Here is a 230,686-nt window from a genome sequence, read left to right on the forward strand (position 1 = left end):
TCCGATCTCTCGTTAGCGGGAGGCGAATTCTACAGCGTTACACGCTGCTGTCAACACCTCTTTTTCTCCGCTTTCGACCGAGAAGATCGAAACGTTAATAGAGCCAAACTACACCGCCCTATCAACTCCTTCTGGGCTTCGATGAACTGAAGCGATCTGCTATCGAAACCTACTTAACTCATTGAAACTCAAGGAGTTTTCCGTTTCGACTGCGCCGGAAGTGGGGCGAATTATAGACAGATATAATTCGCCGTCAACACCTAATTTCAGCTTTACTCGGATTTGAGCGTGATACGCGCAAACGCCTTCTTCCCAGCCTGGCAAACGTGGGTAGCACCCAGCTCGTATATAAAGGTGCGACCCACAACCTCACCATCTATACGCACACCACCGGAGCCCAGGAGATCCCGCGCAACTGCCGAGTTTTTCACTAGGCCAGCCTTGTTAAGGACAGCCGCGATTGGCATCGCTTCAGCAGCAGACAGCTCGATCTCCGGCAGATCATCCGGCAACTCGCCATCCTTCATGCGATTACCTGCCGCACGATGAGCACTGGCCGCAGCCTCTTCACCATGGAAGCGCGCAACAATCTCTTCCGCCAGCTTGATCTTCACATCGCGCGGATTGGCGCCCGCCTCAACTTCAGCGCGCAGCGCATTGATCTCGTCCATCGAGCGGAAGCTCAGCAATTCGAAATAACGCCACATCAACGCATCAGGAATAGACACCAACTTGCCGTACATAACACCCGGCGCTTCCTGGATGCCTACATAGTTACCCAAGGACTTGGACATCTTCTTGACGCCGTCCAGCCCTTCCAACAAAGGCATGGTGAGGATGCACTGCGCTTCCTGCCCATACGCACGCTGCAGCTCACGCCCCATCAGCAGGTTGAACTTCTGATCGGTACCGCCCAGCTCAACGTCCGCACGCAACGCCACCGAGTCATAGCCCTGAACCAGCGGATAGAGGAACTCATGGATAGCAATAGGCTGGTTGGTGGAGTAGCGCTTATCGAAGTCATCACGCTCAAGCATCCGCGCGACAGTGTACTGGGAGGTCAGTCGAATGAAGTCCGCCGGCCCCATCTGATCCATCCAGGTGGAGTTGAACGCCACTTCGGTCTTGGCCGGATCAAGAATCTTGAACACCTGAGTCTTGTAGGTCTCGGCATTATCGAGGACCTGCTCACGAGTCAACGGAGGGCGCGTAGCACTTTTGCCGCTCGGATCACCGATCATCCCGGTGAAGTCACCTATAAGGAAGATGACCTGGTGCCCCAGCTCCTGGAACTGGCGCAGCTTATTAATAAGCACGGTATGCCCCAAGTGCAGATCCGGCGCAGTCGGGTCAAAGCCGGCTTTAATACGCAGGGGTTGGCCGCGCTTGAGCTTTTCGATCAGCTCAGCTTCCACCAACAGTTCTTCCGCACCACGTTTTATCAGCGCTAGCTGCTCTTCAACCGACTTCATAACAGACCCGCAAGGCTCAGATTCAAAAGGGAACCAACCATACAAGATCAGGGACTAATTACAAGTTTTGCCCTGCGAACGGACACCGTTCAGCAAGCCCAGCGTTCGCGAGCTTGCGCCACAGATGATTTGGTTATATTTTATACAGTTATTTCATCTTCATCATGTCATTCATCTTTTCCATTTCATCTTCAAAGTCAAAATTACTTATGACCACAGAACCGTCTAAAGCGCCGCCGCTTTACCCGAAGACCCACTTGCTTGCCGCAAGTGGTATCGCCGCCCTTCTCAGCCTGGCACTCCTGGTATTCCCTTCCAGTGACGTAGAAGCCAAACGAACCTCCCTGAGCCTTGACCTGGAAAGTCCTGTTGAACAACTGACACAAGATCAAGACGCTTCCGACGCCCAACAAGCCACAAATGCGCCAACCGAATCGCCGTTCGCACAGATAGAAAGCACACCTGATGACACCCAGCAGGCCACCCAGGAAGCACCCGCCGCCAAGAACCCTCAACACCGCGAAGTCATCGTGACCAAGGGCGACACACTGTCCACCCTGTTCGAAAAGGTCGGCCTGCCCGCAGCAACCGTTAATGAGGTGCTGGCGAGCGATAAACAAGCCAAGCAGTTCACACAGCTCAAACACGGCCAGAAGCTTGAGTTCGAACTCACGCCCGACGGCCAGCTGAACAACCTGCACAGCAGTGTCAGCGACCTTGAAACCATCACCCTGACCAAGGGCGCCAAGGGCTTTGCTTTCAACCGCGTCACCACCAAGCCCGTCATGCGCTCGGCTTACGTGCATGGTGTGATCAACAGCTCCCTGTCCCAGTCTGCCGCCCGTGCCGGCCTGTCCCACAGCATGACCATGGACATGGCCAGCGTGTTCGGCTACGACATCGACTTCGCCCAGGACATCCGCCAAGGCGACGAATTCGACGTGATCTACGAGCAGAAAGTCGCCAACGGCAAGGTCGTCGGCACCGGCAACATCCTCTCGGCCCGCTTCACCAACCGCGGCAAGACCTACACCGCCGTGCGCTACACCAACAAGCAAGGCAACAGCAGCTACTACACGGCTGATGGCAACAGCATGCGCAAGGCCTTCATCCGCACACCGGTGGACTTCGCTCGCATTAGCTCGCGTTTCTCCATGGGCCGCAAGCATCCAATTCTGAACAAAATCCGCGCCCACAAAGGCGTCGACTATGCCGCCCCACGCGGTACGCCGATCAAGGCGGCAGGTGACGGCAAGGTACTGCTCGCAGGACGTCGTGGCGGCTACGGCAACACCGTTATCATCCAGCACGGCAACACTTATCGGACCCTGTATGGCCACATGCAAGGCTTCGCCAAGGGCGTGTCCACTGGCAGCAACGTGAAACAGGGTCAAGTGATCGGCTACATCGGCACCACCGGCCTGTCGACTGGCCCGCACCTGCACTATGAATTCCAGGTCAATGGCGTCCACGTCGACCCACTGGGCCAGAAGCTGCCGATGGCCGACCCGATCGCCAAGGCCGAGCGTGCGCGCTTCCTGCAACAGAGCCAGCCGCTGATGGCGCGCATGGATCAAGAGCGCTCCACCCTACTGGCTTCGGCGAAGCGTTAAGCCATGACGTTCTATATAGGTGTGATGTCCGGGACGAGCCTCGACGGTCTGGACATTGCCCTGATTGAACAGGGCCCGGCGATCAACCTGATCGCCACGCATTACATCCCCATGCCAGACACCCTGCGCACCGAGCTGCTGAGCCTGTGCGCCAGCGGCCCAGACGAAATCGCCCGCTCCGCCATTGCCCAACAGCACTGGGTGAAACTCGCCGCCCACGGCATTCACACCTTGCTTGACCAGCAAAACCTCAAGCCCCAGGCCATTCGTGCGATTGGCAGTCACGGCCAGACAATCCGCCACGAACCTGCCCGAGGCTTTACCGTCCAGATCGGCAACCCTGCGCTGCTCACGGAGCTGACCGGTATCACCGTGGTCAGCGACTTCCGCAGCCGCGATGTTGCCGCAGGCGGCCAGGGCGCCCCTCTGGTTCCGGCTTTCCACGAAGCACTGTTTGGCGAGCGCACCGGTAACCGGGCGGTATTGAATGTGGGAGGTTTCAGCAACCTCAGCCTGATCGAAACCGACAAACCTGTAGCCGGTTTCGACTGCGGCCCAGGCAACGTTTTACTGGATGCCTGGATCCACCAGGCCCGCGGCGAGCACTTCGACCGCAACGGTCAGTGGGCAGCCAGTGGCAGGGTCGAGCCACAGTTGCTCAACGCCCTGCTCAGCGATCCATTCTTCGTGACCAAGGGACCAAAAAGCACCGGGCGCGAAGTGTTCAACCTGGGATGGCTGCAACAACACCTCGGGCGCCTGCCGGCATTCCCGGCGCAAGATGTGCAAGCTACGTTGCTGGAACTCACCGCCCTCACCATCGTCGAGTCCCTGCAAGCCGCCCAATCCAGCACCGAAACCTTGCTGGTCTGCGGCGGCGGCGCCCACAACGCGACGCTGATGAATCGCCTGGCAGCATTGCTACCTTCCACACAGGTCGCCAGCACCGCCGCCTACGGCGTAGACCCTGACTGGGTCGAAGCCATGGCCTTTGCCTGGCTCGCCCACTGCTGCCTGGAAGGCATTACCGCCAACCGCCCCAGCGTCACCGGCGCACAGGGGCTTCGGGTACTGGGCGCAATCTACCCCGCTTAAGCCCCAGACAGCAAAACGCCGCTTGGCCTATGAAGGCCAAGCGGCGTTTTTGTTTGCGCCGTCGATCAGATCGAGAATGAAGACCCGCAACCACAGGTAGTGGTGGCATTAGGGTTCTTGATCACGAAACGCGAACCTTCCAGACCTTCCTGGTAATCCACCTCGGCACCTGCCAGGTATTGGAAGCTCATCGGGTCCACGACCAGGCTCACGCCCTCGCGCTCGACGATGGTGTCGTCATCGGCCACATCTTCATCGAAGGTAAAACCGTACTGAAACCCTGAACAACCGCCGCCCGTAACAAATACGCGCAGCTTCAAGCGATCATTACCCTCTTCATCGACCAGGCTCTTCACCTTGTGCGCAGCACCGTGGGTGAATTGCAAAGCCGTGGGGGTGAAGGATTCAACGCTCATGCTGATAATCTCCCGGCGTACCGCCGCCATATGCGTAATGGCGGGCATTATCCGCTTCTCCTAGAAAAGCGGTCAACTATTGTTACGGTATATCAATCTGCGCTGCCGCCATTAAAAACACAAAAGGCCCGATCAACGGGCCTTTTGCTTAGCGGCTCAACAGCCTTAAGGCAGCATGCCCGCGTGGGACAAGCCCAGTTTCTCATCCAGGCCGAACAGAATGTTCAGGTTCTGCACCGCCTGGCCCGAGGCGCCCTTGACCAGGTTGTCGATCACCGACAACACCACCACCAGGTCGCCATCCTGCGGACGGTGCACGGCAATCCGGCACACGTTGGCGCCGCGCACGCTGCGCGTTTCCGGGTGGCTGCCAGCCGGCATCACGTCGACGAACGGCTCATTGGCATAACGCTTTTCAAACAGCGCCTGCAGGTCGACAGAACGATCCACCACGGTTGCGTACAACGTGGAGTGAATGCCACGGATCATCGGGGTCAGGTGCGGCACGAAGGTCAGGCCGACGTCCTTGCCCGCAGCGCGGCGCAAGCCCTGGCGGATTTCCGGCAAGTGACGATGCCCTTTTACTGCGTAGGCCTTCATGCTTTCGGACGTCTCGGAGTACAGCGAACCCACCGCTGCGCCACGGCCGGCACCGCTGACACCCGACTTGCAGTCGGCGATCAAACGCGAGGTGTCCGCCAAACCAGCTTCCAGCAATGGCAGAAAGCCAAGCTGCGTCGCCGTTGGATAGCAACCCGGCACCGCAATCAGGCGTGCTTGCTTGATCTGCTCACGATTGACTTCCGGCAGGCCGTATACGGCTTCTTCCAACAACTCAGGCGCACCGTGAGGCTGGCCGTACCACTTGGCCCACTCATCGGCGTCTTGCAGACGGAAGTCCGCCGACAGGTCGATGACCTTGGTGCCGGCCGCCAGCAGCTCACCCGCCAGCGCATGGGCTACACCGTGGGGGGTGGCAAAGAACACCACGTCACAGGCGCCGAGGGTCTTGATGTCCGGAACGCTGAACGCCAGGCCATCGTAGTGGCCTCGCAGGTTCGGGTACATATCGGCCACGGCCAGCCCGGCCTCGGATCGGGAAGTGATGACCACCACCTCAGCTTGCGGATGCTGAGCCAACAGACGCAGCAATTCGACACCGGTGTAACCCGTGCCGCCGACGATACCGACCTTGACCATAAACCTGCCCTCAACGAACCCACTGGAAAGCCGTCGATAATAGGGGCCGTATCGCCCTGCGACAACCGTCAACGTGACGTACGGGCGCATGAGCCACTACTATCTTCGCTACCGTGAACCTGGGAATAACTAAAAATGCTTTATCTATGGGTCAAAGCCTTCCACATCATCAGCATCGTCTGCTGGTTTGCCGGGCTGTTCTACCTGCCACGCCTGTTCGTCTACCACGCCCAAAGCGAAGACACCGTCAGCAAGGAACGCTTCAGCCTCATGGAGCGCAAGCTGTACCGCGGCATCATGGGCCCGGCGATGATTGCCGCGCTGGTCTTTGGTGGTTGGCTGATCTACCTCAACCCAAGCATCTTTCACTCCGGCGGCTGGATCCACGCCAAGCTGACCCTCGTCGTACTCCTCATCGGCTACCACCACATGTGCGGCGCGCGGGTAAAACGCTTCGCCCGTGGCGAAAACACCCGCAGCCATGTCTTTTATCGCTGGTTCAATGAAGTGCCCGTTCTGATATTGCTGGCTATCGTAATTTTGGTCGTGGTCAAACCGTTCTAATTTCAATCACACGGGGTACCTCCAATGTCATTGCCCGCTCTGCTTGAACAACGCCTGCGCCTGCCCGTGGTGGCAGCGCCGATGTTCCTGATTTCCAACCCGCAACTGGTCCTGGCGTGCTGTCGCAATGGAGTGGTCGGGAGTTTCCCGGCGCTCAACCAGCGCGAAAGCAGCGGCTTCAAGGCCTGGCTGGAGGAAATCGAGGCGGGCCTGGCGCAGTTGGACAACCCCGCACCGTATGCCGTCAATTTGATTGTGCATAACAGCAACCCACGGCTGGAAGCCGACCTGGCGATCTGCGTCGAGCACAAAGTGCCGATCGTCATCACCAGCCTGGGTGCCGTGAAGGAACTGGTCGACGCCGTCCACAGCTACGGCGGCCTGGTGTTCCATGACGTCACCACCCGACGCCATGCCGAGAAAGCTGCCGAGGCCGGTGTCGATGGCCTGATCGCCGTTGCAGCGGGCGCCGGCGGTCATGCGGGCACCTGGAGCCCGTTTTCTCTGATCGCCGAAATTCGCCAGTTCTTCGACAAGACATTGCTGCTGGCCGGCTGCCTCAACCATGGCCACGAGATCCTCGCCGCCCAATTGCTGGGCGCCGACCTCGCCTATTTCGGCACCCGTTTCATCGGCACCACCGAAAGCCACGCCCCGGATGCGTATAAAGAGATGCTGCTCACATCGCGCGCCGCCGACATCGTGCACACTCCCGCAGTCTCCGGCGTGCCCGCAAGCTTCATGCGCCAGAGCCTGGAAAACGCTGGTTTCGACCTCGCCGCCCTGCAGGGCAAGGGCGAAGTCAACTTCGGTTCCAAGCTCAAGCCGTTGAGCGACGAGGCCAAGGCGTGGAAGACTGTGTGGTCTGCCGGCCAAGGCGTCGGTGAAATTGATGATTTGCCCAGCGTCGATGAACTGATTGCCCGGCTGGATGCCGAATACCGCAAGGCACGCGAGCAAGCAGCACAATTGCGCTGGCCACGCTGACCCAACCGCAAGGCCTGCCAACCGAGCAGGCCTGCATCACCTCCCAGACAAGTGACAAGGATGCCCGCATGAGCGACAACCGTTTCAAGATTGTGTTTGACGGAGCCTTGCTCCCGGGTGTCGAAAGCACCACTGCCAAACTGAACCTCGCCGAACTGTTCAAGAGCGACGTGGGTGCCATCGAAAAACTGTTTACCGGTCGCCCGGTTGCGCTCAAGCGTGACCTGTCCCGTTCCGACGCCGAAACCTACCTGACTGCGCTGAAAAACGCCGGCGTCGAGGCACGTATCGAAGCCGAGCAGCCCGTCGCCTTCAGCCTGGCGGAAACCCATGAGACCGATTCCGCTGACTATTCGCGCCCGGCCGCATCGCCTTACGCCCCACCCCGCGCAGCCGTGGGTGATGACGGGGCAGAGTTCTCCACGCTCAAGGTCTTCACCATCCACGGCCGGATCGGCCGCCTGCGTTACCTGGCGTGGACACTGGTGCTGACCGTCGCAATGCTGGTCGCGGGCGGCATCATCTCCACCGCCAGCTTTGCCGTGGCCGCCGCCTCGCCAACCATGGGCATCGTCCTTGGCTCCCTGCTGGGTTTTGCACTGTTTGTTGCGCTTGTCTGGGTCAGCGTGCAAATCGGTGTGCAACGCCTTCACGACCTGGGCTGGTCGGGCTGGCTGTACCTGCTCAACCTGGTACCGCTGGTGAACAGCATTTTCCCGCTGCTGCTGCTGGTACTGCCGGGCAACACCGGCGCCAACCAGTACGGCCCGCCGCCACCGCGCAACTCCACCGCGGTAAAAGTCCTGGCCACCCTGTGGCTGGCATTCATCCCGGTGGTGTTCGCGATTGCCGTGACACTGGGCATGAACGGCTACCTGAACCAACTGGAGTCAAGCGTCGACAGCAGCTATGAAAGCAGCTCCATCACCTCCGACGACGACAGCGACCCAAGCGTGATCGTTGAGGAAGAAGACGCGCAAAGTGCTGATGAAGCAGCCGAACCTGTAGACTCTCCAGAACAGTGAAGAAACGCCCGTCGCCTGTGATGCCTCTGTCACAGGCCCGGTCGCGTTGCGATGGAGAAAGGCATGACCCGTTACGCTCTGATCACCGGTGCCTCCAGCGGCATCGGCCTGGCCTTGGCCGAAGCATTGGCCCGTCGCGGCCGCAGCTTGATTCTGGTAGCCCGCCAGCGTGATCAGTTGGAAAGCATTGCAATCGAATTGACCCAACGGTTTGGCGTCGAGGTGCTGTTTCGGGCCTGCGACTTGGGCGAGCCGCTGCGTTTGTCCGGTTTTCTGCTGGAGCTTGAAGAGGGCGAGCGGCAGATCGACCTGCTGGTCAACTGCGCCGGTATCGGCACCAGCGGGCCGTTCCTGGCCCAGGACTGGATGACCGAGCAGGACCTGATCGAAGTCAACATCCTGGCCCTGACCCGCATGTGTCACGCCCTCGGCAATGCGATGGCACTGCAGGGCGGCGGGCAGATCCTCAATGTCGCCTCGGTCGCAGCCTTTCAACCCGGCCCGTGGATGAGTAGCTACTACGCCAGCAAGGCGTATGTGCTGCACTTCTCCGAAGGCCTGCGTGAAGAGCTGAAGACCTGTGGCATCAAGGTCTCGGTGCTCTGCCCCGGCCCGACGCGCACTGCCTTCTTCGGCACAGCGCAGATGGACACCGCCAAGCTCGACGCCAGCGAAAAGCTGATGAGCCCCGAGGAAGTGGCGCTCTACACCGTGCGCGCGCTGGAAAAGAACAAAGCCATCATCATTCCCGGCCGACGCAACCGCTGGATCACCTTCAGCCCGCGACTCAGCCCGCGCTGGCTGACACGCAAGATCGCCGGCGCCATCAACAAGGCCTATTGCCCGCGCTGAACGCCTGGGTACACTCACCCTGCACTTTCATAATGGAGAAACAGCTGTGGATACTCTGTTCACCAAGATCATCAACAGAGAAATACCTGCGGACATCATCTACGAAGACGACCAGGTCCTGGCCTTCAAGGATATTTATCCAGCGGCGCCCGTGCATTTCCTGGTCATTCCGAAGAAACACATCCCGACCCTCAACGACCTGACCGAGGAAGACAAAGCCCTGGCCGGCCATATCCTATTCACCGCCCAGCGCCTGGCCGTGGAACAAGGCTGCGAGGAAGGTTTCCGCGTGGTGATGAACTGCAACCCGAAAGGTGGGCAGACCGTTTATCACATCCATATGCACGTGCTGGGTCAGCGCCAGATGAACTGGCCTCCGGGCTGATCAGCCTTTGGGCAGCGGTCGCGCGCCCCCAGGCTGCGACCCTATGCCCTTGACTCAGCGCAAACGCTCGCCCCTCTCTTGCGGTAAACTGGCCGCCGAGATTCTTCCCGGAGGTCAGCATGACTACCCAACGTCACTACTCGCCGATTGATCGTCTGTTGCTGCAAGCCGACATGGCCATGCGCACGCTGCTGCCATTCAGCGGCCAACCGTACCGCCCGTCGCCCGCCATCGTGCAACCCGACGCACAGTTGAGCGAGACCGACACCCGCCATGTCGCCGGCCTGATGCGCATCAACCATACCGGTGAAGTCTGTGCCCAGGCGCTGTATCAAGGCCAGGCCCTGACGGCCAAGTTGCCGCAGGTGCGCGCAGCCATGGAACATGCCGCCGAAGAAGAGATCGATCACCTGGCCTGGTGCGAACAACGCATTCGCCAGCTCGGCAGCCACCCGAGCGTGCTGAACCCGCTGTTCTATGGCTTGTCGTTCGGCATCGGCGCCGCCGCCGGCTTGATCAGCGACAAAGTCAGCCTGGGTTTTGTCGCCGCCACCGAGCACCAAGTGTGCAAGCACCTGGATGAACACCTTGAGCAACTGCCAGCCGAAGACGAAAAGTCCCGGGCCATTCTTGAACAGATGCGCATCGACGAAGAACACCACGCTGAAAGCGCGCTGGATGCTGGCGGTTTCCGTTTCCCAGCGCCGGTGAGGTTTGGCATGAGCCTGTTGGCCAAAGTCATGACTAAAAGCACGTACCGAATCTGAGCCGAAAAAAAGGGCGCTTTCACAGCGCCCTTTCTTTTTGCCCACCGATTGCGCGATCAACCCAATTCGATGATTTCGTAATCATGGGTGATGGCCACGCCAGCCGCGCCAAGCATGATCGACGCCGAGCAATACTTCTCGGCCGACAGCTCGATGGCACGCTTGACCTGGGCTTCCTTCAACGCCCGGCCCTTCACCACAAAATGCATGTGGATCTTGGTGAACACCTTGGGGTCTTCAGTGGCGCGCTCGGCTTCCAGGAAGGCCTCGCAGCTTTCCACTGCCTGGCGGGATTTTTTCAGGATGCTGACCACGTCGAAATTGCTGCAACCGCCCACGCCAAGCAGGAGCATTTCCATCGGGCGTACGCCCAGGTTTCGGCCACCGGCTTCCGGCGGGCCGTCCATGACCACCACATGGCCACTGCCCGACTCACCGAGGAACATGGCTTCGCCCGCCCATTGGATGCGTGCCTTCATCGCCCAGACTCCACTGCTAAAAAAGGGTCGCCAGCTTAGCACAGGGTCAGATCAGCACAGCGTTTCCCATCAAAGCGATCAATAGCAGGCTTTCCCCAGTAAATTGGCTAATCGAGTCAGAATGTGTCTGGTAAGCTGGCGCCAGCGAAATGGCGCATTGCCATCCTTTGTACAGCGTGTATCAATGCCGATACCACTGGATAAAAACAACTCCAACCACACCGTGCAGTCTTTTCGGGATACAACCATGGTTGCTCTTACTCCCATACCCAAGATCAAGAATCTCGACAAACTGTTGATGCACTGCCAGCGTCGCCGCTACCCCGCCAAGCACAACATCATCTGCGCAGGGGAGCGTTCCGAAACACTGTTCTTCATTATCAAAGGCTCGGTCACCATCCTGATCGAGGATGAAGACGGCCGCGAGATGATCATCGCCTACCTGAACACCGGCGATTTCTTCGGAGAACTGGGCCTGTTCGAACAGGCCGGCAAAGAGCAGGAGCGCAGCGCCTGGGTGCGGGCCAAGGTCGAGTGCGAAGTGGCCGAGATCAGCTACACGAAGTTTCGTGAACTGGCCCAGCACGATCCCGACATCCTGTATGCCCTGAGCGGCCAGATTGCCCAGCGCCTGCGCGACACCACCCGCAAAGTGGGCGACCTGGCATTCTTTGATGTCACCGGCCGCGTAGCCCGCTGCCTGCTGGAGCTGTGCAAGCAGCCCGACGCCATGACGCACCCTGACGGCATGCAGATCAAAGTCACACGCCAGGAAATCGGGCGCATTGTCGGCTGCTCACGGGAAATGGTCGGGCGCGTGCTCAAGGACCTGGAAGAACGCAACCTGGTGCACGTCAAAGGCAAGACGATGGTGGTGTTCGGGACGCGTTAACCCGGCAGGAAACCGGCCAGCATCGTTCGGTACAGCTCATCCAGCCGACTGATTGCATCCGGTGCCGGGAAGGCTTCGTGCAAGGCGATGTGACTACCGGCGCGAACGCGCTGGTCGAGACCGCAGGCTTCATTGAAGCGATTGACCGCCGCGATCAGTTCTTCACGGTCGTTTTCCAATAGCAACGCGCCGTGGATCAGGCCCACCGGACGCCCTCCGCTTTGTCGCCAACGCTGTGCGGTGCCGACCATCTTGCGGCCATTAAGGTTGACGTTGTAACGGCCATCGCAAAACGCGCCGTCGATTTCGCCGACGGACGCATCACCGCCAAACTCGATCAACAAGTCGCAGATCGGCTGGCACAAACGCAGGTAGCCGGTTTCGATACGCCCCTGGTCGCCTTCGCTGCGGGGCGGTGCATACACCAGGGCGATATTGACGGTGGCACTCGACTGCGGCACCGGCTCGCCACCGGTTTCCCGCAGCAATACGGGCCAACCGGCATCGGCCGAAACCTGGCTGGCGGCGTCGAAAGCCGGCAGACGACTCAAGCGACGCGGCATGACGAGGGCTTGATCGATGGGTTGCCAGAACAGCAGGCCGAACGCCTGTTCGCCTGCGCAAACGGCGGCCAACAGGGTTTGCTCGGCAGCGAGACCTGCTTCAACCGTCATCCTTACTGGCTTATCCATCAACACCTACCTATCTGAATAGACACAAAACCCAATGTGAAAGCGGGCTTGCTCGCGAATGCGGTGGATCAGACACATATTCAGTGACTGACCCACCGCTTTCGCGAGCAAGCCCGCTCCCACATTTAGACTGCATTCCAAATGATGGCCGCGTTTCAAATCAATCCAATGTCGAGCCGCTGACCGCCACACCACGCTCCGGGAAGAACAGGCGCTGCAATTCCGCCCCCGGGTTCTCGGCGCGCATGAAGGTCTCGCCCACCAGGAACGAATACACCCCACTGATTTCCATCAGCTCGACATCGGCACGGTTGACGATGCCACTCTCGGTGATCACCAGGCGGTCGCGCGGAATACGCGGCAGCAGGTCGAGGGTGTTTTCCAGGCTTACCTCGAAGGTGTGCAGGTTACGGTTGTTGACCCCCACCAGCGGCGTGTCGAGGGTTTTCAGTGCGCGCTCCAGCTCATCGCCGTCGTGCACTTCCACCAGCACATCCAGGCCAACGCTTTTGGCCACGGCCGCCAGCTCGGCCATCTTCACATCGTCCAGTGCGGAGACGATCAGCAGCACACAGTCGGCGCCCAGGGCGCGAGCCTCGACGATCTGGTACGGGTCAACCATGAAATCCTTGCGGATCACCGGCAACTTGCACGCGGCGCGGGCCTGCTGCAGGAACAGGTCGGAACCCTGGAAGTAATCGATGTCGGTCAGCACCGACAGGCAGGTCGCGCCGCCCTTTTCATAGCTGGCGGCGATTTCTGCCGGGACAAAGTTCTCACGGATCACACCTTTGCTCGGCGAGGCTTTTTTCACCTCGGCAATCACGGCCGGCTGCTTGAGCTTGGCCTGGGCGATCAGCGCATTGGCGAAACCACGTGGCGCATCCGCGAGCTTCGCCTGGCTCTCCAGCTCGGCGAGGCTTACACGGGCACGGCGCTCGGCGACTTCTTCGGCTTTGCGGGCCAGGATCTTTTCCAGAACGGTCGGCACACTCATCCTTCATTCTCCATCTTGAACACCGCAGTAAAGGCACCCAGTTCTTCGAGCTTTTCGCGAGCGAGCCCGGTGTGCAATGCATCGTGAGCGAGGGCCACGCCCTCTTTAAGACTGTAGGCGTGATCGGCGGCATACAGCGCCGCACCGGCATTGAGCACAATCATTTCTGCCGCTTTCTGGCCGTTTTCGGTCTTGCGGCGCCCCAGGGCATCGCGGATCAGCTCCAGCGAGGCGGCCGGGCTTTCCACCGACAGGCCGTGCAGGCTCTGGCTCTTCATGCCCAGGTCTTCCGGCTCGACCCAATATTCGGTGACCTGGTCATTCTTCAGCTCCGCCACAAAAGTCGGTGCCGCCAGGCTGAATTCGTCCAGGCCATCCTTGGAATGCACCACCAGCACATGCTTGCTGCCCAGGCGCTGCAAGACTTCGGCCAATGGCCGGCACAGTGCCTGGCTGAACACGCCCACTACCTGGTGCTTCACGCCGGCCGGATTCGTAAGCGGGCCGAGCATGTTGAACAGGGTACGCAGGCCGAGGTCCTTGCGTGGGCCGGCGGCGTGCTTCATCGCCCCATGGTGGGATTGGGCAAACATGAAGCCGATGCCGACGCTGTCGATGCAGCGCGCCACTTGCACCGGCGTCAGGTTCAGGTAGATGCCGGCCGCTTCCAGCAAGTCGGCACTGCCGCTCTTGCCGGATACGGCACGGTTGCCGTGCTTGGCCACGGTGCAACCCGCCGCCGCCACTACAAAAGAAGACGCCGTCGACACGTTGAAGATGTTCGCACCGTCACCGCCGGTGCCCACCACATCCACCACGCCGTCGAGGGTGTTGAGTTCGACCTTGTCCGCCAGCTCGCGCATCACCGATACGGCACCGACGATCTCGTCGATGCTCTCGCTCTTCATGCGCATCGCCATCATGAAGGCGCCGATCTGTGCGTCAGTGCATTGACCGGTCATGATCTCGCGCATCACATCGCTCATTTCAGCGGTGCTCAGGTCCAGATGGCCGACGATACGGCTCAGGGCAGTCTTGATATCCATGAAAAGTCCTTAGCGCGTGCCGCCGCTCTGCTTGAGAAAGTTGGCGAACAGCTCGTAGCCCTGCTCGGTCAGGATCGACTCGGGGTGAAACTGCACCCCTTCGATATTCAGTGTCTTGTGGCGCAGCCCCATGATCTCATCGACCGAGCCGTCTTCCAGCTGGGTCCAGGCGGTCAGTTCCAGGCATTCCGGCAAGGTTTCGCGCTTGACCACCAACGAGTGGTAGCGGGTCACGGTCACCGGCAAGTTAAGCCCATGGAATACGCCCAGATCATGATGGAATACCGGGCTGGTCTTGCCGTGCATCACCTGGCGCGCACGCACCACGTCACCGCCAAAGGCCTGGCCGATGGACTGGTGGCCCAGGCACACGCCCAGGATCGGCAACTTGCCGGCGAAATACTTAATCGCCTCCAGGGAAATGCCCGCCTCGGTCGGCGTGCACGGGCCTGGCGAAACCACGATGCGCTCCGGGTTCAGGGCGGCGATCTCGGCCACGGTCAGTTCGTCGTTGCGCACCACCTCGACCTCGGCACCCAGCTCGCCCAGGTACTGCACAACGTTGTAGGTAAAGGAATCGTAGTTATCAATCATCAGCAACATGGGGCAAACCTCAGGAATTGGGCGTCTGTTCAGCCAGCGCTACAGCGCGGAACATCGCGCGGCGCTTGTTCAGGGTTTCTTCCCATTCGAGGGCCGGCACCGAGTCGGCGACAATCCCGCCACCGGCCTGCACGTGTAGCTCCCCGTCCTTGATCACGGCCGTGCGGATCGCAATGGCCGTATCCATGTTGCCGTTCCAGGCGAAATACCCCACGGCGCCGCCGTAGACACCCCGCTTGACCGGCTCCAGCTCGTCGATGATTTCCATGGCACGAATTTTCGGTGCACCCGACAAGGTGCCGGCCGGCAGAATCGCGCGCAGTGCATCCATCGCCGTCAAACCAGCCTTCAGCTCGCCGGTGACATTGGACACGATGTGCATCACGTTGGAGTAACGCTCGATGACCATCTTCTCGGTGAGCTTCACCGAACCGATTTCCGAGACGCGCCCGGTATCGTTGCGGCCCAGGTCGATGAGCATCAGGTGCTCGGCGATCTCTTTATCATCGCTGAGCAGGTCTTCTTCCAGCGCCTGGTCGGCCTCCTCGGTCGCGCCACGGGGGCGAGTGCCGGCAATCGGACGCACGGTGATCAGGTTGTCTTCGACCCGCACCAGCACTTCCGGCGAGCTGCCCACCACGTGGAAGTCACCGAAGTTGAAGAAATACATGTACGGCGTCGGGTTGAAGCAGCGCAGCGCACGGTACAGGTCGATCGGCGCGGCCTTGAAGTCGATGGACATGCGTTGCGACGGCACCACCTGCATGCAGTCACCGGCGAGGATATATTCCTTGATGGTGTCGACGGCGCGCTCGTAGTCATCCTGGGTAAAGCTTGAGCGGAATACCGGATCAGCGGCCGGAGGACGGCTGAGGTCCAGGCCACGACGTGGGGTGATCGGCTGGCGCAGCTTTTCCAGCAAGGCTTCGAGGCTGGCCTGGCCCTGCTCGAACGCATCCGCCTGGGCCGGGTCGGCCAGCACGATGGCGTGCATTTTGCCGGCAAGGTTATCGAACACCACCACCGCGTCGGAGACCATCAGCAGAATGTCCGGCACACCCAGCGGGTCCGGGTTCGGGCATTTGCCCAAACGCTTTTCCACATAGCGCACGCAGTCATAACCGAAATACCCCACCAGGCCGCCGTTGAAGCGCGGCAGGCCAGGAATGGTCGGCACGTTGTAGCGCGCCTTGAAGGTTTCGACGAACGCCAACGGGTCGTCTACGTCGTGGCTTTCGATCTCGACGCCATCATGGGTGATGCTTACATGATGGTCGTGTACCCGCAGGACGGTGCGGCACGGCAAGCCGATGATCGAATAACGGCCCCACTTCTCGCCGCCCTGTACCGATTCGAGCAGGTAGGAATTGGGCTCGTCAGCCAGTTTCAGGTAGATCGACAACGGCGTGTCGAAGTCGGCCAGGGTTTCGCAGGCCAGGGGAATGCGGTTATAGCCGGCAGCGGCCAAACGCAGGAATTCTTCGCGGATCATGTGTGCCTCGTGGCTTGAGGGTCTAACAGTCAGGTATGCAAACGTGCCGCAGAGCGCGGCCAGGATCAGTCAGGCGCGCCAACGCCAGCGGGCCAGGGCCTTGATGACTTTCATCCAGAGTTTGCGAGTGACCACCACGATGGAATTTCCAGAAGGGGACGGATCGATGTCGGGCAACGTTATCTCAGCGCCAGCTCCCAAGCAACCGGGGATTAACAGACGCAGGTCATCAATCACCATGGCCGGCGACTCTTCGGCAATCGGCCGACCGTGGTTATAGCCGTAGCTGAGCGCCACACACTGCACGCCAGCGGCCTTTGCCGCCAGCACGTCACTGCGCGAATCGCCGACGAACAAGGACTGGGAGGCCGGGATATTGGCCATTTTCATCACGAAAAACAGCGCCGCCGGGTCAGGCTTTTTCTGCGGCAAGGTATCGCCGCCAATGATCCAACGGAAATACCGGCCGATTTTCATCTGGTCCAACAGCGGCGCGACAAAGCGCTCCGGCTTGTTGGTGATCAGGGCCATTTCCACGCCCTGCTTGTGCAGCCATTTGAGGGTGTCGCGCACGCCGGGGTAGACCACAGTCAGCTCGTGGCCGTCCTCGTAGGCGGCGTTGAACAGTTCCAGGGCATGCTCGGCCTCCACGTCATCGACACCTTCGGCATCGATGTGGTTGGCCAGGGCCCGGCGTACCAACATGTGCACGCCGTTACCCACCCACATGCGTACCGACTCGATCCCGACCGGCTTGCGCCCCAGCTTGAGCAGCATCTCGTCCACCGCCGCCGCCAGGTCTGGCACCGAGTCGATCAAGGTACCGTCCAGATCGAACATCACCAGCCGTGGCAATTTGCCGGGGAACAGCTGCTCAAAGCCGCTCATGGACGCGCCAGCGCCAGTTCGGCGCGCATCTTGCCGATGACTTCCTGGTAGTCAGGCGCGTTGAAGATCGCCGAGCCGGCCACAAAGGTGTCAGCGCCAGCGGCCGCGATTTCGCGGATGTTGTTGACGTTGACCCCACCGTCGATTTCCAGGCGGATGTCACGGCCCGACGCATCGATCAGCGCGCGGGCTTCGCGCAGCTTGTTCAGTGTGCCAGGAATGAACTTCTGCCCGCCGAAACCCGGGTTGACGCTCATCAGCAGGATCATGTCGACCTTGTCCATCACGTACTCGAGCACGCTCAGCGGAGTGGCCGGGTTGAACACCAGGCCGGCCTTGCAGCCGCCCTCGCGGATCAGTTGCAGGGTGCGGTCGACGTGCAGCGAGGCTTCCGGGTGGAAGGTGATGTAGGTGGCGCCGGCTTCGACGAAGTCGCCGATGATGCGATCCACCGGGCTGACCATCAGGTGTGCGTCGATCGGCGCAGTGATGCCGTACTTGCGCAGCGCCGCGCAGACCATCGGGCCGATGGTCAGGTTGGGCACGTAGTGGTTGTCCATGACGTCGAAGTGCACGAAGTCGGCACCGGCGGCCAGTACCTTGTCCACTTCCTCACCCAGGCGGGCGAAATCGGCAGAGAGAATCGATGGAGCAATGACGAAGGGCTGCATGACGCACCTTTTTTGAGCTAAATCACGATGGCGCGCATTGTATACCTCATGCTTTGCTGCGCGCACCGTGACCTAACTCAACGGTTAGTAGGCGGCCCGGTAGATTTTCTCGATATCCGCCGCGCTGAGCTTGCGCGGGTTGTTGCGCATCAGACGCTCGATACCCGCCGCTTCCGTGGCCATGGCCGGTATGGCCTCCTCCGGCACGCCAAAGCTGCGCAGCCCGGCGGGGATCTCCACTGCGGCACACAGTCGCGTCATCGCGTCGACCGCTTCATCGGCCGCCTGGTTGACGCTCAAGCCCGACACATTCACCCCCATCGCCTGGGCGATGTCCTGCATGCGCTCCACGCAGGCCAGCTTGTTCCAGTGCATCACGTAAGGCAGCAACAGCGCGTTGCTCACGCCGTGGGCGATGTTGAACCGCCCACCCAACGGGTACGCCAGCGCATGCACCGCGCCAACCCCGGCATTGCCGAACGCCATGCCCGCCATCAGGCTGGCGGTGGCCATGTCGTCTCGGGCCTGCAGGTTGGCCGGGTTGGCGTAGGCCTTGGGCAACGCACTGGCGATCAACTTGATCGCGCCGATGGCCAACGCATCGGTAATCGGCGAGGCGTTCAGCGACAGGTAGGATTCGATGGCATGCACCAGCGCATCCACGCCACTGGCAGCAGTGACGCTGCGCGGGCAGGTCAGGGTCATCTGCGGGCTGATCAGCGCCACATCCGGCAGCAGGTAATCGCTGACGATGCCTTTTTTGAGTTGCGCAGCCTTGTCGGAGAGGATCGCCACATTGGTCACCTCCGAGCCGGTGCCGGCCGTGGTCGGGATCGCGATCAGCGGCGGGCCCTTGCGCGGTACCTGGTCGACGCCGAACAGGTCCGCCAGCGCGCCGTGGTAACCGGCGTAGGCTGCCACGCTCTTGGCGATGTCGATGGCACTGCCGCCGCCCACGCCAATCAGGCCGTCATGCCCGCCTTCGCGGTACACGCGCATGCAGTCTTCGACGATGGCGATTTCCGGGTCGGGCAGCACGCGGTCGAAAATTTCGTAGGTGCGCTCGCCCAAGTGTTCGAGGGCCAATGCCACGGTGCCGGATTTGACCAGCGCGGCGTCGGTGACGATCAGCGGGTTGTCCACATCCAGGCGGGTGAGTTCGGCAGCCAGTTGTTCGATGGCGCCAGCGCCAGTGAGCAGTTTATGGGCGATCTTGAATGAGGAAGTACTCATGTGCGCGGCCTCTTATTAAGAAATGGGCTGGCACAAGAGTAGCTTCCTACGGCGTGTTGTCAGCTATTCAGCGACTGAATGCACACAAAACCCATGTGGGAGCGGGCTTGCTCGCGAATACGGTGTGTCAGCCATTACATTTGGCGACTGATACACCGCTTTCGCGAGCAAGCCCGCTCCCACATTTTGAGCTTCGCCCGGGCTTTAGACCTGTGCGGTACGCAGTTTTTCGCTACGGCCGCGCAGCCATTCCAGTGTGAGCAACAGCAACACCGAGAAGGCAATCAACAAGGTCGCCGCCGCCGCAATCGTGGGGCTGAGGTTTTCGCGGATGCCGCTGAACATCTGGCGCGGCAAGGTCGCTTGCTCGGGGCCGGCGAGGAACAAGGTCACCACCACTTCATCGAACGAGGTGGCAAAGGCAAACAACGCCCCGGAAATAACCCCCGGCGCGATCAGCGGCAAGGTCACCCGGCGAAACGCAGTCAGTGGCGAAGCGCCCAGGCTGGCCGCCGCCCGCACCAGGTTGTGGTTGAACCCCTGCAACGTCGCCGACACCGTGATGATCACAAACGGCACACCCAACACCGCATGCACCACGATCAGCGAAAAGAAGCTGTTGCCCAGCCCCAATGGCGCGAAGAACAGGTAACTGGCCACGCCAATGATCACCACCGGCACCACCATCGGCGAAATCACCAGGGCCATCACCAGCGCCTTGCCGGGGAAGTTGCCACGGGTCAGGCCAATGGCTGCCAGGGTGCCGAAGACCATGGCCAGCACCGTGGCGGCGGGCGCCACGATAATGCTGTTCTTCAGGGCGCGCATCCATTCGGCCGAGCCGAAGAAGTCCTGGTACCAATGCAGCGAGAAGCCTTGCAACGGGTACACCAGGAAACTGCCGCTGTTGAACGACAACGGGATGATCACCAGCACCGGCAGAATCAGGAACAGCAGGATCAAGCCGCAGAGGATCCGCAAGCTGTAGAACCACACCCGTTCAATGGGGGACATATAAGGGCTCAGCATCGCAAGGTCTCCTTAGCTCAGGCGCAGGCGGCTGGCGCCAACCAGTCGGTTGTAGATCAGGTACAGCAACACCGTGGCCAGCAGCAGCAAGCCGCCCAGCGCGGTGGCCATGCCCCAGTTGATGCTGGTGTTGGTGTAGAAGGCCACGAAATAGCTGACCATCTGGTCGTTCGGGCTGCCCAGCAAGGCCGGGGTGATGTAGTAACCAATCGCCAGGATGAACACCAGCAGGCACCCGGCGCCGACACCGGCGTAGGTCTGTGGGAAATACACGCGCCAGAAACTGGCGAACGGGTGGCAACCCAGGGATATCGCCGCCCGCATGTAAGTGGGCGAGATGCCTTTCATCACGCTGTAGATCGGCAGAATCATGAACGGCAACAGGATGTGCACCATGGAGATGTAGACCCCGGTGCGGTTGAATACCAGCTCCAGGGGTTTGTCGATCAGCCCCATGCCCATCAGTGCGCTGTTGATCAGCCCACCGGATTGCAGCAACACGATCCAGGCGGCGACCCGCACCAGGATCGAGGTCCAGAACGGCAGCAACACCAGGATCATCAGCAGGTTGCTTTTGCGCGCCGGCAAATTGGCCAACAGGTACGCCAGCGGGTAGGCCAGCAACAGGCAGATGGCGGTGATCACCAGGCCCATCCAGAAGGTGCGGGCGAAGATGTCCAGGTAGATCGCCTGGTCGGGCGTGGCCGGAGCCACTTCACCCAGATCGTCGATACGGTGATCGACGGCCGCCAGCAGGTAGAACGGCGTCAGGTTGCTGGTATTGCGCCGGATCGCCTGCCAGTACGCCGGGTCACCCCAGCGTTCGTCGAGGCTTTCCAACGCTTCTTTATAGGAGGCAGGCGCTTCGCTGAACGGCAGCGCCCGCGCGGTTTTGGTCAGCAGGCTGCGGTAGCCGGCCAGTTCCATGTTCAAGCGCTTGGACAGGTCGCCCAAGGTCTGATTTTTGCGCGCTTCGCCCAGGTCCTCACTGAGGGCCTGATACACCGGTTCACCGGGCAAGCCACGCCCGTCCCAGGCGGTCACGGCCACCACAGTGCGCGGCAAACCGCCCACCACTTCCGGGTTGCCCACGCTTTTGTAGAGCAGCGCAACGATCGGCACCAGGAACACCAGCACCAAGAACAACACCAGCGGCGCAATCAAGGCCTGGGCCTTCCAGCGGTTGACCCGCTCGGCACGCGCCAGGCGCTGCTTGAGGGTGGGGAGAGCGGCGATGGCCATGGAAAACTCCGGAAAATCTAAGGTGGTTTCACTGTGGACCGCGCTCTCTGTGGGAGCCGGGCTTGCCCGCGATGGCATCGACTCGGTACATCAGATGCACCGAGGTGTTTGCATCGCAGGCAAGCCAGCACCCACACAGGTCGGTTCCCACAGAGGGTTATGCGGTGTTACTTGGCGGCCCAGGCGTTGAAGCGTTGCTCGAGCTGCTCACCGTTATCCGCCCAGAAGCTCACGTCGATCTGCACCTGGTTGGCGATGTTTTCCGGGGTGGTTGGCATATCCTTGAGGATGTCCTTGTCCAGCAACGGCACGGCTTGGGTGTTGGCCGGGCCGTAGGCGATGTTTTCCGAGTAGGTCTTCTGCTGTTGCGGCTGCACCGAGAAGGCGATGAATTTCTTCGCGGCTTCGGCGCGGTCCTTTGGCAAACCTTTAGGAATCGCCCACGCGTCGAAATCGTAGATACCGCCGTTCCACACTACTTTCAGGTTGCTTTCTTTCTGTACGGCAGCGATGCGGCCGTTGTAGGCGGAGCTCATCACCACGTCACCGGAAGCGAGGTATTGCGGCGGCTGGGCGCCCGCTTCCCACCATTGGATGTAAGGCTTGAGCTCATCGAGTTTCTTGAAAGCGCGGTCCTGGCCATCTTTGCCGGCCAGCACTTTGTAGACGTCCTTCGGCGCGACGCCGTCGGCCATCAACGCAAATTCCAGGGTGTACTTGGCGCCTTTGCGCAGGCCGCGCTTGCCCGGGAACTGCTTCACGTCCCAAAAATCTTTCCAGCCGCCTGGCGGTGCTTTCAGCTTGTCAGCGTTGTACGCCAGCACGGTCGACCACACAAAGAAGCCCACGCCGCACGGCTGGATAGCGCCCTTCACATAGTCCGCACCATTGCCGAACAGTTTCGGGTCCAGCGGTTCGAACATGTCTTCGTCACAGCCACGGGACAGTTCCGGCGACTCCACCTCCACCAGGTCCCAGGACACGCTCTTGGTGTCGACCATGGCTTTCACCTTGGCCATTTCACCGTTGTATTCGCCGGCGACGATCTTGCCGTTGCCCGCGCTTTCCCATGGCGCATAGAACGCCTTGACCTGTGCGGCCTTGTTCGCGCCACCGAAGGACACGACCGTCAGGTCCGGGCCTGCCATGGCCTGGGTGGCGCCGATCAGGCCAAGGGCCAGGGCGGAAAATTTCAGGGATCTCAACATTGTTGTTCTCTCCACGTGCAGGGTTGGTGAAGCCATGGGGCGATCAATTCGCCTCTAGAAGTGGGTCGAGTGCGCGAACGTGCTCGACTTGCCAGCCAATCGGTACCACGTCGCCGACCGCCAACGCCGGGTCCAGCTCGGCGATCGGTTGTTTCACAAAAAAATCGGCCTTGCCGCAGACTTCCAGGCGCACACGCACGTGGTCGCCCAGGTAGATGAATTCCGCCACACGCCCCGAGAAGCGGTTGATGCAGCTTTCGCTGGAGCCATTGAGGCTGACGCGCTCCGGACGCACCGACAGGGTCACCGGGCCGCCGACCTGGCCAACGTTCACCGCCAGCGCCTCGACTTTCTCGCCACGCGCCAGCTCCACCACGCAGCGCTCGCCGGTATGGCTGTGCAGGCGTCCATTGAGGCGGTTGTTCTCGCCGATGAAGTTGGCGACAAAGGTGTTCTTCGGCTCTTCGTACAGCGTGCGCGGCGCGGCGATCTGCTGGATCTCGCCCTGGTGGAACACTGCCACGCGGTCGGACATGGTCAGGGCTTCGCCCTGGTCGTGGGTCACGTACACCACCGTCACACCGAGGCGCTGATGCAGATGCTTGATCTCCATCTGCATGTGTTCGCGTAGCTGTTTATCGAGCGCACCGAGGGGTTCGTCCATCAGCACCAACTGCGGTTCGAATACCAGCGCCCGGGCAAGGGCCACGCGCTGTTGTTGGCCGCCGGAGAGTTGCGCCGGGTAGCGCTGGGCGAAGGCGTCGAGCTGGACCATGCTCAGCACGCGCTTGACCCGCTCGCTGATGTCGGTCTTGCTCAAGCCCCGCACCGACAGCGGAAACGCCAGGTTCTCGGCGACGGTCATGTGGGGGAACAACGCGTAGTTCTGGAACACCATGCCAATGTCGCGCTTGTGCGGCGGCACGTTGTTGATGGAACGCCCGGCCAGCAGGATTTCGCCGGCGGTCGGCGTTTCAAAGCCGGCGAGCATCATCAGGCTGGTGGTCTTGCCCGAACCGGAAGGCCCGAGCAGGGTGAGGAACTCGCCCTTGCGAATCTCCAGGTTGAGGTCTTTGACGATCAGGTTCTCGCCGTCGTAGCTCTTCTGCACGCCACGAAAGCTGACCAGCGCATCATTTGAATCCACCTCGCTCATACCCGCACCTTTTTGTTTTGGACTGCTGTGGCACAAGCGTAGTCCAGGGCGCAGGCCCCGGAAATCGGGGGCCGAGAGAGAATTGCATCAGCCGGATGGAAGGCTTGGGGTAAGGATTGCCCTACACGGATGGCGGGTATAGAACAGTGCAGCGCTCGTTACCAGCCCCGCCTGCAATTTGCATGTCGCAAACAGACACACCACCCCCTGTAGGAGCCGGCTTGCCGGCGATGAGGCCCTTAAGGTCGATGGCGATCGTGCGGGTGCTATCGCTGGCAAGCCAGCTCCTACAAGGGGTGACCGTGCAGCGGATCACAGGAGTTTATGTTCCATGGCGTACTTCACCAGTTCCGCCAATGACGTGATATTGAGCTTCTGCATCAAGCGCGCCTTGTGGGTGCTGATGGTCTTGCTGCTCAGCGCCAACTGCTGGGCGATGTCGTTGACGTTGGCGCCCTGGGCCAGGCGCTCGAACACCGAGAATTCACGCTCGGACAACAACGAATGCAGCGGCCGCGTATCGGTAAGGCCCACTTCAAACACCATGCGGTCGGCCAGGTCCGGGTCGATGTAACGCCCGCCCGCCGCCACCTTGCGAATCGCCGTCAGCAACAGTGCCGGGTCACTGTCCTTGGTGGCATAGCCCGCCGCACCGACCTTCAAGGCGCGCGCGGCCATTTGGGCCTCATCGTGCATCGACAACACTAGGATCGCCGGAGGATTGTTCAAGGCACGGATGCGCGCAATGGCCTCCAGGCCGTTGACACCCGGCATGGAGATATCCAGCAACACCACCTCGCACGGCACATGGCGCAAGGTCTCCAACAACTGCTCGCCATTGCTGGCTTCGCCGACCACCTGCAGATCCTTGGCCAGGCCGATCAACTGCTTGATGCCTTCACGGACGATGGTGTGGTCTTCGGCTACCAATACGCGAATCACAGGGGTTTCCTCTTATCGTTATGCATCCAGCGGCACCGTGACGCTCAGGGTGGTGCCCTCCCCCAACTCGCTCGCCAGGCTCAATTGACCGCCCATGATCAGCACCCGCTCACGCATGCCGACCAGGCCGAACGACACTGGCCGCCCCTGGGCCTGGACAAAACCCACGCCATCGTCGCTGATGGTCAGCCGCAAGTCGTTATCCTCTACCACCAGGGTCAGTTCCACAGTATGCGCCTGGGCGTGGCGCATCACATTGGTCAGCGCTTCCTGCAGGATCCGAAACAGGCCGATAGCCTTGGCATCACTCAAGGTCGGCAGGTTATCCGGCACTTGCACCAGGCAAGGAATCTGCGTGCGCGCCTCAAAACGCCGCGCTTGCCACTCGATGGCCGAGGCAATCCCCGCGTCGAGGATCGGCGGACGCAGCGCCGTGGCCACATCACGCACCAGCTGGAACAACTGGGCGATCAGACGCTTCATGCTGTTGAGTCGCTCATGCAGCCCGGGGTCGAGTTGTGCATACGCCAGCTCGCACATGGAGGTTTCCAGCTTGAGCACCGTGAGCATCTGCCCCAGCTCGTCGTGCACTTCACGGGCGATGCGCGCCTTTTCTTCCTCGCGCACGGTTTCGAGGTGGGCCGACAACTCGCGCAACTGTGCGCGGGAAGCATCCAGCTCCAGCTCGATGCGCTTGCTCTCGCTGATGTCCCAGACAATCCCGTCCCAGACCACCGTGCCGTCGTCCAGGCGGCGGGTCACGGCCTTGATGTCGGCCCATCGCTGCTGCCCGAGTCGGGTAAGGATGCGCCCTTGCCACGACCAATTACTTTCCGTCTCGATGGCTTGGTCTTGAGTGCGGTGATAACTGGCGCGGTCATCCGGGTGCACCAGGCTGCGGATCCCCATGGCGGGATCACTGAGCACCGACGGCGAGTAACCGACCAGGCCTTCGCTGCCTTGGCTGATGTACGCGAACTCGATGGCGTCGCTGCGCGGCAGGCGCTCCAGGCGGAACACCAGCCCGGGCACGTTGGCGGCGATGCCCTGCAGGCGCGCTTCACTTTCCTGCAAGGCAGCCAAGGCACGACGGCGCTCGGTGACGTCGTTGAGGTACACCACCAGGTATTCGCCACCGCCATAACGCAAGAAGCTCAAGGACACATCGGCCGGCAACACGCTGCCATCGGCGCGCAGGCAATTGGTGGCAAAACTCTGCGGCCCGTCTTCGCTGGCACGGGCGCGCTTCCACAGGTTGAGCCAGCGGTCCATGGTGAGGGTCGGGTCGAACTCGATCAGCGGGCGCTCGATCAACGCGCCAGGCTTATAGCCAAGCATGGTTTCGGCAGCCAGGTTGGCGTAGCGCACATGGCTGTCCCAGTTGACCCACAGGATGCCCACGGTGCTCTGGTCAATGGAAAACTGCGTCAGCCGCAACGCCTCGGCCCCGGCGGCGCGCGCCGCGCTTTCTTCCCGGGCCGCCAACAGGTTGTGCTCCAGCACGCGCTGCTGGCGGCGTTGCCAGGACACCACCGCCAGGCTGGCCAGCAGGAACAGGCCCAACAACAGGCTCAGGTTTTGCCAGAAGCCTGGAGACTCCGACAGCCTTGGGTACTTGGGTTGCAGCCAGCGGCTGTGCAGTTGATCCAGGTCGCGGGCGGGGATGGCACGCAAGGCGCTCTGCATAATGCTCGCCAGCTCTGGCCATTCGCGCCGCGTGGCGACGCGCAACAGCTGCGGCAGGCCAATATCGCCCACCACGGCCAGCCCGGCGAATTCCGCTTCGCCCGACAACCGGCTCAACTGCGCCTCATCCACCACGGCGTAGCGCGCCTGCTGGCTCACCAGCAACTGCAACGCCTGGCGCTCCATGGGCACGCCTTGCACATTCAGCTTGGGGTAGGTGCTGCGCAAATAGTCGGCAACGGCACTGGGCATGCGCACGGCAACTCGGGATTGTTCGTCGAGTTTTTCCAGGTCCACCGCCGCACCGCCTTCACGAATCCCTACGATGTGCTGGGGCACGCGCATGTAAGGGTCGGTGAACAACCACAGGCGCAGGCCGGCCGGGGTTTGCTGCAGGCCGGGAGCGATGTCCACCTCGCCCTCACGCACGGCAGCCTCCAGTTGCTCCTGGGTCGGGAAGTTGCGCCAGGTCAGCTCGATGTTCAGCGCCTTGGCCAGCGACTGCATCAACTCGACGTTGGCCCCGGACAAGCGCTGCAAGCGCCGATCGTATTGCGCGTAAGGCGCTTGCAATACCAGACCAACGCGCAGGTCCGGGTGTTGGGCCAACCACTCACGTTGCTGTGCATTGAGCTGCGCCTGTGGCGCGACAGGCGCAGGCGCGGCACTTGCCATCAAGGCAAAGCACAAGCAGCCGATAACCAGCAGACAGCGAAAACCCATGATCCACGTCTCACATCACTGACAAATACTGACCAACCCATTAGGCTGCTGGAATCACTTCTGGCCGGGAAATAACGATGCCACATCGAAACCGTTCGGCACTGCCAGCATTGTGCCTGTCGCTGCTATTTACCAGCGGCTTTTCTGTTCAGGCGGCTGACGCACCCGCTCCTAGCGCCGAAAAACCGGCTGAGCGCCAGCCTCTGCCCGAGCGCAGCCAGGAAGACGCCACCGCCCTTGAACGGCAGATCCCGCAGCAGGAACAGCAACAACTGCAAGCCGGCAGCGATTCGTTCCTGGCCCTGTGGAAACCGGCCAACAGCGCCGAGCCCGAAGGGGTGGTGATTATCGTACCGGGCGCCGGGGAAAGTGCTGACTGGCCGCAAGCAATCGCACCGTTGCGGCGCAAATTACCGGACGCCGACTGGGGCACCCTCAGCCTGTCACTGCCCGACATGAGCCTGGATACCCTGCCGCCTCGCGTCATCGAAGCACCCAAGGCCGCCGTCGACACCAGCAGTAAAGAAGGCAGCACCGCCGCCAAGCCCATCGAACAGGCCGCCAGTGCCGAGGCCGAAGGGACGGACCCGGCGGTGGTGCCCGGCACGGATGAGCAGGACAAGACCGACGCCAAACGCATCTTCGACCGCATCGATGCTGCCGTCGCGTTTGCACAAACCCACAGTGCGCGCAACGTAGTGCTGCTCGGCCATGGCACCGGTGCCTGGTGGGCGGCGCGCTACCTGAGTGAAAAGCAGCCAACCCAGGTGCAGAAGCTGGTAATGGTGGCCGGCAAGACCCCTGCGGCGCGTGAGCCTAGCCTGCAGCAGCTGGCGCCAGCCTTGAAGGTACCCACGGCCGACGTCTTCTATCTGGACGACACCCAGGCGCGCAAAACCGCCCTGGAGCGTGGGCAGGCGGCCAAGCGCACGAAGAATACGGGTTATAAGCAGGTGTCGCTCACGACCTTGCCCGGCAATAGTTCGGCCGAGCAAGAGCAGTTGTATCGGCGGATTCGCGGTTGGTTGAGCCCGCAACTCCAGGCGGATTGAACCCCGCCCCCCCCCTGTAGGAGCCGACTTGCCGGCCCCTACAGGGAGATTGGGTTTCCAGGGCCGCATTCGGCAGCTAGCGAAAGTCCCGACGCTCGCGAATCAACGCGTAGGCGTTATGCAGCTCGCGGGTCCGCTCGGTGGCCTCACGCACTTGCGCGGGGCTGGCGCCACTGCCGGCGATCTTGTCCGGATGGTGACGGCTGAGCAGGCGCCGGTAAGCGCGCTTGATGGCCGAAGGCTCGGTGGTGGCCGTCACACCCAGCACGCGAAGCGCGTCCTGGTAAGTCGCGTTACGATTGACCAAGGGTTTGCGCTCCGGCGCGAAGTCGGCAGCCAGCGCTTGAAGCTGTTGCGGTGTCCAACCCAGCCACTTGCCCCATAGGTCGATCAGGTCGCGCTCGGCGTCATCCGCCCTGCCGTCGGCCCAGGCCATACGCCAGCATGCACGCAATACGCCTTCGGCGGCATGGGGTTGGGCCTTGAGCACACGCAGGTAGCTGCGCACGCGGTCGGTGCCTGACTTGCCACGATTGAAAGCCGTGATGGCGCGACGCTGGGCCGACTCGGTCATGTCCAACGAACGCATCTCTTGTCGCGCTTGCTGAATATGCCCGTCGGCCACCCGACCATTGCTTTTCGCCAGGCGCCCCAGCAGCACAAACAGCAGTTCGTCGTTGCGCAGTGCCGGGCGCCCGCCCAAGCGCTCGCGCAACTGCGCCCAACTCTGCAGTTGCAGGCGACGGTCCAGCGCCTGGCCCAACAAAGCCCCCAACAAGGCCCCCGGAATACTGGCAATGGCAAAGCCAGCCCCGGCGCCGATCAGCGTCCCTGGCCACAACATCTTATTGCTCCGCAGTCAGCAAGGCTTCGACTTGCGCCAAGCGTTCCAGCGTGCCGACATCAATCCAGCGTCCCGCCATGTGCTCCCCCGTTACCAGACCTTTAGCCATGGCCGCACGCAACAGCGGCGCCAGCTTGAAGGCACCTGCGCTGCAACCCGCGAACAACTGGGGGTCGAGCACTGAAATGCCACTGAAGGTCAGGTTATCGGCACCGGGCGCGGCATCATGAAGCAAACCCTGATCCAGATAGAAATCACCGCCCGACGGGTGATGCGCCGGATTGTCCACCATCACCAGATGGGCCAGGCCCTCAAGCGGCTGGCGCAACCGGGTAAAGTCGTAGTCGGTCCAGATGTCGCCATTGACCACCAGGAACGGCTCATCACCCAACAAAGGGAGTGCCTGGAATATCCCGCCACCGGTTTCCAAAGGCTCACCTTCGGGCGAGTACTGGATGCGCAAGCCGAACTGGGCACCGTCGCCCAGGTAGCTTTCAATCTGCTGACCCAGCCACGCATGGTTGATCACGATATCGGTGAAGCCGGCCTTGGCCAGCGCCTCCAGGTGATACTCGATCAAGCGCTTGTCACCGGCCTGCACCAACGGCTTGGGCGTGTGCAAGGTGAGCGGGCGCATGCGCTCGCCTTTGCCGGCTGCCAGGATCATGGCCTTCATACACCGGCCTCGGCGGGAGCACGCAGGCTGGTCAGCAGCTCGGCCAAGTCACTCAGCTCCGGGCGGTCGGCAAGCACCGCTTCTATATAAGCAAAGAAGCGCGGTACGTCCGCCAGGTAGCGTGGCTTGCCATCACGGTGGCAGATGCGCGCGAAAATGCCGATGACCTTGAGATGACGCTGTACGCCCATCAAGTCGCTGGCACGCAGGAACTCGTCGAAGTCCGCCTGCACTGCAATACCGGCCTGCTGCGCGCGCTGCCAATAACCGTGCTGCCATTCACGCACACGAACCGCCGGCCAACTGAGGAATGCGTCCTTGAACAAGCAGGTGATGTCGTAGGTCACCGGGCCATAGACCGCATCCTGGAAGTCCAGCACGCCGGGATTCGGCTCGCTGATCATCAGGTTGCGCGGCATGTAGTCGCGGTGCACCAGCACCTTGGGTTGCGCCAGGGCACTGTCGATCAGTTGATCGCTGACACGCTGCCACAGTGTCTGTTGCCGGGTATCCAGTTCGATACCCAAGTGGCGACGCACGTACCACTCCGGAAACAATTCAAGCTCACGCCGCAGCAAGGCGACGTCATAGCTGGGCAACGGCGCGTCCATCGGCAATTGCTGGAAAGCCAGCAGGCTATCGATGGCATCGGCAAACAATTGATCGGCGTTTTTGTCGTCAATTACGTCCAGATAGGTTTTTCGGCCCAGGTCATTGAGCAAAAGAAAGCCGCGCGGCAAATCTTCTGCGTAAATTTTTGGCACATTTATTCCCGATTTCGCGAGCAAATGGGCGATATCGACGAAGGGTTTGCAGTTTTCCTGGGGGGGTGGCGCGTCCATCACGATGAACGTGTGGTCCCCGCCTTCCCAGCGGAAATACCGCCTGAAACTCGCGTCGCTGCTGGCCGCGGTCAATGTAGCCGGGGGGACGGCACCCCAACCCTGGGCATTGAAAAGGATCGGCAACTGCTCATCCAGCCAGACTTCCAGCTGTTGTAAACGTAGATCTTGCTCGGGCATTACAAGGGTCTCCGACGGCGCTAGCCGTCAAGCGGGTCATGCTTTATTATCACGCATCTTTTTCAGACCATCGAGAGGCGTGCGGCCCACACCGCGGGCAGATGGCACGCAGGAAGCCCGGACTAATAAGATGGCATTGAAATCCCCCGCGTTTCGTAGAAAATTTCCGTTGCTGGTAACCGGCAGTCTGCTGGCCATGCAACCTTTCGCCACCTCATTCGTGGTCGCCGCGGAACAGTATGACTGCTCAGTCTCTGCTTCGGGTGCCTGGGATTGCGCGCCGAAAACCGCCGCTGCCCCTTTGCCACCGCGTCCTGTGCATGACGGCGCTGCCGTCAGCTCGGCCACCAGCACGGCGCAAACCGACGCTGGCGGCAAAGCCGATGCCGGACCGCAGACCGCACTGGTCACCGAGTCCAAGGGCCGTGGCCTGCGTTCGCGCAGCGCCGACTACAGCCATCTGGACTGGGTGCCTCGCGAGAAGCTGACCGCAGCCCAACTGGCTGAAACCGGTCCTTATTGCGGCGGTGCGTACATCGAGCCGACGCGCCCTGGCATGAACGACAAGACGAACAAGAGCGATGCGCCGACCTTCATCGGTGCCAAGGCTTCTCGTTACGAGCAGGAACAACAAGTCGCGACCCTGGCCGGTGACGTTGTCATGCGCCAGGGCAGCATGCAGCTGGAGGCTCAGGAAGCCAGCCTGTATCAGGCCGAGAGCCGTGGTGAGCTGAACGGCAATGTCCGTCTGCGCGACAACGGCGCCCTGATCGTGGGCGACCACGCCCAGGTCCAGCTCGACACCGGCGCCGCCCAGATCGACAACGCCGAATACGTCCTGCACAAGTCGCGTATCCGCGGCAACGCGCTGTACGCCAAGCGTGCCGAAAACGCGATCATCCGTCTCAAGGACGGCACATACACCACGTGCGAGCCAGACAGCAACGCCTGGCAGCTCAAGGGCAACAACATCACGTTGAACCCGGCCACCGGTTTCGGTACAGCCACCAACGCGACGTTGCGGATCAAGAACATTCCGATCCTCTACACCCCTTACATCTATTTCCCGATCGACGATCGTCGCCAATCCGGCTTCCTGCCGCCAAGCTTCAGCACAGGCGGCGAAACCGGCTTCACCCTGGTGACGCCGTACTACTTCAACCTGGCGCCCAACTACGACGCCACGTTGTACCCGCAATACATGACCAAGCGCGGCCTGTTGATGGAAGGCGAATTCCGCTACCTCACCAAGTCCAGCGAAGGCCAGGTGGGCGGTGCGTACCTGAACGACGACAACAGCGAGCGTAAAGGCCAGACCGACTACGAGAAAACTCGCTACATGCTCAACTGGCAACACAAGGGCGGGCTGGATTCGCGTGTACTGACCCAGGTCGACTACACCAATATCAGCGACCCTTACTACTTCCAGGACCTCAAGTCCTTCCAGGAAGGTGTGCGCAGCCAGGACTACATCAACCAGCAGGGTTCCGTGACCTATCGCGGTGACTCCTACCAGGCACGCCTGAACCTGCAGGCCTATCAGCTGGCAACGATCTCCCAGATCACGCCGTATGACCGCCTGCCGCAGATCACCTTCAACGGCCAACTGCCATTCCACCCGGGTGGCTTGAACTTCAGCTATGAAACTGAAGCGGTGCGTTTCGAGCGTGACCTGGAAAACGGCAACTTCACCGACGAGAACGGCCTGGTTTCGCCACGCCTGGACACCTACGTGACCGGCCTGACCCGTGCAAACGGTACGCGCCTGAACGTGGCACCGGCCGTCGAATACCCGATGAACTGGACCTACGGCTTCGTCACGCCGAAGCTCAAGTACGTCTACACCAAGTACGATCTTGACCTGGACAGCATCGGCAAGAACCAGATCATCGCGGCGCAAGCGGCCTCGACTGCTGCCAACCCGTATGCCGGTGGCAGCTTCAGCAGCTCCCAGGACCGTGCAGTTCCAGTTGCCAGCGTCGACAGCGGCCTGTACTTCGACCGCAACACCAACTGGTTCGGCAAAGACTATCGCCAGACCCTCGAGCCGCGCGCGTTCTACCTGTATGTGCCGAACAAGGACCAAAGCGACATTCCGGTCTTCGACACCAGTGAGTACTCGTTCAGCTACGCCTCGCTGTTCCGCGACAACCGCTTCAGCGGTAACGACCGGATCGGTGACGAAAACAAACTGTCGCTGGGCCTGACCAGCCGCTGGATCGAAGACAACGGCTTCGAACGTCAGCGTGTATCCGTGGGCCAGGCGCTGTACTTCAAGGATCGCCAGGTTCAACTGCCAGGCATCCTGGCGGCCGACCGTGCCGATGCGAACACCGACGTGTCGCCAATCGCCCTGGACTACGAGTTCCGCTTCAACCGCGACTGGCGCGCCACTGCCGACTACAACTGGGACACCGAGAACCACAGCCCTCGTTCCGGCAGCGCGATGTTCCACTACCAGCCAGAAGACAACCCGAACAAGGTTATCAACGTCGGCTACCGCTACCGCAACGACCAGGTGGTGTACAACCAGCTGACCGGCAAGTGGCAGTTTGGTGGCGACTACGGCAGCCCGGGCGATCCGAACTTCGTGAAGGATTACTACAAAATCCAGCAACACGACTTCTCGATGATGTGGCCGATCGTTCCCCAGTGGAACCTGATCACCCGCTGGCAGTATGACTATGCCCGCAACCGTACCCTGGAAGCCTTCGGTGGTTTCGAGTACGACAACTGCTGCTGGAAACTTCGCGTGATCAACCGTTATTGGGTTTCCAACGACGAATACACTCAGATCGCCCCGTTGAACGAAAAGGGTGACCACGGGCTCTTCTTCCAGATCGTCCTCAAAGGACTCGGCGGCCTGACCGGCGCCAAGGTAGAGAGCTTCCTCGACAAAGGCATTGAAGGTTATCGTGAACGTGAAGACCAAGCTTTCTGATTGCTTGCGCCCGCTAGTGCTGGGCGCGCTGTTCCTGGGTACTGTTTCGGCACACGCTGCGGTTCAGCAACTGGATAAAGTGGCAGCCATCGTCGATAACGACGTAATCATGCAGAGCCAACTGGACCAACGGGTCAAGGAAGTTCAGCAAACCATCGCCAAGCGCGGTGGTGGCGTTCCACCGACCAGCGTGCTGGAACCTCAGGTTCTGGAACGCCTGATCGTCGAGAACCTGCAACTGCAGATCGGCGAGCGCTCCGGCATCCGTATTTCGGACGAAGAGTTGAACCAGGCGGTGGGCACTATTGCTCAACGCAACAACATGAGCATCGACCAGTTCCGCGCCGCCCTGGCCCACGACGGCTTGTCCTACGAGGACGCCCGTGACCAGATCAAGCGCGAAATGATCATCAGCCGTGTGCGTCAGCGCCGTGTGGCTGAACGTGTGCAGGTGTCCGAGCAGGAAGTGAAGAACTTCCTGGCTTCCGACCTCGGCAAGATGCAGCTCTCCGAAGAGCTGCACCTGGCCAATATCCTGATCGCGACCCCGGACAGCGCCAGCGCCGAGCAACTCAACGCTGCTGCCGCAAAAACCCAGGCTGTCTATGACCGCCTGAAAGCCGGTGCCGACTTCGCCCAGACAGCCATTGCCGTTTCCGGCAGTGACAACGCCCTGGACGGCGGCGACATGGGCTGGCGCAAGGCGGCTCAACTGCCACCTCCGTTCGACCGTGAGCTGAGCGCCATGAGCGTGGGTGATATCACCCAGCCTGCACGTACACCGGGCGGCTTCATCATCCTCAAGTTGCTGGGCAAGCGCGGCGGCGAGAACTCGCTGAAAGACGAAGTGCATGTTCGTCATATCCTGGTCAAACCAAGCGAAATCCGCACCGAAGCCCAAACCAAGGAACTGGCCCAGAAGATCTATGACCGCATCGAAGGCGGTGAAGACTTCGCGACCCTGGCCAAAAGCTTCTCGGAAGACCCGGGTTCTGCCCTCAACGGCGGCGACCTGAACTGGATCGACCCGAAAGCGCTGGTGCCGGAGTTCCAGGACGTCATGGCCAAGACCCCGCAAGGTGTTCTGTCCAAGCCGTTCAAGACCCAATACGGCTGGCATGTGCTGGAAGTCCTTGGCCGTCGCGCCACTGACAACACCGCTCAAGCCCGCGAGCAGCAAGCACTCACCGTACTGCGCAACCGCAAATACGACGAAGAGCTGCAGACTTGGTTGCGTCAGATCCGCGACGAAGCCTACGTGGAAAACAAGCTGCCCGCCGCCGAGCAAACAGGCGCCGATCAGGCAGCCCAGTGAAACCTCAGCGTTTCGCGGTGACACCCGGCGAGCCAGCCGGCATTGGTCCAGACCTGTGCCTGCTGCTCGCCTCGCAACCCCAGCCACATCCCCTGATTGCCATTACCAGCCGCGACCTGCTCCTTGAGCGGGCCGCGCAACTGGGTGTGGCTGTCAATTTGCTGGACGCAGCACCGGGCAATTGGCCCGATCTGCCCGCTCCGGCAGGCAGCTTGTACGTATGGGACACCCCATTGCAGGCCAAGGTCGTTGCCGGGCAACTGGACAAGGCCAACGCGGCCTTTGTGCTGGAAACCCTGACACGGGCAGGCCAAGGCTGCATCGACGGCACCTTTGCCGGCATGATCACCGCGCCGGTCCACAAGGGCGTGATCAACGAATCCGGCATTGCTTTCTCCGGTCATACCGAATTCCTCGCCGAGCTGACCCACACCGAACAAGTGGTGATGATGCTGGCCACTCGGGGGCTGCGCGTGGCCCTGGTGACCACGCACCTGCCGCTGCGGGACATCGCCGATGCGATCACCGCCGAGCGCGTGGAACGCGTGACGCGCATCCTGCACGCCGACCTGCAACAGAAATTCGGCATCGCCCAGCCACGCATCCTAGTCTGCGGGCTCAACCCCCATGCCGGTGAAGGTGGCCACCTGGGCCATGAAGAAATTGACATCATTGAACCAACATTAGAGCGCCTGCGCCAAGAAGGCATGGACCTGCGTGGCCCACTGCCTGCGGACACTCTGTTTACCCCCAAATATCTGGAGCACTGCGACGCAGTGCTGGCGATGTACCATGACCAGGGGCTGCCCGTGCTGAAGTACAAAGGCTTCGGCGCCGCAGTCAACGTGACACTGGGCCTGCCGATCATCCGCACCTCCGTCGACCACGGCACTGCCCTGGACCTGGCGGGCAGCGGCAAGATCGATACCGGCAGCCTGCACGTGGCCCTGGAAACCGCCTATCAGATGGCCGAGACCCGTATATGACTGAGCATTACCAACACCGGGCGCGCAAGCGCTTCGGGCAAAACTTCCTGCACGATGCGGGCGTAATCGACCGCATCCTGCGCTCCATCCATGCCAAGCCCGACGACCGCCTGCTGGAAATCGGCCCGGGCCAGGGCGCGCTGACCCAAGGCCTGCTGGCCAGCGGTGGCCAACTGGACGTGGTTGAGCTGGACAAGGACCTGATCCCGATCCTCAACCAGCAGTTCGCCGGCAAACCCAACTTCAACCTGCACCAGGGCGATGCGCTGAAGTTCGACTTCAACACCCTCAACGCCGCGCCCAACAGCCTGCGGGTCGTGGGTAACCTGCCATACAACATCTCCACGCCGTTGATTTTCCACCTGCTCAACAACGCCGGGATCATCCGCGACATGCACTTCATGCTGCAAAAGGAAGTGGTTGAGCGTTTGGCCGCAGGCCCTGGCGGCGGTGACTGGGGTCGCCTGTCGATCATGGTTCAATACCACTGCCGCGTAGAGCACCTGTTCAACGTCGGCCCAGGTGCGTTCAACCCGCCGCCGAAGGTCGACTCGGCCATCGTGCGCCTGGTGCCTCACGCCGTACTGCCGCACCCAGCCAAGGACCATCGCCTGCTGGAGCGGGTGGTGCGTGAAGCGTTCAACCAGCGCCGCAAGACCTTGCGCAACACGCTCAAGGCGCTGCTGAGCAACGCTGAAATCGAAGCCGCCGGTGTAGACGGCAGCCTGCGCCCGGAGCAACTGGACCTCGCCGCATTCGTACGCCTGGCTGACCAGCTGGCGATCCAGCCCGCCCCAGCCGCTGAATAACCGTGTAGGAGCCGGCTTGCCGGCGATGGCGTCCTCAAGATCGCTATCGCCGGCAAGCCGGCTCCTACAAGGATGTGCACACCAGGCCAGATAGCATGTCTGGCCTAGTGCCCGGCTGATGGCCTAGACTGACCCGCATCTGCTGTCCTCCGCTTTTGCTTTTAAGGCCTCTTGCATGTCCGATCCTCGCTACCAGATCGACGTCAGCGTCGTCACCCGCTTCCTGGCGGACCAATCGCAACCTGAACAGAACCGCTTTGCCTTTGCCTACACCATCACGGTGAAGAACAACGGCCTGATGCCTGCCAAGCTGCTATCGCGCCACTGGGTGATCACCGACGGTGACGGCCAGGTCGAGGAAGTGCGCGGTGCCGGTGTGGTTGGCCAGCAACCCTTGATCGACATCGGCGCCAGCCATACCTACAGCAGTGGCACGGTCATGACCTCCAAAGTCGGCACCATGCAAGGTTCGTATCAGATGAAGGCCACCGATGGCCAACTGTTCGATGCGGTCATTGCGCCTTTCCGCCTCGCCGTGCCCGGAGCCCTGCACTGATGGCGACGTACGCGGTCGGCGACCTGCAAGGCTGCCTGAAACCTCTCAAGTGCCTGCTGGAGCGGGTTGCCTTCGACCCGGCCAAGGACCGCCTGTGGCTGGTCGGCGACCTGGTCAACCGCGGTCCGCAATCCCTGGAAACCCTGCGCTACCTCTATAGCCTGCGCGATGCCTTGGTGTGTGTACTGGGCAACCATGACCTGCACCTGTTGGCTGTCGGCAAAAACATCGAGCGCCTGAAAAAGGGTGACACCCTGCGGGAAATCCTCGAAGCGCCGGACTGTGCCGAGTTGCTCGACTGGGTTCGCCGGCAAAAGCTCATGCATTACGACGAAGCGCGCAACATGGCCTTGGTCCATGCCGGTATCCCGCCACAGTGGACGTTGAAGAAGGCACTCAAGTGCGCGGCCGAAGTCGAAAGCGCCCTGGCTGATGACAACCTGTACGCCACCTACCTCGACGGCATGTACGGCAACGAGCCCGTGAAGTGGGATAACGATCTCACGGGCGTGACCCGCCTGCGCGTCATCACCAACTACTTCACGCGCATGCGCTTCTGCACCGCTGAAGGCAAGCTGGACCTCAAGAGCAAGGAAGGCGCCGACACGGCGCTGCCGGGCTACAAGCCATGGTTCGCGCATAAAGAACGCAAGACCCGCGACACACAGATCATCTTCGGTCACTGGGCGGCCCTGGAAGGCCAGTGCGAAGAGCCCGGCGTATTTGCCCTCGACACCGGTTGCGTGTGGGGCGGCGCCATGACCCTGATGAACATCGACACTGGCGAGCGCCTGAGCTGCCAGTGCGAATCTCCCCTTTCCGTTACCCTGCCGGCCGCCAAGCCCTAGGAGCCCCCGTGAGCGAATTCAAACGTATCCCCCCCGAACAAGCCCAGGCCCTGCGCGAACAAGGTGCCGTGGTGGTCGATATCCGCGACCAGCCGACTTACGTGGCGGCCCACATCAAGGGCGCCCAGCACCTGGACAACGTCAACATTGCCGATTTCATTCGCGCCGCCGACCTCGATGCGCCCGTGATCGTCGCCTGCTACCACGGCAATTCCAGCCAGAGCGCAGCGGCTTATCTGATCAGCCAGGGCTTCTCCGACGTCTACAGCCTGGACGGCGGCTTTGAGCTGTGGCGTACGACGTATCCTGCGGAAATTGCCTCCGGCGATTCGCAATAATTTTTTTCACACCCCGCTACCCCGCGTGACGCTTGGCCTCGCGCCGTTTCTGACGAACGGCGCAGCCAAACTAATTACGCATCGCGCCTTGACCTCCCCGATTCCGAACTATCCTTAAGCGCAGGCCATCCGAATCAGGGGAGAGCCGGTACACCGGCGTGCGGGTCATCGGTAGCGTTTCAGGGTGTTCTGGGGGGAAAACGGCCATTGGCGATCGCCAATGACTGCCAGCATCGACTGATTGATCCGGCGTCGGCTCCACGTATCGAGCGAGGTGACGACGTCATGAGTATTTTTAGCCACTTCCAACAACGCTTCGAGTCCACACGGCAAGAAGAACTCACGCTGCAAGAGTATCTCGAACTGTGCAAACAGGACCGCAGTGCCTACGCGTCTGCCGCCGAACGCCTGCTGCTGGCAATTGGCGAGCCGGAGCTGGTAGACACCTCGAACAATTCGCGCCTGTCGCGAATATTCTCCAACAAGGTGATCCGGCGCTACCCGGCCTTTGAAGACTTCCACGGCATGGAAGAATGCATCGACCAGATCGTCTCCTACTTCCGCCATGCCGCCCAAGGCCTGGAAGAGAAGAAACAGATCCTCTATCTGCTCGGCCCCGTCGGCGGCGGCAAGTCGTCCCTGGCCGAAAAGCTCAAACAACTGATCGAGAAGGTGCCCTTCTACGCCATCAAGGGTTCTCCGGTTTTCGAATCGCCTTTGGGGTTGTTCAACGCCACGGAAGATGGCGCGATCCTCGAAGAGGACTTCGGTATCCCACGGCGCTACCTCAACACCATCATGTCGCCCTGGGCCACCAAGCGCCTGGCCGAGTTCGGCGGCGATATCAGCCAGTTCCGCGTGGTCAAGCTCTACCCGTCGATCCTCAACCAGATTGGCGTGGCCAAGACCGAACCGGGCGACGAGAACAACCAGGACATCTCGGCGCTGGTGGGCAAGGTCGATATCCGCAAACTGGAAGAATTCCCACAGAACGACGCCGACGCCTACAGCTACTCGGGCGCACTGTGCCGGGCCAACCAAGGCCTGATGGAGTTCGTGGAGATGTTCAAGGCACCGATCAAGGTGCTGCACCCACTGCTCACCGCCACCCAGGAAGGCAACTACAACAGCACCGAGGGCTTGGGCGCGATTCCGTTCACCGGGATCCTGCTGGCCCACTCCAACGAGTCGGAATGGCACACTTTCCGCAACAACAAGAACAACGAAGCTTTCATCGACCGGATCTACATCGTCAAGGTGCCGTACTGCCTGCGGGTCAGCGATGAGATCAAGATCTACGACAAGCTGCTGTTCAACAGCTCCCTGGCCAAGGCTCACTGCGCGCCCGACACCCTGAAGATGCTGGCCCAGTTCACGGTGCTGTCGCGCCTCAAGGAGCCGGAGAACTCGAACATCTACTCGAAGATGCGCGTGTACGACGGCGAAAACCTCAAGGACACCGACCCCAAGGCCAAGTCGATCCAGGAATACCGCGACAGTGCCGGCGTGGACGAGGGGATGAACGGCCTCTCGACACGGTTCGCGTTCAAGATCCTGTCCAAGGTCTTCAACTTCGACCCGCACGAGATTGCCGCCAACCCGGTGCACCTGCTCTACGTGCTGGAACAGCAGATCGAACAGGAGCAATTCCAGGCCGAAACCCGTGAACGCTACCTGCGCTTCCTCAAGGAATACCTGGCGCCGCGCTACATCGAGTTCATCGGCAAGGAAATCCAGACGGCGTACCTGGAGTCCTACAGCGAGTACGGCCAGAACATCTTCGACCGCTACGTGCTGTACGCCGACTTCTGGATCCAGGACCAGGAATACCGCGACCCGGAAACCGGCGAAATCCTCAACCGCGTGGCCCTCAACGAAGAACTGGAGAAAATCGAGAAACCGGCCGGCATCAGCAATCCGAAGGATTTCCGCAACGAGATCGTCAACTTCGTGCTGCGCGCCCGTGCCAACAACAACGGCAAGAACCCCACCTGGCTCAGCTACGAGAAACTGCGGGTGGTCATCGAGAAGAAAATGTTCTCCAACACCGAGGATCTACTGCCGGTCATCAGCTTCAACGCCAAGGCCAGCAAGGAGGATCAGCAAAAACACAACGACTTCGTCACACGAATGGTCGAGCGTGGCTACACCGACAAACAGGTACGGTTGCTCTCCGAGTGGTACCTGCGGGTGCGCAAATCGCAGTAAGGCAGCCACAGGCGTGCACTGCCGGGCCAAGCGCCCGGCAGCTGACCGCTTGTCTCTAAGCTTCCAGCGCGTAGCGTGAAGCTTGTAACGTGAAGCTGCCCGGAGGGCTCCCCATGAGCTATGTGATCGACCGACGCCTCAATGGCAAGAACAAGAGCACGGTAAACCGCCAGCGTTTCCTGCGCCGTTACCGTGACCACATCAAAAAGGCCGTGGAAGAGGCCGTGAGCCGCCGTTCCATCACCGACATGGAACATGGCGAACAGATCAGCATTCCTGGCCGGGACATCGACGAACCGGTGCTGCACCATGGCCGGGGCGGCAAACAGACCGTCGTGCACCCCGGCAACAAGGAATTCACCACCGGCGAACATATCCAGCGGCCCCAGGGCGGAGGCGGCGGCAAGGGCCCGGGCAAGGCCGGCAATTCCGGCGAGGGCATGGATGAGTTCGTGTTCCAGATCACCCAGGAAGAATTCCTCGAATTCATGTTCGAAGACCTGGAGCTGCCCAACCTGGTCAAACGCAACCTGACCGGCACCGACACCTTCAAGACCGTGCGCGCCGGGATCAGCAACGAAGGCAACCCGTCCCGCATCAATATCATCCGCACGCTGCGCTCGGCCCACGCACGGCGCATCGCCCTGTCCGGCAGCAGCCGCGCAAAGCTGAAGGAGGCCAAGGAAGAGCTGGCACGCTTGAAACGCGAAGAACCGGACAACTTCGGTGATATCCAGGAAATCGAAGCCGAAATCGAGAAACTCAGTGCGCGCATTCATCGCGTGCCGTTCCTCGACACCTTTGACCTGAAGTACAACCTGCTGGTCAAACAGCCCAACCCCAGCTCCAAGGCGGTGATGTTCTGCCTGATGGACGTGTCCGGCTCCATGACCCAGGCCACCAAGGACATTGCCAAGCGCTTCTTTATCCTGCTGTACCTGTTCCTCAAGCGGAACTACGACAAGATCGATGTGGTGTTCATCCGCCATCACACCAGCGCCCGGGAAGTGGACGAAGAAGAGTTTTTCTACTCGAGGGAAACCGGCGGCACCATCGTTTCCAGCGCATTGAAACTGATGCAGGAGATCATGGCCGAGCGCTACCCCGCCAACGAGTGGAACATCTACGCGGCCCAGGCCTCCGACGGCGACAACTGGAACGACGACTCGCCGATCTGCCGCGACATCCTGATCAACCAGATCATGCCATTTGTGCAGTACTACACGTACGTTGAAATCACCCCCCGTGAGCACCAGGCCCTGTGGTTCGAATACGAGCGCATCGGCGAAGCCTTTGCCGACACGTTCGCCCAGCAGCAACTGGTCTCGGCCGGCGATATCTACCCGGTCTTCCGTGAACTCTTCCAGCGCAGGTTAGTGACATGACCGCCAAAAAAGAGCAAAAACGCCAACCGATCTCCACAGGGTCCGAGTGGACCTTCGAGCTAATCCAGGCCTACGACCGGGAAATCAGCCGCATCGCGGCGGGTTATGCCCTGGACACCTATCCCAACCAGATCGAAGTGATCACCGCCGAACAGATGATGGACGCCTACGCCTCCGTCGGCATGCCCTTGGGCTACCACCACTGGTCCTACGGCAAACACTTCCTCAGCACCGAAAAGTCCTACAGCCGCGGCCAGATGGGCCTGGCCTACGAGATCGTGATCAACTCCGACCCGTGCATCGCCTACCTGATGGAAGAAAACACCATCTGCATGCAGGCACTGGTAGTGGCCCATGCCTGCTACGGGCATAACAGCTTCTTCAAGGGCAACTACCTGTTCCGCACCTGGACCGACGCCAGCTCGATCATCGATTACCTCGTGTTCGCCAAGCAGTACATCATGCAATGCGAGGAACGCCACGGTATCGATGCAGTGGAAGACCTGCTCGACTCCTGCCATGCCCTGATGAACTACGGCGTGGACCGCTACAAGCGCCCCTACCCGATCTCTGCCGAGGAAGAACGTCTGCGCCAGAAGGAGCGCGAGGAGCATCTGCAGAAACAGATCAATGACCTGTGGCGCACCATTCCTAAAAAGACAGGCAAGAACAGCGACAAGGACAACGCTCGCTTCCCCGCCGAACCTCAGGAAAACATCCTGTATTTCCTGGAAAAACACGCGCCACTGCTTGAGCCTTGGCAACGGGAAATCGTGCGCATCGTGCGCAAGATCGCCCAATACTTTTATCCACAGCGCCAGACCCAGGTGATGAACGAAGGCTGGGCCACGTTCTGGCACTACACGCTGATGAACGACCTGTACGACGAAGGCCTGGTCACCGACGGCTTCATGATGGAGTTCCTGACCTCCCACACCAGTGTGGTGTTCCAGCCAGGCTTCGACAGCCCGTACTACAACGGTATCAACCCGTATGCACTGGGCTTTGCCATGTACCGCGACATTCGCCGCATGTGCGAGCACCCTACCGAAGAAGACCGCCGCTGGTTCCCGGAGATCGCCGGCAGCGACTGGCTGTCGACCATCAAGTTCGCCATGAGCAGCTTCAAGGACGAGAGTTTCATCCTGCAGTACCTGTCACCCCAGGTGATTCGTGACCTCAAGCTGTTCAGCATCCTTGATGACGACCTTAAAGATGACCTGGTGGTGCCCGCCATCCACGACGAACCCGGCTACCGCACCATCCGTGAAACCCTGGCGGCGCAGTACAACCTGGGCAACCGTGAGCCCAATGTGCAGATCTACAGCATTGATGTGCGCGGCGACCGCTCGCTGACCCTGCGCCACCAGCAGCACGACCGCAAACCCTTGGGCGAATCTACCGAGGAGGTACTCAAGCACCTGCATCGCCTGTGGGGGTTCGATATTCACCTGGAGACCCTGCAGGGCGACCAGGTCATGAAAACCCATCACGTACCACCGCGCACCGATCACAACGACAACGACTACGGCCGCCTGGACCTGGCCGTCGTTCATCTCTGAAACTGCAAAGCCTCCATTGGCCAGTCACAGGCGGTATCCTGTGCCGCTAATGGAGGCTTTTTCATGAAAATCTACAAAGTCGGCGGTGCCGTGCGTGACCGCCTGCTGGGCATCAAGGTCACCGATATCGACCGCGTTGTCGTGGGCGCGACGGCTGAAGAGATGCTCGACAAAGGCTACAAGCCGGTCGGCGCTGACTTCCCGGTGTTCCTGGACCCTAAGAACGGCGAGGAATACGCCCTCGCCCGTACCGAACGCAAGAGCGGCCGGGGCTATGGCGGCTTTGTGTTTCATGCCAGCCCAGAAGTAACCCTGGAAGAAGACCTGATTCGTCGTGACCTGACTATCAACGCGATGGCAGAGGATGACGACGGCATCCTGACGGACCCCTATCACGGCAAGCGCGATCTTGACGCCCGCATTCTGCGCCACGTATCCCCCGCGTTCGCCGAAGATCCACTACGAGTGCTGCGCGTTGCCCGCTTTGCAGCACGCTATGCCCACCTTGGGTTTACGGTCGCGCCGGATACCCTGGCGCTGATGCGTCAACTCAGCGAATCTGGCGAGCTTGAGGCGTTGACACCCGAGCGCAGTTGGAAGGAAATCTCCCGCGCCCTGATGGAAGATCAGCCACAGGTGTTTATCCAGGTACTGCGTGACTGCGGCGCCCTGAAAACCCTGATGCCCGAAGTCGATGCGCTGTTTGGCGTGCCACAACCCGAAATCCATCACCCGGAAATAGACACCGGCGTGCATACGTTAAGCGTGCTGGAACAGGCTGCCCTGCATAAACAACCGCTGACCGTGCGCTGGGCTTGTCTGCTGCATGACGTGGGCAAAGGCCTGACACCTGTGGATAAGTTGCCGCAGCATATTGCCCATGAACACACAGGTTTGAAGCTGATCAAGGCGGTCAACGAACGTTTTAAAGTCCCAAGGGATTGTCAGGAACTGGCGCTGCTGGTGGGCCAATATCACACCCATGGCCATCGTGCCTTGGAGCTGAGGGCCTCGACGCTGCTGGAGTTACTGCAGAGTTTCGACGTGTACCGTCGGCCGCAACGCTTTGAGGAGTTTGTGGTGGCGTGCGAGATGGATGCGCGGGGTCGCAAGGGGCTTGAGCAGCGTAGTTACCCACAGGCAGATTATTTGCGTGGTGCGGCGAAGGCTGCCCGCGAAGTCGCCGTTGCGCCACTGCTGGAGAAAGGTTTCAAAGGCCCGGAATTGGGCGAAGCGCTGAAGCGCGAAAGGCTCAAGGCACTCAAAATCTACAAGGAACACCACGCCCCGTAGGAGTCCGGCTTGCCGGCGATAGCGTCCGTAGGATTGCCATCGCCCGCATGCCGGGCTACTACAGGGGTGCGTTTGGCGCAGAGATCAGGGTGGTCGGGGTCAGTTGCTGGCCCTGCCATTCGAACGCAACAGGCGCCAGCACTTGGTCGATTTGCGCATCACGCCACAGTTCGGCCAGGGTTTTGCCCGCTTCCGGGTGTACGCGTTCCGGCGCCATCAACGACAACGGCCACAGCACAAAGGCGTTTTTCAGGATTTCGGCACGGGGCAGGATCAGCCCATCGAAATTGCCCACAAGGTCGCCGTACAACAGCACGTCGATATCCAGCGGCAACCCCTTGCGATCCGGCGCATAGCGGCCATTGTCGGCCTCGATGAATTTCAATCGGCGATCCAGCTCCATCAACGACAGGTCGGTGCAGGCCGAGACCACCAGATTGAAGAACGGCCCGCTCTTGATACCGACCGGCTGGCTTTCGAACACCGCCGAGCAGCGCACATCCGTCAAGAAACTCGCCAATGCATCAAGGCCGGCGCAAAGGTGAGACTCGCGCTCGATGTTGCTGCCAAGGCCAAGGTAAACCTGAGTTAGCGACATCCGCGCTCGATCTCCACGCCCACGCCCCTGGCAGCCGGCACGGCCCCTGGCTTGGTCAACTTGAGGTGCAGCCAGGGAATCTGGAATTCACTCATCAGCACTTCGGCCAGGCGTTCGGCGAAGGTTTCTACCAGCTGGAACTGGGATTGCTCGGCAAAGGCTTGGATGCGTGCGGACACGCTGGCGTAATCCAGGGCCAGGGTCAGGTCGTCACCGGCGGCGGCCGGGCGGTTATCCCAGGCGAAACTCAGGTCCAGGCGCAGGCATTGCTTGATGCCGCGCTCCCAGTCGTAGGCCCCGATCACGGTGTCGACTTCCAGGCCTTCGATAAACACTCTGTCCAAGCACTCTTCTCCGCAGCACGACAAGGGCGCGATGCCCCGTTAGAATCAGGGCGTCCTCGCCCGGAATAGTTAGCATGTTTTGGTCACTGGCGATTCTCGCCTACCTGCTCGGCTCGCTGTCCTTCGCCATTTTGCTCAGCCGCCTGACGGGAAATCCCGACCCGCGAATGAGTGGCTCAGGCAATGCCGGCGCCACCAATATGTTGCGCCTGGCCGGCAAAAAGCTCGCGGTGCTGACCCTGCTCGGCGACCTGTGCAAGGGCCTGCTGCCCGTGCTGATCGCCCACCTCGCCGGCCTTACCCTGCAACAACAAGCCTGGATTGGCGTGTGCGCCGTCCTGGGCCATCTGTTTCCACTGTACTTCCGCTTTCGCGGCGGCAAAGGTGTAGCGACGGCGGCCGGCATGTTGCTGGGGATCTACCCACCCGCCGCATTGCTGGCCGTGCTCGCCTGGCTGCTGACGTTCTACCTGACCCGCACCAGCTCGCTCGCCGCGCTGATCGCAACGCCCCTGACCCTGCCGCTACTGGCCTGGCAGGAACCGGCAGCGCTGTTGCCGATGAGCGTGCTGACACTGCTGATCGTCTGGCGCCACCGGGGCAATTTACGCGACCTGTTTGCCGGGCGCGAACGGCATTTTTAAATACCGTCGATGAACCCGGCCCAGGCTGCCCCCTTACAACGGTGAAAGCTGCTCCATCGGCCAGCGTGCCTGCACGCTGATCGCCAGGCTTTCATGCTGCCCGGCCTGCAGGCGCTGGCAACCGGCGTAGGCGATCATCGCGCCGTTGTCGGTGCAGAACTCGGGGCGTGCGTAGAACACATCGCCCTTCATGTCGCCGAGCATTTTTTCCAGCGAAGCACGCAACGCCTTGTTGGCACTGACGCCGCCTGCGATCACCAGGCGCTTCATACCCGCCTGTTTCAGGGCGCGCTTGCACTTGATGGTCAAAGTCTCCACCACGGCCTGCTGGAATGCCAGTGCGATGTCGCAACGGGCTTGCTCGCCGTCGTCCCCGGCGCTGACGCTCTGCTGCCAGGTGTTCAGCGCGGAGGTTTTCAAACCGCTGAAGCTGAACATCAGGCCCGGGCGATCGCACATCGGACGCGGGAAGGTATAGCGGCCGGCAACGCCTTTTTCGGCGAGACGGGCGATTTCCGGGCCACCGGGATAATTGAGGCCCATCATCTTCGCGGTTTTGTCGAAGGCTTCACCGGCCGCGTCATCCAGGGATTCACCCAGCAGGGTGTATTGGCCGATGCCGTCCACCTGAACGAGCTGCGTATGGCCGCCGGAAACCAACAAAGCGACGAACGGGAACTCAGGCGGTGTTTTTTCCAACATGGGCGCCAGCAAATGGCCTTCCATGTGGTGTACACCGAGCGCCGGAATGCCCCAGGCAAACGCCAGGGCCTGGGCGCAAGAGGCCCCAACCAGCAGGGCTCCGACCAATCCGGGGCCTGCGGTGTAGGCAATGGCGTCGATCTCGGTTGGCACACAGCCGGCCTCATCCAGCACCTGGCGAATCAACGGCAGCATGCGCTTGACGTGATCGCGGCTGGCCAACTCCGGCACCACGCCGCCATAAGCACGGTGCAGGTCGATCTGACTGAACAGTGCGTCGGCCAAGAGCCCGCGTTCACTGTCATAAAGTGCGACACCGGTTTCGTCGCAGGAGGTTTCAAGTCCCAGTACTAGCATGGGTTTGCGCCTTGTAGAGGCTGAATTCGAAGGCGCGCATAATAGTCGCCGCTCCCCCTCCCGACTAGCGGTTTTCGATCAGAGGCTTTGCATTCCGGGCAATGAGGGGTTAACATCCGCAACCCTTAAAAACCGACGACCTCAGCCGCGAATTGTTTGCGACGAGAACGTTGATCCCGGTAATGAAAGAAGGTAGCTCTGGATGCCAGCCGTCAAAGTTAAAGAGAACGAACCCTTCGACGTAGCTCTGCGTCGTTTCAAGCGCTCCTGCGAAAAAGCCGGTGTACTGGCTGAAGTTCGTAGCCGCGAATTTTACGAGAAGCCAACTTCTGAGCGTAAGCGTAAAGCAGCAGCCGCTGTTAAGCGTCACGCCAAGAAAGTTCAGCGCGAACAGCGCCGCGCCGTTCGTCTGTACTAATACACAGACGTTCGTAGCAAGCTTCTGCCAAGCCCGGCCCTCAGCCGGGCTAATGGCATTTGCGGATATCGCTTGATGCTTCACTGTTGACGCCGCACATGCGACCGAGACAACTGCTTCACACGTCAGGACTGGCTCTTTTGCCAGCGGTGCACGTCTCTTCTGACGAGCCTATCAAGGCTACTGACGAGCACACTTATTCTTCAAACAGACGATCAACTGTATCGACTGTGCCCGACGATGAGCTTCCGAGGCCGCATTGGCCAAGACCGGACGCCGGGGCAACATTTCCATGCCAAAAACCTGATTGAAACTAACGTCAGTGAATGAACGGCAGATACACTTCCTGAATGCCCACGCAGACAACTGATGATCGAGCTACGCAATACGCGCGCTTGAGCATTTGATGGGCCCTCATTGACACGCAGTGATGACGAGAACGCCATGGCCGGGCTGATTCCCCAGAGCTTTATTGACGACCTTCTGAACCGCACCGACATCGTCGATGTTGTCAGCTCGCGCGTGCAACTGAAAAAAGCCGGCAAGAACTACACCGCCTGCTGCCCATTCCATAAAGAAAAGACTCCATCCTTCAGCGTCAGCCCCGACAAGCAGTTCTATTACTGCTTCGGCTGCGGCGCAGGCGGCAACGCCTTGGGCTTTCTCATGGACCACGACAACCTGGACTTCCCCCAGGCGATCGAGGACCTGGCAAAAGCCGCCGGCATGGAAGTCCCTCGCGAAGAAAGCGGGCGCTCGCACAAACCGCGTCAGCCCACCGATTCGCCGCTGTACCCGCTGCTGACTGCCGCTGCCGAGTTTTACCGTCAGGCGCTTAAAAGCCATCCGCAGCGCAAGGCCGCCGTCGACTACCTCAAGGGCCGCGGCCTTACCGGTGAAATCGCCCGCGACTTTGGCCTGGGGTTCGCCCCGCCTGGCTGGGACAACCTGTACAAGCACCTGAGCAGTGACACTCTCCAGCAAAAAGCCATGATCGATGCCGGCTTGCTGGTGGAAAACGCCGAGACCGGCAAGCGCTATGACCGCTTCCGCGACCGGGTAATGTTCCCGATCCGCGACAGCCGGGGCCGCATCATCGCCTTTGGTGGCCGGGTACTGGGGGACGACAAACCCAAGTACCTGAACTCCCCGGAAACGCCGGTCTTCCACAAAGGTCAGGAACTCTATGGCCTGTTCGAGGCGCGCAAGAACAATCGCAACCTCGACGAAATCATCGTGGTTGAAGGCTATATGGACGTGATTGCGCTCGCCCAACAGGGCTTGCGCAATGCCGTCGCGACCTTGGGTACCGCGACCAGCGAAGAACACATGAAGCGCCTGTTTCGCGTGGTGCCCAGCGTGCTGTTTTGCTTCGATGGCGACCAGGCGGGCCGCAATGCCGCCTGGCGTGCCCTGGAGGCAACACTGTCGAGCCTGCAAGACGGGCGCCGCGCGCGCTTCCTGTTCCTGCCCGAAGGCGAAGACCCGGACACCCTGGTGCGCTCCGAAGGCACCGACGCCTTCCGCGCGCGCATCAATCAACATGCGCAGCCGCTGGCGGACTATTTCTTCCAGCAGTTGACCGAAGAAGCCGACCCGCGCTCCCTCGAGGGTAAGGCCCATATGGCCACGCTCGCGGCGCCACTGATCGACAAAGTCCCCGGCGCCAACCTGAAATCGCTGATGCGCATGCGCCTGCAGGAAATCACCGGGTTGAGCGGCGAAGCCGTCAGCCAACTGGTGCACAGCGCACCGCACGATGCGCCGCCACCGACTTACGACCCCGGCATGGATTACGACGCCATGCCGGACTATTCAGACTTCCACCAACCGCAGGAGGCCTACGCACCCCAGCAGGAGTGGACACCGAAAAAGTCGGGTGGCGACGGCAAGAAATGGGACAAGAAACCGTGGAGCAAGAACGGCAAGCGAGGCGACCGCGATGAAGCCTACGCACCGCGCACGCCCGTTGCCGTAGAAGCGCCTACACTGATCGCGCTGCGCACGCTCATCCACCACCCGCAACTGGCGGAAAAGGTCGAAAGCGCCGATCACTTTGCCAACGCAAGCAACACTTACGCCCAGGTGCTGATCGCGCTGATCGAGGCGGTACAGAAAAATCCTAAGCTAAACTCAATTCAATTGATGGCGCGCTGGCACGGCACCGAACAGGGCCGCCTTCTGAAGGCGCTTGCGGAAAAGGAGTGGCTAATTGACGGCGAAAACCTTGAACAACAGTTTTTAGACACCATTACTAGGTTATCCGCGGGTCAGCACACGCAGACCCTCGACGAACTCATCAAGAGAGCAAGGCAGCCGGGATTGTCGGCTGAAGAGCAAATTCAGATAGCAAAACAGATGCGCGACCTCTTAAAACAGAATGTTTCCGCATCAAACCCGACCTCAGCTGGCGTGTGAGGTCATAGCTCGGGTATAATCCTCGGCTTGTTTTTTGCCCGCCAAGACCTTCAGTGGATAGGGTGTTATGTCCGGAAAAGCGCAACAGCAGTCTCGTATCAAAGAGTTGATCGTTCTCGGTCGTGAGCAGGGTTACCTGACTTACGCGGAGGTCAACGACCACCTGCCTGAGGATATTTCAGATCCAGAGCAGGTGGAAGACATCATCCGCATGATCAACGACATGGGGATCAACGTATTCGAAGCTGCGCCAGATAAGGATTCCCTTATGCTGGCTGACGCCGATACCGACGAAGCCGCCGCTGAAGAAGCTGCCGCCGCGTTGGCTGCGGTGGAGACCGATATCGGCCGTACGACTGACCCTGTGCGCATGTACATGCGTGAAATGGGCACGGTCGAGCTGCTGACTCGCGAAGGCGAAATCGAAATCGCCAAGCGTATCGAAGAGGGCATCCGTGAAGTGATGGGCGCAATCGCGCACTTCCCTGGCACGGTTGACCACATTCTCTCCGAGTACAACCGCGTGACCACCGAAGGTGGCCGCTTGTCCGACGTCCTGAGCGGTTATATCGACCCGGACGACGGCATTGCCCCGCCTGCCGCCGAAGTACCGCCGCCTGTCGATGCGAAAGCTGCGAAAGCTGACGACGATTCCGATGACGACGATGCTGAAGCCAGCAGCGACGACGAAGAAGAAGTCGAAAGCGGTCCGGACCCGATCATCGCAGCCCAGCGTTTCGGTGCGGTGTCCGATCAGATGGAAGTCACCCGCAAGGCGCTGAAGAAGCACGGCCGCACCAACAAGCAGGCAATCGCCGAGCTGTTGGCCCTGGCTGAGCTGTTCATGCCGATCAAGCTGGTGCCCAAGCAATTCGAAGGCCTGGTTGAGCGCGTTCGCAGCGCCCTTGAGCGTCTGCGTGCACAAGAGCGTGCGATCATGCAGCTCTGTGTCCGCGATGCGCGCATGCCGCGTGCCGATTTCCTGCGCCAGTTCCCGGGCAACGAAGTTGACGAAAGCTGGTCCGACGCACTGGCCAAGGGCAAGGCGAAATACGCTGAAGCCATCGGCCGCCTGCAACCGGATATCATCCGTTGCCAGCAGAAGCTGACTGCACTTGAGACCGAAACCGGTCTGACGATTGCCGAGATCAAGGACATCAACCGTCGCATGTCGATCGGTGAGGCCAAGGCCCGCCGCGCGAAGAAAGAGATGGTTGAAGCGAACTTGCGTCTGGTGATCTCCATCGCCAAGAAGTACACCAACCGTGGCCTGCAATTCCTCGACCTGATCCAGGAAGGCAACATCGGCTTGATGAAGGCTGTGGACAAGTTCGAATACCGTCGTGGCTACAAGTTCTCGACCTATGCCACCTGGTGGATCCGTCAGGCGATCACTCGCTCGATCGCCGACCAGGCCCGCACCATCCGTATTCCGGTGCACATGATCGAGACGATCAACAAGCTCAACCGTATTTCCCGGCAGATGTTGCAGGAAATGGGTCGCGAACCGACTCCGGAAGAGCTGGGCGAACGCATGGAAATGCCTGAGGACAAGATCCGCAAGGTATTGAAGATCGCTAAAGAGCCGATCTCCATGGAAACCCCGATCGGTGATGATGAAGACTCCCATCTGGGTGACTTCATCGAAGACTCGACCATGCAGTCGCCAATCGATGTCGCCACCGTTGAGAGCTTGAAAGAAGCGACCCGCGACGTACTGTCCGGCCTCACTGCCCGTGAAGCCAAGGTACTGCGCATGCGTTTCGGCATCGACATGAATACCGACCACACCCTTGAGGAAGTCGGTAAGCAGTTTGACGTGACCCGCGAGCGGATCCGTCAGATCGAAGCCAAAGCGCTGCGCAAGTTGCGCCACCCGACGCGAAGCGAGCATCTGCGCTCCTTCCTCGACGAGTGATACCAGAACCCCCGGCCCAGGCCGGGGGTTTTGTTTTGTATCGATAAAATCCTTCGCAGCACCTCCCTCCCGCAATGCCCGTCTACACTCGAAACATTCCCCGTGCCATAACGAGACCGTTATGCCCAGATTGCCGACTGTGTTACTGCTGTCGCTGCTGACCTGGACCGCAACGGCTGGCGCGTTGACTCTTACTGATGATGAGCGTGGCTGGTTGGCGGACCATCAGGAGCTGCGCCTGGGCGTGGACGCGTCCTGGCCACCGTTTGAATACCGCGACGAAAATGGCCGCTACCAAGGTTTGGCGGCTGACTACGTGCGCCTGATACAGGACCGCTTGGGCGTCCGGATCAAGCTGATCGAGCCGGCAAACTGGACCGCTGTGCTGGAGCAGGCCAAAAACAACCAGCTGGATTTGCTACCCGGTATCATGTCCACCCCGGAACGCCAGAGCTACCTGGCGTTTACGCGCCCGTACCTGGACTTCCCCATCGTCATCCTCGCCCATGAAGGCGGCGCGAAACCGCGCAACCTCAAGGACCTGTACGGGCTCAAGATCGCCGTGGTGGAGAACTACGCCCCCCACGAATTGCTGCGCACTCACCACCCCGACCTCAACCTGGTGGCCATGCCTAATGTCAGCTCCACCCTGCAAGCCCTGGCCACGGACGAAGTGGACGCGGTGGTGGGCGACCTGGCTTCCAGCGTCTGGAGCCTGCGTCAGCTCAAGCTCGACGGTTTATATGTCAGCGGAGAAACGCCCTACCGCTATCAACTGGCGATGGGCGTGCCACGGGACGGGAAAATGCTGGTGGGCATTCTGGACAAAGTCCTCGCCGACCTCAGTTCGGATGAAACCGTTGCCATCCAGCAGCACTGGGTAGGCAGTTTTACCGATCACCGTACGTTCTGGGCGGACCTGCTGCTGTACGGCCTGCCAGCCGTATTACTGCTGAGCACCGTGTTGGCCATCGTGATTCGGATCAATCGTCGGCTCAGCTCGGAAATTTCCCGACGCGTGGCCCTTGAGCAAGAACTGCGCAGCAGCGAATACCACTATCGCGGCTTGGTGGAGAGCCTGTCCGCCATCGCCTGGGAAGCCAGCATCACTGATTTCACCTACAGCTACGTTTCCCCCCACGCCGAGGAACTGCTGGGCTACCCGCGGGCGCACTGGCTGATCCCGGGCTTCTGGCGCAACATCATCCACCCCGCCGACCTGACGCGCGCCGAAGCCTACTGCTACCGCGAAACCCGCGCCAACCGCGACCACAGCCTGGATTATCGCGTCATCACCGCTGATGGCCGCTGCCTGTGGGTGCGGGATATTGTCAGCCTGATCGAGCACGGGCATGAGCCGGTACTGCGTGGCTTGATGATCGACATCAGCGAAGCCAAGCGTACCGAGGAAGCACTGCAGCTGTCCGAGCAGAAATTCGCCTCAGTGTTCCAGCAATGCCCGGACATCCTGGTGATCGCACGGCTGTCGGATGGCTGCCTGCTGGAGGTCAACAAGGCCTTTGAGGACCAGATCGGCCTGAGCGCTGCCGACGTTGTCGGCAAAACCGCCACCGAGCTGAATATCTGGGGCATCCAGGGGGTCGGTCCCGACCTGTTGCAACGGGTGCAGACCACCAGCATTCGCAACCTGGAAATGCCCTTTTTACGCAGCAACGGCCAGGCCTTCATCGGGCTGATCTCGGCCGAACCGTTCCAACTCGACACCACCGAAGCCCTGGTGGTGGTGGTACGCGACATCACCCAACTCAAGGAAACCCAGCAACAACTGCAGACCTCCGAAGAGAAGTTCGCCAAGGCGTTCCATGCCTCGCCCGACGGCTTGCTGCTCAGCCGCCAGCGCGATGGGCTGCTGATTGAAGTGAACGAAGGCTTCAGCCGCCTCACCGGGTTCACCAGCGCAACTTCCCTGGACCAGTCCACGCTCGACCTGGGTATCTGGGTCGACCTCAACGAACGCAAGCATATGCTGGAGCTGATGCAGCGCGACGGTTTCGTACGCGACTTCATCTGCCATATCCGGCGCGCCGACGGCCTGATTCGCCTGTGCGAGCTGTCCAGTCGCCCGCTGCCCATCGGCGATGAAGATTGCATGCTCACCATCGCCCGCGACATCACCGACCGCCAGCTAATGCAGGAAAAACTCCAGCAAGCCGCCACTGTGTTCGAGAGCACGGCCGAGGGCGTGCTGATCACCGACACCCGCCAGAACATCAGTGCCGTGAACCGCGCATTCACCGAAATCACCGGCTACAGCGAAGTCGAGGCCCTCGGCCACACCCCGCGCCTGCTCGCGTCCGGCCTGCACGACAGCGCGTTCTACGCCGCGATGTGGCACCAACTGACGGCCCAGGGGCATTGGCAGGGCGAGATCTCCAACCGTCGCAAGAATGGCGAGCTGTACCCCAGCTGGCTGACGATCAGTGCCGTGCGCAACCGCGACCAGTTGATCACCCACTTTGTTGCTGTGTTCGCCGATATTTCCAGCCTCAAACTGGCCCAGGCCCGCCTCGACTACCAGGCCCACCACGACCCACTGACCGGCCTGCCCAACCGCACGCTGTTCGAAAGCCGCTTGCAGGCCGCCCTCAATGGCCATCAGGAAACCGGCAAACAGGGCGCCGTGCTGTTTCTGGACCTGGACCGCTTCAAACACATCAACGACAGCCTCGGCCATCCCATCGGTGACCTGCTGCTCAAGGACATCGCCGTGCGCCTCAAGGAGCAACTGCGCGATATCGACACGGTGGCCCGCCTGGGCGGCGACGAGTTCATCATCCTGCTGCCGGGCCTGCAACACGCCAGCGACGCCGAACACCTGGCCAATAAGCTGCTGGCGTGCTTCACCCCACCGTTCCAGGCCGGCGAGCACGAGTTCTTTATCAGCGCCAGTATTGGCACCAGCCTTTATCCCCAGGACGGCACCGACGTCGCCACCCTGGTCAAGAACGCCGACGCGGCGATGTACCGCTCCAAGGCCAAGGGTCGCAACCGGGTCGAAAGCTACACCCGCGACCTCACGGCCCAGGCCAATGAGCGCGTGGCGCTGGAGCATGAACTGCGCCGCGCGATCGAGCGCGAGGAACTGAGCCTCTACTACCAGCCCAAACAGAGCCTGCTGACTCAGGAATTGATCGGCGCCGAAGCCCTGATCCGCTGGCATCACCCAACCTTTGGCGAAGTGCCGCCCGAGCATTTCATTGCCCTGGCCGAAGAGAACGGCATGATCCTGCAGATTGGCGACTGGGTGCTGGAGCAAGCCTGCCGCCAAATGTCCGCCTGGAGAGAGGCCTTCGATGATTTCGGCCCGCTGTCGGTCAACCTCGCCGGCGCACAACTGCGCCACCCCGGCTTGCTGGCACGCATCGAGCAATTGCTGCGCGACTACCGCCTCGACCCCGGCAACCTGCAATTGGAGATCACCGAAAACTTCATCATGAGCCAGGCCGAGGAGGCCCTGGAGGTGCTGCACCAGCTCAAGCGCCTGGGTGTGCAACTGGCTATTGATGATTTTGGCACCGGCTACTCATCCCTCAGCTACCTCAAGCGCCTGCCGCTGGACTTCCTGAAGATCGACCAATCCTTCGTGCGCGGCCTGCCCGACGACCCCCACGACGCCGCCATCGTGCGCGCCATCATTGCCCTGGGCCACAGCATGCAATTCACCATCATCGCCGAAGGCGTGGAGAACCCCGCCCAGCAAGCCTTCCTGGCCGCAGAAGGCTGCGAGCAGATGCAAGGCTACATCGTCAGCCTGCCCCTGCCGCCCGAGCTGTTTGCCGCTACCTTCCTTCGTATGAGCCTTGAGGATTTTTCGGATAGCACAGCGGAGAAACCATCGCTATAATCCGCGACCTGTTACAGGGCCTATAGCTCAGTTGGTCAGAGCAGAGGACTCATAATCCTTTGGTCCACGGTTCAAGTCCGTGTGGGCCCACCAAACAAGAAAGCCGCGCATTGCGCGGCTTTCGCGTTTCTGGCGGAACCATCACAGACACAGTCCTATGGTCCAAGGGTACAATTTAGGTACAGTGCTGGTTCGCCAGCCGCCTAGGAGCCCCCTCTCATGGCTACTCTTGTCAAAACTCCTTCCGGCACCTGGAAGGCGCTGATTCGCAAAACTGGCTGGCCAACTGTGGCTAAAACCTTCCGCACCAAGCGTGATGCGGAGGACTGGTCTTGACGTACCGAAGACGAAATGGTCAGAGGTGCGTACATACAGCGCAGCGGCTCCGAGCGCATGACGCTGGAAGCAGCCCTCAAGCGCTACTTGAGCGCCATTACCCCCACCAAGAAGCCCACCACTCAGCGCGGCGAAATCTCGAAAGCCAAGAAGCTCATCGAGCACCTGGGCAAATACTGACTGGCTGCCCTCTCCGCTGACATCATCGCCGGCTATCGCGACAAGCGCCTGAACGAACCTAGCCGTGGCGGGAACATCAGCAACAACACCGTACGCCTCGACTGGCCCTATTGAGCCACTTGTACATGACATATGCGTACACAAACGTTATATGCCGGGCGGTCACTTGGTCCGATAAATCCTTCGAAACCAAGTCTTACCTTTGTAAAGACGTTTACAGATCTTGATGGACAGAATGCCTACCAGCACCAGTACGACCCCGAACACAATCCAGAGGAATGTCGAATTGGTGGAGAGGTGATCATGAACGAGCTTCGCCGCATACCAACCTGCCGCCACTGAAATGACAATGAAAAAGATGGTGATTGCCCCTGGCGTGCCATAGGCAATTTCCGCATGACAGCCTCTACAAACTGAAGCGCCCCACGGGACGTCGTTCATGCAATGTGGGCAACTGACGGTTTGATTGGTTTGCACCGGTTCACTCCTTTGAAAAGCTTCCTTGAAGAACCGCTAGTCTAACGGATGGACTGCCCCCGCCCCCATAGACATTTTCCAGCCTCAAAGTGAGGTTCTTTCAAAGGCCTCAGGACTGACGCCGCCCAGGTAGGCTGTGACGGCGCGTTCGGTTGTAAAACGCTTCAATGTAATCAAATACGTCGGCCCGGGCCATGTCCCGGGTTTTGTAGATCCGCTTACGGATACGCTCTTTTTTCAGGCTGCTGAAAAAAGACTCGAGGCGATAGGTAAGGCTGAAGCCTAGCGACAGGACGCCCGGTAGAACTCTAGTGGGTGGGTTGTTCCTAAGCTTACATAGTTGCCGGCCAGAATCATGAGGCTTGTTATGACTCTGGCCCTTGCTCACTGAGCCATGCTAGCTGGTTCTCGACCCAAACTCGGCTATCCATTTTTGCAGAGCTAAGACGTCGGCCTCAAAGACATCCAGTTCAAGAGCGCTGCTGGACAACTCATCCGACTGGGCATGCTCAAATACCGAGTAGCGTGTCATCAGATCATCAATGAATAGGCAGTCCTCATTCGTCACCTTGGCGACCTTGTGCAGCTTGCCCTGGGTGTTGATTGCACGCCGGAAACGTCCTACGACATCTGCTAGCAGGATGAACTCAATCGTCTTTTCAACGATGATCCTGAAGTCACTGCACGCGCTCTTGCCAAGCGCCTCGTAAGCATCGACCTCAGCGTTTTCCTGGTGCTTCTTGAGGCGTGTGATAGCGTTATCTATCAGCCCGCGCACCGCACTTTCCGGCTTTAGGTCTCGAGCGCTTGCAGTCGCGACGATCCCGGCAGTTTTCGCCATCCTCTGGAGTGACGTTAGCGTTGGCTTGACTGAGGGCATTCCTGGGATCAGCTCCCATTTTTTGGTGACGGCTTCTACCTGAGCCACCAGAGAAAGCCGATGAGTGAAAATGATGACCTGCCTTGTCTGAGACAGGGCCACGAGACGCTCGACCACTTTTTCTTCAAAGTCCTGGTCTAGCGAAGAGATCGGGTCATCGAAAATGAACGGGGCTAGTTGGTTTGAGCCTGTAGTGTCCGCAAGGAACGCGGCCAAGGCAGCGATCCTGGTTTCTCCTTCGCTCAAGATGTAGTCCAGCCCATGGGTGCCATTCGCGCCCACCAGGTTCAAGCCGAAGGTGATCTTGCCCTTGCCCCCGGATTTACTTTGCGGCGCGATTGGAAGGCGGTGGCCGCCGAGGCGTTTCAACTCATCTAGGAATCGAGATTGATAGCCGGCATCAAGCTCGGTCTTCGCCAGCTCGTTTTTCTTCGTAGTCAGGGCATTGGTGGCGGCTGAGCGCGAAGCTTTATCAATCGCTGCAACGGCGATCAACCTAGCCCTTTCAGCAGTAATTGATGCCTTGTTTTGATAGAGCCACTGCTTGGCTTGGAGTTGCTGGACTCGGCTCTGCATCGTCTGGCGATGCTCATCTTTCAACAAGGCCGACAGGCTCAGCTCCTCTTCGATGAGTTTTGCAGATTTGGTCTTTGCCGCCTCGTTTATGCCCGACCAGTCGAAAGGTTGCAGGGTGCCTAAAGGGCTACCCAGTGCAATTTGATCAAACCGTGCTTTCAGCAGGCCAAGCCAGCTGAGCCCGTCGGCTTCTTCAAAGCCTAGAGTGGACATGTGGACAATCCAGTCAGCTTGTCCTGGAAGAACCGGCAGCCGCTTTTTGCGGTCGGCAAATCCATTTTCAGCCGTCTTGGCGGTTGTTTCGAGGCCGTCAGTCACGAACTTCTCAAACCCTGTCAGTCGGGCTTTGGCGTCCTCGCTGAGGCTTTGGTGGCAAAGTACACAACGTGAGTCAGCTGAGACGTTAGGGAATGCTGTATCAACGTAGGCTGTACTGGTGGAATAAGCGCGTGCCTGCTCCCACATTTTCTGCCAAGTCGCTGAACCAACTCCCTCAAGCTCTGCTTTCCCGAAAATAGCCGCCGCTGCCTCTTCGCAAGTGCTCCTCGCTTTTACGGCGGTATTCTTGAGGTTTTCCAGTTCGACCGCCGTCGCGTCGTTCAGACCCAGCTGAAGTGTCGACATCGCTGTATCAATACTCTTCAGCGCGGTTTTTTCTTTGTTGATAGCTAAAAGACGTCCAGCAATGTCCTTCTCTGCAAGCAAGGCTTCGCTCTCTATACGCTCCCGATCAAGCTGGTCGGTATACAGGCATTCCTTATCAATGCTCGCGGGCGTAGTCGTGCTCTTCAATGCGGAAAGCCATTTCGCTTCTGCTGTTTGACTAAGGCTCTCAGCCATGGCGGGTAGCGCTCTGCTGAGCAACGCCTTTTCTCTTGCAAGCTCAGCGCTAACGGCATCTGCGGTCGCGATCAGCGCAGATACAAACTTCATCCTGCTTGGCTCATAGCAGGCTTCGGTTCTTCCCATGTACTGATTGGCAGCCTTGCTATCGAAAATCTGCGCATGCCGTAGGGCCTTGTGAGGGCCGCTGGGGATATCCCAGTGAATATCGGCTGACTTTCCGTCGATGGACACCTTGAATTGAGCACGGCATGCTGTAGGCGCCGCATCAAACACGTTGCTGTGAATCTCGTCCTTGGAACGTGATCCGCAGATCTGCTTGAGCAACCTTGCAAACCCGCTCTTGCCGGTTCCATTCTGTCCGTAGATAACAGACAGGTTGCTCTTACCGAAGGGGAGGTTGGCGCCAGGCTTTATTGCGTTCAAACCATGCACATCCAGGATCTCTTCAATCCGAAGCAGGGGTCTATTGGCAACCTGCGATAACGTGCCGGGCGTTACGTTCAAAAATCCTGTGTCAGCCTCACCTTTGGCTTCGACCTTGCAGAGCCTGGACAGCTCTTTGACTTCGTCTTGGTTCAGCTGCCGCTTCGAGTCGATAAGCATTCGAGCTGCAGTCTGCAACCATTTGGGGCGTCCATTCAGCCAAGTCTCGAAATCATCAGCTACAACCGGCCCTGCCTCAATCTTCGTCATGGTGCGCTCATCTCGCGGGGTAATCCCTAAGCGTAGGCGTTAACTGGCTTTTTGGTATTATTGGGCCATCACAATCGTTGCAAGATGTGCCATTCAAGACGATTTGAGGGGCGTGAGTGATGCCAGCTTAAGCTCTGATGTCACTGTGACTCAGCGCAGTCGCCTCGACGTAACGGGCAACGGGTATATTGATGGCCTCTTGCTAAAGAAAATTACTCAACTGCCTTCAAGCATCTCCAACTGCCATTCTGGGCCAGAGGCTTGAGGATGGAAGCCCGCAGGGCCAAAACCTGGCGAAGCCAGGGTTTGGTTTACGACAGCCGTCCCTCAGCGGGGGCAAGCCTAAAACTGCAACGGCGTCATCGCCATCGAGCTGCAGTTATGAAGACATCCGGCATTCCCCGCGTAACGCGTCAGCTTTGTTCACCAGCCCAGGATTTTCTCAACCCCTGCGGTGAGTTCAGCCCGATCAGTGACCCTGCTCAAGTCTTTGTGATGAAGGGCGTCCTCTGCGGCGTACAGCTCTTTAACCTTCGTCTTGTCGTGCTTATTCAGGAGTTGCTCTAGGAAGTACAGGACTTCGTAGCCTTCGTCCTTATCTACCTGACGACGATCCTTGATGCCGGCATAAGGCGAGTCGCCTTCATCTCGAGTCCAAGTGTAGGTATAGACATCGGTTTGAAGGTTTGAGCGTTTCAGTGTTACAGCCATGTGAACTCCATTTGCGTGATATAGCTGATATGGAATTGAGCGCTCCGTGCATCCAAAGGCCCCGCCTGGTAGGCGAGCATGGTTGTGCTCGGGCTAGCTAATCGTGCCTCAGCTTTTGCGTAGTGTCACTGGATTAGTAACTTCTTGCTATCACGCTTCAGGTTACTGCTATGAGTTGATCTTGTAAGTTCAATCGGGATGGGGTGAAACCTTGCTTGGCATCTTAAGGGCCAGAGTAGTGGGTCGCACTGCCCGGCTGGCTTGCCTATCGCCGGGGAATTTAAGGGTCGGTTCGTCGTCCACGTGGAAAACAGGTTTGGCACCAGCGCTCAAAGGTATCTCGCGGTATAGGGCGGTTTGGCCTACGACGCCTTCCGGTTCAAGCCACTCTCGGGCGCTAAAATAGTTGGCCCGTAGATCATAACTTCAGAGCCTTTTTTCTTTTGTTGGGCGGTATAGCTCAAGAAATACTCGTCCTGACGGTAGCTGGTGTAGATATCTTTTATTTCGCTCACGTTGTCATATGAAACGATCCAAGGCTTGTCGATACTGCCCAGCGCGTTAGCGATCTGTACGTGATCGTCGTGCACATAAAAATTTCGATAGAGACCAGATCCCTTGATGTAATAAGGAGGATCAAGATAGGTGAGGGATTTTTTGGGGAGAGTAGGGATGATATTATTAATGAAGCCAAGAGCGTCTTCATTGTAGATTTTGATTCGATTCTTATATTTGCCAATTAGCTCAATGCGCTTAATTAGCTCAGGCTTATTGAAACGAACATCCAGCTTCCATTTGCCTGCTTGTTCTTTTCCGCCAATAACTCCTGCCTTCAAGATGCCCGAGCGATTAGTACGATTAAGAAAGAAGGTTGCCATGGCTAGATCCACGACTGAGCAATCTTCGGGATTATCAAGCACGGCCTTAAACCTATGCCAGTTTTCCATGGTGACAGGCGTGTCAGTAATAACTTTGCTGATATCATCAGTATGATGTACTACCGAATGCCAAAACGCGTAGATAGCCGGATCTAAGTCATTGATATGTATAACTGAGGCGTATTCGTGGAACATGAGCTCCAGAGCAACACCAGCTCCACCCGCGTAGGGTTCTGCATAATGACCATCATGCAAGCCGTTCACTTCAAACACTTGCTTAATGAAATGAGCAAATTTTCCCTTACCACCAGGGTAGCGTAGCGGTGTGGAAAATACCCTAGAAGCGCCCATGAATCTTATCCCAGCTTGTCAAGCTGTACATGAGAACACATGCTAGGGCATTTTCCAATGCTTAGCGCCAGATGGCTTCAAGCATAGGTTGGTATTCTTCCGCAATGTCCTTCAGCTCGGATGGCAGCGGGGCGCTATGAGTCCCGTGCACGAACAGGTTGAAGTGATCTACCGATCCTGGCTGGTCATAGGAGCTGGCACGCTTGAAAATGGCCTTTGACGCTGAGGCTGCTATTTTCTTTTCAGCTTCCAGGTGTTTAACGACCGACTGAACCTTCATGACTAACTTGTCACCATTTCCTCCGCCACGAAGTTCATTATTGGTATCCCAACGCAAAACGGTTTTTCCTGCTTCTTTCTGCAATCTTGCGTATTCATCGCAAGTTGTTTCAATGAACACGCGGAAAGTTATTGCGACTGCGTTAGGGCACTCATCTACACGCAAGACCGCCCGAAGTTCGTTATATATTGCATTGATGCGGGAGTTGGAAATCTTTAGCGACCAAGGCGTTAAGTATTTTCTAGCGCGTGCTTGCGGCTTTGCACGAATCCCCGGTGGAGTTTGAGGCTCAGGTTTTATATTTTCGGTGCCGTCCGGCTTGCCCGGCTGAGTCCCGCCCGATTGAGGGCCACTGGCTACTCCTGGTCGAGTGCCGTTGCCACCACCTGGCTGCACGTTAGTACCTTTTTCATCGCCAGAGCCACCGTTGCCACCAGCGCTGTGACCGCCCCCTGTGCCCCCACCATTCGTCGTGTCTGGCCGAGCCGGTCTGGCCTTTACCTTTGCGGCTTCTGCCAAACTGTCGGGCAGTATTTCAGGTGGAATATGCCCAAGGGTAACTACCTGGTTCTCATACTTACGCACGTCGTTCACGTTGTATCCATGGGATACAAACATATCGAGCATGAACTCCAGCGCGGGCGCGATCTGGTCGAGTGGCAGCTGTGGTGTCAGGATTTTATTTTCGACTTTTAACCGGAAGGTGTTCTGCCCAAGCGTAGACGAGAAGATCCGCGTAAGGGTCGTTACGTCGATCTCGAAGACGTCCAGAGCCGCCTTGTTCGTGAAGATGTGCTGGTTGTCGACGATCAGGTTTCTGATCTGGCGACCAATAGATTCAATGCCAGTCTGGCGTGCCCGGCGTTCGTCTCGAATGTCACTGTCCCAGCCAACCCGTCCTGCCCCCCGATTCTCACCCGTATGCTTTAGCTCAATCCATACATCCCCGTCAGCGCGGGTAGACACTACGCTGCATTGAAGGCTTTCAGGCACCCCATCCGTCAAATTATGATGGGCTTTCAGAAAGCCTTTATAGCCGCGATCTGCAGGACAAAGGTCGGGACGCTGAAGGAGCTTAAGGGCTGTAAGCCGGCGATTTCCTTCAAGGACTATAAAGTTGCCGTCTTCGTCCGGTGTCACAAGCTGCAGCTCTGTAGGGTCAAGACCGTTTTCAACAATATGTTCAGCCAGGCGAAGAATTTTCTTGGCCTCCTCCGGATTGGAGAGCATCAGCTTGATAGCTTCACGCTGATTCTGGGCGACATCGTTGCCGAATCGCACGTTCTCCTGGTCGAGCTTAATTTGATCCAGGGAGATAACGCGTATATCCCGCATCATTGCGTCAATTTTCATAAATTATCCATTCGGCGATTCGGTGCTGGCGCAATGATAATACAAAGCGCGGGCATAGGAGGGTCGCCGTTTCTTGGTCTAGCCGCCCTTTGTAGCTGGCGGCGACGCAGGAGCGGTGTACACCGATTTCCCCCTCCAAGTTGGTAACATTTAGCATTGAGATTAAAAGGAAAGGAGCAAAAAGGTGCGCCCAAATAATGCCAATTTCAGTGAAATTACGGTGCGATTTGGAAAACCCTGCAGCCTTCAATGAAGCGATGGCGCATGTCGCTCATCGCCGCTTCCGCCCGAACCGTTGAGCAGACCGGCGACCACGAGCTCCGATGAGGCTTCAGAGATTTTCCGCAATAAGCTCGTCTGAGGTGAACGCTGCACGGTGATTTAGATGTTCCCTAGCACACGCGAGGTGGGCGCATTGTGACGAGCCATCCAAATACAACACCAGAGTTGTATTTAATTAGCTATGGCCACATGATCGTCAACCGGAAACAATCACTAGATTTCACGGGCAGTTGACCGGTGATCCGATCGGACGGACAGTACACGAACGGACTCTTTACATACCACATAACGGTTCAAGTCCGTGTGGGCCCACCAAACAAGAAAGCCGCGCATTGCGCGGCTTTTGTGTGTCTGGAAGGCTGTAATATACCGTCCCATTGCCGCCCGCACTGGAGCCCTCCCCTTGCCCATCCTCGATGAAATCGACCGCCAACTGATCGCTGCCCTGCAGATCAACGCCCGCGAAAGCGTCGCCATGCTTGCCCGGCAGTTGGGTATCGCACGCACAACGGTGACGTCGCGCCTGGCGCGGCTGGAGAAGACCCAGGTGATCACCGGATACGGCGTACGTCTCGGCCAACGGGTGGTCGACGGCGGTTTGCAGGCGTATGTGGGCATTACCGTGCAGGCGCGTTCGGGCAAGGACGTGCTGCGCAAGCTCAGTGCCATGGCCCAGGTCCAGCAATTGTGCGCGGTGAGTGGCGAGTTCGACTATGTGGCGTGGCTGCGCACCGATTCGCCGGAACAGCTGGATCAACTGCTGGACCAGATCGGCAGTGTCGACGGCGTGGAGAAAACCACCACGTCGATCATCCTCAGTAACAAATTGGATCGTGGACAGCCAATCTGACCGTCGACTTCGTCACTCTGACTAAAAACAATTCATTACGACGACACTTTGCGTCTTATTAACGAGCGCAAGGCTCCCTAAACTGGCTGCCATCTTTTCCTATACTCAGCGGGACGTGCCCCGCCGAGTTGCCAGCCAGGTTTGCCATGAACGAACTCAACAAGAACAATCGCCACCCTGCAGACGGTAAGAAACCCATCACCATCTTCGGCCCGGATTTCCCGTTTGCCTTTGATGACTGGATCGAGCACCCGGCCGGGCTCGGCAGCATCCCCGCCGCCAACCACGGTGCCGAAGTGGCGATCGTCGGCGCGGGCATCGCAGGCCTGGTGGCCGCTTACGAGTTGATGAAGCTGGGCCTCAAGCCGGTGGTGTACGAGGCCTCGAAGATGGGCGGCCGCTTGCGCTCCCAGGCCTTCGAAGGCGCCGAAGGCATCATCGCCGAGCTGGGCGGCATGCGGTTCCCTGTGTCGTCCACCGCGTTCTACCACTATGTGGACAAGCTGGGCCTGGAAACCAAACCTTTTCCCAACCCGCTGACACCCGCCTCTGGCAGCACGGTGATCGACCTCGAAGGCCAGACCCACTACGCGCAAAAACTCTCCGACCTGCCCGTTCTGTTCCAGGAAGTGGCCGACGCCTGGGCCGATGCCCTGGAAGCGGGCTCGCAGTTCGGCGATATCCAACAAGCCATCCGCGACCGCGACGTACCGCGCCTCAAGGAACTGTGGAACAAGCTGGTACCCCTGTGGGACGACCGCACCTTCTACGACTTCGTCGCCACCTCCAAGGCGTTCGCCAAGCTCTCGTTTGCGCACCGCGAAGTGTTTGGCCAGGTGGGTTTCGGCACCGGTGGCTGGGACTCGGACTTCCCCAACTCCATGCTGGAAATCTTCCGCGTGGTGATGACCAACTGCGACGACCATCAGCACCTCGTCGTCGGCGGCGTCGCGCAGGTGCCCATGGGCATCTGGCGCCATGTGCCAGAGCGCTGCGCCCACTGGCCGGCCGGCACCAGCCTGAGTTCGCTGCACCGCGGTGCGCCGCGCGCCGGGGTGAAACGCATTGCCCACGCACCGGATGGCCGTTTCGCGGTCACCGACAACTACGGCGACACCCGCGAATACGCCGCCGTGCTGACCACCTGCCAAAGCTGGCTGTTGACCACCCAAATCGAATGCGATGAAACCTTGTTCTCGCAAAAAATGTGGATGGCCCTCGACCGCACCCGCTACATGCAATCATCGAAGACCTTCGTGATGGTCGATCGCCCGTTCTGGAAAGACAAAGACCCGGAAACCGGCCGCGACCTGATGAGCATGACCCTCACCGATCGCCTCACCCGTGGCACTTACCTGTTCGACAACGGCGACGACAAGCCGGGGGTCATCTGCCTGTCGTACTCGTGGATGAGCGATGCGCTGAAAATGCTGCCGCAACCCATCGACAAACGCGTGAAGCTGGCCCTGGATGCGCTGAAAAAGATCTACCCGAACGTCGACATCAAGGCGCGCATCATCGGCGACCCGATCACCGTGTCCTGGGAGGCTGACCCGCACTTCCTCGGCGCCTTCAAAGGCGCCCTGCCGGGCCACTATCGCTACAACCAGCGCATGTATGCGCACTTCATGCAGAAGGACATGCCCGCCGAACAGCGCGGGATCTTTATCGCCGGTGATGACGTCTCCTGGACGCCCGCGTGGGTGGAGGGCGCGGTGCAGACCTCGCTGAACGCCGTGTGGGGCATCATGACCCACTTCGGCGGCAGCACTCACCCCGAGAACCCGGGGCCTGGGGATGTGTTCGACGAAATCGGGCCGATCGCCCTGGCCGACTGAGGAACTCAACATGCGTGTTGCCTTGTACCAATGCCCGCCACTGCCGCTGGACGTCGCCGGCAACCTCACACGCCTGCATCAATTGGCGCACGAGGCCTCTGGCGCCGATGTACTGGTGCTGCCGGAGATGTTTCTCACCGGCTACAACATCGGCGCAGAAGCGGTGGGCGCCCTGGCCGAGGCGCAGGATGGGCCGTCGGCACAGGCCATTGCCGAGCTGGCCAAAAGCGCCGGGCTGGCGATTCTCTACGGTTACCCGGAGCGTGCCGAAGACGGGCAAATCTACAACGCCGTGCAACTGATCGACGCCCAGGGCCAGCGCCTGTGCAACTACCGCAAGACGCACCTGTTCGGCGACCTGGACCACTCGATGTTCAGTGCCGGCGAGGATGACTTCCCGCTGGTGGAACTCAACGGCTGGAAGCTCGGTTTCCTGATCTGCTACGACCTGGAGTTTCCGGAAAACACCCGGCGCCTGGCCCTGGCCGGCGCCGAGCTGATCCTGGTGCCCACCGCCAACATGGTGCCCTTCGACTTTGTCGCCGATGTCACCGTGCGGGCGCGGGCGTTTGAAAATCAATGTTATGTGGCCTACGCCAACTATTGTGGGCACGAAGGTGAGATCCAGTACTGCGGGCAAAGCAGCATCGCCGCGCCGAACGGCCAGCGCATCGCCCAGGCGGGGCTGGATGAAGCCTTGATCGTTGGCACCCTGGAGCGTCAATCGATCCTCGATGCCCGCGCCGCCAACCACTACCTGCAAGACCGTCGCCCCGAACTCTACGGCGCACTGCACAAACCCTGAACCAGCCGGTTTGTTAACATGGGCACTTCCAACGTTTCGGAAGTGCCCATGCCCGCGCCGGCCCACCCTCATCACCTTCACCTGACCCTGGCCAACGGCTTGCGGGTTTCCCTGCGTCATGCGCCGCGCCTGAAGCGTTGCGCTGCTGTTCTCCAGGTGGCTGCCGGCAGCCATGACGTGCCCTTGGCGTGGCCGGGGCTGGCGCATTTTCTTGAGCATCTGTTGTTTCTGGACACTGAGCGCTTTCCTGCGGGCGAAGGGCTGATGGCCTACGTGCAACGCCATGGGGGCCAGGTCAACGCCAGCACACGCGAGCGCACCACAGACTTCTTCTTTGAACTGCCAGAACCGACGTTTGCCGGTGGCCTGGACCGGCTGGCGCACATGCTGGCCCAGCCGCGCCTGGCAGTGGAAGACCAGTTGCGCGAACGCGAGGTGTTGCACGCGGAATTTGTCGCCTGGAGCCAGGATGCCAAGGCGCAGCAGCAAGTGGCTTTGCTGGAAGGCTTGGCGGCGGACCATCCGCTGCGAGGGTTTCATGCGGGCAACCGCGACAGCCTGCCAGTTGAGCGTGAGACCTTTCAGCAGGCGTTGCGGGAATTCCATACCCGCTTTTATCAGAGCGGGCAGATGACCCTGAGCCTGGCCGGGCCACAGTCGCTGCAAACACTCCAAACCCTGGCACAGCAGTTCAGCGAGCAACTGCCCTTCGGCACCCGACAACCGCAGGCCAATCCGCCCGCCCTGATGCCCGGGCCAACGCCCAGCTATCAGCACCTGGCCGGCGATCATCTGCATCAGGTTATCACCGGCGATGCGCCCCGAGAGGCCCTGGATTTTCTCTGCACCTGGCTCAACGCTTCGGCGCAGGGCGGGCTGCTGGCCGAACTGAAAACATGCCAGCTGGCCACGGCAGTGCAGGCCAGCGTGCTGTATCACTTCGCGGGGCAAGCCGTGTTGGATATCGACATTACGCTCAGCCCCGACGGCGCATCACCGACCCAGATCGAGGCATTGCTGCACGACTGGCTGAGCTTTTTCGCACACAGCGATTGGACGGCCCTGCAGGAGGAGTTCACCCTGCTGGCCGCTCGTCAACAACAGGTCCAGGGCGCCCTGGCATTGGCGCGAAACAATCAGGCAGCCCTGTCACAACAGAGCCTCGCAGCCCTCAAGACCCTGCTGGACGCACTGCACCTCAAGCCCGCCACGCATGCCTGGCAACTGCCGCCACCCAACCCGTTCCTGCGGGCGCCGGTGAAAGAAGAACGTGCTGGGCTGATCCGCGGCCAGACCAGCGCCCACCGGGGCTTGCGCACCTTTGCCCAGGATCGCTCCCGTGGTCGGCGTGAGGTGTCGGCGCTGACATTCAGCCAGGCGTTGGCGGACGACGGTGATGAAGGCGCGCTGTACGTGCAATGGCAGGGTGCCCCTGCTGGCCTGGAAGGTGCCTTGCAGCCCCTGCGTGAGAACGCTCGCCAGGCCGGCGTGGAAATATCGTTCGAAACCGTAGGCCATGACTGGTTGGTGAAGCTGGTCGGGCTGCACGACCCCATGCCGGCTGTCCTGGAGGCGTTGGCGCAAAGCCTGAACCAAGCTCACGAGGCACCTTCAACCAACACGCCCATGATTGCCATCCGGGAATTACTCAAGGCGCTGCCCGCTTTTCTCACGGCCCACCCTCTGGACAGCAAGGCTTCATGGGCCACTGCTCGCTGGCAAGCCCAGGGACTGGGGTTTCCCGCCTCGGTGGAGGCCGCACTCAAAACGGCGGCGGCGCGCTTGCCCGGCCAGCCTGCCAACCTTGAGCACTCACCTGTGACGCTGGGCGGGCTTCATTGGCATGAGGTGAAAACCGATTCCAGCGAAGCCGCACTGTTGCTGTTCTGCCCAGCACCGAGCCAATCCCTGGCCGATGAGGCCGCGTGGCGGCTGCTCGGCCACCTGCTCCAAGGACCGTTCTACCAACGCCTGCGGGTCGAACTGCAAATCGGCTACGCCGTGTTCAGCGGTATCCGACAGATCAACGGGCAAACCGGCCTGCTATTTGGCGTGAAATCCCCTGACGTAGCGCTGAAAGGCATCGTTGATCACCTGCAAACCTTTCTTCAGCAGGTGCCGGCGCTGATCGACGGCAGCCCTGACTTGGGCCATCAGGCGTTGGCACAGCAGTTCTCACCTCAAACGCTGCCGATTGCCCAAGCTGCCGAGCTGGTCTGGCAGGCACGGTTGGCCGGCCATCCGTCGGGATACCTTGAAGCCCTTCAACAACAGATCCAAGGCTGCACCCGCGAAGACCTGCAACACGCCGCACGGCAACTGAACGCGGCCACAGGCGGCTGGCGCTGTGTCGCCAATGGCCCGCGAACTTCAGATAGCTGGCAGGTAGCAGATTGATCATTGCCGTCTCTGCAACAGGCTTTTTCCGCCGAGACAGCGCTAACTCGACAAGAATTGGGTAACATTCCTACGCAATATCTGAACATCTCCGACTGGAGGTGGACTATATGTATTACTTGGTAGTGAACGTCCCATCCCTTGGTAGGAGTATGAATATGACCTGGTCCAAACCTGCTTACACTGATCTGCGCATCGGTTTCGAAGTCACCATGTACTTCGCCAGCCGTTAATCCGCTGGGTAATACAACGCCTCGGTTCGCCCGGGGCGTTTTTGTTTTGAGCTTTGCTTGATGGAGTTGCCATGTTTGTCCAGATTCTAGGTTCCGCCGCTGGCGGTGGTTTCCCGCAGTGGAACTGCAACTGCGTCAACTGCGCGGGTTTTCGCGACGGCAGCCTGCGGGCCCAGGCGCGCACCCAGTCGTCCATCGCAATCTCCGACGACGGCGTGAACTGGGTACTGTGCAACGCCTCACCGGATATCCGTGCGCAACTCCAGGGCTTTGCCCCAATGCAACCCGGCCGCGCCCTGCGTGACACCGGCATCAGTGCGATCATCCTGATGGACAGCCAGATCGACCACACCACCGGCCTGCTCAGCCTGCGCGAAGGCTGCCCGCACCAGGTGTGGTGCACCGACATGGTCCATGAAGACTTGAGCACCGGCTTCCCGCTGTTCACCATGCTCACCCATTGGAACGGTGGCCTGGCCTGGAACCGCATCGAGCTGGATAAAAGCTTCACCGTCCCGGCCTGCCCCAACCTGCGCTTTACCCCATTGCCACTGCGCAGCGCCGCGCCACCCTATTCACCGCACCGCTTCGACCCGCACCCAGGTGACAACATCGGCCTGATCGTCGAAGACCTGCGCACCGGCGGCAAACTGTTCTACGCCCCGGGTCTGGGCAAGGTCGACGCCCCGTTGCTGGAGATCATGGCCGGCAGCGACTGCCTGCTGGTGGACGGCACGATGTGGGACGACGACGAAATGCAACGCCGTGGTGTTGGCACCCGCACCGGCCGCGAGATGGGCCACCTGGCCCAGAATGGCCCTGGCGGCATGCTGGAAGTGCTGGAGCAATTGCCAGAGCAGCGCAAAGTGCTTATCCACATCAACAACACCAACCCGATCCTCGATGAAGATTCCCCCGAGCGCGCGGAGCTGGTGCGGCGTAATGTCGAAGTGGCTTACGACGGCATGAGCATCGAACTGTAGGAGCGACCGAAATGACTGACACGCCGTTGACCACCACTGAATTCGAAGCCGCCCTGCGCGCCAAGGGCGCCTTCTACCATATCCATCACCCCTACCATGTGGCGATGTATGAAGGCCGCGCTACCCGTGAGCAGATCCAGGGCTGGGTCGCCAACCGCTTCTACTACCAGGTGAACATCCCCCAGAAAGACGCCGCGATCCTGGCCAATTGCCCGGACCGTGAGATCCGCCGCGAGTGGATCCAGCGCCTGCTCGACCACGACGGTGCCCCGGGTGAAGACGGCGGCATCGAAGCCTGGTTGCGCCTGGGCCAGGCCGTGGGCCTCGACCCGGACCAATTGCGCTCCCAGGAGCTGGTGTTGCCCGGCGTGCGGTTTGCGGTGGATGCCTACGTCAACTTCGCCCGTCGCGCCAGTTGGCAGGAAGCGGCCAGCAGCTCGCTGACCGAGCTGTTTGCGCCGCAGATCCACCAGTCGCGCCTCGATAGCTGGCCGCAGCATTACCCCTGGATCGACCCGGCCGGCTACGAGTACTTCCGCACTCGCCTGGGCCAGGCCCGTCGCGATGTGGAGCACGGCCTGGCAATCACGCTGCAGCACTACACCACCCGTGAAGGCCAGGAGCGCATGCTGGAAATCCTGCAGTTCAAACTGGACATTTTGTGGAGCATGCTCGATGCCATGAGCATGGCCTATGAACTCAAGCGCCCTCCGTATCACAGCGTGACCGACGCGCGGGTGTGGCATAAAGGGATCACCCTATGAGCTTTGATCGCAGCAAGACACCCGCATGGCGCCCTGGCTATCGCTTCCAGTACGAACCGGCGCAAAAAGGCCATGTGCTGCTCTACCCCGAGGGCATGATCAAGCTCAACGACAGCGCCGCATTGATCGGTGGCTTGATCGATGGCGAGCGCGATGTGGCCGCGATTATCGCCGAGCTGGATCAGCAGTTTCCCGGCGTGCCTGAACTCGGTGAAGACATCGAGCAATTCATGGAGGTCGCCCGTGCTGAGCACTGGATCACCCTTACCTGAAAAGCCGGCCATTGGCCTGCCGCTGTGGTTGCTTGCCGAGCTGACCTACCGCTGCCCGTTGCAGTGCCCGTATTGCTCCAACCCGCTGGATTTTGCCGAGCAGGGCAAGGAGCTGAGCACCGAGCAGTGGATCAAGGTATTTCGTGAGGCGCGGGAAATGGGCGCGGCGCAACTGGGGTTCTCTGGCGGCGAACCGCTGGTGCGCCAGGACCTGGCCGAGTTGATTGGCGAGGCGCGCAAACTGGGGTTCTACACCAACCTGATCACTTCCGGCATCGGCTTGACCGAACAGAAGATCAGCGACTTCAAGAAAGCCGGCCTGGACCATATCCAGATCAGCTTCCAAGCCAGCGACGAACAGGTGAACAACCTGCTGGCCGGCTCTAAAAAAGCCTTCGCACAAAAGCTGGAAATGGCCCGCGCGGTGAAGGCCCATGGCTACCCGATGGTGCTCAACTTCGTGACCCATCGGCACAACATCGACAAGATCGACCGCATCATCGAGCTGTGCATCGCCCTGGAGGCGGACTTTGTCGAGCTTGCCACCTGCCAGTTCTACGGCTGGGCCCAGCTCAATCGCGTGGGGCTGTTGCCGACCCGGGAGCAGTTGGTGCGCGCCGAACGCATCACCAACGAATACCGGGCCAAACTGGAAGCCGAAGGCCACCCGTGCAAGCTGATCTTCGTCACGCCGGACTACTACGAAGAGCGCCCGAAAGCCTGCATGAATGGCTGGGGCAGCATCTTTCTGACAGTCACACCCGACGGCACTGCCCTGCCGTGCCATGGTGCCCGACAGATGCCGGTGCAATTTCCCAACGTGCGTGACCACAGCATGCAGCACATCTGGTACGACTCGTTCGGTTTCAACCGCTTTCGCGGCTACGACTGGATGCCCGAGCCGTGCCGCTCATGCGACGAAAAGGAAAAGGACTTTGGCGGCTGCCGTTGCCAGGCGTTCATGCTCACGGGCGATGCGAGCAATGCCGATCCGGTGTGCAGCAAGTCCGAGCAGCACGGCATCATCCTTCAAGCGCGGGAAGACGCCGAGCACGCCACCCAGACCATCGAGCAACTGGCCTTTCGCAATGAGCGCAACTCACGGCTCATCGCAAAAGGCTGACGGCCTCAGCGTTTGGCGATGATGTACACCGCGTGCACGATGCCCGGGATGTAACCGCACAAGGTCAGCAGGATGTTCAGCCAGAACGCGCCGCCGAAGCCTACTTGCAGGAACACGCCCAGTGGTGGCAACAGAATGGCGATGATGATTCGAATGAAATCCATGGGGTCAGCTCCAAAAAATCGGCTCGTGTGAGCCGTTAAGCTAATCGACCTTGGCGGTGTGTGAGGGTTCAGTGAAATCTGGCGTTGGGCCATCTATGCCTGCGCAGACAAAAAAACGCCCCCAGCCAAAAGAATCAGGCCGGAGGCGCCGCGTATACCGCGAGACGGTTCAGGAAATCAGGTTTAAACAGCAATACCCTTGCGGCATTGCAGTTGTGCGGTGCGCACGCGGGAGAAGGCGCGCGCCAGGCGCAGGAGCATTTCGTCGATGTTGCTTTTGCTCACGGTCAGCGCTGGGGTGAAGCGCAGGCAGTTGGGTTGCGGGGCATTGAGGATCAGGCCTTCATGCAGTGCGGCTTTTACCACTGCATCCGCAGAATCATCCGATAAGGTCAGGCCCCACATCAGGCCATGACCGCGCAGTTGGCCGTGGTCGTAGCGGTAGGCCAGGCGAGCAAGCCCTTCGCCCAGGTACAGGCCGGACTCACGCACGTGTTCAAGAAAGCCGTGTTCCAACACGGCATCAAGTATCGCCCCACCCGCCGAGGCCATCAGCGCATTGCCATGATGGGTGCCTTCCAATTCGCCCACCTCGAAACAGCAGGCTTTGCCACGTGCCAGCAGGGCTGCCAACGGAACGCCGCCACCCAAGCCTTTGCCGAGCGTGACAATGTCGGCACGCACACCGTACTGCTGCTCGGCGAGCAGCGTGCCGCAGCGCCCCATGCCGGTTTGCACTTCGTCGAGGATCAGCAGGATCCCCAATTCCCGGCACAGGCGTTCAACGCCCTTGAGGTAGTGTTCGGTCGCGGGAATCACGCCGGCTTCGCCCTGGATCGGTTCGAGCAGGATGGCGACCGTGTGCGCGTCGACTGCCGCGTGCAGGGCCGGCAGGTCGTTGAAGGGCACATGGCTGAACCCCGGCAATTGCGGCTCAAAGCGGTTTTGCGGGCCGCCCGCCGATGCCGACATCGCCGCAAAGCTGCGCCCATGGTTGCCGGCGCTGGCGCTGATGATTCGATAGGCACCGTTGCGATGCAATTGGCCCCACTTGCGCGCCAGCTTGATCGCGGCTTCAACGGCCTCGGAGCCACTGTTGAGCAAGTAGGCCTGGTCGCTGCCCGTGCGGTGGCACAGGCGTTCAGCGAGGTTGAGTTGGGCGCGGTTGTGCAGGCCATTGCCTGGGTTGATCAAGGACTGGGCTTGATCGGCCAGCGCCCTGATCAAGGCTTGAGGGCTGTGGCCGAGGCTGTTGGCGCCGTTGCCCTGGCTGAAATCCAGGTAGGCACGCTCGTCACTGTCCCACAGCCAAGAGCCCTGGCCGCGCACGAAGACTTGAGGTGGGCGTGCCACGGTCGGCATCAGGAACTCACTGGAAGGATTGTTGCTGGAAGCCTCCAGGACCAAATCGTCCAGGCTCGGCGCGGGGCGACGGAACAGATTCATAGCTCACCTGTAATAGCAACGGGACCTTGGTCGGTGCGCCCCGTAATCACGGGTGTGAGATTTATTGCCTTGCCTATGTAAACGCCATCAACAAAAACGCTGTTCATTGTCCGATCCGGCCCTGTAAGCCCTGCGAATAGGCGCTAGACTAGGCGCCCAAGGGGCCAGCGGCCATTTCGATTTTCCAGCTTTTTCGATAAGTAAGTCTTATGGATTTCAAGCAACTGCGTTATTTCGTCGCGGTGTATGAGGAAGGCCACGTCGGCCGTGCTGCCGAGCGCCTGTCGATCTCCCAGCCAGCCCTGTCGCAACAGATTCGCCAGCTGGAACAGAACCTCGATGTGAGTCTGTTCGAGCGCAGCAGCAAACGCCTGCTGCCCACCCTCGCTGCGCACACCTTGTATAACCACGCGCTGCCGTTGATCGACGGCATGCAACACGCCGTCGAAGCCCTGCGCAACTTCAAGGGCCAGGCGATGCGCACCCTGGCCATCGGCGTGCTGCAAACCGTGCACACCAGCCTGGTGCCGCAAATGCTCGAACGGGTGCGCAAGGCCCAGCCGCACCTGGTGGTGCAGATCTATGAATTGACGGGGTTGGAGATTGAGCGGCGTTTGCTCAACGGCTCGCTGGATATCGGCATCAGCTACCTGCCACCGCGCCAACCTGGGCTGCATGGCGTGCTGCTGTACGAAGATGAGTTGAAAGTGGTCATCCCCGAGGACCATCCCCTGCGGGAATTCAAGAAGGTCTCGCTGAAACAGGCGGCCGAATTGCCGATGTTGTTGTTGGGGGAAGAGTTTCAGGTCCGGCAGATCTGGCAGGGCCAACTGTCCAACCTAGGGCGGCGCCCGCAAGTACAGGCGGAACTCAACACCATGGTGGGGATTCTCGACAGCCTGCCCCATACCCAACTTGCCACCGTGTTACCGGGGCGCTCACAGGATGAGCACAACAGCCAATTACTGCTGTGGAAGCCGTTGAGTGAACCGAGGGTGCCGCTGAAAGTGGGCCTGGTGTGCCGCGACGTGCAGCGCCAGCAAGCGACGGTGGCGTTGCTGCGCACCTTGCTGGAAGACGTGATGAATGCCCCGCAGGCGCCTGCCTGAACTTTTTCGCAGGCAAAAGAAAACCCCGCCGAAGCGGGGCTTTGCAGACTGTTTCCCTGACATCCATTTCACTCCGCCGTCCTGGCAGAATCCTACGTGTCCGTGTTGTTGCTTTGCGCTTCCTGCGCGACGTCCATGTGAAGTAGATTATCGATGGATCCAATTTGGCGATAGAGGACGAATAGCAGCACGTCACGTAAGAGAATGCTTACACGCCCTCCCGCCCCTTAAAACAGTGCCTCATCCAGCAGGAACAGTGATTCACTGCCGGCTTTTACCGATGCACTCAGCGAGTGAATCCGCGGCAATAGGCGCGCAAAGTAGAACCGCGCAGTGCCCAGCTTGCTGGCGTAGAAGTCTTCCTCAGCCTCTTTGCCCCACGCGGCCTTGGCCATGCGCGCCCACATGTAGGCGTACGCCATGTAGCCAAAGGCGTGCAGGTATTCCACCGAAGCCGCACCGATTTCGTTCGGATTGGTCTTGGCGCGATCCAGCACCCAGGCGGTCAATTCGTCGAGGTTCTCCACCGCCGCGCTGAGCGGACGGGTGAACTCACCCAGCTCGGCGCCTGCTGAGGCAATGAACTGGCGAATCTCGTCGGCAAACAACGCATAGAACGCCCCACCGCTGCCGACGATCTTGCGCCCCATCAAGTCCAGCGCCTGAATGCCGTTGGTGCCTTCGTAGATCTGAGTGATGCGCACATCACGCACCAGCTGTTCCTGGCCCCATTCGCGGATGTAACCGTGGCCGCCGAATACCTGCTGGCCCATCACGGTGGTTTCCAGGCCGAGGTCGCTGAGGAAGGCCTTGGCGACTGGGGTCAACAACGCCACCAGATTATCAGCGCGCTCACGGGCGGCGGCATCCTCACTGAATTTGGCAATGTCCAACTGCGTCGCCACGTAAGTCGAAAATGCGCGTCCGCCCTCGTTCGCCGCCTTCATGGTCAACAGCATGCGACGCACGTCGGGGTGCACGATGATCGGGTCGGCGACTTTGTCTTTGGCCTGGGCGCCCAGCGGGGAGCGGCTCTGCAGACGGTCGCGCGCGTACTCAATGGCGTTCTGGTAAGAACGCTCACCGGACGCCAAGCCCTGGATACCCACGCCCAGACGCTCGTAGTTCATCATGGTGAACATCGCCGCGAGGCCACGGTTAGGCTCGCCCACCAGGTAACCCACGGCGCCGTCAAAGTTCATCACGCAGGTGGCGGACGCCTGGATGCCCATCTTGTGCTCGATGGAGCCACAGCTCACCAGGTTGCGCGCGCCCAGGCTGCCGTCGGCATTGACCATGAACTTCGGCACCAGGAACAACGAAATGCCCTTGGGACCAGCCGGTGCGTCCGGCAACTTGGCCAGCACGAGGTGGATGATGTTTTCGGTGAGGTCGTGCTCGCCACCGGTGATAAAGATCTTGGTGCCGCTGATAGTGTAGGAACCGTCCGCCTGAGGCTCGGCCTTGGTGCGGATAATCCCCAGGTCGGTGCCGGCATGGGCTTCGGTCAAGCACATGGAACCGGCCCACTCGCCGGAGTACATCTTCGGCAGGTACGCGGCCTTGAGTTCTTCACTGGCGTGGGTGTTGATCGACACGCACGCGCCGGAGGTCAGCATCGGGTACAACCCGAAGGCCAGGCTCGACGAGTTGATCATCTCTTCCACCTGGGCCGACACCGCCTTGGGCATGCCCATGCCACCGAACACAGGGTCACCGCCGACACCGACCCAACCGCCTTCTGCGTAGGTTTTATAGGCCTGTGGATAACCGTCCGGGGTAAAGACCGCCGTGTCTTCCCAGCGGCAGCCTTGTTCATCGCCAGCGCGGCTGATCGGGGCGATGGATTTGGCCGTGACCTTGCCGGCTTCTTCGAGGATGGCTTCAACCGTTTCGGCGTCGACGGTGTCTGCCAATGCCGGCAATTGGGCCCAAGTCTTGGCGACCTCAAAGACTTCATTGAGGACGAAGCGCATATCACGCAGCGGCGCTTTGTAATCAGCCATGGCAAACCTCGTGAGAACGTGAAAAGTAATTCGGTAAGAGTCGGTTTTACAGGGTCAGAGTGTACCCGAACAACTTTTCAGACACATAGGGTCCTTTTGTGACCATTCAGTATTTACAAGTCACACTTGCAGCAAATGTGGGAGCGGGCTTGCTCGCGAATGCGCTTTGTCAGTCACCCGATTTGTTGACTGATCCGCCGCATTCGCGAGCAAGCCCGCTCCCACAGTTAAACGACGCGGTGCCAGCGCCTAAAGGGCAAACAACTGAGCAGGTAAGCTCATCAGGCATTCGCTGCCCGCCTCCACAGCTGCGCGATGGGTTGCCGTACGCGGCAGCAAGCGCTTGAAGTAGAAGTCGCAGGTGGCAAGCTTGGCTTCGGCGAACTCACTGCCATCGTGTGCCTGAGCCGCAATCGCCATGCGCAACCACAGGTAGGCCAGGATGATGTAACCGCTGTACATCAGGTAATCCACAGCCGCAGCTCCTACTTCGTCGGGGTTCTTCATGGCTGCCATGCCGACCTGGGTGGTCAGTTCGCCCCACTCCCCGTTCAACTGATTGAGCTGCGCCACATACCCCTTGAGCTGCGGATGCTCGGCATTCGCCGCGCAGAACTTATGCACGATTTTGGTAAACCCGCGCAGCAACTTACCCTGGCTACCCAGCACCTTGCGCCCCAGCAGGTCGAGGGCCTGGATGCCGTTGGTGCCCTCATAAATCGGTGCGATACGCGCATCGCGTGCCAGTTGCTCCATGCCCCATTCGCGAATGTAACCGTGGCCGCCGAAGATCTGCATGCCGTGGTTGGTCACTTCCAGGCCGGTGTCGGTCATGAAGGCCTTGCAGATCGGCGTGAGGAACGCCAGCAAGTCTTCAGCCTCCTGACGCTGGCCCGCGTCAGGGCTCAGGTGCGCGGTGTCGAGCAACTGCGCGGTGAAGTAGGTCAGCGCCCGGTTGCCTTCGTTGAAGGCCTTCATGGTCAGCAGCATGCGCCGTACGTCGGGGTGCACGATGATCGGGTCGGCGGCTTTTTCCGGGGCCTTGGCGCCGGTCAGCGAGCGCATCTGCAGGCGGTCGTTGGCGTACTTGATCGCACCCTGGAAACTCGCCTCACCGTTGCACAGCCCCTGCATGCCGGTGCCCAGGCGCGCGTGGTTCATCATGGTGAACATGCAGTTGAGGCCTTTGTTCGGTTCACCGATCAAAAAGCCCTTGGCCCCGTCGAAATTCAGCACGCAGGTGGCCGAGGCCTTGATACCCATCTTGTGCTCGATGGAGCCGCAGTGCACCGCATTGCGCTCACCGGAATCGGCATGGAACTTGGGCACGATAAACAGCGAGATGCCCTTGGTACCCGCCGGCGCATCCGGCAGCTTGGCCAGCACCAAGTGGATGATATTGGCGCTCATGTCGTGCTCGCCGGCCGAGATGAAGATCTTGCTGCCGGTGACCGCATAGCTGCCGTCCGCCTGGGGCACGGCGCGGGTCTTGATCAGGCCCAGGTCGGTGCCGCAATGGGCTTCGGTGAGGCACATGGTGCCGGTCCACTCCCCGGCCGTCAGTTTGGTCAAGAAGGTGTCTTTTTGTTCGGCAGTGCCATGGGCGTGGATCGCCGACATCGCGCCGTGGGTCAGCCCCGGGTACATGCCCCATGAGGTGTTGCTGGAACCGATCATCTCGCTCAGCACCAGGCCCAGTGACTGCGGCAAGCCCTGGCCCCCGTAGGCCGGATCGGCCGCCACGCCATGCCAGCCGCCTTCCACGTACTGGGCGAAGGCCTCCTTGAAGCCCTTGGGCGTGGTGACCACGCCACTGTCGAAATGGCAGCCCTCTTCATCACCGCTGCGGTTGAGCGGTGCGAGGACGTTCTCACAGAATTTCGCGCCTTCTTCGAGGATCGCGCTGACCATGTCAGGGCTGGCGTCGGTGGCGCCCAGGGCCGCGTAGTGGCCGTGGAAATCAAACACGTGGTCGATCAGAAAGCGCATGTCGCGCAGGGGAGCTTTGTACTCAGGCATGGCAATGTCTCCGGCAGCAGATGGTTTCAACCTACTGCCGGCCACCGCCGTGAACAATGACTGTAGCGCTGCTGAATACAGCGCCATCACTCAACCGGCAGCACCTTCCGTGCGCACCGCGCCGCGCCGGGTTTGCCCGGAGGCGACCACGCAGTTACGCCCAGCGCCCTTGGCCGCGTACAGCGCCTGGTCGGCGGATTTGAGCACTTCTTCAGGGGTGCGCTGCTCGGCCTGGCGTTCGGCCACGCCGATGCTGATGGTCACCGAGACACTCGATGCACCGCTGCCCGCACGGCGCTGGCGGCCCTGATGATCGTCCTGTGGGCGGTCCGAGTTGCGCAGCTTGATGTCGTAGTCGGCGATGATCTCGCGGATTTCCTCCAGATGCGGCATGCACTCGTCCAGGGTCTTGCCGGCAAACACCACGGCAAACTCTTCCCCACCATACCGGTACGCCCGCCCGCCACCGTTGACCTTGGACAGCTTGCTCGCCACCAGGCGCAGCACCTGGTCGCCCACGTCGTGGCCATGGGTGTCGTTGAAGCGCTTGAAGTGGTCGACGTCGCTCATCGCCAGCACATAGTTGCGCCCCAGGCGTTGCATGCGCTCGTTGAGTGCACGCCGGCCCGGCAGGCCGGTCAGTTCATCGCGAAAGGCCATCTGGTAGGCCTCGTGGGCTACACCCGCCGCAATCATCAGCATTACCTGGCTGCACATGATGTTCAGGGTGAACGGCAGGATGAAGGTTTGCGGCAACATCCAGAACATCCCCAGCAACCCGACCATTTGCGCCGCATGCAACGGGCGTGGCTGATACCAATACTGCGCTGCCAGGGTCAGGAAGCCGATCAGGAACATCGGGTACGACAGCTGGATCAAGCTCATCCAACTGCCATGCAGCGCCGGCCAGCGGATCTCCGCCAACCAGGCCAGCAGCGCCTGTGGGTAACTCTGCTCCAGCGCCAGCGCCACGCTGCCGACGGCAAACAGCACGGCGCAGCGAGCGACAAAATCGCGGAACAGGTGGGTCTTTTCCTGCCACAGCGCGTAGATGCTGAACAACAGCGGCAACAGCAGGCAACACAGGTGGAACACCACGGCCGCGTCTTCGCGCACGCGGCCGTTGTCACGGTAGAAGTCGGTCTGGGTATCGAGCAGGAAGTAGGCGATGTACACCGTGATCATCAGGAACAGTTCACGCTGGCGCCGATACACCGCGCAGTACGAACCGCCGAGCAACAGCACCAGGGTCGGCAGCACGTTGAACAGCGAGGTGAAGAAGACGTTGAGGTCCTTGACGTACGCAGCCGAGAGCCCGGCCAGCAACAGCAGTAACGAAGGTAGGAAATGACTGAAACGTACAGCGGACACGCGTGACAAGGGTAAAACTCCGACCCGCAAAAAATGATGGCACTGTGCCTTTATGCTGACAGTTAAGCACAACCTGGCACGCATGTATCACATTGCCATCACTGTAACGGCAGCCGAGCAAAATCCCTGAGCGCTGTACTGTGGTTTTTTATCACCCATAAAAAAACCGCCGCACCCAAGGGGCGCGGCGGCTTCACGAGAACTCGGTAAGGCTTAGTAAGCCAGGCCGAAGTCTTCTTCTTTCATGTCCATCAGGTTGTTGGCGCCCGACAGCATGGTGACCACGTGGGTACGGGTACGTGGCAGGATGCGCTGGAAGTAGAAGCGCGCGGTCTGCAGCTTGGCGGTGTAGAACGCTTCTTCGGTGGTGCCGGCAGCCAGTTTCTCGGCCGCCAGGCGCGCCATGTCGGCCCAGAAGTACGCCAGGCACGCGTAGCCGGAGTACATCAGGTAGTCCACCGAGGCGGCACCCACTTCTTCACGGTCTTTCATCGCGGCCATACCGACCTTCATGGTCAACTCGCCCCACTCTTTGTTCAGTGCCGCCAGCGGTGCGACGAACTCTTTGACGGCTTCGTTGCCTTCGTTGGCCTGGCAGAACTTGTGCACGATCTTGGTGAAGCCCTTGAGCGCTTCGCCCTGGGTCATCAGCACTTTACGGCCCAGCAGGTCGAGAGCCTGGATGCCGGTAGTGCCTTCGTACAGCATCGAAATGCGGCTGTCGCGAACGTTCTGCTCCATGCCCCACTCGGCGATGAAGCCGTGGCCACCGTAGATCTGCACGCCGTGGTTGGCCGACTCGAAGCCGACTTCGGTCATGAAAGCCTTGGCGATCGGGGTCATGAACGCCAGCAGGCCGTCGGCCTGTTTCTTCGCTTCGTCGTCGGTGCCGTATTTGACGATGTCCACTTGCTTGGCGGTGAAGTACACCATCGCACGGTTGCCTTCGGCGAAGGCTTTCATGGTCAGCAGCATGCGGCGCACGTCAGGGTGCACGATGATCGGGTCAGCGGCTTTGTCCGGCGCTTTCGGGCCAGTCAGGGAGCGCATTTGCAGGCGATCACGCGCGTATTTCAGGCCGCCCTGGAAGCCGATCTCGGCGTGGGACAGGCCTTGCAGTGCGGTGCCCAAGCGAGCGGTGTTCATAAAGGTGAACATGCAGTTCAGGCCTTTGTTCGCCGGGCCGATCAGGAAACCGGTGGCCGCGTCGAAGTTCATCACGCAGGTGGCGTTGCCGTGGATGCCCATCTTGTGTTCCAACGAACCACAGCTCACCGCGTTGCGCTCGCCAATCGAACCGTCGGCGTTCGGCAGGAATTTGGGCACGATGAACAGCGAGATGCCTTTGGTGCCGGCCGGTGCGTCCGGCAGGCGGGCCAGCACGATGTGGACGATGTTGTCGGCCATGTCGTGCTCACCGGCCGAGATGAAGATCTTGGTGCCGGAGACTTTGTAGGAACCATCAGCCTGAGGCTCGGCCTTGGTGCGCAGCATGCCCAGGTCGGTACCGCAGTGTGGCTCAGTCAGGCACATGGTGCCGGTCCATTCGCCCGACACCAGTTTGGTCAGGTAGGCCTCTTGCTGCTCGGGGGTGCCGTGCTCGGAAATGGTGTTCATCGCACCATGGGACAGGCCCGGGTACATGCCCCACGACCAGTTGGCGGCGCCCACCATTTCGCTCACGGCCAGGCCCAGGGATTCCGGCAGGCCTTGGCCGCCGTGCTCCACGTCGTGGGCCAGGCTTGGCCAGCCGCCTTCGACGAATTGTTTGTAGGCTTCTTTGAAACCAGTAGGGGTCTTAACGCCTGACTCACTCCAGGTGCAGCCTTCGATGTCACCCACGCGGTTCAACGGGGCCAGCACTTGCTCACAGAACTTGGCGCCTTCTTCAAGGATGGCGTCAACCATGTCCGGGGTAGCGTCCTGGCAAGCCGGCAGGCTCTGATAGTGCGCTTCATAGCCAAGCAGTTCGTCACGAACGAAGCGAATATCACGCAAGGGGGCCTTGTAGTCAGGCATAGCGATAAACCTCTGCTGATGAATCTGGAATGAACAACCGCGTGGATTTGTTATGGCGGTCAAACAGGTGTTTGAAACATACGTTTACGACCTGGGGATGTCAAGCGTCGTCCGGGCGCCGTTTGTCATGACATGAATCAAACGCGCACGCGCCGACGTCTGCGACGGGTTGCCACAGGGCTTTCCAAAGAGAATAGAAGTTCAGGGGAATGGCGCAGAACAAATGTGGGAGCTGGCTTGCCTGCGATGCAGACGCCGCGAAGTATCAGGAAAACCGAGTAGAAGCTATCGCAGGCAAGCCAGCTCCCACAGAAGAGCCGGCATGTCTGAAGAGAGGGGATTAAGCGTAGGTATCGATCAAGGTGCCGAGCATTTCATCCGACGCCTTGGCGACTTTGGCGCCCAGCTCCACTTGAAACTTACCTTGGGCCAGTTCGACCATGTTGCTCGCCGAGTTGGTGGGCTGAGCACGATCGTTGGCTTGCAGACGGTCACTTTGCGCGTCCGAGGGCTGGGTCGTTGCGGCGCTGGCAATTTTGCCGGCAGCCTGATCGACACGGTTCTGCCCGGTCTGAATGCTGCTCAGTCCCGAATAAAACGCGCTGCTTCCAGAGATTTCCATGGCGTAAGCCTGCCTTTAGAGAATCGTGAACCTGAATTGAAGCAGAGATCCTGGCAAAACACCCGTCAAAAACACTAATGGCATAATGCCTTCGCGATAGCCAAAATCAGTCAAGCAGGTCCAGTTCCAGGTATTCGGCCACCGCTTCAGCCCCGGCGTGCTTGAGTTTCGGCACACGCCCCAGGCACGGTGCCGGCAACCTTTCGGCGAGAGTGGCGAGGTTTTCTTCCAGACGAGAGGTCTTGGGGTCGATGATATTCGCCACCCAACCGGCCAGCGGCAAACCGTCCCGCGCAATGGCTTCAGCCGTGAGCAACGCATGGCTGATGCAGCCCAGGCGCACGCCCACCACCAGAATGACCGGCAGCTTGAGCGCCATGGCCAGGTCCGACAGGTTGCTCTGGTCAGCCAACGGCACACGCCAGCCGCCCGCGCCTTCGATCAGGGTGAAGTCCGCGTGTTTGGCGAGGATGTGCTGCATGGGCTTGAGCAACGATTGCACCGTGAGCGCCACGCCTGCTTCACGCGCCGCCAGGTGTGGCGCGATAGCCGGTTCGAACGCCACCGGGTTGACCTCGGCATAACTCAACGGCAACGAACACTCGGCCAGCAGCGCCAGGGCATCGGCGTTGCGCAAACCTTTAGGCGTGACCTGGCAACCCGACGCCACCGGCTTGCCGGCGGCGGTGCTTTTGCCCGCCAACCGCGCGGCGTGCAGCAGGCCTGCGGCGACCGTGGTCTTGCCGACATCGGTGTCGGTGCCGGTGATGAAGTAAGCGGCGCTCATAGAGGTTTCTCCAGTACGGCGTACACCACTTGGTAAGTCGCCGGCAGGCCCTGGGCCTGGCGGAACTGCTCGTAAGCGTTGACCAGTGCAACAATCCGCGCGCGGCCCGTCAACCCTCCCGGGCGCCCCGGGTTGAGGTTATGGGCGCCCAGCGCTTTCAATTCATGGGTCAGGCTGCGCACGTCCGGGTAATGCAGGACATGGGGTTGACGCTCCAGGCTAACGACCCGCAGGCCGCTGGCGGCGCACACCTGTTGATACGCCTCGAAGGTACGGAAACGGTTGACGTGGACCAGGCCATCCACCGCGCGCCAGCTGTCACGCAACTCGCCCAGGGTGCCCACGCACAGGCTCGCAAAAGCCAGCACGCCACCCGGCTGCAGCACGCGATAGGCCTCACTGAGCACCGCCTCGAAGTTCGCACACCACTGCACTGCCAGGCTGGAGAAGATCAGCCCGCAGCTTTCATCCTGTAGTGGCAAGCGTTCGGCATCACCCGCGATAAAGTGCTCGGCACCGCCCAAAGGCCTGGCGTGATTGAGCATGCCCTCGGCGATATCCAGCGCAACGCCCTGGCTGGCCGGCAGTTGCTCATTCAGCACACGGCTGAAATACCCCGTGCCACAGCCCATATCCAGCCAGCGTTGCGGCGAAATGTCGGCCGGCAAACGCGCCAACAGCTCACCGCCCACCGCCCGCTGCAACTCGGCCACACTGTCGTAGCTGGCGGCCGCACGGGAGAACGACGCGGCAACCTGGCGCTTGTCGGGCAAGGCGCCGGGCAGTGAAGGGTGGGATAGATCAGTCATCGACGCACTCATGCAAAAAAGCCTGGATGGCCCCCGCGACACCGTGAGGGTCTTCCAGAAGAAAAGCGTGGCCGGCCTGTTCAATCAGGCCGATTTCGACATCGGGCAGCAGGGTCAGCAGGTCGCTGGCCGCTTCGGCCGGCACCAAGCCGTCCAGCCCAGCAAACAGATGCATCTGCGGGCCACGGTAGGCGAGCAGCGCTTCACGGGTATCCAGTTGCGCCAGCAATTCAAGGCCCGGCATCAGCACGCTGGAAGGCGAGTTCGGTGCGCCGCTGACCAGCAAGCGCGACAACCCACGCGGATCCTCGGCGCCCTTGGCACACAACAGGCCGAAACGTTTGAGGGTGACCTGGGAATCGGCATGGCACCCGGCCAGGAAGGCATCGAACGTCTCGGCGGGCATCGCGTTCGGCCAGCCCTCGTGGGCGACAAAACACGGGTTGCTGGCCAGGGTCAGCAGGCCACAGCAGCGCTCGCCGCGCCGTGCGGCCAGCTCGGAGGCGAGCATGCCACCCAGGGACCAGCCGCCCAACCAGGCGTTGTCCGGTAGCGTGGCGTCGAGTTCGTCGAGCCATTCATCAAGGTCGCTGGAATCCAATACGGGCAGCGGCTCGATCTGCACCCGCAGGTGTTCGTCCAGGCCCTGCAAGGCGGCGGCCAGAGGCTCCAGCGGCGATACACCGAGGCCCCAGCCGGGCAGCAATATCAGTCGATCACGCATGGTCGGGCTCCGTGGCGCCTAACAAGCGGAAACACTCTTCCAATGCGCTTAACAATAGCTGCACCTGCGCCTCGGTGTGAGCCGCCGTGAACGTCACGCGCAAACGGGCGCTGCCAGCGGGTACGGTGGGTGGGCGGATGGCGGTCACCATCAAGCCGCGCTCACGCAACATCTGCGACAGGCGCACGGCCTTGGCGCTGTCGCCGATCAGGATCGGCTGGATCGGCGTGAAGCTGTCCATCAAGTCCAGGCCAAGCTGCTCGGCCCCTTGGCGGAACTGGCGGATCAAGCCATTGAGGTGCTCGCGCCGCCAGTGTTCGGTCCGCAGCAGCTCAAGGCTTTTCAAGGTGGCGCAGGCCAGCGCTGGTGGCTGGCTGGTGGTGTAGATATACGGCCGGGCGAACTGGATGAGGCTTTCGATCAGCTCTTCACTGCCAGCCACAAACGCGCCTGCAGTTCCGAATGCTTTGCCCAGGGTGCCGACCAACACCGGCACATCTTCCTGGCTCAAGCCGAAGTGCTCGACGATCCCGCCGCCGGTGGCTCCCAATGGACCAAAACCGTGGGCATCATCCACCATCAACCAGGCGCCTTTTGCGCGCGCTTCGCGGGCCAGTGCGGGCAAGTCGGCCAGGTCGCCGTCCATGCTGAACACGCCATCGGTGACCACCAGCGTATTGCCGGTGGCCTTCTCCAGGCGCTTGATCAGGCTACCGACATCGTTGTGCAGGTAACGATTGAAACGCGCGCCGGAGAGCAAGCCGGCGTCCAGCAAGGAGGCGTGGTTCAGGCGGTCTTCGAGCACCGTATCGCCCTGCCCCACCAACGCCGTGACGGCGCCGAGGTTGGCCATGTAGCCCGTGGTAAACAGCAAAGCGCGGGGGCGGCCAGTGAGGTCAGCCAGGGCTTCTTCCAGTTCATGGTGCGGCGTAGCGTGCCCCACCACCAAGTGCGAAGCACCACCGCCCACACCCCAACGGGACGCACCGGCACGCCAGGCTTCGATCACGTGCGGGTGATTGGCCAGGCCCAGGTAGTCGTTGTTGCAGAACGCCAGCAGCGACTGGCCGTCCACCACCACTTCCGGGCCTTGGGGGCTGTCGAGCAGCGGGCGTTGACGATAAAGGTGTTCGGAACGGCGGGCAGCGAGGCGCGCGGCGAGATCAAAAGACATGCTGGCCTCGATTAAGCAGACTGAACGCGGTTCAACTGTGGGAGCGGGCTTGCTCGCGAAGACGGTGTGTCAGCCAGCACATACATCAACTGAAAGACCGCTTTCGCGAGCAAGCCCGCTCCCACAGTTGGATCGCATTCCAAAGTGAGATCACGGGGTCAAACAACAGCGTTGTAGAACTGCTCGCTGCTCTTCTGCTCCACCAGCGCCTGCTCGATCGCGGCCTGGTGCACTTCGTCGGCATGCTCTTCACGGGCTTCCGGCAAAATCCCGAGGCGCGAGAACAGTTGCATGTCCTTGTCGGCCTGCGGGTTGGCGGTGGTCAGCAGCTTGTCGCCGTAGAAGATCGAGTTGGCGCCGGCGAAAAACGCCAGGGCCTGCATTTGCTCGTTCATAGCCTCGCGACCGGCCGACAGGCGCACGTGGGACTGCGGCATCAGGATGCGCGCCACGGCCAGCATGCGGATGAAATCAAACGGGTCGATGTCTTCGGCGTTTTCCAGAGGGGTACCGGCCACTTTCACCAGCATGTTGATCGGCACCGATTCCGGGTGCTCCGGCAAGTTCGCCAGCTGGATCAGCAGGTTGGCGCGGTCGTCGAGGGACTCGCCCATGCCGAGGATGCCGCCCGAGCAGATCTTCATCCCCGAATCACGCACGTAGGCCAGGGTTTGCAGGCGCTCGCTGTAGGTGCGGGTGGTGATGATGCTGCCGTAGAACTCCGGCGAGGTGTCCAGGTTGTGGTTGTAGTAGTCGAGGCCAGCCTGGGCCAGGGCTTCGGTCTGGTCCTGGTCGAGACGGCCGAGGGTCATGCAAGTTTCCAGGCCCATGGCCTTCACGCCTTTGACCATCTGCAGCACGTAGGGCATGTCTTTGGCCGACGGGTGTTTCCAGGCGGCGCCCATGCAGAAGCGAGTCGAACCGATGGCCTTGGCGCGAGCGGCCTCTTCGAGGACCTTCTGCACTTCCATCAGTTTTTCTTTTTCCAGGCCAGTGTTGTAGTGGCCCGACTGCGGACAATATTTGCAATCTTCCGGGCAGGCGCCGGTTTTGATCGACAACAGGGTCGACACCTGCACACGGTTGGCGTCGAAGTGCGCGCGGTGCACGGTCTGCGCCTGGAACAACAGGTCGTTGAACGGCTGCACGAACAGCGCTTTGACTTCGGCGAGGGACCAATCGTGACGCAGGGTGGCAGAGGTGCTGGCGCTCATGGGCGATTCCTTGATTATGCTTTGGCAAGCGCTGCGGGAAGGGCAATACCCACAGGCACGACACGGATGCTCGGCATATTTAAGGAAGATTCATGCACTGTCAACCAGACCACAAACACCAGGTTTACATCTGGTCAACAAACAACCAAATCTGTTTAATCTGCGATGAAAGCACAGATTCCGCCGATCCTGTGTGCAACGTCTGCGAAACAGAGCTGCCTTGGCTGATAGAACAGTGCAGCGTGTGCGCCCTGCCGCTGCCGATGGATGGCCTGATCTGCGGCCAATGTCAGAAAAACCCGCCGGCCTTTAAACAGGTCATCGCACCCTGGACCTACAGCTTCCCGATCGACACCTTGATCAGCCGCTTCAAGCACCAGGCACGCTGGCCACTCGGGCACCTGCTGGGGCATTTGCTCGGCCGACACCTGCAACACCGTCTCGACAGTGGCGAGCTGGTGCGCCCCGATTGCCTGCTGCCCGTGCCCATGGCGAACAAGCGCCTGCGTGAACGCGGCTTCAACCAGGCCTGGATGCTGGCACGTTGGCTCAGCAGAGACCTGAATATCCCCCACGATGAACACCTGTTGTTACGCCCCCATGAAACCGTCGCCCAACAGGCCCTCGACGCCAAGACACGCAAGCGCAACCTGCTCGGCGCCTTCGCCCTGGCGCCTGATGCCCGAGTACAGGGGCGCCACTTTGCCTTGGTGGACGATGTGCTCACCACAGGTGCCACCGCCCACAGCCTGGCCCGGTTGCTGATGAGCGCGGGCGCACGCGCGGTGGACGTCTATTGCCTGGCCCGCACGCCAAAACCAGGCCCGTGACTTGACTCCTCAGCCCGGCGCCTGCAACGTCCGCCCATCTCACCACAGCGAATCCCCATGTCTCTGCCCACCTCCCTCAGCCAACACATCATTCGCCGCCCCCAGCGCATCGCCCTGCTGGCGCACATCGCCGAACAAGGCTCGATCACCCGCGCCGCCAAAAGCGCCGGCTTGAGCTACAAGGCCGCATGGGACGCCATCGATGAGCTGAACAACCTGGCGCAGAAACCGTTGGTGGAGCGTAGCGTCGGTGGCAAAGGCGGCGGCGGTGCCAAGCTGACGGCCGAAGGTGAGCGCGTGTTGCGCCTGTACCAACGCCTGCAAGTGTTGCAGGCCGAAATACTGGGCTCAGATGAAGATGCCAGCGACTTCAACCTGCTGGGCCGGTTGATGCTGCGCACCAGTGCGCGCAACCAGTTGCATGGCCAGGTGATCGCCATCGACAGCCAAGGCCGCAATGACCTGATCCGCCTGCAATTGGCGGGCGACCTGAGTCTGGATGCCCAGATCACCCATGACAGCACGCACCGGCTGGAACTGGAGCCGGGTGTGGAAGTGGTCGCCTTGATCAAGGCCGGCTGGCTGGAACTGCTCGCCCCCGGGCAACCTGCAACACCTGGACACAATTGCATGAGCGGTATTATCGAGACGATTCTCGACGCCGAGGACGGCCCCAGCGAGGTGCGCATCTCCCTGCCCAACGGCCAGGTTTTATGCGCCCTGGCGCAGCCAGCCGCGCTCACGGCACTCGGTGCGGCAGAAGGCCAGCCGATCCAGGTGCAATTCGCTCCCAGCCATGTGTTGCTCGGCACGCCGGTGTAGCCGGCCGCCCGACTTCAAACCGCAACAATTTCGTCACAAGCGCTCCTTAAGGTGTCTGCAAAAACCGCAGGGAGCCTGAAATGAGCCTATTAGAAGAAAACCAAGCCACCGACCTGGAACAGATGGTCGGCCTCACCCGCCGCCGCTTTATCGGCGCCGGCGCCCTGTGCGGGGCCGCGATGTTCCTGGGGGGCAACCTGCTGACTCGCAGCGCCATGGCCGTGAATGCCGCCACCGCCAGCCCGCTGCTGGGCTTTACCAGCATCGGCGCCGCCACCAGCGACGCGATCACCTTGCCGCCCGGCTATAGCGCCTCGGTGCTGATCAGTTGGGGCCAGCCCTTGAGCAAGGGCGCCCCGGCCTTCGACCCGTCCGGTAATGGTACGGCAGCGGCCCAGGAGCAGCAGTTCGGCGACAACAACGACGGCATGAGCCTGTTCGCCTTCCCGGGCGACGACAATCGCGCGCTCATGGCCATCAACAATGAATACACCAATTACCGCTACCTCTATGCCCACGGCGGCGCGCCGCAATCGGCCGAAGACGTGCGCAAAGCCTTGGCCAGCGAAGGCGTGTCGGTGATCGAAGTGCGGCGCAAGGGCGACACCTGGCAGTTCGTCCAGGACTCGCGCTACAACCGCCGCATCCACGGCAACTCGCCGATCCGCCTCAGCGGCCCGGCCGCCGGCCACGACTGGCTCAAGACCGCTGCCGACAAGTCCGGCAAGAAAGCCCTGGGCACCTTCCAGAACTGCGCCAACGGCAAGACCCCGTGGGGCACTTACCTGACGTGCGAAGAGAACTTCACCGACTGCTTTGGCAGCAGCAACTCACAACAGACGTTCGATGCCGGGCAAAAACGCTACGGCGTGGTTGCCGCCAGCAAAGACATCAACTGGCACCCGCACGATCCGCGCTTTGACCTGGCCAAGAACCCCAACGAACTCAACCGCCATGGCTGGGTGGTGGAAATCGACCCGTTCGACCCCAAATCCACACCGGTCAAGCGCACCGCCCTGGGCCGCTTCAAGCATGAAAACGCCGCGCTGGCCGAAACCCGCGACGGCCGCGCCGTGGTGTACATGGGCGACGACGAACGCGGCGAGTTCATCTACAAGTTCATCAGCCGCGACAAGATCAACCACAAGAACCCCAAGGCCAACAAAGACCTGCTCGACCACGGCACCTTGTACGTGGCGATCTTCGACGCCGGCGACGGCAACGCCGACCACCCCAAGGGCAAGGGCCAATGGGTGGAGCTGACCCACGGCAAAAACGGCATTGATGCCAGCACCGGGTTTGCCAGCCAGGCCGAGGTGTTGATCCACGCGCGCCTGGCCGCCAGCGTGGTGAAAGCCACACGCATGGACCGCCCGGAATGGATCGTGGTGAGCCCCAAGGATGGCCAGGTCTATTGCACCCTGACCAACAACGCCAAGCGCGGCGAGGAAGGCCAGCCGGTGGGCGGCCCCAACCCACGGGAGAAAAACGTCTACGGCCAGATCCTGCGCTGGAAGGCCGACGCCGATAACCACGGTGCGACGACATTCACCTGGGACCTGTTTGTAGTGGCGGGCAACCCGGGCGTGCACGCCGGTACGCCGAAGGGCGGCTCGTCCAACATCAACCCGCAGAACATGTTCAACAGCCCCGATGGCCTGGGGTTCGACAAAGCCGGCCGCTTGTGGATCCTGACGGACGGCGACTACAGCAACGCGGGCGATTTCGCCGGCATGGGCAACAACCAGATGTTGTGTGCCGACCCGAGCACCGGTGAAATCCGCCGTTTCATGGTAGGACCAGTGGCCTGTGAGGTGACGGGCATCAGCTTCTCGCCGGATCAGAAAACCTTGTTCGTGGGCATCCAGCATCCGGGTGAGACCGGCGGTTCGACCTGGCCGGAGCATTTGCCGAATGGCAAGCCGCGCTCGTCGGTGATGGCGATTCGACGGGATGACGGCGGGATCGTCGGCGCCTGATAGGGCCTCATCGCAGGCAAGCCAGCTCCCACATTCGACCGTATTCCAAAGGTGGAACTCGGTCGAATGTGGGAGCTGGCTTGCCTGCGAAGGCGTCCGCACAGCCACCACCTATCGATGCTGTTACCATACCCGGCCGGACGCGGCGCCCTGCTGCGCGCAGGAGTTCGCATGGCCCACCCGTTTGAAACACTCACCCCCGACCTGGTACTCGACGCTGTCGAAAGCATCGGTTTTCTCAGCGACGCGCGCGTTCTGGCGCTCAACAGCTACGAAAACCGCGTCTACCAGGTGGGCATCGAAGATTCCGAACCGCTGATCGCCAAGTTCTACCGGCCCCAGCGTTGGACCAGCGAAGCGATCCTGGAAGAACACCGCTTCACCTTCGAACTGGCTGAATGCGAAGTACCGGTGGTCGCGCCACTGATCCACAACGGCGAAAGCCTGTTCGAACACGCGGGTTTCCGCTTCACCCTGTTCCCCCGCCGTGGTGGCCGCGCGCCGGAGCCAGGCAATCTCGACCAGTTGTATCGCCTTGGGCAATTGCTCGGGCGCCTGCATGCGGTGGGCTCCACCCGTCCGTTCGAACACCGCGAAGCGCTGGGTGTAAAGAACTTCGGCCAGGACTCCCTGACCACCCTGCTGGAAGGCAACTTCATTCCCAAGAGCCTGCTGCCGGCCTACGAGTCCGTGGCCCGCGACCTGCTCAAGCGCGTGGAAGAGGTGTACAAGGCCACGCCGCACAAGAACATCCGCATGCACGGCGACTGCCACCCCGGCAACATGATGTGCCGTGACGAGATGTTCCACATCGTCGACCTCGACGACTGCCGCATGGGCCCGGCGGTGCAGGACCTGTGGATGATGCTCGCCGGCGACCGCCAGGAATGCCTGGGGCAGTTGTCGGAATTGATGGACGGTTACCAGGAGTTCCACGATTTCGACCCGCGTGAACTGGCCCTGATCGAGCCCCTGCGCGCGCTGCGTCTGATGCATTACAGCGCCTGGCTGGCAAGGCGCTGGGATGACCCGGCGTTCCCCCACAGCTTCCCGTGGTTTGGCAGCGAACGCTATTGGGGCGATCAGGTGCTGGCCTTGCGCGAGCAACTGGCGGCCCTCAACGAAGAGCCCCTCAAACTCTTCTGACTCACACTCGACCTGTAGGAGCCGGCTTGCCGGCGATAGCATCCTCACGATCACCGCCGCCCTCACTGGCGTATCGCCAGCAAGCCGGCTCCTACAGGGGATGTGGGAACAGGGTCGGGGCCATTTTTCAGCACACATTGCCTGACAAATATCCTTACAATCGCGCTTTGTTAGCTGCCTAAGCAAGGATTCTGCAATGCAACCCGCCAACCCCCGCAAGGGGTACATCCTGGGCCTGAGCGCCTATGTCATCTGGGGCCTGTTCCCGATCTACTTCAAAGCCATCGCCAGTGTGCCTGCCGCCGAGATCATCGTGCACCGCGTGCTGTGGTCGGCGTTGTTCGGTGGTTTGCTGCTCTTGGTATGGAAACACCCAGGCTGGTTGCGCGAACTGCTCGACAACCCCAAGCGCTTGGCCATCCTGGCGCTCAGTGGGTCATTGATTGCGGGCAACTGGCTGACCTATGTGTGGTCGGTGAACAGCGGGCGCATGCTGGAAGCGAGCCTGGGTTACTACATCAACCCTTTGGTGAATGTGCTGCTTGGCATGCTGCTGCTTGGCGAGCGCCTGCGCCGTCTGCAATGGGTTGCCGTCGGGCTGGCAGCGGTGGGCGTGGCGCAACAGGTGTGGCAGGTGGGCAGCCTGCCTTGGGTGTCGCTGGTGCTGGCGCTGACGTTCGGGTTCTACGGGCTGATCCGCAAACAGGCACCGGTCAAGGCGCTGCCGGGGCTGGTGGTGGAAACCTGGATGCTGGTGCCGATCGCCGTGGCCTGGCTGCTGTTCAACCCGACCGCACACAGTGCACAACTGGCGTTCTGGAGCACTTCCGAAGCCTGGTGGCTGGTGGCCGCAGGCCCGGTGACGCTGATCCCGCTGGTGTGTTTCAACGCCGCCGCACGGCATTTGCCCTACACCGCCCTGGGCTTTTTGCAGTACGTCGCACCGACGTTGGTACTGCTGGAGGCCGTGCTGCTGTTTGGCGAACACCTGGCGTCGAGCACGTTGATTGCCTTCGCCTTTATCTGGGCCGGCCTGGTGGTTTACAGCCTGGACGCGTGGCTGACTGTGCGCAAACGCTGATCAAATAACGTACAAACCTCTGCAAGCCACAGCGGGCGTGGCTTGCAGGCATCCACCCCAAGGTTATCCACAGCCTGATACCCGCCATTTGTGCACAAGCCCTTGAAACTGCTCGTTTTTTGCTCAGCGGGCGAAGAAGCCCGGCCGGCATGGGCTGGCGCCGGGTCTCTACAGGTTATCCACAGGCCCATGCAAGATTTCCATGCATAACCTTGTGGATGGATTATTCCTCGCTGTGCAACTCCACCATCAAATCATCCGCCAGGGTTTCCAGGGACACCTGCAAGTCATCCAGGGATAACGTCGCCGGCACCTGCAACAGTGCCTCGGCGGTAAACAGCGGGTCGCCACTCATGGGCGCCGGGCGCACGTCGGTGCTCAGGCTTTCCAGGTTCACGCCCTGCTTGCTCAACAGCGCAGTGATCTCACGCACGATGCCCGAACGGTCATTGCCCACCAGCGTCATCATGATCGACTTGGAGGCCGACGCCTGCCCGCTGCTGCCCTCGCCCACCAGCACACGGATGCCATGGGTGGACAAGTCTTCCAGCGCGCCCACCAATGCCTGACGGTTCTCCGTGGGAACGCTGACCCGCAAGATCCCGGCAAACTGCCCGGCCATATGGGCCATGCGGCTTTCCAGCCAATTGCCACCCTGGGCCGCAATGTTTTGCGCAATGCGTTCAACCAGCCCGGGTTTGTCGGCGGCGATAATTGTGAGTACAAGATGGTCCATGGCGAAATTCCTCAGGGGCATTGTTGTTCTATAGGCGCCGGCTTGCCGGCGATAGCGGCCCGATGATCGCCGCAAGGCCCAAGGGCCTTATCCCTACAAAGTGGACGCACAGGTCCATGAAAACAAATCGTGTACCATTTTTATATTTATCTGGAACAATCTAGTAGTTTTTTGAGAACATCCCGTTCCCCACTGTGACCGAATGTCACAGGTGGGTCGCTAAACGACGTATTTGGTCTGATTTTCACAACCGCAAGTCATCATGTAGTATGCCCAATCGCGCACTACATAACGTTAGGTCGATGTCTGCCAAGGCACCAACGCATCGCGATAACCCGCCAGCCCAGCCGCCTGAACGGCATGTACTGGGGGATCGGGTTCGTGGTTTAAATGGCCAGAGGCTTCATTGGTAAATTGAAAAGCTGAAAAGCGCATAAGCTCCGAAGAGTGAGGCAAGAGATGACTGAACACGTTCAAGTCGGTGGCCTGCAGGTCGCCAAAGTCCTGTTCGACTTCGTGAACAACGAAGCCATTCCCGGTACCGGCATCACCGCCGAGCAGTTCTGGGCCGGCGCCGACAAGGTCATCCACGACCTGGCACCGAAGAACAAAGCCCTACTCGCCAAACGCGACGATTTCCAAGCGCGGATCGATACCTGGCACCAGACCCACGCCGGCCAGGCCCACGACCCGGTGGCCTACAAGGCCTTCCTGCAAGACATCGGATACCTGCTGCCAGAAGCCGCAGACTTCCAGGCTACGACCCAAAACGTCGATGACGAAATCGCCCGCATGGCCGGCCCACAGCTGGTCGTACCGGTGATGAACGCCCGTTTCGCCCTCAACGCCTCCAATGCGCGCTGGGGCTCGTTGTATGACGCGCTGTATGGCACCGACGCCATCAGCGAAGCCAATGGTGCCGAAAAGGGCCAGGGCTACAACAAAGTGCGTGGCGACAAGGTGATCGCCTTTGCCCGCGCCTTCCTCGACGAAGCCGCGCCGCTCACTGCTGGCAGCCACGTCGACTCTACCGGCTACAAGGTCGTTGATGGCAAGCTGATCGTCAGCCTCAAGGGCGGCAGCAACAGCGGCCTGCGTGACGATGCGCAGCTGATCGGTTTCCAGGGCCCTGCGGCGGAGCCGATTGCGATCCTGCTGAAACACAACGGCCTGCACTTCGAAATCCAGATCGACGCCAGCACCCCGGTCGGCCAGACCGACGCCGCCGGCGTCAAAGACGTGCTGATGGAAGCCGCATTGACCACCATCATGGACTGCGAAGACTCCGTGGCCGCCGTCGATGCCGACGACAAAGTGGTGATCTACCGCAACTGGCTCGGCCTGATGAAGGGCGACCTGGCCGAAGAAGTGGCCAAGGGCGGCAAGACCTTCACCCGCACCATGAACCCTGACCGCGTCTACAACGGCGTGAATGGCCAGGACGTGACCCTGCACGGCCGTTCGCTGTTGTTCGTGCGCAACGTTGGCCACTTGATGACCATCGACGCGATCCTCGACAAAGACGGCAACGAAGTGCCGGAAGGCATTCTCGACGGCCTGGTCACCAGCCTGGCGGCGATTCACAGCCTCAACGGCACCAGCAGCCGCAAGAACAGCCGCACCGGTTCGGTGTACATCGTGAAGCCGAAGATGCACGGCCCGGAAGAAGCCGCGTTCACCAACGAGCTGTTCGGCCGCATCGAAGACGTCCTGAACCTGCCGCGCAACACGCTGAAAGTCGGGATCATGGACGAGGAGCGCCGTACCACGGTCAACCTCAAGGCCTCCATCAAGGCGGCCAGCGAGCGCGTGGTGTTCATCAACACCGGCTTCCTCGACCGCACCGGCGACGAGATCCACACCTCCATGGAAGCGGGCGCGATGGTGCGCAAAGCCGCCATGAAGGCCGAAAAGTGGATCGGCGCCTACGAAAACTGGAACGTCGACATCGGCCTGAGCACCGGCCTGCAAGGTCGCGCACAGATCGGTAAAGGCATGTGGGCAATGCCCGACCTGATGGCGGCGATGCTCGAACAGAAAATCGCCCACCCATTGGCCGGTGCCAACACGGCTTGGGTACCGTCGCCGACGGCGGCTGCGCTGCACGCACTGCATTACCACAAGGTCGATGTGTTCGCCCGCCAGGCAGAACTGGCCAAGCGTGAACGCGCGTCGGTGGACGACATCCTGACCATTCCTCTGGCCACCAACACCGATTGGTCTGACGAAGAAATCCGCAACGAGCTGGACAACAACGCCCAGGGCATCCTGGGTTACGTGGTGCGCTGGATCGACCAAGGCGTTGGCTGCTCGAAGGTGCCGGACATCAACGACGTGGGCCTGATGGAAGACCGCGCCACCCTGCGCATCTCCAGCCAGCACATCGCCAACTGGCTGCGCCACGGTATCGTCAACGAAGCCCAGGTGCTGGAAAGCCTCAAGCGCATGGCGCCGGTGGTGGACCGTCAGAATGCCGGGGATAAGCTGTATCGCCCGCTGGCACCGGACTTCGACAGCAACATCGCGTTCCAGGCAGCGGTGGAGTTGGTGATTGAAGGCACCAAGCAACCCAACGGCTACACCGAGCCGGTGTTGCACCGTCGGCGCCGGGAGTTCAAGGCCAAGAACGGCCTGTAAATGAAAAAAGCCCCGGTCGAAAGATCGGGGCTTTTTCTTTGGGACCGCATCTTCACCAAAAAATCAGGACGCCATTCCCAATTCCCGCTTCACCATCTTCGCCAACTTCACGCTATCGATCGGCTTCAGCAAGAAGTCCACCACGCTCAAATGCATCGCATCGATCACATCCGGCGCTTCGGCGTCACCCGACATGATGATGATCGGCAACGCCGCCCGTGTGGATTCGCGCACTTGTCGGATCAGTTCCAAGCCATTGCTGGGTGCCATGCGCAGGTCAGTAATGAGCAAACCAATGGAGCTGCTGGACTTCAGCAAGTCCCACGCCGCCTCGCCGCTGTCGGCGGTCATGCAGCGAATGCCGTCCAGCCCCAGGATTTCCGCCAGCAATTCACGCGCGTCCTTGTCGTCGTCGACAATCAACACCCGTTGCGGCGGTAAATCAGGCTCCAGCATCACGGCGCTCAGCGCCTCGCGCTCGGCATCACTCAAAATATCGTGGTCGGACATACGGTTCTCAGCAGTTCTCATCAATCTCCCAGCACACTCGTCAGACATCTGCGGAAGGGCGATCAATGTGCACTTCGTCGGAAAGTTTGCCTAGTGGGCGTTCTACGGGTTTTGGACGATAGTCATGTAAGGTTTTTCCCTAGTCGTGAGTGGTTTTACCAGTACCTAGACTTACGTCCAATGGGCACCCGCTGCGCAGGAGTTGACCATGCCTGACGATAACGACAAAAAAACTGCGGTCACTGTTATGAGTAAAGCTGATGCTTTCACGCAGGCGGGGAAAACCGCCGTGTTGCAGAACATCCACGGCACCCTGCAATTCCTGCAACGCTTCCCACCGTTCAACCAGATGGAACACGCGCACCTGGCGTTCCTGGTAGAACAGTGCCAATTACGCTTCTACGGCCCCGGAGACAGCATCCTCAAGCCCTCGGGCGGGCCTGTGGAACACTTCTATATCGTCAAGCAGGGCCGCGTCGTGGGCGAGCGGCCGGATTCCACCGAAACCACCTTCGAAATCACCACCGGCGAGTGCTTCCCGCTGGCTGCCTTGCTGGGTGAACGAGCGACCCGCACCGAGCACAAGGCCGCCGAAGACACCTTCTGCCTGCAACTGAACAAGCCGGCGTTCATCAAGCTGTTCGCGCTTTCCAGCCCGTTTCGTGACTTTGCCCTGCGCGGCGTCAGCAGCCTGCTCGACCAGGTCAACCAGCAGGTCCAGCAGAAAGCCGTGGAGACCCTCGGCACCCAATACTCACTGAACACGCGCCTGGGCGAATTGGCCATGCGCCACCCGGTCACCTGCAGCCCGAATACGCCGCTGCGCGAGGCGGTGACGCTGATGCATGAGCAACAGGTGGGCAGCATCGTGATCGTCGATGAACACAAGACGCCCCTGGGCATCTTTACCCTGCGCGACCTGCGCCAGGTGGTGGCCGATGGCACCAGCGACTTCAATCAGGTCATAGAAGGTCATATGACCCAAGCGCCCTTCTTTTTAACACCGGACCACAGCGCCTTCGACGCCGCGATCGCCATGACCGAGCGGCATATCGCCCACGTGTGCCTGGTCAAGGACCAGCGCTTGTGCGGCGTGGTGTCCGAGCGCGACCTGTTTTCCCTGCAACGCGTCGACCTGGTGCACCTGGCCCGCACCATCCGCAATGCGCCCCGGGTGGAGAACCTGGTGGCGATTCGCGGTGAGATCGGGCAGTTGGTCGAGCGCATGCTGGCCCACGGCGCGTCATCAACCCAGATCACCCACATCATTACGCTGCTCAACGATCACACCGTGTGCCGGGTGATCGAGTTGACCCTCGCCGAAAAAGGCGACCCCGGCGTGCCGTTCAGTTGGTTGTGTTTCGGCAGCGAAGGCCGTCGTGAGCAGACGCTGTTCACCGACCAGGACAACGGCATTCTGTTCGACGCCAAGGACGCGGCCGAGGCGGCGGCGATCCGTGGGCGACTGTTGCCACTGGCCCAGCAGATCAACCAGAGCCTGGCGCTGTGCGGGTTCAGCCTGTGCAAGGGCAACATCATGGCCGGCAACCCCGAGCTGTGCCTGTCGCGGGCAGAATGGGCGCGGCGTTTTGCGGCATTCATTCGCGAGGCCACGCCGGAGAACCTGCTGGGCTCGAGCATTTATTTCGACCTGCGGGTGGTGTGGGGCGATGAGCGCGGCTGCGAGCAACTGCGCCAGGGCATTCTTGATCAAGTGGCGGACAACCGGTTGTTCCAGCGCATGCTGGCCGAGAACGCCCTGCGCCATCGCCCGCCCGTGGGGCGCTTCCGTGAGTTTGTACTGACGCGCAAAGGCGGTGAGAAAGCCACCCTGGACCTCAAGGTGCAAGGCCTCACACCCTTTGTCGACGGTGCGCGCCTGCTGGCCCTGGCCAACGGCATTCCCGCCAACAACACGCTGGAACGCCTGCGCCAGCTGGTGGCCAAGGAAGTGATCGAGCCCCTGGACGGCGCAGCGTACGAAGAGGCGTATCACTTCATCCAGCAAACCCGCATGCAGCAGCATCAGTTGCAGACCCGTGAGAACCAGCCGTATTCCAACCGCGTCGACCCCGACAGCCTCAACCACCTGGACCGGCGCATCCTGCGTGAATCCCTGCGCCAGGCCCAACGCCTGCAAGCCAGCCTGACCTTGCGGTATCAACTGTGAGGCTGTTCAACTGGTTGCGCCCGAAAAAACCTGGGCTCGATGCAACGCAACAACAGCGCCTGGCCCAACTGCCTGCGGCCGGCGCATTGGGCGACGGCGCACTGCACAGCCAACGTTGGGTCGTGGTGGACCTGGAAACCAGCGGGCTGAACCTCAACCGAGACCAGGTGCTGTCCATCGGCGCGGTAGTGATCGAAGACGGCGCCGTGGACTTCTCGCAGATGTTCGAGCGCACCCTGCAACGGGCCGAGACCAAACTCAGCCCCAGCGTACTGATCCATGGCCTGGGGCCCAGCGCCATCGCCGCCGGCAGCGACCCGGTGGAGGCGCTGCTGGATTTCATGGCGTTTGTCGGTGATAGCCCATTGCTTGCGTTTCATGCGCCGTTCGATCAACACATGCTCTGCAGGGCACTCAAGGACAGCCTGGGTTACCGCCTGGCGCACCCGTTTCTCGACGTGGCCGACCTCGCCCCGCTGCTGTGCCCTGACGCGAACATCCGTGAAGCCGGGCTCGACGATTGGACCCGGCACTTCAAGCTGCACGTAGGCGAACGCCATCACGCCAGTGCCGATGCCTTGGCCACGGCGGAGCTGATGCTGATCCTGTTCAGCCGCGCACGCCAACAGCACATCGACACACCGCAGGCGTTGCAAGAGCGTTTGAGTCAATGGAAACGGCGCAAGCAAGCGCCATCGTTTTAATAGCATTGCCCGACAGACGCCAATTGCGCCCATCCGACGCCTCTGACACAATCGCGAATAATTCTCGTTAGTTTAAACCTTTTGTTTATTCGGTGATGCCTTGTCGTCGGTCCAGAACCCACACAGTGAGCTTGTTGGCGCGTTGTATCGCGACCATCGTGGCTGGCTGTTGGCCTGGCTGCGGCGCAACGTGGCCTGCCCGAGTCGCGCCGAAGACCTGAGCCAGGACACCTTCATGCGCCTGCTGGGCCGTGACGAGTTGCGCGCACCCCGCGAGCCACGGGCGTTCCTGGTGGCAATCGCCAAAGGGCTACTGTTCGACTACTTCCGCCGCGCGGCCCTCGAACAGGCCTACCTCACCGAATTGATGCTGATCCCGGAAAGCGAACACCCTTCGCCCGAAGAACAGCAACTGATCCTCGAAGACCTCAAGGCCATCGACCGCCTGCTCGGCAAGCTGTCGAGCAAGGCTCGCGCCGCCTTCCTCTACAACCGCCTCGACGGCCTGGGCCATGCAGAAATCGCCCAGCGCCTCGGCGTCTCCGTTCCCCGCGTGCGCCAGTACCTGGCCCAGGGCATTCGCCAGTGCTACATCGCGCTGTATGGCGAGCCGCTGTGACAAGCTCCCGGCCGGTTTCGGCCCGTGTGCTGGACGCCGCGATTGCCTGGCAACTGTCCCTCGACTCGGGGGACGGCAGTGCGGTGGAGCGTGAAGAATTCGCCAAATGGCTGGCCAGCGATGAAGAACACGCCCGCGCCTGGCGCCAACTGGGCATGCTCGACCAGCGTTTCAGCGTGGCCTCAGGCCCGGCGCGGGCGGCACTGTTGCAGTCGCGCGAAGGCATTCGCCAGCGGGTGCGCAAGCTGGGCAGCGGCCTGGCCAGTGTTGCGCTGGTGATCGGCCTGGCGTTGTTTGCCGGTGAGCGCTATGTGCCAATCCACTATTGGATGGCTGATCAACGCACTGCGACAGGCGAGCAACGCACGCTGAAACTGGCGGACGGTACGCTGATCAACCTCAACACCCACAGTGCCATCGACGTGCGTTTTGATGAAAAGCGCCGGCTGATCGTATTGCAGGAAGGCGAGATTCTGGTCGAGACCGGCCACAACGACGCCCGCCCCTTCTATGTGCAAACCCGCGACGGCAACCTGCGCGCCCTGGGAACACGGTTTATCGTCAAGCGCGAAGACGACGCCACGCGCCTGAGCGTGCTGCAATCAGCCGTGGCCGCGCAGCCCGAGGCGTTGCACCAGGAACAGATCTTCAAGGAAGGCCAGCAAGTGCTGATGCGCAGCGACGGCCTCGGTCCTGCGCTGGCCGTCACCCCCGCCACCGACGCCTGGACCCGCGGCATGCTGGTGGTGGACAACGCGCGCCTGGGCGATGTGGTTGACGAGTTGAGCCGCTACCGCACCGGTTACCTGGGTGTGGATAAGAACGTGGCGGACCTGCGGATTACCGGCAGCTTCCCGCTGCATGACACCACCCTGGCACTCAATGCCCTGCTGCCCACCTTGCCGGTGCAGATCGAGCAGCACACGCCGTGGTGGGTGACGGTCAAGGCCAAGCCTTAGGTTCGGCGGTGCCTGGGCTATTGCTATCGCAGGCAAGCCAGCTCCCACATTTTGACCGTGTGAACCCAATCAAATGTGGGAGCTGGCTTGCCTGCGAAGAGGCCCTCAAGGCCCTCCAAAAAAATATTTTCACCCCGCCCTATCACTTTTCAATTCTCGTTCGGCACCTAGGCAATTGAGAAATATTTCCATTCAGGAGCCGCCCTATGTCCCGCACGCTAGACACCTTGTTGCGCCCCAGCCTGTTAGCCGTGGCCATTGCCTTGAGCACCCCGCTGGCCAGTACTGCACTGATGGCAGCCGAACAAGCCTCGAACGTGCGCGCCTACAACCTGCCGGCGGCGCCGCTGGCCACCACGTTGAACCAGATCGCCAGCCAGGCCGGCCTGGCGCTGACCCTCAACCCGGCGCTGGCCTCGGGCAAGACCTCGGCACCGGTCAAAGGCCAGTTCGACCCACAGGGCGCGCTGCGTGAAGCCCTGCGTGGCACCGGTTTGCAGCTGGAGCAAAGCAGTGCCGGCACCTTCACCCTGGTTGCGATCCCCGACGGTGTGGTGGCCCTGCCGGAAACCAGCATCACCGGGCAAGACGCCAATTACGAAAGCGCCTGGGGCCCGGTGCAGGGCTACCTGGCGACCCGTACCGCCGCTGGCACCAAGACCGACACGGCGCTGGTCGAAGCACCGCGCTCGATTTCCGTCGCCACCCGCCAGCAGATGCAGGACCGCAACGTCCAGAACCTGGATGACGCCGTCAAATACATGCCCGGTATCGTGTCCGCCAGCTACGGCAGCGACACTCGTTACGACTGGATGCGTGTGCGCGGCTTCGAACCCACTCAGTTCCTCGACGGCCTGCCGCTGCCACGCGGTGTGTACGCCAACCCGAAAGCGGAAACCTGGAACCTCGACCGCCTCGCCCTGCTGCGCGGCCCGGCGTCTTCGATTTACGGCCAGACCCCACCCGGTGGCCTGCTGGACATGGTCAGCCGCCGTCCCAGCGCCGAGTCGAGCAATGCCGTGCAGGTGCAATACGGCAGCGACAACTACCGTCAGATCAACTTCGCCAGCACCGGCAAGATCGATGACGAAGGCCAGTTCCTCTATGGTCTCAGCGGCGTGGTACGGGATGCCGGCACCCAGGTCGATCACATCGACAACAAGCGCTACAACATCGCGCCGAGCCTGACCTGGAACATCGACCCGGATACGAAGCTGACCTTCCTGTCGCAGTTCACTCGCGACGATACCGGTGCTACTAGCCAGTTCCTGCCTATCGTGGGCACCAAAATTCATTCGCCATTGGGCGAAGTGTCACACCACAAGAACCTCGGCGACCCAGACTACGAGTTCTACGACCGTACCTACTACGCACTGGGGTATGCGTTCGAACATCGCTTCAATGACACTTGGCAGTTCAAACAGAACCTGCGCTACACAAAGTCGGAGTTGTCTTTCCAACAACTGACCGTGGGTGCCTATGCCTATGCCCCCGTAGATGCCGCAGGCAATATGGATCGTCTCTCAACCAATGTTGACGAGAACATCGGACAGTTCGCTGTAGATAACAATTTCCAGGCCGACTTCGCCACTGGCGACATCACCCACACCCTCCTACTGGGCCTTGATCACCAGCGTACCGACACCTCTTACTTGTCGATTTACGGAGGCGCCGGACGCGTCAATATCTTCAACCCGATCAACAGCACGCCAGTAGTACGTCCTTTGCGCTCCGATGCGTTTTACGACTACAACCAGAAGACTGTGCAGACTGGCCTCTACGCGCAAGACCAGATGGCCCTGGACAAATGGCGCCTGACCCTCGGTGGCCGTGAAGACTGGGTGCACCAAGGCACCACCTACTTCAATAAAAAAGACGCCACCAATACCGACCGCAGCAAAAACTTCAGCGGCAACGCGGCGATCAGCTACGTATTCGATTCCGGCTTCGTGCCGTACCTGTCCTATGCCGAGTCGTTTCAACCTGCGAGCAACGCCAGCGTCGACCCGTTGACGTCCTACAAGCCCACCGAAGGCAAACAATGGGAACTGGGGATCAAGTATCAGCCACCCGGCTCCAACACACTGCTGAGCGCAGCGGTCTACGACCTGACCCAGAAAAACGTGTTGGTGACCCGAATTGGTTCGGGTAGCCAGTCAATCACTGATCAAGCAGGCGAAGTGAAGGTCAAAGGCTTGGAGCTGGAAGCGGTATCTGACGTCACCGAAAACCTCAAGGTCATTGCCTCCTACACCTTGTCTAAGTCCGAAGTTCAAACAGGCATCTACAAAGGTAATCGCCTGCAACTGATACCTAACCAGCAGGCGTCGTTGTGGACAGACTACACCTGGCACAACGGCGTGCTCGACGGCTTCGGCATCGGCTTCGGTGCGCGCTACACCGGTAACACCTATGGCGACCAGGCCAACACCTGGCTGGGCAAGTCCGATGCCTACACCGTATTCGACGGAGCCGTTCACTACGACCTCGGTCGTCTCCATAACAGCCTCAAAGGTGCATCGGTGAAGTTGAATGCCACGAACCTGTTCAACAAGGACTACATTTCCACCTGCGACGCGTCTTACTGCTACTTCGGCGACCAACGCAGTGTCGTCGCCAGCGCCACCTACCAGTGGTAATCGGCTGAGTTCATCACCAGGCCGCCCCAATGGGCGGCTTTGGTGTGTCTGAAGGTTGAAAAAATGAAAAGCAAAACCATCCGCCGCTGGTCCTTCATCCACACCTGGACCAGCCTGATCTGCACGGTGTTCCTGTTGCTGCTCGCCCTTACCGGCCTGCCGCTGGTGTTTCACCACGAGATCGACCACCTGCTGGGCAACGAGCCGGAACTGGCGCAGATGCCCGCCGACACGCCGCAGCTCAACCTGGAGCAACTGGTGGCCAAGGCCCAAGCCCATCGCCCCGGCGAAGCCATGCAGTACCTGGCCTGGGACGAAGACGACAAGAACGGCGTGATCGCAATCATGGCCGCCACGGCCGGCACCGAACCCAATTCGTCGCACACTTTCATGCTCGATGCGCGCACCGGCGAAGCCGTGGAAACCCCAGCGGCCAATGGCGGGCTGACGCTGTTCCTGCTGCGCTTGCATGTAGACATGTTCGCCGGCCTGCCGGGCAAGCTGTTGCTGGCGTTCATGGGCATTCTGTTTGTGGTGGCGATTGTCTCGGGCACGGTGTTGTACCTGCCGTTCATGCGCCGCTTGAAGTTCGCCACCGTGCGCCAGGACAAGTCCACCCGCCTGCGCTGGCTCGACCTGCATAACCTGATCGGCGTGGTCACCCTGACCTGGGCGCTGGTGGTGGGCGTGACCGGTGTGATCAGCGCCTGCGCCGACTTGATCATCGCCGCCTGGCGCCAGGACAGCCTCAGCGCGATGATCGAGCCGTACAAGAACGCTCCGCCGCTCACCCAGCGTGCACCGGCCACTGAGCTGCTGGCCATCGCCGCCAAGGCTGCGCCCGGCATGGAGCCGGACTTCATCGCCTTTCCCGGCACACGCTTTTCCAGCGAGCACCATTACGCGGTGTTCATGAAAGGCAGCACCCACCTCACCTCGCACCTGCTCACGCCAGTGCTGATCGACGCCAGCACCCTGGCCGTCACCGCCATCGCCGAACGGCCGTGGTACATGGACGCCATGGGCATGTCCCAGCCGCTGCACTTTGGCGACTATGGCGGCATGCCGATGAAGATTCTGTGGGCGGTGCTGGATGTGCTGACCATCATCGTGCTGGGCAGCGGGGTCTACCTGTGGATCGTGCGGCGCAAGGCGGCCAAGCCATGAAGCCGCGGCAGTCGAGTTTCTGGAAGGTGTTTGGCATTCCCCTCGGGATTGGTGTGCTCAGTGCGGCGGGGTTGTTTGCGGCGTTGCTGGGGGATGGGCTGTGGGATTCGCTCAGCTGGGTGGGGTTGGGGATTCCCGCTGGCATTGGCGTATGGGGGTTAGTTAAGCGGCGCGGCTGAGGGCGCTTTCGCGAGCAAGCCCGCTCCCACATTCGAGCGCATTTCATCTGAAAATACGCGGTCGAATGTGGGAGCGGGCTTGCTCGCGAAGAGGCCTTCAAAAACACCCGCAATATCTCTAGGCTAGCCACTGCCCAACGTGAGGTGTACCCATGTCCGCTCCCAGCATGACCTTGTTCCACAACCCCGCTTCACCCTTTGTCCGCAAAGTGCGCGTGCTGTTGATCGAAACCGGCCAGCAGGACCGTGTGGCCCTGCAGGCCTGCATGCCGACACCAGTCGCCCCGGACGCCCAGGTGGTGCAAGGCAACCCCGTGGGCAAGATCCCGGCCCTGCGCCTGGCCGACGGGTCGGCACTGCACGACAGCCGGGTGATCCTCGACTACCTGGACCACCAGCACGTCGGCAACCCGCTGATCCCTCGTGACGGCTCCGCCCGCTGGCGCCGCCTGACCCTGGCGTCGATGGCCGACGGCATCATGGATGCGGCCGTGCTGGTGCGTTACGAGACCGCCATGCGCCCTGCAGAAAAACACTGGGACCAGTGGCTCGACGAGCAGCGCAACAAGATCCGCCGCACCCTCGCCGAGCTGGAGCAGGACGCGATTGCCGAGCTGAGCAGCCATTTCGACATCGCGGCGATCAGCGTGGCATGCGCCTTGGGTTACCTGGACTTCCGTCACCCCGACCTGCAATGGCGCCAGGACAACCCCAAGCTTGCCGCCTGGTACGCCGAGGTCAGCCAGCGCCCTTCGATGCTGGAAACTCAACCGCCAGCCTAACGCTCACCACTGATCCCTTGTGGGAGCGGGCTTGCTCGCGAATGCGGTTTTTCAGTAACGGATGCGTTGACTGGCACACCGCTTTCGCGAGCAAGCCCGCTCCCACATTGGGCAGTAGCGTGGTTGAGGTAGTCGACCATCCGCGCCTTCATCTGCTGATCCTCACGCAACCCGATCATTGCACCGCCTCCAGGTCAAACTGCAACGGCTCAACCGCCTTGCGCTTGCCCACGCCATACCAATCCAGCTTGCGCGTCAGCACCATCACCGTACCCAACAGGCCGAACAGCAGCAGCGAGCCCATCAGCAGCGCGTAATCCTCGGCACTCAGCAACCCGTACAACAAGCCATACAACGCCGCCAGCCCCACCGAAAAGCCAAGGCCGTGGCTGACGCTGCGCAGCACATGGCACACGTAGAAACCAATCAACAACACACAGGCACTGGCCGAGATGAAGTAGGCCATGGCAAAGCCGATGTGCTCAGACAACGACAACAACAGCAGGTAGAAAAACGCCAGCGCAAATCCCACCAACGCGTATTGCACCGGGTGCACGGCCAGGCTCTTGAGTACCTCGAACAGGAAGAAGCCGGCAAAGGTCAGGGCGATGAACAGCAGCGCGTATTTGATCGCACGGTCGCTCTTGAGGTACTGGTCCACCGGGTCGATGAAATTGACGCCAAAGCCACGGTTGCTGAAGTCTTTGCAGCCCTGCCCGTCGAGACAGCTTTGCAGCGCCTGCTCAAGGTTGGTGGAGAAGAACGAGGTTTGCCAGGTGGCGCTGAAGCCCTGGTCACTGACCTCACGCTGGGCCGGCAGGAAGTTGCCGATAAAGCTGGGGTGCGGCCAGTTGGACGCCAGGGTCACCTGGCTGGTCTTGCCCACCGGTACGACTTGCAGCTGTTCGGTGCCTTGCAGGCGCAGATCGAAAGCGAACTCCACCACGTAGGGCTTCTTGCTGTCTTGCTGCGGCAGCGCCACGTGCACGCCTTCACCCAGCCAATCCACCTGGGAGCCCGGTTCGAACGCCAGGCGCTGGTTGCCCAGCTCCAACTTCAGCGCGTTTTCGATGCCGCGAATATCGCTGATGCCCACCGCCAGAAACGCCGGTTCGAAGCGGTAATCCGTGAAATCTTCCGTGATGCCCAATTGCGCAGGGACTTCAAAACGTCCGCCGATGCGGGTGTCGGCATGGAACAGCCGCGCCTGGTAGATGCCCCGTGCGCGCAGTTCGGTCTGCACTTTGCCGTCGAGTTCAAATCGATCCGGCAGGAAATACAGACGACCGCGCTCTTCACGGGTTTCTTCGTAGCGTTTGTTGAGCTTTTCATTGAGTTTCCACTCACGCACGGTCTTGCGATAAGGCACCACCATCACCGGGCCGGTGAGGCGCTGGCTGTAGCTGGAGCTGCGGGCGATGTCCATCAATACGCCGTCGCGCAGCTGCTGGCGGTCGCTGATGATGCCGTTGATCATCAGCAACGGAATCAGCAACAGCAGGATCAGCAGCGCAATGGCGCCAAGTTTGAAAAGCAGACTGCGGTTCATGGGTCTCTCCCTGTTTTGATGGGGAGAGTCTGGGCAGACTGTGTGGGCGATTTATGTGGGCAATGTGGAGACTGTGTGGAGATGCAGCACCACTTGCACGCCGCCGTCGACATTACCGATCTGCAACGCGCCGCCGTGCAGCTTCATCACTTCCTCGACAAAGTTGAGGCCAAGCCCCGTGCTTTTGCGCCCGCTGGCCGGGCGTGGCAACGAGTAGAAGCGCTCGCTCAGGCGTGGCAAGGCGTAGTCGGGGATCGCGGCCGCCTGGTTGAACAGGCTGACTTGCACGTCGTGGTGCCGGACTTGGGCGCTGAACGTCAAGGTGCCGCCCTGTGGCGTGAAATCCAGCGCATTGTCCAGCAGATTGCCCAGGGCCTGGCGAAGCAGGAAGGGTTCGCCATACACCTTCACATCCGCGCTGATCACCTGCTCGACCTGCAAGCCGGCGCCTTCGATCCGCGCACATTGGGCCTTGAGCACGTCGTCGACCATGGCGGCCAGCGGGATACTCGCCTGCTCCTCAAGGCCCTGGCGCTGCTCCACCTGCGCCAGGTTCAACAGCCGCTCGATCAACTGCTGCAGGCGCGCACTTTCGCTGTCGATATTGCCGACAAACCGCTGCTGCTGCTCGCGACTCATATCGCCCTGCAACAGCTCCGCCGCCCCCCGAATGGCCGCCAGCGGGCTTTTCAATTCATGGGTCAGGGTGTGCACGTAATGCTCGACGTAGGCCTTGCCCTCCAGCTGCGTGCGCATGTGCTCAACGGCGGTGGACAGTTGCTTCAACTCGCCGCCCCGGTAATGCGGCAACTCGGCGCGCCGGCCTTCGCTGACGGCCTCTGCGTAAGCCGTGAGCCGGCGCAGCGCCACGCTCAGCCACCACGACAGCACTGCACCCAGCAACAGACCGAGGACCACCAACCCGGCGCCGTACCACAACAGGCGACGTTCAGTGCGATCAACATAGGGCTGCAACGAGCTGTTGGGCTTGGCCACGGTGACCACGCCGATGATCTGCCCGTTGTCGCGGATCGGCGCGCCCACGTGCATCACCGACGACGCCGGGTCATCCAGTTCGCTGCGGGTGGAGCGGGCCCCGTACTCGCCGCGCAGGGTCAGGTACACGTCGTTCCACTTGGAATAGTCCTGGCCCACCGCCTCGCCCGTGGAGTCGAGCAACACGGTACCCTGGGCGTCGGTCACGTAGATGCGATGGTTGACCTGGTTCTTCGGCAAGCCCCAGATGGTCGCGCCCGGCTGGCGGTTGCCGTAGGCCTTGAGCAGTTCGGGCCAGTGACTCTGGCCGAGGGTGCCGTTCTTCACGTCATCGCGCAGGATCTCGGCCAGCAGGTTGGCGGTGTCCACCAGGGTTTCTTCGGTGGACTGGCGCACGCCCGGGCGGATTTCCTTCATCACCGTGCTGAGCACAAAGTAACCGGTGAGGCCGATAAACAGCGCGTACACCAGGAAGATCCGCAGCCCCAGGCGCATCAGCTGTTGCTCGGGCTGTAGCTGTAACCGAGGCCGCGGTGGGTCTGGATCGGCTCGGCATCGGCCGCCACGGTCCGCAGTTTGCTGCGCAGGCTCTTGATATGGCTGTCGATATTGCGCTCATAACCCGCATCCGCCGCCACGCCCACCGCATCGAGCAATTGCTCGCGGCTGAACACCCGCTCGGGTTGCTCCAGCAGGCTCTGCAACAGACGGAACTCATGACGCGTCAGGCTCAACGGCTGGCCGCGATAGGCGATCTGCATGCGTTCCAGATCCACCTGGAACACCGTGGGCGCAGTGCCCGGGCCGATGCGCTTGAGGATCGCCCTGACCCGCGCCGTCACCTCACGAGGGCTGAACGGCTTGACCACATAATCGTCGGCGCCGATCTCCAGCCCTACCACGCGGTCGATCTCACCATCCCGCGCGCTGAGGAACATCACCGGCACTTCACTGAACCGGCGCAGTTGCTTGCAGGTTTCAAAACCCGTGATGTCCGGCAGCCCAATGTCGAGGATGATCAAGTCGGCCGGCGTCTGGCGCTGATGGGCCAGCGCTTCCTGGCCGAGGCTCAGCCAGGTGGTGGTGAAACCCTCGCCTTGCAGGGCGAATATCAGCGTGTCGGCGATGGCCGCTTCGTCTTCGACAATCAGGATATGCGCCATGGTGGTCCGTCAGCAGTCCGGTTTGTCAGCAGTGTAACGACGTGCCGGGTTTACCGCTGCGCCGAATTCACGCAGGGCCTTGGCACCGATCAGCAGCGGGTAGTTGAAGCTGCTGCGGTCGGTGAGGTTGACCTCGACGGTGCGCTTGACGTTGCCCAGGCACATTTCCAGGTCGATCACCGGGCGCTTGGCCACAGTGGCCTCGTCCTTGTCGTCGTCTTCATCGGCGCGGCTCTTGATCTTGCTGATGCGCGACACCTTGTGTTCGTAGACCTTGTCACTCGCATCCTTGCCGCCGAGGCGGAAGCGCACCCAGTCGTCACCGTCACGCTGGAAGGTTTCGATGTTGCGCGCAGAGAGCGAGGCGGTCAGGGCGCCGGTGTCCATCTTGGCCTTGAAGGTCTGGCCGATCTCCGGCAATTGGATGTATTCGTAGCGACCGTAGAGGGTCGGTTCGGCGGCCATGACGGGCAAGGCAACCAGGGCAAAGGCGGCAAGGAGCAGTTTCACGAAGTGATTTCCTCGGAAAGAAGTAGGCGGATTCTAGACCGCAAAAGCGCCGGTTAGTTAGCTCGCTGGCAGCATACCCGGCACATTGTGAAACATTCGCCGGGCGATTTGCGATTTGGCCTCTAGACTCACCTCTCTTATGATGGCCCGCCCACCGGACTCCAAGAGTTGCTTATGCGCCGCCTGCTCACCGGCTGTTTCGTCACCCTGCTGCTATTGCTCAACACCCTGGTCCTGTTCGGCCCGTTGATGGTGTTTGCCCTGCTCAAGCTGGTTGCCCCCGGCCGCTTGCGCGACTACATGTCCTGGGCGGTGATGTGGATCGCCGAGACCTGGGCCGAAATCGACAAGCTGATCTTCTCGCTGTGCATCCCCACCCAATGGGACATTCGCGGCGGCGACGACCTGCGCGGTGACACCTCCTACCTGGTGATCAGCAACCACCAATCCTGGGTGGACATCCCGGCGCTGATCCAGACTCTCAACCGACGCACGCCTTTCTTCAAATTCTTCCTGAAAAAAGAGCTGATCTGGGTGCCCTTCCTGGGCCTGGCATGGTGGGCGCTGGACTACCCCTTCATGAAGCGATACACCAAAGCCTTCCTGGCCAAGCACCCGGAACTGGCGGGGCAGGACCTGAAAATCACCAAAGAAGCCTGCGAGCTGTTCAAGCGCCAGCCGGTGACGGTGGTCAATTACCTGGAAGGCACGCGGTTCAGCGAAGCCAAGCGCAAACAGCAGGACTCACCGTTTGCCCGGTTGCTCAAGCCCAAGGCGGGAGGCGTGGCATTTGTACTGGCGGCGATGGGTGAGCAGTTAGACGCGATCCTTGACGTCACCGTGGTGTATCCACAGGAGAAGATCCCGGGTTTCTGGGACTTGATCAGTGGCGCCGTGCCGAAGGTGATCATTGATATCCGCACTCGCGAACTGGACCCGGCGTTGTGGCAGGGGGATTACGAGAATGATCCGGCGTTTCGCCAGACCGTCCAGAACTGGGTGAACCAGCTCTGGATGGAAAAGGACGCGCGCATCGAACAACTGCGCGCGCAAGGGCGTTAACCGCCAGTGCCCCAAGCCTGCGCCAGCTTGCCCAGCACCGACTCGCTGGCGCCCTGGCCGCCCAGGTATTGCAGGATCACCGGCGCAAACTGACCGATCATCCCACTGTCCATGCCCAGCGCGCTGAACGCGGTGTTCAGGTCGCTGGTGTTTTTCACGTTGCCCAGCAGGCCATCCAGGCCGCTGGTCTTGCTGCCGCCGCTCTGGCCGAGCATCCCGCTCAAGGCACCGAGGCTGCCCAGGGAATTGCTCCCCGAGAGTTGATCCAGGCCCGGCACGCTTTTGCCCAGTTGTGAATAATCGGTGCTGCTCAGTTGGTTCTTGGCCAAGCCCAGCATGGCGCCGGTGCCGCCTACCGCTTGCTCTGGCGTGACGTTCAATTGCGAGGTCAGGGCGCTGAGCAGACCGGCGGTCTGAGAGCTGGGCGCCGCTGCCGCCGCCTTGTTGTTGCCCTGGGCGCCGGAGACGGCGTTGGCCACGTCACCGAGGCTGAAACCTGCGGCAAACACCGGGCCAGCGGCCACGCTCAGCAGGCAGGACAGGGCAAAACCGCGTGAAATCTTCATCAAGACAACCTCTGAAAGTAGGAGCTAAAAAGCAGGCGTTTGACTGACAGTTCCAAAGGAATGTTCCCACTCCGAGATGAGTTCAGAAAAAGCTGCATCCGGATTACGTGCTCGCGCGTATATCAGGCATGCACCGCCCGGAGTCGGATGGAATGAATGCAAGCGCTGAACTACCCTCTGCCTACCGTGCGCAGTCCCGTCGCTCTCGATCGAGTGCTTGGAGAAGCCCTATTTCCATCAACGATGCTGATCCGCTGCGGCCCTTGCTGGCCCAATGTGCCCTGGGCAACCGCCAGGCGTTCGAAACCCTTTACCGCAGTGTCTCACCGCGCCTGCACGGTGTGGCCTTGCGTTTCATGGGCCGCCCTGATCTGGCCGAAGAAGTGCTGCAGGAAGCCTTTGTGCGCATCTGGTACAACGCCTCGCGCTACGAAGCCCACCTGGCCGCGCCGATGACCTGGATGATCAACATCACCCGCAACCTGGCTATCGACCAGCTGCGAAAACGCCGTGAACAACCCCTGGCCGACGGCCAACAGGACGCCCTGCTCGACGACAGCCCCAGCGCCCACGACCGCCTCGACAGCGAGCGCGAGGCCCACGCCCTCAACCGCTGCCTCGACACCCTGGACGGCATGCAACGCCAGTCGATCACCGTGGCTTACTTCCAGGGCCTGTCATGCTCCGAGTTGGCCGACCACCTGGCCGCGCCCCTGGGTTCGGTCAAATCCTGGATCCGTCGCGGCATGGAGCGCCTGCGCAGGTGCCTTGAATCATGAACTACCAGACCACCGCCCTGCGCCGCGCCCTCGCCGCCGACTACGCCATCGGGTTGATGCCCGCCACGGCACGCCGGCGTTTTGATGCCCTGCTGCTGGAGGATGCCGCGCTGCGCGTCGAGCTTGGCCATTGGCAGGACGCGCTTGCCAGCCTGACCGGCGCGTTGCCCGAACGGCCGGTGCCGGAACATGTGTGGGCAGGCATCAAGGCGCGCATCGAACCGCAGGTGCTGCAGATGCCGGCGAAGAAGCCGTTCTGGATGAGTGTTCGCGTACTGGTCGCCGCCTGTGCGGTGGGGATGACGCTGTTGGTGGGCGTGCTGTACCAACGCGACATCGGCCCCGAGTACAGCGCCACGCTGGCCAGTGCCAACCAGCAACCGGCGCTGCAGATCCAGGCGTTTGGCGATCATTTACAAGTGGAGGCGCTGTCACTGGCCGCCGTGGAACCGACGCGCGTCTTGGAACTGTGGGCTATCCCGGCTGGCGGTAAGCCGGTGTCCCTGGGCCTAGTGCCTGTTGCCGGCAAAGGTCGAATTCAGTTGAGCAAGGAGCAGCAGGCATTGCTCGCCGCCCCGATAACCCTCGCCGTCAGCCTGGAACCAAAAGGTGGCTCGCCAACCGGCCAACCAACCGGCCCCGTGCTGTACCAGGGCGCGCTGGCGACTCGCTGACACCACCAAACCCCTGTGGGAGCGGGCTTGCAGGCGTAAACAGCAGAAACAAACAGGGCAACGGCGTGTCGCTCTTTCCCCTCCCGGAAGTAGCCGATTCCCCGGAACCCTAGCGCCGTTACAGCCCACCCAGGGCAGCCTATATCTGGCAACCCTACTCAGGAGCTGTAACCCACATGATCGGATTGATCCCCAACTTTTTTGCTGTATTCAGTGCCATCAGCAGCCAGCAACCGCGCAATCAGGTCATCGACTTGGGCCAATGCCCTGCCATCCGCGACATTCAATCAAAACCTTACACGGACCCCGACCTGCCCCCTCCATATGGCGAGGGTTATCAATACTCCGCCACGGCCAACGGCAAGACGTGGACCGGGCAAACCGCCGCAACAGAGGACGACTACCTGAGCCCGGAGTACCAACTTAAGGCCGAAGAAATCAATGAGCGCAACGGCAAAGTTCATTGTGACTATGGCGGCAAGCGCTTGATTAAAAACGGTGAGGTGGCTAATCCCTATCTGCGACTCTCAACCCTCAAGTAACCCATAAAAAATGGCGACCTCCAGGGTCGCCATTTTTTCAGCCTTGCACGTTACGCCGCACTGAACAGCTTGTGCGGATCGATCACAAACTTCTTCGGCACACCCGCATCGAACTCGCCATAACCGCGCGGCGCGTCATCCAGGCTGATCACCTGCACGCCCACGATCTCGGCGATGTTGATACGGTCCCACATGATCGCCTGCATCAACTGACGGTTGTACTTCATCACCGGAGTTTGCCCAGTGTGGAAGCTGTGGGACTTGGCCCAACCGAGGCCAAAGCGAATGCTCAGGCTGCCCATTTTCGCGGCGGCATCCACGGCACCCGGGTCTTCGGTCACGTACAGGCCAGGAATACCGATCTTGCCTGCCACGCGCACCACGCCCATCAGCGAGTTCAGCACAGTGGCCGGCGCTTCGGCCTTCACGCCTTCATGGCCATGGCCACGGGCTTCGAAGCCCACGGCGTCGACGGCGCAATCCACTTCCGGCTCGCCCAGCAGGGCGGCGATCTGTTCGTGCAGCGGGGTGTCCTTGGACAGGTCGGCAATTTCAAACCCTTGCGCCTTGGCGTGGGCCAGGCGGATCGGGTTGACGTCACCGATGATCACTACCGCCGCGCCCAGCAGGCGGGCCGAAGCGGCAGCGGCCAGGCCAACCGGGCCGGCACCGGCGATGTACACGGTGCTGCCAGGGCCAACGCCAGCAGTTACAGCGCCGTGGTAGCCGGTCGGCAGGATGTCGGAGAGGCAGGTCAGGTCGCGGATTTTTTCCATGGCCTTGTCGCGGTCCGGCAGTTTGAGCAGGTTGAAGTCAGCGTACGGCACCAGCACGTACTCGGCTTGGCCACCGGTCCAATCGCCCATGTCAACGTAGCCGTAGGCACCCCCGGCACGGGCAGGGTTAACGGTCAGGCACACGCCGGTGTGCTGTTCCTTGCAGGAGCGGCAGCGGCCGCAGGCCACGTTGAACGGCACGGACACCAGGTCGCCGATTTTCAGGTTCTCGACGTCGCTGCCCTTCTCGATCACTTCGCCGGTGATCTCATGACCGAGCACCAGGCCGGTCTGGGCGGTGGTACGGCCGCGCACCATGTGTTGGTCGGAGCCGCAGATGTTGGTGGAGACCACGCGCAGGATGACGCCGTGCTCGATCTTCCTGCCACGGGGGTCCTGCATTTTGGGATAGTCGATTTTCTGTACTTCGACCTTGCCGTTGCCGAGATACACGACACCACGATTACCAGACATGCTTTCACCTCGCTGTTGTTTTTATGGAACCGCGTTGCCCAGGCAGGCAGCGCGTTTAAGTGCTCGGGTACAGATGCTGTTTTTGCTTTGTTAGTGAAGGCCTCTTCGCGAGCAAGCCTGCTCCCACATTCGACGGGGTTCCAAACTTGGAATGCGGTCGAATGTGGGAGCGGGCTTGCTCGCGAAGGCGCCCATCAGAGCACCACTGTTCTATTGGCGTTGAGAAACACCCGCCGCTCAATGTGATACCCAACCGCCCGAGCCAACGTCAGCCCTTCGATATCGCGCCCCTTGGCGATCAAGTCCTCGGGATAGTGGCTGTGATCCACCACCTCCACGCCCTGGGCGATGATCGGGCCTTCATCCAGGTCGTTGTTGATGTAATGCGCCGTGGCGCCCACCAGTTTCACCCCTTTGTTGTAAGCCTGGTGGTAAGGCTTGGCGCCCTTGAACCCCGGCAGCAACGAGTGGTGAATGTTGATGGCCTTGCCATCGAGCTTGCGGCACAGCTCCGGCGACAGCACTTGCATGTAGCGCGCAAGGATCACCAGCTCGGCGCCGGTGTCTTCCACCACCTGCCACACCTGACGCTCCTGGGACGGCTTGTCGTTGGGGTCGAGGGGGAAATGGTAGTAGGGAATCTGGTGCCAGTCGGCCAACGGCTTCAAATCGGGGTGGTTGGACACCACCGCGACCACGTCCATCGACAGTTGGCCGATGCGTTGGCGGTACAGCAGGTCGTTCAGGCAGTGATCGGCCTTGGAGACCATGATCACCACTTTTGGCCGATAGTTCGGCGCCGTCAGCTCGAAGATCATGCCAAAGGCTTCACCGCGCGTGGCCAGGCCATCGCGGAAGGCCTGCTCGTCAAACCCGTCGGGCTGGCGGAATTCCACGCGGATGAAGAACCGACCCGAAAGGCGGTCATCGAACGAGTGGTGCTCGGTGACGTAGCAGCCCTGCTCGAACAGGTAGCGGGTGACCGCATCCACCGTGCCGAGCACGCTGGGGCAGTCGGCGGTCAAGATCCATGTGTCGGGTGCGCGGCTCATTGCGGGTAACTCCTCAAGCAACTCCAGGCAACACACGCCCTGTAGGCGCCCGGCTTGCCGGCGATGGCGTCGGTGAGATCGCCATCGCCGGCAAGCCGGGCTCCTACGGGGTGAGCGTCATGTCAGGCTTCAACGCTCAGGCCGAACTCGGCCGACGCATCCTGCAGCCACAGCCACCAGTAGTCCGAGAAGCTGCGACGGATCAGCAGCTCCCAGGTGTCTTCGGCCGTGTGGCGGATCACCAATTGCGACTTGGCGAACACCGTGCCCACCGCCTTGCCCACCGGGAAGTTGTTGGGGTGCACGTCGTAGCTGGTGGACTTCATCAACACATCACGCACGTTCGGGCCGCGCAGTTCGAGGATCTGCTGGCCGCCGCTGACGTTGACGACCTGGATATGCAAATCACCCAGGGCGGCACGCAGGTTTTGCTCGGCGGCGAATTCTTCGCCGCTTGGCACAACGAGTAGCCACTCATCCGGGCCAAGCCATTGCAGGCTGGTTTCACCCTTGACGATGACTTGCAAGGCGCCTGGCAATTCGATGCCCAGGGCCTTGTGTACGCCGGCTGCGAAGGCGGAGTCATGGCCGTCGCCACGAATCGTCAGGTGGCCCAGGAGTTTCTTTTCACGCACGGTCACGCCGGCGTTCTTGCGGCCCTTGCCGACCAGGCTGGCGAGGTCGGCATGGTGCAGCGACGACTCGGCCTTGGCACCGGAGGTGGGGCGTTGTTGGTAAACATTGGCTGCTGTCATAGAGCACCTGTTCTGAATGCTGTGGTGTCTGTTCGGCCCTCATCGCGAGCAAGCCCGGCTCCCACAGGGGAATGCATTCCAAATGTGGGAGCTGGCTTGCCTGCGATGCAGGCGACTCGGTCTGTCAGATGTTCTGGCGATCGCCTTTCGGGTCGAAGAACACCGAGGAAACAATCTCCGCCTCGATCACGCTGCCATCCGCCTGCGGTGAGAACACCCGCTCGCCCATGCGCTTCAAGCCGCCCTTCACCACCGCCATCGCGAACGAATAGCCGAGGGAGTTGTGGGCATAGCTTGAGGTGACGTGACCGACCATCTTCATCGGGATCGTCTGCTTCGGATCGAACACCAGTTGGGCGCCTTCCGGCAGCCACACTTTTGGATCGACCGGCTTCAAGCCCACCAGTTGCTTACGCTCTTCGCGCACGCAGTCTTCACGGTTCATGCCGCGCCAGCCGATCCACGAGAACGGCTTGGTGCGGCCGACGCACCAGCCCATGTTCAGGTCGTCCGGGGTCATCGAGCCGTCAGTGTCCTGGCCGACGATGATGAAGCCCTTCTCGGCCCGCAGCACGTGCATGGTTTCAGTGCCGTACGGGGTCAGGTTGTACTTCTTGCCCGCCTCGACGATTTTTTCCAACACGCCCATGGCGTAGTCGGCCTGCACGTTGACTTCGTACGACAGCTCACCGGTAAACGAGATCCGGAACACCCGAGCCGGTACGCCGCCGACCAAGCCTTCCTTCCAGGTCATGAACGGGAAGCCGTCCTTGTCCAGGTCGATGTCGGTCACTTCGCTCAACAGCTTGCGGCTGTTAGGCCCGGACAGGGTCATGGTCGCCCAGTGGTCAGTGACCGACGTGAAGTACACCTTCAGGTCTGGCCATTCGGTCTGCTGGTAGATTTCCAGCCACTGCAACACGCGCGCCGCGCCGCCGGTGGTGGTGGTCATCAGGAAGTGGTTGTCGGCGAGACAGGCGGTGACGCCGTCGTCGAAGACCATGCCGTCTTCCTTGCACATCAGACCGTAGCGCGCCTTGCCCACGTCAAGCTTGGTCCAGGCGTTGGAGTAAATGCGGTTGAGGAACTCACGCGCATCCGGGCCCTGGATATCGATTTTGCCGAGGGTGGACGCATCCAGCAGGCCGACGCTGTCGCGCACGGCCAGGCATTCGCGTTTCACCGCCGCATGCAGGTCTTCACCGTTGCGCGGGAAATACCAAGGGCGTTTCCACTGGCCGACGTCTTCAAACTCGGCGCCGTTCTTCACGTGCCAGGCTTGCAGCGCGGTGTAGCGTACCGGCTCGAAGATGTGCCCACAGTGACGGCCTGCTACCGCACCGAAAGTCACCGGCGTGTAGTTCGGGCGGAACATGGTGGTGCCCATCTGCGGGATGGTCACGTTCAGGGAGCGGGCGGCAATGGCCAGGCCGTTGACGTTGCCCAGCTTGCCCTGGTCGGTGCCGAAGCCCAGCGCGGTGTAGCGTTTGACGTGCTCGACCGACTCGAAACCCTCGCGGGTCGCCAGTTCGATGGCGGCGGCGGTCACGTCGTTTTGCAGGTCGACAAATTGCTTCGGCGCCCGTGCAGTCGGTTTGTCATGCGGCACCTGGTACACGGCCAGGGTCGGTTCTTCCAGACGGCTCAAAGCCTTTGGCAGGGTGCCTTCCACCGGCGCAAAACCGGCTTCGCTGGCCGCGCGCACGCCGCCTTCAAAACCGTCCGCCAGGGAATCACCGAGGCCGTAGACGCCGTTGATGCCACCCACGCACACGCGCTTCTGCGGGGCTTCGCCCGGTACAAAACCGAGAATGTCTTCACGCCAGGTCGGCTTGCCGCCCAGGTGCGAAGCCAAGTGAACCACCGGGCTGTAACCGCCGGAACTGGCCACCAGGTCGCACTCCAGCCACTCGCCGGGGCTGGTGACTTTGTGTGCTTTCACATCAATCGCGGCCACACGGGCAGCGGTGACGTGCTTGCTGCCACGAGCCTCGATCACGGCGCTGCCGGTGAGGATACGAATGCCTTTGGCGCGGGCTTCTTCCACCAGGGCGCCGCGTGGGTTGTGGCGCACATCGGCGACAGCCACCACGTGCAGGCCGGCATCCAACCAATCCAACGCAACACGGTAGGCGTGGTCGTTGTTGGTCGACAGCACCAGTTTCTTGCCCGGTGCCACGCCGTAACGGCGCACGTAGGTAGAGACCGCACCGGCCAGCATGTTGCCCGGCACATCGTTGTTGCCGTACACCAGCGGACGCTCGCACGCGCCGGTGGCCAGCACCACACGCTTGGCCCGTACACGGTGGATGCGCTGGCGCACCACACCAATCGGCGCACGGTCACCGAGGTGATCGGTGAGACGTTCGTGAATGGTCAGGAAGTTATGGTCGTGGTAGCCGTTGACGGTGGCGCGGGGCAGCAGCACCACGTCAGGCAGGGCTTTCAATTCAGCAATCACGCTGGCGACCCATTCGGCGGCCGGCTTGCCGTCGAGGCTTTCGCGGGAATCGAGCAGCGAGCCGCCGAACTCTTCCTGCTCATCGGCGAGGATCACGCGGGCACCGCTGCGCGCCGCTGCCAGTGCAGCAGCCAGGCCTGCAGGGCCGGCGCCGACGACCAGCACGTCGCAGTGACGGTTCATGTTGTCGTAGGTGTCCGGGTCGTTCTCGGTCGGCGAACGGCCCAGGCCAGCCGCCTTACGAATGTACTTCTCGTACGTCATCCAGAACGATTGCGGGTACATGAAGGTTTTGTAGTAGAAACCCGGCGGCATCAGCTTGCCGCCGACCTTGCCGAGAATGCCCATCACGTCATTATTGACGTTCGGCCAGCCGTTGGTGCTGGTGGCAACCAGGCCTTGGTACAGCGCCTGTTGCGTGGCGCGCACGTTAGGAATCTGAGTGGCTTCGGTGGCGCCGATCTGCAGCACCGCGTTCGGCTCTTCGGCGCCGGCCGCAAAGATGCCGCGAGGGCGCGAGTACTTGAAGCTGCGGCCGATGATGTCGACGCCGTTGGCCAGCAGGGCGGCGGCCAGGGTGTCGCCTTCAAAGCCTTTGTAGGTCTGGCCGTTGAAGCTGAAGGTCAGGACTTTGTTACGGTCGATCCGGCCACCGTTGGACAGGCGATTGGTCTGGCTCATACCTTCTCTCCAGAGGCCTTGGCGGTGAATTGTGGCTTCTCACCGATCTTGTAGGTTTCAAGAATTTCGTAGGTCAGGGTGTCACGCGTGGCGTTGAAGTACTGGCGGCAACCGGCAGCGTGAATCCACAGCTCGTGGTGCAGGCCACGGGGGTTATCGCGGAAGAACATGTAGTCGCCCCACTCTTCATCGGTGCAGGCATTCGGGTCCAGCGGGCGCGGGATGTGCGCTTGGCCGGACGCGTGGAATTCCTCTTCGGAGCGCAGTTCGCCACAGTGAGGACAGAAGATATGCAACATAGGGAATTTCTCCTGTTAGTGGGCGACGGCCGCAGCGCCGTGTTCGTCGATCAACGCACCGTTGTGGAAACGGTCGATGGAGAAAGGTGCCGCCAACGGGTGCATTTCACCCTTGGCCAGGCTGGCGGCAAACACGTTGCCTGAACCTGGGGTGGCCTTGAAGCCACCGGTGCCCCAACCGCAGTTGAAGAACATGTTGGGTACCGGCGTCTTGGAGATGATCGGGCACGCATCCGGCGTGGTGTCGACGATGCCGCCCCACTGACGGTTCATGCGCACACGGGACAGCACCGGGAACATCTCGACGATGGCCTGGATGGTGTGTTCGATCACCGGGTACGAGCCACGCTGGCCGTAGCCGTTGTAGCCGTCGATACCGGCGCCGATCACCAGGTCGCCCTTGTCGGACTGGCTGATGTAGCCGTGCACGGCGTTGGACATGATCACGCTGTCGATAATCGGCTTGATCGGCTCCGACACCAACGCTTGCAGCGGGTGGGATTCGATCGGCAGGCGGAAGCCCGCCAGCGAAGCCATGTGCCCGGAGTTACCGGCCGTGACCACACCGACGCGCTTGGCGCCGATGAAGCCCTTGTTGGTTTCCACGCCGATGCACACGCCGTTTTCCTTGCGGAAGCCGATCACTTCGGTCTGCTGGATCAGGTCCACGCCCAGCGCGTCAGCCGCACGGGCAAAGCCCCAGGCCACGGCATCGTGACGGGCCACGCCGCCGCGACGTTGCACGGTGGCGCCGAGTACCGGGTAGCGGGTGTTCTTGGAGCAGTCGAGGTACGGGATCTCGTCGGCCACTTGTTTGGCGTTGAGCAGTTCGCCATCCACGCCGTTGAGGCGGTTGGCGCTCACGCGGCGCTCGGAATCGCGGATGTCTTGCAGGGTGTGGCACAGGTTGTACACGCCACGCTGGGAGAACATCACGTTGTAGTTCAGGTCCTGGGACAGGCCTTCCCACAGTTTCATTGCGTGTTCGTACAGGTGCGCCGACTCGTCCCACAGGTAGTTGGAGCGCACGATGGTGGTGTTGCGCGCGGTGTTACCGCCGCCCAGCCAGCCTTTCTCGACCACGGCCACGTTGGTGATGCCGTGTTCTTTGGCCAGGTAGTAAGCGGTCGCCAGACCATGCCCGCCGCCGCCGACGATGACCACGTCGTAGACCTTCTTAGGTGTGGGCGTGCGCCACATCTTCTGCCAGTTTTCGTGGTGGCTGAGTGAGTGCTTGAAGAGGCCGAAGCCCGAGTAGCGTTGCATAGTCATTACTCCAAAACCGCGCTCAGCGATAAACCGGGAAATCAGCGCACAGGGCAGACACGTGCTTGGCCACGTTGGCCTCGACATCGGCGTCGCCGAGGTTGTCGAGGATGTCGCAGATCCAGCCGGCCAGTTCGATGCACTGCGGCACTTTGAAACCACGCGTGGTCACCGCCGGGGTGCCGATGCGCAGGCCCGAGGTCACGAACGGCGACTGCGGGTCATTCGGCACGGCGTTCTTGTTGACGGTGATGTGGGCGCGGCCCAGGGCGGCATCCGCCTCTTTGCCGGTCAGGCCCTGACGGATCAGGCTGACCAGGAACAGGTGGTTGTCGGTGCCGCCGGACACCACGTCATATCCACGTTTGATGAACACATCGGCCATGGCCTGGGCGTTATCGATCACTTGCTGCTGGTAGGCCTTGAAGCCGGGTTCCAGCGCCTCCTTGAAGCACACGGCCTTGCCGGCGATGACGTGCATCAGCGGGCCGCCCTGGGCGCCCGGGAACACGGCAGCGTTGAGTTTCTTTTCAATCTCTTCGTTGGCCTTGGCCAGGATCAAGCCGCCCCGTGGACCGCGCAGGGTCTTGTGGGTGGTGGTGGTGACCACATCGGCATACGGCAGCGGGTTCGGGTACAGGCCAGCGGCAACCAGGCCGGCGACGTGGGCCATGTCGACGAACAGCAGCGCGCCGACCTTGTCGGCGATCTGACGGAAGCGTGGGAAATCCAGGGTCTTGGAGTAGGCAGAGAAACCGGCCACGATCATTTTTGGCTTGTGTTCCACCGCCAGGCGCTCGACTTCGTCGTAGTCGATCAGGCCGGTGTCGGTGTTGATGCCGTATTGCACCGCGTTGTACAGCTTGCCCGAAGACGACACTTTGGCGCCGTGGGTCAGGTGACCGCCGTGGGCCAGGCTCATGCCCAGGATGGTGTCGCCGGCGTTGATCAGGGCCAGGTACACGGCGCTGTTGGCCGAAGAGCCGGAGTGCGGCTGCACGTTGGCGTAATCGGCGCCGAACAATTGTTTGGCGCGCTCGATGGCCAGGGCTTCGACCTTGTCCACGTGCTCGCAGCCACCGTAGTAGCGCTTGCCCGGGTAGCCTTCGGCGTATTTGTTGGTGAGGCCGCTGCCTTGCGCTTCCATCACACGTTTGCTGGTGTAGTTCTCTGACGCGATCAGCTCGATATGATCTTCCTGACGCTGTTCTTCGGCATTCATGGCCGCGAGCAGTGCGTCGTCATATCCCTGGATCTGGTCTTTTTTGCTGAACATCGCGTCTCTCCCAGCCTTTCGTATTGTTGAGGCCCTCGCAGGGCCCTTTGATGCGATGGTAGGGCTGGTGCAGACAGGTCAAATGCCTACGCACGCCACGCAAAGGTGCGTTTACGACATTAGATGAGCGACACGAAACAAATGTGGGAGCGGGCTTGCTCGCGAATGCGGCGGGTCAGCCAATACATGGGTTAACTGACCCACCGCATTCGCGAGCAAGCCCGCTCCCACAGGGGGTTAGGCGATGATCTGGCGGACGAGTAACAGCAGCAGGAAATGCAGGGGATAGAGGACATAAGCCCAACGCCGCATGGCTGGTGGCGAGACGTTTTTGGCACGTCGCAACAAGGCCAGGCCGGCCAATGGCGCAATCAGGCACGCGGCCAATCCCAACTTCGCCACCAGCGTGTCGCTACTGAGCAGAATTTGCCATTGGTTGGCGGCCATGCAGACCACACCCGGCAACAGGCTGAAATACCATGGGCGACGGAACACCAGCAGCATCGCCAACGGCAACAACACGCCGAAAAAACCGAACATCAGCTGCGTGGAAAAAACCGCCGCAATGGTGACGGCAATCAGCGCCAATCCTCGATCAAAAAGCGCCTTCTGCTGCCATCCTCGGGTAACCAGCAAGCCCAACGCCAAAGTCGGCAACACGTTCAACGTATCGGCATCATCGATAAACAGGCGGTACGGCACTTCGCTGATCACGCTGAACAGCAGCAGCCACCCCAGGTAGCGCCACTGGCCGGTCACGGGTGCATTTCGTGCGCGGTGCAGATTCGCTGCAATGGCCAGGCAAAACCACGGGAACGCCAGGCGCCCCGGCACGTACAGGCCATCCAGGCTCAAGCCGACATACCGCAGGTGGTCCAGCACCATGCACAGCAGCGCCAGCCACTTGAGCAAATCCAAAGCGCCATCACGGACGCGTCCGACAGGAATCGTTTCAGTACCGTGCATAATTCCCCAGTGACTTTGCATTTACAGCGCGTGCGCACCCGCGACATTCTTGGTTACAGTGCGCACCAACATCGACCACAGGAATGGGCCATGACCGACAAGAGCCAACAATTTGCCAGCGACAACTATTCCGGCATCTGCCCGGAAGCCTGGGCCGCCATGGAACAAGCCAACCAGGGCCATCAGCGCGCCTATGGCGACGATGAATGGACCCACCGCGCAGCCGACGGTTTCCGCAACCTGTTTGAAACCGACTGCGAAGTGTTCTTCGCCTTCAACGGCACCGCCGCCAACTCCCTGGCGTTGTCGTCCTTGTGCCAGAGCTACCATAGCGTGATTTGCTCGGAAACCGCCCACGTCGAGACCGACGAATGCGGCGCGCCGGAGTTTTTCTCCAACGGCTCCAAGCTGCTCACCGCCCGTACCGAAAACGGCAAGCTGACGCCGGAGTCGATCCGCGAGATCGCCCTCAAGCGCCAGGACATCCACTACCCGAAACCCCGCGTGGTCACCCTGACCCAGGCCACCGAAGTGGGCAGCGTGTACACCCCGGATGAAATCCGCGCCATCAGCGTCACCTGCAAAGAGCTGGGCCTGAACCTGCACATGGACGGCGCGCGCTTCTCCAACGCCTGCGCATTCCTCGGCTGCTCGCCAGCGGACCTGACCTGGAAAGCCGGGGTGGACGTGCTGTGCTTTGGCGGCACCAAGAACGGCATGGCCGTGGGCGAAGCGATCCTGTTTTTCAACCACAAGCTGGCTGAAGACTTCGATTACCGCTGCAAACAGGCGGGCCAGTTGGCCTCGAAAATGCGCTTCCTCTCGGCCCCCTGGGTGGGCTTGCTGGAAAACGACGCCTGGCTCAAACACGCGCGCCACGCCAACCATTGCGCGCAGCTGCTGAGCAGCCTGGTGGCGGACATCCCCGGCGTGGAATTGATGTTCCCGGTGCAGGCCAACGGCGTGTTCCTGCAACTGTCGGAACCTGCCATCGCCGCACTGACGGCCAAGGGCTGGCGCTTCTACACCTTCATCGGCAAAGGTGGCGCACGGTTCATGTGTGCGTGGGATACCGAGGAAGAGCGTGTAAGAGAACTGGCGGCGGATATTCGGGAAGTGATGGGCGCCTGATACTGGCGCAGTGCCGAGTCTGTTATTTGATATTTCTGACAGCCTCACGCTGCATTTTCATTGTCTAGCCTCTTGGAACCCGGAAGGAAAACGCCGCTGCAGCGGCTCTCCTTTCGGGTACGACAACCTGCCGAATGACCGGCCGGAAATGGACATCCAACAGAGAGCTAAACCATGGAATATCAGAGCATCGGCAACACCCTCGAAAGCGACGGCAGCGTCAGCACCACCGTCATTGACTGGGATGAGTTCCGCAAGTACGCAAAAGTGGGCGACACCATCCGCGAGCCATCAAGGACATTGCGGATCTACGATAAAGCCTATGAATTGACAGCATCAGGCCAGCACTTCGTCGTCCACATCTACGCCCAATAACCCCTAATGTGGGAGCGGGCTTGCTCGCGAATATGGAGTGTCAGTCACCAGATAAGCGACTGACACACTGCTTTCGCGAGCAAGCCCGCTCCCACACACGCCGGCTCCTACAGGGGCGGTGCTAGCCTTCAGAATTCGATACGCACGTCGCCTTTCGGCACGCTGCAGCACGACAGGATGTAACCCTCGGCTTCGTCTTCCTCGGTGATCCCGCCGTTGTGGTCCATCTCGACTTCGCCACCCAGTTTCATCACCTTGCACGTGCCGCAGATGCCCATGCCGCAGGCTTTTGGAATCAACAGGCCAAGCTTGGCCGCGGCCGCATGCACGGTTTCGCCCGGGGCCACGCGAATGCTCTTGCCCGAGGCAATGAATTCCACCTGGTGCAGGTCCGCCAGGTCGATTTCCGGCGCGTCGGCGGCTTGTTCGGCCTGTTCGACCGCATCGGCACGGGCTTCCGGTGGCGTGGCACCGAAGGATTCCTCGTGATAACGCGTCATGTCGAACCCGGCCACTTCCAGCAGGCGCTTCACCGCATTCATGTAGGGCGTAGGCCCGCAGCAGAACACTTCGCGCTCCAGGAAGTCCGGCACCATCAGTTCGAGCATCTTGTGGTTCAGGTAACCACGATAACCGGCCCACGGCTCACCCAACCCGTGTTTCTCACAGATCAGGTGCAGGCTGAAGTTGTCGATCCGCGACGCCATGTGCTCCAGCTCGCGGTGATAGATGATGTCTTTGGGCGAGCGGGCGCTGTGGATAAACGTCATGTCGACATTCGCGTTGGTGTCGTAGAACCAACGCGCCATGGACATCACCGGGGTGATGCCCACGCCGCCGCTGAGGTACAGCACTTTCGGGCTTGGGAAGTCGATGGCATTGAACAGGCCCACCGGCCCGTGCACTGCCAGCTCCTGACCTTCATGAAGCGTGTCATGCAGCCAGTTGGACACCTTGCCACCCGGTACGCGCTTGATGGTCACCGAGAAGCTGTAAGGCACCGACGGTGAGCTGGAAATGGTGTAGGAGCGCATGATCGGCTGGCCTTCGATTTCCAGCTCCAGGGTGACGAACTGCCCCGGCTTGAAAAAGAACAGGATCGGCTGGTCGGCCATGAAGCAGAAGGTGCGCACGTCCCAGGTTTCCTGGATGACTTTGACGCAACGGACAATGTGCCGACCATTGGCCCAGGTCTGGGTGGTTACCGGATTCAGGAAATTATTGGACATGTTGTTCTCCACCGCCGACATCGGCCTTATGGTGGCGATTCTGCGTAACGCCAGAACCACCCATTTACCTATCTGCGACATTCACATACTTATCGCGACCAGCCCCCAACGACCTAGGGTTGCGCGTCGGGAACAGATTGGGCCATGTCGCCCATGGATAAGGTTCAGCCCATCGGCGGCCCCACACTCGCTCCCAACAACGACGCTTTCTTTACGCCTTGCTGCAAACCTGATTAGCCACTTATCTCGGCCACACAGAATGGCCATGAGGACCTACACGATGGACGTCACCGCAACCTTAAGCTTGGGCGATCCGCTGGAACCCGCACGCAAGGCCACCGCGCAAATGCTGCAAGAACGCGAGCGCACCTTTTCGCTGCCACAGCCGTTCTACTCTGATGAGCGGTTGTTTGATATCGACATGCAGGAGATCTTCCAGAAGGAGTGGTTGATCGCCGGCATGACCTGCGAGATCCCCACCAAGGGCAACTACCTGACCCTGCAAGTGGGCAAGAACCCGATCATCGTGATCCGTGGCGCCGAAGGCGTGGTGCATGCGTTCCACAACGTCTGCCGCCACCGTGGTTCGCGCTTGTGTACCAGCGACAAGGGCAAGGTCGCCAAACTCGTGTGCCACTACCACCAGTGGACCTACGAGCTGGACGGTCGCCTGCTGTTCGCCGGCACCGAGATGGGCGCCGACTTCGACATGAAGCAATACGGCCTGAAGCCGGTGAACGTGAAGACCGCAGGCGGCTACATCTTCATCAGCCTGTCGGAGAACCCGCCGGCCATCGATGACTTCCTGTCGACGCTCACCCACTACATGGAACCGTACGACATGGAAAACACCAAGGTGGCGGTGCAAACCACCTTGATGGAAAAAGCCAACTGGAAGCTGGTGCTGGAAAACAACCGCGAGTGCTACCACTGCAACGCGTCGCACCCCGAACTGCTGAAAACCCTGCTGGAATGGGACGACGTCACCGACCCGCGTGCCGACCAGGCCTTCAAGGACCACGTAGCCGCCTCCGCCGCTGCCTGGGATGCCGAGAAGATCCCTTACGCCCACGCCAGCTTCGGCCTGCGCAACCGTATCGTGCGCATGCCGCTGCTCAAGGGCACCGTGTCGATGACCATGGACGGCAAGCAAGGCTGCGCCAAGCTGATGGGGCGCATCAAGAACCCGGACCTGGGCTCGATGCGCATCCTGCACCTGCCGCACTCCTGGAACCACTGCATGGGCGACCACATCATCGTGTTCACCGTGTGGCCGATCAGCGCCCAGGAAACCATGGTCACCACCAAGTGGATCGTGCACAAGGACGCGGTGGAAGGCGTGGACTACGACCCGGCGCGCATGCGCGAAGTGTGGGACGCCACCAACGACCAGGACCGCCGCCTGGCCGAAGAGAACCAGCGTGGCATCAACTCCACCGCCTACCAGCCTGGCCCGTACTCCAAGACCTATGAGTTCGGCGTGGTGAACTTCGTGGACTGGTACAGCGAGCGCATGCTGAGCAACCTGGGGGCGGCGCCAGCGCCTTACCTCAAGGGTGTGGCGGTACACGAGTAACAGAGCCCACAAAGACCAAACTGTGGGAGCTGGCTTGCCTGCGATAACGGCGGTGAATTCACTGCACTCATCGCAGCGGTGCGACGATTCGACAAGCCAGCTCCCACATTTGCAACTGCACAGTGTTCAACATTTGATCAACCCTCTTGAAACCCTTTAGCGACCTGCCCTCCAGCCGTTACCCAACAACTTATCCACAAAGCCACCCACAGCAATTGTGGGCAACTGTGCTATTCACCTGAATTTAATTGAAGAAAATCCGTGACTTATTCAAGTCATGGGGTTTCAGCATGCATTGCTCACTTATTGATCAAACACCTACAAGCCACGTAGGTAGAGGCCTGTAGCGGTACGCAAACACCTTATCCACAGAGCCACCAACAGAGATTGGGTGTAACTTCAAAAACCTTGTGGAAAACCCCACCAGACCGTCATGAGCCGGGGGTTTTAAGGGCTCCAGCATCAAATTGGTCGTTTTTTGCCCAAGCCTGTGTAAGCCACGTTTTATAAGGCTCTCAGCCGAGAGCGAACATCTTATCCACAGAAGCGCCAACAGACTTTGGGGGCAAGTCTGTGTGTAAACGCCAGTGCGCACAGGGAAAAAACCCAGGAAAAACCGCCAGTTACCCTGGTTGTTTTTCGTACAGAGGACTAAAGGGCTTGATTTGCAAGGGGTGTGGACAGCCGCGAACAGGTTATCCACAGACGGGTCAACAGGGATTGTGGGTAAGCCCACAGTAGGAGCCGGCAAGCCGGCTCCTACAGTGGTTTGGGGGGGTGGTTAGCGTACGACGCCTTCTTCAACGAGCAGCTTGAGGATGGCTTCGGCGCCCGCTTCCGGGCTAAGGCCCTTGAGCACCTGCCCGCCGCCGCCACTGGCCTTGGCGGTCGCGGCTTTCATCCGATCGGCACCGCTCTTGGCCTTGATCACCTTAAGACGCTTTGGCCGAGGTTTAGCCGGTTGCAGCACGGCGCCTGTGAATAACTCGTCCTCTTCCACCTCGACCTCGTGGGCTGCCAGCTCACCCCGTTGCGCAGGGCCGTAGGCACTTTGCCGAGGCTTGGGCGCGGCGTTATCCACCGTGGCCAGGAACGGCAAGCGCACCTTCAGGCGGCGCCGCTGGCCGCGTGGCAAGGCTTGCAGCACATGGGCCACGCCGCCGTCGATGGACTCCACTTGCGCCAGCCCGACGATCAACGGCCAGCCCAATTGTTCGGCGAGCAGGAATGGCAGCATGCCCGAGCCTTCGCCGGTTTCCGCCTGGCTGCCGGCGAGCACCACCTGGGCACCTGCCTCGCGCAGGTAGTCGCTGAGCACCGGCAAGGCATCGCTGCCTGCCGGTTGTTCCAGCACCTGCAATTGGGGCAACCCCATGCCCAGGTAGCTGCGCAGGGTCGGCTCGTTGATGTTGCCGGCGTGGAGCACCTGCAACTTATCCCCAGCCATTTGCAGGCCCAGCTCGACGGCGCGCGCGTCCTGCTCGGCACGGCGCGGGCGCCCGGAAGTCGGGTGGGCGCCGATGGACACCAGGCTGATTACATTCGTGGTCATGGCCAACTCCTTAAGCTGCATCGCGCTTGGCGCCGTTGCGGTAGGCCTCGACCGCTGCGATCAAGGCGTGCAGGATCGCGGCGCTTTCGCCGATCACCGACAGGTCGGCACGCTTGATCATGTCGCAGCCAGGGTCCAGGTTGATCGCCACCACCTTGTCGCAGGCACCGATGCCCTGCAGGTGCTGGATCGCCCCGGAAATCCCCACCGCCACATACACCCGCGCCGTAACCCAGGTGCCACTGGCGCCGACTTGGCGATCACGCGCCATGAAGCCGTCGTCCACCGCCACCCGCGAAGCGCCTTCGGTAGCGCCCAGTGCAGCGGCGGTCTGGTGGAACAGCGCCCAGTCCTTCACGCCGTTGCCGCCAGAGAAAATGAATTCCGCCTCGGCCATGGGAATCGCCGCCGGGTCCACCGCCACTGCGCCGAGGTCTTCAATACGCGGCAGGCTGCGGGCCAGGGGTGTGGATAACTCCACGGGCAAGGCTTCGTGCCGGGTTTCGCTGACCGGATCGGCGCACTCGGCGGCCGCCAGGATCAGGCGCGGCAGAGGGCGGGCCAAGTCTTCCTGGCCGGCACCGGCACGGCCGATGCACTCGTTACCCTTGATCTGCCAGACACGCGTGGCCGGGCGTTCCTGGAGGCTGGCGGCAAAGCGCCGTCCCAACTCACCGCCACCGCTGCGGCTGTCGGGCAGCAGCCAATGACGCGGGTTGAATTGGTTATCCACAGCCCGCAGGCCCTGGACACGTTGTTCCGGTGAATAACCGTCGAATGCGTGACCTTCCAACACCAGCAGGCGGTCGACACCGGCCGCAGCGAAGGCCGTCTCCTTGTGCTCGCCAAACACCACCGCCAGCACGGCGCCGTCGCTGCCGGCCAACTGCCGCGCCAGGCCGAGCAAGTCGCGGTCGTGGCTGCTCAGGCGGCCGCCGACCATGTCCGGCACCACGTTGATGTAGAACGCAGGCGCTGGCACCTGGTGCAACGGCAACTGCACTTCCACCGCCGCCGTGCGCTTGGCCGCGCCGCCCTGCTGGGCGCCGCTGCGGTCGATGCGCTTGATGCCGTTGGGGCCGATAAAACCGACGCCATGTACATGCTTGCGGATGACGCCGTTGGGCCCCATCCAGCTGTGTTGCACCGGCTGCATCGCCGCATGCAGCGGGTGCAAGCGGTTGCGGGCAATCCATTCGGCCCGGGGGTCGCGGCGGATAATGTCGCTCATCAGAGCACCTCCGCAGGTTCACGCTTTAAAGGAGCTTTTGCCGGTGCGGCGTCTTCGAGCAATGCATCAGCAACAAGCTCGGCAATATCTTTGATCAGTGGGCGCGGTTCGACCACACCCTCAAGCATCGCCGTGCACTGTGGACAACCCACGGCCACCAGCTCGGCGCCGGTCTCGCGGATGTCTTCCATGCGCATGTCCGGGATACGTTGCTTGCCGGGAATATCAGTGATCGGCGCCCCGCCACCGCCGCCGCAGCAGCGTGAACGGAAGCCCGAGCGCTGCATCTCCTTGACCTCGATACCCAGCGCCCGCAGCACTTGGCGCGGTGCCTCGTATTCGCCGTTGTAGCGGCCCAGGTAGCACGGGTCGTGATAGGTCACGCTACTGCCCTTGTGCTGGCCCAGGTTCAACGCGCCCTCGCCGATCAGCTCGGCCATGAAGGTGCTGTGGTGCTGCACGAGGTAGTTGCCGTTGAAGGCGCCGTACTCGTTTTTCAGCACGTGGAAACTGTGGGGATCGCAGGTGACGATGCGCTTGAAGCCGTACTTTTCCAGCGTCTGGATATTGCGCGTGGCCAGCAACTGGAACGTTGCTTCATCGCCCAGCCGGCGAGCCACGTCACCGCTGTCGCGCTCTTCCAGGCCGAGTACGGCAAAGTCGACATTGGCCGCTTTCAGCACTTTGACGAACGCACGCAAGGTGCGCTGGTTACGCATGTCGAAAGCGCCGTCGCCGACCCAGAACAGCACGTCGGTGGTGCCTTTTTCGCTGAGCAAAGGCAGGTTCAAATCCGCCGCCCAGTTCAGCCGCCCGCCCGGTGCAAAACCGCCGGGGTTGTCGGTGGCGATCAGGTTCTCCAGGACTTCGGCGCCCTTGTTCGGGGTCGCGCCCTTTTCCAGGGTGAGGTGGCGGCGCATGTCGACGATGGCGTCCACGTGCTCGATCATCATCGGGCACTCTTCCACGCAAGCGCGGCAGGTGGTGCAGGACCACAGGGTCTCGGCATCCACCAGGCCGTTGACGATCGGCTGGTGCGGGTTGCCAGCATGTTCGCCAATGGCTTTGCCCGGGTAAGGGCTGCCGGCAAACTTGGCATCGGTACCACCGGCCAGGCCGACCACCATGTCCTGGATAAGTTTTTTCGGGTTCAGCGGTTGGCCGGCAGCGAACGCTGGGCACGCGGCTTCGCATTTACCGCACTGCACGCAGGCGTCAAAACCGAGCAGCTGGTTCCAGGTGAAATCCTTGGGTTTTTCCACGCCCAGGGGCGCGGTTTTATCGCTGAGGTCCAGCGGTTTCAAACCGGTGGAACGGCCACCGCCGAAGCGCTCGGCACGGCGGTGCCAGGCCAGGTGAAGGGCGCCGGCGAAGGCGTGTTTCATCGGGCCGCCCCAGGTCATGCCGAAGAACATTTCGGACACGCCCCACAGCACGCCAACACCGAGCAATGCCGCGAGCAACCAGCCGCCGAAGTCCGCCGGCAGAATCCCGGCCACCGGCAAGGTGACCAGGAAGAAGCTTACCGAGAACGCCATGAGGCTCTTCGGCAAGCGCATCCACGGGCCTTTGGACAGGCGTGACGGCGGATTGCGACGGCGCAGATACACGAACGTGGCACCGACAAACATCAGCACCGAGGCCAACAGCAAGGCATAACCGAGGATGCGGTTATGCAGGCCGAAGCCATGCACCAGAATGGCGAGCAGCGCCGACAGCACAAAGCCCAACGCCGTGGCGACGTGGGTGTTGGCGATGTATTTGTCGCGGGCGACCACGTGGTGCAGGTCGACCATGTAGCGCTTGGGCATGGCCAACAGGCCACCCAGCAAGTCGACCTTGGACGCACGGCCACGGCGCCACATGTTTACCCGGCGCAGGGCGCCGAGGACGGCAAGGCCCAGGGCGGCGAACAGCAGGATGGGAAGAAGGGTGTTCAGCATGGTGAAGCTCCCACAGACCACACAGGTCTACTGTGAAACTGGCCCTGAATGTGGGAGCGGGCTTGCTCGCGAAAGCGGTGGTTCAGCCACCGGATGTATCGACTGACACACCGCCTTCGCGAGCAAGCCCGCTCCCACATTTGACCGAGTTCACCTCGTCAGAAATCCTTGCACAAGCGCAGGGCGTCATAGATCGCAGCGTGGGTATTGCGCTGCGCCACACAGTCACCGATGCGGAACAGCAAGTACCCGTCACCCGCCTCGCTCAAGCACGGCTGCGGCTTGATCGCGAACAGCGCTTCGACGTCGATCTGGCCCTTGTTGCGCGAGCCTTCCTTGAGTGCGTAGTAGATGGCTTCGTCCGGGCGCACGCCGTTCTCGACGACCACCTGGTCCACCACCCGCTCCTCTTTGGCGCCGGTGTATTCGTTCTCCAGCACCGCCACCAGCTTGTCGCCTTCGCGGTAGACCTTTTCCAGCATCATGTCGCCGGTCATGATCACTTCTTTGGGGTACATGCTGCGGTAGTAGGTGGGGAACGACGTACCGCCAATGGCCACGCCCGGCTTGATGTCGTCGGTGACGATCTCGACCTGGCTGCCTTTGTCGGCCAGGAAGTCGGCCACCGACATGCCGGTGAATTCGCAGATGGTGTCGTACACCAGCACGTTCTTGCCCGGCGCGACTTTGCCGTCGAGCACGTCCCAACTGCTGACGACCAAGCCTTCAGCCGCGCCCCAGTGTTCGTTCTGCTCGACGTTCGGGTTGCCACCGACCGCCAGCACCACCACGTCCGGACGCAAGTCCAGGATGGTATCGGCATCGGCCGCCACGCCCAGGCGCAGGTCGACTTTCAAGCGAGCCAGTTCCAGCTGGAACCAGCGCGTGATACCGGCGATCTGGTCACGCTGCGGCGCCTTGGACGCCGTGGTGATCTGCCCTCCGATAAATTCTTTTTTCTCGAACAGGGTCACATCGTGGCCACGCTCGGCGGCGACGCGCGCAGCTTCCATCCCGGCAGGGCCGGCCCCCACCACCACGACTTTGCGTTTTGGCCCGGTGGATTTTTCGATGATGTGCGGCACGCCCATGTATTCGCGGGAGGTCGCGGCGTTCTGGATGCACAGCACATCCAGCCCTTGGTACTGGCGGTCGATGCAGTAGTTGGCGCCGACGCACTGTTTGATCTGGTCGATCTGGCCCATCTTGATCTTGGCGATCAGGTGCGGGTCGGCGATGTGTGCACGGGTCATACCGACCATGTCCACATAACCGCCTTCCAGAATCCGCGTGGCCTGGTTCGGGTCCTTGATGTTCTGCGCGTGCAGCACCGGCACCTTGACCACTTCCTTGATACCGGCCGCCAAGTGCAGGAATGGCTCCGGTGGATAACTCATGTTCGGGATCACGTTGGCCAGGGTGTTGTGCGTGTCACACCCCGAACCCACCACGCCGATGAAATCGAGCATGCCGGTGTCGTCGTAGTACTTGGCGATCTGCTTCATGTCCTCGTGGGACAAGCCGTCCGGGTGGAATTCGTCACCGCACAGGCGCATGCCCACGCAGAAGTCATCGCCCACTTCGGCGCGCACGGCCTTGAGCACTTCCAGGCCGAACTTCATGCGGCCTTCAAAGGTGCCACCCCATTCATCGGTACGCTTGTTGACCCGCGGGCTCCAGAACTGGTCGATCATGTGCTGGTGCACGGCGGACAGTTCCACGCCATCCAGGCCACCGGCCTTGGCACGGCGTGCAGCCTGGGCGTAGTTGCCGATCACGCGCCAGATTTCTTCTGGCTCGATGGTCTTGCACGTGGCACGGTGCACCGGCTCACGCACGCCAGACGGTGACATCAGCGTCGGCCAGTTGAAGCCGTCCCAACGCGAGCGACGGCCCATGTGGGTAATCTGGATCATGATCTTGGCGCCATGCTTGTGCATGGCGTCGGCGAGGTTCTGGAAGTGCGGGATGATGCGATCGGTGGACAAGTTCACCGAACTCCACCATTCCTGCGGGCTGTCGATGGCCACCACCGAGGAGCCGCCACAGATCGCCAGGCCGATGCCGCCCTTGGCTTTCTCTTCGTAGTACTTCACATAGCGGTCAGTGGTCATCCCGCCGTCGGTGGCATACACCTCGGCGTGGGCAGTGCTGAGTACGCGGTTGCGAATAGTCAGTTTGCCGATCTGGATCGGCTGGAACATTGCTTCGAAAGCCATGGCACGGTCCTCGGCTTACAACGGCTTGACGGTGAACAGGCCGTCATCGTGGCCCTCTTCGGAGCCTCCGTAGACTTGCTCTGCGACAGTGCGGATCTGGCTACCGCGCGCTTGAAGAATCTGGTCCATGGCGCCGGCAAACCAGCCGGTGAACATGTAGTCGACTTTGCGCCCGACCTTGCCGTACACGTAGACGAACGCCGAGTGTTCCAGCTTGACGCTGGCAGTGCCCTTGTCCAGGTCGATGTCCTGGATCTTGAACAGGCCCCAGCCGCGTTGCGACAGGCGCTTCATGTAGTGCTCGAACACCGCAACGCCTTCCAGGCCGTGGCATTCAGCTTCTTTCTCGCACCAGTGCCAGGCGGACTTGTAGCCGGCCTTGTAGAGGATTTCGGCATAAGCCTCGGCGCCCAGCACTTCTTCGATACCGATGTGGTTGTTGACGAAGAAATGGCGCGGCACGTACAGCATCGGCAGGGCGTCGGAGGTCCAGACACCGGTTTCGCTGTCGACTTCGATAGGCAATTGCGGGGCGATCTTGGCCATGGAAACTTAACTCCAGAAAATTCGTTTGGATGCCCGCTGCGCGAAAGGCAGCGGGTTAAGGATTAGGAGAGCGGTGGCTTATTCGCCCCAGACGTCTTTCAAGACGTTGACCCAGTTCTCGCCCATGATCTTGCGCACCACACGCTCGCTGTGACCGCGCTTGAGCAGGGTCTCGGTGAGGTTGGGGAACTCGCCCACGGTGCGGATGCCCAGCGGGTTGATGATCTTGCCGAAGCTGGTCAGGCGGCGGGCGTAGCCCTTGTCATGGGTCAGCATTTCGAAGAAATCCTGGCCATGGCCCTGGGTGAAGTCGGTGCCGATGCCGATGGCGTCTTCGCCGACGATGTTCATGGTGTATTCGATGGCTTCGGCGTAGTCGTCGATGGTCGAATCGATGCCCTTGGCCAGGAACGGCGCAAACATGGTCACGCCGACAAAACCGCCGTGGTCGGCGATGAACTTGAGTTCTTCATCGGACTTGTTGCGCGGGTGCTCTTTAAGCCCGGACGGCAGGCAGTGGGAGTAGCACACCGGTTTCTTGGATTCGAGGATGACTTCTTCGGACGTTTTGGAGCCCACGTGGGACAAGTCGCACATGATGCCGACACGGTTCATCTCGCCGACGACCTCACGGCCAAAGCCCGACAGGCCGCCGTCACGCTCGTAGCAGCCGGTGCCGACCAGGTTCTGGGTGTTGTAGCACATCTGCACCACCCCCACGCCGAGCTGCTTGAAGATCTCGACATAGCCCAGTTGGTCTTCGAAGGCATGGGCGTTCTGGAAGCCGAAGATGATGCCGGTCTTGCCCAGTTCCTTGGCGCGACGGATGTCTGTGGTGGTTTTCACCGGGATCACCAGGTCGCTGTTTTCACGGATCAGGGTCTGGCTGGCCACGATGTTATTGATGGTGGCCTGGAACCCTTCCCACACCGACACAGTGCAGTTGGCGGCGGTAAGGCCGCCTTTGCGCATGTCCTCGAACAGGTCACGGTTCCACTTGGCAATAATCAGCCCGTCGATAACGATGCTGTCGGCGTGCAATTCGGCTGGGCTCATCAGGCGTCCCCTTATTGGCGATTCATGCGCCGAATCGTCTGCCGGCGCTTTGGGGCCAGCATATGCCCAGGGGCCGACAGAGCCGGGTGCAAAAACGACAGGGGAATTGCCGAAAGCGTCAATCCACGACAAAGGCTGCTATGACACGTCTGACTGGCAGCTGTTATTTGTCTTACGCTTGGGCCAGAATTCCGCATCACCTGATATGAGACGGCGCAATGAAATCGATTTTCCTGGCTTTGGCACTCATCGCAACCACCGCACACGCGGCTGAAGACACCGACAACACGCCGTGCGATGGCATCGAAAACGACAAGCAAACCCTGGAATGCGCCACCTACAACAAAACCACCGCCGAGCAATTGCTCAAGGACAACTACCAGGGCCTGCTCGAACGCATGGGTTCGACCTACGGCAGCAACAAGTCGCAGCTCGCCGACATTACCGCTCGTCTGAAGGATGCCCAGCAGAAGTGGGAAAAACTGCGTGACGCCGATTGCGCCGTGGACACCTTCCCGGCGGTGAACGGCACCAAGGCATACGCGATCCAGCAGAACGACTGCCTGGCGCGGATGAGTGATGAGCGGTCGGAATTTTTGGAGTCGATCGGGCAGGAATAAGCGACAATCGCCGCCACTTTCTCTCTGAAACAAGGCGACTCATGAAGACTTGCGGCATCGAAATCAAAGGCAGCGAAGCCATCATCGCTGTCGCTTCCCTGGACAACGGGGCGCTGGCCCATGTCGCCTTGGCCACCAAGAAAATCGCTCTGGAAGACGACGATGAAGCGGCCAACATCAAAGCCTTCGCCGCTCAAGTGAAGGCGTTTGTGCAGGACAACGCCATCGAGCGTATCGCCATCAAGAAGCGCAGCAAGAAAGGCGAATTTGCCGGGGGCCCGACCACGTTCAAGATTGAAGGGGTGTTTCAGCTGCTCGACGGTGTGGAGGTGACGCTGCTGTCGCCGCAGACCATTAATGCGCAGAATAAGAAGCACAACTTCGAGTTGCCGGCGACGCTGAACAAGTACCAGCACGAAGCCTACAAAGCGGCATGCTCGGCCCTGCTGAAAAAATAAGCCACACCGCCTATCCACTGTGGGAGCTGGCAAGCCAGCTCCCACATTTGATTTGAGTTGCCCCTTAGTCAGGTGTACGGCGCTTGTGCTTCAGCCAATCTCCAAACGTCTTGTCCTCCAGGGCATACCCGCCCCGGCTCGATTTCCACACCAGTTCTTTGTCACGCAGGGCATCGATGCAGGCCTGAATCGTCTGGGTGCCCGGCACTACGTCGCTGCCCATCTCTTCCAGCGCCTTGCTGACTGCCGCCAGGGTGCTGTCGGTAAACGGCGCGAACGGTTCGTTGTTTTGCGAACGCTCCACCATCACGTCCAGCACGGCACGTTGGGGAATAGTGAGATTGTTCCAGGCGCTTTCAAATTCGGTCCACACGCCCGCGCGCAGTAACTCGGCGCGGCTGTGCAGCAGTTGGCCCAGGTTGCTGGCCTCGCCCAACTCCAGCGCCACTTCACCGATGATGGTGCGCAACATCTCTGGACGCCGGCCCACCAACTCAAAGGCCTCATCGATATCGGCCGCGTTGAATTGGTTGGTCTTGGCCAGATTTGCGTTGAGGTGCGCGGTGTAAGCCTGGGTGAACGCTTTGCCCAACAGTGGAAACGGCGTGATGCTGGAGCCGAAGAACGGCTGACTTTTACCCAATACCAAGTGGGCCAGCTTGTCGCGGTTGGAACCGGTGAACACCAGGTGCAAACCACTGCCGTCCTCGTCTCTACCTTGGTTTAGCTGGTCCCGGGCGGCCTTCAGCGCGAACATCGCATTGATGCCTGAATCGCTGGTCAGCGCGTGCTGTGCCTCATCAATCACCAGCACGACGGGTTTTTCCGCAGCGTGGTGCAGCAGCTCCAGCGCCTGGGTCAATGTTGCGCCAACAGGCAATTGCGGCTTGCTGAAGTCCCAGGACAGTGTCCGCAGAAAGCTCAGCTTTTCGATGCCAATGTTCTTGGCCAGCTTGCGGATGCCCTTTTCATAGGGCACCAGCGCGGCGGCAATTGCGCTGGCAATCAACTCTGCCGGATCTTTCTCTTTGTCCGCCCACAGGTCGACATACACGGCCAGCCAGCCTCGAAGCTGGCACTCCGGGATCAGGTCTTCACGTAGAAAGGTACTTTTGCCTGTTCGGCGCGGTGCGGCGAGAAACAGGCCAGAGGTGAAATCCTGAATGCCAGCCCCCACCAGGCCGTCGGCAATGCTGCTAGCCAGGGCGGGGCGGCGGAATACAAAGCCGCTGTGCTTGGACATGGTTTTATACTCAATTATTCAAAGAACTATAAATTATAGTCATGAGTATAATTGACTATAATTGCCCGTCAAACCACCTCCCGTCGCCGATCCTCCCTCGGGCACTTGGCAAACCGCGCCCGGTAGCTGCGGGTGAAATACGACGGCGACTCAAACCCGCAGGCAATACTCACTTCCAGCACGCTCATGTCGCTCTGGCGCAAGAGCTGCCGGGCTTTCTCCAGGCGCAGGCCGAGGTAGAAGTTGCTGGGGGTATCGTTCAAATGCAGACGAAACAGGCGCTCCAGCTGGCGGCGGGTCACTTTGATCGCTTCCGCCAGGGCCAGGGTGCTCAAGGGCGGCTCAGTGTGCTGCTCCATCTCACCAATCACCTGCACCAGCTTTTTGTTGTTGATGCCATAGCGTGTGGCGATCTGCATGCGCTGGTGGTCTTTGCGCGGGCGGATGCGGCCGAGCACGAACTGTTCGGACACCTGGATCGCCAGTTCCGGGCCATGGGCCTGGGCGATCAGGTCGAGCATCAGGTCGATGGAGGCCGTACCGCCGGCGCAGGTGATGCGGCGGCGGTCGATCTCGAACAGTTCCTGGGTCACGGTGAGCTGTGGATAAGATTCCTTGAAGGCGTCGATGGCTTCCCAATGCAGGGTCAGGCGGTGGCCGTCCAGCAAGCCCGCTTCGGCGAGCACGCAAGCGCCGGTGTCGATGGCGCCCAGGGTCACGCCGTCGTGATCGAGGCGGCGCAGCCAGTGTTCCAGGGCGGGTGTGGCGAACTGCAACGGTTCGAAGCCTGCCACGACTAACAACGTCGCGCCCTTTTTCAGCGGCTCCAGCGCAGCGTCGGCGTTGACCGACATGCCATTGCTCGCCAGCACCGCGCCACCGTCGGCACTCAGCACATGCCAGCGGTACAGCTCGCCACGAAAGCGGTTGGCCACCCGCAGCGGTTCCAGCGCAGAGATAAAGCCAATGGCCGAGAAACCCGGCATCAGCAAAAAGTAGAAATCCTGGGACATGGTGGCGCTCTCGTAGGACGGGCAGCGTGGCACTGTGATACTCCCGTTCTCGGGTGGATTCAAGGGGGCAGGTCGCTGCAGTGCAAGAGCTGGTCGCCGCCGTGCGTTTTGTCGCCCCCAAAGCTACGTAACTTGGCCTCACGGCGCACAAAGACGCCGGACCCCACAATAACGACCTGCCGAGGGATCCACCATGAACCGACTGATCAGCCGCTGCGTGCTCGCACTCAGCGCCAGCGCCATCTTGAGCACCAACGTACTGGCCGCCGACGCGGCGTCCTGCCAGAACGTGCGCATGGGCGTGGTGAACTGGACCGACGTAATCGCCACCAGCGCCATGACCCAAGTGTTGCTCGACGGCCTCGGCTACAAGACCAAACAGACCAGCGCCTCCCAGCAAATCATCTTCGCCGGCATCCGCGACCAACGCCTGGACCTGTTCCTGGGCTACTGGAACCCGCTGATGACCCAGACCATCACGCCGTTCGTCGACGCCAAGCAGGTCAAGGTCCTCGACAAGCCGAGCCTGGAAGACGCGCGCGCCACGCTGGCCGTGCCGACTTACCTGGCCGACAAGGGTTTGAAGACCTTCGCCGACATCGCCAAGTTCGAAAAAGAACTGGGCGGCAAGATCTACGGCATCGAACCAGGCTCGGGCGCCAACACCCAGATCAAGGCGATGATCGCCAAGAACCAGTTCGGCCTGGGCAAGTTCCAGCTGGTTGAGTCGAGCGAAGCCGGCATGCTCGCCGCCGTCGACCGCGCCGTGCGCCGTAAGGAAGCCGTGGTGTTCTTCGGCTGGGCGCCGCACCCGATGAACGTCAACGTCGCCATGACCTACCTCACCGGCAGCGACGACGCCCTGGGCCCGAACGAAGGCATGGCCACGGTATGGAGCGTGACGTCGCCGACCTACGCCGAACAGTGCCCCAACGTGCACAAACTGCTGACCAACCTCACCTTCACCGCCGCCGACGAGAGCCGGATGATGCAGCCGTTGCTGGACCACAAGGACGCCATCGAGTCCGCCAAGCAGTGGCTCAAGGATCACCCGCAAGACCAGGCCCGCTGGCTGGAAGGCGTGACCACTTTCGACGGCAAGCCGGCCGCCGCCAACCTGCAATTGACCAGCAAATAACCTGATTCGAATCACCGTTTCGCAGCCGCTCCTGGCTGCGAACGGCACCACTACGCCCGCCTGTAAGGAACCGCCTCATGAACCACGACGTCATCATCACCTGCGCACTCACCGGTGCTGGCGACACGACCAGCAAAAGCCCACACGTGCCGGTCACTCCCAAACAAATCGCCGCCGCCGCGGTAGAAGCCGCCAAAGCCGGCGCCACGGTTGTGCACTGCCATGTGCGTGACCCGCAAACCGGCAAGTTCAGCCGCGACGTGGCCCTGTACCGCGAAGTGATGGAGCGCATCCGCGAGGCCGACATCGACATCATCGTCAACCTCACCGCCGGCATGGGCGGCGACCTGGAGATCGGCGGCGGCGAGAACCCGATGGAGTTCGGCCCCAACACCGACCTGGTCGGCCCGCTGACCCGCCTGGCCCACGTGGAAGAGCTGCTGCCGGAAATCTGCACCCTGGACTGCGGCACCCTGAACTTCGGTGATGGCGACACCATTTACGTCTCCACCCCTGCGCAACTGCGGGCCGGCGCCAAACGCATCCAGGAGCTGGGTGTGAAGGCCGAGCTGGAAATCTTCGACACCGGGCACCTGTGGTTCGCCAAGCAGATGATCAAAGAAGGCCTGCTGGACGACCCGCTGTTCCAACTGTGCCTGGGCATCCCATGGGGCGCACCGGCCGACACCACCACCATGAAGGCCATGGTCGACAACTTGCCGGCCAACGCCGTGTGGGCAGGCTTCGGCATCGGCCGCATGCAAATGCCGATGGCCGCGCAAGCGGTGCTGCTGGGCGGCAACGTGCGGGTCGGCCTGGAAGACAACCTGTGGCTGGACAAGGGTGTGCTCGCCACCAACGGCCAGCTGGTGGAACGCGCCAGTGAAATCCTCAGCCGCCTGGGCGCACGGGTCATGACCCCGGCCGAAGGCCGCGTGAAGATGGGCCTGACCAAGCGCGGCTGATACCTGTCACAACCGAATCGAAATGTGGGAGCGGGCTTGCTCGCGAATGCGGTGAATCAGTCACCCAATGCATCAACTGACACACCGCATTCGCGAGCAAGCCCGCTCCCACATGGGTACATCACATTCTTCAGGAACATTGCCCATGAGCTTTATCACCGAAATCAAAACCTTCGCCGCCCTCGGCAGCGGTGTCATCGGCAGCGGCTGGGTGTCCCGCGCCCTGGCCCATGGCCTGGATGTCGTAGCCTGGGACCCGGCGCCCGGCGCCGAAGCCGCATTGCGCAAACGCGTCGCCAATGCCTGGGGCGCCCTTGAGAAACAAGGCCTGGCACCGGGTGCCTCCCAGGACCGCCTGCGCTTTGTCGCCACCATCGAGGAGTGCGTGAAAGACGCCGACTTCATCCAGGAAAGCGCTCCGGAACGCCTGGAGCTGAAACTGGAGTTGCACAGCAAGATCAGCGCGGCGGCCAAGCCCAACGCATTGATCGGCTCCAGCACATCCGGTCTGTTGCCGAGCGAATTCTATGAAGGCTCGACCCACCCGGAACGCTGCGTGGTCGGCCACCCGTTCAACCCGGTTTACCTGCTGCCGCTGGTGGAAGTGGTGGGCGGCAAGAACACCGCACCCGAGGCCATCCAGGCGGCGATCAAGGTGTATGAATCCCTCGGCATGCGCCCGCTGCACGTGCGCAAGGAAGTCCCCGGTTTCATCGCCGACCGCCTGCTCGAAGCGTTGTGGCGCGAGGCGCTGCACCTGGTCAATGACGGCGTGGCCACCACCGGCGAAATCGACGACGCGATCCGTTTTGGCGCCGGCCTGCGCTGGTCGTTCATGGGCACTTTCCTGACCTACACCCTGGCCGGTGGCGACGCTGGCATGCGGCACTTCATGGCGCAATTCGGCCCGGCGTTGCAACTGCCGTGGACCTACCTGCCGGCGCCGGAGCTGACCGACAAGCTGATCGATGACGTGGTGGACGGCACCAGCGATCAGTTGGGCAAGCACAGCATTTCGGCGCTGGAACGCTATCGTGATGATTGCCTGCTGGCGGTGCTGGAAGCGGTGAAGACCACCAAGGAAAAGCACGGCATGAGCTTCGCTGAGTAACTAATGTGGGAGCGGGCTTGCTCGCGAATGCGGTGGATCAGTCACGAATGCATCAACTGACACACCGTATTCGCGAGCAAGCCCGCTCCCACATTTTTGATCGAGTACATTCTTGGGATTCACACCATGCCTGCACTGACCACCTACACCACCCCCATCCAGCCCGACTGGGTGGACTACAACGGCCATCTACGCGATGCGTTCTACCTGCTGATCTTCAGCTACGCCACCGACGCGCTGATGGACACCCTGGGCCTGGACAGCGAAAACCGCGATGCCAGCGGCCATTCGCTGTTTACCCTGGAACTGCACCTGAACTACCTGCACGAAGTGAAATTGGGCGCTGAGGTCGAGGTGCACACCCAACTCATCGCCCATGACGCCAAGCGCCTGCACCTCTATCACAGCCTGCACCTCGTGGGCGACGAGAAGGAACTGGCGGGCAACGAGCAGATGCTGCTGCACGTCGACCTCGCCGGCCCGCACTCCGCGCCGTTCACCGAGGCCACGCTGAAAAAACTCACGACCATCAGCGCAGAACAGGCCGACCTGCCGCGCCCTGCCCTGCTTGGCCGAGTGATTGGACTGCCACCCAAAAAATAAAAAACAAGGAGCCACCATGCAAACCGCCGCCGCTGTTGCCGATTTCCGTACCTACCCGAAGATCTGTGACCTCGACGAGGTCCAGGTGCTCGACGATCAGATTCGCGTGCGCTGGGCCGATGGACGGGTCAGCCCTTTCCATCATCAGTGGCTGCGGGACAACTGCCCGTGCGCGCACTGCGTGTACAGCGTGACCCGCGAGCAGGTGCTGGAGATCGTCGATGTGGACGAACAGCTCACCGCGATCAGCGCGCACATCGTGCAAGGTGACCTGAGCGTGGAATGGAGCGGCGGCCACCACAGCCGGTACGACCCTGGCTGGTTGCGGGCTCACGCCTACGACGATGAATCCCGTGCCGAACGGCGGGCGGCGAAACCCAAATCCCAGCTGTGGGACAGCCGTTTCGAGCTGCCGGTTTTCGACTATACAGCCATCATGCAAGACCCCGGCGTGTTGCTGCAGTGGTTACTGGCCCTGCGCGACACCGGCCTGACGCAAATCCGTGGCGTGCCCACCGAGCCCGGCTCCCTGGCGTTCATCGCCAAGCGCATTTCGTTCATCCGCGAGAGCAACTTCGGCGTGCTGTTCAACGTGCAATCCAAGGCCGATGCCGACAGCAATGCCTACACCGCTTTCAACCTGCCGCTGCACAGTGATTTGCCGACGCGAGAGCTGCAACCGGGCCTGCAGTTCCTGCATTGCCTGGTGAACGACGCCGACGGTGGCGAAAGCATTTTTGTCGACGGGTTTGCCATCGCCCAGGCCCTGCGCAACGAAGACCCCGAGGCGTTTCGCGCGCTGTGTGAGATCCCCGTGGAGTTTCGCAACAAGGACCGCCACAGCGACTACCGCCGGCTCGCACCGATCATCGCCCTGGATGCCTTGGGCGAAGTGGCGGAGATCCGCATGGCCAACTTCCTGCGCGGGCCGTTCGAGGCCAGCGTGGAGCAGATGCCTCTGTTGTACCGCGCGTATCGGCGGTTTATTGCGATGACGCGGGAGGCTCGTTTCCGCGTGGTACAGCGCCTGAATCCGGGGGAGTTGTGGTGCTTTGATAACCGCCGCACGTTGCATGCGCGCCATGCATTCGACCCGGCGTCCGGGGCGCGGCATTTTCAGGGGTGCTATATCGATCGGGATGAGTTGTTGTCCCGGATATTGGTATTGCAAAGGTAGACCGAGGCGCGGCCTTCGCGAGCAAGCCCTCTCCCACATTTGACCGAGTTCCAACTTTGGAATGCATCCCCCTGTAGGAGCCGGCTTGCCGGCGATGGCGTCAGCACAAACTCCCCAAAACCCAGGCAAAAAAAGCCCCGACCCAGCCGTGACTGGATCGGGGCAGAGCGCTTGGTGTGAGCGTGACATCCCGAGGGTGACCAAACCTTCAAGGTGCTTGCTTGGCATTCAGTGTGCCTATTACTTCTGTCGGTAAATGGCCCGAAAACGACATGCTCATAGCCATCTGAGGCATTCGCTGATTCTGCCCTTGCCGACCGGTCGGAGGCCTACCAGAATCGAGGTCAGACCCCGCTCCCTACACCAGGAAAAACGCCATGATGCACGCGGATTTGATTGACCAGGATGACCTGCTGGGCCACCTGCGCTCGCTGGGTTTTGAAGTGTCCAGCGGTGCCACCGCTGAGCAGGCTTGCGAGTGCGCGGTACGCGGTTTGAGTGCGGCTCGGGCCAAGGCACTCAAGGGCATGGTGGAACAGATGTACACCGGCAGCGCGACGATTTTGCCGGCGGTGCGCCAGGCGATCGACAAGCAGTTGTTGCCGGCGTTGGTGCAGTTCAAGCAGAACTCTGGCGCCTGATAGACCGCTATCGCAGCGGTGCGACGACTCGACAAGCCAGCTCCCACATTCGACTGCATTCCAAAATTGGAACTCGGTCAAGTGTGGGAGCTGGCTTGCCTGCGATGAAGGCGACTCGGTCTAAAGCCGTACACTCGCAAACGTCGACTCATTACGCGCCTGGCTCAACGCCGACATCGGCCCCGACAACGGTGACAACACCAGTGCCTGCGGAATCGGCATCATCGCCACTTGCTGCGCGGTGTTGGAGCCTACGCGTTCGTCCCGTGGCGGAATGCCGAAGTATTCGCGGTAGCACTTGGAGAAGTGCGGCGTGGAGACAAACCCGCACACCGACGCCACTTCGATGATCGACATCGGCGTTTGCTTGAGCAGCTGCCGTGCACGGATCAGGCGCAGCTTGAGGTAGTAGCGCGACGGCGAGCAGTGCAGGTATTTCTGGAACAGGCGCTCCAGCTGACGACGGGACACGGCGACATACACCGCCAGTTCGTCCAGGTCGATCGGCTCTTCCAGGTTGGCTTCCATCAGCGCGACGATTTCCTGCAGCTTCGGCTGGTTGGTGCCGAGCATGTGCTTGAGCGGCACACGCTGGTGATCCTGTTCGTTGCGGATGCGTTCGTACACGAACATCTCGGAGATGGCGGCCGACAGTTCACGGCCGTGGTCGCGACTGATCAGGTGCAGCATCATGTCCAGCGGCGCGGTGCCGCCCGAACTGGTGAAGCGGTTACGGTCGAGGGTGAACAGGCGTGTGCTCATGGCCACGCGGGGGAAGGCTTCCTGCATCGACGCCAGGCATTCCCAGTGCACGCTGCAATCGAACCCGTCCAGCAAACCGGCACAGGCCAGGGCCCAACTGCCGGTACACACCGCGCCAAGGCGGCGGGACTGACGCGCCTGGCTTTGCAACCACGACACGTGCTCACGGGTCACGGTACGTTGGATACCCACGCCGCCGCACACAATCACGGTGTCCAGGGCTGGGGCTTTGTGCATGGAGGCATCGGGGGTGATCTGCAGACCGTCGCTGGCCCACACCTGGTTTCCGTCAACACTCAAGGTGGTCCAGCGATACAGTTCGCGGCCGGAGAGTTGGTTGGCCATGCGCAGCGGTTCGACTGCGGAAGCCAGGGAAATCAGCGTGAAATTGTCCAGCAGCAAAAAGCCGATGGATTGAGGCGCACGGTTCTGGGGTTGGGCCCCGGAGTTGAACGACGTCATCGCGGTATCTCCTCACACAAAGCGGGTGATGGCCTCAGGCGAGGCTCTTGTTATTGCGCTCGTCTGCGACACAGAACGAGGCTTTGAATTGATAGAGCAAATGCCATGCCTAAAATTGAATGGCCGTCCAATAACTCCTAAAAACGACCTCATGACGCGTCTATATAAGCCCGCGCGGTATGTACGGGATATGGTCCGAAATGGGCGTAGGAGCAGTCCTAGCCGAGGGGTGTGAGCAGATCGGTAGCACTTGTGGGAAGGCGCTTTGCGGGTGTGGGAGAAGTCTGTCACCGCAAGCGCGGAGGACGAGGGGTCAGGCGGGAAATCGTTTGGGAGCTACTTATCTGTTTGCGACGCGCTAAAAGGTGGCGCTTTTGGATCCGGGTGTTCACTTTATGCGCAATGTTGCCCTTGTGGCGAGCGAGCTTGCTCGCGCTGGAGTGCGAAGCGCTCCCAAGATTTTAGGGCCGCTACGCAGCCCAACGGGAGCAAGCTCCCTCGCCACAAAAACATCTCAGCACTCAACCGCACTCACCGCCAACCCACCCCGCGATGTCTCTTTGTACTTGTCATGCATGTCCGCCCCGGTATCGCGCATGGTGCGGATCACCCGGTCCAGGGAGATGAAATGCTGGCCATCCCCGCGCAAGGCCATCTGCGCCGCGTTGATCGCCTTGACCGCCGCAATCGCATTACGCTCGATGCACGGCACTTGCACCAGCCCGCCCACCGGATCGCAGGTGAGGCCGAGGTTATGTTCCAAACCGATTTCAGCGGCGTTACACAATTGTTCCGGCGTGGCACCAAGGATTTCCGCCAAACCGGCCGCCGCCATGGCGCACGCCGAGCCCACTTCGCCCTGGCAGCCCACTTCGGCGCCGGAGATCGAGGCGTTTTTCTTGCACAGGATGCCCACCGCCGCCGCGCCGAGCAGGTAGTCGACCACGTTGGCTTCGGTGACGTCCTCGCTGAACTTCATAAAGTAGTGCAGCACTGCCGGGATGATCCCCGCCGCGCCGTTGGTCGGTGCGGTGACCATCCGCCCACCGGCCGCGTTTTCTTCGTTGACCGCCAGGGCGAACAGGTTCACCCATTCCATGGCACTCAAGGTCGAACCGATCACGTTGGGTTTGTTCAATTCCTGCAGGCTGCGATGCAACTTGGCGGCACGCCGGCGCACGTTCAGGCCACCGGGCAGGATGCCTTCGTGCTTGAGGCCTTGTTCCACGCAATCTTGCATGGCGCGCCAGAGCTTCATCAGGCCGCTGCGGATCTCTGCTTCAGAGCGCCACACCTTTTCATTGGCCATCATCAACTCGGCCACGCGCAGGTTGTGGGTCTTGCACAGCTGCAGCAACTCCACCGCGCTGGAAAAATCGTAAGGCAGCTCGGTACGGTCCATGTCGGCCACGCCGCTTTGCGCCTGGGCTTCATCCACCACGAAACCACCGCCGACTGAATAGTAGGTGTCGCGGTGCAGCTCGCCGTCATCGCCGTACACCACCAGGGTCATGGCATTGGGATGGAACGGCAGGTTTTCGTCGAGCAGGCGCATGTCCCGTGCCCACACGAACGGCACCGGCAAACGCCCGTCCAGCAGCAGCGTGTCGGTTTCGCGCAGGGTGTGAATGCGCAGGCCGATCTGTGAGGGGTCGATTGCATCCGGCCATTCACCCATCAAGCCCATGATGGTGGCGGTGTCGCTGCCATGGCCGATGCCCGTGGCAGACAGCGAGCCATAAAGCTGAACTTCGACGCGCCGCACTTGTTCCAACCATTCACGTTCACGCAGTGCTTGGACGAACAACGCCGCGGCGCGCATGGGGCCGACGGTGTGAGAACTCGAAGGCCCGATGCCGATCTTGAACAGGTCGAAAACACTGATAGCCATTGCCGTAGAACTCCTCGGGTGAACAGGCCAGGCACCTACGAGCTGCTACGCTCGTAGCTCGCGTGGCCCTTTATTGGGCCCAAGTTCGGATGCCAGGCGTCCATAACCAAGGCGCTGCGACGAGTCATAGTTCCACTATGGCGAGGAGCAGCAACGCAGGGTATGGACACCTGGCGCCGAAATTGGGATCAAGAAAGGGCCACGCGAGCTACACGGCCCAGATGGCGGCATCATCAAGCTTTTGTTCGCCGTCACGGCGTCTCACACCGACGTGACCATGCTCAGTAACGTCGCTCGTGTTCGATCACTTGTTTTGGCCGTTTTTAGCGGTGCAGATCGGTAAAAACCGCAGTTTTGCCGTGGAAAAAATCTGTAAGCGACGTCACCGACACTGGATACGACCATCCCTGTACTGGATACGACGCCCCCTGTAGGCGTCAGATTTTCACTGGTACATGATCAGTCTCGACTCGTTTGCAAGGCACCGTGCCAGAGCTGTTGTCGCACGCACCAACCGCAACACATATAAAGCGCGGCGAACGCCGCCAGAAAAAACACAGGAGTCTAGCCCCATGAAAGGTTCACCCTCGTTGTTGTTGGCCGCCATGTTGAGTCTGCCAGTCCTGGCGCACGCTGCAGAACCGGCACAATGTCAGACCGTCAACTTCTCCGATGTCGGCTGGACCGACATCACCGTCACTACCGCGACCACCAGCGAAGTCCTCAAGGGCCTGGGCTACAAGCCCCGCACCACGATGATTTCGGTGCCAGTGACCTACAAGTCCCTGGCTGACGGCAAGAACATGGACATCTTCCTCGGCAACTGGATGCCGACCATGGAAAACGACATCAAGCAGTACCGTGATGCCGGCACCGTGGAAACCGTCCGCGCCAACCTCGAAAACGCCAAGTACACCCTGGCGGTGCCCGAGGCGCTGTACAACAAAGGCCTTAAAGACTTCGCCGATATCGCCAAATTCAAGGATGAGCTGGGCGGCAAGATCTATGGCATCGAGCCGGGTAACGACGGCAATCGCACCATCCAGACCCTCATCGACAAAGACGCCTTCGGCCTGAAAACCGCTGGCTTCAAAGTGGTCGAGTCCAGCGAAGCCGGGATGCTCTCGCAAGTGGAACGCGCCACCAAGCGCGACCAGGCCATCGTGTTCCTCGGCTGGGAACCGCACCCGATGAACACCCGTTTCAAGATGAAGTACCTGACCGGGGGTGACGATTCGTTCGGCCCCAACTACGGCCAGGCCACCATCTACACCAACACCCGCAAGGGCTACACCCAGGAATGCAGCAACGTGGGCCAGCTGCTGAAAAACCTGGTGTTCACCCTGAACATGGAAAGCACCCTGATGGGTAAAGTCCTGGACGACAAACAGAAACCCGACGTCGCCGCCAAGGCCTGGCTCAAGGCCAACCCGCAAGTGCTCGACACCTGGCTCGCCGGTGTCACCACCGTTGATGGCAAACCAGGTCTGGAGGCCGTTAAAGCTTATCTCGCCAAGTAATCGCTGACCCCGGGGCGGTGCGCTGCCCCGGGATGTTTTCCCTTTCGCATGTGGACATTCACTACCATGCTGACTGAACAGAAAATCCCACTAGGCCAGTACATCGCTGCCTTCGTCGAATGGCTGACCCAACACGGCGCCAACTACTTCGACGCAATCGCATCGACGCTGGAAACGATGATCCACGGCGTGACGTTTGCGCTGACCTGGTTCAATCCGCTGGCATTGATCGGTCTGATTGCGCTGCTGGCTCACTTCATTCAACGCAAATGGGGCCTGACGGTCTTTGTCATCGCCTCCTTCCTGCTGATCCTGAACCTGGGATACTGGCAGGAAACCATGGAAACCCTCGCCCAGGTGTTGTTCGCCACCCTGGTCTGCGTGGTCATCGGTGTGCCGCTGGGCATTGTTGCCGCGCACAAACCGCTGTTCTACACCATGATGCGGCCGGTGCTCGATCTGATGCAGACCGTACCGACCTTCGTCTACCTCATCCCTACCCTGACCCTCTTCGGGCTGGGTGTGGTGCCCGGCCTGATCTCCACGGTGGTGTTCGCGATTGCCGCGCCTATCCGCCTGACCTACCTGGGTATCCGTGATGTACCGCAAGAGTTGATGGACGCCGGCAAGGCCTTTGGCTGCTCGCGCCGTCAGTTGCTCTCGCGCATTGAACTGCCCCACGCCATGCCGAGCATCGCTGCCGGCATTACCCAATGCATCATGCTGTCGTTGTCGATGGTGGTGATCGCGGCCCTGGTTGGCGCCGACGGCCTCGGCAAGCCGGTGGTCAACGCACTGAACACCGCCGACATCGCCCTGGGCTTTGAAGCCGGCCTGGCAATCGTGCTGCTCGCCATCATGCTCGACCGCATCTGCAAACAACCCGACGCCAAAGTAGGGGGTGATGCATGAGCATTATCCGATTCGACAAGGTCGACGTGATCTTCTCCAAAGACCCACGCGAAGCGCTCAAGCTGCTGGACCAGGGCATGAGCCGTAACGAGATCCTGAAAAAGACCGGGCAGATTGTCGGCGTAGAAAAAGCCAGCCTGGACATCGAGAAAGGCGAAATCTGCGTGCTGATGGGCCTGTCGGGTTCTGGCAAGTCGAGCTTGCTGCGCTGCATCAACGGCCTCAACACCGTAAGCCGTGGCCAGTTGTTCGTGGAGCACGAAGGCCGCCAGATCGACATCGCTTCATGCTCCGACGCCGAGCTGAAAATGATGCGCACCAAACGCATCGCCATGGTGTTCCAGAAGTTCGCCCTGATGCCGTGGCTGACGGTGCGCGAGAACATCAGCTTTGGCCTTGAGATGCAGGGCCGTCCGGAGAAAGACCGGCGCAAGCTGGTGGATGAGAAACTCGAGCTGGTGGGCCTGACTCAGTGGCGCAACAAGAAGCCCGATGAGCTGTCCGGCGGCATGCAGCAGCGCGTGGGCCTGGCCCGTGCGTTGGCGATGGACGCCGACATCCTGCTGATGGACGAACCCTTCTCCGCCCTCGACCCGCTGATCCGCCAGGGCCTGCAGGACGAACTGCTGGAACTGCAACGCAAGCTGAGCAAGACCATCGTGTTCGTGAGCCACGACCTCGACGAAGCCCTCAAGCTCGGCAGCCGTATCGCGATCATGAAAGACGGCAAGATCATCCAGTACAGCGTGCCGGAAGAGATCGTGCTGAACCCGGCCGATGACTATGTGCGCACCTTCGTCGCCCATACCAACCCGCTGAACGTACTGTGCGGACGCAGCCTGATGCGCACCCTGGACAACTGCAAGCGCGTCAACGGTTCGGTGTGCCTGGACCCAGGCGGCGACTCGTGGCTGGACCTGGCCGAAGGCAACACCATCAAAGGTGCACGCCAGAATGGCGCGGTGATGAACCTGCAGAACTGGGCGCCGGGGCAAGCGGTGGAAGGTTTGGGCCGGATACCGACGCTGGTGGACTCGAACATCGGCATGCGCGATGCGCTGCAGATTCGGTATCACACGGGGAACAAGCTGGTGTTGCATGACAACAACCAGGTGGTGGGGATTCTGGGGGACAGCGAGCTGTACCACGCCTTGCTGGGCAAGAACCTGGGCTAAATCCAACTAAAGAAATGCGGTCGATGTGGGAGCTGGCTTGCCTGCGATAGCGGTGGTGAATTCACTACAGCTATCGCAGGCAAGCCAGCTCCCACAGTTGACCTCATTCCAATCATGAAACAGCGGCACCAGTGACGGCGCCGCTCAGCTCAATCATCAGCTATAGACACGGCCAAGGAGCTGCCGATGGCTTTCAAACTGATCGAGCACGTCCCGGGTGATCTGTTCCTGGGTAAAGCCCATCAGGTCGTATTCCTGAGGTCCGTTGTGCAGGTAGACCTCGGCCCGGTAGTAACGGGTGCGCTCTTCCTCGGGCAGGTCGGTCGGTGCCGACGAGTAAGCATCCAGGCTCACTTCGTAGACAAACGGGTTGCCCTCTTCCATCTCGATCCGCACACCAATGCAACGCTTGGATTTGCCGAGCAAAGTCTGCACTTCAAGGCCCTGTTCACGCAGCGCGCTCGCCGCTTCTTCCAGCGCAGGCGTGACGTGCTTGTCCATGAAACGTTGCACGGTGCCTTGGCTCGGTTGCAGGTCCAGCGCAGTCAAACGCTCGCTGAAACCACGACGGCCACGCTCTGCCAGTTGCGCCTGCTCTTGTTCGATGGCCACGTCCTGGCGCATTGCCTTGTGCAAGCCGAACATGAAGAAAATCAGCACCACCGAGAACGGCAGCCCTGCCAGCACCACCATGGTTTGCATGGCTTCAAAGTTGCCGGCGAACAGCAGACCGATGGTCACCAGGGTGATCACCACCGACCAGAAGATCCGCAGCCAGTGCGGCGCATCTTCATCCACGTTGCCGCCTTTGCACGACAGGTTGGCCATCATCACCGCGCCGGAATCCGCCGGGGTCAGGAACAGCACGAAACCTACGAAGATCGACACACCGATGACGACTTTCGACGCTGGGTAATGCTCCAGCAGTTGGTAGATGGCCATGGACGGTTGTTCCAGCGCCGTCTTGCCCAACTCCACTGCACCGTGGTTCAGCACCAGGTCCAGGGCCGAGTTACCGAAGATCGACAGCCACGCCAGGGTGAAGCCCAGCGGAATCAACAGCACGCCCGCCACCAGTTCACGCACCGTGCGACCACGGGAAATACGCGCGATGAACATGCCCACGAATGGGGCCCAGGAAATCCACCACGCCCAGTAGAACAGGGTCCACAGGCCCATCCAGCGCTCGGTCTTGTCGGCGTCGCCTTCATACACATAGAGGTCGAAGGTTTTCAGCACCAGGCCGTTCATGTAGTCGCCGATGTTCTGCACAAAGCCGTTGAGCAAGTGCAGGGTCGGGCCGAACAGCAGCACAAAGATCAACAAACCGCTGAACAGCACGATGTTGAGGTTGGACAGGCGGCGAATGCCGTTCTCCACACCCGACACGGCGGCGATGGTCGCCACGGTGCTCATCACGATGATCACGATCAGCAGGTTGGTGTTGCTGTGCTGCATGCCGAACAGGTTTTCAAGCCCCGACGACACTTGCATCGAGCCAATGCCCAGGTTGGTCACCAGGCCCAGCAGCGTCACGAACATGCCGAAGCCGTCCACCGCATGGCCGGCTGCACCTTTCACCCAACGCTCGCCCACCAGTGGGTAGAGTGCCGAGCGCAAGGCCAGCGGCTGGTTGTGGCGGTACGCGAAGTACGCCACGGCCAGGCCGACCAGGGCGTAGATCGCCCAGCCGTGCAGGCCCCAGTGCAGGAAGGTCAGTTGCAGCGCCTGGCGCGCGGCGCCATTGCTGGCGGCGGCGCCTTCAGGCGGGTTGAAGTAGTGGTCCAAAGGCTCGGATGCACCGAAGTACAGCAGCGAGATGCCGATGCCGGACGAGAACAGCATGCCGGCCCAGGCGCCGTAGCTGAAGTCCGGGGTGTCGTCCTTGCTGCCCAGTTTCAACTTGCCGTAGGACGAAAACGCCAGGCCCACCACGAACACGAGGTAGGCGGCAATGACCACCATGTAGTACCAGCCGAAGCTTTTGGAAAGCCAGGCCTGTGCAACGCCGAGCATGCGCCCGGCCTCCTGCGGGGCGATGATCAGAATGGCGGTCAACAACAGAATCAGCGCGGTGGAGGTGTAGAACACCCAACCGTTGACCCGGACCTTTTCAGGCGGGGTCTTTATAAGAGAGGCAGAACTCATGGCGCAGATGCTCCGGGCAGTGCGAGAGAGAAACACAAGGCAACGGTTATCCCGGGACATCGATTTTTCGGCAGTCGACGGACGGGTGTTATAAAGACACCCCGAAAATCCTTGAGCCCCCACCGAACCGGTAGGCAGGGCGTTCCAAGGGTTTTTGCAGGTGTCATTTGTCGCGGCTCACAGGCAGGAAACATCTGTAGGCAGCGACCATTTGTCGCAGATCTTATTCTTTGTTGATTGAACGTTCAATCAAAACAAAATAGACTGGCCATCAAGCCGACGGACGTTTATCGCCCATCGGCAGGCCTAAGGAGAGGTGCTACATGCCCAAGGTCGGTATGCAACCCATACGCCGCCAGCAATTGATCGAGGCCACGTTGACGGCCATCGATCAGGTCGGGATGGGAGATGCCAGCATTGCGCTGATCGCCCGCTTGGCCGGCGTGTCGAACGGCATCATCAGTCACTACTTTCAGGACAAGAACGGCCTGATCGCAGCGACCATGCGTTACCTGATGAACGCGCTGATCGAGAACGTCCACGAACGCAGGCTAGCGCTGACAGACGACAGCCCCCGTGCCCACCTGCAGGTGATCATCGAGGGCAACTTCGACGCCAGCCAGGTCAACGGACCGGCAATGAAAACCTGGCTGGCCTTCTGGGCCACCAGCATGCACCACCCGTCTTTGCACAGGTTGCAGCGGATCAACGATCAACGTCTGTATTCCAACCTGTGCTGCCAGTTCCGCCGAGTGCTGCCGCTGCCGCACGCACGTAAAGCAGCCCGAGGCCTGGCGGCCCTGATCGACGGTTTGTGGTTGCGCGGCGCCCTGTCGGGAGACGCTTTCGACACGGCGCAGGCGCAACGGATCGCTTATGAATACATGGATTTCCAATTGGCCAAGCAGGTGAGTTAGAGCACACATAACCGCTCAACCCCTGAACTGCTGTCGCTCAGTGTTGCCACACCCTTATGGCCCATTGATCGGCGGTTAACGCCAACCACTTATGCACTTGCGAGGACTTTATGGCCCGTTTCGAACTGCAAAAACTCTACATTGACGGCGGCTACAGCGACGCTGGCAGCGATGCCACCTTCGACGCCATCAACCCGGCTAACGGTGAAGTTCTCGCCCAAGTGCAACGCGCGACGAAAGAAGACGTTGAACGTGCCGTGGTCAGCGCCGAAAAGGGCCAGAAAATCTGGGCCGCCATGACCGCCATGGAGCGCTCCCGCATCCTGCGCCGTGCCGTCGACATCCTGCGCGAGCGCAACGATGAACTGGCCGCCCTGGAAACCCTGGACACCGGCAAAGCCTTTTCCGAAACCAAGTACGTAGACATCGTCACCGGCGCTGACGTGCTGGAGTACTACGCAGGCCTGGTACCCGCCATCGAAGGCGAGCAGATCCCGCTGCGTGACACCGCCTTCGTCTACACCCGTCGCGAGCCGCTGGGCGTGGTCGCCGGTATCGGCGCGTGGAACTACCCGATCCAGATCGCCCTGTGGAAATCCGCACCGGCCCTGGCCGCCGGCAACGCGATGATCTTCAAGCCAAGCGAAGTCACCTCGCTGACCACCCTGAAACTGGCCGAGATCTACACCGAAGCCGGCGTTCCGGCAGGCGTGTTCAACGTACTGACCGGCAGCGGCCGTGAAGTCGGCACCTGGCTGACCGAACACCCGCGCATCGAGAAAGTCTCCTTCACCGGCGGCACCGACACCGGCAAGAAAGTCATGGCCAGCGCGTCGAGCTCCTCGCTCAAAGACGTGACCATGGAACTGGGCGGCAAGTCCCCGCTGATCATCTTCGACGACGCCGACCTCGACCGCGCCGCCGACACCGCGATGATGGCCAACTTCTACAGCTCCGGCCAGGTCTGCACCAACGGCACCCGTGTGTTCGTGCCCAAGCACCTGCAAGCAGCGTTCGAAGCCAAGATCGCTGAACGTGTTGCGCGCATCCGCATCGGTAACCCGGAAGACGAAAACACCAACTTCGGCCCGCTGGTCAGCTTCCAGCACATGGAAAGCGTGCTGGGCTACATCGCCAAGGGCAAAGAGCAAGGCGCACGCCTGCTGTGCGGCGGCGATCGCCTGACCGACGGCGATTTCGCCAAGGGCGCCTTCGTGGCCCCGACCGTGTTCACCGACTGCACCGACGACATGACCATCGTCCGTGAAGAAATCTTCGGCCCAGTGATGGCGATCCTCACCTACGAGACCGAAGAAGAAGTGATCCGTCGCGCCAACGACACCGACTTCGGCCTGGCCGCTGGCCTGGTAACCAAGGATCTGAACCGCGCCCACCGCGTGATTCATCAGCTGGAAGCGGGTATCTGCTGGATCAACGCCTGGGGCGAGTCCGACGCGAAGATGCCGGTCGGTGGCTACAAGCAATCCGGTGTGGGCCGTGAGAACGGCATCAGCTCGCTGAACAACTTCACCCGCATCAAATCGGTACAGGTTGAGCTGGGCGATTACGCCTCGGTGTTCTGACACCCCGAGTTTTGTATTGCCTGTGAGGCCCCTATCGCAGGCAAGCCAGCTCCCACATTGGGAATGCATTCCCCTGTGGGAGCCGGGCTTGCCCGCGATGAGGCCCGACCTGACTATCTCAAAAGAGGGTGCATCCAATGTCCCAAGAATACGATTACATCATTGTGGGTGCCGGCTCCGCCGGTAACACCCTGGCGACCCGTCTGACCGAAGACGAAGGCGTCACTGTTCTGCTGCTGGAAGCCGGTGGCCCCGACTACCGTTTCGACTTCCGCACGCAAATGCCCGCCGCCCTGGCGTTCCCGCTGCAAGGCCGCCGCTACAACTGGGCCTACGAGACCGATCCAGAGCCACACATGGACGGCCGCCGTATGGAATGCGGTCGCGGCAAGGGCCTGGGCGGCTCGTCGCTGATCAACGGCATGTGCTACATCCGTGGCAACGCGATGGACTACGACGGCTGGGCAAAACTGCCAGGCCTGGAAAACTGGACCTACCTGGACTGCCTGCCGTACTTCCGTAAAGCCGAAACCCGCGACATCGGCCCGAACGATTGGCACGGCGGCGATGGCCCGGTCAGCGTGACCACGCCAAAAGCCGGCAACAACCCCCTGTTCCACGCCATGGTTGAAGCCGGCGTGCAGGCGGGCTACCCGCGTACCGAAGACTTGAACGGCTATCAACAAGAAGGCTTCGGCCCGATGGACCGTACCGTCACGCCGAAGGGCCGTCGCGCCAGCACCGCGCGCGGTTACCTGGACACCGCCAAGAAGCGCTCCACGCTGACCATCGTCACCCACGCCCTCAGCGACAAAGTGCTGTTCGAAGGCAAGCGTGCCGTTGGCGTGCGTTACCTGATCGGCGCTGCCGAAGAGCGCGTTGAAGCCCGTGCACGCAAAGAAGTCATCGTGTGCAGCGGTGCAATCGGTTCGCCGCAACTGCTGCAACGCTCCGGTGTTGGCCCGTCCAAGCTGCTGGAAAGCCTCGACATCCCGGTGGTCCACGACCTGCCAGGCGTCGGCGAAAACCTGCAGGACCACCTTGAGCTGTACCTGCAATACGCCTGCACCCAACCGGTGTCGCTGTACCCGTCGCTGCTCTGGTACAACCAACCGGCGATTGGTGCCGAGTGGCTGTTCAACGGCACCGGCATCGGCGCCAGCAACCAGTTCGAAGCGGGCGGTTTCATCCGTACCCGTGAAGAATTCGAATGGCCGAACATCCAGTACCACTTCCTGCCGGTGGCGATTAACTACAACGGCAGCAACGGCGTGCAAGAGCACGGCTTCCAGGCACACATGGGTTCCATGCGCTCGCCGAGCCGTGGCCGCATCCAGCTGAAGTCGAAGAACCCACGGGATTACCCGAGCATCCTCTTCAACTACATGGCCACCGAGCAGGACTGGCAGGAATTCCGCGACGGCATCCGCCTGACCCGTGAAATCATGCAACAGCCGGCGTTGGACCAATACCGTGGCCGCGAAATCAGCCCGGGCATTGACGTGCAAACCGATGAGCAGCTGGACAAGTTCATCCGCGAGCACGCCGAAACCGCGTTCCACCCGTCCTGCTCGTGCAAGATGGGCACCGACGACATGGCGGTGGTGGATGGCGAAGGCCGCGTGCATGGCATGCAGGGCCTGCGTGTGGTGGATGCGTCGATCATGCCGATCATCACCACCGGCAACCTGAACGCGCCGACGATCATGATCGCCGAGAAAATCGCCGACAAGATCCGTGGCCGCCAGCCGCTGCCGCGCAGCACCGCTGACTACTACGTGGCCGGCGATGCGCCGGTGCGTGGCAAGCCGCTGCGGGAAATCGCGCAGTAACTGATACACCGCAATCTCTTGTAGTGAGCGGGCTTGCCCCGCGCTGGGCTGCGCAGCGGCCCCAAAATCTTGGGAGCGCTACGCACTCCAGCGCGGGGCAAGCCCGCTCACTACAATGATCGCCTTTCCTTGATCAGCTCCCAGCCCAGGCCTACTCTGTTTGCCTGCCCGCGCCGAGCCGCCCACAAGGAAGGCCACATGTTCGACTACCACGCCACACTCAAGCAGCACTTCAGTGCCCTGCGCACCCGCGCCGAATTCTTCTCGCTGCGTTACGTCCGCGAATCCGGCCAATACCTGTCGGTCCGCAAGAACGTCGCCGAGCCGCCCCACCTGAGCCACGACGAAGGCGCAATGCTCACCGTGCGCCTCAACGGCGTCGAAGCCTACGCCGCCACTAACGATATTTCCCTCGCGGGCCTGCAAGCCGCCCTCGAACGCGCCGAACAGCAAGCGCGGCAGATCAAGCCCCACGCCCTGCTCGACCTGCGCGATCAACACGTCTCCAGCGACGTCGCCGACTACCTGTCGCCCGAGCTTCAACAGCCCTTCCCTTCCTTGAGCGACTGCTACGCATTGCTCGGCAGCGAGTCGGCCGCCGTACCGAAGGATGAGCGCCTGGTGAACTGGGAAGTCAGCCTCGGCCTGACCCACGTCGAACAGATCTACCTCAACAACGCCGGCGCCGAACTGCGCCAGGCCCAGCGTTTTGTGTTCCCTGGCGTCAACGTCACCGCCTACGACGGCAACGACAGCCAGACCCGCACCCTGGGCGGCAGCAACTTCGGCCAGCAGGGCGGCTTTGATGTGATCAGCCGTTTCGGCCTGGTGGGTGCCGCACCGCGCATCGCCGACGAAGCCCTGCAACTGCTGCTCGCGCCCAACACGCCCAACGGCCCGCGCGACCTGTTGCTGATGCCCGACCAGATGATCCTGCAGATCCACGAGTCCATCGGCCATCCGCTGGAACTGGACCGCATTCTCGGTGATGAACGCAACTACGCCGGCACCAGCTTTGTGAAGGCCAGCGATTTCGGCCACCTGCAATACGGCTCCAAACTACTCAACGTGACCTTCGACCCGGACATCCCGGAGCAACTCGCCAGCTACGGCCATGACGACGACGGCACCGCCGCCAGCAAGCAGTTCCTGATCCGCGAAGGGCTGCTGCTCAAGCCGCTGGGCGGCGCATTGTCGCAATTTCGTTCGGGCATGAGCGGCGTGGCCAACAGCCGTGCCAGCAGTTGGAACCGCGCGCCCATCGACCGCATGGCCAACCTGAATATCGAAGCCGGCGATCAGAGCCTTGCGCAACTGATTGGCGGTGTGGAAAACGGCATCCTGATGTCGACCAACCGTTCGTGGTCCATCGACGATGCCCGCAACAAGTTCCAGTTCGGCTGCGAGTGGGGCCAGTTGATCGAGAACGGCGAGCTCAAAGGCGTGGTGAAGAACCCCAACTACCGCGCCATTTCCGCGCACTTCTGGCGCAACCTCAGCGCGGTCGGCGACGCCACCACCTTCAAGGTACTGGGCACGCCCAACTGCGGCAAAGGCGAACCCAACCAGGTGATCCGCGTCGGCCATGCCTCGCCCGCCTGCGTATTCAGTGATGTCGATGTATTTGGGGGAGACGCCTGATGAACAACTTCAAGGCATTGGTGGAATGGCTCAAGCACGCCATCACCGACAACGAGCAATTCCACCTGGGTTATGCCGATGAAGCGTCCGAGTTCGTGCGCTTCAACCACGCCAAGGTGCGCCAGGCGGGCCAGGTGCAACAGGCCAGCCTCAACCTGAAACTGATCAATGACGGCCGCCACGCCGACCTGGGCATTACCCTGTCCGGCGAGCCGGAGCTGGACCGTCAGCGCCTCGCCGATGGCCTGCAACAGCTGCGCGAAACGCTGCCGCTGCTGCCAGAGGACCCGTACCTGCTGCTCAATCACAACGCCTGGCAAAGTAACAACGAACAAACGCGACCGCTGCCTGACCTGGCCCGGGTGTTGGAGGAAATCAGCCAGGCTGCTGAAGGTGTTGACCTGGTCGGGTTCTACGCCGCTGGCCCCATCAGCCGTGGCTTCGCCAGCTCCGACGGTGCGTTCGGCTGGCATCGCGCCAATAGCTTCAACTTTGATTTCAGCCTGTTCCACGCCAATGGCGAAGCGGTAAAAGCCAGCTACGCCGGGCACACCTGGGACAGCGCCGAGTTCGCCGAACGCTTCCAGCAGGCCCGCGAGAGACTTGAGTTCCTTGGCCGACCGCTGCACACCCTCGCACCCGGGCAATACCGCGCCTACCTGTCCCCGGCGGCGATTGAAGAAATCATCAGCATCATCACCTGGGGTGGTTTTTCTGCCCAGGCCATCGCCAGCAAAGGCAGTTCGTTGCAGAAGCTGTACGCCGGCGAGCAATCCCTGAGCCCGCTGGTGACGGTGGATGAACAGATCAGTGGTTCCCTGAGCCAGGGGTTTTCCACCGAAGGCTACCCGCGTGGCGATGTCACGCTGATCAATGCAGGCAAGGCCGAAGGCCAGTTGATCAACTCGCGCAGTGCTGCCGAATATGGCTTGAGCACTAACGGCGCCAGCAGCGATGAATCCCCCAGCGCCTTGCAGATGGCGGCAGGCGACTTGGCCCAGGCCGATATCCTCAAGCAGTTGGGCACCGGGTTGTACATCAGCAACCTGTGGTACCTGAACTACTCCGACCTGCCCGCCGCCCGCCTGACCGGCATGACGCGTTTCGCCACGTTCTGGGTGGAAGACGGCGAGATAAAGGCGCCGGTCAGCACCATGCGTTTTGATGACAGCGTGTACAGCCTGCTCGGCTCGCAACTCGAAGCCCTGACCGCTGATCGGGAACTGCTGTTGTCGGCCAGCACCTACGGCCAGCGCAACACCGCGTCCAATCTGCTACCGGGCGCCCTGGTCAAACGCCTGACCCTAACCCTGTAACCCACCCCTTGTAGGAGCCGGCTTGCCGGCGATTGGGCCCGTAAGCCAAGCACCACGCTTAAGGACGCCATCGCCGGCAAGCCGGCTCCTACAGGGGAATTACCGTCACGGCGACGACGCTTCCCTTCTCCATACTTTGGCCATTCGGCCTGTTGTTCCCCTCCAAATTCCCCGTTATAACGGTTAGTGGCACCTAGCCACGTCCGTGCGGTAACAATAATTCCAACCCCGCCGCCCTTAAACCACTTGAGACCAAGTGATGCACGACCTTGCCCGGGAAAGGGCAAGCTGGAGCGTTGACATGAACCATGGAAGTTTTGTCATTGAAAGGCTGTTCAAGCACTACAACGTTCACATAGAGCAACTGGGTAACGACCCGCAAAAGAAAACCGTGCTGATGGTCAACGGCGCGCTGTCCACCACCCGCTCGTTTGCGCGCACCAGCAAATGCCTGGCGGAACACTTCAACGTGTTGCTGTTCGACCTGCCCTTTTCGGGCTACTCGCGCGAATACAACACCGACCTCGACCTGGTGACCAAGGACGACGAGGTGCAAATGCTCCGCGCCCTGGTGGAGCGCTTTGAGGTCAACCACCTAGTGTCGGCCTCCTGGGGCGGCATCTCCACGCTGCTGACCCTGGCCCACAACCCGCCCTCCATCGAAAGCTCGGTGGTGATGGCCCTGGCGCCCAACCTCAATAAGGCCATGCTCGACTACGTGGAGCGTGTGCGCGTGCTGATCGAGGCCGATGACAAGTCGGCCGTTGGTCATTTGCTCAACGAGACCGTCGGCAAATACCTGTCACCCCGGCTCAAGCGCAACAACCATCGCCACCTGTCGAGCATGGCCACCACGGAGTACCGTCAGGCGCGCTTTCATATCCACCAGGTGCTGGCCTTGGGTGATGGCAACTACCTGCCGGCCCTCAAGCAGATTGAAACGCCGGTGCATTTTCTCAACGGCACGCTGGACGAATACACCCCGGCCGCCGAGGCGCAGTTGTTCAAGCAATACGTAGGGCGCAGCAGTTTTGCCGTGGCCGAGCACACCGGCCATTTGCTCGACCTGGAGTCCCGCGAGTCCGCCTTGGCGGTGCACCGTGCGCTGTTGGACTTCTTGGTAGGCAAGGACGCCGCGTTGTCAGATATAGACGAACCGCCAGTGGGAAAAGGAGCGACGGATGGCGCATAATCGCCGACACATAGCCTGCTAACAAAAGGGTTTTCCATGCCGAATCGCGTCCCGCTCGATGCCAAGACCGCCCGCTGGCTACCCTGGGTGGTCGCGATTGCCTTCTTCATGCAGTCGCTGGACGGGACGATCCTCAACACGGCACTGCCGGCCATGGCCCGGGACCTCGCGGAAAACCCGCTGCGCATGCAAGGCGTGGTGATCGCCTACATGCTCACCGTCGCCTTGCTGATCCCGGCCTCAGGCTGGGTCGCCGACCGTTTCGGCACCAAGAAGATCTTCTTTGGCGCCATCATGCTGTTCACCCTTGGCTCGCTGCTGTGCGCACTGTCCAGCAGCCTGACCATGCTGGTGGGTGCGCGGGTCATCCAGGGCTTGGGCGGTGCCTTGATGCTGCCGGTCGGCAGGCTCGTGGTGCTGCGTGCCTACCCCCGTTCCGAGCTCGTGCGGATCATGGGCTTCATTACCATCCCCGGCCTGCTCGGCCCATTGCTCGGCCCGACCATGGGCGGCTGGATGGTGCAATACCTGACCTGGCACTGGATCTTCCTGATCAACCTGCCGGTGGGCATGGTCGGTTGCTACGCCGTGTGGAAACTGATCCCCGACCTGCGCGGCAGCGAACGCACGCGTTTTGATAGCGTGGGCTTCCTGCTGTTCGGCGCGGCGATGGTGCTGATCACCATCGCCATGGAAGGCCTGGGCGAACTGCACCTGCCGCACCTGCGAGTGATGTTGCTGCTGTTCGGCGGGCTGGCGTGCCTGGCGGCCTATTGGTTGCGGGCCGGGCATATCGATAACCCGCTGTTCTCGCCGGTGCTGTTCAAGACACGCACCTTTGCCGTGGGCATCCTCGGCAACCTGTTCGCGCGGCTGGGCAGCGGCGCCCTGCCGTTCCTGGTGCCGTTGCTGCTGCAAGTGGCGCTGGGCTACTCGCCGTCGGAAGCGGGCATGAGCATGTTGCCCCTGGCGGCGGCGGCGATGTTCGCCAAGTCCATCGCCCGCACCCTGATCGAGCGGCTCGGCTACCGCATCGTGCTGACCGGCAACACCTTGTTCCTCGGCATCATGCTGGCCAGCATGGGCCTGGTCAGCGAGCACACGCCTTACCCGCTGCTGCTCTGCATGCTGGCGATCCTGGGGGCGATCAACTCCCTGCAATTCACGGCGATGAACACCGTCACCCTGATCGACCTGGACGACGCCCAGGCCAGCAGCGGCAACAGCTTGCTGTCGGTGGTGGCGCAATTGTCCCTGAGCCTCGGCGTGGCCTGCGCCGGTGCGCTGCTCGGCGGTTTTACTGCCGAGGCTGGCAACGATGGCGTGGAAAGCGTGCTCGGCGCGTTCCAATTGACCTTCCTCACCGTGGGCATCATGGCGATGCTGGCGGCGGCGATCTTCCTGCAACTGTCGCCCACCGATGGCAAACGGGTGGTCAGCCGCGAGCACGACATCGAGCATTAACAGGCTTCTCGTCTAGAACTTGCGGGGAAATTCCGTTGAGACTGGTACACTGCGCGACATTTTGTTTTGCAGAGCCAGTCCCGTGACTACCATCGCCACCGCTTTTAATACTTTGCCCCTGTCCGCCGCCATGCTGGCTAACCTCGACTCGCTGGGTTATGTCGAGATGACGCAGATCCAGGCGCAAAGCTTGCCGGTGATCCTCAAGGGGCTGGACCTGATCGCCCAGGCCAAGACCGGCAGCGGCAAGACCGCCGCCTTCGGCATCGGCCTGTTGAACCCGATCAACCCGCGCTACTTCGGCTGCCAGGCCCTGGTGATGTGCCCGACCCGTGAGCTGGCCGACCAGGTTGCCAAGGAAATCCGCCGCCTGGCCCGTGCCGAAGACAACATCAAGGTACTGACCTTGTGCGGCGGCGTGTCCCTGGGCCCACAGATCGCCTCCCTGGAACACGGCGCCCACGTCATCGTCGGCACCCCGGGCCGCATCCAGCAGCACCTACGCAAGGGCTCGCTGGTACTGGACGGCTTGAACACGCTGATCCTCGACGAAGCCGACCGCATGCTCGACATGGGTTTCTACGACGCCATCGAAGACATCATCAGCAAGACCCCGCCACGCCGCCAGACCCTGCTGTTCTCGGCCACCTACCCGGTGAGCATCAAGCAGTTGGCCTCCAAGTTCATGCGCGCGCCGCAACAGGTGAAGGCCGAAGCGTTCCACTCCGATGACCAGATCGAGCAGCGTTTCTACGAGATCTCGCCGGAAGAGCGCATGGACGCCGTGACCAAGGTACTGGCGCACTTCCGTCCGGCCTCCTGCGTGGCGTTCTGCTTTACCAAGCAGCAAGTGCAGGAAACCGTGGATCACCTGACGGCCAAGGGTATTTCCGCCGTTGGCCTGCACGGCGACCTGGAACAGCGCGACCGCGACCAGGTGCTGGCGATGTTCGCCAACCGCAGCACCTCGGTATTGGTTGCTACCGACGTCGCCGCACGCGGCTTGGACATCGACTCGCTGGACATGGTGATCAACGTCGAACTGGCCCGCGACTCGGAAATCCACATCCACCGCGTGGGCCGTACGGGCCGCGCCGGTGAGACCGGCATCGCCATCAGCCTGGTAGCACCGTCCGAAGCGCATCGCGCCCAGGCCATCGAGCAGTTGCAGAAAACCCCGCTGAACTGGGACCAACTGGACAACCTCAAACCGCAAAGCGGTGGTCCGTTGCTGCCACAGATGAGCACCCTGTGCATCGCGGCTGGCCGTAAAGACAAGGTTCGCCCGGGTGACATCCTGGGTGCACTGACCGGTGAAGCCGGGATTCCGGGTGCCCAGGTGGGCAAGATCGCGATCTTTGATTTCCAGGCGTTCGTGGCCGTGGAACGCGGGATCGCCAAGCAGGCGTTGCAGCGCTTGAACGACGGCAAGATCAAGGGCCGTTCGTTGCGCGTGCGGATCTTGTAAAGATCTCTAGCTACACAGAGATCAAAATGTGGGAGCGGGCTTGCTCGCGAATGCGGTGTATCAGTCACCTAATTATTTGACTGGTACACCGCATTCGCGAGCAAGCCCGCTCCCACATTTGACTGTATTCCAAATCAGAATTTGTATGAGGACACCGTTTTGCGCTCGACCGAAGTTGTGATCATTGGCGCCGGCGCCGCAGGCTTGATGTGCGCGCTGACCGCTGCCGGGCGTGGGCGCAAGGTGATGCTGATCGACCATGCGAACAAGGCCGGCAAGAAGATCCTGATGTCCGGCGGTGGCCGCTGCAACTTCACCAATATGTACACCGAGCCGGCCAACTTCCTGTCGCAGAACGCGCACTTCTGCAAATCCGCCCTGGCCCGCTATACCCAGTGGGACTTCATCGGGCTGGTGGCCAAGCATGGCGTGCCGTACCACGAGAAGAAGCTCGGCCAGCTGTTCTGTGACAACAAGTCCAGTGACATCCTCGGCATGCTGCTCGACGAGTGCATCCAGGTCGGCGTGGACCTGCACCTGGACACCTCGATCCAGGAAATTGCCAAGGTCGACGGCGGCTATCAGTTGCAGACCACCTTGGGCGAGTTGCGCTGCGAATCCCTGGTGATCGCCACCGGCGGCCTGTCGATTCCCACCCTGGGCGCCACCGGATTTGGTTATCAGGTGGCCAAACAGTTTGGCCATGAACTGCTGCCGACCCGCGCCGGGTTGGTACCGTTCACCATCACCGACCAGCTCAAGGAGTTGTGTGGCGAGCTGTCTGGCACTTCGGTGGATTGCCTGGTGAGCTGCAACGGCCAGAGCTTTCGCGAGAACCTCCTGTTTACCCACCGCGGCCTGAGCGGGCCGGCGATTTTGCAGATTTCCTCGTATTGGGAAAGCGGCGATACGGTCGAGATCAACCTGCTGCCCGACCACGACGCCCACACCTGGCTGCAACAGCAACAGGTCGAGCGCCCGAACAGTGAGCTGAAAACCCTGCTGGGCGAGATCTTCACCAAGAAGATGGCCAACCTGCTGGCCGAAACCTGGTTCGCCTCCAAGCCGATGAAGCAATACACCCACGCCGAAATCGCGGACATCGCGCAAAAGCTCGGCAGCTGGCAGTTAGTGCCTGCGGGCACCGAGGGTTATCGCACGGCGGAAGTCACGCTAGGTGGCGTGGACACGCGGGAAGTGTCGTCCAAGACCATGGAATCGCTGAAAAGCCCGGGCCTGTATTTTATCGGCGAAGTGCTGGATGTGACCGGTCACCTGGGCGGTTTCAACTTCCAGTGGGCCTGGGCTTCGGGCTATGCAGCGGCGCAATTTGTCTGAATCAACACAGTAAAAATGTGGGAGCGGGCTTGCTCGCGAAGGCGGTGGATCAGTCATACATGTGCCGACTGACACGCCGCCTTCGCGAGCAAGCCCGCTCCCACATTGGCTGCATTCCACATTCAGGTGCAGGGGTGCAATAAATTTTGCTGTTAGATGTGATCGCCGCGCTTGCCGTGGCGTCATTACTGGCTCAATTTAGCGGCATCGTCCCGGAAGACTCCAGACTTCATGTCATCGACCTCGTTCAAGCAGTCCATGCGGCGCCTGTGGGCGCTGGATAAATTCAGTTACAGCGTTCGGGTATTCATCGCCCTCACCGGCAGCATGGCGCTGTGCTGGTATCAGGATGAAATGACACTGCTGATCCCGCTGTTCCTGGGGATTATCGCCAGCGCCCTGGCCGAGACCGACGACAGCTGGCAAGGCCGCCTCAACGCCCTGGCGGTGACGCTGGTGTGTTTCAGCATCGCCGCGCTGTCGGTGGAGCTGCTGTTTCCCTACCCCTGGATCTTCGCGATCGCCCTGGCCCTGGCCAGCTTCTGCCTGACCATGCTTGGTGCCTTGGGCGAACGCTACGGCGCGATTGCCTCGGCGACGCTGATCCTGTCGGTGTACACCATGATCGGCGTGGACCAGCGCGGCGGCGCGGTGACCGACTTCTGGCACGAGCCCTTGCTGCTGGTGGCCGGCGCCGCCTGGTATGGCGTGCTGTCGGTGTTGTGGCAGGCGCTGTTTTCCAACCAGCCGGTGCAACAGAGCCTGGCGCGGTTGTTCCGCGAGCTGGGGCGCTACCTCAAGCTCAAGTCGTCGTTGTTCGAGCCGATCCGCCAGTTGGACGTGGAAGCACGCCGCCTGGAACTGGCCCAGCAAAACGGCCGTGTGGTCGCAGCACTGAATGCGGCGAAGGAAATCATTCTGCACCGCGTGGGCAATGGTCGCCCAGGCTCGAAGGTCAGCCGCTACCTGAAGCTGTACTTCCTGGCCCAGGACATCCACGAGCGCGCCAGTTCCTCGCACTACCCCTACAACGCCCTGGCCGAAGCCTTCTTCCACAGCGATGTGCTGTTCCGCTGCCAGCGCCTGCTGCGCCAGCAAGGCAAGGCCTGCCAGACCCTGGCCGAGTCGATCCAGCTGCGCCAGCCGTTCATCTATGACGACAGTTTTGCCGAAGCCCTGGGCGACCTGAACGCCTCCCTGGAACACCTGCGCATCCAGAGCAACCCGGCCTGGCGCGGCCTGCTGCGTTCCTTGCGCGCACTGGCCGCCAACCTGTCCACCCTCGACCGCCTGCTGGGCGACGCGAGCAACCCCGATTCCCTGGCCGACGCCACCGACAGCAGCCTGCTCGACCGTGCGCCGCGCAACCTCAAGGAAATGTGGACGCGCCTGCGCACCCAGCTCACACCAACTTCGCTGCTGTTCCGCCATGCGCTGCGCCTGCCGCTGGCGCTGAGTGTCGGCTACGGCATGGTGCATTTGATCCACCCGTCCCAAGGCTACTGGATCATCCTCACCACCCTGTTCGTGTGCCAGCCCAACTACGGCGCCACCCGGCGCAAGCTTGGCCAGCGGATCGTCGGCACCGCCATCGGCCTGACCGTGGCCTGGGCGCTGTTCGACCTGTTCCCCAGCCCGCTGGTGCAATCGCTGTTCGCCATCGCCGCAGGCCTGGTGTTCTTTATCAACCGTACCACCCGCTACACCCTGGCCACGGCGGCGATCACCTTGATGGTGCTGTTCTGCTTCAACCAGGTGGGTGATGGCTACGGGCTGTTCCTGCCACGGCTGTTCGATACCTTGCTGGGCAGCCTGATTGCCGGCCTGGCAGTGTTCCTGTTCCTGCCGGACTGGCAGGGCCGTCGCTTGAACAAGGTGCTGGCCAACACCCTGACGTGCAACAGCATCTACCTTCGGCAAATCATGCAGCAATATGCGGCCGGCAAGAGCGACGACCTGGCCTATCGCCTGGCCCGCCGTAACGCACACAACGCCGATGCCGCGCTGTCGACCACCCTGGCCAACATGCTGATGGAGCCGGGGCATTTCCGGAAGGAGGCCGACGTGGGCTTCCGCTTCCTGGTGTTGTCGCACACCTTGCTGAGTTATTTGTCTGGCCTGGGCGCACACCGGGAAACCCAATTGCCCGCCGAAGTGCGCGAGCATTTGATCGACGGCGCGGGCAACTCATTGGCGGCGAGTATTGATGAGATCGCCACGGGGCTGGCGAACAAACAGCCGATTGCGATTCAGAGTGATGCGGAGGAAGCCTTGGCGGCGGACCTTGAGCAGATGCCCGATGAGATCGATGAAGGGCAGCGGTTGGTGCAGACGCAGTTGGCGCTGATCTGTCGGCAGTTGGGGCCGTTGCGCACGTTGGCGGCGCATTTGATCAAGGATACCAGCGAGGCTTAGATCGCTTTCGCGAGCAAGCCCGCTCCCACATTCGGCCGCATTCCAAATGATGTACGCGGTTCAATGTGGGAGCGGGCTTGCTCGCGAAGAGGCCCTAAGGGCCCTACATCCCATGTTCCTTCATCAACCGCTCATAGCTGCCATCGACCTTCATCTTGGCAATTTCCCGGTCGAAGCTGGCCACGATCTGCTCATGCTGCGGGTTCTTCAGGCTCACCAGGATATGCAGGCTGTTTTCAGTCAAGGGCTTGGGCACGAACTCCACCGCGTTGCGCACGCGCGGTGACTCCCGCGCCAGGTAGTAACGGGCCACGTACTCATCGTCCACCGTCAGCCGCACACGCTGTGCCGCCAGCATGCGCACGGCCATGGCGAAGTTATGCACCGGTACTTTTTGCAATTGGGTGTCCTGGTCGAACGCTGGCGAATAGGCATAGCCGCGCACCACGGCAATCGATTCGTCGTGCAGTTGCTCCAGATTCTGGTAGTCGATGAGGTCGTCGCGGCGCTTGATGAAACGCACGCGGTTGAGCAGGTATTCGCCGGAAAACTGCCCCAGCTGGGTGCGGGCATCGTCGTACCAGGCATTGACCAGCACGTCGTAGCGTCCGTCCCCCACACCCATCAGCGCGCGGGCCCAGGGCACCTGTTCGAAGTCACTGGCATACCCGGCACGGGCCAGGGCCGTGGTCACGATGTCGGTGGCCAGGCCGCCATTGATCAAGGTGGCATCGGTAAAGGGAGGCCAGGCATCCGCTACCAGGCGCAGACGCTGTGCAAGCACCGGTGTTGCCAGCAGCAACATTCCAATCAAAGCAACGGCACGAGAAAATCGCGGCATGCTCAAAGTCCTTGGCGGGCAGGCGTTGGCCTGAGCTCAGGCTCAACCTGAGGTTCTAACAGTAGCTCATCAATGAGACTGCATTGCAGATTACACAAAGAAGTCAGCGGCGAATGCACAGAATGATGGCAAATTGACGCCATTCACAAAAAAGCCAGATTTAGACAGCGCCGCTCGCCACGCTTACTATCGACACAGACACTTGATAAGAGAGCACACCATGACAGTCGAATGGGTCTGCAAACACCACGATGACCTGGGCAAGGACCAGCTGTACGCCATCCTGCGCCTGCGCAATGAGGTTTTCGTCGTCGAGCAGAAATGCGTTTACCAGGACCTCGACGGGCAAGACCTCTCGGGCGACACCCACCACCTGATGGCATGGCAGGACGACAAGCTGGTGGCTTACCTGCGCTTGCTGGACCCGGATACCCAGGGCGGTGACGTGGTGATCGGGCGGGTGATTGTGGCGCCCGTGGCGCGTGGCACAGGGCTGGGGCATCGGATGATGGAAGAAACACTCAAGCGCATTGAGGATATCTGGCCCGAGACGCCCATTTTTCTATCAGCCCAGGCGCATTTGCAGGGGTATTACGGGCGGTATGGATTTGTGGTGGCGGGTGAGGAATACCTTGAGGATGATATTCCACACATTGGTATGCGGCGCGACTGAGGGCCTCTTCGCAGGCAAGCCAGCTCGCACATTTGGATAGTGTTCACACATCAAAAGGTGGGGGCTCCCCTATCTGGACTGTGTTCACCCATCTAAAGGTGGGAGCTGGCTTGCCTGCGATGGCGGCGGTGTGGTCACCGTCGGGCTTCAGGGATACCCCAGCACCTGCTTCACCGACGCCAGATTCGCCTCAATCCACCCCCGGTCAATCGCCCCCCAGCTGCGAATCCGATAGTGCCCCGCATGGTTGCGGGCGCCGTCTTCCTGTTCGAACTCACACACGATATCCAGGTCGGCCAACGCCGCTATCGTGTCCTGCGCCGTACGCCGGGGCATGCCGGTCACGTCGGTCAGCGCAGGCACGCTGCTGGCCAGCCCGCTGTCGATCAGGTAGGCCACGTACAGGCGGCGGTAGAAGCTGCTCTTTGTCTTGCTCACATCCATGGTGGTCGCCTTGTGCGGTCAGGGTTTGCCCTGCAGGTCGCGATACGTGAGGTACACCCGCAGGTCGAATTCCACCTGATGGTAGCCCGGCATCATGTAGTCGCAGAGTTTGTAGAACGCCTTGTTGTGGTCCGATTCCTTGAAGTGCGCCAGTTCGTGCACCACGATCATGCGCAAAAACTCCGGCGCCGCCTCCTTGAACAACGAGGCGATGCGAATCTCTTTCTTGGCTTTGAGATTGCCGCCCTGTACCCGTGAAATCGTGGTGTGCAGGCCGAGGGCGCGGTGGGTCAGGTCCAGGCGGTTGTCGAACAGCACCTTGTCGATGGCCGGCGCGTTGCGCAGGTGTTCCTGCTTCAAGGCCAGGGCATAGGCGTACAGGGCCTTGTCGCTCTGCACAGCGTGGCGCTCGGGGTAGCGCTTTTCCAGGTAGTCGCCCAACTGGTCCTTGGCGATCAGCTGGCGCACCTGCTCCTGGAGCGCGGCGGGATAGGCCTGGAGGTATTTCAGGACGGTCATGGGGTCTGCAACAGGGTTGGAATGGGCGCCAGTGTAGCGAATTCAGCGCAGGCGCGGGGACGACCAGCCCGCCACTTCCTCTGCCATCAGCGGCTGCGCGGCCAACGGCCCCTGGATAAATGGGCAACCGTTGGACTTGAGCCACTGGGATTGCTCCAGCGTCTCGACCCCCTCGGCCACCACCAGCACATCAAAATGCCCACACAGCTCAATAATGCTGCGCGCCAACGCCGCGTCCCGCGCCGAGGCCGGCAGGCGCGCCACCAGGCGCGGGTCCAGCTTGAGGGTATCGAACTCCAGGTCGCGCAAATGGGCCAATGAACAATGGCCGCAACCGAAGTCATCCAGGGCGGTCCGCACGCCGATCTGGCGCAGCAGCCGCAGTTGCTTGGTCGACTCTTCAAGGTTGCTCATCAAGCTGTCTTCACTGATTTCCACCTCCAACTGCCGCCCCTGCAGCCCATGTCGTTCGAGCACCTGCTGCAGCTGGTTGGCCAGGTTGGGCATGTTGAACTGGCTGCTGCTCAGGCTCACGCTCAGCACCAGCTCGCTGTCGAAGCTGGCTTGCCAGGCCTGGCGCTGGGCCGCGACTTGCTGGTAGATCCACGCACTGAGCTGGCTGATCAGGCGCGCCTCTTCCAGCAGGGGCAGAAACAGCCCGGGCGGCACATCGCCGACGCTGGGGTGCTGCCAGCGCAACAGCGCCTCGACGCCGCGCAACCGCCCATCGGCCAGGGCCACCTGAGGCTGGTAGACCAGGGTGAAGTCCTTGTTCTGGATGGCCGTGCGCACACTGTCTTCAAGCATCAGGCGCGAGCGGGCGCGGCCGTTCATTTCCTGATCGTAATAGCGATATTGCTGACGCCCCGCCCGCTTGGCTTCGTACATGGCGATGTCAGCGGCCCGCAGCAAGCCGTTCAGGTCCGAGCCGCAGTCGGGGAACGTCGCGATGCCAATGCTGACCCCGAGCATCACATCCAGCCCCTCGACCTGCTGGCACACCGACACCCGTTCGATCAGTTTTTCCGCAATCTTGGCTGCCTGCTCGGGAAACTCCAGCTCCAGCAACGCAGTGAATTCATCACCGCCCATCCGCCCCAGCACATCATAGGAGCGCAGGCAGCTTTGCAACTGCTCCGACACCCAGCGCAGCACCCGGTCACCGGCGTCATGGCCCAGCGAATCATTGACCCGCTTGAAGCCATCCAGGTCCAGGTACAGCAAGACCAGGGACTGTTCGCTCCGTTCGTTGCGCAGCAAGGTGTTTTCCACCGCTTGGTAAAACCCGCGCCGGTTCAGCAGGCCAGTCAGCGGGTCGGTCACAGCCTGGAACTCCAGTTGCTGATGCAGGTGGCGCACCTCGGACATGTCCAGCACCGTCACCACCATCGCCTTGCGCTCGGCGGGCAGCGACGCACAGGACATGGCCACCGGTACCTGCTGGCCGCGATCGGTACGCAAGATGGCGTCGTGCAGGCGCCAGGTCTCGCCCTTGCGATACCCGGCCATCATCTGCGACTCCAGCCACACGGGCACATGGGGTTTTTGCAGGAAACCCAGGAACTCCCGACCTTGCAGCTCCTGGAGCGTCGCGTTGAGCAGGCGCGAAATGGCCGGGTTGGCGTACTCGATCACGCCCTCTTCACTCACCACCAGGATGCCTTCGGCAGCGTTGTCCAACACCGAGGCATTAAAGGCGCGGGCGGACTCCAGGTCATGGCTCAGGCGTTGCAGCGCGCGGCGGTTGCGCTGGTGCTCCAGCAACGCCTGGACCTTGGGCTTGAGAATATTGGGGTCGAAGGGTTTGAGCAGGTAGTCGATGGCGCCACTGGCATAACCTTCCAGCACCGCAGATGGGGATTGCGCATGGGCACTGAGGAAAATGATCGGCGTCATGCGGGTGCGTTGGCTGCCGCGCATCAACCGTGCGACTTCAAAGCCGTCCATGCCAGGCATCATCACATCGAGCAATACCAGGTCGACTTCGTGCGCCAGCAACAGCTCCAAGGCCTCCACACCGGAGCTGGCGGTGACGACCTGCCAGTCATCGCGGTGCAACAGCGCGCGCATGCTGATCAGGTTTTCCGGGTAGTCGTCGACCACCAGAAGAACCGAACTGCCATCGCCGTGGTGTGGGGCGCCATCCATGCTACGTCTCTTCCTTGGGGTGCTTCCGGTCATTTCTGAGAGAAAACCCGGACAAACGCTGAGGCCTCACTCTAGCCCCGGTTCCCGAAAATCAGAAGTGACGCGGGTGCCATCATTGACCCAAAGCTCAGGAAGCCGACTAACGGTCAACCCCTGCAGGCCCCGATTCACGGGAAACATGGCTTTTTAGCATTCCCTTGACGCCAATAAATCGCCATCAGCCGTTTAACAAGTGAGCCGCCAGCGCCTATAAAGAACCTGTGAGCCCCCGGGCTAAAGCTTTCACCCTCTGTAAAAGGCCAACGCCATGATCGACCTCTCTACCTGGAACCTGAGCATTCCGGTCGGCTCGCCACCGGCGACCATCGACACCCCGAAACTGCTCAGCGGCTTCAAGGACCAATATTTCCAGGCCGAAGGCAGCAACGTGCAATTCTGGACCCCGGTGACCGGCAGCCGCACCGAAAACGCCATCTACCCGCGCAGCGAACTGCGCGAGACCTACGCCGATGGGCGCCTGCGCAACTGGACCTACCCGGATGCCGACAACTTCCTGCGTGCGACCCTGACCGTCAACCAGGTGCCCTCCACGGGTAAGATCGTGATCGGACAGATTCACGCCTTTGACAGCCAGAAGCCGCTGATCAAGCTTGAATACCAATTCAAGGAGAAGACCCAGACCGGCAACATCGTCGCCAAGGTGCGCATGCGCCCGGATGAGGATGAAGGGCGGGTGATCATCGTGGCGTCGAATGTGCCGCTGGAGAAAAGCTTCACTTACGTCATCAACTTGAACAAAGCCGGACTGTTAAGCGTGTATGCCGCCGACGGGGAATGGAACGAACGCATCGGCGCGGCGTGGGGCGCGAAGCCGTTGTATTTCAAGGCGGGGGTGTATGTGCAGGACAACAGCGGGAACAGCAAGGAGGGGGCAAGGGTGACGTTTGCTAAGTTGGATATTGATCACGAGTGAAAGCGGCCTCAATACCTGTAGGAGCCGGCTTGCCGGCGATTGCGGCGTGTCAGTCACAGATATGTTGAGTGGTAGCCCACGATCGCCGGCAAGCCAGCTCCTACAAAGGCAGGCACAAAAAAGCCCGCATCACTGCGGGCTTCTTTTTAAACGTCTAAGGCTCAATTCACCTTAGCGTTCAACTCACCCTTCAAATACCGCTGGTACATCGCTTCCAACGAGATCGGCTTGATCTTCGAAGCATTACCGGCAGTACCAAACGCTTCATAACGTGCGATACACACGTCACGCATCGCGGTTACGGTGGCGCCGAAGAACTTACGCGGGTCGAATTCGCTTGGGTTGGTGGCCATCAGGCGACGCATGGCGCCGGTGGATGCCAGGCGCAGGTCGGTGTCGATGTTGACCTTGCGCACGCCGTACTTGATGCCTTCGACGATTTCTTCAACCGGTACGCCGTAGGTTTCTTTGATGTCGCCGCCGTACTGGTTGATGATCGCCAGCCACTCTTGCGGGACCGAGGAAGAACCGTGCATCACCAGGTGGGTGTTAGGGATGCGCTTGTGGATTTCCTTGATACGGTCGATGGCCAGCACGTCGCCGGTCGGTGGCTTGGTGAACTTGTAGGCGCCGTGGCTGGTGCCGATGGCGATAGCCAGGGCGTCCACTTGGGTCTTCTTCACGAAGTCTGCAGCTTCTTCCGGGTCGGTCAGCATTTGGCTGTGATCCAGCACGCCTTCGGCGCCGATGCCGTCTTCTTCACCGGCCATACCGGTTTCCAGGGAACCCAGGCAGCCCAGCTCGCCTTCAACCGACACGCCGCAGGCGTGGGCCATGGCGACGGTTTGTTGAGTCACGCGTACGTTGTACTCGTAGTCGGTTGGGGTCTTGCCGTCTTCGCCAAGGGAGCCGTCCATCATCACCGAGCTGAAGCCCAGTTGGATGGAGCGCTGGCACACGTCAGGGCTGGTGCCGTGGTCCTGGTGCATGCACACCGGGATGTGCGGGAATTCTTCGATGGCCGCGAGGATCAGGTGACGCAGGAACGGCGCGCCGGCGTATTTGCGGGCACCGGCCGAAGCCTGGACGATCACGGGGGAGTCGGTCTTGTCAGCGGCTTCCATGATGGCGCGCATCTGCTCAAGGTTGTTGACGTTAAAGGCTGGGACGCCGTAGCCGAACTCGGCTGCGTGGTCCAGCATTTGACGCATGCTGATAAGTGCCATTGTGTTGTCTCTCCCGGTCGAGGGTCGTTAATCGTGCAAGCCTGCCGTAGCGGTGGCTGCTATTCAAGTTATTGCAGATCAAGGGGTTGAGCCTTGGCCTGCTGAATCGTTATTGCTAATAGGTTGACCCAAATTCCAATCTGGAACCGAATCATGTGGGAGCTGGCTTGCTGTGGCGAGGGAGCTTGCTCCCGCTGGGCTGCGCAGCGGCCCCAAGATCTTGGGAGCGCTTCGCACTCCAGCGGGAGCAAGCTCCCTCGCCACAAAACCCGCTCCCACATTTGATCTTCATTGATCCCACTACTGGGCTTTGCAACCACGGCCGATCAAATCGTCGGTGGCCACCCAGTAAACCAGGCCTTCCTCACCTTTTGTGTGAAACGCCAGTTGGTCGTTGGCATACAGCACGCCCGAAGCGGCAACGTCCTGTTTAAGGCGATAAACCTGGTCGGAACCGCCGAGGCGTACGTCCACCTCGGATTTAGCCTGATTAGCAAAGCGCCAGTTGACCTCGGCCTTGCTGTCGCAGGTCCAGGTAGTCCACTTGTCGGCAGGCTCGGCCTTGCTGGTGAACATGTTCATGCTGCTGCAGCCGGCCAACAGGGCCACGGCTGCCAGGGCGAAAACGCCTTTCATTGCCAATCCTCGTAGGGCGGCCCACGGCCGCCAGTTGATCAGACCCGTCAAGGGCACCCCTGTTCCTGACCGTTGGGCGCGGCGTCGTATTTCTCCAAGCGTTCGTTGCCGATGCGCTTGTTGATCACCGGCATGGTCTCGGCCTGCCAGTCCGCCTGGTAGCAGCTTTTTTTCGGCTGCCCCGGCGCAGGGTTACCCGCCTCCGGGGCCGCGCTTGGCGTGCTGCCGCAGCCGGCCAACAGGCCCGCTGCGATCACCAGTGCCAACGACTTGATCATGGGAATACTCCTTTTCCGGATCACGAGCCTCAGCCTTTGGCTCGGGTTTCCAGCACTTCAACGGCCGGCAGTACTTTGCCTTCGACGAATTCGAGGAATGCGCCGCCACCGGTAGAAATGTAGGAGATCTGGTCAGCAACGCCATATTTATCGATGGCCGCCAGGGTGTCGCCACCGCCCGCGATGGAGAATGCCGAGCTTTCAGCGATGGCTTTGGCCAGCACTTTGGTGCCGTTACCGAACTGGTCAAATTCGAACACGCCGACTGGGCCGTTCCACAGGATGGTCTGGGAGGCTTTCAGCAGTTCGGCGAAGTTGGCCGCGGTTTGCGGGCCGATGTCCAGGATCATGTCGTCGGCGGCCACATCAGCGATCAGCTTGATGGTGGCTTCTGCGCTTTCGGCGAATTCCTTGGCGACGACCACGTCTACCGGCAATGGCACACTGACCTTGGCGGCGATGGCGCGGGCGGTATCCAGCAGGTCCGGCTCGTACAGGGATTTGCCCACCGGATGACCGGCTGCGGCCAGGAAGGTGTTGGCGATGCCGCCGCCGACGATCAACTGGTTGCAGATCTGGCTCAGGCTGTTGAGCACATCCAGCTTGGTGGACACCTTGGAGCCGGCCACGATGGCGGCCATCGGTTGCGCCGGAGCGCCCAAGGCCTTGCCCAGTGCGTCCAGTTCAGCAGCCAGCAACGGGCCAGCAGCTGCCACCTTGGCGAACTTGGCCACGCCGTGGGTCGAACCTTCAGCGCGGTGAGCGGTACCGAATGCGTCCATCACGAACACGTCGCACAGCGCCGCGTATTGCTGGGCCAGTTCGTCGCTGTTCTTTTTCTCGCCCTTGTTGAAGCGCACGTTTTCGAACAGCACGATGTCGCCGGCCTTGACGTCGACGCCACCCAGGTAGTCAGCCACCAGCGGCACGTCGCGGCCCAGGGCTTTGCTCAGGTAGTCGGCGACAGGCTTGAGGCTGTTTTCAGCGGAGAACTCACCTTCGGTCGGACGACCCAGGTGGGAGCAGACCATGACGGCCGCGCCTTTTTCCAGGGCCAGCTTGATGGTCGGCAGCGAGGCCAGGATTCGCGCATCGCTGGCGACAACACCGTCCTTGACGGGGACGTTGAGGTCTTCGCGAATCAGTACGCGCTTACCTTGCAGATCGAGGTCGGTCATCTTCAACACGGTCATGGGTCGCAGTTCCTGAATTACTGTTGAGGTTGTTTAGAGGCGATGTGCAGATAATGTTCCGCAACATCCAACATGCGGTTGGCAAAACCCCATTCGTTATCGAACCAGGCCAGGATGTTCACCAGCCTCGGGCCGGAAACGCGGGTCTGGCTGGCATCGACAATCGCCGAATGCGGGTCATGGTTGAAATCACAACTGGCGTGGGGCAACTCGGTGTAGGCCAATAAGCCTTTGAGCGGGCCGCTGGTGGCGGCGTCGCGCAGGATCCGGTTGACCTCCGTCGCATCAGTGTCGCTGACGGTTTGCATGGTGATGTCCAGGCAGGACACATTCACCGTCGGCACCCGTACGGCTTTGGCCTGGATTCGCCCGGCAAGTTCCGGCAACAATCTTTCGATACCGCGAGCCAGGCCGGTGGACACCGGAATCACGGACTGGAACGCCGAACGCGTACGGCGCAAGTCTTCATGGTGATAGGCGTCGATCACCGGCTGGTCGTTCATCGCCGAGTGAATCGTGGTGATCGACACGTAGTCCAGGCCGATCGCCTGATCCAGCAAACGCAACAACGGCACGCTGCAGTTGGTGGTGCAGGAGGCGTTGGACACCAGCAGCTCATCACCGGTCAGGCAATCCTGATTGATGCCGTAGACGATGGTGGCGTCGACATCCGCCTCGCTGGCCATCGGCTGGGAAAACAGCACACGCGGCGCGCCGGCGTCGAGAAAACGCTGGCCGTCGGCGCGGGTGTGATAGACACCGGAACATTCCAGCACCAGGTCGACGCCCAGTGCTTTCCAGTCGATACCTTCGGGGGTGGCACTGCGCAAGACCTGCACGCAGTTGCCATTAATGTGCAGACAATCGCCCTCAACCCGCACTTCGCCTGGGAACCGGCCGTGGGTGGAGTCAAAGCGTGTCAGGTATTCGATGCTGGCCATGTCGGCCAGATCGTTGATCGCCACAATTTCAAACCCGGCCGCCGCCCCTCGCTCAAACAGAGCACGCAAGACGCAACGACCAATGCGGCCGTAGCCGTTGAGTGCAACTTTGTAGGGACGCGGTTGAGGCATGAGGTTCTCGATTACCGTGGGTAAAGAGGTGAATGTGCCGCCGCCTTCGCGAGCAAGCCCGCTCCCACAGTTGAAATGCATTCCAAATGTGGGAGCGGGCTTGCTCGCGAAGGGGCCAGCACAGCCACCCCAATTTACAGCCTTAGTCTTCCAGCAGCTCTTCAGCCTGACCCAGGATGTTTTCCAGGGTGAAGCCGAACTCTTCGAACAACGCTGGCGCCGGCGCCGACTCACCGTAGGTGGTCATGCCGATCACGCGACCTTCCAGGCCCACGTACTTGTACCAGTAGTCGGCGTGAGCCGCTTCGATGGCGATACGCGCGCCGACTTGCAGCGGCAGAACCGATTGCTTGTAGCCGGCGTCCTGGGCTTCGAACACGCTGGTGCACGGCATCGAAACAACACGCACCTTGCGGCCTTGCTCGGTCAGCTTGTCGTAGGCCTGAACGGTCAGGCCCACTTCGGAACCGGTGGAGATCAGGATCAGTTCCGGCTCGCCCGCGCAGTCTTTCAGCACATAACCGCCACGGGCGATGTCGGCGATCTGCGCGTCGGTACGCACTTGGTGTTGCAGGTTCTGACGCGAGAAGATCAGCGCCGAAGGGCCGTCCTTGCGCTCGATGGCGTGCTTCCAGGCCACGGCGGACTCCACCGCGTCGGCTGGGCGCCAGGTGTCCAGGTTCGGCGTGGTGCGCAGGCTGGTCAATTGCTCGACCGGCTGGTGCGTCGGGCCGTCTTCGCCCAGGCCAATGGAGTCGTGGGTGTACACATGGATCACACGCTTCTTCATCAGCGCCGCCATGCGTACGGCGTTGCGGGCGTATTCCATGAACATCAGGAAGGTCGCGCCGTAAGGCACCAGGCCACCGTGCAGGGAAACGCCGTTCATGATGGCGCTCATGCCGAACTCACGTACGCCGTAGTACATGTAGTTGCCGCTGGCGTCTTCAGCCGACACACCTTTGCAGCCTTTCCACAGGGTCAGGTTGGAACCGGCCAGGTCAGCCGAACCGCCGAGGATTTCCGGCAACAGCGGGCCGAAAGCGTTCAGGGTGTTCTGGCTGGCTTTACGGCTGGCGATGGTCTCGCCCTTGGCCGCGACTTCGGCGATGTAGGCCGAGGCTTTTTCCGAGAAGTCGGCAGGCAGGTCACCGGCAAGACGGCGAACCAGCTCGTTGGCCAACTCTGGGAATTCGGCAGAGTAGGCCGCGAAACGCTGGTCCCACTCGGCTTCGGTCGCCAGGCCTTTTTCCTTGGCGCTCCACTCGGCGTAGATATCAGCCGGGATTTCGAACGGGCCGTGGTTCCACTTCAGGGCTTCACGGGTCAGGGCGATTTCCGCGTCACCCAGTGGGGCGCCGTGGCAGTCCTCTTTACCTTGCTTGTTCGGCGAACCGAAACCGATGGTGGTCTTGCAGCAGATCAGGGTCGGCTGCTCGCTCTTGCGGGCGGTGTCGATGGCGGTCTTGATCTCTTCCGGATCGTGGCCGTCGACGTTGCGGATCACTTGCCAGTTGTAGGCTTCGAAACGCTTAGGGGTGTCATCGGTGAACCAGCCTTCGACTTCGCCGTCGATGGAGATGCCGTTGTCATCGTAGAACGCGATCAGCTTGCCCAGGCCCAGGGTGCCGGCCAGGGAAGCGACTTCGTGGGAAATACCTTCCATCATGCAGCCATCACCCAAGAACACGTAGGTGTGGTGGTCGACGATGTCGTGGCCAGGGCGGTTGAACTGTGCGCCCAGGACTTTTTCAGCCAGCGCGAAGCCCACGGCGTTGGCCAGGCCTTGGCCCAGGGGACCGGTGGTGGTCTCGACGCCTGGGGTGTAGCCGAATTCCGGGTGACCCGGGGTGCGGCTGTGCAGCTGGCGGAAGCTTTTCAGGTCGTCGATGGTGACGTCGTAGCCGGTCAGGTGCAGCAGCGAGTAGATCAGCATCGAGCCGTGGCCGTTGGACAGCACGAAGCGGTCACGGTCGGCGAACGATGGGTTGCTCGGGTTGTGTTTCAGGTAGTCACGCCAAAGCACCTCGGCGATATCCGCCATGCCCATTGGGGCACCTGGATGGCCGCTGTTGGCTTTTTGCACGGCATCCATGCTGAGGGCACGAATGGCGTTGGCACGCTCACGACGGCTGGGCATCGCTGATCTCCTGGGGTTTGCTGAAAAGAAACGGAAAAAAGGACCGGCATTTTCCCTCAGCCACCGCCTGCGGGCAATCACAGATAGTCACTTGAGGGCGTTTTTCCTGTGCTTTGGGCGCCATTCGCTTGCAGAAACCGGTCACCCGTTCGTCTAAAGGCTATAGCGGCTGCTTATAACCGCCACTTATCGATCAATATCAAAACTTTTTGATATTGGCCTTGCAGGGTTTTCCACCCGTCACTAGACTGCTGGCCTTATGAACCTACCTGTGCCCTCCCTGCGTCCCGACGACGGCGAAGAGCTGGCAGCCTTATGCAAGGCCGCTGGTGATCCGCTGCGCCTGAACGTGTTGCGCGCACTGGCCAACGACTCTTTCGGCGTACTGGAACTGGCGCAGATCTTCGCCATCGGCCAGTCCGGAATGAGCCACCATTTGAAGGTGCTCGCCCAGGCCGACCTGGTGGCCACTCGCCGCGAAGGCAACGCGATTTTCTACCGCCGTGCCCTGCCCCACACCGATCTGCTGGGCGGCAAGCTGCACGCTGCCCTGCTCGAAGAAGTGGATAACGTGAGCCTGCCCAGCGACGTACAGTCGCGCATCGGCCAGGTCCACGGGCAACGGGCTGCCGCCAGCCAGGACTTTTTCTCACGGGTCGCCGAGAAGTTTCGCGCCCAGCAGGACCTGATTGCCGGCCTGCCCCAGTACCGAGAAAGCGTATTAGCACTGCTGGACAAGCTGAGCTTCAGTGATGAGGCGACGGCGCTGGAAGTCGGCCCCGGGGACGGTGGCTTTCTGCCCGAACTGGCGCGGCGCTTCCAACAGGTCACGGCGCTCGACAACAGCCCGGCGATGCTCGAACTGGCGCGCCAGCTGTGCGAGCGCGAAGCACTGGGCAACGTCAGCCTGCAGTTGGCCGATGCCCTGAATCACACCAGCCTGCGGGCCGACTGCGTGGTGCTGAACATGGTCTTGCACCATTTCGCCGCCCCCGCCGACGCCCTCAAGCAAATGGCCGGGTTGCTGCATCCCGGCGGTAGCCTGTTGGTTACGGACTTATGCAGCCACAACCAGAATTGGGCCAGGGAGGCCTGCGGTGATCTCTGGTTAGGCTTTGAACAGGACGATCTGGCCCGTTGGGCCTCCGCTGCGGGACTCGTTCCCGGGGAAAGCCTCTATGTAGGTTTACGTAATGGTTTCCAGATCCAGGTCCGCCACTTTCAGCGACCGGCTGGCGACACTCACCATCGGTAAATATCAGGAAAACATCGAGATGAGCGAATACTCCCTTTTCACCTCCGAGTCCGTGTCTGAAGGGCATCCGGACAAAATCGCCGACCAGATTTCTGATGCGGTGCTGGACGCCATCATTGCTGAAGACAAGCACGCCCGTGTGGCCTGCGAGACTCTGGTGAAAACCGGTGTAGCGATCATCGCCGGCGAAGTGACCACCACTGCCTGGGTTGACCTGGAGCAGATCGTTCGTGACGTGATCACCGACATCGGCTACACCAGTTCCGACGTTGGCTTCGACGGCGCGACCTGCGGCGTGATGAACATCATCGGCAAGCAGTCCCCCGACATCAACCAGGGTGTGGACCGCGCCAAGCCTGAAGATCAGGGTGCCGGCGACCAGGGCTTGATGTTTGGCTACGCCAGCAACGAAACCGACGTGCTGATGCCAGCACCGATCACCTTCTCGCACCAACTTGTGCAACGGCAAGCCGAAGCTCGTAAATCCGGCCTGCTGCCATGGCTGCGCCCGGACGCCAAGTCCCAGGTGACCTGCCGTTACGAAGGCGGCAAGGTTGTCGGTATCGACGCCGTTGTACTGTCGACCCAGCACAACCCGGACGTTTCCTACGCCGATCTGCGTGAAGGCGTGATGGAGCTGATCGTCAAGCACGTGCTGCCTGCCGAGTTGCTGACCAAGGACACCCAGTTCCACATCAACCCGACCGGCCAGTTCATCATCGGTGGCCCGGTGGGCGACTGCGGCCTGACCGGTCGCAAGATCATCGTCGACAGCTACGGCGGCATGGCCCGCCACGGCGGTGGCGCCTTCTCCGGCAAAGATCCATCCAAGGTTGACCGTTCCGCTGCCTACGCCGGTCGTTACGTGGCCAAGAACATCGTGGCAGCCGGCCTGGCCGAGCGTTGCGAGATTCAGGTTTCCTACGCCATCGGTGTGGCCCAGCCTACGTCGATCTCGCTGAACACCTTCGGCACCGGCAAGATCAGCGATGACAAGATCGTGAAGCTGGTGCGTGAGATCTTCGACCTGCGCCCTTACGCCATCACCACCATGCTCGACCTGCTGCACCCGATGTATCAGGAAACCGCAGCCTACGGCCACTTCGGTCGTACCCCTGCGCAGAAGACGGTCGGCGACGACACCTTCACCACCTTCACGTGGGAAAAAACTGACCGCGCCAACGACCTGCGCACGGCTGCCGGTCTGTAATCGCTCGCGGTGCACAGAGCCCTGCCGGGTTACTCCGGCAGGGCTTTTTTATGGCTGGCGTTTACGGGACGACCTTCACGTTTTTTGGATCCAATACTTGCAGGCCAAATAATGGCCCTCTAGAATCCGCGCCCTCTCGGGCCCTTCACCTTTTTTGGATATTGCCCTGCGCCAGCCCGGGATAGACACGCGCGCAGGCAATCGAACATTGAGGTTTTCATGCGCATTTCCACACTCGCCCCTGCCGCCCTTCTGCTCAGCCTGTTCGCCCTGCCGGCCCATGCTGCCGACCTGAGCGCCCTGGGTGGTGCCCTGACGTCCAAACTGGGCGTGAGCAATTCCGGCGATTGCCAGCAACAAGCCAACGACCTGCAAGCCAAGATCGATGCTGCCAAGGCCGCCAAAGACGATCTCAAAGAAAAAGCCTTCAAAGCCGCTCAAGACCAGATCAACAAAGGTTGCAACAAACTCGCTGAGACCCAGGCCAAAGCCGACGCCAAGCCGCAAACACAGGAAGCCAAGGCCGACCCGGTGAAAGCCTTGGGCGGTCTGTTCAAGTAAGTAGAAACACCCGGTAAAAAGCCCCGCGCTGTCGGGGCTTTTTTGTGGCCGTGAGGATCACTTAGGCTGTGCGTCCTTTTCGGGCAAGGATGCTCATGATGCGTTTTCTGATTGCTCTCTTATTGAGTGCGGTGCCGTTCCTGGCGTGGGCCGAAGCGTGCCCGGATGACGCCCAATCTCAACTCGACAGTCTGGCCAGACAGGTCAGTCAATGGGATGACAGCTACCACCGGCTTGGCCAGTCGCCTGTCAGCGATGAGTTGTACGATCAGGCCCGGGGTCGCCTGGCCCAATGGCGCCAGTGTTTTCCTCAAACCCAGCCTGACAACCCGCTGGCGAGTTCGCGAGGCACAGTGCGCCACCCAGTCGCTCACACAGGCCTGGACAAACTGCTGGATGAAGCAGCAGTAGCCGACTGGCTCAGTGCGCGGCAAAACGTCTGGATCCAGCCTAAGGTCGACGGTGTGGCGGTGACACTGGTGTATCGCCGGGGTCGCTTGAGCCAGCTCATCAGTCGCGGCGACGGGCTGCTCGGCCAGGACTGGTCAGCCGCCGCACGCAAGATCCCAGGCATCGTCCAGCAACTCCCGGAACCTGTTGACCTGGTGCTACAAGGCGAACTCTATTGGCGCCTCACCGATCATGTGCAGTCGGCCACCGGCGGGCTAAGCGCCCGCAGCAAGGTGGCCGGCCTGATGAACCGACGACAGCTGAGCGACACTGAGGCCAACGGTATCGGCCTGTTCGTCTGGGCCTGGCCCGATGGCCCGCGCGACTTCACCGAACGTCTCGCCACACTCGCACGCTGGGGTTTCCCAGACAGCCAGCGCTACAGCCAGCCCCTCCAGAACATCACCGACGCCGCACACTGGCGCAGCTATTGGTTCAACTACCCGTTGCCGTTCGCCAGCGATGGGGTGGTGCTGCATCAAGCCGTGCACGCACCCGCCGAACGCTGGCAGGCCAGCACACCCTACTGGGCGGCTGCCTGGAAGTACCCGGCGGCCAAGGCCCTGGCGCTGGTACGCAAGGTGCAATTCAAGATCGGGCGAACCGGGCGCATCACGCCGATCCTTGAACTGGAACCCGTGCGGATGGACGACAGGCAGATCAGCCGGGTCAGCGTCGGCTCCCTCAAGCGCTGGCAGGCGCTGGACATCCGCCCCGGCGACCATGTGTCCATCAGCCTGGCCGGCCAGGTGATTCCTCGGCTGGACCAGGTGATTCTGCGCAACGAGACCCGAGTGCCCATCGCTGTCCCTGACGCCCGCGACTTTCACCCCTTGAGCTGCTGGCAACTGGACCCGGGCTGCGAGGAGCAATTGCTGGCACGCTTGACCTGGATGAGCGGCGACCAGGGCCTGGCTTTGCCCCATATGGGCCGTGAAACCTGGAACGTATTGCTCCAGGCCGGTCTAATCGCAGGCTTTCTCGATTGGTTAACCCTGGATGAGGCAGAGCTTGCTAACATTGATGGCTTCGGCGACCGCAGCCGTGCGCGAGTGCTCGACAGCATTCACAGCGCCCGGCAACGGCCCTTTGCACAATGGCTCAAAGCCCTGGGTGTACCCCCTTCGGCACGCAACAACCTGGACGGTGGCTGGCAAAGCCTGGCCGCCAGAGATACCCAGACCTGGATGGCCACAGACGGCATCGGCCCGGGGCGCGCGGCGCAACTCAGCGCTTTTTTTCGCGACCCGCACGTTCAGGCACTGGCTGAAACATTACGCGTCGCCGGGATAGACGGGTTTTGAGCCCGGCCCGGCCACCTTTAAACCAACGGCAGAATTCACCCTGCCACCTGTTTGCGACCTTGGAGCCCTACATGAAATTTCTCGCCCCACTTGCCTTGCTGACCGTCGCAAGTTTCATGGCCACGCCGTTACTGGCCGCAGAAGAAGCCCCTCAACTCACCGGCTGCGCCGCCAAGCGCCAAGCCATCAGCACCCAGATCGATCAAGCCAAGGCCCACGGCAACAGCGAACAGCAAGCCGGCCTGGAGAAAGCCCTGAGCGAAGTCACCGCCAATTGCACTGATGCGTCCTTGAAGAAAGAGCGTGAGAACAAGGTGCTCGACGCCAAGCACGAAGTCAGCCGCCGTCAGGCCGACCTCGACAAGGCGATGAAAAAGGGCGACGCCGACAAGATCAACAAACGCAAAGACAAGCTCGCCCAGTCCCGCAAAGAACTGCAGGACGCAGTCGAAGAACTCGACAAGTAAAACCGGTCAGTGGTCGCGGAACTGTTTATGGCAGGCCGTGCAGGCGTCTTCGACCTTCTGCACCACTGGCCCAAGGTTGCTGGCCTTGTAAGGCTGCACTTGGCTCGCGATCACCAGCTCACCGGTGGCGGCTTCAAGGTTGCGCGCCAGTTCCTGGAAACGTGCCTGCTGTTGCCACACGTTGTCCTTGGCACTCGTGTGGTCTTCCTCGCGCACGCTCGGGAAGTGCTTCCACGGTTCATGGGACAACGCATCGAGCTTGACCGCGCCTTCAGCGAACTTCGCACCGTCGAACGGGATACGCCCACGCAACATGCCACCCAGGTCTTCGCCGGTCTTGAGCATCTGCTTGAAGATCGCTTTGCGCTGGCCCAACGGCGAATTCGGGTCGACACCGCCGCAGGCGGACAGCATCAGGCAGGCCAGCAATACAACGGTCAGTCTTTTAAAAGTCATGATGGCTTCGAGGTCACGGGAAACGGCGGCCAGTATCCTCGCCCCGCCCGTAAAGACCAATAGCCCTATTAATAATAAGGGTTGCCCGAGTGCGTGAAATCACGGGCAATCGCTTCAGGAAGTGTTTGTATGAATGTCACCCAAAAAGCCTGGAGCCGCCGCCTGGCGTGGGCTCTGCCAATGATCGCGCTGCTGGCCGGCTGCGATGGCGGCAAGGACGCGGGCAAAGATGAAATCGTAAAACCCCATGCTGTCGCCACCTACGTGAGCGCACCCTGGGAAGCTTTGCCCACGGTATCCGACACTGACTTGCTGGCCGGTTTTGAATCCTGGCGCAGTGCCTGCCAACGTCTCAAGGCCGACCCGGTCTGGGGCGCGACCTGTGCCGCTGCAGCCAGCGTGCCGGGCAATGCCGCAGCGGTTCGCGGCTTTCTCAAGGAGCGCCTGGATGTCTTCGGCCTGCGCTCGGCAGACAACACGCCTAACGGCTTGATCACCGGCTATTACGAACCGGTCTACCCCGGCAGCCTGACCAAAACCGCCACCGCCAACGTGCCGGTGTATGGCGTGCCGGATGACCTGATTATCGTCAACCTCGAAAGCATCTACCCGGAACTCAAGGGCAAGCGTCTGCGTGGTCGCTTGGAAGGTCGTGTGCTCAAGCCTTATGACGACGCCAGCACCATCAATGGCCAAGGTTCCAGTGCCAAGCCGATCGCTTGGCTAACAAACCCAATGGACCTGCAATTCCTCCAGATCCAGGGCTCAGGCCGCATTCAGCTGGCAGGCGGGCGGCAACTGCGCGTCGGCTATGGCGACCAGAACGGCTACCCGTACCGTCCTATCGGCCGCTGGCTGGTGGAACAAGGCGAGTTGAAAAAGGATGACGTGACCATGGGCGCCATCAGCGCCTGGGCCAAGGCACACCCGCAACGTATTCCCGAGCTGCTGGCGAGCAACCCCAGCTACGTGTTTTTCAGTGCCCGCCCCGACAGCAACGAAGGCCCACGCGGTTCGCTAAACGTGCCGCTCACTGCTGGCTACAGCGTGGCGGTGGACCGTAAGGTGATTCCGCTGGGCAGCTTGCTGTGGCTGTCGACGACTAAACCGGATGGTTCGCCTATCGCAAGGCCCGTCGCGGCGCAGGACACAGGTGGTGCGATCACGGGTGAAGTGCGGGCCGACCTGTTCTGGGGAACCGGCGACGCGGCGGGTGAACTGGCCGGCAACATGAAGCAGCAAGGGCAGATCTGGATGCTATGGCCCAAGGGGGCTGCATTGCCGCACGTACCCGATGCCCCTGCCGGAACCTAAGAGACGCTAGAGATCAAAATGTGGGAGCGGGCTTGCTCGCGAATGCGGTGTGCCAGTCAGCACATCCGGTACTGACACACCGCATTCGCGAGCAAGCCCGCTCCCACAGGAGATCGTCGTCAATCTTTAGATCGAGACAAAGAAGAAACTCGCAATCAACGCCATGCCCACGAACCACACCAGCGAACGCAACATCGCCCAGTCCGCCAGGTAGCAAATGATGTACAGGAGGCGACTGGTGATAAACAGCACCGCCAGCACATTGATCGTCACCAGTGACGCCGTACCGGCCAGGTGCGCGATGATCACCGCCGCGGCAAACGCCGGGGTGACTTCAAAACTGTTGAGCTGGGCGTTGTGGGCGCGCTTGGCAAACCCGTCAAGGGTTTCCAGGAAGGCGCGAGGGTCGTGATTCTGCCGTGGCCCGAACTTGCCGCCGCTGAACTTGGCCACGCCCGTGCACAGATAAGGCAGGAAAATTGCGATCAACACACACCAGAAAGCGACCGTCATCACTGATTCCTTTTTGTCGTTTTAGTCAGAAGTTAGAGTTTTAGCACTAATAAAGCCAGGCCGCACCCTTCCGCTATGAGCCCCGGTGCGCTTAAAGGTTCTGTCCGGCATTTGCCCGGACGCTTGCAACCACCCGCCGCAGTTGCGGTCCATCCACCATCAACAATCCTCTCCCCCCCAACTTCCAAGGACCCCGGATGCTTGAACTTGTCGCCGCCTTCATTTGCCTCACCACCCTGCTCACCTATGTGAACTTCCGTTTTATCGGCCTGCCGCCCACCATTGGCGTGATGGTCACGGCCTTGCTGTTTTCCCTGATCCTGCAAGGCTTGAGCTTTCTCGGCTACCCCGGCCTGGAAGAACGTATCCAGCAGTTGATCGGCCAGATCGACTTCGGCGACCTGTTGATGAACTGGATGCTCTCCTTCCTGCTGTTTGCCGGCGCCTTGCACGTCAACCTGAACGACCTGCGCAGCTACCGTTGGCCCATCGGCCTGCTGGCGACCTTTGGTGTGTTGATCGCCACCGTGGTGATTGGCAGCCTGGCGTACTACATCTTTGCCCTGTTCGGCTGGCAGGTGAGCTTCCTGTACTGCCTGTTGTTCGGCGCACTGATCTCCCCCACCGACCCGATTGCGGTACTCGGCGTGCTACGAACCGCCAATGCATCCAAACCGCTTAAAACCACCATCGTCGGCGAGTCGCTATTCAACGACGGCACGGCGGTGGTGGTGTTTACTGTCTTGCTGGGTATCGCGCAGTTGGGCGAAACACCTACAGTGGGCGCCACTGCCATGCTATTTGCCCACGAGGCCATCGGCGGCGTGTTGTTTGGTGGCCTGATCGGCTACCTGGTGTACCTGATGATCAAGAGCATCGAGCAGCACCAGATCGAAGTGATGCTGACCCTCGCCTTGGTAATCGGCGGCTCGGCGATGGCCACGGAACTGCACGTCTCCGCCCCGATTGCGATGGTGGTGGCCGGCCTGATCATCGGCAACCTGGGCCGCAAGCTGGCGATGAACGACATGACCCGCCGCTACCTGGACGGCTTCTGGGAATTGCTCGACGACATGCTCAACGCCCTGCTGTTCGCCCTGATCGGCATGGAGCTGCTGCTGTTGCCGTTCAACTGGCTGCATGTGTTCGCTGCCAGCCTGCTGGCAGTGGCAATCCTGCTCTCGCGCCTGTTGACCGTCGCCCCAGCGATCCTGTTGCTGCGCCGCTGGCGCACGGTGCCACGGGGCACCATCCGCATTCTCACCTGGGGCGGTTTGCGCGGCGGTGTGTCGGTAGCACTGGCGCTAGCCCTGCCGCTAGGTCCGGAACGTGACCTGCTGCTGAGCATCACCTATATCGTGGTGCTGTCGTCGATCCTGTTGCAGGGTCTGAGCATCGGCAAGCTGGTCAAGCGCGTGACCCGGGACGAGCCCCAGGCCACGCCTGACGTTCACTGATCCTTGCTGATCGGCTGCGGATGCCTCGGGTCCGCAGCTTTTTTGCCCGGCAGGCTGTTTTCACTGCGGATTTGCGCGTGGCTGATCAGCGCAAAGATAAAGCTGCCGCCAATGATGTTGCCCGCCAGCGTCGGCCCGGCAAACACCAGCCAGAAGTCCTTCCAGGCCAATTCGCCAGCAAATACCAGGTAAGACACCTCCGCCGAGCCCACCACGATGTGGGTAAAGTCCCCCAGCGCCATCAAGTAAGTGATCAGGATAATGATCCACAGCTTGGCGCTTTCCATCGACGGGATCATCCACACCATGGTGGCAATCATCCAACCGGAGACAATGCCCTTGGCGAACATCTGGCCGGGGTCGTTCTCCATGACCTTGCGCCCGATGTCGAGGAAGGCCATGTCGGTCTTGGTGTCGAAAATCGGCAGATGCAGCATCACGTAGGCCACCAGCAAGGTGCCGCACAGGTTGCCCACCAGCACCACGGTCCACAGTCGCAGCAACCGGCCAGCATTGGCCAATGTCGGCTTGCTCATCACCGGCAGCACGGCGGTGAGGGTGTTTTCGGTGAACAACTGCTGACGCGCAAGAATTACCGCGAGGAACCCCGCGCAATAACCGAAGCTGGCGATCACCTTGAACCCTTCGCCGTCCGGCAAGCGTGAATTGAGCAGGCCCATCCCCATCAGGGACAGCCCCATGGTCAGGCCGGCCGCCAGCGCCGACCACCACAGCGCCGCGACATTGCGCTCCAGTTCCTGGTCGCCCTGGGTGCGGATGATTTCATGCAGAACCGCCGCGCGAGGCGGCTGGTTCTTGTCCACGTCCTGCTGCTCTTCCTGTGACAGGTTGGGGGTCTTGCCGTCTTCTTCAGTAGCCATGATCGCTCAGCGCTCGAGGGGTGCCTGTAGCTACGACACGCCGCGACGACAGCTGTTCAGTGGCCCGGTATGTGCCAGGCCTTGGCCTCGCGCGACTCGATGCGCATCATCTCGTCCAGGGGGCGCATTTGGACAGGGGAACAGGGCACTTTCATACACAGGCCCTCGCTACAGGAGGGTGTCCTGAGCGATGAGGCGCCGGAGAAAGATCCAGGCGGAATGATTTGGCAACGCAAATCACACCACGATGGTGTTACTCGGTGACGTTGTCGTCCTGAAACTGATCCTTCACGTACTTGATCTCGGTACGGCCGTGGGGCGCAGGCAAGCCATCTTCGCCAAGGTTGACGAAAACCATTTTTTCCACAGTCAGGATGCTTTTGCGGGTGATCTTGTTGCGCACTTCGCAGGTCAGGGTGATGGAGGTGCGACCGAACTCGGTGGCGGTGATGCCCAGTTCGATGATGTCGCCCTGGCGCGAAGCGCTGACAAAGTTGATTTCGGAGATGTACTTGGTGACGACGCGCTGGTTGCCCAACTGGACAATCGCGTAAATGGCCGCTTCTTCGTCGATCCAGCGCAGCAGGCTGCCACCGAACAGGGTGCCGTTGGGGTTGAGGTCTTCGGGTTTTACCCATTTGCGGGTGTGGAAGTTCATGGTCACTCCAAAGCGTCTGGCGAAATGATGGGCATCATCATGGCAGAGCCTGGGCCCAAGCTCTATGAGCCATCGCCTATCAACCCCATCAGCGATCTTCATATGGCCGACGGAAAGGCTTTTAGAACGCGTAACCAGACGGCTATAATCGCCCCCGCTTCAAAACGGTCATCTTCGATTGATACCGTTCTCCCGCCACCTGTCCGAGGGGCGCTGCAGCAGGTTCAACCTGTCAGGCTCGGATGGGGCGTTGTCCGGCCTGGTACTTCCGGCCTGATACTAAACGCACAACGGCGCCCATTCGCACACTACGAATGGAGGCTCTTCATGAGCGCAGTAAACACGCCTGCAGATTTCAACGACTACAAGGTCGCCGACATGTCCCTCGCTGCCTGGGGCCGTCGCGAAACCTTCATCGCTGAATCCGAAATGCCAGCCCTGATGGGCCTGCGTCGCAAGTACGCCGCCGAGCAGCCACTCAAAGGCGCCAAGATCCTCGGCTGCATCCACATGACCATCCAGACTGCCGTGCTGATCGAAACCCTGGTTGCCCTGGGTGCCGAAGTGCGTTGGTCGTCCTGCAACATCTTCTCGACTCAAGACCAGGCCGCTGCCGCCATCGCGGCTGCCGGTATCCCGGTCTTCGCCTGGAAAGGCGAGACTGAAGAAGAGTACGAGTGGTGCCTGGAGCAAACCATCCTCAAAGATGGCGCGCCTTGGGATGCCAACATGATCCTCGACGACGGCGGCGACCTGACCGAGCTGCTGCACAAGAAATACCCGGCCATCCTGGACCGCGTCCACGGCGTGACCGAAGAGACCACCACTGGCGTTCACCGCCTTCTGGACATGCTGGCCAAGGGCGAGCTGAAAATCCCGGCCATCAACGTCAACGACTCGGTGACCAAGAGCAAGAACGACAACAAGTACGGCTGCCGTCACAGCCTGAACGACGCCATCAAGCGCGGCACCGACCACCTGCTGTCGGGCAAGCAAGCCCTGGTGATCGGCTACGGTGACGTGGGCAAGGGTTCGTCCCAGTCCCTGCGTCAGGAAGGCATGATCGTTAAAGTCTCCGAAGTTGACCCGATCTGCGCCATGCAAGCCTGCATGGACGGTTTCGAAGTGGTTTCGCCGTTCATCAACGGCCAGAACGACGGCACCGAAGCGAGCATCGACAAAGCACTGCTGGGCAAGATCGACCTGATCGTGACCACTACCGGTAACGTGAATGTTTGCGACGCAAACATGCTCAAGGCCCTGAAGAAGCGCGCTGTTGTCTGCAACATCGGCCACTTCGACAACGAGATCGACACCGCTTTCATGCGCAAGAACTGGGCATGGGAAGAAGTGAAGCCTCAGGTACACAAGGTTCACCGTACCGGCGCTGGCGATTTCGACCCACAGAACGACGACTACCTGATCCTGCTGGCTGAAGGCCGTCTGGTTAACCTGGGCAACGCTACCGGCCACCCAAGCCGCATCATGGACGGCTCGTTTGCCAACCAGGTGCTGGCCCAGATCTTCCTGTTCGGCCAGAAGTACGCCGACCTGTCGCCCGCCCAGAAAGCCGAGCGCCTGACCGTGGAAGTACTGCCGAAGAAACTCGACGAAGAAGTGGCCCTGGAAATGGTCCGCGGCTTCGGCGGCGTGGTCACCCAACTGACCAAGACCCAGGCCGACTACATCGGCGTGACCGTCGAAGGTCCGTTCAAGCCGCACGCTTACCGCTACTGATTTGCCTGCTGCCCGCCTCCTTCTGGGGGCGGGCCCTTGTAGGAGCTGGCTTGCCGGCGATGCAGGCGCCTCGGTGGCTCACTAAAACCGAGGTGATGCCATCGCCGGCAAGCCAGCGCCTACAGGGATTGCGCACGTCTTACAGGCCTTTGAGTTTCCAAGGATACGACCATGTCCCAAGACCGTCGCTACAGCTTCGAGTTCTTCCCGACCAAGACCGATGCTGGGCATGAAAAACTGATGGCGACTGCTACTCAGTTGGCCAGCTACAACCCCGACTTCTTTTCCTGCACCTACGGCGCCGGCGGCTCGACCCGTGACCGCACGATCAACACCGTGCTGCAGCTGGAAAGCCAGGTCAAAGTTCCCGCCGCTCCGCACTTGTCGTGCGTGGGCGACAGCAAGGCCGACCTGCGCGGCCTGCTGACCCAATACAAGCAAGCCGGCATCAAGCGCATCGTCGCCCTGCGCGGCGACCTGCCATCCGGCATGGGCATGGCCAGCGGCGAGCTGCGCTACGCCAATGACCTGGTGAGTTTCATCCGCGAAGAAAGCGGCGATCACTTCCACATCGAAGTGGCCGCCTACCCGGAGATGCACCCCCAGGCGCGCAATTTCGAAGACGATCTGCACAACTTCGTGCGCAAGGCCAACGCCGGCGCCGACAGCGCCATCACCCAGTACTTCTTCAACGCCGACAGCTACTTCTATTTCGTCGAGCGTGTACGGGCCATGGGCGTCAACATCCCGATCGTGCCGGGCATCATGCCGATCACCAACTACAGCAAGCTGGCGCGCTTCTCCGACGCCTGCGGCGCTGAAATCCCACGCTGGGTGCGCAAGCAACTGGAAGCCTACGGCGACGACGTCAAGAGCATCCAGGCGTTCGGCGAGCAGGTCATCACCGAAATGTGTGAACGTTTGTTACAAGGTGGCGCGCCAGGGTTGCACTTCTATACCCTGAACCAGGCTGAACCCAGCCTTGCCATCTGGAACAATCTCAAGCTGCCACGCTAAAGGTTGTCTGGCTGTACCAAGGCCCTCGCTCCGACGAGGGCCTTTGTCGTTTTAAATGCCCACGGAATCCAGCAGTCCATGAATACAGCCTCTCCGACGTCCCGCCCGCAACTGGTCTACCTGGTCTTCGGTTCCGAGACCTACCACCAGGAAGCGGTATTCAGCATCGCCAGCGCATTGGCCTTTCTGCAGGAAACCCCGGACGCGGCCCTTGATATCCAGGTATTCAGCGACAACCCAGAGCCCTATCGCCTGCTGCCCGTACGTGTGCGCCCGCTGGACGAGGCCACGCGCAAACGCTGGAGCGAGCCCCATGGTTACCACTTCCGCACCAAGCACGTGGTGCTGCGCCAGGTGCTGGAGGAGTCGCCGGTCGCGCTGTTGATCGACACCGACACCTTCTTCCATCACTCGCCCATGGCGCTGTTCGAGCGCGTGCAGCCCGGCACTTTGCTGTGCAACGCCTTCTACACCAAGTACGGCGACAACCACGAAAGCATCCTCTACACCGCCCTGCACCAGCGTTTACTGGACATGGGCGTGGCCGACGATGACATGATGACCCTCAACTCGGGCGTCATGGGCCTGACGCAACAGGACGCACACATCCTCGACCGCTCGATCGAGTTGATGGATGAGCTGTTCCCCCATGCTCAGGGCGCCTACACCCTGGAAGAGTTCTGCTTGTCCATCGCCGCCTACCGTACCGTCAACGTGCGCGAGTGCCCGGACCTGATCCACCACTACTGGAGCCGCAAGCAGCTGTTCCGGGCCAAGGTCAAGGCATGGATCGTCAAGCACGGGGAAAACCCTACCAGCGAACTGGCGATGGCCGACACCCGCCAGGTGTCCTCACACCTGCCGCGCCCACCGCGCCTGCAACGCCTGATGTACAAGCTGATCACGCTGCTGCTGCCCAAGCACCAGCAGCAGTTCATCCGTGAAATCCTCTACGGTTGCTACGAGCACGAGAATGAATTCGACCAGGCGTGCGGCCCGGTTTGGTGGGACAAGGCGCGACAAAATCAGGAAGAGCGCCAGCAGCGGCCGATTGACGCACACCAACTGGAGCACTGGTTCGCCAACCCGGTGGTGCGTCTGATTCTGGGCGAGCGGCGCAATGCGATCCACGAGCATCTGATGGACACACCGGCCAAATAGGACCGCCCGCAAATGCGTGTGCCAGAGCTTCTCTTTAGGGCAGGAGCGTCGTAACCTCAGGGCATGCCCGTTCTTCTCAAGCTGTTGACCGCTGCGCTTTTCACTTGCCTGAGCTTCGCCGCTCATGGCGAGAAATTGCGCATTGTCACCGAGCCCTGGGCGCCTTACGTCTACGACGACAACGGCACCATGCGCGGGCTGGACTACGAAACCACGGTGATCGTGTTCCAGCGCCTGGGGGTCGATGTGCAGTGGCAGTTCCTGCCCTGGAAACGCTGCCTGGCGATGCTTGACCAGGGCCACGCCGATGGCGCGCTGGACATCTTCCACAGCCACGACCGCGACGCCCTGCTGCTCTACCCCAGCGAGCCGTTGTCGGAAGTCGAGTTCGCGCTGTACTACGCCAACGAGCGCCCCCACCCCGTCGAAACCCTCGACGACCTGCGCGGCCTCACGGTCGGCACCTCACCGGGCTATCTCTATAGCGAGGCGTTCAGGGAGTCCACCCTGTTCAACCACGAGCCGGCTCCCAGCCACGAGGCCAACTTCGGCAAGCTGTCCCTGGGCCGCATTGACCTGGTGATCACCGACCGCCGCGTGGGCCAGCATGTGATCAAGGCCCTGGGCCTGGAAGGCAAGGTCAGCCAGGCGCCCATGGTGGTCAGCCGCCAACAGCAGTTCCTGGCAGTGCGCCGTGGCGCAGGCATGGACCTGCTGGTGCAACGCTTTGCCGCCGAGCTCAAACGCTTCAAACAAGAGCCCGCCTACGCCGCCTTGAGCGAAAAATACGGCGGCGGCCCTGCCCCAACGGCCTCGATACCCGCCCCCGAACACACCGTTGAGCAGCAGGAAAGCAGCGCGCCGTGATTGCTCTGTTATACTCCGGCCTTTCCGCCAGGCTTACGCCCGGCCGCTGAGGTCTTGAAAAAGGCACCCAACCCCGCTACAGCGCAGCTTTCAGCCCGCGCGAGCCGGTGGAGTGCCCGCCAGACGCAGCAGGACCGGACGGGATAACGCTCCCCTAAGCGTCATTCACGCCCGGCAAGATTATCCCTCTGGGCCAAGCCCTAACTAAAACAGGATTACTCATGTCCTTTGCTTCCCTCGGTCTCTCCGAGGCTTTAGTCCGCGCCATCGAGGCAGCGGGCTATACCGAGCCTACTCCGGTGCAACAGCGGGCCATTCCCGCCGTGTTGCAAGGTCGCGACCTGATGGTTGCGGCTCAGACAGGTACTGGTAAAACCGGCGGCTTCGCCCTCCCGATCCTGGAGCGGTTGTTTCCCAACGGTCATCCGGACAAATCCCAGCGTCACGGCCCGCGCCAACCGCGTGTACTGGTCCTGACCCCTACCCGCGAACTCGCCGCCCAAGTGCACGACAGCTTCAAGCTGTATGCCCGCGACCTGAAGTTCGTCAGCGCCTGCATCTTCGGCGGCGTCGGCATGAACCCACAGGTTCAGGCCATGTCCCGTGGTGTTGACGTGCTGGTGGCCTGCCCTGGCCGCCTGCTCGACCTGTGCGGCCAAGGCAGCGTCGACCTGTCCCACGTGGAAATCCTCGTGCTGGACGAAGCCGACCGCATGCTCGACATGGGCTTTGTCCATGACGTGAAAAAGGTCCTCGCGCGCCTGCCAGCCAAACGCCAGAACCTGCTGTTCTCGGCCACGTTCTCCCAGGACATCACTGCCCTGGCCGGCAAGCTGCTGCACAACCCGGAACGCATCGAAGTCACGCCGCCGAACACCACGGTCGAGCGCATCGAGCAACGCGTGTTCCGCCTGGCCGCCAGCCACAAGCGTGCGCTGCTGGCTCACCTGATCACCGCAGGCGCCTGGGAACAGGTGCTGGTGTTCACCCGCACCAAGCACGGCGCCAACCGCCTGGCCGAGTACCTGGACAAGCACGGCCTCACCGCCGTCGCCATCCACGGCAACAAGAGCCAGAACGCACGCACCAAGGCCCTGGCTGACTTCAAGGCCGGCACCGTGCGCATCCTGGTCGCCACTGATATCGCCGCGCGCGGCCTGGACATCGACCAATTGCCACACGTGGTCAACTTCGAGCTGCCAAACGTCGATGAAGACTACGTGCACCGTATCGGCCGTACCGGCCGTGCCGGTCGTTCGGGTGAAGCCATCTCCCTGGTTGCACCGGACGAAGAAAAACTGCTGAAAAGCATCGAGCGCATGACCAAGCAGAAAATCGCCGACGGCGACCTGATGGGCTTCGATGCCAGCGCCGTGGAGGCCGAGAAGCCAGAAGCGCGCGAACGTCCGGACGTGCGCAACCCGCGCAACCCACGCGGTCCGAAGGGCGATGGCCCGAACGGCGGCGGTGGCGGCGGCGGTCGTCGCGACAAGGGCAAAGACAAGGGCAAGGAAAAATCCGCCTCCAGCAGCCGTGGCGAACGCCCGGCCCGCGAGCAGAAGCCACGTGAAGGCACCCCGGCCCGCGAACAGCGCCAGCCGAGCCAGCCGCCACGCGCCGCAGCCGACCGCGCCCCAGACGAGTTCCTGGACGACGACGTGGACAACTTCGGTAACCGCGTCGACTACGTGCCCCAGGCCAAACCGGCCCAGGGCCGTGGCCGCCGCCCGGGTGCCCCGGCACAAGGTGCGGGTGCAGGTGCGCCACGTGGCGGTCAGCCACAAGGTGGCCGTCAGAACGGTCCGCGCAACAGCAGCGGCGGCACCACCGGTACCCCACCCGGCAAGCGCAACGGCCCACGCAATGGCGCGCCACGTGACGGCCAGGCCCGTCGCGAAGACTCGCGCAACCGGCGCCCGTCCCGTGACGACCAAGCCCGTTCGTCCGAGCCAGCCGTGCAGAACCCGCGCGGCGGCCCGGCGCCGAAGATCATCCACAAGGAGTCGAAGGCAGACCGCTTCCCGACACCTGAGCAGTTGGATCAACTGCCGGGCCGTCCTCGTGGTGAAAAGCCAGCGCTGCTGACCCGTAACCGCTGAGTTTCAAAGCCCCATAAAAAATGCCCCGCCTCTTTCGAGACGGGGCATTTTTTTTGACTCAACACAGATCAACTGTGGATGGGCCCGCTCCCACAGGGGATCCCATGTCAGATCAATTGTTGTGTTGAACGGCTAGGCATAAAAAAACCGGATCGCGAGATCCGGTTTTTTTGTGCGGGCAGCAATTATTTCTGTTTCACACCTTCCAGCGAGATGTCCAGGTCTACAGTCTGCGAGGACGGGCCTGGGCCTTTGATGCCGAAGTCGTTCAGGTTCAGCGTGGTGGTGGCGTTGAAGCCAGCACGTTCGCCGCCCCATGGGTCCTTGCCTTCACCGTTGAAGGTCGCCTTGAAGGTCACCGGCTTGGTCACGCCGTGGAACGTCAGGTCGCCGGTCACGTCAGCGGTTTTTTCGCCGGTGGATTTAACGGCGGTGGACACGAACTTGGCGTCGGCAAATTTGGCGACGTCTAGGAAGTCCTTGCTCGCAACGTGCTTGTCACGTTCTGCGTGGTTGGACCACAGGCTGGCGGTTTTCACGTCGACAGCGATTTTGCTGGCTTCAGGCTTGGCGGCATCCCAGCTGAAGGTGCCATCCCAGTCCTTGAAGGTACCGTGGATGTAGCTGTAGCCCAGGTGGCTGATTTTCCAGTCGATGAAGGCGTGCTGGCCTTCCTTGTCGATCTTGTAGTCAGCAGCCATCACCTGGCCTGCGGACAGCAGGGCAGTACCGATTGCCAGAGCAGCGAGGGTCTTTTTCAACATGCGTTCTATTCCTTGTGAGTCGAGGTTGAACATCAGGCTTTGCGCCCCAGCATTCGCGTGAGGGTCGCATCACGATCGATAAAGTGGTGTTTCAAGGCAGCCACGCCGTGCAAGCCGGCGAAGACCACCAATACCCAGGCGAGGTACAGGTGCACCACGCCGGCGTTGTCTGCTTGGTCCGGTAGCCCGGAAACCACGGCAGGAATCTCAAACAGGCCAAACACCGGGATACCGACACCGTCTGCGGTGGAAATCAGGTAACCGGCAATCATCACGGCAAACAGCCCGAGATAAAGGAACGCGTGGCCAAATGCGGCACCGATACGGGTCAAGCGGCTGTAGCTGGCAAGCGGTGGTGGCGGCGGGCTGACCAGACGCCAGACGATACGCACCAGCATGATGGCAAACAGCGTGATGCCGATGCTTTTGTGCAGGTCCGGCGCGTCTTTGCGCCAGGCGCTGTAGTAATCGAGCCCGACCATCCACAAGCCCAGGGCGAACAGACCAAACACCACCAAGGCTACGCCCCAGTGCAAAACCATGCTGACCCAACCGTAGCGGGCCGGAGAATTGCGTAACTGCATGTACTTAATCCCGTAAGAGCTGCGCCCAAGACTAGCGATTTACCTATCGAATTAAAGCGGAAATTTTCGCTTTGAAATATCGAGAAATACGATCTTGAGGGTATGAAGCGTAAATTAACAACGGATTAAGGACTATCCAGAAGAAACGTGACAGACCGTCCTGTGTTTACTGCCTATTCGCAGGTTATGGGTTGTGACACGGCCATCCATTGCATAGGCTTGCGCGATTGTTACGCCCGCGTGCCACGCGGGCCGCTTCGAGGAGACCCCAGATGGGCTTGAATAACCAGTGGATGCAACGCGACCTCGCCGTGCTGTGGCATCCCTGCACCCAGATGAAAGACCACCAGCAACTGCCCCTGATCCCGATCAAGCGGGGTGAAGGCGTCTGGCTGGAAGACTTCGAAGGCAAACGCTACCTCGACGCCGTCAGCTCTTGGTGGGTCAACGTGTTCGGCCACGCCAACCCGCGCATCAACCAGCGCATCAAGGACCAGGTGGACCAATTGGAACACGTGATCCTCGCCGGTTTCAGCCACCAGCCGGTGATCGAGCTGTCCGAGCGCCTGGTGCAGATGACGCCCGAAGGTCTGACCCGGTGCTTCTACGCCGATAACGGCTCGTCGTGCATCGAAGTTGCGCTGAAAATGAGCTTTCACTACTGGCTCAACCGTGGCCTGCCGAACAAAAAGCGCTTCGTCACCCTGACCAACAGCTACCACGGCGAAACCATCGCCGCGATGTCGGTGGGCGACGTGCCGCTGTTTACCGAAACCTACAAGGCGTTGCTGCTCGACACGATCAAAGTGCCGAGCCCCGATTGCTACCTGCGCCCCGAGGGCGTGAGCTGGGAAGACCACTCGCGCACGATGGCCCAGGTGATGGAGCAGACCCTCGCCGAGCACCACGATAGCGTCGCCGCCGTGATCATCGAACCGTTGATCCAGGGTGCGGGCGGCATGCGCATGTACCACCCGGTGTACCTCAAACTGCTGCGCGAAGCCTGCGACCGCTACGGTGTGCACCTGATCCACGATGAAATCGCCGTCGGTTTCGGCCGCACCGGCAGCCTGTTTGCCTGTGAACAGGCCGGCATCCGCCCGGACTTCCTGTGCCTGTCCAAGGCCCTTACAGGCGGTTATCTGCCGCTGGCGGCCGTGGTCACCACCGATGACGTGTACGACGCGTTCTACGACGACTACCCGACCCTGCGTGCCTTCCTGCATTCCCACAGCTACACCGGCAACCCGCTGGCGTGTGCGGCGGCCCTGGCGACCCTGGATATTTTCGAAGAAGACAACGTCATCGAAAACAACAAGGCCCTGGCCCAGCGCATGGCCACTGCCACCGCGCACCTGGTGGACCACCCCCACGTGTCGGAAGTGCGCCAGACCGGCATGGTGCTGGCCATCGAGATGGTCCAGGACAAAGCCACCAAGACCGCCTACCCGTGGCAGGAACGCCGTGGCCTGAAGGTGTTCGAGCACGCCCTGGAGCGCGGTGCGCTGTTGCGGCCGCTGGGCAGCGTGGTGTATTTCCTGCCGCCTTACGTGATCACGCCCGAGCAGATCGACTTTTTGGCCGAGGTTGCCAGCGAAGGCATCGACATCGCCACCAACAGCAAGGTCAGCGTTGCCGTACCAAAGGACTTCCATCCAGGCTTCCGCGACCCCGGCTGATCACCCACACCCTTGTAGGAGCCGGCTTCTGTGGCGAGGGAGCTTGCTCCCGCTGGGGTGCGAAGCGCCCCCAAAATCTGGCGACTGCTCTGCAGTCGAACGGGAGCAAGCTCCCTCGCCACAGCAAGCTCGCGCCTACATAAATATTTCCAGAGAACAGAAATGAGACTGTCCCGCTTTTTCACCGACACCCCGCTGAGCCTAGGCGAGCACGAATTGCCCGAAGCCCAGGCGCACTACATCAGCCGCGTGCTGCGCATGGGCGAAGGCGACGCCGTGCAATTGTTCGATGGTTCCGGCCAGGAGTTCCTGGGCAGCCTGCTGGAAGTCGGCAAGAAGCGCGTCACCGTGCAACTCACCCAACACTTCGATGGCCAGGCCGAGTCACCACTGCACATTCATCTCGGCCAGGGCCTGTCCCGGGGCGAGCGTATGGATTGGGCGATTCAGAAAGCCACCGAATTGGGTGTGAATGAAATCACGCCGATTTTCAGTGACCGCTGCGAAGTGCGCCTCAAGGACGAACGCGCCGACAAACGCCTGCTGCACTGGCGCCAAGTGGCGATCAGCGCATGCGAGCAGTGTGGGCGTTCAACCGTGCCGGTCATCCACCCGCCACTGTTGCTGGCGGACTGGTTGAAGCAGACCGAGGCCGATTTGAAGCTGGTGCTGCACCCGGTGGCCGAGCCGATGGTCAGCCACGCCAAGCCAGCGAGCCTGGCCTTCCTGATTGGGCCTGAGGGTGGGTTGACGGACAACGAAGTGCAAACTGCACAAGCGGCTGGCTACCACGCCGCTCGCCTGGGCCCGCGAGTGCTGCGCACCGAAACGGCACCGGTGGTGGCGTTGGCTGTGGCCCAACAACTGTGGGGTGATTTCTAACCCTGTCCCTTTGCAAACCCAATCCCCCCTGTGGGAGCTGGCTTGCCTGCGATGGCGGTCTTCCAGCCAACCCCACTGGCGCCTGACCCACCGCTATCGCAGGCAAGCCAGCTCCCACAGTGTTGATTGGGTGACCACTTCTTTATTCCACCGGGTCACTCACCGGCGTGGCAATGATCGCCTTCAACTCGCTGGTCATCGGGAACTCCAGGTTCAGCCCCTTGGGCGGAATCGGCTGTTCAAACCAGCGCTGGTAAATCCCGTTGATCGCCCCCGAGCGGTACAGGTCGCCCAGCGCGTCGTTGACCACCGCCAGGAACTGCGGGTCGTCCTTGCGCACCATGCAGCTGTAGATTTCCCGCGACTGTTCTTTACCCACCACCACCCAGTTGTGCGGGTCCTTGGCCTTGGCGCGCTCGCCGTAGAGCAAGGCGTCATCCATGTAGAACGCGGCCGCACGCCCCGTCTCAAGCATCTTGAACGCTTCGCCGTGGTCCTTGGCGCTGATCACGAACATATTGGCCTTGTGCTCGGCGTTGTAGCTTTTGAGGAACCGCTCATTGGTCGTGCCCGCCGTGGTCACCACGTTCTTGCCCGTCAGGTCCGCAAAGCCCGTGATGCCGCTGTCCTTGGCCGTCAGCAACTGGCCTTTCACGTAGATAAACCCGTAGGAAAACGCCACCTGTTTCTGCCGCTCGGCCGTCACCCCGGTGGAGCCGCATTCCAGGTCCACGGTGCCGTTCTGCACCAGCGGGATGCGCGTCTGGGACGTCACCAGGTTGTATTTCACCGCGAGGCTGGCTCCCCCGATTTTCTGCTGGACGCGTTCGACAATCTTGTTCGCCAGGTCCACTGAATAGCCCATCGGCTTGCCGCTGTGGTCGCCCACGTAGGAAAACGGCACCGACGCATCGCGATAACCCAAGGTGATGGATCGGGCGCTGGCGATCTTGCCCAGCGTGCCTTCCAGAGGCGCTTCATTGGCCTGTGCCTGTGCGCCAAACAAGAGCCCCAGGGTGCAGCCGGTCAACAGGATTTTTTTCATTGTTATGCTCCGTTGGTTTTTAAGTTATTTACGTACCGCGATCACGCTGATTTCCACCAGCACTGCCGGCCGCGCCAGTTCGGCTTGCAGGGTGGTGCGCGTCGGCGCGCAGCCCGGCGACAGCCAGGCCGACCACACGTCGTTCATCGGCGCAAAACCGCTGCCGATGTCTTTCAGGTAGATCGTCGCGTTGAGCAAGTGGTCCTTGTCGCTGCCGGCCTGGGCCAACAAGCCGTCGATCTTGGCCAGCACTTCTCGAGTCTGGGTCGCCACGTCCTGGCCATCGCCGGGCACCTGGCCCGAGAGAAACACCAGGTCCTTGAAGGTCACGGCGCCAGAGAGCCGGTCGTTGCTGCTGATACGGTGGATACTCATGGGTACACCTCAAGCGGCGCGGGGCACCAGGCCCTGCAGGTCAATGGAAGGCGTGCGTTGGTCGATCAGTTCGGCCAGCAATTGGCCGCTGCCGCTGGCCAAGGTAAAGCCAAGGGCGCCATGGCCCAGGTTGAGCCACAGGTTGCGGTAGACACTGGCGCCAATCAGCGGCACGCCGGTCGGCGTGGCCGGGCGCATGCCGGCCCATTCCACCGCCTGGGTGTAGTCGCCCGCCATAGGAAATGTCTCCAGCGCCTGGCGTTTCATCAGCGCCAGGCGCTTGGGCTCCAGGCGGGCGTCAAAGCCGACGATGTCCACCATGGCCGCCACCCGCAGTTGCTCGCCTATACGTGCGTAGACGATCTTGCGGTCGTAATCGGTGATGCTCACGCTTGGCGCCCGGTGCTGTGCGCCAATCGGCACGCTGAGGCTGTAACCCTTGAGCGGGTACAACGGCAGCGAAACACCCAACTCCGCGCTGCGATACCCCGCCGCCAGCACCAGGTTTTGTACCGGCATCACCTCATCGCCCATCTCGACCGCCTGCACTGCGCCGTGAGCATGACGAAGGCCAGTGACCTTGCGTCCGAGCAGGAAACGGCAGCGACCCGAAGCTTCAAGCCGCACGGCCATGCGTTGGCAGAAGGCATGACAATCGGCCACTTCTTCGTTTGGCGTATAGATCCCGCCGACAAAACCACCGCCCACCAAGGCCGGTTCCAGCCGCACGCAGTCGTCAGCCGACAACACCTGCTGCTGCAGGATATCGGTGACTTTGCTGCGGGCATGCTCGAAGCTGCTGGCATTGCGGAAGGTCACCAGCTTGCCGTTGCGCCGCCAGTGGAAACCGTCCAGGTGATCGTCCTCGCGCCATTGCTGCAACGTGGCCTGGCTCAGGGACGCCAGGCGTAGCAGGTGCCCGGCATTGCGCGCGTTCACCGAGCCCCGGCAGGCGCCGAGAAACGCGGCCATCCAGCGCCATTGCTGCGGGTCCAGGCGCGGGCGCAGCTTGAGCGGCGAGTCCCCGCGCAATAGCCAGCCGATGGCTTGCAATGGCACGCCAGCATCCGCCAGCGGCGCGACATAGCGGTACGACAACTGCCCGCCGTTGGCGAAACTGGTTTCGCTGCCCAACGTGTCGCGGGCTTCGATCAGCGTGACCTCGTGACCGGCACGAACCAACGCATAGGCGCTGGCCAGCCCGACAACCCCACCGCCGATGATGCAAACCTGCTTGGCCATCCCAGCCCCCAGCCATTGAATAAAGAGGCCTCAAGCGTAGGGGCAGGTGACAGGCCATCGACAATGAATAAAGATGGGTCACCTATAAACAAAGGTTATGGACTTGCCATGCGCTTGCGTCATATCGAAATCTTCCAAGCCATCCGCCAGACCGGCTCCGTCAGCGCCGCCGCGCAGTTGCTGCACGTGTCGCAGCCGGCGGTGACCAAGGTGTTGCAACACGCCGAATTGCAGCTGGGCTTCCCCCTGTTCCTGCGGGTACGCGGCAAATTGCAGCCCACCCCGGAAGCCCTGGCGCTGGAAAGCGAAGTGGAGAAAGTCACCGAAAGCCTGCAAGGCGTGCGGCGCCTGGCCAAGAGCTTGCGGCGCGAACCCGGGCACAGCGTGCGCATTGGCGCAATCCCGGCGCTGGCCTTGTCGCTGCTGCCACCGGCCATCCTGGAATGGAAACGCGACTACCCGGACATGGCCTGCGAGCTGTCCAGCGACCATAGCCGCGAGCTGGTGCAGAAGCTGTTGATGCGTGAGATCGACCTGGCGCTGACCCTCAACTTTTCCGGGCATCCGGGGTTGACCACGCAAGTGCTGGCCAACGGTGTGCTGGTGGCATTGGCGTCCAAAGGCTATTGGTCTGAAGCCGCTTTGAGCACACCGTTGCCCTTGGCGGATCTGGCCGGTGCGCCGTTGATTGGCCTGTCCAGCGCCGACCCCTTGGCGGCCAAGCTCGACAGCTACCTGGAAAACGTCGACCCCGCGCCTCGGGTGACGATCTCGGTACAGACCTATTCCCTGGCGCGTGCCATGGTGGAGTCCGGCGCCGGGCTTACCGTCATCGACCCCTTTACGGCACTCGGCGCCTCCACGGCCACCACCTGCATCCGTACACTCACCCCGCCGCTGCCAATCACCTTGTACGCCCTGACCCGCGCCGATGAACCACCGCCGCATATGTTGGCAACGTTGTTGGGGATTTTCGGGCAGCGTGCCCAAGAGCTGCTGCAGCGCCTGTAATGTGGGAGCTGGCTTGCCTGCGATGGCGGTGGATCAGTTAAAAATGTACCAACTGAGAGGCCGCTATCGCAGGCAAGCCAGCTCCCACAGGGGTTAGAGCACGTAGTGCATGATTGCTACGAAATGCAGCAGGCTGCCGCCGATGACGAACAGGTGCCAGATGCCGTGGGAGTGCCGCAGGCGATCTTCCAGGGCAAAGAAGATGATGCCCACGGTGTACAGCACCCCTCCGGCCGCCAGCCAGGTAAACCCCGCCGTGCCCAGCGCGGCGATCAGTGGCTTGACCGCCACCAGCACGATCCAGCCCATCACCGCGTAGATCACGATGGACAGCACCCGTGCTTCGGAGCGCGGCTTGATCTCCTGCAGGATGCCAATCACCGCCAGCCCCCAGACGATGCCGAACAACGTCCAGCCCCATGGACCACGCAGGGTGACCAGGCAAAACGGCGTGTAGCTGCCGGCGATCAGCAGGTAGATCGAAAAGTGATCGACCTTCTGCATGATCTCTTTTCGCCGCCCGCGCACGCTGTGGTACACGGTGGACGCGCTGTACAGCACCAACAGCGTAAAGCCATAGATCGCCACGCTGACGATCTTCCAGGGGCTGCCATCCAGGCTCGCTACCACCAGCATCCACACTGCGCCGGCAAAGGCTGCGACCGCCCCGAGCAAATGGCTCCAGGCATTGAATCGTTCCCCGTGATACATGTGTCACTCACCTCGAATAACCGTTATCACCCTGAGCATTCTGACGCCAGACACTCACTTTCAGGTAACACCCTTTCTTCATTTGCCCAACGACCACTGCCCATCGGATGATTCGCACAATCCTGTGGGAGCTGGCTTGCCTGCGATGGGGGCCTGAGACTCAGCATCTCTATCAACTGATAGACCGCTATCGCAGGCAAGCCAGCTCCCACATAAAAGCGCCCTATTGGTAATCGCCATGCCCGAGCTTGAACCCGACGCACCGCCCCCCAGCCTATGGCAGCTTTTTTACAACTTCGCCATGGTCGGCCTGTTCGGCTTTGGCGGCGTGATGCCCTGGGCGCGGCAGATGATGGTCGACCGCAGGCGCTGGGTCAGCGAGCAGGGCTTCAATGAACTGCTCACCACCGGCCAATTCTTCCCCGGCCCCAACATTGCCAACGTCGGCATCATCTTCGGCCGTCGCCTGCACGGTTTGCCGGGTGCCGTTGTGACCGTCTGCGGGCTGTACCTGTTCCCCTCGCTGATCACCGTGCTGGCCGGGTTCGCCTACGCCAAGTGGTGGAGTCATGAAGTGGTGCAGCAGATCTTCGGCGCGGTGATGCCGATTGCCACCGGGCTGATGTTGGGTACAACACTGCGCCTGCTCAAGGCCATGCCCCGCAACTTGGCCAACTACAGCGCCTTCGTGCTGACCTTCGTGTTGATGGCCGTGCTGGTGCTGCCGCTGTGGCTGGTGTTGCTGATCAGCATCCCCAGCTCCCTGGCCTTGAGTTTCATCGACACAAAAAAGGTGGCCGGCTGATGCAGACCGTCCTCCTGCACCTGATGATCCAATGCGCGCTGTGGTCGCTGATGGCGATTGGCGGCAACACCGTGGCCATTGGCGACATCCACCGCTACACCGTGGTGGACATGCATTGGATCACCGACGCGCAATTCGTCGCGTTCTTCGCCCTGTCCCAGGCGCTGCCGGGGCCCAACGGCATGTTCCTGGTGTTCATCGGCCAACAGGCGGCAGGCCTGCCGGGTGCGCTGGTGGCCTTGCTGGCCAAGCTGGTGCCCTGTTCGGTATTGGCCTACGTCGGCGCCGGCTGGCTGGAAAAACACACCCAGACGCCCTGGGTGCAACGGGTCAAGCGCAGCCTGCTGCCGATCTCCATCGGCCTGATCCTCGCCTCCACCTACATCCTGATGAACAGCCTGGAAAACAACACCACCAGCCTGGTCCTGACCCTGGCCAGCGCCGCCGTGGTCTATTACACGCGGCTCAACGCGATCTGGCTGATCATATTCGGCGTGCTGCTGGGCCTGGGCAGTGCATGGCTGGGAGTGAATTGGTTTTAGGGGCACAATCGACGGCATTCGAACAAGAGTGACCGCCATGCTGATCGACGAAGAGTTCACCCTCAAGAAGCTGGAAATCTTCCTGGCGTTCATGCGCACCGGCAACCTGGCCCGTGCCGCCGCCGAGCTGCAAACCAGCAACGTCAGCGTGCACCGCGCCATCCACTCCCTGGAAAATGCCCTGCGCTGCCCGCTGTTCAAGCACGAAGGGCGCAACCTCACGCCGCTGGAGAGCGCCTACATGTTGGAGGAGCGCGCACAGAAACTGGTGGCCGACGTGGTCGACAGCGTACGCCTCACTCGCGAAGCGGCGGGCTATTCGGCGGAGCGTTTCAAGTTGGGGTCACTCTATTCGCTCACGGTGAAGACCGTGCCGCAATTGATCATGGGCCTGAAGATCCGCCGCAGCGAACTCAACATCGACCTGATCCTGGGCTCCAACTTCGACTTGCTCTACAAGCTCAAGAACATGGAAGTGGACGCCATCCTCATCTCCCTGGATGAGCATGCCAACGACCCCGACTGCGAGCAGATCGCGCTGTTTTCCGATGACATCTTCCTGGCCACCCCGGCCGACTCGCCCTTCGACCGCGAACAGCAGATCGATCTGGCGGATGTGCGCGACGCCACCTTCATCACCCTCACCCAGGGCTTCGCCACCCACCAGGATGGCAACCGCGTGTTCCAGCAGGCGGGGTTCGAGCCGAAGGTGGCGATGCAAGTCAATGACATCTTTACGCTGCTGAGCATGGTCAGCTCGGGCGTGGGTTACGCGCTGCTGCCCGGGCGGATTGCGGCGGTGTATGAGAACCGGGTGAAGCTGATCCCGCTGCAACCCCGGTACCGGTTGCAGCAGCAGATAGGGGTGGTGTTCCTGAAGGCCAAGGAGCGCGACCCGAATCTGTTGGCGTTGTTGGCAGAGTGCCGGATGTACGCCAATCGCCAGGTGGCAACCTGATACACCGCATTCGCGAGCAAGCCCGCTCCCACATTCGACCGCATTTTCATGCTGGAACCCGATCAACTGTGGGAGCGGGCTTGCTCGCGAAGAGGCCCGACCAGACACCATAAATTCCGAAACTAGCCAACCAACCCACGAACAATGAAGTACAACACCGAAGGCCCCAGCAAACACCCAAGCCCGGTATGGAACGTCGCCGTCAGCGCGCCATAGGGCACCAACCGCCGATCCGTCGCCGCCAGCCCCGCGGTCACACCGCTGACCGTCCCCGCCAAGCCACCAAACACCATCGCCGAACGCGGGTTGTCCAGGCCCATCCAGCGCGCCGCCACCGGCGTGCCGACCATGACCAGAATGGCCTTGATCAAGCCCGTGGCAATCGACAGCGCCATCACGTCCGAGGTCGCACCAATGGCCGCTCCGGTCACCGGGCCAACGATGTACGTCACCGCGCCGGCACCGATAGTCGTCATGCTGATCGCATCACGATAACCAAATGCCCAGGCCATGCTCGCACCAACAATGAACGGCAATACCGTGCCCAACAGCAGCGCAATCACCCCGATCAACCCGGCTTTGCGTGCCTCGGTGGCTTGCACTTCAAACGCCGTGGCAACGATGGCGAAGTCACGCAGCATGGCACCGCCCATCAGGCCGATGCCGGAGAACAGTGCCATGTCGGCCAGGCCTTTTTGCCCACCCGTGACCGTGCCACCGACCCACGCCAGAACCAGGCCGATGACGATGGCAATCGCCGAACCATGAATGCGCCCAAACGTGAGGCGCTTGGACAGCACCACGGAAATCCACATCACCACGCCGACGAAGGCAAAGGCGGTGATCAGGCCGTTATGTTCCAACCCTTTTTCGATGAGATCCCACATATCAGCGACCTCCCACTGGCGCGATCAGCGGCTCTTCGGCGGGCAAGGGTTCGCCCTTGTGGGTACGGCTGATGAGCGCGATGGTGCAACCACAGACCACCACGGAACCAATCGCCGCCAGGACCGCGACAGGACCGCCGTGCAAGGCCGTGACCACGTTCTGTTGCGCCGCCATCGCCACCACCACCGGGATGTACATCGCGCCCCAGAAGCCCACGCCCATCTCGCAATCCTTGGTCATGCCGCCACGTTTTTGCATCCACAGGCGGGCGCAGATCAGCAGGATCATTGCGATACCCACCCCGCCCACGTTGGATTTGACACCCAGCAACACGCCGAGCATGTCGCCCATGATCACGCCCGCCAGCGTGCAGATCGCCAGCAATGCCACACCGTAGATAATCATCGTTGTTGTCCTCAAAGTGCTCGATCGAAATTGTTGTTCTTGTGCTTCGAAAGCCTTGGGTGGTGCTTTATCGGTGGCGGCGCTCCTCCTCTTGCAGCAGGGCCTGCAAGGTGTCCAGGCGTGCGCCCTCGCAGGCGATCACCGTGCCTTGCTCGAACACCCGGCGTGACAAGCCGGTGAGCACGGCGCCGGGGGGCAGCTCGATCTGCAGGCGCACGCCGCGCTCGTAGGCGCTTTGCACCGTGCCGCGCCAGTCGACGACGCGGCACATGTTGAAGGCGAGGTCGTCGCGCAGTTGTTCGGGGTTGTGCACAGGCCGCGCACGGGTACTGCTCAGGTAGGTGATGCGCGGCGGCTTGAGCGCAACAAACGCCTGGGCCAACACCTGGGCCGGTTGCTCCAGCAGCGCGCAGTGAGACGGCACACTCAAGGCCAGGCGCTTGGCCACGCCGTTGCCTTTGATACGTTGGGCGATACGCGTCATGGCGGCGTCGCTGCCGGCAATCACGGTCTGGTTGTCGGCGTTGATATTGGCCAGGTACACCGGGGTTTCCGGGCTATTCACTTCAGCCAGCAGCGCTTCGACTGTGGATAACGGCGGGCCGATGATGGCCGTCATCCCGTAGCCGTGTGGATAAGCGTTTTGCATCAGTTCGCCGCGCAGGCTGACCAGTTTCACCGCGTCGGCAAATGCCAGGGCACCGGCGATCACGGCGGCCGGGTATGCGCCAATGGAAAGGCCCGCGACGTAATCCGGGGTGTGTTGCAACAAGCGGGCGTGGGCCACGCCGGCGATCAGCAGGCACAGCTGGACGGCGCGGGTATTGGCCAAGGCGTGCGCTGAATCCAGGGTGCGGACGTCTTCACCCAAGGCTTGGCTGGCTTCATCCAGCACATCGGCGGGCAGCGCCTGGAGCATACCCGGCCGTTGGGCGCCTTGCCCGGGGAACACCAGAAAGCTGCTCATGCCACGGCCTGCCAAGGGTCGAGCACCAGATGGGCACCGCTGGCGGTTTTCAACAGCACCCGCCGTGAAGGGCCGGCCCATTCGCGCAAGGCCACTGCGCCGAAGGGCGTTTGCAATTGCAGGTCCACGGCGCACACGGCCTGGTCCAAGGTTGCCAACAGGTCGCGCGCCTCGCTGCGGTCCAGCGGCTCCGGCGTGCGCAGAATCAGATCCAGGTCGCTCTGGGCATGCAGCGCTTCAATGCCCGTGGCCAACTCAAATCCGGCGCTGCCGGTGACGCCCCAATTAAACGGCGCCAGCACCGGGCGCAATTGATCGAGGGCCTGCAACGCCGGCAAGTCCCGTGATGAGACAACATCACGCAATGCTTCCGGCGCTACCCGCCGTTGCACGGCAGCCAGCGGCATCAGCGCGGCAAACCGTTGCTCACGGGAACGGCCACGCACGCCCACCGGGACATAACCTGCGGCAACCGTCGCGCGGCGCACCACCACCGTGCCCACCGCCTGCACCGCCCACGCCGGGGCGTCAGCGGGCAGGTGCGCCGGGGTCATGCCCCAGAGCAAGTCGTGCGCGTTCACCATTGCTCCCGCAGCAGTTGGCGCACGTGGCTGGAGGCGGCGCGATGGGCAGCACCCAGGCGGTTGCTCAAATCAGTGCCGTCGATGTCCTTGATTGCACTCACCAGGCAATCGCCCACCCGCGCCACATCCTGCGCCGTGGGCTGTTCGATCTGCTCAACCGACAAGGTCTCCCACAGCAAACCCAGGCTGGCATAGCTGTCGATGTCATAGGCCATGGGTGGCACGCTGGCGGCCAACGCTTCCAGCTCCTCGACACTGCGCAAAGTCACCCGCGCCGCCGAGGCCTTGCCCATGGCGTGTACCATCACGCCCGGGTCGCGCAGGGCGATCAGGCGGTTGGCCTGGTAGCCGTGGGCGAGGAACGCGCCCGACATCGCCTTGCCCACCAGCAGCGCAATCACCGGGTGCCCGGCCAGCCGGGCGCGGGCATAACTGTCAGCGGCGGCGGCCAGGGCCTGATGGATACCGAGGGCTTCTTCGCGACGGCCATAGGCTTGGCTCGGCACGTCGACGATAGCGATCAGCGGGCGCTTGTCGCCACGGGCGATGGCTTCATCCACCGCCTTGGCCAGGCCCCAGCCTTCGAGCAACCCGACCTCGCCGTTGCGTGCGCGGGGAAAGCGGTTGTGCGGGTCGGTGACCACGGCGATAAAGCGCACAGGTTGCCCGCCCAACAGGCCGTCAGCCACTTTCAGCGAAGCCGGCAAACCCTCGACGGGCGTTGCCCCCACGCTCAATGCGTTGAACCACTGCAAACCTCTCATGAGCGATCTCCTTGATACAGCGCACGCACCGTCGCCGCATCGATTTGTGGCGTGGCGTCCAGTTCGGCCAGGCGCGCCAGGTAGTGCTCGGCCTGGCGACTGCGTGGTTGAGCGGGTAGGCCCTGCTCCAGCAGGTCGCTGACGGTCTGCTGAATCTCGGCCACATCGTCGGCCACGTAACGGTCAGCCAACCCGCTGTTGAAGCGTTGCTCGCCACCGGTAAGGCTCCAGATGAATGGCCGGTCGCGGGAGTCGTATTCGTCCAGGCCGGCTTCCTGCTCGATCACCTGCGGGCCGTTCAGGCCCACCCGTGCTTCGCGGGTGACCACCAGGTAGCTGCACAGCCCGGCCGCGATGGACATGCCGCCAAAGCAACCGACGCTGCCCGCCACCACACCGATCACCGGCTGGTACTGGCGCAGGTCGACAATCGCCGCGTGGATGTCGGCAATCGCCGCCAGCCCCAGGTTGGCTTCCTGCAGGCGCACGCCACCGGTTTCCAGCAACAGCACGGCACGCGTGGGAATACCCTTGCGGTTGTCTTCGGCCGCCAGCTCAAGCGCACCGGCGATTTTTGCCCCGCCGACTTCACCGAGGCTGCCGCCCTGGAAATTACCTTCGATGGCCGCGATCACCACCGGCTTGCCGGCGAGGCTGCCCTTGGCGATCACCACGCCGTCATCGGCTTGCGGCACCACGCCCTGGCGGCTGAGCCACGGCGACATGACGCGCTGGAACGGGTCGATCAATTCACGGTAGGTGCCGGCGTCCAGCAAGGCCTTGGCACGCTGACGTGCGCCGAGTTCGACGAAGCTGTGTTTGGCGAGTAAGTCAGTCATGGCCGATCTCCTCGAAACCTTGCTCCAGGCGCAAACGCACCACACCGGGTGTCGCGCCGAAGTCGTGGATATCGATCTTCAACGCCGGTGGCGTTTGCTCTTGAAAGATGCGTTCGAACAGGTGCTGCCAGCGCTGCTCGGCGCCGTTGACCGAGGTCTGCACCTGGATGGTCAGGGTGCCCGGCGTGCCCGGCTCCAGCAGCACTTCCAGGTCGCCGGAGCCGACACACCCCACCAGCGCACGGCCTTTGGGCGGCTGTCCGGCGGGGAATTCAAAGGATAAGGTTTCCATCACAACGCTCCGTCGAGGCGGTCGATAAACAGGCAGGCGGCCAACAGGTCGGCGGCGCCGCCCGGGGAGGCATTCAGGGCCAGCAGGTGTTGGTCCAGCGCATGCAGTTGGCGGCGACCGGCCAGGGTCGCGCTGCCGCCCGCGTCCAGCACGGCTTGGGCGCCGTGTTGCATGGCGCTGATGCCTTCAGGGCCTGCGCGGTAGAGCACACAGGTGTCGGCCAGCTCGGTCATGATCGCAAGCAAGGCGTCGAGGCGGGCGTTCTGCTCGCCGGCGTCTTGCAGACGACTTTTGCGCAGTTGCGGCAGGCCGCGCTGCATCACCGAAGGGAAGCCCAGTTGCGCTTCTTCACGGGCGCCGCGTGCGCCGTAGCGTTGGGCGACCTGGGCACCGTGGCTCATCGGTTGTGGGGCATAGCGGTCGTTGAGCAGGGCCAGCCGGGCGGCGGTCAGCGTGACGGCACGGGGCGCCAGGGCTGCCGCAGCGGTGAGCAAACCGAGGGCCCAGATCGCGCCGCGATGGGTATTCACGCCGTCGGTGGTGGCGAGCATGGCTTGTTCGCCTTCGCGGCCGATCCGCCCCAGGGCTTCACGCAGGGGCAAGCCGACTTCGCCGAACTCGATGGCCGCTTCGGCCATTTCCTTGAACATCGGCCACAACGACAGTGCCGAGGCGTGCATCAGGCCCAGGTGCAAATCGTTGTGGGCGCCGTTGCCGCGACGGTCGACCAGGGCCGGCTTGGGCGATAGGTCCGCCTCATCAATCAAGGCGTCGACCGCCATGTCCGCCAGGCGATCAGCAAGGGTCAATTCATGCAGTTTGAGGGCGCGCATTTACCAGCTCCTGAACTTGGCGGGCGGGTTGTACAGGCCACCGGACCAGTCCACCAGGTCGGCCACGCTCTTGGCGGCCAACAGCTCGCGAGTGGCGTCGGTGCGGCGAATGCCCAAGTCTTCGGGCAAGGCGATCAGGCCTTCGCGGCGCATGCGCGCGGTGTCCTTGGGGTTGTGGCGCAGGCCGATGGCGGTGACGCCTGCGACAGCCGCGATCATCGCCTGGCGCTCTTCCAGGGAACGCGCCTTGTACAGGTAGGCGATGCCTTCTTCGGTGAGCAGGTGGGTGACGTCGTCGCCGTAGATCATGATCGGCGCCAGGGGCATGCCGCTTTTGCGCGCGACTTCCACCGCGTCAAGGGTGTCGACGAAAGTCGGTTTGCCGCCTTCCTGGAAGGTCTCGACCATTTGCACCACCAGCTTTTTGCCGCGCTCCAACAGCGCTTCGGGCGCGTCGTCGTGGCGCATGTCCAGCCATGCCGGGGTGCCATGGCGGCGACCGCGTGGGTCGTGGCCCATGTTCGGCGCACCGCCAAACCCGGCGAGACGGCCACGGGTCACGGTTGAGGAATGGCCGTCGCCGTCGACTTGCAGGGTGGCGCCGATGAACAGGTCCACCGCGTATTGGCCGGCCAGTTGGCAGAACATTCGGTTGGAACGCATCGAGCCATCGCGGCCGGTGAAGAACACATCCGGCCGTGCGGCGATGTAGTTCTCCATGCCCAGTTCGGTACCAAAACAATGCACGCTTTCTACCCAGCCACTTTCGATGGCAGGGATCAGCGTCGGGTGCGGGTTGAGGGTCCAGTTGCGGCAGATCTTGCCCTTGAGGCCGAGGGATTCGCCGTAGGTGGGCAGGATCAACTCAATGGCCGCGGTGTTGAACCCGATGCCGTGGTTGAGGGACTGCACATTGTGTTTTTCGTAGATGCCACGGATCGCCATCATCGCCATCAACACATGCACCGGCTTGATGTGGCGCGGGTCGCGGGTGAACAGCGGCTCGATGTAGAAGGGTTTGTCGGCCACCACCACGAAGTCCACCCAACTGGCCGGAATGTCGACGCGGGGTAAGTCGGTGACGTCGTCCACCAACTGGTTGACCTGCACGATCACGATGCCATCGCTGAAGGCAGCCGGCTCGATCAACGCGGGAGTGTCTTCGGTGCTGGCGCCGGTGTAGATGTTGCCGGCGCGGTCGGCCATGAAGCCGGCAGACAGGACGACGTTGGGGATCAGGTCCACCACCAGCCGTGCGTAGAGTTCGATGTAGGTGTGGATCGCGCCGATTTCCAGCAGGCCGTCTTCGAGCAACTGGCTGATGCGCAGGGACTGGGTGCCCGCGAAGGAGAAGTCGAGCTTGCGGGCGATGCCCTTTTCAAACAGGTCCAGGTGCTCGGAGCGGCCGACACTGGGCATGATCATGTGCAAGTCGTGGAGCTTGGCGGGGTCGGCCTTGGCCAGGGAGCGGGAGAGGAAGTCGGCTTGTTTCTGGTTATTGCCTTCCAGCACCACGCGGTCGCCGGGGAGGATCAGGGCTTCCAGGGCCTCGACGATCTTGTCGCTGGGCAACACGGCCCCGTCTGCATACTGTTTGACCCGCCCGAGCCGCCGCTGCTTCTCGTCGCGCCGCCGCGTCCAGCGCGAGTCGGGGGTGTTGGTTGTTGTCATGGTCGCTCCACGGGGTTTGCTGTCGTGGGCTGTACCTTAGGAGTGAATCGGGGGGGCATCAATCAAGCCCGGCGATGGATCGTTACGGCTGGAGTAACGGAACATCAGCAAATACGCCCTCAAGCCGGACGCAGTTCTAAATGTGGGAGCGGGCTTGCTCGCGAATGCAGTGGGTCAGCTAATGAAGTGTCTGCTGACAGTCCGCATTCGCGAGCAAGCCCGCTCCCACATTTGTTCAGTGGCGCTTGTTAAATAGCGGTCCCCAAAAGGGAACGATCAGTCCCTGATTGGGGCCGTTTTAAGCAGCTGGCGCCGGGCTGACTTGCTCCAACGCCCTATCAATCAGCATCTGCCCCAGCTCCGCCATTTGCTGGATGCCGAGCAGGATGGCGCGCTGGGAGGTGTCCAGGTCGAAGGCCAGGTTGCAGGTGAGTGCGTTGAGGGAGGACAGGGTTTCGCTGGCGTTGACCAACAGGGTTTCGGTGTCTTGGTGAGGATTTACGCTGAAGAGAGGTGGATTGGGGGTAGGTTTGACCATGATTTACAGCTCCGATATGTGATGGAGACTGCCCTCTTCCGCTTGCACGCGAATTAAGGTGGCAGCTGTGCGCAGGTGTGCAAGACCGGGCATATCGGACCCCGGCAGACCCCGAGGGATCTCCCACGCACAGCCGCCATAACATATACAGCAGGCATAAAAAACGCCCGTTGAATGGCTATGGGCGCCGGTGCGCCGACATGTAACCGGACTTGCACGTCCGTGTCACCGTTTTTTGCGATGACGGGACGAAGACTAGGCGCGCCGCCTGCACGCGACAAGTTCACGCACACCTCCAAATCTCGCAGGAAAAATCCGAAGCCCGCCGGTCTACAACTTCATGTCTATGCTCACAGCCCCCAAACCTTCGAGCGGATAGCTGCGGTACTCATAAACCTCACCACGAACAATGAGGTGGATGACGCCATCCACCTGAGTGACCTGGACATCTGGCTTTTTGGTTTTCAAAAAGGGATGTGCCGACATCAGCGCTGTCAGTATCTCCTGGTCACTGCCCAAGTTCTTATAAACGTAGTACCTGTAGGAAAATCCCACTGTCGCGCCGCCCTGTCCGTCACGCGCTCCATAAATTGAGTTGCCGTTGCCCAACGAGTGTTTCAAAACCACTTCGTCCAAATCCGGTGTGCCGGATGACATGATCCAATGGCCCCCGATATAAATCAGGCAGGCTACCAGCAGGCAGTTGCGCAGGACCGGAAAGAGGCCTTTAGTAGCCCTGAGAAATTGCATACTCAATCCCCCTCCTTATCCAATATTGATCGCGAGGATCATCGCCAAACGGTTCTCCTCCCCACCATGACCCAAACTCCGGCTTGGTGGTTTCTGCGAATGTTTGAGCGACACCTGCTGCCCGTAACAAAACATGCTCGGGAATGCCCAGCACCGTACCTGTAGCACCATAATTGAAGTTTCCGAACGCCTCATACTCCAGGCTTTTCTGTTTGTAATCCCAAGGCCCACGCCCTCGGACCTGTGAGTAGAACCACGAATACATGAGCGCCGAACCGGGCTTCAAATGCAGCCTGCGGTTGTTGGCGATAGCGATATTGTCTTGCAGCGAAACGCCTGGGGGCGCGGGTGGAACGGCCATTTGCGAGTCCTTGCTGATGGAGTTGAGCAAGAAACGCTAGCACTCAACAATCGGCAAACAATCCCGAGTTCGTACTTACAGAAACTTCACACAACCATTCGATCCATACCTTACGTCTCAGGTGTTAGGACAAGATTTGTCCAGGAACCATGAGGCACCGACAGTCAGATCGGAATGCTCTGACAGGCTATTCAGGTTGTTGCTCGGAACCGGTACCCCTAGCCTTTTCGGTCTGAATCGTCACGGGCATACCGCATGAATCTCACAGCTAAGAAGCGATGCAAGGACATCAACAACCCACCTCACCCAGGTGAGATCCTGCTTGAAGACGTGGTGCCAGCGTTGGGTATCACCATCACCGAAATGGCCCGGCGCCTTGGCTTCGCTCGCGAAACCTTTTCAAGGATCTTGCATGGCCACGCCCCAGTCAGCCCAGACCTTGCCGTGCGGCTGGAGCGGGCCGGGGTGAGTACTGCCCAGCTTTGGCTGTCGATGCAAAGCGCCTACGACTTGTGGCAGGCCGAGCATCGGGAACAGCCGGTAATTGAACGGTTTGCGCGGATTGATTGAGGTCTTGAGGCCAACACAATTTAATGTGGGAGCAGGCTTGCTCGCGAATGCGGGGCGTCAGTCAGCGCATCTGTGACTGATCCAGAGCTTTCGCGAGCAAGCCCGCTCCCACATTTGGATCTTCATAGGTTTTTGGATACAGGGTAATCAGGCCAGGCCGGACTCTATCAACAGGGCTTCAAGCCCCATCAAATCCGGCACTTTCGCCACATGCTCACCCACCTGCACTGCCGCCAGTTCCAGCGGGCACAGCGGCACGTCCACGTAGCTGAGTTGGCTGTCGAGCTTGTAAGAGCGGGGGATCCCCTGGATCACCAGCGCAATGAACTTCAACGTCGGCCGCCCGCCCAGGGCGTTGAGCACCACGATACGTGAGCGTTCGCCGGCGACGATGGCTTCGCCGCACGCGGCTTCAAAGCTGATCAGCGGCAGTTGCTGATCACGCCAGGTCACTTGCCGCAGGTACCACGGCGGCGCGTCGCTGGCGGGTTCGCCGCGCTGGAAGTCGATCAGCTCGGCAATCGCGACGTTGGGCAGCACCAGGTGGCGGTCGGCCAGGGGCAGCAGCAGGCCAGTGAGTTGGCTGGTGCGGTGGTCAAGCATGGGACTTGCTCCAGTAGGCGATGCTTTCCAGCAGCACCGACTCTTGGTACGGCTTGCCGAGGTAGTCATTCACGCCAATCGCCATGGCGCGGTCGCGGTGTTTCTGGCCGGTGCGGGAGGTGATCATGATGATCGGCAGGCGCATCAGCCTAGGGTCGTTGCGCACTTGGGTGGCCACTTCGAAGCCGTCCATGCGCGGCATTTCGATGTCCAGCAGCATCAGGTCCGGCGTGTGTTCTTCCAGCACCGCGATGGCGTCGATGCCGTCCTTGGCGGTGAGCACGTTCATGCCGTTGCGTTCCAGCAGGCGGCTGGTGACTTTGCGCACGGTGACCGAGTCGTCCACCACCAGCACCAGCAACGGGCGCTTTTTCAGCGGGTCGTTGAGGATCAGCGGCGCGTCGAACGTCTGGGCCGGCAAGGCCGGTTGCCGGGCGCGGATGTGCGCCAGCAAATCGATGATCAGCACCACACGGCCGTCGCCCAGAATGGTCGCGCCGGACAAGCCCTGCACCCCCGCAAACTGTGGCCCCAGACCTTTCACCACGATTTCCCGCGTACCCGCCATGGCGTCCACTTGCACCGCCACGCGCCGCTCGTTGCACTGCACCAGCAGCACCGGCACGGGCTGGTACTGGCCCAGCAGTTTCGGACGGCTGACGGTGTGCAACAGGTCGCCGAGGTAGAACAGTTCGTAGCGCTGGCCGGCATATTCATAACGTGGCGGGTCCTGCTGATAATGCCCCGCCAGTTCATGGGGCAGCACACTCACCAGGCCTTCGATGGTGTTGAGCGGGATTGCGTATTGGTCGTCTGCGCATTGCACCATCAACGCCCGGTTGACCGACACGGTAAACGGCAAGCGAATACGAAAGTGCACGCCCACCCCAGGCGTCGACTCAATGAACATCGAGCCGCCCAGCTGGCGCACCTCTTCGTGCACCACGTCCATGCCCACGCCACGCCCGGAGATCTGCGTGATTTTTTCGGCCGTGGAAAAACCCGGCTGCAGGATGAACTGCAACACGTCGCGGTCGCTGATCTCCTGATTGGGGTCGAGCAAACCGCGCTTGATCGCTTTGCGCCGCACGGCCTCCAGCGGCACGCCGGCGCCGTCGTCTCGCATGTCGAAGACGATATCGCCGCCTTCGTGGGTCAGGTCCAGGGTAATGCGGCCCTTCTCCGGTTTGCCGGCCAGCAGCCGCGCATCGCGGGATTCCAGCCCGTGGTCCACCGCATTGCGCAACATGTGTTCCAGGGGCGCCGCCATGCGTTCGAGCACGTTGCGGTCCATCTCGCCCTCGGCGTTGCCGACCACGAACTCCACGTCCTTGCCCAACTCCCCCGCCACTTGCCGCACGATGCGCTTGAGGCGCGGCAGCATGCGTTCGAACGGCACCATGCGCGTGCGCATCAAGCCTTCCTGCAACGCGGTGTTGATGCGCGCCTGTTGTTGCAGCAGGTCATGGGCGTCCTGATTGCGACGGTCGAGCGTGTCCTTGAGGTCGAGCAGGTCGGAGGCGGATTCGGACAACGCGCGTGACAGTTGCTGCAACTGCGAATGACGGTCCATTTCCAGCGGATCGAATTCTTCGTAGCCCAGGCGCTCGGCCTCGGCCTGCTGACGGCTGAGGATGCGCCCTTGGGTTTCGGTGTCGAGCCGGCGCAGTTGGTCGCGCATGCGCTCAATGGTCGTTTCCACTTCGGTCAGGGCGATGCGTGCGTCGTTGACTTGTTGCTCGATGCGGCCACGAAAAATCGAGGTTTCGCCGGCCAGGTTAACCAAGTCGTCCAACAGCTCAGCGGAAATCTTCACCATGTCGGCCGTCGGGTCGACCGCCGCCTCGGCCTTGCCCGCGGGCAACGCCACCGGCACTACCGGTTCATCGCTGGGGTGCACCAGGCTTTTGATGCGCTGGATCAGCTTGTCCACCGAGCCCACCGGCAAGCCATCGGCCACCGCGTCGATCATCTGGGCCAGGCGGTCATGGCAGCCTTGCAGCAGCGCAAACAGTTCTGCCGACGGCGCCAGCAACCCGGCCGAGAGCCCTTCGTAGAGGGTCTCCAGTTCATGGGCCAGATCGCCGATCGGCCCGATCTCGACCATGCGCGCACCGCCCTTGAGGGTGTGCAGGTCGCGCAGCAGGGTTTCCACTTCCTGGCGATTGCCGGGCTCGGCTTGCCAGCGCACCAGCGCGCTGCTGGAGCTGTCGAGAATGTCGGCGGCTTCTTCGAGGAAGATATCCAGCAACTCAGGGTCGGCGCCCGACGCTGGCGCCACCGCTGCAGGCGCCGTCGGTGGGTTGCCCTGGCGTACCGCGCGCAACTTATCGACCAGCTCACGGCTGTCGCTCAAGGGTTGATGGCCTTGCAGCTCCTCCAACTGCAAGGCCAGGTGTTCATGGCTGGCCATCAGCACCTGGGACAGCTCGGCGCTGTAGCTGTAGCGGCGGTCTACCAAGCCTTCGTACAGGCATTCCAGCTCATGGGCCAGGTCGCCGATCGGGCCGATTTCGGCCATGCGTGCGCCGCCCTTGAGGGTGTGCAGGTCGCGTTGCAACGACGACAACGGCGCGGCGCTTTCGGGCTCCAGCAGCCAGCGCTTGAGGGACTGCCCGGCACTGTCGAGGATGTCCACGGCCTCTTCGAGGAAGATCTCGACGATCTCGTCGTCCATGGCCGTTTCATGCTCCAACTGCTGGGTCGCGGCACCCAGCTCGGCGATGCTCAGCGCTCGGCTGCCATCGCTGCGGATCAACCCGGTGGCGGACGGGTCGAGGGCCTCGTCCAACAGCTCGCGCAGCGCCTCGACCCGTGCCGGGGCCGGGCTGATTTCCTGGCCGGCCGCCAGTTGGTCGAGCATGTTGATCAGGGCTTCGTGGGCCTGTTCGGCCTCATGGAAAAACCGCTCGCTCACGGCCAGGCTGCTTTCTTCGACGGCGCCGTACAGGTCGAGCAACGCCTCGCACAGCGCGTCGATGGCATGCAGGTCGGCGACGTGCGCGCCCTCCCCCAGGGTGGTCAGCTCATCCAGCAACGCCGTCAGTTCCTGGCGTTCGCCCGGGTGCTGTTGCCAGCGTCGCAGCAGGCTCTCGGCGTCGAGCAGGATGTCCATGCCCTGGGCCAGGAAGTTGGCGATCAACTGCGGGTCGCGCTTGATGCGCAAGCCCGTGTGGGGTGCGTCGAGCAGCGCGGTCAGTTGGCTGTCGAGCAGGCTTTGGGTGCGGCCGATCAGGTCCTCGGCGCCCTTGATCGGCGCCAACGGGTCACGGTCCAACTGGCGCACCCCACGCTGGAACAGGCCCTCGGCCTCCAGCAGCAGCTCCACTTCGTCCAAGTCCAGTGGCAGGCGGTGGGCCTTGTACTCGCGGGTCAGATGGTCAAGCGGGCGGGCCAGTTCGGCGATGGGCAACACGCCGGCCATATAGGCGCTGCCCTTGAGGGTGTGCAGGGCGCGTTGCAGTTCATCGCTGACTTGCAACGGCACATGCTCGGCAGCCTGTTGCAGGAAGTGGTTGAGGCTGTCCAGGTGGCTCTGGGCTTCGTTGCGGAAAATCTCCAGCAGCATGGGGTCATGGGCTTCAGCCGCTGGCTCGGGTGTGCCGCTGGCCAGGGCATGGGCGCGGGCGGCCAGGGCGTCGACTTCATCGCGCTGGTGTTGATCGTCGGTGGCGAAATCGGCGATCAGCTCCGGCAGCAAGGCCACCGCTTCATCCAGCACCTCTTGCACGTCAGGGCCCAGGGCCACGCTGCGTTCCAACACACGGTTGAGCAGGTTTTCCACGGCCCAGGCCAACTCCGCCAGCACCAGGGCGCGCACCATGCGGCCGCTGCCTTTCAAGGTGTGGAAGGCACGGCGCATTTCGCCCTGGGCGGTCTTGTCGGCACTGTTGGGCAGGTAGCGGTGCAGCACGTCGAGGACTTCGTCGGTTTCCTCAAGGAAGACTTCGCGCAGCTCGTCGTCGATGGGTTCTTCGTCGGCCGGTGGTGGCAACAGGCTGCCCGGGCGTTGCAGGGCCGGAGGGTTCAGGCGCGACGTCGGGCTGGCCAGTGCATCGAACTGGGACTGGCTGGGCGTGGCCTCGGTGGTCAACGCCCCCTCCGGCGCAACCAGCGCCTGGCGCCACGGTTTTTCAGCCGGCAGATAACCGAGTGCCGCAAGGCCTTCGGTGGCCAACTCCAGCACCCGTTCACCTGCGGCGTCAGGGTCTTGGAGCATGCGCTCCAGGTAGTACTCCAGGCTGCTGATTACATCGGCAAAATGCCCCAACTGCGCCTCGTCAGGTGTCGCATCACCGCCCATCAGCTGTTCATCGACGTAGTCGGTGCAGCCGCGCATCAAGCTCGCAGCACGAGGCAGGGGAATCATCGCCAAGGCGCCGCGCACCTGGCTCAGCAGTTCCGGCAGGGACTCCAGGCGCTGGCGGTCCCAGTCGGCCTCGATGCAGTCGATCACCAGTTCCTTGGCTTGCTTGAGGCACTGGCAGGACTCACGGATCACCAACTGATGGATCTGGGTCAGGTCGGTGGTGGGCAGGCGGCTTTCTTCGCGGCTTTCCGGTTCGACGGTGCCGACCATCCCCGCCAACGTAGCCTCGACATAAAGCAAGGCGCCTGCAACGTCCATCAACACGGCGTCATTGGGTTCGCGCTGACCCTGGACCAGGCTCAGCACCACCGCCAACTGGTCGATGATCACTTTGCGCGGTTGGCCGAAGCCCAGCACCGCCAGGGTGTCGGCGATCTGTCGCAGCGGCGCGAGCAAGGCTTCAAGGTCGCTGGTGTGCTGGCGATCGCTGCGCACGAACAGGTCGAGACGCTCCTTGACCCGCACCAGTTCTTCGCACAACGCGCCGAGCACCGAGCCCATGGCATTGCGGTCCGGCCCGGCCAGGCGCGCACGCTCGGCATCGACCACGGCACTGTCGGGCAAGGCTTCGTCCAGGCCATAGCGTTCTTTCAGGCTTTGCATGCGCGGCGTCGGCCGGGTCACCTTGGCCACGTAGAACAGCAGGCTTTTGAGCAGTTCATCCGGCGCCGGCTGGTTGATGCCACCAATGCCTTGGGCCAGCAGGCGCTTGAGTTGCTTGTCACTGGCCTTGAGCAGGCTGCGCAGGGCCGGGCTGTTGGCGATCACGCCGGTGAGCATGCCCTCGACCAGCGCCGAGGTGACTTGCCACAACGGCAGCAACGGCGCGCCCTGGCACAGCGCTTCGAGGCGGGCGAAGACCCGCGCCATGTCTTCCAGGTTGCTGGGGCCGTGGTCTTCGCGCAGCAGGCCGGCGAGGGCCTGTTGCAGCAGTTGGTGCCACTGGCGCAGCTGTTCGTGCAGGTCGGGCAACGCACGTTGGGCCAGGGCTTCGTCGGGCAGCGGCGCAATCGACAGCAACTGCGGGCTGAACAGGCTGGTCTCCGACAACAGGCTTTCGCCGCGCGCACTGCGCAGGTCGTTGAGCAGCGGCAAGACCACCAGCGGCAGGTCGCGGCGGGCGCTGTGCACGCGGTCCAGGTACAGCGGCAATTGGTTGAGCGCCTGTTGCAGCAGGCGGATGCTTTCGTCGCGCTGGCTGACGTGCCCGGCCTGGAGTGCCAGGGCGAGTTCTTCAAGCTCTTCGGCCAGCAGTGCCGCGCCGTAGAACTCGACCATCTGCAACGCGCCATGCACCTGATGGATGCCGGCCAGGCACTCGCTGATGGCATCGGCGTCAGCGGTCTCGACAAAGGCGTCCAGGGCCGAACGCGCCTGTTTCAGGGTTTCGGCAATGTCGCCCTTGACCCATTCGAGGGCCACGTAGTCGTGCCGATCAACCATAACTGCTCCGCTTAGAATTCGTGGGTTGCTGGTGTTGCAGAGATCTCAAACCGAATGGAGATCTAGTGTGGGAGCTGGCGTGCCTGCGATAGCGGTGGGTCAGCTATACATGTGCCAGCTGATAGATCGCTATCGCAGGCAAGCCAGCTCCCACAGTTGGACAGTGGTGTGCTTTAAAATGCATTTCAATTATCGACCTGCTTGGGCGGCGGCAAGGTGAACCCCGACACCGACCGGCGCAACTGGCTGGCCATCTTCGCCAGGTTGCCGATGCTTTCGGCGGTGGCCGTGGAGCCCGACGAGGTCTGGGTGGTGATCTGCTGGATCACGTTCATGGTCAGGGAAATCTGCCCCGCCGAGGAGGTCTGCTGCTGCGCCGCGTTGGAAATGCTCTGGATCAACGCCGCCAGGGTTTTCGACACGCCTTCGATTTCTTCCAGCGCCACGCCCGCGTCCTGGGCCAGCCGCGCGCCGCGCACCACTTCGGTGGTGGTCTGCTCCATGGAAATCACGGCTTCGTTGGTGTCGGCCTGGATCGCGCGCACCAGGGTTTCGATCTGCCGGGTGGCCGCCGACGAGCGCTCGGCCAGTCGCTGCACTTCGTCGGCGACCACGGCAAATCCGCGCCCGGCGTCCCCGGCCATGCTCGCCTGGATCGCGGCGTTGAGGGCCAGGATGTTGGTCTGGTCGGCAATGTCGTCGATCAGGCTGACGATGTCGCCAATTTCCTGGGACGACTCGCCCAGGCGCTTGATGCGCTTGGCCGTGTCCTGGATCTGTTCGCGAATGTTGTCCATGCCGTGGATGGTGTTGTGCACCACCTCGTTGCCCTTGTTGGCGATCTCTACCGAGCGCTCCGCCACTGCCGAGGACTCAGCGGCGTTGGCCGACACCTGGTCGATGGACTGGGCCATCTCATTGATCGCGGTGGACGCCTCGGCAATCTGCTGGGCCTGGTGCTCCGAAGCCTGGGCCAGGTGCATGGCGGTGGCCTGGGTGTCTTGCACCGCGCCAGCGACTTGGCCAGCAGTGAGGTTGATGGTGGCGACCAGGTCGCGCAGCTGGTCCACGGAATAGTTGATGGAGTCGGCGATGGTGCCGGTGAAGTCTTCGGTCACCGAAGCGGTCACGGTCAGGTCGCCGTCGGCCAGGTCTTCGATTTCATCGAGCAGGCGCATGATCGCGTTCTGATTGCGCTCATTCTTCTCGGCGGTTTCGTGCAGCTGGCGGTTGGTTTCGCGCACCATCACCAGGCCGATCAGGATGATCGAGGTCAGCGCCAGCAAGCCCAGCACATAGCCGCCAATGGTGTCGAAACTGCGCCCGCTGGCGAGGTTTTCAAACCCGGTGGCCAAGTGTGAGGCTTCATCGAGCAAGGTTTGCGACAGGTTGAAGATATTGCTCGCCGACGCTCGCACCTGGAACAGCTGCGGCGAGGTTTCGAGGATTTCATCCACCGAGCCGGAGACGAATTCGAACAACTCGGCGATTTCCGCCAGCCGCGCCCGGGCGTCGTGGTCTTCGACCTGGCTGATGCGCAACCCGGCGTTGCCCTGGAGCATGCCGTTGAGCACCTGGCCGAAGCGGTTGGCGTCGCGCCCAAAGGCGTCGGCGGCCTGGGCGGCGGTTTCGTCGCCGGCCAGCACGGTGTTCACGGCACCCAGGATTCGTTCGGCCAGCAGCGACTGGCGTTGGGCCAAGGCCACTTGGCTGGCCGGGGCACCGCGTTGCAGCAGGATGTCGACGACCTTTTCCGATTCCATTTGCAACTGCGGCACCGTTTCGGCCAGGGTCGCGGCCACTTGGTGCAATGACAGCACCGTCTGCTCGCTGGCGAGGATCGCGTCGGTGTTTTTCAGCAGCGCTTCCCAATCGGTCTGCACCGCACGCATCTCGGCACGCACGGCGTTGGGTGCGGCGGGCAGGCCGGTCTCGATGTCGCCTTTTTTCAGGTAGCCCCAGCGCTGGGCGAAGTCGTTGCGCGCGTCAGACAGCAACTTGAACGCCGCCGCCTTGCCAGCCGCGGCTTCGGTGGCGTTCTTGGCGATACGCTGGGACAGCACGCGCAGCTCGCCGGCGTGGCCGATGTACTGTTTGTCGTAGGTGGACTGGGTGTTGAGGTACGCGAAGTTGGCGAACAGCAACATGATGAACACGATCAGCGCGATGAACAGCACGATGATCTGCGAGCGACTGCGCGACGCGGCTTGGGGTTTGGGCGTGGTAGCGGTGGTCATGCGGCGACATCCATGAAGCCTGGGGCCTGGGCCAGAGCGAAGGGGCTGAAGACCTGCCACAGCTGGTCGCCGTCGAACTGGCCCCTGATAAACGGCGCGCTGGAGAGCGTGCCCGTCAACAATGCGTCTTGCGCGAAATGCTGCATGCCCACCACCTCGTCTACCAGCAGCCCGACAAACAGGTCGTTGTATTCCACCACCAGTACCCGCCGCTGCTTGCGCACCCGGGACAACTCAAGGCCGAGAAAACCGCCGAGGTCCATCACCGGCAGCAAGCGCCCGCGCAGGTTGGCCACGCCCTTGACCCAGGGTTTTACTCCCGGCATCACGGTGCAGCGCGGTTCATGCAGGACTTCGGCGACTTCGCCCATGGGCGCCACGTACCAGTGCGGCCCCAGGCGAAAGCCGATCCCGCTCCAGCGTTGCAGGCGGGTTTCCTGGGACGGCAGGTCGGCGGCCAGCAGGCGGCAGCGGCGGTCGATGTCCAGCAGCAGCTCGAAGGCGGTTTGCGACTCGGTCATGGTGGCGAACCGTCAGCCAGCCAGCACCTTGTTCAGGGTAGCAATCAGGGTTTCTTCGTCCACCGGTTTGGTCAGGTAGTCCTTAGCCCCCTGGCGGGCGCCCCAGATCTTGTCGGTCTCCTGGTCCTTGGTGGTAATGATGATGATCGGGATACCGTTGGTTTCCGGCTCCTTGGACAGCTGGCGGGTGGCCTGGAAGCCATTGA

At 61.3% G+C, this 230,686-nt stretch carries 204 protein-coding genes, 1 tRNA gene, 2 pseudogenes and 1 riboswitch (1 of these 208 cut by a window edge); of the genes and pseudogenes, 101 read left to right on the plus strand and 106 right to left on the minus strand.

Going from position 1 to position 230,686, the window contains the following annotated elements; genetic code table 11:
• Positions 1-272 precede the first annotated feature (272 nt).
• A complete protein-coding gene (tyrS, locus tag M2394_RS07830) occupies positions 273-1,472 on the minus strand; it encodes a tyrosine--tRNA ligase (RefSeq protein ID WP_259172029.1) in 1,200 nt (399 codons plus the stop codon).
• 209 nt (positions 1,473-1,681) lie between these two features.
• Between tyrS and M2394_RS07835 the strand changes: the two genes are divergently transcribed.
• Positions 1,682-3,085, plus strand: coding sequence for a peptidoglycan DD-metalloendopeptidase family protein (locus tag M2394_RS07835; protein WP_259172030.1), 1,404 nt, complete (start codon positions 1,682-1,684; stop codon positions 3,083-3,085).
• 3 nt (positions 3,086-3,088) lie between these two features.
• Positions 3,089-4,180 carry an anhydro-N-acetylmuramic acid kinase gene (locus M2394_RS07840; RefSeq protein WP_259172031.1) on the plus strand — a complete coding sequence of 364 codons (1,092 nt, stop codon included), beginning with the start codon at positions 3,089-3,091 and terminating at the stop codon, positions 4,178-4,180.
• Between the two features lie 65 nt (positions 4,181-4,245).
• Here M2394_RS07840 and erpA read toward each other — a convergent pair whose 3' ends face one another.
• Entirely contained in the window at positions 4,246-4,596 is a 351-nt protein-coding gene (gene erpA, locus M2394_RS07845; RefSeq protein WP_003176443.1) for an iron-sulfur cluster insertion protein ErpA, read from the minus strand.
• 165 nt (positions 4,597-4,761) lie between these two features.
• Positions 4,762-5,796, minus strand: a complete 1,035-nt coding sequence (gene argC, locus M2394_RS07850) for an N-acetyl-gamma-glutamyl-phosphate reductase (RefSeq protein ID WP_017138092.1) — start codon at positions 5,794-5,796, stop codon at positions 4,762-4,764.
• 135 nt (positions 5,797-5,931) lie between these two features.
• Between argC and hemJ the strand changes: the two genes are divergently transcribed.
• The 6 genes from hemJ to coq7 all read left to right on the plus strand — a co-directional run bounded on the left by hemJ (position 5,932) and on the right by coq7 (position 10,376).
• Positions 5,932-6,360 carry a protoporphyrinogen oxidase HemJ gene (gene hemJ, locus M2394_RS07855; RefSeq protein ID WP_259172032.1) on the plus strand — a complete coding sequence of 143 codons (429 nt, stop codon included), beginning with the start codon at positions 5,932-5,934 and terminating at the stop codon, positions 6,358-6,360.
• Positions 6,361-6,384: 24 nt separating this feature from the next.
• Positions 6,385-7,347 carry a nitronate monooxygenase family protein gene (locus M2394_RS07860; RefSeq protein ID WP_178920257.1) on the plus strand — a complete coding sequence of 321 codons (963 nt, stop codon included), beginning with the start codon at positions 6,385-6,387 and terminating at the stop codon, positions 7,345-7,347.
• Between the two features lie 68 nt (positions 7,348-7,415).
• A complete protein-coding gene (locus tag M2394_RS07865; protein ID WP_259172034.1) occupies positions 7,416-8,372 on the plus strand; it encodes a DUF805 domain-containing protein in 957 nt (318 codons plus the stop codon).
• A 63-nt stretch (positions 8,373-8,435) separates the two neighbouring features.
• A complete protein-coding gene (locus tag M2394_RS07870; RefSeq protein WP_176996589.1) occupies positions 8,436-9,224 on the plus strand; it encodes an SDR family oxidoreductase in 789 nt (262 codons plus the stop codon).
• Between the two features lie 46 nt (positions 9,225-9,270).
• The gene (locus M2394_RS07875; protein WP_071490214.1) at positions 9,271-9,609 is read left to right on the plus strand and encodes a histidine triad nucleotide-binding protein; all 339 of its coding nucleotides are present in this window, start codon (positions 9,271-9,273) and stop codon (positions 9,607-9,609) included.
• A gap of 119 nt (positions 9,610-9,728) precedes the next feature.
• A complete protein-coding gene (coq7, locus tag M2394_RS07880; protein WP_176996590.1) occupies positions 9,729-10,376 on the plus strand; it encodes a 2-polyprenyl-3-methyl-6-methoxy-1,4-benzoquinone monooxygenase in 648 nt (215 codons plus the stop codon).
• A gap of 56 nt (positions 10,377-10,432) precedes the next feature.
• Here coq7 and M2394_RS07885 read toward each other — a convergent pair whose 3' ends face one another.
• Positions 10,433-10,855: an OsmC family protein gene (locus M2394_RS07885; RefSeq protein ID WP_005792019.1), complete on the minus strand. Its 423-nt coding sequence runs from the start codon at positions 10,853-10,855 to the stop codon at positions 10,433-10,435.
• A 247-nt stretch (positions 10,856-11,102) separates the two neighbouring features.
• On the opposite strand from M2394_RS07885, the gene crp reads away from it, so the two are divergent.
• Entirely contained in the window at positions 11,103-11,747 is a 645-nt protein-coding gene (gene crp, locus M2394_RS07890) for a cAMP-activated global transcriptional regulator CRP (protein ID WP_099585649.1), read from the plus strand.
• Here crp and M2394_RS07895 read toward each other — a convergent pair.
• The 14 genes from M2394_RS07895 to M2394_RS07960 all read right to left on the minus strand — a co-directional run bounded on the left by M2394_RS07895 (position 11,744) and on the right by M2394_RS07960 (position 27,355).
• Positions 11,744-12,439: a lipoyl protein ligase domain-containing protein gene (locus M2394_RS07895; RefSeq protein ID WP_259172039.1), complete on the minus strand. Its 696-nt coding sequence runs from the start codon at positions 12,437-12,439 to the stop codon at positions 11,744-11,746. The genes crp and M2394_RS07895 overlap by 4 nt on opposite strands.
• A gap of 160 nt (positions 12,440-12,599) precedes the next feature.
• On the minus strand, positions 12,600-13,436 hold the full coding sequence (gene trpC / locus M2394_RS07900) for an indole-3-glycerol phosphate synthase TrpC (RefSeq protein WP_178920253.1): 837 nt from the start codon (positions 13,434-13,436) through the stop codon (positions 12,600-12,602).
• Positions 13,433-14,482 (minus strand): anthranilate phosphoribosyltransferase, encoded by a 1,050-nt coding sequence (gene trpD, locus M2394_RS07905; RefSeq protein ID WP_016972406.1) that lies wholly within the window; start codon positions 14,480-14,482, stop codon positions 13,433-13,435. The genes trpC and trpD overlap by 4 nt, the downstream gene beginning before the upstream one ends.
• A gap of 9 nt (positions 14,483-14,491) precedes the next feature.
• Positions 14,492-15,085 (minus strand): aminodeoxychorismate/anthranilate synthase component II, encoded by a 594-nt coding sequence (locus M2394_RS07910; RefSeq protein ID WP_259172040.1) that lies wholly within the window; start codon positions 15,083-15,085, stop codon positions 14,492-14,494.
• Between the two features lie 10 nt (positions 15,086-15,095).
• Positions 15,096-16,577: an anthranilate synthase component I gene (trpE, locus tag M2394_RS07915; protein ID WP_259172041.1), complete on the minus strand. Its 1,482-nt coding sequence runs from the start codon at positions 16,575-16,577 to the stop codon at positions 15,096-15,098.
• A 69-nt stretch (positions 16,578-16,646) separates the two neighbouring features.
• Positions 16,647-17,465, minus strand: a complete 819-nt coding sequence (locus tag M2394_RS07920; RefSeq protein ID WP_259172042.1) for a phosphoglycolate phosphatase — start codon at positions 17,463-17,465, stop codon at positions 16,647-16,649.
• Positions 17,462-18,136 carry a ribulose-phosphate 3-epimerase gene (gene rpe, locus M2394_RS07925; RefSeq protein ID WP_178920250.1) on the minus strand — a complete coding sequence of 225 codons (675 nt, stop codon included), beginning with the start codon at positions 18,134-18,136 and terminating at the stop codon, positions 17,462-17,464. Before rpe ends, M2394_RS07920 begins: the two co-directional genes overlap by 4 nt.
• Positions 18,137-18,220: 84 nt before the next feature.
• Entirely contained in the window at positions 18,221-19,369 is a 1,149-nt protein-coding gene (locus M2394_RS07930; RefSeq protein WP_259172043.1) for an iron-containing alcohol dehydrogenase, read from the minus strand.
• Positions 19,370-19,573: 204 nt separating this feature from the next.
• Positions 19,574-20,398 carry an ABC transporter permease gene (locus M2394_RS07935; RefSeq protein ID WP_071484832.1) on the minus strand — a complete coding sequence of 275 codons (825 nt, stop codon included), beginning with the start codon at positions 20,396-20,398 and terminating at the stop codon, positions 19,574-19,576.
• Positions 20,399-20,410: 12 nt separating this feature from the next.
• The gene (locus M2394_RS07940; RefSeq protein WP_176996597.1) at positions 20,411-21,640 is read right to left on the minus strand and encodes an ABC transporter permease; all 1,230 of its coding nucleotides are present in this window, start codon (positions 21,638-21,640) and stop codon (positions 20,411-20,413) included.
• A 167-nt stretch (positions 21,641-21,807) separates the two neighbouring features.
• Positions 21,808-22,848, minus strand: a complete 1,041-nt coding sequence (locus tag M2394_RS07945) for an ABC transporter substrate-binding protein (protein WP_178920247.1) — start codon at positions 22,846-22,848, stop codon at positions 21,808-21,810.
• A 43-nt stretch (positions 22,849-22,891) separates the two neighbouring features.
• Positions 22,892-24,004 carry an ABC transporter ATP-binding protein gene (locus M2394_RS07950; protein WP_259172045.1) on the minus strand — a complete coding sequence of 371 codons (1,113 nt, stop codon included), beginning with the start codon at positions 24,002-24,004 and terminating at the stop codon, positions 22,892-22,894.
• Positions 24,005-24,316: 312 nt separating this feature from the next.
• Complete coding sequence (locus M2394_RS07955; RefSeq protein WP_176996600.1) at positions 24,317-24,946, minus strand: response regulator transcription factor; 630 nt, start codon at positions 24,944-24,946, stop codon at positions 24,317-24,319.
• Positions 24,947-24,964: 18 nt separating this feature from the next.
• The gene (locus tag M2394_RS07960; protein WP_259172046.1) at positions 24,965-27,355 is read right to left on the minus strand and encodes a PAS domain S-box protein; all 2,391 of its coding nucleotides are present in this window, start codon (positions 27,353-27,355) and stop codon (positions 24,965-24,967) included.
• Between the two features lie 77 nt (positions 27,356-27,432).
• Here M2394_RS07960 and M2394_RS07965 point away from each other — a divergent pair, with 77 nt between their 5' ends.
• The gene (locus tag M2394_RS07965; RefSeq protein ID WP_259172047.1) at positions 27,433-28,407 is read left to right on the plus strand and encodes an alpha/beta hydrolase family protein; all 975 of its coding nucleotides are present in this window, start codon (positions 27,433-27,435) and stop codon (positions 28,405-28,407) included.
• A gap of 76 nt (positions 28,408-28,483) precedes the next feature.
• Here M2394_RS07965 and M2394_RS07970 read toward each other — a convergent pair whose 3' ends face one another.
• From M2394_RS07970 to M2394_RS07980, 3 genes are read right to left on the minus strand one after another with little or no spacing between them, the layout of a single operon-like run.
• Positions 28,484-29,251: a TerB family tellurite resistance protein gene (locus M2394_RS07970; RefSeq protein ID WP_259172048.1), complete on the minus strand. Its 768-nt coding sequence runs from the start codon at positions 29,249-29,251 to the stop codon at positions 28,484-28,486.
• Position 29,252: 1 nt separating this feature from the next.
• Complete coding sequence (gene murU, locus M2394_RS07975) at positions 29,253-29,927, minus strand: N-acetylmuramate alpha-1-phosphate uridylyltransferase MurU (protein WP_259172049.1); 675 nt, start codon at positions 29,925-29,927, stop codon at positions 29,253-29,255.
• On the minus strand, positions 29,924-30,949 hold the full coding sequence (locus M2394_RS07980) for an aminoglycoside phosphotransferase family protein (protein WP_259172050.1): 1,026 nt from the start codon (positions 30,947-30,949) through the stop codon (positions 29,924-29,926). The genes murU and M2394_RS07980 overlap by 4 nt, the downstream gene beginning before the upstream one ends.
• Positions 30,950-31,079: 130 nt before the next feature.
• Between M2394_RS07980 and M2394_RS07985 the strand changes: the two genes are divergently transcribed.
• The 11 genes from M2394_RS07985 (at position 31,080) to M2394_RS08035 (ending at position 45,190) form a co-directional block, all read left to right on the plus strand.
• Positions 31,080-33,890: an LPS-assembly protein LptD gene (locus M2394_RS07985; RefSeq protein ID WP_259172051.1), complete on the plus strand. Its 2,811-nt coding sequence runs from the start codon at positions 31,080-31,082 to the stop codon at positions 33,888-33,890.
• Complete coding sequence (locus M2394_RS07990; protein WP_176996607.1) at positions 33,865-35,205, plus strand: peptidylprolyl isomerase; 1,341 nt, start codon at positions 33,865-33,867, stop codon at positions 35,203-35,205. Before M2394_RS07985 ends, M2394_RS07990 begins: the two co-directional genes overlap by 26 nt.
• On the plus strand, positions 35,202-36,191 hold the full coding sequence (gene pdxA / locus M2394_RS07995) for a 4-hydroxythreonine-4-phosphate dehydrogenase PdxA (RefSeq protein ID WP_176996608.1): 990 nt from the start codon (positions 35,202-35,204) through the stop codon (positions 36,189-36,191). Before M2394_RS07990 ends, pdxA begins: the two co-directional genes overlap by 4 nt.
• Positions 36,188-37,000, plus strand: coding sequence for a 16S rRNA (adenine(1518)-N(6)/adenine(1519)-N(6))-dimethyltransferase RsmA (rsmA, locus tag M2394_RS08000; protein ID WP_178920239.1), 813 nt, complete (start codon positions 36,188-36,190; stop codon positions 36,998-37,000). The genes pdxA and rsmA overlap by 4 nt, the downstream gene beginning before the upstream one ends.
• A 175-nt stretch (positions 37,001-37,175) precedes the next feature.
• Entirely contained in the window at positions 37,176-37,556 is a 381-nt protein-coding gene (apaG, locus tag M2394_RS08005; RefSeq protein ID WP_259172052.1) for a Co2+/Mg2+ efflux protein ApaG, read from the plus strand.
• Complete coding sequence (locus M2394_RS08010) at positions 37,556-38,404, plus strand: symmetrical bis(5'-nucleosyl)-tetraphosphatase (RefSeq protein WP_259172053.1); 849 nt, start codon at positions 37,556-37,558, stop codon at positions 38,402-38,404. Before apaG ends, M2394_RS08010 begins: the two co-directional genes overlap by 1 nt.
• A gap of 8 nt (positions 38,405-38,412) precedes the next feature.
• Positions 38,413-38,742, plus strand: coding sequence for a thiosulfate sulfurtransferase GlpE (glpE, locus tag M2394_RS08015; protein ID WP_178920237.1), 330 nt, complete (start codon positions 38,413-38,415; stop codon positions 38,740-38,742).
• A gap of 285 nt (positions 38,743-39,027) precedes the next feature.
• On the plus strand, positions 39,028-40,950 hold the full coding sequence (locus tag M2394_RS08020; protein ID WP_178920236.1) for a PrkA family serine protein kinase: 1,923 nt from the start codon (positions 39,028-39,030) through the stop codon (positions 40,948-40,950).
• 113 nt (positions 40,951-41,063) lie between these two features.
• The gene (locus M2394_RS08025) at positions 41,064-42,335 is read left to right on the plus strand and encodes a YeaH/YhbH family protein (RefSeq protein ID WP_016977872.1); all 1,272 of its coding nucleotides are present in this window, start codon (positions 41,064-41,066) and stop codon (positions 42,333-42,335) included.
• The gene (locus M2394_RS08030) at positions 42,332-43,897 is read left to right on the plus strand and encodes a SpoVR family protein (protein ID WP_178920235.1); all 1,566 of its coding nucleotides are present in this window, start codon (positions 42,332-42,334) and stop codon (positions 43,895-43,897) included. Before M2394_RS08025 ends, M2394_RS08030 begins: the two co-directional genes overlap by 4 nt.
• 63 nt (positions 43,898-43,960) lie before the next feature.
• Positions 43,961-45,190: a multifunctional CCA addition/repair protein gene (locus M2394_RS08035; protein ID WP_259172055.1), complete on the plus strand. Its 1,230-nt coding sequence runs from the start codon at positions 43,961-43,963 to the stop codon at positions 45,188-45,190.
• A gap of 58 nt (positions 45,191-45,248) precedes the next feature.
• On the opposite strand, the gene folK is transcribed toward M2394_RS08035, so the two are convergent.
• Positions 45,249-45,788, minus strand: coding sequence for a 2-amino-4-hydroxy-6-hydroxymethyldihydropteridine diphosphokinase (gene folK / locus M2394_RS08040; protein ID WP_259172056.1), 540 nt, complete (start codon positions 45,786-45,788; stop codon positions 45,249-45,251).
• On the minus strand, positions 45,779-46,132 hold the full coding sequence (gene folB, locus M2394_RS08045) for a dihydroneopterin aldolase (protein WP_176996618.1): 354 nt from the start codon (positions 46,130-46,132) through the stop codon (positions 45,779-45,781). The genes folK and folB overlap by 10 nt, the downstream gene beginning before the upstream one ends.
• Before the next feature lie 74 nt (positions 46,133-46,206).
• Between folB and plsY the strand changes: the two genes are divergently transcribed.
• Positions 46,207-46,776 (plus strand): glycerol-3-phosphate 1-O-acyltransferase PlsY, encoded by a 570-nt coding sequence (gene plsY / locus M2394_RS08050; RefSeq protein WP_176996619.1) that lies wholly within the window; start codon positions 46,207-46,209, stop codon positions 46,774-46,776.
• Positions 46,777-46,809: 33 nt separating this feature from the next.
• On the opposite strand, the gene tsaD is transcribed toward plsY, so the two are convergent.
• Positions 46,810-47,835, minus strand: a complete 1,026-nt coding sequence (gene tsaD, locus M2394_RS08055) for a tRNA (adenosine(37)-N6)-threonylcarbamoyltransferase complex transferase subunit TsaD (protein WP_259172057.1) — start codon at positions 47,833-47,835, stop codon at positions 46,810-46,812.
• 202 nt (positions 47,836-48,037) lie between these two features.
• Between tsaD and rpsU the strand changes: the two genes are divergently transcribed.
• The 6 genes and pseudogenes from rpsU to M2394_RS08085 form a co-directional block, all read left to right on the plus strand.
• Positions 48,038-48,253, plus strand: coding sequence for a 30S ribosomal protein S21 (gene rpsU, locus M2394_RS08060; protein WP_002551877.1), 216 nt, complete (start codon positions 48,038-48,040; stop codon positions 48,251-48,253).
• Positions 48,254-48,697: 444 nt separating this feature from the next.
• Positions 48,698-50,671, plus strand: coding sequence for a DNA primase (gene dnaG, locus M2394_RS08065; protein ID WP_178920270.1), 1,974 nt, complete (start codon positions 48,698-48,700; stop codon positions 50,669-50,671).
• Positions 50,672-50,738: 67 nt separating this feature from the next.
• Positions 50,739-52,589, plus strand: a complete 1,851-nt coding sequence (gene rpoD / locus M2394_RS08070) for an RNA polymerase sigma factor RpoD (protein WP_178920231.1) — start codon at positions 50,739-50,741, stop codon at positions 52,587-52,589.
• A gap of 121 nt (positions 52,590-52,710) precedes the next feature.
• Positions 52,711-56,454: a bifunctional diguanylate cyclase/phosphodiesterase gene (locus M2394_RS08075; RefSeq protein ID WP_259172058.1), complete on the plus strand. Its 3,744-nt coding sequence runs from the start codon at positions 52,711-52,713 to the stop codon at positions 56,452-56,454.
• Between the two features lie 16 nt (positions 56,455-56,470).
• Positions 56,471-56,547 (plus strand) — tRNA-Ile (locus M2394_RS08080).
• 126 nt (positions 56,548-56,673) lie between these two features.
• Positions 56,674-57,095, plus strand: a pseudogene (locus M2394_RS08085) (site-specific integrase); the annotation flags it as partial.
• Between the two features lie 37 nt (positions 57,096-57,132).
• Here M2394_RS08085 and M2394_RS08090 read toward each other — a convergent pair.
• The 6 genes and pseudogenes from M2394_RS08090 to M2394_RS08115 all read right to left on the minus strand — a co-directional run bounded on the left by M2394_RS08090 (position 57,133) and on the right by M2394_RS08115 (position 64,015).
• The gene (locus M2394_RS08090; protein ID WP_259172059.1) at positions 57,133-57,447 is read right to left on the minus strand and encodes a hypothetical protein; all 315 of its coding nucleotides are present in this window, start codon (positions 57,445-57,447) and stop codon (positions 57,133-57,135) included.
• An 84-nt stretch (positions 57,448-57,531) separates the two neighbouring features.
• Positions 57,532-57,706: pseudogene (locus M2394_RS08095) on the minus strand (IS3 family transposase); the annotation flags it as partial.
• A 138-nt stretch (positions 57,707-57,844) separates the two neighbouring features.
• Positions 57,845-60,442, minus strand: coding sequence for a hypothetical protein (locus M2394_RS08100; protein WP_259172060.1), 2,598 nt, complete (start codon positions 60,440-60,442; stop codon positions 57,845-57,847).
• 423 nt (positions 60,443-60,865) lie between these two features.
• The gene (locus M2394_RS08105; protein WP_259172061.1) at positions 60,866-61,153 is read right to left on the minus strand and encodes a hypothetical protein; all 288 of its coding nucleotides are present in this window, start codon (positions 61,151-61,153) and stop codon (positions 60,866-60,868) included.
• A 362-nt stretch (positions 61,154-61,515) separates the two neighbouring features.
• A complete protein-coding gene (locus tag M2394_RS08110) occupies positions 61,516-62,382 on the minus strand; it encodes a DNA adenine methylase (protein ID WP_259172062.1) in 867 nt (288 codons plus the stop codon).
• A gap of 61 nt (positions 62,383-62,443) precedes the next feature.
• Positions 62,444-64,015 carry a hypothetical protein gene (locus M2394_RS08115; RefSeq protein WP_259172063.1) on the minus strand — a complete coding sequence of 524 codons (1,572 nt, stop codon included), beginning with the start codon at positions 64,013-64,015 and terminating at the stop codon, positions 62,444-62,446.
• 685 nt (positions 64,016-64,700) lie between these two features.
• On the opposite strand from M2394_RS08115, the gene M2394_RS08120 reads away from it, so the two are divergent.
• From M2394_RS08120 to pqqE, 9 genes are all read left to right on the plus strand, one after another.
• A complete protein-coding gene (locus tag M2394_RS08120; RefSeq protein WP_178920229.1) occupies positions 64,701-65,147 on the plus strand; it encodes an Lrp/AsnC family transcriptional regulator in 447 nt (148 codons plus the stop codon).
• A 146-nt stretch (positions 65,148-65,293) separates the two neighbouring features.
• Complete coding sequence (locus tag M2394_RS08125) at positions 65,294-66,985, plus strand: NAD(P)/FAD-dependent oxidoreductase (RefSeq protein WP_259172064.1); 1,692 nt, start codon at positions 65,294-65,296, stop codon at positions 66,983-66,985.
• Between the two features lie 10 nt (positions 66,986-66,995).
• Positions 66,996-67,790: a carbon-nitrogen hydrolase family protein gene (locus M2394_RS08130; RefSeq protein ID WP_259172065.1), complete on the plus strand. Its 795-nt coding sequence runs from the start codon at positions 66,996-66,998 to the stop codon at positions 67,788-67,790.
• 48 nt (positions 67,791-67,838) lie between these two features.
• Positions 67,839-70,187, plus strand: coding sequence for a pyrroloquinoline quinone biosynthesis protein PqqF (gene pqqF, locus M2394_RS08135; RefSeq protein WP_259172538.1), 2,349 nt, complete (start codon positions 67,839-67,841; stop codon positions 70,185-70,187).
• 158 nt (positions 70,188-70,345) lie between these two features.
• Positions 70,346-70,420: a pyrroloquinoline quinone precursor peptide PqqA gene (pqqA, locus tag M2394_RS08140; RefSeq protein WP_003194766.1), complete on the plus strand. Its 75-nt coding sequence runs from the start codon at positions 70,346-70,348 to the stop codon at positions 70,418-70,420.
• 71 nt (positions 70,421-70,491) lie between these two features.
• Positions 70,492-71,403 carry a pyrroloquinoline quinone biosynthesis protein PqqB gene (pqqB, locus tag M2394_RS08145; protein WP_259172066.1) on the plus strand — a complete coding sequence of 304 codons (912 nt, stop codon included), beginning with the start codon at positions 70,492-70,494 and terminating at the stop codon, positions 71,401-71,403.
• A gap of 11 nt (positions 71,404-71,414) precedes the next feature.
• Positions 71,415-72,167: a pyrroloquinoline-quinone synthase PqqC gene (pqqC, locus tag M2394_RS08150; RefSeq protein ID WP_259172067.1), complete on the plus strand. Its 753-nt coding sequence runs from the start codon at positions 71,415-71,417 to the stop codon at positions 72,165-72,167.
• Positions 72,164-72,439 (plus strand): pyrroloquinoline quinone biosynthesis peptide chaperone PqqD, encoded by a 276-nt coding sequence (gene pqqD, locus M2394_RS08155; protein ID WP_178920225.1) that lies wholly within the window; start codon positions 72,164-72,166, stop codon positions 72,437-72,439. The genes pqqC and pqqD overlap by 4 nt, the downstream gene beginning before the upstream one ends.
• Entirely contained in the window at positions 72,411-73,562 is a 1,152-nt protein-coding gene (gene pqqE / locus M2394_RS08160) for a pyrroloquinoline quinone biosynthesis protein PqqE (protein WP_178920224.1), read from the plus strand. Before pqqD ends, pqqE begins: the two co-directional genes overlap by 29 nt.
• A 5-nt stretch (positions 73,563-73,567) precedes the next feature.
• Here pqqE and M2394_RS08165 read toward each other — a convergent pair whose 3' ends face one another.
• Both M2394_RS08165 and M2394_RS08170 read right to left on the minus strand, forming a co-directional pair.
• Entirely contained in the window at positions 73,568-73,726 is a 159-nt protein-coding gene (locus tag M2394_RS08165) for a YqaE/Pmp3 family membrane protein (protein ID WP_003228885.1), read from the minus strand.
• A 183-nt stretch (positions 73,727-73,909) separates the two neighbouring features.
• Positions 73,910-75,172, minus strand: coding sequence for an aspartate aminotransferase family protein (locus tag M2394_RS08170; protein ID WP_259172069.1), 1,263 nt, complete (start codon positions 75,170-75,172; stop codon positions 73,910-73,912).
• A 209-nt stretch (positions 75,173-75,381) separates the two neighbouring features.
• On the opposite strand from M2394_RS08170, the gene M2394_RS08175 reads away from it, so the two are divergent.
• Positions 75,382-76,281: a LysR family transcriptional regulator gene (locus M2394_RS08175; protein ID WP_178920222.1), complete on the plus strand. Its 900-nt coding sequence runs from the start codon at positions 75,382-75,384 to the stop codon at positions 76,279-76,281.
• 227 nt (positions 76,282-76,508) lie between these two features.
• On the opposite strand, the gene M2394_RS08180 is transcribed toward M2394_RS08175, so the two are convergent.
• From M2394_RS08180 to bioB, 10 genes are all read right to left on the minus strand, one after another.
• A complete protein-coding gene (locus tag M2394_RS08180) occupies positions 76,509-78,287 on the minus strand; it encodes an acyl-CoA dehydrogenase C-terminal domain-containing protein (protein ID WP_259172070.1) in 1,779 nt (592 codons plus the stop codon).
• Positions 78,288-78,536: 249 nt separating this feature from the next.
• Positions 78,537-80,306, minus strand: a complete 1,770-nt coding sequence (locus M2394_RS08185) for an acyl-CoA dehydrogenase C-terminal domain-containing protein (protein WP_259172071.1) — start codon at positions 80,304-80,306, stop codon at positions 78,537-78,539.
• Positions 80,307-80,396: 90 nt separating this feature from the next.
• Positions 80,397-81,686 carry a diguanylate cyclase gene (locus M2394_RS08190; RefSeq protein WP_176996633.1) on the minus strand — a complete coding sequence of 430 codons (1,290 nt, stop codon included), beginning with the start codon at positions 81,684-81,686 and terminating at the stop codon, positions 80,397-80,399.
• A gap of 204 nt (positions 81,687-81,890) precedes the next feature.
• Positions 81,891-83,696 carry a phenylacyl-CoA dehydrogenase gene (locus M2394_RS08195; RefSeq protein ID WP_259172072.1) on the minus strand — a complete coding sequence of 602 codons (1,806 nt, stop codon included), beginning with the start codon at positions 83,694-83,696 and terminating at the stop codon, positions 81,891-81,893.
• Between the two features lie 340 nt (positions 83,697-84,036).
• The gene (locus M2394_RS08200) at positions 84,037-84,318 is read right to left on the minus strand and encodes a pyrroloquinoline quinone biosynthesis protein PqqE (protein WP_176996637.1); all 282 of its coding nucleotides are present in this window, start codon (positions 84,316-84,318) and stop codon (positions 84,037-84,039) included.
• 106 nt (positions 84,319-84,424) lie between these two features.
• On the minus strand, positions 84,425-85,105 hold the full coding sequence (gene bioD, locus M2394_RS08205) for a dethiobiotin synthase (RefSeq protein ID WP_176996638.1): 681 nt from the start codon (positions 85,103-85,105) through the stop codon (positions 84,425-84,427).
• Complete coding sequence (bioC, locus tag M2394_RS08210) at positions 85,102-85,914, minus strand: malonyl-ACP O-methyltransferase BioC (protein WP_259172073.1); 813 nt, start codon at positions 85,912-85,914, stop codon at positions 85,102-85,104. Before bioC ends, bioD begins: the two co-directional genes overlap by 4 nt.
• Positions 85,907-86,638 carry an alpha/beta fold hydrolase gene (locus tag M2394_RS08215; RefSeq protein ID WP_178920216.1) on the minus strand — a complete coding sequence of 244 codons (732 nt, stop codon included), beginning with the start codon at positions 86,636-86,638 and terminating at the stop codon, positions 85,907-85,909. Before M2394_RS08215 ends, bioC begins: the two co-directional genes overlap by 8 nt.
• On the minus strand, positions 86,631-87,812 hold the full coding sequence (gene bioF, locus M2394_RS08220; protein WP_259172074.1) for an 8-amino-7-oxononanoate synthase: 1,182 nt from the start codon (positions 87,810-87,812) through the stop codon (positions 86,631-86,633). The genes M2394_RS08215 and bioF overlap by 8 nt, the downstream gene beginning before the upstream one ends.
• Positions 87,813-87,970: 158 nt before the next feature.
• Positions 87,971-89,026, minus strand: coding sequence for a biotin synthase BioB (gene bioB / locus M2394_RS08225; protein WP_016974158.1), 1,056 nt, complete (start codon positions 89,024-89,026; stop codon positions 87,971-87,973).
• A 92-nt stretch (positions 89,027-89,118) separates the two neighbouring features.
• Between bioB and M2394_RS08230 the strand changes: the two genes are divergently transcribed.
• The 5 genes from M2394_RS08230 (at position 89,119) to rarD (ending at position 94,884) form a co-directional block, all read left to right on the plus strand.
• Complete coding sequence (locus M2394_RS08230; RefSeq protein ID WP_259172075.1) at positions 89,119-89,856, plus strand: ComF family protein; 738 nt, start codon at positions 89,119-89,121, stop codon at positions 89,854-89,856.
• Between the two features lie 57 nt (positions 89,857-89,913).
• Complete coding sequence (locus M2394_RS08235; RefSeq protein ID WP_259172076.1) at positions 89,914-90,678, plus strand: TOBE domain-containing protein; 765 nt, start codon at positions 89,914-89,916, stop codon at positions 90,676-90,678.
• Between the two features lie 80 nt (positions 90,679-90,758).
• Complete coding sequence (locus M2394_RS08240) at positions 90,759-92,657, plus strand: PhoX family phosphatase (RefSeq protein WP_259172077.1); 1,899 nt, start codon at positions 90,759-90,761, stop codon at positions 92,655-92,657.
• A gap of 171 nt (positions 92,658-92,828) precedes the next feature.
• Positions 92,829-93,803: a serine/threonine protein kinase gene (locus M2394_RS08245; RefSeq protein ID WP_259172078.1), complete on the plus strand. Its 975-nt coding sequence runs from the start codon at positions 92,829-92,831 to the stop codon at positions 93,801-93,803.
• 196 nt (positions 93,804-93,999) lie between these two features.
• Entirely contained in the window at positions 94,000-94,884 is an 885-nt protein-coding gene (rarD, locus tag M2394_RS08250; protein WP_176996646.1) for an EamA family transporter RarD, read from the plus strand.
• A gap of 223 nt (positions 94,885-95,107) precedes the next feature.
• Here the strand turns inward: rarD and M2394_RS08255 are convergent, their stop codons facing one another.
• Positions 95,108-95,620: a glycine cleavage system protein R gene (locus M2394_RS08255; protein WP_259172079.1), complete on the minus strand. Its 513-nt coding sequence runs from the start codon at positions 95,618-95,620 to the stop codon at positions 95,108-95,110.
• Positions 95,621-96,079: 459 nt separating this feature from the next.
• On the opposite strand from M2394_RS08255, the gene M2394_RS08260 reads away from it, so the two are divergent.
• Positions 96,080-98,257, plus strand: a complete 2,178-nt coding sequence (locus tag M2394_RS08260; protein WP_259172080.1) for a malate synthase G — start codon at positions 96,080-96,082, stop codon at positions 98,255-98,257.
• Between the two features lie 63 nt (positions 98,258-98,320).
• On the opposite strand, the gene M2394_RS08265 is transcribed toward M2394_RS08260, so the two are convergent.
• Complete coding sequence (locus M2394_RS08265; RefSeq protein WP_058426679.1) at positions 98,321-98,767, minus strand: response regulator; 447 nt, start codon at positions 98,765-98,767, stop codon at positions 98,321-98,323.
• 247 nt (positions 98,768-99,014) lie between these two features.
• Between M2394_RS08265 and M2394_RS08270 the strand changes: the two genes are divergently transcribed.
• The 8 genes from M2394_RS08270 to M2394_RS08305 all read left to right on the plus strand — a co-directional run bounded on the left by M2394_RS08270 (position 99,015) and on the right by M2394_RS08305 (position 107,986).
• Positions 99,015-100,937 carry a putative nucleotidyltransferase substrate binding domain-containing protein gene (locus tag M2394_RS08270; RefSeq protein ID WP_178920208.1) on the plus strand — a complete coding sequence of 641 codons (1,923 nt, stop codon included), beginning with the start codon at positions 99,015-99,017 and terminating at the stop codon, positions 100,935-100,937.
• The gene (locus M2394_RS08275) at positions 100,934-101,641 is read left to right on the plus strand and encodes a PolC-type DNA polymerase III (RefSeq protein ID WP_178920207.1); all 708 of its coding nucleotides are present in this window, start codon (positions 100,934-100,936) and stop codon (positions 101,639-101,641) included. Before M2394_RS08270 ends, M2394_RS08275 begins: the two co-directional genes overlap by 4 nt.
• Positions 101,642-101,741: 100 nt before the next feature.
• On the plus strand, positions 101,742-102,260 hold the full coding sequence (locus tag M2394_RS08280; protein WP_178920206.1) for an RNA polymerase sigma factor: 519 nt from the start codon (positions 101,742-101,744) through the stop codon (positions 102,258-102,260).
• Positions 102,257-103,219, plus strand: coding sequence for a FecR domain-containing protein (locus M2394_RS08285; RefSeq protein ID WP_259172081.1), 963 nt, complete (start codon positions 102,257-102,259; stop codon positions 103,217-103,219). Before M2394_RS08280 ends, M2394_RS08285 begins: the two co-directional genes overlap by 4 nt.
• Positions 103,220-103,425: 206 nt before the next feature.
• Positions 103,426-105,858 (plus strand): TonB-dependent siderophore receptor, encoded by a 2,433-nt coding sequence (locus M2394_RS08290; RefSeq protein WP_259172082.1) that lies wholly within the window; start codon positions 103,426-103,428, stop codon positions 105,856-105,858.
• A gap of 63 nt (positions 105,859-105,921) precedes the next feature.
• The gene (locus M2394_RS08295; RefSeq protein WP_176996652.1) at positions 105,922-107,025 is read left to right on the plus strand and encodes a PepSY domain-containing protein; all 1,104 of its coding nucleotides are present in this window, start codon (positions 105,922-105,924) and stop codon (positions 107,023-107,025) included.
• Positions 107,022-107,204: a hypothetical protein gene (locus M2394_RS08300; protein WP_259172083.1), complete on the plus strand. Its 183-nt coding sequence runs from the start codon at positions 107,022-107,024 to the stop codon at positions 107,202-107,204. The genes M2394_RS08295 and M2394_RS08300 overlap by 4 nt, the downstream gene beginning before the upstream one ends.
• A 152-nt stretch (positions 107,205-107,356) precedes the next feature.
• Positions 107,357-107,986: a glutathione S-transferase gene (locus M2394_RS08305; protein WP_259172085.1), complete on the plus strand. Its 630-nt coding sequence runs from the start codon at positions 107,357-107,359 to the stop codon at positions 107,984-107,986.
• 175 nt (positions 107,987-108,161) lie between these two features.
• Here M2394_RS08305 and creD read toward each other — a convergent pair whose 3' ends face one another.
• The 4 genes from creD to M2394_RS08325 are packed head-to-tail and all read right to left on the minus strand — an operon-like array spanning position 108,162 to position 112,204.
• A complete protein-coding gene (gene creD, locus M2394_RS08310; RefSeq protein ID WP_178920200.1) occupies positions 108,162-109,535 on the minus strand; it encodes a cell envelope integrity protein CreD in 1,374 nt (457 codons plus the stop codon).
• 51 nt (positions 109,536-109,586) lie between these two features.
• Positions 109,587-111,026, minus strand: coding sequence for a two-component system sensor histidine kinase CreC (gene creC / locus M2394_RS08315; protein ID WP_178920199.1), 1,440 nt, complete (start codon positions 111,024-111,026; stop codon positions 109,587-109,589).
• Positions 111,026-111,694 (minus strand): two-component system response regulator CreB, encoded by a 669-nt coding sequence (creB, locus tag M2394_RS08320; protein WP_178920198.1) that lies wholly within the window; start codon positions 111,692-111,694, stop codon positions 111,026-111,028. The genes creC and creB overlap by 1 nt, the downstream gene beginning before the upstream one ends.
• A gap of 9 nt (positions 111,695-111,703) precedes the next feature.
• The gene (locus M2394_RS08325) at positions 111,704-112,204 is read right to left on the minus strand and encodes an ATP-dependent zinc protease (protein WP_176996664.1); all 501 of its coding nucleotides are present in this window, start codon (positions 112,202-112,204) and stop codon (positions 111,704-111,706) included.
• A gap of 174 nt (positions 112,205-112,378) precedes the next feature.
• Here M2394_RS08325 and M2394_RS08330 point away from each other — a divergent pair, with 174 nt between their 5' ends.
• A complete protein-coding gene (locus M2394_RS08330) occupies positions 112,379-113,266 on the plus strand; it encodes an acyltransferase (RefSeq protein WP_178920197.1) in 888 nt (295 codons plus the stop codon).
• On the opposite strand, the gene M2394_RS08335 is transcribed toward M2394_RS08330, so the two are convergent.
• Positions 113,263-113,832, minus strand: a complete 570-nt coding sequence (locus M2394_RS08335; protein WP_178920196.1) for a DUF2780 domain-containing protein — start codon at positions 113,830-113,832, stop codon at positions 113,263-113,265. The genes M2394_RS08330 and M2394_RS08335 overlap by 4 nt on opposite strands.
• Before the next feature lie 152 nt (positions 113,833-113,984).
• Between M2394_RS08335 and M2394_RS08340 the strand changes: the two genes are divergently transcribed.
• The 3 genes from M2394_RS08340 (at position 113,985) to M2394_RS08350 (ending at position 115,827) form a co-directional block, all read left to right on the plus strand.
• Positions 113,985-114,611 carry an RNA polymerase sigma factor gene (locus M2394_RS08340; RefSeq protein WP_259172087.1) on the plus strand — a complete coding sequence of 209 codons (627 nt, stop codon included), beginning with the start codon at positions 113,985-113,987 and terminating at the stop codon, positions 114,609-114,611.
• Entirely contained in the window at positions 114,608-115,285 is a 678-nt protein-coding gene (locus tag M2394_RS08345) for an anti-sigma factor domain-containing protein (RefSeq protein ID WP_259172088.1), read from the plus strand. Before M2394_RS08340 ends, M2394_RS08345 begins: the two co-directional genes overlap by 4 nt.
• A 176-nt stretch (positions 115,286-115,461) precedes the next feature.
• Positions 115,462-115,827 carry a hypothetical protein gene (locus M2394_RS08350; RefSeq protein ID WP_178920193.1) on the plus strand — a complete coding sequence of 122 codons (366 nt, stop codon included), beginning with the start codon at positions 115,462-115,464 and terminating at the stop codon, positions 115,825-115,827.
• Positions 115,828-115,877: 50 nt separating this feature from the next.
• Here M2394_RS08350 and fdhA read toward each other — a convergent pair whose 3' ends face one another.
• The 8 genes from fdhA to M2394_RS08390 all read right to left on the minus strand — a co-directional run bounded on the left by fdhA (position 115,878) and on the right by M2394_RS08390 (position 125,833).
• On the minus strand, positions 115,878-117,077 hold the full coding sequence (gene fdhA, locus M2394_RS08355; RefSeq protein WP_178920192.1) for a formaldehyde dehydrogenase, glutathione-independent: 1,200 nt from the start codon (positions 117,075-117,077) through the stop codon (positions 115,878-115,880).
• Positions 117,078-117,271: 194 nt separating this feature from the next.
• Positions 117,272-118,129, minus strand: a complete 858-nt coding sequence (gene purU, locus M2394_RS08360) for a formyltetrahydrofolate deformylase (protein ID WP_005792124.1) — start codon at positions 118,127-118,129, stop codon at positions 117,272-117,274.
• Positions 118,130-118,251: 122 nt separating this feature from the next.
• On the minus strand, positions 118,252-118,884 hold the full coding sequence (locus tag M2394_RS08365; protein ID WP_259172090.1) for a sarcosine oxidase subunit gamma: 633 nt from the start codon (positions 118,882-118,884) through the stop codon (positions 118,252-118,254).
• Positions 118,885-119,008: 124 nt separating this feature from the next.
• Positions 119,009-122,026 carry a sarcosine oxidase subunit alpha gene (locus M2394_RS08370; protein ID WP_178920191.1) on the minus strand — a complete coding sequence of 1,006 codons (3,018 nt, stop codon included), beginning with the start codon at positions 122,024-122,026 and terminating at the stop codon, positions 119,009-119,011.
• A complete protein-coding gene (locus M2394_RS08375) occupies positions 122,023-122,325 on the minus strand; it encodes a sarcosine oxidase subunit delta (protein WP_010207083.1) in 303 nt (100 codons plus the stop codon). Before M2394_RS08375 ends, M2394_RS08370 begins: the two co-directional genes overlap by 4 nt.
• A gap of 15 nt (positions 122,326-122,340) precedes the next feature.
• Complete coding sequence (locus tag M2394_RS08380; protein ID WP_010207084.1) at positions 122,341-123,591, minus strand: sarcosine oxidase subunit beta; 1,251 nt, start codon at positions 123,589-123,591, stop codon at positions 122,341-122,343.
• Between the two features lie 22 nt (positions 123,592-123,613).
• Positions 123,614-124,867: a serine hydroxymethyltransferase gene (glyA, locus tag M2394_RS08385; protein ID WP_259172101.1), complete on the minus strand. Its 1,254-nt coding sequence runs from the start codon at positions 124,865-124,867 to the stop codon at positions 123,614-123,616.
• Positions 124,868-125,104: 237 nt separating this feature from the next.
• Entirely contained in the window at positions 125,105-125,833 is a 729-nt protein-coding gene (locus M2394_RS08390; RefSeq protein ID WP_259172103.1) for a conjugal transfer protein TraX, read from the minus strand.
• A 90-nt stretch (positions 125,834-125,923) separates the two neighbouring features.
• On the opposite strand from M2394_RS08390, the gene M2394_RS08395 reads away from it, so the two are divergent.
• Together M2394_RS08395 and M2394_RS08400 are read left to right on the plus strand one after the other, a co-directional pair.
• Positions 125,924-126,964, plus strand: a complete 1,041-nt coding sequence (locus M2394_RS08395; protein ID WP_016972857.1) for a low specificity L-threonine aldolase — start codon at positions 125,924-125,926, stop codon at positions 126,962-126,964.
• Positions 126,965-127,138: 174 nt separating this feature from the next.
• Entirely contained in the window at positions 127,139-127,339 is a 201-nt protein-coding gene (locus tag M2394_RS08400) for a hypothetical protein (protein ID WP_178920186.1), read from the plus strand.
• Between the two features lie 128 nt (positions 127,340-127,467).
• On the opposite strand, the gene gbcB is transcribed toward M2394_RS08400, so the two are convergent.
• A complete protein-coding gene (gene gbcB / locus M2394_RS08405; RefSeq protein WP_028618224.1) occupies positions 127,468-128,568 on the minus strand; it encodes a glycine-betaine demethylase subunit GbcB in 1,101 nt (366 codons plus the stop codon).
• A 280-nt stretch (positions 128,569-128,848) separates the two neighbouring features.
• On the opposite strand from gbcB, the gene gbcA reads away from it, so the two are divergent.
• Positions 128,849-130,144 carry a glycine-betaine demethylase subunit GbcA gene (gbcA, locus tag M2394_RS08410; protein WP_016972861.1) on the plus strand — a complete coding sequence of 432 codons (1,296 nt, stop codon included), beginning with the start codon at positions 128,849-128,851 and terminating at the stop codon, positions 130,142-130,144.
• 781 nt (positions 130,145-130,925) lie between these two features.
• Here gbcA and M2394_RS08415 read toward each other — a convergent pair.
• The 6 genes from M2394_RS08415 to M2394_RS08440 form a co-directional block, all read right to left on the minus strand.
• The gene (locus M2394_RS08415; protein WP_176996675.1) at positions 130,926-131,696 is read right to left on the minus strand and encodes an electron transfer flavoprotein subunit beta; all 771 of its coding nucleotides are present in this window, start codon (positions 131,694-131,696) and stop codon (positions 130,926-130,928) included.
• Positions 131,697-131,706: 10 nt separating this feature from the next.
• Positions 131,707-132,927: an electron transfer flavoprotein subunit alpha/FixB family protein gene (locus tag M2394_RS08420; RefSeq protein WP_178920185.1), complete on the minus strand. Its 1,221-nt coding sequence runs from the start codon at positions 132,925-132,927 to the stop codon at positions 131,707-131,709.
• The gene (gene dgcB / locus M2394_RS08425) at positions 132,927-134,870 is read right to left on the minus strand and encodes a dimethylglycine demethylation protein DgcB (RefSeq protein WP_259172107.1); all 1,944 of its coding nucleotides are present in this window, start codon (positions 134,868-134,870) and stop codon (positions 132,927-132,929) included. Before dgcB ends, M2394_RS08420 begins: the two co-directional genes overlap by 1 nt.
• 158 nt (positions 134,871-135,028) lie before the next feature.
• Positions 135,029-137,089: a dimethylglycine demethylation protein DgcA gene (dgcA, locus tag M2394_RS08430; protein ID WP_259172108.1), complete on the minus strand. Its 2,061-nt coding sequence runs from the start codon at positions 137,087-137,089 to the stop codon at positions 135,029-135,031.
• 15 nt (positions 137,090-137,104) lie between these two features.
• On the minus strand, positions 137,105-137,635 hold the full coding sequence (locus M2394_RS08435; protein ID WP_178920183.1) for a DUF5943 domain-containing protein: 531 nt from the start codon (positions 137,633-137,635) through the stop codon (positions 137,105-137,107).
• Positions 137,636-137,713: 78 nt separating this feature from the next.
• Complete coding sequence (locus tag M2394_RS08440; RefSeq protein WP_259172110.1) at positions 137,714-138,691, minus strand: dipeptidase; 978 nt, start codon at positions 138,689-138,691, stop codon at positions 137,714-137,716.
• Positions 138,692-138,909: 218 nt separating this feature from the next.
• On the opposite strand from M2394_RS08440, the gene M2394_RS08445 reads away from it, so the two are divergent.
• Both M2394_RS08445 and M2394_RS08450 read left to right on the plus strand, forming a co-directional pair.
• The gene (locus M2394_RS08445) at positions 138,910-139,311 is read left to right on the plus strand and encodes a lysozyme inhibitor LprI family protein (protein WP_178920181.1); all 402 of its coding nucleotides are present in this window, start codon (positions 138,910-138,912) and stop codon (positions 139,309-139,311) included.
• Between the two features lie 41 nt (positions 139,312-139,352).
• Entirely contained in the window at positions 139,353-139,769 is a 417-nt protein-coding gene (locus tag M2394_RS08450) for a DUF3010 family protein (RefSeq protein ID WP_259172112.1), read from the plus strand.
• 64 nt (positions 139,770-139,833) lie between these two features.
• Here M2394_RS08450 and M2394_RS08455 read toward each other — a convergent pair whose 3' ends face one another.
• Together M2394_RS08455 and M2394_RS08460 are read right to left on the minus strand one after the other, a co-directional pair.
• Positions 139,834-141,012 carry an AAA family ATPase gene (locus tag M2394_RS08455; protein ID WP_259172113.1) on the minus strand — a complete coding sequence of 393 codons (1,179 nt, stop codon included), beginning with the start codon at positions 141,010-141,012 and terminating at the stop codon, positions 139,834-139,836.
• 68 nt (positions 141,013-141,080) lie between these two features.
• Positions 141,081-142,025, minus strand: a complete 945-nt coding sequence (locus M2394_RS08460) for a GlxA family transcriptional regulator (protein ID WP_016977789.1) — start codon at positions 142,023-142,025, stop codon at positions 141,081-141,083.
• Between the two features lie 193 nt (positions 142,026-142,218).
• On the opposite strand from M2394_RS08460, the gene M2394_RS08465 reads away from it, so the two are divergent.
• The 6 genes from M2394_RS08465 (at position 142,219) to M2394_RS08490 (ending at position 147,660) form a co-directional block, all read left to right on the plus strand.
• A complete protein-coding gene (locus M2394_RS08465; RefSeq protein ID WP_178920178.1) occupies positions 142,219-143,163 on the plus strand; it encodes a choline ABC transporter substrate-binding protein in 945 nt (314 codons plus the stop codon).
• A 77-nt stretch (positions 143,164-143,240) separates the two neighbouring features.
• A complete protein-coding gene (locus M2394_RS08470) occupies positions 143,241-144,128 on the plus strand; it encodes a 3-keto-5-aminohexanoate cleavage protein (protein WP_176996685.1) in 888 nt (295 codons plus the stop codon).
• Positions 144,129-144,273: 145 nt separating this feature from the next.
• Entirely contained in the window at positions 144,274-145,239 is a 966-nt protein-coding gene (locus M2394_RS08475) for an L-carnitine dehydrogenase (protein WP_259172114.1), read from the plus strand.
• Between the two features lie 126 nt (positions 145,240-145,365).
• Positions 145,366-145,842: a thioesterase family protein gene (locus M2394_RS08480; protein ID WP_178924136.1), complete on the plus strand. Its 477-nt coding sequence runs from the start codon at positions 145,366-145,368 to the stop codon at positions 145,840-145,842.
• A gap of 16 nt (positions 145,843-145,858) precedes the next feature.
• Complete coding sequence (locus tag M2394_RS08485) at positions 145,859-147,019, plus strand: gamma-butyrobetaine dioxygenase (RefSeq protein WP_259172115.1); 1,161 nt, start codon at positions 145,859-145,861, stop codon at positions 147,017-147,019.
• 377 nt (positions 147,020-147,396) lie between these two features.
• On the plus strand, positions 147,397-147,660 hold the full coding sequence (locus tag M2394_RS08490) for a hypothetical protein (RefSeq protein ID WP_176996689.1): 264 nt from the start codon (positions 147,397-147,399) through the stop codon (positions 147,658-147,660).
• A gap of 120 nt (positions 147,661-147,780) precedes the next feature.
• On the opposite strand, the gene M2394_RS08495 is transcribed toward M2394_RS08490, so the two are convergent.
• Entirely contained in the window at positions 147,781-148,884 is a 1,104-nt protein-coding gene (locus M2394_RS08495) for a GlxA family transcriptional regulator (protein ID WP_049711185.1), read from the minus strand.
• Positions 148,885-149,398: 514 nt separating this feature from the next.
• Positions 149,399-150,775: an L-serine ammonia-lyase gene (locus tag M2394_RS08500; protein WP_178924140.1), complete on the minus strand. Its 1,377-nt coding sequence runs from the start codon at positions 150,773-150,775 to the stop codon at positions 149,399-149,401.
• A gap of 572 nt (positions 150,776-151,347) precedes the next feature.
• Between M2394_RS08500 and M2394_RS08505 the strand changes: the two genes are divergently transcribed.
• The 3 genes from M2394_RS08505 (at position 151,348) to choV (ending at position 154,382) form a co-directional block, all read left to right on the plus strand.
• Positions 151,348-152,295, plus strand: a complete 948-nt coding sequence (locus M2394_RS08505) for a choline ABC transporter substrate-binding protein (protein ID WP_176996691.1) — start codon at positions 151,348-151,350, stop codon at positions 152,293-152,295.
• Between the two features lie 66 nt (positions 152,296-152,361).
• Positions 152,362-153,207, plus strand: coding sequence for a choline ABC transporter permease subunit (gene choW / locus M2394_RS08510; protein ID WP_016972877.1), 846 nt, complete (start codon positions 152,362-152,364; stop codon positions 153,205-153,207).
• Positions 153,204-154,382 carry a choline ABC transporter ATP-binding protein gene (gene choV / locus M2394_RS08515; protein ID WP_178924142.1) on the plus strand — a complete coding sequence of 393 codons (1,179 nt, stop codon included), beginning with the start codon at positions 153,204-153,206 and terminating at the stop codon, positions 154,380-154,382. The genes choW and choV overlap by 4 nt, the downstream gene beginning before the upstream one ends.
• Positions 154,383-154,538: 156 nt before the next feature.
• Here the strand turns inward: choV and betT are convergent, their stop codons facing one another.
• Positions 154,539-156,530, minus strand: a complete 1,992-nt coding sequence (gene betT, locus M2394_RS08520) for a choline BCCT transporter BetT (protein WP_178924144.1) — start codon at positions 156,528-156,530, stop codon at positions 154,539-154,541.
• 323 nt (positions 156,531-156,853) lie between these two features.
• On the opposite strand from betT, the gene betI reads away from it, so the two are divergent.
• From betI to yccS, 10 genes are all read left to right on the plus strand, one after another.
• The gene (gene betI, locus M2394_RS08525) at positions 156,854-157,447 is read left to right on the plus strand and encodes a transcriptional regulator BetI (RefSeq protein ID WP_178924146.1); all 594 of its coding nucleotides are present in this window, start codon (positions 156,854-156,856) and stop codon (positions 157,445-157,447) included.
• A gap of 110 nt (positions 157,448-157,557) precedes the next feature.
• A complete protein-coding gene (gene betB / locus M2394_RS08530) occupies positions 157,558-159,030 on the plus strand; it encodes a betaine-aldehyde dehydrogenase (protein WP_178924148.1) in 1,473 nt (490 codons plus the stop codon).
• Positions 159,031-159,167: 137 nt separating this feature from the next.
• Positions 159,168-160,862, plus strand: a complete 1,695-nt coding sequence (betA, locus tag M2394_RS08535; RefSeq protein ID WP_176996696.1) for a choline dehydrogenase — start codon at positions 159,168-159,170, stop codon at positions 160,860-160,862.
• A gap of 198 nt (positions 160,863-161,060) precedes the next feature.
• Positions 161,061-162,503, plus strand: a complete 1,443-nt coding sequence (locus M2394_RS08540; RefSeq protein WP_178919856.1) for a TldD/PmbA family protein — start codon at positions 161,061-161,063, stop codon at positions 162,501-162,503.
• Positions 162,503-163,819, plus strand: coding sequence for a TldD/PmbA family protein (locus tag M2394_RS08545; protein ID WP_259172122.1), 1,317 nt, complete (start codon positions 162,503-162,505; stop codon positions 163,817-163,819). The genes M2394_RS08540 and M2394_RS08545 overlap by 1 nt, the downstream gene beginning before the upstream one ends.
• Positions 163,820-164,120: 301 nt before the next feature.
• Positions 164,121-165,011 carry an alpha/beta fold hydrolase gene (locus tag M2394_RS08550; RefSeq protein WP_259172123.1) on the plus strand — a complete coding sequence of 297 codons (891 nt, stop codon included), beginning with the start codon at positions 164,121-164,123 and terminating at the stop codon, positions 165,009-165,011.
• Positions 165,012-165,047: 36 nt separating this feature from the next.
• Positions 165,048-166,475 carry a multidrug transporter subunit MdtD gene (gene mdtD / locus M2394_RS08555; RefSeq protein WP_178919853.1) on the plus strand — a complete coding sequence of 476 codons (1,428 nt, stop codon included), beginning with the start codon at positions 165,048-165,050 and terminating at the stop codon, positions 166,473-166,475.
• 130 nt (positions 166,476-166,605) lie between these two features.
• Positions 166,606-167,943, plus strand: coding sequence for an ATP-dependent RNA helicase DbpA (gene dbpA / locus M2394_RS08560; RefSeq protein WP_256349848.1), 1,338 nt, complete (start codon positions 166,606-166,608; stop codon positions 167,941-167,943).
• 159 nt (positions 167,944-168,102) lie between these two features.
• Positions 168,103-169,281, plus strand: coding sequence for an NAD(P)/FAD-dependent oxidoreductase (locus M2394_RS08565; protein ID WP_178920096.1), 1,179 nt, complete (start codon positions 168,103-168,105; stop codon positions 169,279-169,281).
• A gap of 231 nt (positions 169,282-169,512) precedes the next feature.
• Positions 169,513-171,696, plus strand: coding sequence for a YccS family putative transporter (gene yccS / locus M2394_RS08570; protein WP_178920095.1), 2,184 nt, complete (start codon positions 169,513-169,515; stop codon positions 171,694-171,696).
• Positions 171,697-171,799: 103 nt separating this feature from the next.
• Here yccS and M2394_RS08575 read toward each other — a convergent pair whose 3' ends face one another.
• Positions 171,800-172,537: an ABC transporter substrate-binding protein gene (locus M2394_RS08575; protein ID WP_259172127.1), complete on the minus strand. Its 738-nt coding sequence runs from the start codon at positions 172,535-172,537 to the stop codon at positions 171,800-171,802.
• Between the two features lie 220 nt (positions 172,538-172,757).
• On the opposite strand from M2394_RS08575, the gene M2394_RS08580 reads away from it, so the two are divergent.
• A complete protein-coding gene (locus M2394_RS08580) occupies positions 172,758-173,210 on the plus strand; it encodes a GNAT family N-acetyltransferase (protein WP_178920093.1) in 453 nt (150 codons plus the stop codon).
• 147 nt (positions 173,211-173,357) lie between these two features.
• Here M2394_RS08580 and M2394_RS08585 read toward each other — a convergent pair whose 3' ends face one another.
• The 3 genes from M2394_RS08585 to M2394_RS08595 are packed head-to-tail and all read right to left on the minus strand — an operon-like array spanning position 173,358 to position 176,321.
• Positions 173,358-173,654, minus strand: a complete 297-nt coding sequence (locus M2394_RS08585; RefSeq protein ID WP_178920092.1) for a helix-turn-helix domain-containing protein — start codon at positions 173,652-173,654, stop codon at positions 173,358-173,360.
• Positions 173,655-173,672: 18 nt separating this feature from the next.
• Complete coding sequence (locus tag M2394_RS08590) at positions 173,673-174,173, minus strand: M48 family metallopeptidase (RefSeq protein ID WP_176996707.1); 501 nt, start codon at positions 174,171-174,173, stop codon at positions 173,673-173,675.
• 42 nt (positions 174,174-174,215) lie between these two features.
• Positions 174,216-176,321, minus strand: a complete 2,106-nt coding sequence (locus tag M2394_RS08595; protein WP_259172132.1) for a bifunctional diguanylate cyclase/phosphodiesterase — start codon at positions 176,319-176,321, stop codon at positions 174,216-174,218.
• Between the two features lie 307 nt (positions 176,322-176,628).
• On the opposite strand from M2394_RS08595, the gene M2394_RS08600 reads away from it, so the two are divergent.
• Positions 176,629-177,294 carry a polysaccharide lyase family 7 protein gene (locus M2394_RS08600; protein ID WP_259172134.1) on the plus strand — a complete coding sequence of 222 codons (666 nt, stop codon included), beginning with the start codon at positions 176,629-176,631 and terminating at the stop codon, positions 177,292-177,294.
• Between the two features lie 161 nt (positions 177,295-177,455).
• On the opposite strand, the gene fba is transcribed toward M2394_RS08600, so the two are convergent.
• The 6 genes from fba to tkt all read right to left on the minus strand — a co-directional run bounded on the left by fba (position 177,456) and on the right by tkt (position 183,840).
• Positions 177,456-178,520 carry a class II fructose-bisphosphate aldolase gene (fba, locus tag M2394_RS08605; protein WP_003177554.1) on the minus strand — a complete coding sequence of 355 codons (1,065 nt, stop codon included), beginning with the start codon at positions 178,518-178,520 and terminating at the stop codon, positions 177,456-177,458.
• A 300-nt stretch (positions 178,521-178,820) separates the two neighbouring features.
• Positions 178,821-179,156: an MliC family protein gene (locus tag M2394_RS08610; RefSeq protein WP_178920088.1), complete on the minus strand. Its 336-nt coding sequence runs from the start codon at positions 179,154-179,156 to the stop codon at positions 178,821-178,823.
• Between the two features lie 47 nt (positions 179,157-179,203).
• Positions 179,204-179,434: a hypothetical protein gene (locus M2394_RS08615; RefSeq protein ID WP_176996715.1), complete on the minus strand. Its 231-nt coding sequence runs from the start codon at positions 179,432-179,434 to the stop codon at positions 179,204-179,206.
• Between the two features lie 29 nt (positions 179,435-179,463).
• Positions 179,464-180,627 carry a phosphoglycerate kinase gene (locus M2394_RS08620; protein ID WP_178920087.1) on the minus strand — a complete coding sequence of 388 codons (1,164 nt, stop codon included), beginning with the start codon at positions 180,625-180,627 and terminating at the stop codon, positions 179,464-179,466.
• Between the two features lie 17 nt (positions 180,628-180,644).
• On the minus strand, positions 180,645-181,700 hold the full coding sequence (gene epd, locus M2394_RS08625) for an erythrose-4-phosphate dehydrogenase (protein ID WP_016977753.1): 1,056 nt from the start codon (positions 181,698-181,700) through the stop codon (positions 180,645-180,647).
• 142 nt (positions 181,701-181,842) lie between these two features.
• Complete coding sequence (gene tkt, locus M2394_RS08630; RefSeq protein ID WP_178920086.1) at positions 181,843-183,840, minus strand: transketolase; 1,998 nt, start codon at positions 183,838-183,840, stop codon at positions 181,843-181,845.
• Positions 183,841-184,099: 259 nt separating this feature from the next.
• Here tkt and M2394_RS08635 point away from each other — a divergent pair, with 259 nt between their 5' ends.
• From M2394_RS08635 to M2394_RS08655, 5 genes are all read left to right on the plus strand, one after another.
• A complete protein-coding gene (locus M2394_RS08635) occupies positions 184,100-185,095 on the plus strand; it encodes a metalloregulator ArsR/SmtB family transcription factor (protein ID WP_259172148.1) in 996 nt (331 codons plus the stop codon).
• 19 nt (positions 185,096-185,114) lie between these two features.
• Positions 185,115-186,305, plus strand: coding sequence for a methionine adenosyltransferase (metK, locus tag M2394_RS08640; protein WP_178920084.1), 1,191 nt, complete (start codon positions 185,115-185,117; stop codon positions 186,303-186,305).
• Between the two features lie 219 nt (positions 186,306-186,524).
• Positions 186,525-186,866 carry a hypothetical protein gene (locus M2394_RS08645; RefSeq protein WP_178920083.1) on the plus strand — a complete coding sequence of 114 codons (342 nt, stop codon included), beginning with the start codon at positions 186,525-186,527 and terminating at the stop codon, positions 186,864-186,866.
• Positions 186,867-186,961: 95 nt separating this feature from the next.
• Positions 186,962-188,620, plus strand: a complete 1,659-nt coding sequence (gene ligB / locus M2394_RS08650; RefSeq protein ID WP_259172153.1) for an NAD-dependent DNA ligase LigB — start codon at positions 186,962-186,964, stop codon at positions 188,618-188,620.
• A gap of 71 nt (positions 188,621-188,691) precedes the next feature.
• Complete coding sequence (locus tag M2394_RS08655) at positions 188,692-189,087, plus strand: DUF1090 domain-containing protein (RefSeq protein ID WP_259172154.1); 396 nt, start codon at positions 188,692-188,694, stop codon at positions 189,085-189,087.
• A 6-nt stretch (positions 189,088-189,093) separates the two neighbouring features.
• Here M2394_RS08655 and M2394_RS08660 read toward each other — a convergent pair whose 3' ends face one another.
• Entirely contained in the window at positions 189,094-189,543 is a 450-nt protein-coding gene (locus M2394_RS08660; RefSeq protein WP_259172156.1) for a cytochrome c, read from the minus strand.
• Between the two features lie 129 nt (positions 189,544-189,672).
• Between M2394_RS08660 and M2394_RS08665 the strand changes: the two genes are divergently transcribed.
• On the plus strand, positions 189,673-190,857 hold the full coding sequence (locus M2394_RS08665) for a murein transglycosylase A (protein ID WP_259172158.1): 1,185 nt from the start codon (positions 189,673-189,675) through the stop codon (positions 190,855-190,857).
• 126 nt (positions 190,858-190,983) lie between these two features.
• Here M2394_RS08665 and M2394_RS08670 read toward each other — a convergent pair whose 3' ends face one another.
• On the minus strand, positions 190,984-191,370 hold the full coding sequence (locus M2394_RS08670) for an MAPEG family protein (protein WP_176996725.1): 387 nt from the start codon (positions 191,368-191,370) through the stop codon (positions 190,984-190,986).
• Positions 191,371-191,567: 197 nt separating this feature from the next.
• Here M2394_RS08670 and M2394_RS08675 point away from each other — a divergent pair, with 197 nt between their 5' ends.
• On the plus strand, positions 191,568-192,827 hold the full coding sequence (locus tag M2394_RS08675) for a sodium:proton antiporter (protein WP_259172160.1): 1,260 nt from the start codon (positions 191,568-191,570) through the stop codon (positions 192,825-192,827).
• Here the strand turns inward: M2394_RS08675 and M2394_RS08680 are convergent.
• Positions 192,821-193,708: a formate/nitrite transporter family protein gene (locus M2394_RS08680; protein WP_178920077.1), complete on the minus strand. Its 888-nt coding sequence runs from the start codon at positions 193,706-193,708 to the stop codon at positions 192,821-192,823. The two genes, M2394_RS08675 and M2394_RS08680, sit on opposite strands and share 7 nt — an antisense overlap.
• A gap of 253 nt (positions 193,709-193,961) precedes the next feature.
• On the minus strand, positions 193,962-194,366 hold the full coding sequence (locus M2394_RS08685; protein WP_178920076.1) for a hotdog domain-containing protein: 405 nt from the start codon (positions 194,364-194,366) through the stop codon (positions 193,962-193,964).
• 199 nt (positions 194,367-194,565) lie between these two features.
• A riboswitch (S-adenosyl-L-homocysteine riboswitch) is annotated at positions 194,566-194,672 on the plus strand.
• Between the two features lie 21 nt (positions 194,673-194,693).
• Between M2394_RS08685 and ahcY the strand changes: the two genes are divergently transcribed.
• From ahcY to M2394_RS08710, 5 genes are all read left to right on the plus strand, one after another.
• A complete protein-coding gene (gene ahcY, locus M2394_RS08690; protein ID WP_178920075.1) occupies positions 194,694-196,103 on the plus strand; it encodes an adenosylhomocysteinase in 1,410 nt (469 codons plus the stop codon).
• Positions 196,104-196,274: 171 nt separating this feature from the next.
• Entirely contained in the window at positions 196,275-197,120 is an 846-nt protein-coding gene (metF, locus tag M2394_RS08695; RefSeq protein ID WP_178920074.1) for a methylenetetrahydrofolate reductase [NAD(P)H], read from the plus strand.
• A gap of 78 nt (positions 197,121-197,198) precedes the next feature.
• On the plus strand, positions 197,199-198,281 hold the full coding sequence (locus M2394_RS08700; protein WP_259172165.1) for a hypothetical protein: 1,083 nt from the start codon (positions 197,199-197,201) through the stop codon (positions 198,279-198,281).
• A 63-nt stretch (positions 198,282-198,344) separates the two neighbouring features.
• Positions 198,345-199,148: an ABC transporter substrate-binding protein gene (locus M2394_RS08705; RefSeq protein ID WP_259172166.1), complete on the plus strand. Its 804-nt coding sequence runs from the start codon at positions 198,345-198,347 to the stop codon at positions 199,146-199,148.
• 221 nt (positions 199,149-199,369) lie between these two features.
• Entirely contained in the window at positions 199,370-201,247 is a 1,878-nt protein-coding gene (locus M2394_RS08710; protein WP_178920071.1) for a DEAD/DEAH box helicase, read from the plus strand.
• Between the two features lie 185 nt (positions 201,248-201,432).
• On the opposite strand, the gene M2394_RS08715 is transcribed toward M2394_RS08710, so the two are convergent.
• Positions 201,433-202,011: a YceI family protein gene (locus tag M2394_RS08715; RefSeq protein WP_178920070.1), complete on the minus strand. Its 579-nt coding sequence runs from the start codon at positions 202,009-202,011 to the stop codon at positions 201,433-201,435.
• A gap of 32 nt (positions 202,012-202,043) precedes the next feature.
• Entirely contained in the window at positions 202,044-202,595 is a 552-nt protein-coding gene (locus M2394_RS08720; protein WP_176996734.1) for a cytochrome b, read from the minus strand.
• Positions 202,596-202,867: 272 nt separating this feature from the next.
• On the opposite strand from M2394_RS08720, the gene M2394_RS08725 reads away from it, so the two are divergent.
• Positions 202,868-204,274, plus strand: a complete 1,407-nt coding sequence (locus M2394_RS08725; protein WP_178920069.1) for an adenosylmethionine--8-amino-7-oxononanoate transaminase — start codon at positions 202,868-202,870, stop codon at positions 204,272-204,274.
• Between the two features lie 162 nt (positions 204,275-204,436).
• A complete protein-coding gene (locus M2394_RS08730; RefSeq protein ID WP_178920068.1) occupies positions 204,437-205,156 on the plus strand; it encodes a 16S rRNA (uracil(1498)-N(3))-methyltransferase in 720 nt (239 codons plus the stop codon).
• A 142-nt stretch (positions 205,157-205,298) separates the two neighbouring features.
• Here M2394_RS08730 and M2394_RS08735 read toward each other — a convergent pair whose 3' ends face one another.
• Genes M2394_RS08735 through M2394_RS08745 form a run of 3 tightly spaced genes read right to left on the minus strand, consistent with a single transcriptional unit; the run spans position 205,299 to position 207,818 of the window.
• Positions 205,299-206,201, minus strand: coding sequence for a transporter substrate-binding domain-containing protein (locus M2394_RS08735; RefSeq protein ID WP_178920067.1), 903 nt, complete (start codon positions 206,199-206,201; stop codon positions 205,299-205,301).
• Positions 206,202-206,225: 24 nt separating this feature from the next.
• Complete coding sequence (locus M2394_RS08740) at positions 206,226-206,576, minus strand: RidA family protein (RefSeq protein ID WP_178920066.1); 351 nt, start codon at positions 206,574-206,576, stop codon at positions 206,226-206,228.
• A gap of 9 nt (positions 206,577-206,585) precedes the next feature.
• The gene (locus tag M2394_RS08745; RefSeq protein WP_259172169.1) at positions 206,586-207,818 is read right to left on the minus strand and encodes a D-amino acid dehydrogenase; all 1,233 of its coding nucleotides are present in this window, start codon (positions 207,816-207,818) and stop codon (positions 206,586-206,588) included.
• Positions 207,819-207,926: 108 nt separating this feature from the next.
• On the opposite strand from M2394_RS08745, the gene M2394_RS08750 reads away from it, so the two are divergent.
• A complete protein-coding gene (locus M2394_RS08750) occupies positions 207,927-208,829 on the plus strand; it encodes a LysR family transcriptional regulator (protein WP_259172170.1) in 903 nt (300 codons plus the stop codon).
• A 93-nt stretch (positions 208,830-208,922) separates the two neighbouring features.
• Here M2394_RS08750 and M2394_RS08755 read toward each other — a convergent pair whose 3' ends face one another.
• Entirely contained in the window at positions 208,923-209,540 is a 618-nt protein-coding gene (locus tag M2394_RS08755) for a hemolysin III family protein (RefSeq protein ID WP_178920063.1), read from the minus strand.
• A 238-nt stretch (positions 209,541-209,778) separates the two neighbouring features.
• Here M2394_RS08755 and M2394_RS08760 point away from each other — a divergent pair, with 238 nt between their 5' ends.
• Genes M2394_RS08760 through M2394_RS08770 form a run of 3 tightly spaced genes read left to right on the plus strand, consistent with a single transcriptional unit; the run spans position 209,779 to position 211,845 of the window.
• Positions 209,779-210,345 (plus strand): chromate transporter, encoded by a 567-nt coding sequence (locus M2394_RS08760; RefSeq protein ID WP_176996742.1) that lies wholly within the window; start codon positions 209,779-209,781, stop codon positions 210,343-210,345.
• Positions 210,345-210,887 carry a chromate transporter gene (locus M2394_RS08765; RefSeq protein WP_259172171.1) on the plus strand — a complete coding sequence of 181 codons (543 nt, stop codon included), beginning with the start codon at positions 210,345-210,347 and terminating at the stop codon, positions 210,885-210,887. Before M2394_RS08760 ends, M2394_RS08765 begins: the two co-directional genes overlap by 1 nt.
• A 37-nt stretch (positions 210,888-210,924) precedes the next feature.
• On the plus strand, positions 210,925-211,845 hold the full coding sequence (locus M2394_RS08770; protein WP_259172172.1) for a LysR substrate-binding domain-containing protein: 921 nt from the start codon (positions 210,925-210,927) through the stop codon (positions 211,843-211,845).
• Positions 211,846-211,967: 122 nt separating this feature from the next.
• Here M2394_RS08770 and madM read toward each other — a convergent pair whose 3' ends face one another.
• The 12 genes from madM to M2394_RS08830 all read right to left on the minus strand — a co-directional run bounded on the left by madM (position 211,968) and on the right by M2394_RS08830 (position 220,737).
• Positions 211,968-212,732 (minus strand): malonate transporter subunit MadM, encoded by a 765-nt coding sequence (gene madM, locus M2394_RS08775; protein ID WP_176996745.1) that lies wholly within the window; start codon positions 212,730-212,732, stop codon positions 211,968-211,970.
• 1 nt (position 212,733) lies between these two features.
• Positions 212,734-213,138, minus strand: a complete 405-nt coding sequence (gene madL / locus M2394_RS08780; protein ID WP_024077881.1) for a malonate transporter subunit MadL — start codon at positions 213,136-213,138, stop codon at positions 212,734-212,736.
• Positions 213,139-213,205: 67 nt separating this feature from the next.
• Entirely contained in the window at positions 213,206-214,105 is a 900-nt protein-coding gene (gene mdcH, locus M2394_RS08785; protein WP_259172175.1) for a malonate decarboxylase subunit epsilon, read from the minus strand.
• Complete coding sequence (locus tag M2394_RS08790) at positions 214,102-214,689, minus strand: malonate decarboxylase holo-ACP synthase (RefSeq protein WP_259172176.1); 588 nt, start codon at positions 214,687-214,689, stop codon at positions 214,102-214,104. The genes mdcH and M2394_RS08790 overlap by 4 nt, the downstream gene beginning before the upstream one ends.
• Positions 214,683-215,453, minus strand: a complete 771-nt coding sequence (mdcE, locus tag M2394_RS08795; protein WP_259172177.1) for a biotin-independent malonate decarboxylase subunit gamma — start codon at positions 215,451-215,453, stop codon at positions 214,683-214,685. Before mdcE ends, M2394_RS08790 begins: the two co-directional genes overlap by 7 nt.
• A complete protein-coding gene (locus tag M2394_RS08800) occupies positions 215,450-216,292 on the minus strand; it encodes a biotin-independent malonate decarboxylase subunit beta (protein WP_259172178.1) in 843 nt (280 codons plus the stop codon). The genes mdcE and M2394_RS08800 overlap by 4 nt, the downstream gene beginning before the upstream one ends.
• Entirely contained in the window at positions 216,285-216,584 is a 300-nt protein-coding gene (locus M2394_RS08805; RefSeq protein WP_017139433.1) for a malonate decarboxylase subunit delta, read from the minus strand. Before M2394_RS08805 ends, M2394_RS08800 begins: the two co-directional genes overlap by 8 nt.
• Positions 216,584-217,417, minus strand: coding sequence for a triphosphoribosyl-dephospho-CoA synthase (locus M2394_RS08810; protein WP_178920055.1), 834 nt, complete (start codon positions 217,415-217,417; stop codon positions 216,584-216,586). The genes M2394_RS08805 and M2394_RS08810 overlap by 1 nt, the downstream gene beginning before the upstream one ends.
• A complete protein-coding gene (mdcA, locus tag M2394_RS08815) occupies positions 217,418-219,088 on the minus strand; it encodes a malonate decarboxylase subunit alpha (RefSeq protein WP_178920054.1) in 1,671 nt (556 codons plus the stop codon). It abuts the gene before it with no gap.
• A 298-nt stretch (positions 219,089-219,386) separates the two neighbouring features.
• Entirely contained in the window at positions 219,387-219,626 is a 240-nt protein-coding gene (locus M2394_RS08820) for a DUF6124 family protein (protein ID WP_259172180.1), read from the minus strand.
• A gap of 330 nt (positions 219,627-219,956) precedes the next feature.
• Positions 219,957-220,376, minus strand: a complete 420-nt coding sequence (locus tag M2394_RS08825; protein WP_259172544.1) for a hypothetical protein — start codon at positions 220,374-220,376, stop codon at positions 219,957-219,959.
• Positions 220,354-220,737, minus strand: a complete 384-nt coding sequence (locus M2394_RS08830) for a polymorphic toxin type 44 domain-containing protein (RefSeq protein WP_178920052.1) — start codon at positions 220,735-220,737, stop codon at positions 220,354-220,356. The genes M2394_RS08825 and M2394_RS08830 overlap by 23 nt, the downstream gene beginning before the upstream one ends.
• Positions 220,738-220,992: 255 nt before the next feature.
• Between M2394_RS08830 and M2394_RS08835 the strand changes: the two genes are divergently transcribed.
• Positions 220,993-221,307 carry a HigA family addiction module antitoxin gene (locus tag M2394_RS08835; protein WP_178920051.1) on the plus strand — a complete coding sequence of 105 codons (315 nt, stop codon included), beginning with the start codon at positions 220,993-220,995 and terminating at the stop codon, positions 221,305-221,307.
• A 147-nt stretch (positions 221,308-221,454) separates the two neighbouring features.
• Here M2394_RS08835 and M2394_RS08840 read toward each other — a convergent pair whose 3' ends face one another.
• From M2394_RS08840 to pilH, 5 genes are all read right to left on the minus strand, one after another.
• Positions 221,455-221,910: a chemotaxis protein CheW gene (locus M2394_RS08840; RefSeq protein WP_178920050.1), complete on the minus strand. Its 456-nt coding sequence runs from the start codon at positions 221,908-221,910 to the stop codon at positions 221,455-221,457.
• On the minus strand, positions 221,903-227,722 hold the full coding sequence (locus tag M2394_RS08845) for an Hpt domain-containing protein (protein WP_259172188.1): 5,820 nt from the start codon (positions 227,720-227,722) through the stop codon (positions 221,903-221,905). The genes M2394_RS08840 and M2394_RS08845 overlap by 8 nt, the downstream gene beginning before the upstream one ends.
• A 185-nt stretch (positions 227,723-227,907) precedes the next feature.
• Positions 227,908-229,959, minus strand: coding sequence for a methyl-accepting chemotaxis protein (locus M2394_RS08850; RefSeq protein ID WP_176996757.1), 2,052 nt, complete (start codon positions 229,957-229,959; stop codon positions 227,908-227,910).
• The gene (locus M2394_RS08855; RefSeq protein WP_178920048.1) at positions 229,956-230,480 is read right to left on the minus strand and encodes a chemotaxis protein CheW; all 525 of its coding nucleotides are present in this window, start codon (positions 230,478-230,480) and stop codon (positions 229,956-229,958) included. Before M2394_RS08855 ends, M2394_RS08850 begins: the two co-directional genes overlap by 4 nt.
• 12 nt (positions 230,481-230,492) lie before the next feature.
• Positions 230,493-230,686 carry the 3' portion of a twitching motility response regulator PilH gene (pilH, locus tag M2394_RS08860; RefSeq protein WP_016976047.1) on the minus strand. 172 nt of this gene lie beyond the right edge of the window, so only the last 194 of its 366 coding nucleotides appear in the window; the start codon falls outside the window, past its right edge; the stop codon is at positions 230,493-230,495.

Source organism: Pseudomonas sp. BIGb0164, assembly GCF_024810135.1.
Classification (GTDB): Bacteria; Pseudomonadota; Gammaproteobacteria; order Pseudomonadales; family Pseudomonadaceae; genus Aquipseudomonas.

What these genes read in the sequence shown, in the direction of transcription:
- M2394_RS08585 (WP_178920092.1), bottom strand. Translation starts at nt 173,654, where the DNA reads ATGGATGTGAGCAAGACAAAGAGCAGCTTCTACCGCCGCCTGTACGTG.
- creC (WP_178920199.1), bottom strand. Translation starts at nt 111,026, where the DNA reads ATGCGCCTGGGGCTGCGGATCTTCCTGGTGTACGCGCTGTTTATCGGC.
- glyA (WP_259172101.1), bottom strand. Translation starts at nt 124,867, where the DNA reads ATGTTCAGCAAAAAAGACCAGATCCAGGGATATGACGACGCACTGCTC.
- M2394_RS08420 (WP_178920185.1), bottom strand. Translation starts at nt 132,927, where the DNA reads ATGAGCGACATTATCCGCCGCGACCCCCGGGCCGAATGGATTGCCCGC.
- dbpA (WP_256349848.1), top strand. Translation starts at nt 166,606, where the DNA reads ATGCTGGCTAACCTCGACTCGCTGGGTTATGTCGAGATGACGCAGATC.
- dnaG (WP_178920270.1), top strand. Translation starts at nt 48,698, where the DNA reads ATGGCCGGGCTGATTCCCCAGAGCTTTATTGACGACCTTCTGAACCGC.
- M2394_RS08740 (WP_178920066.1), bottom strand. Translation starts at nt 206,576, where the DNA reads ATGAGTATCCACCGTATCAGCAGCAACGACCGGCTCTCTGGCGCCGTG.
- M2394_RS08495 (WP_049711185.1), bottom strand. Translation starts at nt 148,884, where the DNA reads ATGACGTCGTTCAACTCCGGGGCCCAACCCCAGAACCGTGCGCCTCAA.
- M2394_RS07930 (WP_259172043.1), bottom strand. Translation starts at nt 19,369, where the DNA reads ATGAGTACTTCCTCATTCAAGATCGCCCATAAACTGCTCACTGGCGCT.
- plsY (WP_176996619.1), top strand. Translation starts at nt 46,207, where the DNA reads ATGTTTTGGTCACTGGCGATTCTCGCCTACCTGCTCGGCTCGCTGTCC.
- M2394_RS08390 (WP_259172103.1), bottom strand. Translation starts at nt 125,833, where the DNA reads ATGCACGGTACTGAAACGATTCCTGTCGGACGCGTCCGTGATGGCGCT.
- M2394_RS08580 (WP_178920093.1), top strand. Translation starts at nt 172,758, where the DNA reads ATGACAGTCGAATGGGTCTGCAAACACCACGATGACCTGGGCAAGGAC.
- dgcA (WP_259172108.1), bottom strand. Translation starts at nt 137,089, where the DNA reads ATGGCTTTCGAAGCAATGTTCCAGCCGATCCAGATCGGCAAACTGACT.
- M2394_RS08715 (WP_178920070.1), bottom strand. Translation starts at nt 202,011, where the DNA reads ATGTTGAAAAAGACCCTCGCTGCTCTGGCAATCGGTACTGCCCTGCTG.
- betB (WP_178924148.1), top strand. Translation starts at nt 157,558, where the DNA reads ATGGCCCGTTTCGAACTGCAAAAACTCTACATTGACGGCGGCTACAGC.
- M2394_RS08200 (WP_176996637.1), bottom strand. Translation starts at nt 84,318, where the DNA reads ATGGAAATCTCTGGAAGCAGCGCGTTTTATTCGGGACTGAGCAGCATT.
- rpoD (WP_178920231.1), top strand. Translation starts at nt 50,739, where the DNA reads ATGTCCGGAAAAGCGCAACAGCAGTCTCGTATCAAAGAGTTGATCGTT.
- creD (WP_178920200.1), bottom strand. Translation starts at nt 109,535, where the DNA reads ATGAACCGCAGTCTGCTTTTCAAACTTGGCGCCATTGCGCTGCTGATC.
- yccS (WP_178920095.1), top strand. Translation starts at nt 169,513, where the DNA reads ATGTCATCGACCTCGTTCAAGCAGTCCATGCGGCGCCTGTGGGCGCTG.
- M2394_RS08730 (WP_178920068.1), top strand. Translation starts at nt 204,437, where the DNA reads ATGAGACTGTCCCGCTTTTTCACCGACACCCCGCTGAGCCTAGGCGAG.
- metK (WP_178920084.1), top strand. Translation starts at nt 185,115, where the DNA reads ATGAGCGAATACTCCCTTTTCACCTCCGAGTCCGTGTCTGAAGGGCAT.
- M2394_RS08175 (WP_178920222.1), top strand. Translation starts at nt 75,382, where the DNA reads ATGGATTTCAAGCAACTGCGTTATTTCGTCGCGGTGTATGAGGAAGGC.
- M2394_RS08255 (WP_259172079.1), bottom strand. Translation starts at nt 95,620, where the DNA reads ATGGACCATCTTGTACTCACAATTATCGCCGCCGACAAACCCGGGCTG.
- M2394_RS08800 (WP_259172178.1), bottom strand. Translation starts at nt 216,292, where the DNA reads ATGACTGACTTACTCGCCAAACACAGCTTCGTCGAACTCGGCGCACGT.
- ahcY (WP_178920075.1), top strand. Translation starts at nt 194,694, where the DNA reads ATGAGCGCAGTAAACACGCCTGCAGATTTCAACGACTACAAGGTCGCC.
- M2394_RS08725 (WP_178920069.1), top strand. Translation starts at nt 202,868, where the DNA reads ATGGGCTTGAATAACCAGTGGATGCAACGCGACCTCGCCGTGCTGTGG.
- M2394_RS08505 (WP_176996691.1), top strand. Translation starts at nt 151,348, where the DNA reads ATGAAAGGTTCACCCTCGTTGTTGTTGGCCGCCATGTTGAGTCTGCCA.
- M2394_RS08465 (WP_178920178.1), top strand. Translation starts at nt 142,219, where the DNA reads ATGAACCGACTGATCAGCCGCTGCGTGCTCGCACTCAGCGCCAGCGCC.
- M2394_RS08590 (WP_176996707.1), bottom strand. Translation starts at nt 174,173, where the DNA reads ATGACCGTCCTGAAATACCTCCAGGCCTATCCCGCCGCGCTCCAGGAG.
- M2394_RS07950 (WP_259172045.1), bottom strand. Translation starts at nt 24,004, where the DNA reads ATGAGCGAGGTGGATTCAAATGATGCGCTGGTCAGCTTTCGTGGCGTG.
- M2394_RS08295 (WP_176996652.1), top strand. Translation starts at nt 105,922, where the DNA reads ATGAAAAGCAAAACCATCCGCCGCTGGTCCTTCATCCACACCTGGACC.
- M2394_RS08450 (WP_259172112.1), top strand. Translation starts at nt 139,353, where the DNA reads ATGAAGACTTGCGGCATCGAAATCAAAGGCAGCGAAGCCATCATCGCT.
- coq7 (WP_176996590.1), top strand. Translation starts at nt 9,729, where the DNA reads ATGACTACCCAACGTCACTACTCGCCGATTGATCGTCTGTTGCTGCAA.
- M2394_RS08490 (WP_176996689.1), top strand. Translation starts at nt 147,397, where the DNA reads ATGATGCACGCGGATTTGATTGACCAGGATGACCTGCTGGGCCACCTG.
- M2394_RS08460 (WP_016977789.1), bottom strand. Translation starts at nt 142,025, where the DNA reads ATGTCCCAGGATTTCTACTTTTTGCTGATGCCGGGTTTCTCGGCCATT.
- M2394_RS08300 (WP_259172083.1), top strand. Translation starts at nt 107,022, where the DNA reads ATGAAGCCGCGGCAGTCGAGTTTCTGGAAGGTGTTTGGCATTCCCCTC.
- M2394_RS08330 (WP_178920197.1), top strand. Translation starts at nt 112,379, where the DNA reads ATGCGCCGCCTGCTCACCGGCTGTTTCGTCACCCTGCTGCTATTGCTC.
- M2394_RS07885 (WP_005792019.1), bottom strand. Translation starts at nt 10,855, where the DNA reads ATGAAGGCACGCATCCAATGGGCGGGCGAAGCCATGTTCCTCGGTGAG.
- M2394_RS08075 (WP_259172058.1), top strand. Translation starts at nt 52,711, where the DNA reads ATGCCCAGATTGCCGACTGTGTTACTGCTGTCGCTGCTGACCTGGACC.
- M2394_RS08395 (WP_016972857.1), top strand. Translation starts at nt 125,924, where the DNA reads ATGACCGACAAGAGCCAACAATTTGCCAGCGACAACTATTCCGGCATC.
- M2394_RS08680 (WP_178920077.1), bottom strand. Translation starts at nt 193,708, where the DNA reads ATGGCTACTGAAGAAGACGGCAAGACCCCCAACCTGTCACAGGAAGAG.
- purU (WP_005792124.1), bottom strand. Translation starts at nt 118,129, where the DNA reads ATGAGCCGCGCACCCGACACATGGATCTTGACCGCCGACTGCCCCAGC.
- M2394_RS08500 (WP_178924140.1), bottom strand. Translation starts at nt 150,775, where the DNA reads ATGGCTATCAGTGTTTTCGACCTGTTCAAGATCGGCATCGGGCCTTCG.
- M2394_RS08765 (WP_259172171.1), top strand. Translation starts at nt 210,345, where the DNA reads ATGCAGACCGTCCTCCTGCACCTGATGATCCAATGCGCGCTGTGGTCG.
- M2394_RS08445 (WP_178920181.1), top strand. Translation starts at nt 138,910, where the DNA reads ATGAAATCGATTTTCCTGGCTTTGGCACTCATCGCAACCACCGCACAC.
- M2394_RS08365 (WP_259172090.1), bottom strand. Translation starts at nt 118,884, where the DNA reads ATGACAGCAGCCAATGTTTACCAACAACGCCCCACCTCCGGTGCCAAG.
- M2394_RS08400 (WP_178920186.1), top strand. Translation starts at nt 127,139, where the DNA reads ATGGAATATCAGAGCATCGGCAACACCCTCGAAAGCGACGGCAGCGTC.
- M2394_RS07910 (WP_259172040.1), bottom strand. Translation starts at nt 15,085, where the DNA reads ATGTTGCTGATGATTGATAACTACGATTCCTTTACCTACAACGTTGTG.
- pqqF (WP_259172538.1), top strand. Translation starts at nt 67,839, where the DNA reads ATGCCCGCGCCGGCCCACCCTCATCACCTTCACCTGACCCTGGCCAAC.
- M2394_RS08755 (WP_178920063.1), bottom strand. Translation starts at nt 209,540, where the DNA reads ATGTATCACGGGGAACGATTCAATGCCTGGAGCCATTTGCTCGGGGCG.
- M2394_RS08185 (WP_259172071.1), bottom strand. Translation starts at nt 80,306, where the DNA reads ATGCCTGAGTACAAAGCTCCCCTGCGCGACATGCGCTTTCTGATCGAC.
- M2394_RS08260 (WP_259172080.1), top strand. Translation starts at nt 96,080, where the DNA reads ATGACTGAACACGTTCAAGTCGGTGGCCTGCAGGTCGCCAAAGTCCTG.
- M2394_RS08305 (WP_259172085.1), top strand. Translation starts at nt 107,357, where the DNA reads ATGTCCGCTCCCAGCATGACCTTGTTCCACAACCCCGCTTCACCCTTT.
- M2394_RS08265 (WP_058426679.1), bottom strand. Translation starts at nt 98,767, where the DNA reads ATGTCCGACCACGATATTTTGAGTGATGCCGAGCGCGAGGCGCTGAGC.
- hemJ (WP_259172032.1), top strand. Translation starts at nt 5,932, where the DNA reads ATGCTTTATCTATGGGTCAAAGCCTTCCACATCATCAGCATCGTCTGC.
- M2394_RS08615 (WP_176996715.1), bottom strand. Translation starts at nt 179,434, where the DNA reads ATGATCAAGTCGTTGGCACTGGTGATCGCAGCGGGCCTGTTGGCCGGC.
- murU (WP_259172049.1), bottom strand. Translation starts at nt 29,927, where the DNA reads ATGAAGGCCATGATCCTGGCAGCCGGCAAAGGCGAGCGCATGCGCCCG.
- pqqC (WP_259172067.1), top strand. Translation starts at nt 71,415, where the DNA reads ATGACTGACACGCCGTTGACCACCACTGAATTCGAAGCCGCCCTGCGC.
- M2394_RS08335 (WP_178920196.1), bottom strand. Translation starts at nt 113,832, where the DNA reads ATGAAGATTTCACGCGGTTTTGCCCTGTCCTGCCTGCTGAGCGTGGCC.
- M2394_RS08540 (WP_178919856.1), top strand. Translation starts at nt 161,061, where the DNA reads ATGTTCGACTACCACGCCACACTCAAGCAGCACTTCAGTGCCCTGCGC.
- M2394_RS08100 (WP_259172060.1), bottom strand. Translation starts at nt 60,442, where the DNA reads ATGACGAAGATTGAGGCAGGGCCGGTTGTAGCTGATGATTTCGAGACT.
- M2394_RS07870 (WP_176996589.1), top strand. Translation starts at nt 8,436, where the DNA reads ATGACCCGTTACGCTCTGATCACCGGTGCCTCCAGCGGCATCGGCCTG.
- M2394_RS07940 (WP_176996597.1), bottom strand. Translation starts at nt 21,640, where the DNA reads ATGGCCATCGCCGCTCTCCCCACCCTCAAGCAGCGCCTGGCGCGTGCC.
- pqqD (WP_178920225.1), top strand. Translation starts at nt 72,164, where the DNA reads ATGAGCTTTGATCGCAGCAAGACACCCGCATGGCGCCCTGGCTATCGC.
- M2394_RS08215 (WP_178920216.1), bottom strand. Translation starts at nt 86,638, where the DNA reads ATGCGTGATCGACTGATATTGCTGCCCGGCTGGGGCCTCGGTGTATCG.
- M2394_RS08105 (WP_259172061.1), bottom strand. Translation starts at nt 61,153, where the DNA reads ATGGCTGTAACACTGAAACGCTCAAACCTTCAAACCGATGTCTATACC.
- M2394_RS08810 (WP_178920055.1), bottom strand. Translation starts at nt 217,417, where the DNA reads ATGCGCGCCCTCAAACTGCATGAATTGACCCTTGCTGATCGCCTGGCG.
- M2394_RS08415 (WP_176996675.1), bottom strand. Translation starts at nt 131,696, where the DNA reads ATGACCACGAATGTAATCAGCCTGGTGTCCATCGGCGCCCACCCGACT.
- M2394_RS08710 (WP_178920071.1), top strand. Translation starts at nt 199,370, where the DNA reads ATGTCCTTTGCTTCCCTCGGTCTCTCCGAGGCTTTAGTCCGCGCCATC.
- gbcB (WP_028618224.1), bottom strand. Translation starts at nt 128,568, where the DNA reads ATGTCCAATAATTTCCTGAATCCGGTAACCACCCAGACCTGGGCCAAT.
- M2394_RS07865 (WP_259172034.1), top strand. Translation starts at nt 7,416, where the DNA reads ATGAGCGACAACCGTTTCAAGATTGTGTTTGACGGAGCCTTGCTCCCG.
- M2394_RS08670 (WP_176996725.1), bottom strand. Translation starts at nt 191,370, where the DNA reads ATGACGGTCGCTTTCTGGTGTGTGTTGATCGCAATTTTCCTGCCTTAT.
- bioD (WP_176996638.1), bottom strand. Translation starts at nt 85,105, where the DNA reads ATGAGCGCCGCTTACTTCATCACCGGCACCGACACCGATGTCGGCAAG.
- M2394_RS08845 (WP_259172188.1), bottom strand. Translation starts at nt 227,722, where the DNA reads ATGGTTGATCGGCACGACTACGTGGCCCTCGAATGGGTCAAGGGCGAC.
- choW (WP_016972877.1), top strand. Translation starts at nt 152,362, where the DNA reads ATGCTGACTGAACAGAAAATCCCACTAGGCCAGTACATCGCTGCCTTC.
- mdcH (WP_259172175.1), bottom strand. Translation starts at nt 214,105, where the DNA reads ATGAGCAGCTTTCTGGTGTTCCCCGGGCAAGGCGCCCAACGGCCGGGT.
- M2394_RS08110 (WP_259172062.1), bottom strand. Translation starts at nt 62,382, where the DNA reads ATGGGCGCTTCTAGGGTATTTTCCACACCGCTACGCTACCCTGGTGGT.
- bioC (WP_259172073.1), bottom strand. Translation starts at nt 85,914, where the DNA reads ATGACTGATCTATCCCACCCTTCACTGCCCGGCGCCTTGCCCGACAAG.
- trpD (WP_016972406.1), bottom strand. Translation starts at nt 14,482, where the DNA reads ATGGATATCAAGACTGCCCTGAGCCGTATCGTCGGCCATCTGGACCTG.
- M2394_RS07935 (WP_071484832.1), bottom strand. Translation starts at nt 20,398, where the DNA reads ATGCTGAGCCCTTATATGTCCCCCATTGAACGGGTGTGGTTCTACAGC.
- M2394_RS07980 (WP_259172050.1), bottom strand. Translation starts at nt 30,949, where the DNA reads ATGCCCGAGCAAGATCTACGTTTACAACAGCTGGAAGTCTGGCTGGAT.
- choV (WP_178924142.1), top strand. Translation starts at nt 153,204, where the DNA reads ATGAGCATTATCCGATTCGACAAGGTCGACGTGATCTTCTCCAAAGAC.
- M2394_RS08855 (WP_178920048.1), bottom strand. Translation starts at nt 230,480, where the DNA reads ATGACCGAGTCGCAAACCGCCTTCGAGCTGCTGCTGGACATCGACCGC.
- M2394_RS08595 (WP_259172132.1), bottom strand. Translation starts at nt 176,321, where the DNA reads ATGGATGGCGCCCCACACCACGGCGATGGCAGTTCGGTTCTTCTGGTG.
- M2394_RS08455 (WP_259172113.1), bottom strand. Translation starts at nt 141,012, where the DNA reads ATGTCCAAGCACAGCGGCTTTGTATTCCGCCGCCCCGCCCTGGCTAGC.
- M2394_RS08550 (WP_259172123.1), top strand. Translation starts at nt 164,121, where the DNA reads ATGAACCATGGAAGTTTTGTCATTGAAAGGCTGTTCAAGCACTACAAC.
- trpE (WP_259172041.1), bottom strand. Translation starts at nt 16,577, where the DNA reads ATGATCCGCGAAGAATTCCTGCGTTTGGCCGCTGCCGGCTATAACCGC.
- bioF (WP_259172074.1), bottom strand. Translation starts at nt 87,812, where the DNA reads ATGTCTTTTGATCTCGCCGCGCGCCTCGCTGCCCGCCGTTCCGAACAC.
- M2394_RS07970 (WP_259172048.1), bottom strand. Translation starts at nt 29,251, where the DNA reads ATGTTGTGGCCAGGGACGCTGATCGGCGCCGGGGCTGGCTTTGCCATT.
- M2394_RS08435 (WP_178920183.1), bottom strand. Translation starts at nt 137,635, where the DNA reads ATGGCCAAGATCGCCCCGCAATTGCCTATCGAAGTCGACAGCGAAACC.
- M2394_RS08620 (WP_178920087.1), bottom strand. Translation starts at nt 180,627, where the DNA reads ATGACCGTGTTGAAGATGACCGACCTCGATCTGCAAGGTAAGCGCGTA.
- folK (WP_259172056.1), bottom strand. Translation starts at nt 45,788, where the DNA reads ATGTCGCTAACTCAGGTTTACCTTGGCCTTGGCAGCAACATCGAGCGC.
- M2394_RS08230 (WP_259172075.1), top strand. Translation starts at nt 89,119, where the DNA reads ATGCACTGTCAACCAGACCACAAACACCAGGTTTACATCTGGTCAACA.
- M2394_RS08645 (WP_178920083.1), top strand. Translation starts at nt 186,525, where the DNA reads ATGCGCATTTCCACACTCGCCCCTGCCGCCCTTCTGCTCAGCCTGTTC.
- M2394_RS08180 (WP_259172070.1), bottom strand. Translation starts at nt 78,287, where the DNA reads ATGGCTGATTACAAAGCGCCGCTGCGTGATATGCGCTTCGTCCTCAAT.
- mdcA (WP_178920054.1), bottom strand. Translation starts at nt 219,088, where the DNA reads ATGACAACAACCAACACCCCCGACTCGCGCTGGACGCGGCGGCGCGAC.
- M2394_RS08685 (WP_178920076.1), bottom strand. Translation starts at nt 194,366, where the DNA reads ATGAACTTCCACACCCGCAAATGGGTAAAACCCGAAGACCTCAACCCC.
- M2394_RS08025 (WP_016977872.1), top strand. Translation starts at nt 41,064, where the DNA reads ATGAGCTATGTGATCGACCGACGCCTCAATGGCAAGAACAAGAGCACG.
- M2394_RS07895 (WP_259172039.1), bottom strand. Translation starts at nt 12,439, where the DNA reads ATGGATAAGCCAGTAAGGATGACGGTTGAAGCAGGTCTCGCTGCCGAG.
- M2394_RS08195 (WP_259172072.1), bottom strand. Translation starts at nt 83,696, where the DNA reads ATGCCTGACTACAAGGCCCCCTTGCGTGATATTCGCTTCGTTCGTGAC.
- M2394_RS08600 (WP_259172134.1), top strand. Translation starts at nt 176,629, where the DNA reads ATGATCGACCTCTCTACCTGGAACCTGAGCATTCCGGTCGGCTCGCCA.
- M2394_RS08720 (WP_176996734.1), bottom strand. Translation starts at nt 202,595, where the DNA reads ATGCAGTTACGCAATTCTCCGGCCCGCTACGGTTGGGTCAGCATGGTT.
- M2394_RS08545 (WP_259172122.1), top strand. Translation starts at nt 162,503, where the DNA reads ATGAACAACTTCAAGGCATTGGTGGAATGGCTCAAGCACGCCATCACC.
- M2394_RS08790 (WP_259172176.1), bottom strand. Translation starts at nt 214,689, where the DNA reads ATGGTGAACGCGCACGACTTGCTCTGGGGCATGACCCCGGCGCACCTG.
- M2394_RS08660 (WP_259172156.1), bottom strand. Translation starts at nt 189,543, where the DNA reads ATGACTTTTAAAAGACTGACCGTTGTATTGCTGGCCTGCCTGATGCTG.
- M2394_RS08835 (WP_178920051.1), top strand. Translation starts at nt 220,993, where the DNA reads ATGAATCTCACAGCTAAGAAGCGATGCAAGGACATCAACAACCCACCT.
- metF (WP_178920074.1), top strand. Translation starts at nt 196,275, where the DNA reads ATGTCCCAAGACCGTCGCTACAGCTTCGAGTTCTTCCCGACCAAGACC.
- M2394_RS08480 (WP_178924136.1), top strand. Translation starts at nt 145,366, where the DNA reads ATGCCTGCACTGACCACCTACACCACCCCCATCCAGCCCGACTGGGTG.
- betI (WP_178924146.1), top strand. Translation starts at nt 156,854, where the DNA reads ATGCCCAAGGTCGGTATGCAACCCATACGCCGCCAGCAATTGATCGAG.
- M2394_RS08130 (WP_259172065.1), top strand. Translation starts at nt 66,996, where the DNA reads ATGCGTGTTGCCTTGTACCAATGCCCGCCACTGCCGCTGGACGTCGCC.
- M2394_RS08475 (WP_259172114.1), top strand. Translation starts at nt 144,274, where the DNA reads ATGAGCTTTATCACCGAAATCAAAACCTTCGCCGCCCTCGGCAGCGGT.
- M2394_RS07960 (WP_259172046.1), bottom strand. Translation starts at nt 27,355, where the DNA reads ATGGGTTTTCGCTGTCTGCTGGTTATCGGCTGCTTGTGCTTTGCCTTG.
- betT (WP_178924144.1), bottom strand. Translation starts at nt 156,530, where the DNA reads ATGAGTTCTGCCTCTCTTATAAAGACCCCGCCTGAAAAGGTCCGGGTC.
- mdtD (WP_178919853.1), top strand. Translation starts at nt 165,048, where the DNA reads ATGCCGAATCGCGTCCCGCTCGATGCCAAGACCGCCCGCTGGCTACCC.
- M2394_RS08030 (WP_178920235.1), top strand. Translation starts at nt 42,332, where the DNA reads ATGACCGCCAAAAAAGAGCAAAAACGCCAACCGATCTCCACAGGGTCC.
- ligB (WP_259172153.1), top strand. Translation starts at nt 186,962, where the DNA reads ATGATGCGTTTTCTGATTGCTCTCTTATTGAGTGCGGTGCCGTTCCTG.
- M2394_RS08370 (WP_178920191.1), bottom strand. Translation starts at nt 122,026, where the DNA reads ATGAGCCAGACCAATCGCCTGTCCAACGGTGGCCGGATCGACCGTAAC.
- M2394_RS08745 (WP_259172169.1), bottom strand. Translation starts at nt 207,818, where the DNA reads ATGGCCAAGCAGGTTTGCATCATCGGCGGTGGGGTTGTCGGGCTGGCC.
- M2394_RS08345 (WP_259172088.1), top strand. Translation starts at nt 114,608, where the DNA reads ATGAACTACCAGACCACCGCCCTGCGCCGCGCCCTCGCCGCCGACTAC.
- M2394_RS08665 (WP_259172158.1), top strand. Translation starts at nt 189,673, where the DNA reads ATGAATGTCACCCAAAAAGCCTGGAGCCGCCGCCTGGCGTGGGCTCTG.
- M2394_RS08735 (WP_178920067.1), bottom strand. Translation starts at nt 206,201, where the DNA reads ATGAAAAAAATCCTGTTGACCGGCTGCACCCTGGGGCTCTTGTTTGGC.
- M2394_RS08340 (WP_259172087.1), top strand. Translation starts at nt 113,985, where the DNA reads ATGAATGCAAGCGCTGAACTACCCTCTGCCTACCGTGCGCAGTCCCGT.
- madM (WP_176996745.1), bottom strand. Translation starts at nt 212,732, where the DNA reads ATGTGGGATCTCATCGAAAAAGGGTTGGAACATAACGGCCTGATCACC.
- rpe (WP_178920250.1), bottom strand. Translation starts at nt 18,136, where the DNA reads ATGCAGCCCTTCGTCATTGCTCCATCGATTCTCTCTGCCGATTTCGCC.
- M2394_RS08375 (WP_010207083.1), bottom strand. Translation starts at nt 122,325, where the DNA reads ATGTTGCATATCTTCTGTCCTCACTGTGGCGAACTGCGCTCCGAAGAG.
- crp (WP_099585649.1), top strand. Translation starts at nt 11,103, where the DNA reads ATGGTTGCTCTTACTCCCATACCCAAGATCAAGAATCTCGACAAACTG.
- M2394_RS07985 (WP_259172051.1), top strand. Translation starts at nt 31,080, where the DNA reads ATGGCATTGAAATCCCCCGCGTTTCGTAGAAAATTTCCGTTGCTGGTA.
- creB (WP_178920198.1), bottom strand. Translation starts at nt 111,694, where the DNA reads ATGGCGCATATCCTGATTGTCGAAGACGAAGCGGCCATCGCCGACACG.
- M2394_RS08760 (WP_176996742.1), top strand. Translation starts at nt 209,779, where the DNA reads ATGCCCGAGCTTGAACCCGACGCACCGCCCCCCAGCCTATGGCAGCTT.
- M2394_RS08850 (WP_176996757.1), bottom strand. Translation starts at nt 229,959, where the DNA reads ATGACCACCGCTACCACGCCCAAACCCCAAGCCGCGTCGCGCAGTCGC.
- rpsU (WP_002551877.1), top strand. Translation starts at nt 48,038, where the DNA reads ATGCCAGCCGTCAAAGTTAAAGAGAACGAACCCTTCGACGTAGCTCTG.
- betA (WP_176996696.1), top strand. Translation starts at nt 159,168, where the DNA reads ATGTCCCAAGAATACGATTACATCATTGTGGGTGCCGGCTCCGCCGGT.
- M2394_RS08635 (WP_259172148.1), top strand. Translation starts at nt 184,100, where the DNA reads ATGAACCTACCTGTGCCCTCCCTGCGTCCCGACGACGGCGAAGAGCTG.
- M2394_RS08805 (WP_017139433.1), bottom strand. Translation starts at nt 216,584, where the DNA reads ATGGAAACCTTATCCTTTGAATTCCCCGCCGGACAGCCGCCCAAAGGC.
- erpA (WP_003176443.1), bottom strand. Translation starts at nt 4,596, where the DNA reads ATGAGCGTTGAATCCTTCACCCCCACGGCTTTGCAATTCACCCACGGT.
- M2394_RS08170 (WP_259172069.1), bottom strand. Translation starts at nt 75,172, where the DNA reads ATGAATCTGTTCCGTCGCCCCGCGCCGAGCCTGGACGATTTGGTCCTG.
- M2394_RS07965 (WP_259172047.1), top strand. Translation starts at nt 27,433, where the DNA reads ATGCCACATCGAAACCGTTCGGCACTGCCAGCATTGTGCCTGTCGCTG.
- M2394_RS07835 (WP_259172030.1), top strand. Translation starts at nt 1,682, where the DNA reads ATGACCACAGAACCGTCTAAAGCGCCGCCGCTTTACCCGAAGACCCAC.
- fdhA (WP_178920192.1), bottom strand. Translation starts at nt 117,077, where the DNA reads ATGTCTGGTAATCGTGGTGTCGTGTATCTCGGCAACGGCAAGGTCGAA.
- trpC (WP_178920253.1), bottom strand. Translation starts at nt 13,436, where the DNA reads ATGAGTGTGCCGACCGTTCTGGAAAAGATCCTGGCCCGCAAAGCCGAA.
- M2394_RS07840 (WP_259172031.1), top strand. Translation starts at nt 3,089, where the DNA reads ATGACGTTCTATATAGGTGTGATGTCCGGGACGAGCCTCGACGGTCTG.
- M2394_RS08350 (WP_178920193.1), top strand. Translation starts at nt 115,462, where the DNA reads ATGATCGGATTGATCCCCAACTTTTTTGCTGTATTCAGTGCCATCAGC.
- madL (WP_024077881.1), bottom strand. Translation starts at nt 213,138, where the DNA reads ATGATTATCTACGGTGTGGCATTGCTGGCGATCTGCACGCTGGCGGGC.
- M2394_RS08575 (WP_259172127.1), bottom strand. Translation starts at nt 172,537, where the DNA reads ATGCCGCGATTTTCTCGTGCCGTTGCTTTGATTGGAATGTTGCTGCTG.
- tkt (WP_178920086.1), bottom strand. Translation starts at nt 183,840, where the DNA reads ATGCCCAGCCGTCGTGAGCGTGCCAACGCCATTCGTGCCCTCAGCATG.
- tsaD (WP_259172057.1), bottom strand. Translation starts at nt 47,835, where the DNA reads ATGCTAGTACTGGGACTTGAAACCTCCTGCGACGAAACCGGTGTCGCA.
- M2394_RS08700 (WP_259172165.1), top strand. Translation starts at nt 197,199, where the DNA reads ATGAATACAGCCTCTCCGACGTCCCGCCCGCAACTGGTCTACCTGGTC.
- rsmA (WP_178920239.1), top strand. Translation starts at nt 36,188, where the DNA reads ATGACTGAGCATTACCAACACCGGGCGCGCAAGCGCTTCGGGCAAAAC.
- M2394_RS08750 (WP_259172170.1), top strand. Translation starts at nt 207,927, where the DNA reads ATGCGCTTGCGTCATATCGAAATCTTCCAAGCCATCCGCCAGACCGGC.
- M2394_RS08235 (WP_259172076.1), top strand. Translation starts at nt 89,914, where the DNA reads ATGTCTCTGCCCACCTCCCTCAGCCAACACATCATTCGCCGCCCCCAG.
- fba (WP_003177554.1), bottom strand. Translation starts at nt 178,520, where the DNA reads ATGGCACTTATCAGCATGCGTCAAATGCTGGACCACGCAGCCGAGTTC.
- M2394_RS08610 (WP_178920088.1), bottom strand. Translation starts at nt 179,156, where the DNA reads ATGAAAGGCGTTTTCGCCCTGGCAGCCGTGGCCCTGTTGGCCGGCTGC.
- M2394_RS08825 (WP_259172544.1), bottom strand. Translation starts at nt 220,376, where the DNA reads ATGCAATTTCTCAGGGCTACTAAAGGCCTCTTTCCGGTCCTGCGCAAC.
- pqqB (WP_259172066.1), top strand. Translation starts at nt 70,492, where the DNA reads ATGTTTGTCCAGATTCTAGGTTCCGCCGCTGGCGGTGGTTTCCCGCAG.
- M2394_RS08655 (WP_259172154.1), top strand. Translation starts at nt 188,692, where the DNA reads ATGAAATTTCTCGCCCCACTTGCCTTGCTGACCGTCGCAAGTTTCATG.
- M2394_RS08440 (WP_259172110.1), bottom strand. Translation starts at nt 138,691, where the DNA reads ATGAGCCCAGCCGAATTGCACGCCGACAGCATCGTTATCGACGGGCTG.
- M2394_RS08240 (WP_259172077.1), top strand. Translation starts at nt 90,759, where the DNA reads ATGAGCCTATTAGAAGAAAACCAAGCCACCGACCTGGAACAGATGGTC.
- M2394_RS08840 (WP_178920050.1), bottom strand. Translation starts at nt 221,910, where the DNA reads ATGCTTGACCACCGCACCAGCCAACTCACTGGCCTGCTGCTGCCCCTG.
- M2394_RS08290 (WP_259172082.1), top strand. Translation starts at nt 103,426, where the DNA reads ATGTCCCGCACGCTAGACACCTTGTTGCGCCCCAGCCTGTTAGCCGTG.
- epd (WP_016977753.1), bottom strand. Translation starts at nt 181,700, where the DNA reads ATGCCTCAACCGCGTCCCTACAAAGTTGCACTCAACGGCTACGGCCGC.
- M2394_RS07945 (WP_178920247.1), bottom strand. Translation starts at nt 22,848, where the DNA reads ATGTTGAGATCCCTGAAATTTTCCGCCCTGGCCCTTGGCCTGATCGGC.
- M2394_RS08035 (WP_259172055.1), top strand. Translation starts at nt 43,961, where the DNA reads ATGAAAATCTACAAAGTCGGCGGTGCCGTGCGTGACCGCCTGCTGGGC.
- M2394_RS08485 (WP_259172115.1), top strand. Translation starts at nt 145,859, where the DNA reads ATGCAAACCGCCGCCGCTGTTGCCGATTTCCGTACCTACCCGAAGATC.
- M2394_RS08245 (WP_259172078.1), top strand. Translation starts at nt 92,829, where the DNA reads ATGGCCCACCCGTTTGAAACACTCACCCCCGACCTGGTACTCGACGCT.
- gbcA (WP_016972861.1), top strand. Translation starts at nt 128,849, where the DNA reads ATGGACGTCACCGCAACCTTAAGCTTGGGCGATCCGCTGGAACCCGCA.
- mdcE (WP_259172177.1), bottom strand. Translation starts at nt 215,453, where the DNA reads ATGAGAGGTTTGCAGTGGTTCAACGCATTGAGCGTGGGGGCAACGCCC.
- argC (WP_017138092.1), bottom strand. Translation starts at nt 5,796, where the DNA reads ATGGTCAAGGTCGGTATCGTCGGCGGCACGGGTTACACCGGTGTCGAA.
- M2394_RS08820 (WP_259172180.1), bottom strand. Translation starts at nt 219,626, where the DNA reads ATGGTCAAACCTACCCCCAATCCACCTCTCTTCAGCGTAAATCCTCAC.
- M2394_RS08675 (WP_259172160.1), top strand. Translation starts at nt 191,568, where the DNA reads ATGCTTGAACTTGTCGCCGCCTTCATTTGCCTCACCACCCTGCTCACC.
- M2394_RS08125 (WP_259172064.1), top strand. Translation starts at nt 65,294, where the DNA reads ATGAACGAACTCAACAAGAACAATCGCCACCCTGCAGACGGTAAGAAA.
- dgcB (WP_259172107.1), bottom strand. Translation starts at nt 134,870, where the DNA reads ATGCTGAACACCCTTCTTCCCATCCTGCTGTTCGCCGCCCTGGGCCTT.
- M2394_RS08010 (WP_259172053.1), top strand. Translation starts at nt 37,556, where the DNA reads ATGGCGACGTACGCGGTCGGCGACCTGCAAGGCTGCCTGAAACCTCTC.
- M2394_RS08020 (WP_178920236.1), top strand. Translation starts at nt 39,028, where the DNA reads ATGAGTATTTTTAGCCACTTCCAACAACGCTTCGAGTCCACACGGCAA.
- rarD (WP_176996646.1), top strand. Translation starts at nt 94,000, where the DNA reads ATGCAACCCGCCAACCCCCGCAAGGGGTACATCCTGGGCCTGAGCGCC.
- M2394_RS08830 (WP_178920052.1), bottom strand. Translation starts at nt 220,737, where the DNA reads ATGGCCGTTCCACCCGCGCCCCCAGGCGTTTCGCTGCAAGACAATATC.
- bioB (WP_016974158.1), bottom strand. Translation starts at nt 89,026, where the DNA reads ATGAGCGCCAGCACCTCTGCCACCCTGCGTCACGATTGGTCCCTCGCC.
- M2394_RS08165 (WP_003228885.1), bottom strand. Translation starts at nt 73,726, where the DNA reads ATGGATTTCATTCGAATCATCATCGCCATTCTGTTGCCACCACTGGGC.
- M2394_RS07920 (WP_259172042.1), bottom strand. Translation starts at nt 17,465, where the DNA reads ATGAGCGGCTTTGAGCAGCTGTTCCCCGGCAAATTGCCACGGCTGGTG.
- tyrS (WP_259172029.1), bottom strand. Translation starts at nt 1,472, where the DNA reads ATGAAGTCGGTTGAAGAGCAGCTAGCGCTGATAAAACGTGGTGCGGAA.
- M2394_RS08770 (WP_259172172.1), top strand. Translation starts at nt 210,925, where the DNA reads ATGCTGATCGACGAAGAGTTCACCCTCAAGAAGCTGGAAATCTTCCTG.
- M2394_RS08115 (WP_259172063.1), bottom strand. Translation starts at nt 64,015, where the DNA reads ATGAAAATTGACGCAATGATGCGGGATATACGCGTTATCTCCCTGGAT.
- M2394_RS08470 (WP_176996685.1), top strand. Translation starts at nt 143,241, where the DNA reads ATGAACCACGACGTCATCATCACCTGCGCACTCACCGGTGCTGGCGAC.
- M2394_RS08270 (WP_178920208.1), top strand. Translation starts at nt 99,015, where the DNA reads ATGAGTAAAGCTGATGCTTTCACGCAGGCGGGGAAAACCGCCGTGTTG.
- apaG (WP_259172052.1), top strand. Translation starts at nt 37,176, where the DNA reads ATGTCCGATCCTCGCTACCAGATCGACGTCAGCGTCGTCACCCGCTTC.
- M2394_RS08705 (WP_259172166.1), top strand. Translation starts at nt 198,345, where the DNA reads ATGCCCGTTCTTCTCAAGCTGTTGACCGCTGCGCTTTTCACTTGCCTG.
- M2394_RS08380 (WP_010207084.1), bottom strand. Translation starts at nt 123,591, where the DNA reads ATGCAACGCTACTCGGGCTTCGGCCTCTTCAAGCACTCACTCAGCCAC.
- M2394_RS07860 (WP_178920257.1), top strand. Translation starts at nt 6,385, where the DNA reads ATGTCATTGCCCGCTCTGCTTGAACAACGCCTGCGCCTGCCCGTGGTG.